The following is a 230,686-nucleotide window of genomic DNA, read 5'->3' as shown; positions in this document are numbered from 1 at the left end:
TGAAATTCAGTCACTTGAGTCGCTGAAAGGTGAGAAAGGAACGCTGGTGATTTTTATGTGCAACCACTGTCCGTTCGTGATCCACATCATCGAAAAACTGGCGGAGCTTTATGATGATTATCGTGCGCAGGGCATCGAATTCATCGGTATCAATTCGAACGATATTGAAAATTATCCGGCGGATTCACCAGAAAATATGGTGGATTTTCAGGAGGAAAAAGGCTTCGCTTTTCCGTATCTTTTTGATGAAAGCCAGGCGGTTGCCAAGGCTTACGATGCAGCTTGCACGCCAGATTTTTACTTTTTCGATGAGAAGCTGGACTTGATTTACCGCGGGCAGATGGATGCTTCACGCCCTGGAAACCAGCATGAAATCACGGGTGAGGATTTGATCGTGGCATTTGAAAACTTGCTCGCCGGAACACCGCAGGAAGAAATGCAGATGCCAAGTTTGGGCTGCAACATCAAGTGGAAGTCCTAATCCCTGAGGAATGGATTATGATCTCTTTCAAACCCAATGCTGGTCGCGTTCCCGTGGCCGGGAAAGATTTTAGTATCTGGCGGAAGCGTCAGTAGTTTTTCCCTGATTCCTTTGATTAATAATTCATAATTGCCGCCTGGAAGGTCGGTGCGGCCGATACTTCCCTCGAAAAGTACATCTCCGGAGATTGCAAATTTTCCTTTTTCGTGATAAAAAACCAAACTTCCCGGGGAGTGTCCCGGTATGTGTAAGACTCTTAAAATCTCACCATAAAAGTCTAATTCTTCGCCTTCGTTGAGTCGTTTGGTCTCAAGTGAAATCGGCTGCAGCTGCATACCAAACCTTTCCCCCGTCAGGTGGAATGTTTTCAGCAAAGGTTCATCCGCCTCGTGCAGATAGGTGGATGCTCCATATCGTTCCGCTGCCCACTGAAGCCCCATTACATGATCGATGTGGCCATGCGTCAGCAAAATTTTTTCGATATTTAAATTGTTGGATTTCAAGAAGTTATCAAGCTCGCGCCGTTCCTCTTCCCAATAAGTTCCCGGGTCGATGAGCCACGCGCTTTTATTTTTGTGGTAAAGGATGTAGGTGTTTTCGCCGAGCGGGTTGAAGGTGAAAATTTTAAGACTAAGCACTGCAGGTTTTTTACAAAGTTAATATTTTAAAACCACCCAGAATGCGGGAAATTTACTTAATTTGCCAAAGGTCATAAGCGTATGAAATACTACATCATAGCCGGTGAAGCTTCGGGCGATTTGCACGGAAGTAACTTGATAAAGGCGCTGAAAGCGAATGATGCAGCGGCAGAGTTTCGGTTTTGGGGCGGCGATTTGATGGCGGAAGCAAGCGGCGAAAAACCTGTGAAGCATTATAAAGACTTAGCCTTTATGGGTTTTTTGGAAGTTGCTAAAAATTTACCCACAATTTTGCGGAATATTAAATTTTGTAAAAATGATATTGCTTATTGGAAGCCTGATGCATTAGTGCTTATCGATTATCCTGGTTTTAATTTGAGGATTGCAGAATTTGCAAAAAAATCGGGATTTAAGGTAGTTTATTATATTTCGCCACAGCTTTGGGCGTGGAAAGAAGGCAGGGTGAAAACCATCCGGAAATTTGTGGATGAAATGCTCGTCATCCTGCCGTTTGAAAAAGATTTTTATCGAAAACATCAGGTGAGTGCAAAATTTGTGGGGCATCCTTTGCTTGATGCAATTTCGGATTTGCAACCGATTGATTGTGAGGAGTTTAAGTCTTACAATCACTTGGGCGAAAAGGAAATTATTGCGCTTTTGCCCGGCTCACGAAAACAGGAGGTAGAGAAAATGCTCGACATAATGCTTTCGGTGAGGAAACGCTTCCCGCAATACCAGTTTGTGATAGCCGGTGCACCAGGTTTGCCGCGGGAATTTTATGAGAAATTCACCGATGAAAATGTGAAATTCGTAAGCAATAAAACCTACGATTTGCTGCGCTGCGCCAAGGCTGCGCTCGTAACTTCCGGAACGGCCACGCTGGAAACGGCGCTGCTGAATGTGCCGGAAGTTGTGTGCTACAAAGGCAGCGCGATTTCCTTTGCGATCGGGAAAATGCTGGTGAAAAACATCCGCTTTATTTCGCTGGTGAACCTGATAATGGACAGGGAGGTTGTGAGGGAACTGATTCAGGAAGAGCTGACGACGGAGAATTTGGTGCGGGAACTCAGCCTGATTTTAGGTGAAAACCGCGGGAGAATTTTGGAAGATTACGCAACGCTTCGCGAAAAACTTGGAGGAAAAGGAGCAAGCGAAAAAGCTTCGGAAGTAATTGTAAATCTGTAAATTAGCCCGATGAAAGAGCAGCCGCTGCTTATAATGTTGGCCTGTTTTATCGCTGGAATTCTTCTGGCGGAAAATTTTAATTTCGGTGCAAAAGTTTGGAATTTCATTTTAATAGCTTCGGTTTTAATCGGCTTTCTTAGTTTTATTCCGAATTACATTTTTCAAAAATTTCGCGGCGTTTTCTTAGGGATTTTATTTTTAGGAATTGGTAGTTTTTTTCATTTTCAGAATAATAAAATTCCACAGATTTCTGAATTTGTAGGCCGGCAGAAATTCATTTTTAAGATTACAAAAAAATTAAATTCAAACGAAAGATACCGTCGTTACGAAGCTGAAATCTTAAAGCTAAAATCGTTTAAAAGTGGCAATTCTGAACCATTGAAAATCGTGGTTTCAATTCCGAAAGATGAGGCAAAACCCGATTTTAAACACTATTATCAGGCGGAATCTTTCATTAATTTAGTGGAGCATCCGAACAATGATTTTCAGTTTGATTACGCTAAGTTTCTTTCGCGGAAAGGCATTTACCATCAGGCTTTTCTCAATTCTGGAATTGAGCCGATTTCAAGAAAGGATTTGTCTTTCGTTGAGAAAATCAAACAGAAAAGGCTGGAAATTTTAGAAAATATCGATGCTTCACAACTTTCGCCGAAAAGCCGGGAATTTTTGAAGGGTATTATCTTGGCAGACAGAACGGAAATGGATTCCGAAACTGTGAACGATTTTAATCGAAGCGGCCTAGTGCACATCCTGGCAATTTCCGGAACTCATATGGCGATTATTTTCTGGACAATGCTTTTCATTATCCGTAAAATTTTGCCATTTATGTTGCGAAAAACACAAATCGTATTGGCCTTGGTTTTCATTTGGGCTTTCGCTGTTTTAATTGATTATGGGCCGTCCGTTGTGCGAAGCTGCATAATGCTCACCACTTACTACGCCTTCGTTTTGCTGCAAAGGAAACCCGATTTGCTGAACGCCGTAGCATTGGCAGCTTTCGCGATTTTGCTGGTGGATACGCATCAGTTTTATAATGTCGGTTTTCAGCTGAGCTTCATCGCTGTGCTGGGAATTTTCTGGATGAACCGGCCGATTTTAGCGTGGTTCGGAAATTTGACAAACCGCTGGAAAAGGCTGTTCGCCACGGTATTTTCGGTGAGCCTCAGCGCGCAAATCGCAACGCTGCCGCTCGTTATCTACTATTTTCATCAATATTCGCTCGTTTCCATCCCTGCCAATTTGCTCGTAATTCCTGTGGTAGAAGTTGTCATCATTTTCTCGCTGTTTCTCGCTACTTTGTTTTCGTTAAATATTGAAATTCAATGGCTTACGGAAGTGTATGATGCCGCCGTTCAGTTTTTACTCAAAGTTATTCACGCTTTTGCGGCAGCAGATTTCGGTTTTGCGAAAAATATCCCAATGACTCTGGCAGAGGTACTTTTGGCATTTCTCACGATTTATTTTCTGGGGCAGGTCTTTCTTCGCAAAAAAATTCGGCCGGTTTTGAATTTCGCGGCAATTCTGTTAATGTTCATCGCGCTGAGAATTTCGCTCAATTATTATTATTTCAAAAAATCGGAAGTTCTTCTGGTTGAAAATTTCCGGCAGAAACACCTTATTATAAAGGATAAGAATTTGGCGGAATTCTACCTTTCGCCGAAGGCCGATAAAGCGAAGGCCGCGAAATACCTGGTGGAGCCTTACCTAAGCAAAAACCGCATTTCGGAATTAAGAATCCATCCAATTCCTGAGAAGGCACGCAGCGCAAATCACGGTGGGAAGGCTTATCCGCTGGACTGAGTTTATTTAGAAAGTTTACAAACTGAAGTTTTCTGACATTTCTCACTTTTAAAATAGGCTTGCAATTTTTAACTTTGCGTTTAATAATTTAAAAAATATTATGGCAAGTCTTACTGGCTCTACCATTGGCAGAAAATATGCGATGGCTTTATCGGCAATGTTCCTGCTCATTTTCCTAGTGATGCACCTCAGCGTCAATATGATTTCGGTTTTCGATAAGGACGCTTTCAATCAGGCATCGTACTTTATGGGCTATAGCCCTTTAGTGCAGGTGCTTATGCAGCCCATCCTTATGTTCGCCGTTATTTTCCATTTTGTAATGGGCTTTGTTCTGGAAATCAAGAACAAGCAGGCAAGGCCTGTAAAATATGCGGTAAACCGCGGCAACGAAAACTCTACCTGGATGAGCCGGAATATGATAATTTCCGGTGCGGTGGTTTTGGCGTTCCTTGCACTTCACCTGTATGATTTCTGGATTCACGAGATGAACTACAAGTACATCGCAAGAGAAGCCGTGGTAACGGACAGGTTTTGGGACGAGCTGAACCACAAGTTTAAAGATCCTATTCGTGTGGCAGCCTATGTAATTGCCAATGTGCTGCTTGGCCTGCATTTGGCGCACGGCTTCCAGTCGTCGTTCCAGTCGGTTGGTGCAAGGCATCCAAAGTACACGCCATTCATCAAAGGCTTCGGCAAGTGGTATTCCATCCTGATTCCTGCAGGCTTCATCTTCATCGCGCTTTATCATTTTTTTGCCGATGCACCAATTTATTAGGCTGAAGGATTGTTGTTAATTTTAAAGATTTTTCTGAAAATATGAGCACTCTCAATTCGAAAATTCCTGCCGGTCCATTAAAGGACAAATGGAAAAATCATAAAGACCATATGAACCTTGTGGCGCCGAACAACCGCGATAAGATTGACATCATCGTGATTGGCACCGGTTTGGCCGGCGGTTCTGCGGCAGCTACTTTGGCAGAGCAGGGCTATAATGTAAAGGCCTTTTGCTATCAGGATTCGCCACGCCGTGCACACTCTATCGCTGCACAGGGCGGTATCAACGCTGCGAAGAATTATCAGAACGATGGCGATTCCACTTACCGCCTGTTCTACGATACCATCAAAGGTGGTGACTATCGTGCGAGAGAAGCCAATGTTTACAGGCTTGCGGAAGTTTCTGCAAATATCATCGACCAATGCGTTGCGCAAGGTGTGCCTTTCGGAAGAGAGTACGGCGGACAGCTGGACAACCGCTCCTTCGGTGGTGTGCAAGTGAAGAGAACTTTCTACGCTAAAGGACAAACCGGGCAGCAGCTTTTGCTGGGCGCTTATTCAGCGATGAGCCGCCAAATCGGCAAGGGCAAGATTAAAATGTACAACCGCCACGAAATGATGGACCTGGTGATTGTGGACGGGAAAGCACGCGGCGTAATCGTGAGAAACCTGGTAACCGGCGAAATCGAAAGGCATTCTGCACATGCTGTGGTTATTGCATCCGGCGGATATGGCAATGTGTATTTCCTTTCTACCAATGCTATGGGCTCCAATTGCTCTGCGGCGTGGAAAATTCACAAGAAGGGCGCTTACTTTGCAAACCCTTGCTTCGTGCAGATTCACCCTACCTGTATTCCGGTGCACGGAACTCAGCAGTCTAAACTGACTTTGATGTCTGAATCCCTGAGAAATTCCGGAAGAATCTGGGTGCCGAAAAATCAGGAAGATGCTATCGCCATTCGTGAAGGAAGGCTGAAGCCAGAAAATATTAAGGAAGAAGACCGCGATTATTACCTTGAAAGAAGATACCCTGCCTTCGGAAACCTTGTTCCGCGAGATGTGGCTTCCAGAGCGGCCAAGGAAAGATGCGATGCAGGTTTCGGCATTGAGAACAACGATACTAAGGAAGGCGTTTTCCTGGATTTCTCTACAGAAATTATGAAAAAGGGAAGGGAAGCGGCGATGGAGAAACACCTGCACAATCCTTCTCAGGAAGAAATCTACAAGCTTGGAAGAGCCTGGGTAGAAGAAAAGTACGGCAACCTTTTCGTTATGTATGAGAAGATTACGGCGGATAATCCTTATGTAACGCCGATGAAGATTTACCCTGCGGTACACTACACAATGGGCGGAGTTTGGGTGGATTATAACCTGATGTCCACAATCCCTGGCTGTTTCGTAATCGGTGAAGCAAATTTCTCTGACCACGGTGCGAACAGGCTTGGTGCTTCCGCTTTAATGCAGGGCCTTGCTGACGGATATTTCGTGCTGCCGTACACCATTGCAGATTATCTTTCTGCAGACATCAGAACCGGAAAAATACCGACTGATACTGCGGAATTTGACGAAGCTGAAAAAGCAGTGAGAGATAAGGTGGAATTCTTCCTTAGCAACAATGGTAAACATTCCGTGGATCATTACCACAAAATCCTTGGCAACATTATGTGGAACAAGGTAGGTATGGGAAGAACGCCGGAAGGTCTGAGGGAAGCCATCCGAGAAATTGAGGAGCTTCGCAAAGAATTCTGGCAGGATGTAAGAGTGCCTGGCGGAGCCAACGAGATGAATACCGAGCTGGAGAAGGCTTTCCGCGTTGCCGATTTTATGGAACTTGGGCAGCTGATGGCGATAGATGCTTTGGAAAGAAACGAATCCTGCGGTGGACACTTCCGCGAAGACCATTCCACACCGGATGGTGAAGCAGAACGCGATGACCAGAACTATATGTATGTAGCAGCCTGGGAATACAAAGGTGCGGACATCAATGCTGAGGTGATGCACAAAGAAGAACTTGTGTACGAAAACATCGAGGTGAAAACAAGAAGTTATAAATAAGTCGCACAAACCGATATACTATGAGTGCAAAAAGAGGACTTAACCTGACTCTGAAAATCTGGAGGCAGAAAAACAATAAATCTAAAGGGCAGTTCGAAGTTTACAAACTTTCCGATGTCTCCCCAGATTCTTCATTCCTGGAAATGCTGGACATCCTGAATGAAAACCTGGTGAACGACGGCAAGGAGCCTGTAGCTTTCGACCACGATTGCCGCGAAGGAATTTGCGGGATGTGCTCGCTATACATCAACGGCCGTCCGCACGGACCTGATACCGGAATTACAACCTGCCAACTTCATATGAGGATGTTCCGGGATGGAGAAACCATCACCATCGAACCTTGGAGAAGTGCGGCATTCCCGGTGATAAAGGATTTGGTGGTGGACCGTTCTGCGTTCGACAGAATTATGGCAGCAGGTGGTTTCATCTCCGTAAATACTTCTGGTAACACGCTGGATGCCAACGCCATCCCAGTGCCGAAAGATAATGCTGATAAGGCGATGGATGCTGCGGCGTGCATTGGTTGCGGTGCTTGTGTAGCTGCTTGTAAGAACGGCTCTGCGATGCTTTTCGTAGGAGCGAAAGTTTCTCAGTTTGCATTGCTTCCGCAAGGTAGGGTAGAGGCGAAACGCCGCGTGCTCAATATGGTGCAGACGATGGATGAGGAAGGCTTCGGAAACTGCTCAAATACTGGTGCTTGTTCGGTGGAATGCCCGAAAGAAATTTCTATGGAGAACATCGCAAGGTTGAACAGGGAATATATGTCGGCATTTATCGACAGAGGATAATTTTTTACAGATTTTTTACAGAATATTTAAAAAACGCCGCTTGATTTTCGAGCGGCTTTTTTTATTGTGGTGTACGGTTTCACATATCAATTATCAAATTTCAGTAATCAATTATATCGGGAAAATCGTCCTTTCATTCGCTTTTCTTACTTTTGCAAATCGAAATTTATTGCGCAATGAAAAAAGTTTTGTGGTTTCTCTTGCTGGCGATGACCATCGTTTCCTGCTCGAAAAAAACGGAAGTTTCAGGTAAAATCGGTAATGCTTCTCCGCTGGAAAGGATTGAATTCATCGAGGCTTCCGGCGTAGCAGCTTTGCCCCTAATCAACATCCCAGTGAGCCCAAACGGCGAATTTTCCGGCGAGTTTGTAGCGCCGAAAAACGGCATATATGTGATGACCTGTGCCGGACAAATGACGACCTTCTACCTGAAAAAAGGTCAGAAACTGCAGATTACTTCCGATGCCAACGATTTTGAGGGCCAATTCAAAATCAGTGGGGATGCCAAAACAAACAACGATTTCCTGGCTAGTACAGAAAAAAAGTTTCAGGAAATAATGAGAGGCATCAACCAAAATGAGTGGCTTACGAAAGATGAAAAAGCATTCCTGGAATCCGTGAAGAAACTTGAAACCCAGCTGAATAAGGCAATTGACGATGAGGCAAAGAAAATAAATGCCGATAAGGAAGTTGTAAATTATAAAAAGGACGAAACGAAAATTCAGCTTGCCAGCATCGTGGAAATTTACGGCAAGGTGCACGGGCGAATTTCTGGCAATGTGGCCTACAAACCGTCACAGGCACTGCTGGATTATAAAAAGGAAATGACGAAGGAAAATGACCGGCTAGTAAAGCAATTCCCGCAATATCGGTCTTTCCTGCTGGAAAGCATCGGTGAAGATTTCGACGCTTTTGCGCAAAAGCAAAACCCTACGGATGATATGATGATGACGGAGCTTTTCGGGAAATATCTGGAAACCAAAAAAGATTTTTCGCAAATCACGAAGGATTATATGCTGGCAACGGTTTTGGCGCAATTTGACATCAACCCGATGAATGCCAAAAATTTTGACAAAATCACTAAAATTACCGATGAGTACATCAAAAACGGCGAGGTAAAATCTGAACTGAAAAAACTGCAGACCGCTGTTTTAGGATTTCAAAAAGAAACGGAGCCAAACCTGAAACTGCAAACGGCGGACGGAAAAACCATCAGCCTGAAAGATTTGAAAGGCAGGCCAACACTCGTAGCTTTCTACGCATCCTGGAATCCGAACATTGCGGTGAACACCGTGCCAATGCTGAAAGAAGTGGCGGATTTCTACAAAACGAAAATGGATTTTGCTTTCGTGAATCTGGATGATACGAAGGAGCAGTTCCAAAAAACGAGCAGCGCAATGTTCAGCGGCTTCCCTGGGAAAAACTACTGGATTGAAGGCGGCATCAACAGCAAGGCTGCAAGGGATTTTGCAATTTTCGGCTTCACGCTGCCGCATTTTATTTTGGTGGATAAAGATGGCAAACTGGCAAGCCGGCGGTTTTACAACCTTGGCGATCCCGATTTGGTTAACACTCTGGATAATGCCACAGGGCTGAAGGCACCGCAAATTCAGGCGGAATATCCGGCGCAAATTCAGGTGGGCGGAGAAGCGATTGATTCCGCGGCAACGAAATGATTTAACCAAAAAAAATCAGGCGGGCAAATTTGTCCGCTTTTTTGGCGACAAATATGGCGAGAAGAAAGCACTACATTCTGGAAAACATCCGGCTAGAAAATGCCGGCGCAAAAGGTGTGGCTGTCGGGAAAACCGACGAGGGGAAAACCGTGCTGGTAAGCGGCGCTGTACCTGGCGATCTTGTGAATGTGCTGGTGCGCAAAAACAAATCCCGGTACATAGAAGGCGATGCAGTGGAAATCCTGGGAAAATCGCCGGACAGAGTGGAACCAAAATGCATACACTTCGGAGTTTGCGGCGGCTGCAAATGGCAGAACCTGAGCTACGAAAAGCAGCTAGAATTCAAGAAGAATGAAGTAGAAAATAATCTTCGCAGAATTGGCGGGCTCTCGGATTTTGAAACGCTGCCGATTCTCGGTTCGGAAAGGCAGTATTTCTATCGAAACAAGATGGAATTTTCCTTTTCCAACGCACGCTGGCTTTCGCCGAAGGAAATAAATTCTCAGGAAGAAATAGCCGAGAGAAATGCGCTGGGCTTCCACATACCGGGAATGTGGAGCAAGATTCTGGATCTGAAAGAATGCTGGCTTCAGGAAGCGCCATCCAACGAAATACGCTTGGCAGTGAAAGATTTTGCCACGAAGAACGGCCTGGAATTTTTCGATGTGAAAAATCACGGCGGCTTTCTGCGCTCATTGATGCTTCGCCAAAATTCCAAAGGGGAATGGATGGTGGCGTTTCAGCTTTTCCGTGAGGAGAAGGAAAATCGGGAAGCGCTGTTTGACTTCCTACTCGGGAAATTTCCGCAAATTAAAACGCTGCTGTACGCCATCAACCCAAAGGCTAATGATAGCATCTACGATCTGGATTTCCAAACCTATTTCGGCGAAGGCTTTTTAACCGAAGAAATGGACGGCCTGAAATTCCGCATCGGCCCAAAATCATTCTTTCAGACGAATTATCACCAGGCTTTGGAACTTTACCGCAAAACGCTGGAACTTGCTGATTTACAAGGCGGAGAAACGGTTTACGATCTGTACACCGGCACTGGAACCATCGCCCAATATGTGGCAAGGAAGGCAGGGCAGGTCATCGGCATAGAAGCCGTGCCAGAAGCCATAGCCGCTGCGAAAGACCACGCCAAGCTGAACGGCCTGGAGAACTGCACCTTCTACTGCGGTGATATGAAGGAGGTTTTCACGGAAGAATTTCTGGCGGCGCACCCGAAAGCTGATGTACTCATCACCGATCCGCCGAGAGACGGTATGCACCAAAAGGTGGTGGAGCAAATCCTGAAGCTGCGCCCAGAGAAAATAGTATATGTAAGCTGCAACAGCGCCACGCAGGCAAGGGACATAGCGCTGCTGAAGGAGGCGTACACGCTCAGGAAGATTCTGCCAGTCGATATGTTTCCGCAGACGCACCACATTGAAAACATCGCTTTGCTCATCAGGAAAAGTTGATGAAATTCATAAAATGTGGTGGACTATTGTTTAATTTTGCACAGAATTTGATATCCAAAAGTCAAATGAAAAAGTTTATTACTACAATCCTTTCGTTGGCGGCAGTCAGCGTGTTTTCGCAGGAATACAGCGATAGAGTAGGCATCAATACATATGAGCCGAAGGCTACGCTTGAAGTTTTAGGTAAGGCAGATGATGCCACAAAGGCGGACGGCCTTATCGTACCGATATTGACAAGGGCGCAGCTTATAGAGAAAACAGCCTACGGTGATGAGCAGATTGGCACCATCATCTATGTATCTGAGATTAATGGCACGCTGCCTGAGAACAACCCTGCCTTAGCCGCTGTAACGGCGCAAGCCCTGTACTTCTTCGGGCACGAGAAAAAGTGGGTGAAGATGAACCGCTAATATCGAATAAAGATAAAATCAAGATAAATAAAATGAAAAAGTTTTTTATACTGTCCCTTGCTCTTTTCGGCATAGCGGCCTACGCCCAGCAGGATGGAAGAGTAGGCATTAACACGGAAGAGCCGAAGGCTACACTGCAGGTAGTAGGGAAGCCCGGCGTAAAAGAAGCACCAGACGGCGTGCAGCTGCCAAGGCTTACGAAGGCAGAGCTGAAAGAAAAGACCGCCTACGGCACCGAGCAAAAAGGCGCTATGGTATATGTGTACGATGCAACTGGCGATGGCAACGATGCAACCGCTGGCGTTACCGTGCCGTGCATCTATGTGTTTGACGGCAGCAAGTGGAACAACGCCGGCTGCGGAAATGCCACCGTGGATAACACGGAGTACGGCATAGGCTGCGGCCCGGGGCCTTACAGATTTAACTTCAAGGGCAAGATGAACATCGCCAATTATGAATATGCTAATGGACAGGGCGGGCTTTACCATCCCGAAGCTACGGAAACCTGCTTCCCGAACAGCGTGGTAAGCATTGGCATAGGCTCTTTTGAGAATAACGACCTTGGGGAGATTACCCTGCCGGAGCACCTGGTAAGCATAGGGGCAGATGCTTTTAAGAACGCGAAGCTGAAAGGTCAGGTTACTTTGCCGCCTACTGTGGCGTACATCGGGGCAGGTGCCTTCGAGGGTAATGAGATTACCGCCGTAAATCTTCCGCCGGATTTGGCTGAAATTTCTGCGAATACCTTTGCCAATAACAAGCTTACGGAGATTGTAATTCCCGATAGGGTAAAGTGCATCCGCGAAAGCGCGTTCGAAAACAACCAGCTGGCCACGGCTACCATACCCAACAGCGTGGAGTGCATTATGGATGCTGCATTTAAAAACAACCAGCTTACGCAAATAAATCTACCGAAGCCTGACGAGAATAACTACCCGCCTTTGTACAAGGGATTAACGGAGCTGGGCCCGGAAGCTTTCCGGGACAACCTGCTGCAAAGCGTGGCGATACCTTCCAGCCTTAGGGAAATACCTGATATGGCCTTCTTTAATAATAAGCTTACCAGCGTGGAGTTTCAGCCGGGCATCCTTGAGTATATCCGACAGGAAGCATTTGCACAAAACCTGATTGCGGGGGAATTTAAAGCACCTGCCAACTTAGTGGTAATTGAAGGGGGAGCATTTGCGAAAAATAAGCTGACGAAGGTAGATCTATCACAACTCAACGGTACCATAGGAGAGAAAGTGTTTGGGCACAATGAAATTACCGAAGTGATATTCAGCAAGGCGCTTACGCAAATACCGCGCGAGGCTTTTGCTGATAACAAGATTGCCGATGTACGGCAGAAGACGGCTACACAGGGGAAAATCACCTGGCCAACTGCTGATTTTAGGATTCTGCAAGGTGCCTTTGTTAATAATGAATTTAATACTGGCTACATCATTTATATGCCGGATAATGCAAAAAGGCTTGACGGAGGTGTATTCACAAGGAAGGATAATACGAATGTAGCCGGGGCCTCCATCAAGAGTGGCACAGTATATACTGCCACGGGTAACAAAACTTTCCCTATTAATGGCACGCCTACCATAAGGCCATAGCCAGAGAAATTAGTATAAACGCCACGGCAAAGCGCCGTGGTTTTTTTGTTTCCTGCCCGGGAATTTCGGAAAAGGTTTTAAGGCTTTTAAACAAAACAAAACGGCGCCCACCAAAAAACACATAAGAGTTTTATAAAAAAGACTTGAGAGTTTTCATTAAAAGACTTAAGAGTTTTTATTAAAAGACACGGGTGTTTTTACAAAAAGCTGCGCAGGTTTTTGTAGCTCTTTAGTCATCGGCGTTTCCAGAGGCTAAAAAACAAACGGAAAAAATGTGTTTTTCGTAGGGTATTTAGCGTGCTGGTTGGGGCATATCAACAATCAGCTGTCAATCATTATCTTTGGAAAATGAAAAAATTGGGGATGTTCTTTGTATTAATGCTGGGCATATTTGCGGCATCCTGCGCCGGTGATGATGATATCTGCCTGCACAGCGAGGGCACGCCTCGCCTTAAAATGAAATTTAAAGACTCCGCAGGTAGGCTTGCCACTCTGGATTCCCTCTACATCTCCGCAGACTATGGCGGCGGTACCCAGGCGGTAGTACAGGCGGCAAGGGTGGATTCTGTGCTCGTGCCTCTCCGTATCGATGGCTCCGGGAGCACGCTGCTGGAGATACGCAGGAGAAAAGCGGAAATGCCCGCGCGCCTGCAGCTGGAGTACGCTGAGCAGGCAGAGTATGTGTCGCCAGCCTGCGGTATCCGCAAGCTCTACCGGGATGTTCGGTACCAGCTGCATCCTGCTGCGGGAGCAAGAGCGGCTGAGCCAGCGCAAAATGAAATAACCGATGAGATACGCACGCACCTATATATTACTTTTTAGCCTGGTTTCTGCAGCGGCATTTCCGCAAAATGCTGAGCGGAAGAAGGCAGAGGCTTTTCGCCTAATGGCAGGGTTAGATGTAGCGAATGCGGGCATCTCGCTGTTCTCCGATCGCAAGATTTTCCAGGGATATGTCTCTGCGAAAGTTTCGGGCGACATCCACGCCAATGTGGAAGCCGGCCACGAAAAGAATATTTACAATAAAAACGGCTACGACGCCGAGGCTATGGGGCCATTCGTAAAGCTGGGTGCCTTCTATATGCTGGCGAAGGACAGCGAAAATGACCTGAACGGCTTCTTTGCAGGGGCAAATCTGGCAGCATCCTTCTACCGGCAGCATTACTTCAAAATCCCCGTGCGGGGCTTCCAGGGGCAGGAGTATTTTCTGGAAATGCCCAAGGCTGCGCAATCCTCCTACTGGGTGGAGGCCAATGTAGGGGGGAGGGTGCAGCTGTTTAAATCGCCATTTTATATTGATTTGCGTGCGCAGCCAAAATATTTGGTCTACAGCGTAAAGCAGGAGAATATCAAACCGATGATAGTACCAGGCTTCGGCAAATCTTCTGGCCGGTTTAATTTTGGGTTCTCCTGGAATTTGTCTTATAAATTTTAAATCAGGGTCAGCGCGTATCCTTCCGGGATGTTGCTGAATCACCGTTTGTCTATGGTTGAAAAAATTAACAATTTTTTTATATTGTATTGAAATTTTATTTACATTTGAGAACTAAAATTTAAATTTATGAAGAAAATATTTACAGGAGTCCTGGCGTTCACTGCTGCTGCCACAGCGTTTGCGCAGTGGTCGCCGGCGGTGCCTACTGGTGAGAGCCGCAGGGCTACCGGGGCAAAAAGTTTCTACAGCCTGGATATAGGCAAAATACGCGCACAGCTAGCCACTGCCGAGCCGCAGGGGAGAAACGCGAAGGCAGTGGAGGTGTCCATCCCCACGCTGGAGGGCAGGGTGGAGCGCTTCCGGGTATACAGCTTCCCAGTAGTGGCGGAGTCTCTGGCAAAGCGCTATCAGCTTGGCTCGTATGTAGGCGTAGGTGTGGATGATCCGAAGAAATATGTGAGGTTTTCCGTAGCGCCGAACGATTTCCAGGCGATGATAGTGAAAGATGGAAAATACCAGTTCGTAGAGCCGCAGAATGCGGATAAATCCGTATACGGAGTATTTGCCAAAACCAACTTTACGGAAGGAAGTGCTTTCGTATGCAACACAGAGGAATCTCCGGCAAGCCAGAAACAGATGGAAAACCTGAAGGCCGGTGGTAATGTTTTGGGTAACGACCCTACCGATTTCAGCAAATCTTCAGACAAAAAATACCGCACGCTGAGGCTTGTAATCTCTACCACTGGCGAGTATACGCAATTGTTCGGCAGCGTGGAGGCGGCGCTGGCGCAGGTAAATGCGACGCTAACCCGCGTAAACGGCGTGTACGAAAGGGAGATGGCGCTGCACCTTAATCTTCAGGATTATCCGCAGCTTATTTATACCGATCCTGCCACGGATCCTTATTCCTCTGTAGCCGGAGGTGCGCCGGATTCTTGGACCACGGAGCTCCAGAAGACGCTTACCAATGTGGTAGGTGAGGAGAATTACGATATTGGCCACCTCTTCGGCCACGATGGCGGCGGCGGTAATGCCGGCTGTATCGGGTGTATCTGCGAATCTCCAACCCCGAACAATCCAAGAAGAAAGGGCTCTGCATATACATCGCCTGCAGACAAGAAACCTTATGGTGATAGTTTCGATATAGACTATGTTGCACACGAGATAGGCCACCAGCTGGGTGCTAACCATACTTTCAGCCACAGGCTAGAAAGCGCCGGGGTAAATGCTGAGCCGGGTTCCGGAAGTACCATTATGGGCTATGCAGGGATTACCTCGCAGAATGTCCAAGATCACTCGGATCCGTACTTTCACACGCTCAGCATCCGCCAGATACAGGATAACCTTATTGCAAAAAGCTGCGATGTGGAAACCCCGCTTGACAACCAGCCGCCTGTAGTAAAAGCAATGGCGGATATCAACATCCCGAAAGGTACGGCTTTCTTCCTTACTGCAGAAGCATCCGATGCGGAGGGCGACCCCCTACTCTACAGCTGGGAGCAGGTAGACAACGCCAGGACGGCCACTACCAGCACCAACATAGGTAAGCTTTCCAGTGGTCCAAACTTCCGCGTCTACAATCCCGATCCCTCGCCGGTGCGATACTTCCCTAAATTTGAATCCGTAATGAACGGCGTGCTGGACAACAGCAAACGCACCTGGGAGGCAGTATCCACTGTGGCACGCGAGATGAACTTCGCCGCCCTCGTGAGGGAAAACGATCCCGCAAAGAACATTCGCCAGACTCAGTATGCAACGCAGAAAGTAGTTGTGGGCAAGGACGGGCCTTTCCTGGTGACAACCAAAAGAGTTTATAACGACATAGCGTCAGCACCAATAGAGTGGGATGTCGCCAATACAGCCGCTGCACCTTACAATGTTCAGAATGTAAGGATAGACTATACTGAAGATAACGGCAAAACCTGGGTGGTACTTGCCGACTCTACTCCGAATGACGGAAAGGAGAATTTTGACCTGAGATTTCTGCAGGAAGGCAAGAGGATAAAAGTAAGAATATCTGCTATCGGGAATGTGTTCTATGCCGTGAAGGAACTGGAAGCTAAAAAATTCCCGACTTCCGCGCCAAACTGCGTAACGCTCACAGGCCCTGCTAACAATGCTGATAATGTGAACTACCGCGAGGTAAAACTCAGCTGGACGGCTGCGCAGGGAGGAGAGATGGTGGATTCTTACGATGTTTACCTCGATACCAAAGAAAATCCTACCACACTGCTCGCCAGCACAGCGGCACTTTCTTTATCAAAAAAAGATCTGAAGCCTTCAACCAAATACTACTGGAAAGTAGTTCCGAAAAATGATTTCGGAGCCAATACCGCCTGCGAGGTCTACAGCTTTACTACCGTGGAGCAGCAGTACTGCGAGGCATCGGCAAACAACGCAAGCTACGAGAGAATCAGCAATGTTAAATTTGCAGATATAGATAACAGCTCCACCTCCACCGCAGGCTACGAAAACTTTGCATCGGTAGTAGCAAATGTAGCAGCCGGGGGCACATATACACTCACGGTGACGAGCGCAAAATCCAGCATTATGGATCAGGTCGCAGTTTGGATAGATACCAATAATAATAAAGTGTTTGAAGAAAATGAAATGCTATTGCTTACCCCGAAAGGAAAATCTCCGTGGACCGGCGAGATTACCATACCTTCCACAATGGCAAAAGGCACTAAAACTGGTATGCGCATCCGCCTGCAGGATTCCAGTATAAATTCCACCTTCCAGCCTTGCGGATCCCACTCATATGGCCAGGTGGAGGATTACAGCATCTATATTGCTCAGGGGCTTGCCACAGGCGAAGCGGACGCGGGTACTGTAATAAAAGTATATCCTAACCCCGCGGAAAGCCAGATCGCGCTGAGCGGCGTACCTGCCAATGCCCGCTACAGCATCTTCGGTATGAATGGTACGCTGGTTTCCAGAGGAGTGCTTTCTGCCGGTAAAGCGGATGTTTCCGCCCTGCCGAAAGGTACTTACTTAATTTCTGTGGAAGACGGGGATAAGAAATCCACCGCGAAATTCATCAGAAAGTAATTGAGGATGTTTTAATACAAATGGCTGTCCTTTCGGGGCAGCCATTTTTTATTTTTAATTTTTAAAAATCCTCCAGCTCGGTTAAAAATTTAGAAACTTCCTCTTCCAGGGCTTCCTGGGTATCATTGTTGTAAATGATAAAATCCGCCTTCTTGATTTTCTCCTTCTCCGGCATCTGGTTTTCCATCACGGCCTCCACCTCGCGGTAGGTTTTCCCGTCTCGGTCCATCACGCGCTTTATGCGCAGTCTGTCGTCCGCGGTTATCAGCAGGCTTTTGAAACAATTTTCATCTAGGCCAAGCTCAAACAAAAGAGCGGTTTCCTTAAAAACAAACCTCGAAGATTGCGCCGAAAGCCACTTCTCAAAATCCTGCCGAACTGCAGGGTGTATCAGGCTGTTGAGATTTTCAAGCAAATCAGGCCTCTCAAATACCTGGGCAGAAACGAATTTTCTGTTGTAAAGGCCGCTCTCGTCGTAGGCTTCTGCACCCAGCAGCGAGATGATTTTTTCTCTCAGCACGGCATCATCATTTACGATGCTTTTCGCACGCCCGTCAGAGTAATAAACCGGGAAGCCCGAACGCTCGATGATATTGGCGGCAGTAGTTTTTCCGGACCCGATACCGCCCGTCAGTCCGATGATCTTGGGTTCGGGCTCCGGCTTTGCCGATCGCCCTTCGCTGTTTTCCATTTGCTAAATTTGAAAAATCAAAGTTAAAAAAATTAAAGCAATCACCCACCGAAAACTTCTGAGAAGGAAAAAACCTCGTCCAGCCGCGCGCCCTTTTCCGTCATTTTTACAGTGGCGAGTTCATTATGCGCATCGTGTTCGAAGAAAAGAAGGTAATTATTTTCCGCACACATTTTCAGGAACTCATCTTTCTCATCCATTGTGAGCAGCGGGCGCGTGTCGTAGCCGGGGATGTACACCAGCGGGATATGCCCGGTTGTGGGGATGAGATCTGCCGTGTAGATGACTGTTTTCCCCTGATAATGTACCATCGGCAGCATCTGCTTCTCGGTATGCCCGTCTACAAAAAAAATGTCCATTTTCAATTCCGGCGCAGAAACTTTATTCCCGTCTTTCGGGAGCGGAACGAAATTCAGCTGTCCGCTTTCCTGCATCGGCAGGATGTTTTCGGGCAAAAAACTTGCCCTCTCCCGTGGGTTTGGCTTCGTTGCCCACTGCCAGTGCGCCTCATTGCTCCAGAATTTCGCATTTTTAAATGCCGGGCGGTAGGCGGAATTGTCCTCATCCCATTCTATCGCGCCGCCGCAGTGGTCGAAATGGAGATGCGTAAGGAAAACATCCGTAATATCATCCCGGTGGAAGCCGTATCTGGCAAGCTCATTATCCACATTTTCCCCGCCCCAGAGCGCGTAGTGCCCGAAGAACTTCTCATCCTGCTTGTCTCCCAGCCCGGTATCCACCAGGATGAGTTTCTCACCATCTTCTATCAGCAGCGAGCGGCAGCCCAGATCGATGAGGTTCCGCTCATCGGCAGGGTTGGTTTTTTGCCAAAGACTTTTGGGCACCACGCCGAACATAGCGCCGCCGTCCAGCTTAAATTTCCCGCACTGTACAGTGTAAAGTTTCATTTTAAATTTTTTTTTAAAGTTAAAAAACTTTCCCTCTTGGAACATTCAAAAAAGTTCTCCTAAGTTTCCGTTTCTACTGAGGCCGAGGTGTCTGTAGGCTTTCTCGGTTACTTCCCGCCCTCGGGGGGTGCGGATAATGAAGCCCTGCTGTATGAGGTAGGGCTCATAGACCTCCTCCAGCGTTTCCGAATTCTCGCCGATGGAGGTCGCCAGTGCAGAGATGCCCACCGGTTTCCCGCGGAAATTCTCGATCATCGTGTGCAGGATTTTATTGTCCATCTCATCCAGCCCAAACTCATCCACATTCAGCGAATCCAGGGCAAATCGGGTGATATTAATTTCCACATTCCCGTTACCCTTTATCTCTGCAAAATCCCGCACCCTGCGCAGCAGGGCGTTGGCAATTCTCGGCGTCCCGCGGCTCCGTCTTGCAATCTCGATGGCGGCATTTTCCTGGATGGGGATCTCCATCACTCTTGCGCTCCGCTGGATGATGGTGGAGAGGAGTTCGATGCTGTAATACTCCAGCCGGCTCTGGATGCCGAACCGCGCCAGCAGAGGTTTGGTGAGCATTCCGCTACGGGTGGTAGCGCCCACGAGGGTAAAGGGATTCAGCCCGATCTGTACGCTGCGCGCGTTTGGGCCGGTCTCCAGCAGGATGTCGATTTTAAAATCCTCCATCGCGGAGTACAGGTATTCCTCCACCACGGGCGAGAGGCGGTGAATTTCATCGATGAAGAGCACATCATTCTCCTCCAGATTGGTGAGAAGGCCTGCCAGATTACCTGGCTTGTCCAGCACAGGCCCCGAAGTCATCTTAAACCCTACGCCCAGCTCATTGGCGATGATGTGCGCCAGCGTCGTCTTCCCCAGGCCCGGCGGCCCGTGCAGCAGGGTATGATCCAGAGGCTGGCCGCGGCGCTTCGCGGCAGCCACGAAGACTTCAAGATTATCCAGCGTCTTGCGCTGCCCTGCAAAATCAGCGAAACTTTGCGGGCGAATCTGCGCCTCGAGCTGCAGCTCATCATCGGAAAAATTTTCTTTATCAGGATGAAGGAAATCAGGCATCGGGAAGTTTAAGCAAAGATAAATGTTTTAGCGGTTTGAGACTTCGTTACTGTTGTTAGCACAAGACATTGCTACACTGTTACATTCGTTCATTGTTACATTAAATTAAACTTCCACCACAAAAATATTTTCTGCTACTTTTTCGCTGATGATTTTCTCATCGCCGTTGATTTTCAGAGTGGTTTGTCCGTCAAAGTTTTCGCGGGAAATCAGCTGAAACTCTTTGCCGATAACAATCCCCACGCTTTCCACATATTGCAGAAATTCGGCATTCACATCCTTTACCGCCACCACCCTGAAATTTTTGCCCACTTCTACTTCTGTTAATTTTTTACGAATTACTTTTTCAATCCTGCCGGAACTGTCTGGAATTGGATCGCCGTGAGGATCAAAGTTAGGGTAATCTAAAAATTTATCCAAAGCGGAAATCAGTTTTTCAGAATGAATATGTTCCAGTTCTTCCGCCACTTCGTGAATTTCTTCCCAACCGAAACCCAATTTCTGATAAAGGAAAGTTTCCCAAAGCCTGTGTTTCCTAATGGTTTGTATTGCCAAACTTTGGCCTTTCTTGGTGAGTTTTATTTTGCCGTATTTTTCATAATCCACCCAATCTTTATCCTTCAGCCGCTTCAGCATTTCGTTTACGGATGCCGGTTTTATGCCGAGATATGCAGCAACCTGGTTGGTTCCCGCTTCAGAATTTGGTGCATTTTGTGCTAGCGTGAAAATGGCTTTCAGGTAATTTTCTTCAGTGCTTGACCTTCCCATTGGAATTACTTTCATCAAATTTAAAAAAAATTATTTTAGCAAATTATTTAGGTTTTCCTAACTTTTTTTACTTTTGCATTATATAACCAATTTGGTGAATTAGATAATAAAATGGGAGGCAACCAAACACTTAGCCAAAAGCTGAAAACAGTGCTGATGTTCACAGCGCCAGGACTGATGGTGGCGGTAGGATATATGGACCCAGGAAACTGGGCTACGGATATTGAAGGGGGCGCAAAGTTCGGCTACACACTGCTTTCCGTGATTTTCCTCTCTAATATTTTTGCCATGTTCTTGCAGCATCTCTGCATAAAGTTAGGCATAGCTACCGGGTTGGATTTGGCTCAGTCTTGTAGGGCACATTACTCCAAACCTGTTAATTTCACACTGTGGATTCTTTGCGAAATTGCCATTACGGCTTGTGACTTGGCAGAAGTAATTGGTACTGCTATTGCGCTGAATTTGCTTTTTGGAATTCCATTGGTTTGGGGCATCGTGATTACTGGCATCGATGTTTTGCTGATTCTGATGCTGCAGCGCAAAGGTTTCCGCCCCATTGAAATCATCGTGGCGGCGCTAATGTTCATCATCCTGATGTGCTTCGGCTACGAGCTTTTCCTCTCAAAGCCCGACTGGAAGGCTGTTTCAGAAGGCATCGTGCCAACGAGGGAAATCTACCAAAACCGCGAAATGCTGTATATCGGCATTGGAATTTTGGGCGCTACCGTGATGCCCCACAACCTGTACCTGCACAGCCACATCATTTACCACAAAAAATACGGCAAAACAGAAGCGGGCAAGAAATCGGCGATAAAATATGCAACCTGGGGTAGCAACATTGCCCTGATAATCGCGCTTTTTATTAATTCGGCCATCCTAATTGTGGCGGCATCTACATTTCATTTTGGCGGGCATACCGGCGTCGCAGAAATTCAAGATGCCTACCTGATGCTCGGCAACATACTGGATTCCAAATGGGCATCCATCGTGTTTGGCGTAGCGCTTTTGGCATCGGGATTAAACAGCACGCTAACCGGAACTTTGGCCGGGCAGATTGTGATGGAAGGCTTTATGCATATCCGCCTAAAACCGTGGCTTCGGCGGCTGCTAACACGGCTGATAGCGATAGTGCCTGCGCTGATTGTGGCAATAATCTATGGTGAAAGCGGCACGAATGAACTGCTGATTTTGAGCCAGGTGATACTCTCGATGCAGCTTAGTTTTGCGGTAGTACCCTTGGTGCAGTTTACGGGAAGCGGCAAGATAATGGGCGTTTTCAAAAATTCCCGTATGAAGCAAGCCGTGGCCATCATCATCACCGCCATTATCATTATCCTAAATTTAATCTTGCTTTTGCAGATATTATTTTAATCAAATCCTTTTTTTAGTGTTTGCAGGGCGCTGCTCGGAAGAAATTCCGGCAGCGTTTTTTATAGCTGATAGCCTCTGGCGCTTTGCTGCTGGCGTTTCTAAATTTATGGTAAAGAACTTCCTCATTATTCTTATATTTATCAAAAATTTTGTATGACACTTTACGGACCTTTCACGCAGGTTGTGACGATGGACAAGCTGCCTTTGCGCGGCGCACTCTGCGATGAGCAGCTGGAAATCATTCCCAATGCTGGAATTTTGGTGGATGATGATGGCTTCATCGCCGAAGTTTCCGATTTTGAAACTTTGCAAAGCCAAAAGCCCAAAAGCGTCTTCCAGCAGCAAAGTGCAATTGCGCTGCCAGCCTTTGTGGATTCTCACACGCATATTTGCTTTGCTGGAAACCGTGCCAACGATTTTGCGATGCGCAATGCCGGGAAATCTTACCTGGAAATTGCGGAAAGCGGCGGCGGAATCTGGTCGTCCGTAAAGCATACTCGGGATGCCTCGGAAAAGCAGCTGCTGGATGGGATGCTCCAAAGAATCGGCGAGCTGATTTCCCAGGGCATCACCACCATCGAGGTAAAAAGCGGCTACGGCCTGAATGCAGAAAACGAGCTGAAAATGCTCCGCGTCATCCAAGAAGCGCAGAAGCATACGCCTGCCAAGCTGGTGCCTACCTGCCTTGCCGCGCACACGGTGCCGAAAGATTTCTCAGGGACCAGCCACGACTATCTGGATTATATCCTCGCTGACATTTTACCTATTATAAAATCTGAAAACCTCGCCCGAAGGGTGGATATCTTCATCGAAAAATCTGCATTTGGAATAGATGAAAGCCGGGAATTTCTTTTGAAAGCAAAGGAAATGGACTTTGAGCTTACCGTGCACGCCGATCAGTTCACCTCCGGGAGCTCCCGCGTGGCGGTAGAGGTGGGCGCGTGTTCGGCAGATCATCTGGAGGCAACATCGGAGGAGGATATCGATTTCCTTGCAAAGTCCGAAACGGTGGCTACCGCGCTACCCGGCGCAAGCCTCGGGTTGGGCGAAAAATTTACCCCGGCGAGGAAGCTGCTGGATGCCGGCGCGATTCTCGCCATCGGTACCGACTGGAATCCCGGATCCGCCCCGATGGGCAGCCTGGTCACCCAGGCATCGGTACTCGCCACTTATCAAAAACTGACTACTGCCGAAGTGCTTTCCGCGATGACCTTCCGCTCTGCAAAGGCACTGAACCTTTCCGACCGCGGAGTTTTGGCCCAAGGAAAAAGAGCGGATTTCCAAATCTACGAAACCGATAATTTCCTGGATGTGCTCTACCGGCAGGGTATGCTGCGCCCCGCGAAAGTAGTGATCGGTGGAGAAGTAATTGAGACCTTAGAAGGAAAGAATCAGGATCTTGCAATTTGAAAAATTAGGTTTGGTTTTTAATCTAAACTTCAACTTTTAACTTTTAACCTTTGAACCAAAGATGATTTGGACAGGCAGAAATGACGGCGAAGATGCGCTGCACCAAAGGGTTTTCCAGCGGGTGCGCACGGATTTGAATTATGAAAACCTGCAACCGGGGCAGTTTGCTCTGCACGGTTTCGCTGTGGACGAAGGTGTCCGCAGAAACAAGGGCAGGGTAGGGGCGGCATCCGCGCCGGACAGGATCCGAAGTGCGGCGGCAAACTTCCCGGTGGTGTCCCCTGATTTCCTGCTGGCAGATTTTGGAAATATCCGCTGCGAAAACCGTAATCTGGAAGAGGCGCAGGCGAATTTTGCGGCCTGCGTACGGCGGGTGCTTTCGCAGGGTGCGCGGTCTGTGGGTTTCGGCGGGGGTCACGAGATTGCTTTTGCGCATTATTCCGGCATAAAGTCGGCATTCCCGGAGGAGAGGGTGGGTATCGTTAACATAGATGCGCATTTCGATAACCGCGAGCCGGAACCCGGCGTGGGAGCAAGCTCCGGCACGGGCTTCTGGCAGATTGCGCAGCAGGGGCGGATGCACTCGCTGCATATCGGCATACAGCGCAATTCCAACACTCTGAAGCTTTTCGATACGGCGCACAATTTTGGCATGAATTACATCCTTGCAGATGAGTTGTTTTTTGAAAATCTCCCGAATATTTATAGAAAAATTGATGAATTTCTGGCAGGTGTAGACTGCCTGTACCTCACCCTCTGTATGGATGTCTTCAATGCCGGTATCGCGCCCGGGGTGTCTGCGCTGGCGTACAACGGTATTTTCGTGGATGCAGCCTTTATGCATTTTTTCCGCCATATTTTAAAATCCGGAAAAATGGTAGCAATGGATGTGGCGGAGGTAAATCCAGAATACGATATCGACGGCCGTACCGCGCGCCTGGCAGCAAGCCTTATAAACGAATGGTTTTTAGCAGTTTAATGCATAATGCTCGAAAGTCAGACATTTTATCATAAGCTCAGAAGCGTGCTGATGTTCACCGCGCCCGGGCTTATGGTGGCTGTGGGCTATATGGATCCCGGCAACTGGGCTACGGATATAGAAGGCGGGGCAAGGTTCGGCTATGCGCTGCTGTCCGTGATCTTGCTATCGAATGTATTCGCTATGTTCCTCCAGCATCTTTGCATCAAATTAGGTATAGCTACCGGGATGGATTTGGCGCAATCCTGCCGCGCAAATTATTCTAAACCAGTCAATTTTATACTCTGGATTCTCTGTGAAATAGCCATCGCAGCGTGCGACCTAGCGGAAGTTATCGGCACGGCAATCGCCCTGAACCTTCTTTTCGGAATTCCATTGGTCTGGGGCATCGTGATTACCGGTATCGATGTGCTGCTGATTCTATTGCTACAACGCAAAGGCTTCCGCCCGCTGGAGATCATTGTGGCAGCACTTATGTTCGTCGTGCTGGCTTGCTTTGGGTATGAACTTATTCTTTCAAAACCGGATCTTGGAGAAGTGGCAAATGGTTTTGTGCCAACCTCGCAGATCTACAAAAACCGCGAGATGCTCTACATTGGCATCGGCATTCTTGGTGCCACGGTGATGCCCCACAACCTCTACCTGCACAGCCATATCGTGTATCATAAAAATTATCGGAGAACGATGGATGGGAAAAAATCTGCAATCCAGGCTGCGACCTGGGGCAGCAATATAGCTCTACTGCTGGCGTTTTTCATCAATTCCGCTATACTGATTGTAGCCGCCTCCACCTTCCACACCGGCGGCTACACCGGGGTTGCAGAAATTCAGGAAGCGTACAAGATGCTCGGAAACATCCTTAATTCCCAGTGGGCGCCGAAAATTTTCGGAATAGCGCTGCTTGCTTCCGGGCTGAACAGCACGCTCACCGGCACGCTGGCCGGGCAGATTGTGATGGAGGGCTTCGTGCATATCCGGCTAAAGCCCTGGGCCAGGAGGCTTATCACGCGGCTCATAGCGATAGTCCCCGCACTTATCGTCGCAATCCTCTACGGCGAGAGCGGCACCAATGAGCTCCTGATTCTCAGCCAGGTGATTCTCTCTATGCAGCTAAGTTTTGCCGTGGTACCCCTCGTGCAGTTTACAGGAAGCAGCAAAATAATGGGTACCTTCCGCAATTCCGGCAGGAAGCAGGCGGTGGCGATTACCATCACGGCAATGATTATCCTTCTCAACCTCGTTTTACTCTGGCAAACTCTAAGTTGAATTCTGAAGTTAAAATTGCGCGGTTTTTGCTTTAGGATGAAAAATTTTTTAGGATGAAAGAAGATTTAAAAAATAAAATCAGCATTGCCGAGCAGCAGTTTCAGGAATGGAGAAGTCTAAGTTTTGATCAGCGGCAAAGCTACCTCCCTCGGTTTGCAGAAGTTTTGGAAAGATACAAAGATGAATTTTCAAGGCTCATCACCACAGAGATGAATAAGCCCATTTCCGAATCGGTTTCAGAAATTGAAAAATGTATAAAAATGGCGCGGTATTATTCCGAAATCGATAATTATAATGCTGCTGAAAAAGTAGAAACTGAATTTAGAATCTCTGAAATCCGCTACGAACCGCTGGGCATTATATTAGGGGTAATGCCTTGGAATTTCCCGTTCTGGCAGGCTCTAAGGTTCATCATTCCTGCTATCCTCGCCGGGAATGTAGCGGTGATGAAGCACGCTTCCATTTGTTTTGGCAGCGGCAAGGCTATTGAAAGCGCGATGGAAGAGGCCGGCTTCCCGGCGGGAGTTTTCCAGAATTTGGAGATTGGCCATAAGGAGGTTGAGGAGCTTCTGGCACACCCGGCAGTGCGTGCGGTGAGCCTTACTGGCAGCGAAAAAGCGGGGGCGCAGGTGGCTTCCACCGCGGCAATACACATCAAAAAATCTGTGCTAGAGCTGGGCGGCAGCGATGCCTTTATCGTAATGCAGGATGCAGATTTGCGGCGGGCGGCAGAGGAAGGTGCAAGAGCAAGGCTGCAAAATTGCGGTCAGGCGTGCAATGCCGGCAAGCGTTTCATCGTCCAGGAAAATATAGCTGAAGATTTCGTCCCGATGCTTGTGGAAGAGTTTAAAAAGTTTCAGCCGGGGGATAAATTTAAAGCTGAAACATTGCTCAGTGGGCTTGCAAAAGCGGAGTTTGGCGATGACCTGGAGGCGCAGTACCGGCGCGCAGTGGAGGCTGGCGCGGAAATCCTCCTCCCGCTGAATCGTGTTTCAGATATTGCCTTCGAGCCGGGACTGCTGAAAGTTTTGCCGGACAATCCTGTTTTAAAAGAGGAGGTTTTTGGCCCGCTGGGATTTATACTTTTCGCAGAAAATGCTGCGGAAGCTTTGGAAATTGCTAATGATGTTCCGTACGGGCTCTCGGCATCCGTATGGACGCGTGACGAGAAGTTATCAAATTATTTTACGGAAAACCTGGAATGCGGTATGGTTTCCATTAATAAAATGTCCAGCTCGGATCCGCGGCTGCCCTTCGGGGGCATAAAGAACTCCGGCTTCGGTACGGAGCTTTCTCATCTGGCACTCCGCGAGTTCGTCCATGCGAAAACGATTGTCGGTCATTAACCAAACAAATAACCGTGGAGTAGAAACTTCGCGGTTGAGTAACACCAGCTTTTGCCGAAAATTTAAATGGTGGTAAGGCGCAGGGTGTTGGTTTTCCCGTTTGCATTTGCAGGGGTGGCGTTCAAGTTTACCACGAGATCGCCCTCGTTTACATAGCCGAGATCGGCTGCCAGCCTGTTTACCTGCACCACGGTCTCGTCGGTGCTCTCGTTGCCGTCGTAATAATATGCCCGGACGCCCCACAACAAGTTGAGCATCGTAATTACCCGTCGGCTGGAGCTGAATACGATGATATGCGCGTTCGGCCGGTGTGCGGAAATCTGGAATGCCGTATAGCCTGAATTGGTAAGGGTGATGATCGCCTGAACATCGGTCGTACGCGCAATCCTCACCGCTGCAAGGCTGATCCTGTCGGTGATAAATCTCACTGCCTCGCTTTGGAACTGCTTATCTACGATCGGGTTGTAGCGATGGTAGAATTCCGTGGTTTCAATGTTTTTTACAATCTTAGCCATATTCTGCACCACCTGGACAGGATATTTCCCCACGGAAGTTTCGCCGGAGAGCATCACCGCGTCAGCGCCGTCCAGCACGGAATTCGCCACATCGTTCGCTTCGGCACGCGTCGGAGTAAGGCTGCTGATCATCGATTCCATCATCTGTGTGGCGATGATTACCGGTTTGGAATAAGCGCGCGCTTTTTGCACCAGATTCTTCTGAATTGCCGGTACTTCCTCCATCGGCACCTCCACACCCAGGTCGCCCCGCGCAACCATGATGCCGTCGCATTGCTGAAGGATTTCGTCAATATTCTTCACGCCTTCCGGCTTTTCTATCTTCGCGATGATTGGCGTTTTAAAACCTTCGCCGTGCTCTTTTATAAGCTCCTTCAGGTCGCGGATGTCCTGCGCGTGGCGGACGAAGGACAGCGCAATCCAGTCCAGGCCTAGCTCAAGGATGAATTTCGCATCGCGGATGTCCTTCTCGGTAAGTGCCGGCAGCGATACATTCGTGTTGGGCAGGTTTACGCCTTTTTTGGAGCTCAGCGGCCCGCCCTGGATCGTCTTAGCCCGTACGGTATCGATTCCGTTGGTTTCAAGCACCACGAGCACCAGCTTGCCATCATCGATGAGGATTCTTTCGCCCACCTTTACATCCTTCGGGAACTGCTGGTAGGTCATATATACCTTCGTAGAATCGCCCTCTACCTCCTCGTTGGTGAAGGTAAGTACATCCCCTGGGTTGAGGTAAGATCCCTCCTTTACCACGCCCACGCGGAGTTTCGGGCCCTGCAAGTCGCCAAGGATGCTCACGGAAGTGCCGAGCTCCTCATTGATCTCGCGGATCATTTTTACATTGTTTTTTACAATTTCATAATCAGCGTGAGAGAAATTTATCCTGAAAACATCCACCCCCGCCCGGATCATCTCGATAAGGATTTCTTTGGTTCCCGTTGCCGGCCCCATGGTAGCGATGATCTTGGTTTTCTTTAAGTCCTTGTTAGTCATAAAATTGTATTAAATCTGAAAGGCTCCCGGCGTCAATTTGAAAGTTTTGTATTGAAAATGTGAGGCCTTCCGGCAGTAAAATTAATGAAAAATCATCAAGATTGTCTGTGGTACGCACCACAAAATCTACATCGGGGTGCATTGGTAACAAAAAATTAACATCCGCCCCGTCTGAGAAAAGGTTTCCCTGGTGTTCAAAAACCTGCGATTCCGACGCCCGGTTCTCAATAAATTGCACTTGGCAGCGCAGCTCTCTATGATAGCCCTCCATACGGAGATGGGATGACGAGTAGTCCCTCCCTATATTTTTTAAATCCTTGATTCTCTTCAGGTAAATCTGGCGGTTGGCACAGTTGAAATGATAAAAAAACTCGTGAGGCGGAAGCTGTTTCGAGAGCCGAAGCAGCCCCACCGAAATGCCCTCGGCGGCATCATCATCCAATAGGAATTGTTGATTTTTCAAGGATGTTTTCTTTTTTGTTTAATGAGTAGAATGCTCTCTGCGCAGCCTTTTCTTCGGCCTTCTTCTTGGAACTGTCGGATGCGTTTGAGATTTTCTCCGAGCCTATCCTTATTACCGATTTAAAATTAAGGATTTTATTAGGAAGATGTTCCTCCGTGGTTTCGTAGGTCAGCTCCAGCTTGTTTTTTTGAGCCCACTCCAGCAGCAAGCTTTTGTAGCTCATTATCTTATTCTCCAGCTTGGCAATTTCCTGCGGTGTCAGCAGCCTTCCGAGAACTGTTTTTTCGCAGACTTCGTAGCCAAGATCCAGATAAATAGCGCCTATGAGTGCCTCGAAAAGATTTCCCGCGAGATTGCCCCCAGCGCTTACGCCTGCTTTCTGCTCCGCCAGGTCGGGAAGGCCAAGTTCTTCGCCGATTTTGTTGAGGTTGTTCCGGCTTACGATTTTCGATTTCATCTGAGTAAGGAAGCCCTCCCGTTTTCCGGGATATGCATTGAAAAGGTAGCAAGAAATAATGGAGCCTAAAATAGCATCCCCCAGAAACTCGAGGCGCTCGTAGCTCGGGGAATTTTTTACGCCGGGCTCTTTAAGCGTAAAGGCTTCCTTGTAGATGTGTGAGTTAACTATTTCGCAACCAACTATTTGCGAGATTTTCCGGCGAAATATTAAATCTTCCTCTGTACGGAAGGTATTCTTGTTATTGCTCAGAAATTTTATGAAGAATTTCTGCAACTTCATTCGCGCCTAGATTTTTGAGAAAAGTACGCAGGCATTGTGGCCGCCAAAACCAAAGGTGTTGCTCATTGCCACATTTACTTCGCGCTCTACCGCTTTGTTGAAGGTAAAATCCAGCTTAGCATCAATCTTCTCATCATCGGTGAAATGATTGATGGTTGGCGGAACGATGCCGTGCAGAATGCTGCCAATGGTGGCAATAGCTTCGATAACGCCGGCAGCACCAAGCAAATGCCCGGTCATCGATTTTGTGGAATTAATCTGAATATTGTAAGCGTGCTCACCGAAAAGCCTTGCGATAGCGTTGGATTCCGCCAAATCGCCAAGCGGCGTGGAAGTGCCGTGCATATTGATATGGTCCACTTCTTCCGGCGAAATTCCTGCATCTTCCAAGCAGTTTTTCATTACGAGGAAAGCGCCAAGTCCTTCAGGATGCGGTGCCGTCATATGGTGTGCATCAGCGCTTAGCCCGCCGCCTTTCAGTTCGGCATAGATTGTGGCGCCGCGCTTTTTAGCGTGCTCATATTCTTCCAGGATAATGCAGCCTGCACCTTCACCAAGCACAAAACCGTCCCTGTCTTTATCGAAGGGGCGGGATGCAGTTTCCGGGCTGTCGTTCCTTGTGGAAAGCGCCATCAAAGCATTGAAGCCGCCTACACCGCTTGCCGTAACGGCAGCTTCCGAACCGCCGCAAACAATCACATCCGCCTTGCCGAGCTGCAGTAGCATCTTGGCATCAATCAGAGCGTTGGCAGCGGAAGCGCAGGCAGAAACCGTGGCATAGTTCGGACCGTGAAAGCCGTATTCAATAGAGATTTGGCCAGCAGTGATGTCCGCAATCATCTTTGGAATAAAGAACGGATTGAAGCGCGGAATTTCGGAATTTGCCCAGTTGACAACTTCCGATTCGAAAGTATCAAGGCCACCGATTCCTGAGCCCCAAATCACGCCGATGCGGTTTTTATCTACGCTGCCGTCGTTCAGCCTGGCGTGCTCTACGGCTTCCTTTGCCGCTACCATACCAAGCTGCGTGTTGCGGTCCATCTTCTTCGCTTCCTTTTTATCAAAATGATTCAAAGGATCGAAGCCTTTTACTTCGCAGGCAAATCTCGTCTTGAAATTTGTGGCATCGAAAAGAGTAATCGGCGCCGCACCGCTTACACCTTTGATGAGGCTGTCCCAGTATTCCTGGGCATTATTGCCAATTGGTGTGATAGCGCCAAATCCGGTTACGACTACTCTTCTCAATTCCATAAAATAAATTAATGTTTTTTAAAATTACTTGCCGGCTACTTCTTCCACATATGCGATAGCGTGGCCTACGGTAGTAATTTTTTCCGCCTGGTCATCTGGGATTTGGATGTTGAATTCCTTTTCGAATTCCATAATCAATTCCACAGTGTCAAGGGAATCTGCGCCAAGGTCATTCTGGAAGCTTGCCTCAGGCGTAATTTCGGATTGTTCTACATCAAGCTTATCAGCGATGATGGCCTTTACTCTTTCTGCGATGTCTGACATTTTTTTATTTTTTAGGTTTTATCGACTGCAAATATATGAATATTATCATTACGCCAATCTTTTTTGAAAAAAATCGCGCAGCCCTCGTCTTGCAGATTATTGCTATTTTTGCGCTAAAGCACAGCCTATGGATTTTGCTGAGAACGACGACGATATTTTCACCGGGAAAGAGCATACGCCTTTGCGCGAGGACGCCTTTGCGATTTCGCCGGAAGAGAAGATGGAGAGAATTGAGCGGCATTTTGCGGAAATAATGCATACGCTTGGGCTGGATATGGCGGATGATTCCCTGAAAGATTCGCCGAAACGCGTTGCAAAAATGTATGTGCACGAAATCTTCGGCGGGCTGCTACCGGAAAATAAGCCGAAAATCTCCACCTTCAGCAATAAATATAAGTACCGCCAAATGCTGGTAGAGAAAGATATTTCGGTGTACTCCTTCTGCGAGCATCATTTCCTGCCAATCATCGGGAAAGCCCATGTGGCCTACATTTCTAACGGCGAAGTTATAGGCCTCTCGAAAATCAACAGAATTGTGGATTATTATGCAAGAAGGCCGCAGGTTCAGGAAAGGCTTACGATGCAGGTTGTGGATGCGATGAAGGAAGCGCTCGGTACGAAGGATGTGGCGTGCATCATAGAAGCGAAACACCTCTGCGTAAACTGCCGCGGAATAAAGGACACCGCAAGCTCCACCATCACGGCGGAACTCAGCGGGATTTTCCGCACCAACCCGATTACACGGCAGGAATTTCTGCATTATGTGAATATCGGTTCGTTAATTTGAGAATTTGCTAATTTGAAGATTAGCTAATTTTAAAATTCAACCACTCAACCTTAACCTCAGCCTTAAACTTCAACCTTAACCTTTAAACCAAAAAAATTGAACCTAAAAATATACAATTCACTTTCCGGCGAAAAGGAAATTTTCAAACCCATCCACGAAAACCGCGTCGGAATGTATGTTTGCGGCCCTACGGTTTACAGCAATGTGCATATGGGCAATGTGCGCACCTTTATGTCGTTCGATTTCATTTACCGTGCGCTGATGCACCTGGGCTACAAGGTGCGCTATGTACGGAACATTACGGACGCTGGGCATTTGACGGATGATGGCGATGTGAATAACGACCGCTTCGTGAAACAATCCAGGCTGGAAAAGCTGGAACCGATGGAAATCGTGCAGAAATATACGGTGGATTTCCACAATGTTCTGAAGATGTTCAACAATCTTCCGCCGAATATCGAGCCGACAGCTACCGGACATATCATTGAGCAGATTGAGCTTGTTAAAGTATTGATAGACAAAGGTTTAGCTTATGAAAGTGATGACTCGGTATATTTTGATGTTCGAGAATACGATGCCAAAGGTCTGAATTACGGCGAGCTTTCCAAGCGGAATATCGACGAGCTTTTTGCCAATACCCGTGATTTGGATGGGCAGAATGAGAAGAAAAATCCGCAGGATTTTGCGCTCTGGAAAAAAGCTTCGTCGGAGCATATTATGAAGTGGCCTTCACCTTGGGGAATGGGCTTTCCTGGCTGGCATTTGGAATGTACTGCAATGAGTACCAAATACTTAGGTGAAAAATTCGACATTCACGGCGGCGGAATGGACCTGAAATTTCCGCACCACGAATGCGAAATTGCGCAGGGCAAAGGCTGCTTTGGAAACGAGCCTGTAAACTACTGGATGCACGCCAATATGCTGACGCTGAACGGACAAAAAATGAGCAAATCCACCGGGAATACGATTCTGCCGATGCAGCTGATTTCCGGTGATAATGATTTTTTTGAGAAAGGTTTTCATCCGAGTGTTGTTCGGTTTTTCTTTATGCAGGCGCACTACAGAAGTGTGGTGGATCTTTCGAACGAAGCATTAATTGCCAGCGAAAAAGGTTTCGAAAGACTGATGGAAGCCCTGCAACTAATTGAAAATCTGCCAACTAACGAAAAATCTACCATTGATATTTCCCGATGGAAAAATGATTGCTACGATGCACTGACCGACGATTTCAATTCGCCGATTTTGATTTCCCACTTGTTTGAAGCGGTAAACTGGATTTTCAAAATCAGGGATGGTAAAGAAACGATTTTATTTGCTGATTTACAGGAGCTTACAAAGCTGATGAATGGCTTCGTTTATGATGTTTTGGGCTTACAAAATATTCAGCAGGGCGACAGCGGAAAGCTGGATCAGGCGATGCAGATTTTAATTGACATCAGAAATCAGGCAAGGAAAGCCAAGAATTTTGAACTTTCCGATCAGATTCGCGACAAACTTCTTGAAGAAGGTATCGAACTAAAAGACGGCAGAGATGGAACTACCTTTTTAATTCGCTGATTATCAATATTTAAACTTAAAATTATCCCGATAAAAATTTTCAAATGCGCATAACTTTTCATATCAATTATTTTACCAAGCCTGGCCAGAATCTTTGCCTTGCCATTGTTGAAAATGATGCGGAAATCCGTTCGTTTCCAATGAGTTACGAAAGTGATTCTCAGTGGACGGTTTCCATCGATTATTTCTCAAAAAACATCGCTTACAAATATCAGCTGATGAATGATTCTGGCGAAATTCTTGACGAAGAATTGACCTTACATCATCTCAATTTTTCTCATAACTATTCTGATTTTCAGGTGTTTGACTTCTGGAATAAGAAGAATTTCCCTGAAAATTATCTGACGAACAAGGTGCTTGAAAATTCACTTGGCAACCCGAAATTCAAGAAAGTTTTACCGCTGAAAAAGCATTCTCACATGTTTCGTTTGGAAGCGCCCATCTACAATCCCGATTGGAAAATTGTGATAATGGGTGCAAGCGAAGCGCTCGGAAATTGGGATCCAGCGAAGGCTGTGGAAATGCAGCAAACGGCATTGGGTGTTTGGGAAGTAGCGCTGTATCTCCCTGAAAATCAATGGATAGAGTATAAATACGGTTTGAAGAATTCGGTATCCGGCGAAGTGTTTGACATTGAAGCTGGTGAAAGCAGAATGCTTCAGCCAAATTCGGAAAGCGGCGTGCTGCAAATTCGTGCGGATCATTTTTTTCGTTTCAAAAAATCGCAACTTTATTATGCTGGCGGCGTTGCAATCCCGATTTTTTCCCTGCGTAGTGAAAACGGATTTGGCATCGGTGAATTTTCGGATTTAAAACTTCTGGCAGATTGGGCTAAAGATGCTGGTTTGACGATGATTCAAACGCTGCCAATCAACGATACCACAGCCAATTTTTCTTGGACGGATTCTTATCCATACGCACCGATTTCGCTCTATGCTCTGCACCCGATTTACATCTCTTTTTCGGAATTGGATTTTAAAATTCCGGATGAATATCAGGAGGAATTTTTGCAGAATGAAAATGAGCTAAATGCTTTAGAATTAATTAATTACGAAGCCGTTATCGCACTTAAGTGGAAATATTTGCGTGCGGTTTTTGATGCCAATTATTCCAAGATTTTAAAAGACAGGAACTTCAAAAATTTCCTGAAAAGTAATGAGGTATGGCTGCAGCCTTACGCTGCGTTTTGCATCCTGAGAGACCGCTATAATACGCCGGATTTTTCAAAATGGAAAACGCACCGGAAATTTGTGGCCGGGAAAATTGCTGCAATTTTTCAGGAAAAAAGTAAAGATTTCAGGGAGGCGATGCTGCATTGCTGGGTGCAGTTTCAGCTACATAAGCAATTATCAGATTCGGTAAAATATGCCCATAATTTTGGGATTTCCTTAAAAGGCGATTTGCCAATAGGCATCTACCGGTTTTCCGTGGAAGCGTGGAAAGAACCTGAACTTTACGGTATGGATTTCCAGGCTGGTGCACCGCCTGATTTCTTCACAGAGCTTGGGCAAAACTGGGGTTTCCCGACTTACAATTGGGAAGCGATGAAGGCCGATGGCTACCAATGGTGGAAGAGCAGATTTGCCGCTTTGGAAAAATATTTTGATGCGATGAGAATTGACCATATCCTGGGATTTTTCAGGATTTGGCGCATTCCAACCACAGCCACTCAGGCTTTGCTGGGCTACTATTATCCTGCGGTTCCAATTACCGAAGAAGAGCTTTCCCGTAGAAATATTCCGCTGAATTATGAGCGTTTCGCAAAGCCGTTTATTAACGAGCAAATTTTAGACGAGTTTTTTGGCGACGAGAAAGATTTTGTTAAATCTCAGTTTCTGGATGCGAAAGAAAATGGTGAGTTTTCCTTAAAGCCTGAATTTGATAATCAGCAAAAAATTACTGAATATTTTGAGAATAATGAAAATGAAGATTTGAAGCAGAAGTTGCTTTCGCTGGCTGCAAATGTTCTGTTAATTGAAGAAATTCGTGATGGAAAATCCGTGTTTCATCCGCAGTTTAGTTTGGCAAAAACAAATTCGTACCGCTTCCTTTCCGATTTTGAAAAGCACGAATTTTACCATCTTCACAAAGATTATTTTTTCAATTGGCAGGATGAGCTCTGGGCGAAAAGTGCGATGGAAAAGCTGCCGGCAATTCTCGATTCTTCCGCTATGCTAATTTGCGCTGAAGACCTTGGCTTCGTTCCAGACAGCGTTCCTGTTGTGATGGACAGGCTGGGGATTTTGGCGTTGAAAGTTCAACGGATGGCACCGGATAATTTGCCGTTTTACAATCCAAAAGTTGCGGGCTATCTCAATGTGGTCACCACAAGTTCGCACGACAGCTCCACATTGCGGCAATGGTGGCAGGAAAACCGCGGTCTTACGCAGGATTACTTCAATCAGCAGCTTCATCAGTGGGGCACTGCACCGGTGGATTTAGAGCCGTATCTTGCGGAAATGATTTTGAAGCAGCACATCTATTCCGATGCGATGCTTGCGATTTTCCCGATCCAGGATTTCTTTGCGACAGATGCTGGAATTGCCAATCCGAAGCTTGAAAATGAACGAATAAACGACCCTGGAAATTTTCCGCATTACTGGCGCTACAGAATGCATATCAGTTTGGAAAATCTTAATTCCCGAACTGATTTTAACGAAAAAATTTACAACTGGATGAAAGATTCTGGAAGAGTTTAATTATTGATTGTCAATAGATTACATCGATGAAAATACTGTACGCAATTCAGGGAACGGGGAACGGCCACATCAGTAGGGCCCGTGAAATTATTCCGCACTTGAAGAAGCACGGCGATGTGGATTTGGTGGTGAGCGGAACCCACGTGGAAATTGGGTTGGAAGAGCCGGTGAAGTACCGGCTGCACGGTTTGGGTTTCAAGTTCGGGAAAAATGGCGGCGTGGATTTTCTCGCCACGATTAAGCAATTCCAGTTTTTGCGTTTTCTGTATGATTTGAAACGGCTTCCGGTGAATGATTACGACCTGATAATCAATGACTTTGAGCCTGTAACTTCCTGGGCGTGCAAGTTTCGTGGAAAGAAGAATGTGGGCTTAAGTCATCAGTGTGCGTACAAATCGCCAAAAACACCGCAGCTCAAAGGATTTCATTGGGGCAAGCTGATTTTAGATTATTATGCGCCGTCTGATGCTTATATCGGTTTTCACTTTGAGTGTTTTGATGATTTTATAAACAAACCGGTTATTCGTAGCGAAATTCGTAATTTGAAAACTTCGGAAGAAGGGCATTACACCGTTTATCTTCCGGCTTATTCGGACGAGTTTATTTTGAGCCATACTGAAAAAATGCCGGATTCAAAATGGCATATTTTCTCGAAGCATTCCAAGGAAGATTACAGCCGTAAAAACGCCAAGATTTTTGCGCTAGATAATGAGAAATTTTTAAAATCCTTGGCAAGTTCTACAGGCTTGCTGACTGGTGGTGGTTTCGAAGGGCCTGCCGAAGCTTTGTTCCTGAAAAAGAAGGTGTTAGCGGTGCCGATGAAAAATCAGTATGAGCAGCAGTGCAACGCTTTAGGCCTTGATAAGCTGGGTGTTCCGGTGGTTTGGTCGGAAGATGAATTCGGGAAAAAACTGAAAGATTGGGTGGAAAACGGAAAGGTGGTTTCGGTGGATTTTCCCGATGAAACCGAAAAAATCATCGCTGATCTAGTAGCGAAATATGGCGATGGAAAAGGCTTTGAGAAATAAACTGTAAAAATTTTCTTTTTCGTATTTAACTTTTCAGAAAATCTTTAATCCAAAGAATACCCATGCAGTTCCTGCAGAAGTAGTTTCATAGTTTTATTTTTTAATGGTTGGAAAGGCAGGTCCTGATATTCCTGGAGCTGCCTTTTTTAAATGTATATCAGCTCCGTACCGGCAACTTTTTTGCCGAGCTGCAGCAGGATGTTCCTATAATTTTCTACCTGAAGCCTGTGGGAGTCTTTCGGCGCACCAGTTTTAAAATCGATGATGAAGATGCCTTCCCCGGTCTCTATCAGCCTATCTGGGCGGTAGAGTTTCGCCCCATCGGCGCTGCTTATCATTATGTCTCTTTCGTTGATGATTTTCAGGCCTTTGCGGAAATACTGGCCGAAATTCTCATCATTTATAATTTTTAAAATTCTCGCTCTTATCTCATCCCTCTCCTCCGTGCTGATTTCGCCTTTCAGTAAGTACTTTCTTAAAATTCGCTCCACATCCTCCGCTGAATTGATTTGCGATAAAATCTCGTGGGTGAAGATGCCGTTCCTAACTTCCGCCCTCGTGTTTTGATACTTTCTGGACGGGGTTGCGATTTTAATATTGCCGCGCGCCTCCCCCCTCGCGGAAAGCTGGGTAATGCGCATCGTTTCCGGTCTGGCCTCTGCCTTCCCCGTCAGCTTGCTGTAGGAATCGCCTTCCTCCGGATAAATGTCGAACTCATCGAGGCCCTCCGGGTTTTTCTGCTGCGCGAATTCTAAAATCTCCGTCGGTACGGATTTGCTGGATGGTTTTTCTAGGAAGAGGAAAAGCTGCTCCACGGGGCGGGTAGTCGCTACATACTGCACGCAGTAACGGTCGATTCGGTTTTTATAATTGTTTTCAGAATTAAACTCTTCAACCTCCCGGTCATAAATGGCGAGCTCTTTCTTAAACTGCTCAATATTTACAGATTTCAGTCCTTCAAAGCCCTCCATCGGCAGCCATTCACTAAATTTCGAATCCTTATTGGCGTGCCTCACCGGCAGGAAAACCACCGGGAATTCCAGCCCCTTTGCGCTGTGCACGGTCATCATTTTTACTGCCTCTATGCTTTCGCTCGCCTGTACGGAGATCTTCGATGCTTCCTCCTCCCAGTAGGCCACAAAATCCTTCAGGGTTGCAGCAGAATTCTGGCTGAATCCATACAGCGTTTCCAGGAAACTCAAAAGGAAATCCGTTTCCTTCTCTTCCACGGAAAACTCGTGCAGATAGCCCTCAATATAGTTGTAAAGGTTCAGTGGGGTGCTGCCCGCCCGATGCAGTTTTAAACCAAATCTTTCCTGCATCCAGCCCAGCTTAGCATTTCTGGAGCCCAGCGCGAGCATCTCCTGCATCTCCGCAGTGAAGTCGCTGATATCAATTCTTCCCAGTCGATTCAGCCAGTAGAGCATAGTCACGGCGTGCTGGTTATTCTCCGGGCTGCACTCCCACCGCAGGAAGTCCATCAGCGCGCGCAGCGTGAGCGAGAGATTCAGCGTGATGCCTTTGTCGGAGATGGTTTTAATGAATTCCTCATTACCGTTTCTCACGATTTTTTTGGAACCGAGTAGGATGGAGAAACTTCGGATATCCTCATTGTTCCGGAAGAGGATCGTGATGTCCTTCAGGTTGAAACCCCTCTCCACCAATTCCTGGATGCTTCGGTGCATCTGGTCCGTCACCGCCTCAATGTACGGGGCCTTCGGTTGGGAATATGGGGTAGTGAAGACCCTCACTCTGCCCGGGATGTCTTTCCGCGGTGTCTGCCTTGCTTTTAGAGAAAAAAGTTCGCAGTGGTCTGCCTGCAGGTTTTTTGTAGAAAGGAATTCATAAAGTTCATTGTTGAAATCCACCAAGTTCTTTGCGCTCCTGTAGTTCTCTGCCAGCGTCTCCACGCTCACCTCCACCGGCGATTCCTCCCTGCCGTTGATGATGTTCAGCATAAGGCTGCTGTCGCCGCCGCGCCACCTGTAGATGCTCTGTTTCGGGTCGCCCACGAGCGTAAAGCTGTTGGTAGTTTCGGAGACTGCATTGTCCTTTAGCGGCAGCATGTTTTGCCACTGCATCTTCGAAGTATCCTGAAATTCATCGATGAAAAAATGGCTGAACTGTGTGCCTACTTTTTCGTATATAAATGCCGAGGGCTCATTCCGCAGATTTTCCCCGATGAGCACATTGAATCTTGACAGTAGCAGCACATCATTCTCATCCTCTATCATCCTCAGCTGATCCTGGATCTCCTTATTCACCTTCAGTGGCAGCAGCTGCTTTAGGATGTGCTTTTTTTTCAGGGATAAAACATGGTTGATAATAACAGCTTCCCTTCTTTCCAAAAGCTCATCCAATACCTCTTCGATGTCTCTCTCCCGCTTTTTACTTGTACTGGAGGCACCTTTGAGAATTTTGTTAATTCGGCTCTCTTCTTCTTGTTTTGTCTCGTACATCAGCGGATAGCCATTGGACCTGAATTTTACAAAAAATCCGCCAATGCCATCTTTTCCATTTGCAAAATCAGATACACTCAGGTTGCGGCTTGCCATTAGTTGCAGTGCTTTTTCCGTGTTTTCTATTGCCAATGCCTCGTGCTCCGCAATTTCCTTCCGAAGCCTTTCTTTCGATGCCTCGTAGCGCGCCCAGTCGAAGCCCTCGTTGCCTTTCAGATCTTCGTAATGGATGTCGCTAGCAAACTCCTTGGCGCCTTCATACAAAACTTTGTTCAGATTCACGCGCTTCTCATTATCAAGATTGTAATGCACGAAATCCATGAAGGCTTTCGATAATTGCCCGTCTATGCCGATCTCATCCAGCATCCGTTCCACCGCCTGCACCAGGAATGGCTCGGTATTTATTTCAATGTTAAACTGGCTGGGCAGCCCCAGTTCGTACGAAAAACTTCGCACAAGCCTTGCGTTAAATTTATCGATAGTGCCGATGTTCAGGGTGGAGTAGTGATGCAAGATGTAGTCCAGTAGCGCCCTGGAGCGCGCGTGGAGCTCCTCCATGGGCACCCGTATGCCTCGCGCCGCCAGCGCCTCCTGTATATTGATTAAGTCCCGGTTGTCCTTATAATTGTCTTTAGTAAAACCCTTCAGCCAGCCCAGGATGCGCTCCTTCATCTCGTTGGCTGCCTTATTGGTAAAGGTGAGTGCCAATATACGCCCTATCGCCTGCTCGTTTTTGGGTTGGGAGAGGCAAATCATCAGGATTCTCTGAACCAGTGCGTAGGTCTTCCCGCTTCCCGCGGAAGCAGTGATGGCGGTATAATTCTTCGGTCGATCCATAGGCTGCAAGATAATAATTAATTTCAGGGTTTTATAATAGAGCATACTCAAATTTTAAAAACTTAAAAAAAATGTCTATATTTGCAGCCCAAATGAGATGTAAAATATGCTAATAATCCCTGTAAAAGACGGTGAATCTATCGACAGAGCACTGAAAAAGTACAAAAGAAAATTTGATAAAACAGGCGTGGTGCGCAAGCTGAGAGCAAAGCAGCAATACACCAAACCGTCAGTGGAGCTTCGCCAGCAAAGGCTGAGAGCAGCGCACAAACAGCGTATGCAGAGCCTGGAAGAACAGGCGTAAGCCCCTTAATTTTCCATATAAATTTATCACTTTCCAGATTTTTATAAATTTGGTAAGTGATTTTTTATTGCCTAAAAATGATAGAGAAATTCCTAGATTACCTGCGTACGGAAAAGCAATATTCCGGGCATACGGTGCTAAGCTACCGAAGAGACCTGCAGGATTTTCAGGAATTTCTTCTAAAGAGCGAGGGGCACGAAAATCTGCCTGAGGCCGACCGCCGTATGGTACGGAATTTTATGGCAGCCCTCTCCGCCCGGGGCATCAGCAAGCGCAGCATCAACAGGAAGCTCTCCGCGCTGCGGGGATATTATCTTTTCCTCTTGAAAATCAGGGAAATAGAATCTTCACCGATGGAAGGCATTTCTTCTCCGAAATTTTACCGAGAAAAACAAGTGCCGTTTTCCGCAGAAGAAATGGAGGATTTCGAGGAACTGTCTGCCGTGGAAGATTTCCCGGCGCTCGATAGGCTCGTGGTAGAGATGCTGTACCAGACAGGGATGCGCCGCACGGAACTCTGCACCCTCACGCTTGGCTCCGTAGATTTTGAAAAACCAGAAATACGCGTGCTGGGCAAAGGTAAAAAGGAACGAAACATCCCCATTTCCTCGGCGCTTGCCGAGCAAATCCACCAGTATATTGAACAAGACCGCCCTGCTGTGGATGGCGAGGAACGGCTTTTCTTAACTACCAAGGGGAAAAAACTCAACGAGAAGGCGGTGTACCAAATTGTTACCAAGCAAATGGCAGCAGTCACTCAGAAAGCCAAGAAGAGCCCCCACATCCTGCGCCACAGTTTTGCCACCCACACGCTGCACGGCGGCGCAGAAATCTCCAAAATCCGCCAGCTGATGGGGCATACGAGCATAGCCAGCACGCAGGATTATACGCATTCGGACATAGAGCAGCTGAAGGCTGTTTTCAGCGGAGCGCACCCCCGCGCGAAGAGCAGCTCGGGAGAATAACTGTTTTGAAATCAATGAATTAAGAAACTAAAAACTATTTTTAAGAAAAAAAAGAGGTGAAATATTTGTGAGATTGCAAAAACTTCGCGTATATTTGCACTCGCAAAAAAGAGCAAAGGTCTTTAGAATTTTTGCCTCCATAGCTCAGTTGGCCAGAGCACGTGATTTGTAATCTCGGGGTCGTGGGTTCGAATCCCTCTGGAGGCTCGGTATAAAATTGGGGAGATTCCAGAGTGGCTAAATGGGACTGACTGTAACTCAGTTGCTTCGGCTTCGTAGGTTCGAATCCTGCTCTCCCCACATTTTATAGCAGTGCATACCAACGGTATATTGCTCACAATATAATCGCGGAAGTAGCTCAGTTGGTAGAGCGTCAGCCTTCCAAGCTGAATGTCGCGGGTTCGACCCCCGTCTTCCGCTCAAAATCACAACCCGGTTTTTTGGTTTGTGATTTTTTTTTAAGTTTGCGGTAATAGCGCCCCGGATAGTAGCGGATACCCCGCAGAAGAGCCGCGGAGCGGCGATGCGAGGAGTAGCAGCGGATAGCCGGAAAAGGCGCCCAAAAAAATTACTGCGGCTAAAGATTTTGCCGACTTAGCTCAGGGGTAGAGCGTTTCCTTGGTAAGGAAGAGGTCGTGGGTTCAAATCCCATAGTTGGCTCCGGGAGTTCCTTCACTTGCTGAGGGAGCTTTTTTTTCAGAATGTCGTAATTTCGCAAAAAGCCGAGAATGAAAATCCTTTTGCTGGAGGATGATGCTACGCTCTCCTCTGAATTAAGTAAATTTCTTGAGAACCGAGGCTACGGGGTAGTGCAGGTGTACGATGGCGAGGCATTTCTGAAGGAAATACGCAGGGATAGCTTCGGCCTATATCTGCTGGACATCAATGTGCCGAAAGTAAATGGGCTGGAGGTCTGTGCGAAAATCCGGGAAACGGATGCTGATACGCCGATCCTGATGATCTCTGCCTTCGGGGATATTTCGGATAAGAAGGAGGCCTTCGGCAGGCAGGCGGATGATTATCTGGTAAAGCCTTTCGCGTTTGAGGAGCTGATAATGAGGATAGAGGCGCTGGGCAGGAGGCAGCAGAGGGCAGAGGATGCGGCAGAAATCATCCGGGTGGAGAATCTCAGCATAGATAAGGTGCAGAAGAAGGTGTGGCGCGACGGGCAGGAGATCCCCCTGACTGTAAAGGAGTACCAGCTGCTGGTGCTGCTGGCGGAGAGCCCCGGGCAGATATTTTCCAAGCAGCAGATTTCCGAGGCGGTTTGGGATATTAATTTTAATACGAATACCAATACCATAGAGGTGTACATCAACTTCCTCCGGAAGAAAATCGACAAAGAGTTTGAGCCTAAGCTGATACACACCCGCCCCGGCTTCGGCTACTACATACAGGGGAAGCAATGAATCTGAAGCAGCGGATATCCCTGGCGCTCAGCATCGCCTTTTCGGTGCTGCTCAGCGTGGTGATGCTGGCAATTTATCTCCTTTTCTCCAACTACCGAACGGAGGAATTCCACCTTCGACTGCAGCAGAGTACGGAAATCACGATGCGTGCCCTCTCGGCCCTTCCCATCGAGGATTCGGGGATGAAGATCCTTTCCATCGATACGGAAGACCCTCTCTTCAACGAGGAAATCTTTGTGTATAACGATAGTGGCGAACTTATTTTTGCCAACCGGCACGCCCCAGCGCCCGCGATGGATGGGCGGATACTAGAAGAGGTGCGCAGGAAAAACAGGCAGTTCTTCCGCGAGGGGCAGTGGGAGATTTTTGCGCGCAGGGAGGTGGTAGCCGGGCAGCCGCTTACCATCCTCACCAAGGCGGATGACAGCTGGGGCAGGGAAAAGCTCCGCTATCTCAGGATCATCCTGCTTTTCTCCTACCTCATCAGCCTTGCCTCCGTATGGATGCTAAGCTATTTCGTGACGAATAGGATGCTTTTGCCGCTTGATATCTTTCAGAAAAAAATTACCCAAATCTCTGCCCAGAATCTGGATGAGAAACTGCCCGTTTCTGGCAGCGGGGATGAGCTGAATACCCTCGCGGAAGTTTTTAACAGGATGCTGGCAAGGATAGACAGCGCCTACTCTTCGCAGAAGGAATTTACCTCCAGCGCCTCGCACGAGCTGAAGACGCCGCTGGCAAGGATAGCCTACCGGCTGGAAAATCTCTCCGAGCTGCCATTAGAGGCGCAGGTGGGCAGCTATGTGCAGTCGGTACGCGAGGATGTTTTTCAGCTCTCCGACACACTCGAGTCCCTGCTGCTGCTGGCAAAGACCGAGGAAAGCCAGAACCTTGAGCTCAGCCCGATCAGGATTGATGAGGTGATTTTTGATTCTTTTGAAATAATTAAAAAAAACTTCCCCGAGTTCGAGATGGATTTTTCCCTCTCTTCCCAAAATGATGACGCCGATTTTTCGGTAATGGGCGCAAAGTCCCTCCTGATGATAGTGTTTAATAACCTGCTGAAGAATGCTGCCCTCTATTCTGAGGATAAAAAGGCGGAAGTGAGCGTCACGCAATCGGAAAATATCACCATAGAAATCAGCAACAGTGGCGAGCTTATTCCCCCTGGAGACGGGGAGAGAATATTTCAGGCATTCAGCCGTGGCGGGAATTCCGGCAGGAAACCCGGCTCCGGTCTTGGCCTGAGAATTTCCCGGAGGATTTTGGATTACCACAAGGCTGAAATTTCCTACCGGCAGCAGGGCGGCAGGAATGTATTCTGTATCGCCTTTCCTGGCGAACCAAAAGTTTAATTGAAATTTAAGATTTTTTAAAGCGTTAATTAATCGGGTAAATTGATTTTTGCGGCTCCAATTTTCTTTTATGAGAAAAGTTTTTGCTGCAATAGTTTTATCAGTCTCAGCGGCTGCCGGCGCTCAAACCCGGCTGACGCTGCCCGAGATGGAAGCCGCATTCCGCAGGAATAATCTGCAGCTCCTCGCCGAGCAATACAATATCTCTCAGGCGGATGCAGAGGTCATCCAGGCAAAAATCTGGGACCTGCCCGAGGCGCAGCTAGAAGTTAATGCCCTTAATCCTGAAAAGCCCTCCTTCTTCAATGTAGGAAATTACAAAAGCCTGCAAATTTCGCAGTTGTTTCTGCTCGGCGGAAAGCGCAGAAAAGAGGTAGAATACTGGCGCGCCAATAAAGAACTGGCGCAGCTGCAGTACAGGCAGCTGGCGGTAGAGCTGCTCGCCAGGCTCCGGCAGTCGGCATACGAGGTATACTTCAGCCAAAAGAAGATTGAAAACATCGACCTGCAGCTGGGCTACCTCGCGGATCTGGTAAAGGCGTACAGGCAGCAGGCGGAGCGCCGGAATGTATCCCTGAAAGATGCGGTAAGGCTGAATGCCATAGTTATTAATTTAAAAGCCCAGCGCGCGGAAATCATAAGCACCATCACCGAGGCAGAAAAGAATTTGCGCATACTTACGGGCCTGCCCGAGGAACTGCTGCCGGAATTCCCCGCTGAGGAAATCCGCTACGCACTACAGCACGAGCCGCTCCTCAGCCTGGAAGATTTGAAAATAAAAGCTGAAAAAAACAATGCGGAATACCTCTATGCCCTGAAGGACATCGAATCCGGCAGCCGCTATCTGGAGTGGCAGAAGTCCCTGAACACTGTGGATATTAGCGGATACCTGCAATACAACCAGGACGGGGGCGTCTTTAAAAATGAAGTGAATGCCGGCATCGCCATACCCCTCCCGCTGTGGAAGAAGAACAACGGAAACATTGCTGGTGCAGATGCGGCACTGCAGCAGAAACGAGCTACCGCCGAATACCGCAAGCAGGAGCTGCAAGCCGAAGTAGCGAAAGCATACCGGCAATGGCAGAGCAGCCGCGCACTTCTAAATTCCGTATCTGAGCGGGATACGCAGGATCTCGAGAAGGTATTTCGGGGTATGACGGAGAATTTCCGACGGGGGAATGTGAGCCTGATAGACTTTACCGATTTCCTCGAAAGTTTCAATGAAACGATGATGCAGCTGAGCGATATGCAGCTGCAGGTGCTGACCGATGCAGAAGAAATCAGCCGCCTGATTCAGGTTCCTTTTAATTAAAATCTTTTCAAATGAAAAACCGTTTCATCCAATCAATAATCCTCACGGCAACTGCCTCCCTTGTGCTGGGCTCCTGCCAAAAAGAGCCGCAAAACCAAGCTCCCCAGCCGGCGGAAGCTCAGAAATTCAGCCTTACCGAAACCATGCTCAGCGGGCTGACGCTCGCTACCGCGCAGGCTGCCCCGGTGGAGGAAGAGCTCAGGTTTTTTGGGAAAATTACCACAGACCAGAATCAGTACATCGATGTATATCCGCTGGTGGGCGGCAATGTGCTGAATGTTTATGTAAGCCTCGGCGATTATGTGCATAAAGGACAGGCGCTCGCCACCATCCGCTCTACGGAGCTCTCTGATGTCCAGCGGGATGTAAGCGATGCCAAGAATGAACTTGCTGTGGCGCAAAATCAGTTGAGGGTGCAAAAGGAACTGTACGACAGCCGCCTGAATACTTCCAGCGATGTAGCCGAGGCGAAGAGCCGTGTGCAGCGCGCCCAGGATGAATTGCGCCGCGCCAGCCAAATCAGCCAGATTTACAACATTAAAAACGGGAATATCTACACCGTCACCGCGCCAATCTCTGGATATGTGGTTTATAAAAACATCAACAAAGATATGCAGCTCCGCAGCGACCGCAGCGATAATATTTTCGATATCGCCAATACGAAAAATCTCTGGGCGCTGGTGAATGTGAATGAGAGCGACATCAGCAAAATATCGACAGGGATGAGGGTGCAGGTATCCACCATTGCCAACCCCGGGAAAAGCTACCCCGGGACGATAGACCGGATTATAAAAGTCATCAACCCGGAAACCAATGCCATGCAGGCGAGGGTAAATCTGGAAAACACCACCGGCGAACTGATACCGGAGAGTAAAGCGACCATCACCGTGAGAAACGCCACCGCAAGCTCCGCTATCGCCATACCTGCGGCAGCATTGATTTTTGATGACAATAAAAACTTCGTGGTGGTGTACCGCTCCGAGAAGGATGTGGAGGTAAGGGAGGTACAGGTCCTTAGCCAGACGGAAGATACCGCCTACATCTCGGAGGGGCTAGCCAGGGGAGAAAGGGTGGCTACGGGCAATCAGCTGATGATCTACCAAGCACTTTCATATTAACTTGATAAAAAGATGAACAAATTAATAAAAAATATCATCGCCTTTTCGCTGAAGAACAAGGGCTTTACATTTTTTTGGGTCACAATACTGACGGTAGCAGGCATCATCAGCTTCCGGCAGATGCCGATAGATGCGTTTCCGGATGTTACCAATACCCAAATAACCATCATCACCCAGTGGAACGGCCGCAGCGCCGAGGAGGTGGAGCGCTTCGTGACCACCCCGGTGGAATTGGCGATGAGCCCGCTGCAGAAGAAAACAAACATCCGCAGCACCACGATGTTCGGCCTGTCCATCATTAAAATAATGTTTGATGATGGCGTAGAGGATGCTTTTGCAAGAAACCAGGTGAATAACCTCATCCGCACCGTGGAGCTCCCAGACGGCGCCGAGCCGGAGGTGCAGCCCCCCTACGGGCCCACGGGCGAGATTTTTCGCTACACGCTGGAGAGCCCAAAGCGCGATTCGCGGGAGTTGCTGACGCTTCAGAACTGGGTGGTGGATAGGGCGCTGCGGGGCGTACCGGGTGTGGCAGATGTCAATGTCTTCGGCGGTCAGGAAAAAATTTACCTCATCAGCATAGACCCGAGAAAGCTGGAAACCTTCGGGCTTACCTCGGCGGCGATCCACGAGGCCGTGTCGCGCAGCAACCTGAATGTGGGCGGGGATGTGATTGAGAAAAGCGGCCAGTCTTATGTGGTGCGCGGCATCGGGCTGCTGGGCAGCATTCAGGATATCGAAAATGTAATCGTAAGGAACGACCGCGGGAACCCTATCCTCGTAAAAAACATAGCAAAGGTGGAGGAAGGCTCCCTACCCAGAGTGGGACAGGCAGGGCTTAACGATAAAAACGATGTGGTAGCAGGCATCGTGGTGATGCGCAAAGGCGAAAACCCTGAAGAAGTACTGAAGGCGGTAAAAGAAAAAATAGAGGAGCTGAACACGAAGATCCTCCCGCCGGATGTAAAACTCAGAACATTTTACGACAGGCAGGACCTTATGGATTTCACCACGAGCACCGTGGAGCACAACCTCCTGGAAGGCATCGTGCTGGTGACGGTGGTGGTCTTCCTCTTCATGGCGGACTGGCGTACCACGCTCATAGTCGCCCTCGTGATACCGCTGTCGCTGCTGTTTGCCTTTTTCTGCCTTAATTTGGCTGGTATGAGCGCCAACCTCCTCTCCCTAGGCGCGATAGATTTCGGAATCATTATAGACGGGGCTGTGGTAATGGTGGAAGGAATCTTTGTAATGCTGGATCATAAAGCATCAAAATACGGGATGGAGCGCTTCAACAGGATGGCGAAAGGCGGCTGGATAAAAAATACCGGCGCGGGGCTTGGCAAGGCGATTTTTTTCTCAAAGCTCATCATCATCACCTCGCTGCTGCCGATATTCTCCTTCCAGAAGGTGGAGGGCAAGATGTTCTCCCCGCTGGCGTATACGCTGGGCTTCGCACTGCTGGGCGCGCTGCTCTTCACGCTTACGCTGGTGCCGGTGCTGTGCCATATTTTGCTCAACAAAAATGTGCGCGAGAAGCATAATAAATTCGTACAATTCTGGGACAGGATTGTGGAAAAGGCATTCGTTTATACCTTTAAACACAAGAAAAGCAGCCTCGCCGCGGCGCTGGCATTCCTTGTCATCACGCTGTTCTCGGCTAAATTTCTCGGGACGGAATTTTTACCGACACTGAACGAGGGCGCCCTGTGGGTGACTGCAGAGCTCCCAATGAGCACGAGCCTCAACGAATCCCTGAAAACAACCGAGAAACTTAAAAAAGAAATCCTGAGCCTGCCGGAAGTCACCGGGGTGCTTACCCAAACCGGGCGCAGCAACGACGGCACCGACCCCAACGGCTTCGGATTTATACAATTTGCCGTAAACCTGAAACCGAAAGAGAAATGGGAACGCAAAATATCCTACGACGAACTGATAGGGGAGATGGACGGCAAGCTGCGGCAGTATCAGGGAGTGACCTACAACTACTCACAGCCGATCTCGGATAATGTGGCAGAGGCGGTGGCAGGTTTTAAGGCAGAAAACGGCATCAAGATTTATGGCGATAATCTTCGCACTCTGGACCGTATTGCCAAAGAGGTTTTAGATAAAATAAAGGATATCAAAGGGATAGAGGATGCGGGCATTATTAAAAACATCGGGCAGCCGGAGGTGTCGGTAATTCTCAACCGGCAGAAGATGGCGCAGTACGGCGTGTCGCTGGACGATGCACAGGCTGTGCTGGAGGCGGCTTTCGGAGGCGTCACGGCATCCACGCTTTACGAGGGCGAGCGGCGCTTCGATATCCGCATCCGCTACGAAAAGGATTACCGGAAGGATGAAAACGATATTGCCCAGCTGATGGTGCCCACGCAGGAGGGAGGCCTCATCCCCCTGAGGGAAATCTGCAACATCCGCCGGCAGAATGGCGCTGCCTTTATCTATCGGGATGATATTAAAAGGTACATCGGTATCAAGTTCTCCATCCGCGACCGCGACCTGGGCAGCACCATCGCAGAGGCGCAGAAAAAGGTCTCGGAAATCAAAATCCCGGAGGGGTACCGGGTTGGATGGACGGGGCAGTTTGAAAATCAGCAGCGTGCCACAAAGCGGCTGGGGCAGGTGGTTCCTATAAGTTTGCTCGGGATATTTTTCCTCCTGTTCATACTTTTCGGTAATATGAAGGACGCGCTGCTGGTATTGGCGAATGTCCCCTTCTCGCTCATAGGAGGCATCATCGCGCTGCACCTTACCCGGATGAATTTCGGCATTTCTGCCGGTGTGGGGTTCATTGCCCTGTTTGGGATATGCATCCAGAACGGCGTGATTCTCCTCACGGAATTTCATAAAAATATAAAATTAGGAATGAATGTGGATACCGCCATTGCCAAAGGCATCCGCGACCGCACACGGCCGGTGGTGATGACGGCGCTGATGGCGACCATAGGGCTGGTACCCGCTGCGCTTTCCACGGGCATAGGCTCGGAGTCGCAAAAGCCGCTTGCCATCGTGATCATCGGCGGGCTGCAGACGGCCACGGTGCTTACCCTGCTGATCTTCCCTGTGATTTTTCGGATATTCAACCACGAAGGTAGAGGCGTAAGGCCTGGCCGCAGATCAATATAAAAAAAATGTATATTTGCGGATAATCTAAATTTATTCTAATGAAAAAAATTACAGTAATGATGTTTGCTGCGGCATTGGCAGCTACGGCATGCAAGGACAACAAAACTGCAGACAGCGTTTCTACCGGTACCGAGCAGAGCGCGGCGGCGCACTCCGGCGATGCCTACACCATTGATCAGTCCGCCTCCACCATCAAGTGGCACGCGACGCACAAGGGCGGCCTCAATCCCCGCTACGGCACGGTATCCGGCACTGGCACGCTTTCGGCCGATAACGGCAACCTCGTTTCCGGTGAGTATACCGCAGATATGAACACGCTGCTTACAGATCCTGCTGCAGTAAACCCAAATGAAGGAAAGAAATCTACCGACCTGGACGAGCACCTGAAAAGCGAAGATTTCTTCGATGTTGCAAGCCACCCGAATGTTGTTTTTACTATCACAAAAGTTGAGGATCTGGCTGCTGGAACCGAAGCCAGACTTGAGGGTGCCAATAAGCTGGTGAGCGGAAATCTGAGCATTAAAGGTCAGACGGTGAATGTAACCTTCCCGGCAAAAGTTGATGTGGCAGAAAATGAGTTGAGGCTGGCTTCAAAATTCATTATCAACAGGAAAGACTGGGGACTGAATTATAAAACGGAGGGCAACCCTGCCGACTGGGCTATATCGCAGGATGTGGAGCTGGATCTTAATATTTTAGCAAAAAAATAAAATTCCGCGCAATACAGAGTCGCGCACTTTAGAATGGTGCGCGATTTTTTTGCAAAAAATTTTTTTATTATGAAATTTGCTTATATTTGCAAACCGAAAACGAAACTAAAAAATAATCAATAATTTAAAATCATGGCAAAGGAAACGTTTAATCGTAACAAGCCGCACTTGAACATCGGTACCATCGGTCACGTAGACCACGGTAAAACCACTCTTACTGCGGCAATCTCCAAAGTGCTTTCTGACAAAGGTCTTGCTGAGAAAAGAGACTTCTCCGCTATCGACTCTGCTCCGGAAGAAAAAGAAAGAGGTATCACCATCAACACTGCGCACATCGAGTACGAAACTGAGAACAGACACTATGCACACGTGGACTGCCCTGGACACGCCGACTATGTGAAGAACATGGTTACTGGTGCTGCTCAGATGGACGGTGCTATCCTTGTGTGTGCTGCTACGGACGGTCCTATGCCGCAAACTCGTGAGCATATCCTGCTTTGCCGCCAGGTAAATGTACCGCGCATCGTAGTGTTTATGAACAAAGTGGATATGGTGGATGATGCTGAGCTTCTTGAGCTTGTAGAGCTTGAGCTTCGCGACCTTCTTTCTACTTATGAATATGATGGTGACAATTCTCCTGTAATCCAGGGTTCTGCACTTGGCGCACTTAACGGTGAAGACAAGTGGGTGAAAACTGTGGAAGAGCTTATGGATGCTGTGGATACTTGGATTGAGCAGCCGGTTCGTGACCAGGATAAGCCATTCCTGATGCCGATTGAAGATGTATTCTCCATCACTGGTCGTGGTACCGTAGCAACTGGCCGTATCGAATCCGGTGTTATCAACACTGGTGATGCTGTGGACATCGTAGGTATGGGCGATGAGAAACTTACTTCTACTGTAACTGGTGTGGAAATGTTCCGCAAAATCCTTGACAGAGGTGAAGCTGGTGATAATGTTGGTCTTCTTTTGAGAGGTATTGAAAAAACTGACATCAAGAGAGGTATGGTAATCGCTAAGCAAGGTTCCGTTACTCCGCACAAGAAATTCAAGGCAGAGGTTTATATCCTTTCCAAGGAAGAGGGTGGCCGCCACACGCCGTTCCACAACAAGTACCGTCCGCAGTTCTATGTGAGAACTACCGATGTTACAGGTGAAATCTTCCTGCCTGAAGGAACTGAGATGGTAATGCCTGGTGACAACCTTACCATTACTGTTGAACTTCTTCAGCCAATTGCACTTAATGTAGGTCTTCGTTTCGCTATCCGCGAAGGCGGCAGAACTGTAGGTGCAGGTCAGGTTACTGAAATCCTTGACTAAAAGATTAGTTTAAATAATAAAAAGTTCCCGTGAGGAAACTTGCGGGACTTTTTTAATCTACGGGCATCGTCCAATGGTAGGATACCGGTCTCCAAAACCGTTGATCAGGGTTCGAATCCTTGTGCCCGTGCTTTTGTAAGGCAATGAGTTTAGTAAATTACATAAAAGATTCTTTCTACGAATTCCGTCATAAGGTTGAGTGGCCGAAGTGGGCAGACTTGCAGCAGTCCGCCGTAGTGGTTACTGTAAGTACCGTACTTCTTTCACTTTTCACCTTTGGAGTTGATGAACTCTTTGCCAAGGCAATCAGAAATATTTTAACATTGCTCATCAATTTGTTCAACTAATATTTTCCAATGAGTGAAGATCTGAAGTGGTATGTGCTGAAGGCAGTCAGCGGTCAGGAAAATAAAGTAAAAAACTATATCGAGAACGAAATGAAGCGTCTTGGTATGGAGGATTATGTTACCCAGGTAGTGATACCTATGGAGAAGGTAATCCAGCTGAAAAACGGAAAAAAGGTTCCGAAAGAACGCCCGTACTATCCAGGCTACTTAATGGTTGAAGCCAATCTCAGTGGCGAAATACCACATATCATCAAAAACATTCCAGGTGTAGTATCTTTTTTGTCTTTAACAAAGGGCGGAGATCCGGTACCAATGCGAAAGAGCGAGGTAAACCGTATGCTTGGAAAAATGGACGAGCTTTCCGAATTCCCTGTAGACGCAGCGATTCCTTTTGAGATAGGCGAAAGTGTAAAAGTGATAGACGGACCTTTTAACAGCTTTACCGGTACTGTAGAAAAAATTATTGAAGATAAAAAGAAAATAGAAGTCTCGGTATCAATCTTTGGCAGAAAAACCCCGATGGAGCTGAATTTTATGCAGGTCGAAAAAATCACTTAATAATGATAGCCGCTTATTTAGCGGTTTTTTTATTGTTTGTTTCTACTTCGAGTTCTGCATATTATTTCTTGGCGCGTGATCCAGATTTCGTGCGTTCTGCTACGGAGCATTTTGCCGCTTTCCGCCGATAAAACCTTCGCGATTTCTTCGCCGCTGAAACCTAACCTGCGGATGATTTCCCTTGATAAAAACTCATCTTTTCCCAGAAGTTTTTCACGGTTCAGGCGGAAGTTCTCATCATCACCATCTACAAAAATCTCGGAAAAAGCCTTGACAATTTCCCTTTGTATAAAGGCATTCGCAGAATTCAGGTGCTGTATGGATTCGCCGAAGCCCGAAAGAAAATTCGGGAAAACCTTCTTCAGTTTCGGCGAAACATCGTGCCGCACCCTGTTCCGCAAATAATCATCTGAAAAATTGCTCAAATCTTCACGGAAAATTACGCCGTGCGCTTCAGCATAATCGTAGATTTCATCCTTGGTAAAATTCAGCAGCGGCCGCAGGATTTTATCGGATTTCGCTGGAATTCCGCCCAGGCCTTTTATCCCAGATCCACGGGAAAGATTGATGAGAAAGGTTTCCAACTGGTCGTCTAAATGGTGCGCCGTAAGCACGGCGGCCAGGTTTCTTTCCGATAAAAGTTTGAAGAAAAAATCATAGCGCAGGTTTCTGGCCCAAATCTGGACGGAATGCCGCGGTTTACCATCACTTGCCGAGACCTTATATATATGGTGTGCAATCCCGTTTTCTTCGGCGAAGTGCCGTACCAATGCTTCATCCTTTTCGGAATCTTCTCCGCGAAGTTTATAGTTGATGTGCGCAATTTCGAACCGAAAATTCAGCCTCAGGCAAAGGTCTGCCAGCACCATAGAATCCGCACCGCCACTGATTCCTAAAAGGAATTTCCTTTCGGCAAAATCTCCTGCCAGGCGCAAAAATTCGGTGGAAAAAGTATCGGTCGTAAGCTTCATTGGCAATCTTCACCGGCAAAGATAATGGCTTTTAAAAAAGGAATTTGTAAATTTGACCAAACAAAATCTGTGAATATGATGAAAACCACGAAGTTTTTCGCATTGGCGATGATGCTTTTGGCGCTGGCAAGCTGCGTAAGCCAGAAGCAGTACGATGCGCTGAACGCTAACTACAAAACGGCGATTGACAACCTGGGCGAGCGCCAAAGGGAAATCCAAGACCTGAAAGGGCAGAACAGCGGACTGATGAGCGAGAACAGCCTGCTGAAAGATCAGAACAACGCGCTGAAATCTTCGCTGGATGCCTGCCTGAGCAATGCTGGGAAAGGCTCGGCGAACATTGATAAACTGATTGGCGAAATCAACGCTTCCAACAAGTACATCAAGCAGCTGATCTCCACGAATGCACGGAACGACAGCCTGAACCTTGCGCTTTCCAACAAGCTGAAACGCTCGCTGGATGATGTGGCGGATAATGATGTTCAGGTGAAGGTTCTGAAAGGCGTGGTGATGATTTCGCTATCGGACAAAATGCTCTACAACACTGGTGATTACCGTATTCTTCCGGCAGCCAAGGCGGTTCTTGGAAAGGTGGCAGCGGTGATAAACGATTACGATACTTATTCCGTTCTCATCGAAGGTAATACCGATAATGTGCCGCTGAACTCTAGCAATTTGCCGCGTGACAACTGGGATCTTTCCGCACTTCGCGGAACTTCCGTGGCTAAGGTTCTGCAGAATGAATTCGGTGTAGATCCTTCGAGAATTACGGCGGGCGGCCGAAGCGAATACAACCCGAAAACTACGAACGCATCAGTTTCCGGCAGGGCGGAAAACCGCAGAACGGAAATCATCATTATGCCGAAGCTTGATGAATTTATGAAGCTGATGGACATAGCACCTACCAACCAAAAGCGTTAATTTTTTCAAAAACAATCCCAAATGCCAAGGCCTTTTGCTTTGGCATTTTTGGTTTTTGGCGGAAGGTGAATATTCCTTATTTTTGGTATGATGAAACTTTCGGACAGGCCTTGTTTTAATCAGTTAATCGAAGAAGCTGGTAGCAGAATTTTGCAAAAAGTGAGCGGCTTCAGCGCTAATTCTGAAACTCAGGATTTTGGGTATCAGACGGATGCTTCGGCGGTTTATTCATCCAATATCGAAGGCAACACGGTGGATCTAAATTCCTTTATGAATTTCCGCCTCCAAAAAGAAATCCATCGGGAAGCCAAGGATTTAAAGGAAATAGATGACCTGAGCAAAGCCTATAATTTCGCGCAGAACAACCCATTAACCGAAGGAAGTTTTCTGGAAGCGCACCGCATTTTTTCCGAAGAGCTTCTCATAAAAAGTTTGCGCGGCAATTACCGCAACTCCAAAGTTGGCGTTTTTGGCAGTGAAGGTCTGGTTTATATGGCTGTGGAAGAGCATCTGGTGCCAGAAATTATGTCCGAGTTTTTTACGGAAATTTCCGCTTTGCTGAATGAGAGGCTGGATGCTGCGGAAGCCTTCTATTTCGCTTCGCTGATTCATCTCAGAATGGCGCACATTCACCCATTTCTGGATGGTAACGGAAGGGCGGCAAGGCTTATGGAGAAATGGTTTCTCGCCGAAAAGCTCGGCAAGGAATTTTGGAAGCTGCCTTCCGAAAAGTTTTACAAGGAAAACCGTGCGGATTATTACAAAAACATCAGTCTCGGTTTCGATTTTTATAGTGTGGATTATTCCAAAGCGCTGCCGTTTCTGCGGATGCTGCCGGAATCTCTGGGCTAGAAATATTTCTCTAAATTTGAGCGATGAGTTATTTTGAAGAGCAGCATCCTGAAATGGACAGATATCTGGAGGCACACGCAGCGCAGGAGCCGGAAATTCTTCGCAGGCTGCGCCGCGAAACTTACCAAAAAACCACGCAGCCACATATGATTTCCGGATATCTTCAGGGCAGGTTGCTGAGCCTGATTTCCAAAATGCTCTCGCCTGAGAAGGTGCTGGAAATCGGGACTTTCACAGGCTATGCCACGCTATGCTTGGCGGAAGGCCTGGCAGAAAACGGGAAAATCATAACGCTGGATGTGAACGAAGATTTGGCGTATCTTCCCAAAAAATATTTTGCGGAAAGTGAGTTTGCCGAGAAAATCGATTTCAGGCTGAAAAATGCAGTTGATTTTTTAAATGAAACGGATGAAATTTTCGACCTGATTTTCGTGGATGCCGATAAGCAGAACTACCCGGAATATTTCCGATTGGCAAAGGAAAAAACGAAAAGCGGCTCGGTAATTTTGTTTGACAATGTGCTTTGGTACGGCAAAGTTTTGCAGGAAAACCCAGCTTCAAAGCAGACTTTAAAAATAAAGGAAGTGAACGAAATAATCACGCAAGATGTTGATTTTGAGAATGTTATACTACCAATTCGTGACGGTGTTCATTTGCTGAGAAAAAAATAATTTATGGAAAAAGCGGTTTGCTCGGTTTCTGTGGCGCCAATCCGTGCGGAAAATTCTGATCGCGCTGAAATGGTAACCCAAATGCTTTTCGGCGAAAGCTGCGATGTACTGGATGTTCAGAACAACTGGACGAAAATCCGGATGGATTTCGACGGCTACGAAGGCTGGCTGGATACCAAGCAAATCACGCCGGTTTCCCACGAAGATTGGCAGCGTAGAAAGGTAAACCTGGTGCGCGAAACCTTCACTTCCGCAGTTTTGCAAAGCGGGAAAATCCTTTTATCAATGGGCTCTGAAGTGGATTTCCAAACCACGGTGCCACAGCGCAGCGATAATTTGCGCGAAAGCATCGCCATAGCAGCACGGGAATTTCTGAATGTGCCGTATTTGTGGGGCGGAAGATCGTTTTTCGGGATCGACTGCAGCGGTTTTGTGCAGCTGGTATTTAAAATTCACGGCATCCAATTGCCGAGAGATGCCTATCAGCAGGCTGAAGCAGGAACTTTGCTGGATTTTGTAGGCGAAGCAAAGCCCGGCGATTTGGCGTTTTTCGAGAACAGCGAAGGCAGAATCATTCACATCGGCATAATGCTGGAGGAGCAGAAAATCATTCACGCCCACGGAAAAGTGCGGATTGATATGCTGGATTCCACGGGGATATACAATGCCGAACAGAAAAAATACACGCACAGACTGCGCTTCCTGAAACGAATTTTAGAATGAAAATTCTCTACAATATTTTTGTGGAATTCCTGATTTTCGGGATGAAATTCGCTGCTTTTTTTAACGAAAAAGCAAAAAAAAGTGTTGAAGGCAAAAGCAAAAGCGAAGCCATTATCCGCAGAAAATTCAGTGAAACCGACAGAATAATCTGGATGCATGCCGCAAGTTTGGGGGAGTATGAACAGGGATTGCCGGTTTTGCAGCAGCTGAAACAAAAATTTCCCGGCAGGAAAATTCTCATCACTTTTTTCTCGCCTTCAGGCTATGAAATTGTTGCCAAAAAAAATCACATTGCTGATGCAGTGTGCTATTTGCCTTTCGACAGAAAAGCCGATGTGCAAAGGTTTTGCGGAAATTTTCAGACGGAAATTTTCTTCACGGTAAAGTATGATTTCTGGTACAATCTGCTCGAAACTTTGAAAGAAAACGGCGCTAAAGTTTTCGTGGTTTCTGCGCTGTTTTATGAGCAGCAAATTTTCTTCAAACCTTACGGGCAGTGGTTCGTGCGGAAACTCAATGAAACGGTGAGTTTCTTTTTTCATCAAAACAGTTCATCCTTAAAACTTTCAAAAACTGTGGGCTTAAAAAATGGCGCAGTTTCCGGCGATACGCGTTTTGACAGGGTGAAGCAGAATTTGATGAGGGATAATTCTGTGGATTTTATAGGTGAATTTAAAGGTAATTCAAAACTGGTGGTTTTCGGAAGTTCGTGGGAAGCTGAAGAGAATATTGCTGAGCTTTTAGCTGAAAAACAGCAGGTTAAAATCATTTTGGCACCGCACGATTTGAAAAGAATTCCTGAAATCAAAAGGAAATTTCCAGCGGCCAAACTTTACTCAGAGTTTCAAAATGAAACTAATAGTTTCGATTTTCAAACCTTGATAATTGACAGCGTCGGTTTGCTTTCGAAAATTTACAACTATGCCGGTATTGCGGTGGTTGGCGGCGGTTTTCATTCCAAAGGCCTGCACAATATTCTGGAAGCCGCGGTGTTTGGCGTGCCTGTAATTTTCGGCAATCATTACCGAAAAAATCCGGAAGCCGATGCCCTGATTTTAGCAAATGGAGCGAAATCTTTCACGGATGAAAAATCAGCGGCGGAATTTATTTTTGAATTACTGAAAAATCCACAGCAGATTTCAGAAATGGGATATGCAGCAAGGCAGTTCGTTGAAAATCAACCAGATGCCACGGAAATCGTCATCGGGAAAATTGAAGAAATATGCCCTAATTGAATAACTTGGAATATTTCAAAAAACCGTTGAACGCCCAATTTGCCGTGTAATACAGCGATTTCAGCGCGGAAAATTTCATATGTTCCCGGTAAACCAAATACTGATCCCGCACGATTTTCGATTTCCGACGAGAAACGCTTGCAGAATGCATCCTGTACTTCGCCATCGTTTTCGGCAGCGGTTTTCCCTCGGGAATTTTCCGCAGCAGATTCAGCCACATCACATGGTCTTCACGCTTGCTGCCTTCCGGGAAAAATTCCTTGCCAACTCTCGCAGAATCGTACATCGAGCTCAGCAGAGAAAGCCTGCAGGTTTTCAGTAAGTTATTGAAAGTCACGGTTTTATCCGCTTTGAAATCTTCGAGAACAGGGTTCAGATTTTCATCACACCGTGCATAGTTGGAGTACGCCAGCTCAGCATTTTCTCGCTTCATAAAGCCCACCATTTCTTCCAGAAAATTTGGTTCCCAAAAATCATCGGCATCCAGAAAAGTGATGAACCTTCCGGAAGCCTTTTCCAGCGCCAGATTTCTTGCGTGGCCTGCACCACCGTTCTGCGCCGATTTTATCAGGATGATTCTCTCATCATTTTCCCGACCGATAATTTCCGCAGAATTATCCTGAGAAGCATCATCCGCAATAATCCATTCCCAATCTGTAAACGATTGATTTTTAACCGATTGTATCGTTTCCTGCAAATACTTCGCAGAATTGTAGCAGGGCGTGATGATGGAAACTTCGGGCATCATTTTGCAAAAATAATAGAAATTAAAGTGCCAGGTAAAAAGAACCAAGTAAAAATTTTAGCACAGCATAAAACCGATTTAATCTCAATCTTAACCTTAACCTAAAATTTCCAAAAACATTAAATTTGCGTTTTGCGAAAATTTTCACGAATGTTTTACGACCATCAAGCGATTGAGCGAAAGTGGCAGAAAATCTGGAATGAACGGCAGACTTTCCGTGCTGCGGAGCCGAACGAAACAGAGAAACCGAAGTTCTATGCGCTGGATATGTTCCCCTATCCATCGGGCGCAGGCCTGCATGTAGGGCATCCTCTGGGCTACATCGCCTCGGATATTTATGCCCGCTTCAAAAGGCACCAGGGTTATAATGTGCTGCACCCAATCGGCTACGATTCCTTCGGGCTTCCGGCGGAGCAATATGCGATTCAGACGGGGCAGCATCCTGCAATTACGACGGAAGAAAATGCGGCGAGATACGAAGAGCAGCTTCGCAGAATCGGCTTTTCTTTTGATTGGAGCCGTGAGCTGAAAACTTCTGATCCTGCCTATTATAAATGGACGCAGTGGATTTTTGTTCAGTTGTTTCATTCGTGGTATGATTTTGAAACCGACAAAGCGGAGCCGATTTCTACGCTCGTTAACCATTTTCAAAAATTTGGAACTGAAAATCTAAATGCAGCGCAAACCGACGCCTTGAATTTTTCAGCGGAAGAATGGAACAACGCATCAGAAGCCGATCAGCAGGATATTCTGCTGAATTATCGCCTGGCTTACCGGGCAGAAACCACCGTGAACTGGTGCCCTGCCTTGGGAACCGTTTTGGCGAACGATGAGGTGAAGGATGGCAAATCTGAGCGCGGCGGCCATTCGGTTTTCCAGAAGAAAATGATGCAGTGGAGTATGCGGATTTCTGCCTATTCCGAACGCCTTCTGAACGGCCTTGAAAATCTCGACTGGCCGCAGCCTTTGAAGGATTCTCAGGAGTACTGGATTGGAAAGAGCGTGGGGGCTTCTATTAAATTTGAAATTCAAAATTCGAAGTTTGAAGTTTCCCAAAATGAAAAATCTACGGTAGAAATTTTCACCACAAGGCCTGATACTATTTTCGGTGCCACATTTATGGTGCTGGCGCCAGAGCATCCTTTGGTGGAAGAACTGACGACTGATGACCAGAAAGCCGAAGTGGAAAATTACACCGAAGAAACCTCGAAAAAATCGGAGCGGGAAAGGATGGCCGATGTGAAAAATGTTTCGGGCGCCTTCACGGGGAGCTATGCCGTGCATCCATTTACAGGAAAGGCTTTGCCGATTTTCATCTCTGATTATGTGCTGATGGGCTATGGAACGGGAGCGGTGATGGCGGTGCCTGCCCACGATGAAAGAGACCACCGTTTTGCGAAGAAATTCGGACTGGAAATTATAAATGTCATTGAACACGATGGCGATGTGCAGGAAGAGTCCTACGATTCCAAAGATTCTGTTTGCGTGAATTCTGAGTTTCTGAACGGCCTTAATTATAATGATGCGAAAATAAAAATCCTTGAGAAAATTGAAGCACTAGGCATCGGAAAAGGGATGACGAACTATAGGCAGCGCGATGCGATATTTTCCCGCCAAAGATACTGGGGTGAGCCTGTGCCGGTGTATTTCAAGGACGGCTTGCCGTACACTTTGCCGGAATCTGCACTGCCGCTGGAATTGCCGGAAGTTGAAAAATACTTGCCGACGGAAGACGGCGAGCCACCGCTTGGAAATGCGAAAAATTGGGCTTGGGATGAGGCCAACGAGAAAGTTGTGGAATCTCAACTGATTGATAATGAGAAGGTTTTCCCGATTGAGCTTTCCACGATGCCTGGCTGGGCAGGCAGTTCCTGGTATTTCCTGAGGTATATGGATCCGCGGAATGATGGGTATTTTTGCCAAAAGGAAAAATCGGATTATTGGGGGCAGGTTGATTTGTACATCGGGGGAAGTGAGCACGCCACAGGGCATCTGCTGTATTCGCGATTCTGGAATATGTTCCTGAAAGACCGCGGTTTCATAGCGCAGGAAGAGCCTTTCCAAAAGCTCATCAATCAGGGGATGATTTTGGGGATGAGTGCGTTTGTCTTCCGGATTGAAGGAACGAATAAATTTGTCTCGAAAAATTTAGCCAAAGATTATCAGACGCAGAAAATCCACGCGGATGTTTCGCTGCTGAAAGGTGCAACGGATGAGCTGGATGTTGAATTGTTCAGAAACTGGCGGCCTGAATTTGCCGACGCGGAATTTATCTTGGATGACGAAAAATATCTGGTAGAGCGGGAAGTCGAAAAAATGTCGAAATCCAAATACAATGTGGTAAACCCTGATGATATTTGTGATGAATACGGCGCCGATTGCTTGAGGCTTTACGAAATGTTCCTCGGTCCGCTGGAACAAAGCAAGCCGTGGAACACGCAGGGTTTGTCGGGCGTTTACGGTTTCCTGAAAAAATTCTACAACCTGTATTATAATGGTGATGAATTTTCGGTTTCGGATGAAGCGCCTACGAAGGCTGAACTGAAAGTGCTGCACACTTTAATCAAAAGGTTCACCTATGATATCGAGCATTTTTCGTTCAATACATCGGTGTCGCAGTTTATGATTGCGGTGAATGAGCTGCAGAAGCTGAAGTGCAACAAGCGGCAGATCCTGGAACCTTTGGCGGTTTTGATTTCGCCGTATGCACCGCACATTTGCGAAGAGCTGTGGGAAAAATTAGGCCACGAAACTTCGGTTGATTTTGCGGCTTTCCCTGAGCTGAACGAAGCTTTCTTGGTGGAAGATGAATTTGAATATCCGGTAAGTTTTAACGGGAAGATGCGTTTCAAACTGGCTTTGCCTACAGGTATGGAACCGCAAGATGTGGAGAAAGCGGCACTTGCTGACGAGAGAGTTTTGGCGCAGCTTGCCGGAAACACGCCGAAAAAGGTGATTGTGGTGAAGGATAAGATTGTGAATATTGTTCACTGACAGAAAAAAATGAAATTAATTAATTTTTTATTTTAAGCTGGCGATAGCTATAATTTTCAATAATATTGTGATATTTTTTAATTTTAATTACTTTAAATTGCATTAATTGGATATTTTTCAATATTAACAAAGTTTAATATTAAAAAAAAACGCTTTCAGATGGCTAAACTCTTGTGGCTTTGAAAATTTTCACTTTATTTTACACCCGAAAAACAAAAAACAACTATTAATTACTTATCACAATGGAAACGAATGTTACAAATGAGCATCTAGATGTTCAACCGAGAAAGAAGGCGGGTCTGAATCCTGCGATCATCATCCCAATCCTCCTTGCGATTGGATTCTGCATTTATTTTTTCGTTCTGGGTAATCCTTCGAACTTTAAAGATGCAGAAAAACTTGGCAGCGGCTCCGTTGCATTCTCCGGTGTAGACGGAAACCACATTCACCCGGAATCCTTCATGGGGATCATTTATAAAGGAGGTATTATCGTACCTATCCTTATCACCTTTATGCTTACAGTTATTGTGTTCTCCATTGAGCGTGCAATCGTACTTGGCAAGGCAGCCGGCAACGGTAATGTGGATGCTTTTGTAAACAAAGTGAGAGGGCTGCTCAACCAAAACAGAATCGATGAAGCTCTTGAAGAGTGCGACAGACAGGGAGGTTCTATTGGTAATGTAGTAAAGGAAGGTCTTACTACCTACAAGGTTCTTTCCGCTGACACTACAATGAACAAGGAGCAAAAGATGGCTGCGCTAAATAAAACTATCGAGGAGGCTACTACACTTGAAATGCCGATGTTAGAAAGAAACATGATCATCCTCTCCACTTTGGGTACGGTTGCTACACTCGTGGCGCTCCTTGGTACCGTAATTGGTATGATCCGTGCGTTCTTCGCTTTGGGTGCTGGAGGCGGTACGCCGGATGCGGCTGCGCTCTCAACAGGTATTTCCGAGGCGCTTATTAACACTGCACTTGGTATCGGTACTTCTGCAATTGCGATCATTCTTTACAACTATTTTACTTCGAAGATTGATGGGCTTACCTTCAAAATTGATGAGATCGCGATGGCAATCCAATCTTCTTTTGCAGAATACCACTAATTAGTTTTCAAAGCAGATCTGATCTGTTTAAAACTTAATGGTAATTTAAAACTTAATAATGTAAAATGGCGAGAATAAAACCAAAAAGACATGGAGTAGTTACGGATATGACAGCGATGTGTGATGTTACATTCCTGCTACTTACATTCTTTATCATGACCACGCAATTCCGCAAGCCGGAAGTGGAGAGCATACAGCCGCCATCTTCCATCTCAGAAAAGCTTCTTCCTGAAACCAGCATGATGGCTATAAATGCTACGAAAGACGGAAGATTCTACTTCCAGCCGGTGGAAAATTCATCCGAAAGATCTCAACTCCTGGATTATATGGGGGAGAAATACGGATTGACTTTTACTCCACAGGAAAAGAAAGCCTTTGTAAATACAGATTTTATCGGTGTGCCAATGTCCCAATTGAAAGGCTTCCTGGCATTGCCTGAAGAACAGCGTAAGGAATACAAGGGTTCTGGGATCCCGATGGACAGCACTAAGAAGGAGTTGATTGACTGGGTGCAGCAAAGCTTGGCTGTAAACCCGGATTATAAACTGGCCCTTAAGGGGGATGTAGAGACACAATATCCGCGGGTAAAGTATTTGTTCGAAGGTTTAAGAGATATTGATTTTCTTAAATTTTGGCTGATAACCTCCCAGGAAGGTAAACCTCAAGAATAGTAAACATGGCTGAAGTACAAGTACAGGAGAAAGGCGGCGACGGTAAAGTGCGCGCCAAAAAACACAACCCCAGGGTAGATATGACGCCGATGGTAGACCTCAACTTTTTGATGCTGATGTTCTTTATGTTTACCACCACGTTTACCAAACCAAATGTAATGGACTTGGGTCTCCCGGCAAAACCTAAAAAGGATCAAAAGGCACCCGATACGGAAATTAAGCTTTCAAATTCCATATCTCTGCTTCTGGGTAAAGACAACAGGATTTTCTGGCACCAGCAGGATAATACCTCCTTGACAGATGCTAACCTTAATGAAACCACTTATGACAGGGAGGGAATCCGAAAAGTTATCCAGCAGGCCAAGGCAAATGCTGCAGATCAGTCCAAATTTACAGTGATCATAAAACCAACTGACGACGCTGTGTATAAGAATTTCGTCGATATTCTTGATGAAATGGAGATTACAAAGTCTGAACAGTATGGTGTTACAGATGTGAAGCCTTGGGAGCAAGCAATTTACAATAAAAAAATTGGCAAGTAATTGCTGTTAAAGAATTGGTTTAATTATGGCAAATGATACAGTTTACAATGCCGTACCAGATTTGGACGACATTGTATTTGAAAATAGGAATAAAGAGTACGGAGCTTACGCGCTTCGCACGAATTATCCGAAATATCTTACTAGGGCTTTCCTAATAGGTACTGCATTGTTTCTTATAGCTGCTTTAACGCCGTTTATCATTGTAAAACTGAAACAAATGCAGGAAAGAGAGAAAACGGAAATTGATGCAAATCTTGTAGAAATCCAGCAAGAAGATGTAATTCTGGAACAACCGAAAGAAGAAGAAGAACCGCCACCACCGCCACCACCGCCGAAGGAGGAACCGGTTCAGCAGGAAGTTATTCAGAATGTTGTTCCTGAACCTAAAAAAGCTCCGAAGGTAGAAACCCCACCACCACCAATTTCCAAGCAGCTGGAAACAACTACTGGTTTGGTAAACCAGGAAGGTGTGAAAACTCCGAGCTATACACCGCCACCGCCACCACCTTCTACAGGTACAAGGGCCGGTACAGCAGAAGTAAAAGCTCCGCCAGCTCCTACCGTAAGTAAGACAGAGATCTATGATCGTGTAGACCAAGCGGCAGATTTCCCGAGTGGGGGTATTAACGGATTCCGTCAAAAGTTTGTTGATAACTTCGATACCAGCGTAATGAGCGGGGACGAAGGAACGCTAAAAGCAGAAATAACATTCGTAGTAGAGCCTGATGGTTCCATTAGCCAAATTAAGGTTAACGGTAAAAATTCCACTTTCAATAAAGAAGCTGAGCGCGCTATTAAAGCCATCAAAACTAAGTGGACTCCTGGCAAGCTGAATGGAGAGCCTGTTCGTTCAAGATTCCGACTGCCGGTAACGATGAATTTCGAGTAATTTTTGAAAAATTGTTTTAAAATAGGGGGAAGTGAAACTTCCCCATTTTTTATATATTTGCCAGTATGATTCAGTGGTTTTCGGTTGTCGCCGGCCTCGGCTATATTGTTCTGGGCATTGCAATTATTTACTATAAATTTTTTTTTGTACCGCTTACAGATCTCAGCGTGGTTTGGATACTTGGTATCTTAATGATCAGCTATGGAATTTTCAGGATTGGCCGAGCGGTTATTCGACTGAAAAAGATGAAGGAGGATGAATAAATTCCGTTCTTTTTTTTATGTTATTTTCCCTTTATTATTTTTGTCGGCTTGCAAAAAGAAGAAGGAAGACGCTGAAACTTATTATAGAGGGAACCTTACTGTTTACACTGATGAATCATTTGTCAGCGTAGTGCAGGCTCTTGCAGACGCCTATGCCATTGCCTATCCAGAAGCGAAAATTTCTGTAGAAACTGAGAAAGAAGATCTATCTTTCTTAAGACTTTTGAAAAAGGAAGCAAGACTGATAGTGCTTTCCCGGTGCTTAACAGAAAAAGAACAGGAAGAATATAAGAGAATTACAGGCTTAAAGTTTACTCCAGCACCTTTTGCCGCTGACGCTTTGGTATTTATTGTACCCAAAAACGACTCACGGGACTCGGTCTCTGTTAGTGAAATTGAAAAACTTCTGAGTTCCGATGAGAAACCTATTATTTTTGATGGTGCCAACGCCAGCAACCTTAATTTCATTGCTCAACGGCTTGGCAAAAAAGCAAATTCGCTCAAATATTCTGTGCTCCCGGGCAATAAGGAGATTCTAATGAATATTTCAAAGTTTCCAGGCAAGATAGGCGCAGTCAGTTTAAATTCGCTTAGCAGGCAATATGACCCCAAGACTAATGAGTTGATGAGCGGGATTAAAATATTAAAAGTTTATGACGGAAAAGACAGCTATCTCCCGGATATGCAAAGTCTTCGTTCTATGAAATATCCTTTTACCAGGGTAGTGTATTTTCTTGAAAATGAAGGAAGTTTCCTTCTTGCCAATGGCTTTGTAAGGTTTTCCTGTACACATGTGGGACAAAAGGTGGTACAGAAAGAAGGCCTTCAGCCGTACAATTTGTATAAGCGAGAAGTCCAGATGAGGTAAAATTGGAATGATTATTGTCAGTTTTATTTACATTTAAAACTAAATTATAAAAATGGAGAGAATTTTTTTGAACAGAATTTCAGTTGCTGCTGCAACATTCATCCTTGCTGGTACAGCGAATGCCCAAAACCTGCAGCAGGGTATTGCAAGTGCAGACAGCCATAAATATGCAGCTGCCAAGGAAAATTATAAAGCTATGATCCAGCAAAACCCGAAGGACGGCTCGAATTACTTTTACCTTGGTAATATCTTCCTACTCCAGACGGATCCTAATTTCGAAGAGGCTTCAAAATATTTTAACGAAGGCTTAGCGGTAGATTCAAGAAGCACTCTGAACAAAATCGGCCTTGCTACTGTAAAATTGGGGAACGGAGATAAATCTGCTGTATCAGAAATTACCAACCTTGTAGCTAAATCTAAGGACTCCGAGGAGCTGTACCGTGCTGCACAGGCACTAACGCTCTTTGAAAAAAATAACGCTCCCGATGCCGCGATAGATCTTCTGAACAGAGCCATTGAAAGATCGGGCAAAAGCGGTGTACCGGCTTATTATTACTACAGTCTTGGTGACGCTTACCGTCTGAAAAAAGATCCGGGACAGGCGATGACTGCCTATGATAAAGCCTTGCCACTTGCTAAGAATAAGGCGTCGGTCTACACCAGGATGGCAACTCTATGGATGGCGGCGCAGCAGTATCAGCAGGCAGAAGCGAATATTAAAAAAGCAATTCAAGCGGACCCTACTTACGCTCCCGCGTATATGGCGCAGGCTAATTATAATTACAAATTCCAAAAGCCGGATGCGATGACGCAGGATTTGCTCAATTATACAAAATACGCCGACGAGGATCCGTATACCACTCTGGAAATAGCTAAACTTTATTTCTCCAACGCTGATTATTCCAATGCAAAACAAACTTTGGATAAGGTATTTGATAAAGTTGACGATCCTATAAAATATAAACTAAGAGCATACATTCAGTACAGCGCAGACCGCGATTACTCTTCTGCAAAGCAGAACTTGGATACATTTATGACCACGGTAAAAGACAAATCTAGAATACAGCCTGCGGACCGCGGTCTGGAAGGATTGCTAATTGCTGCATTAGCTAAGGATGAAAAAGATTCAGCAAAAAAATCATCACTTATGCAGCAAGCAAGGCAAAAAGTGGACATCGCGAAAAACGCTCAGGATGAAACCCTCGACTGGAATAGGGAGTTTGCATTTCAGTCGGGTAGCGTCGGAGCAGAGGCTACAGCCTCCTCCGGTGAGGTTGCCGGGCCTACGAATCCTAAAATAGAATCGCTAAAGAAAAAAGTAGCCGCGAACCCTAACGACAGTAATCTGTTGGTAGAGCTGGGCACGGCGTATCAGGAAGCAAATAACTGGAAAGGCGCCCTCAGCACTTGGCAAAAAATGGCTCAGTTGGTACCGGATTGGGAATATTCCTACTATGGTCAGGGTGTGGCTTATCAGCAGCTGAACAACGAAGAAATGGCTAAGCAGTCTTACCAAAAATACATCGATACGCTGACGAAAAAGCCTGCGGCAGAGCAGGAAGCGAACAAAACGACGCTTTCCTACGCCTACTACCTTACCGCTTATTTCTCTCAGCAGAGCGATCCTGCCAAAGCTAAGGAATATGCACAAAAAGCCGTGGACCTGAACCCTGGCTATGAAGATGCTGTGAAGCTGAACAAGGCGCTGAATAAATAATTTTAATCTCAATCCCTGCCTTTTTCGGCAGGGATTTTTCGTTTTCGAATGATGAAAGTTGATATTTTAGCCATCGGTGCTCATCCAGACGATGTGGAATTAGGATGCGGCGGAACTTTGGCGTTGCTGATTGCTCAGGGAAAATCCGTGGCGGTTGTAGATTTGACGAAAGGTGAACTGGGAACTCGCGGAACCGAAATTACCCGTGCAAAAGAAGCGGCAGATGCTGCAGAAATTCTCGGCGTCTCTCACCGAGAAAATTTGGAAATGAAGGACGGCTTCATCCTGAACAGCGAAGAGAACCAAATGAAGCTGGTGAAGGTGATCAGGAAATACCGCCCGGAAATTGTGTTTGCCAATGCAACTGATGACCGGCACCCTGACCACGCCAAAGCTTCAAAACTGATTTCTGATGCGTGCTTTCTTTCAGGCCTGGTGAAGATTAAAACCCAGCTGAACGGCGATGAACAGGAAGCCTGGCGGCCAAAGCAGGTTTACCATTACATTCAGTGGAAGGAAATTCAGCCGGATTTTGTGGTGGATATTTCGGATTTTCTGGATAAAAAGCTGGAAGCCTCCCTTGCTTACAAAACCCAGTTTTTCGACCCAGATTCCAAAGAGCCTGAAACACCGATTGCCACGAAGGATTTTAAAGAAAGCCTGACCTACCGTGCGCAAAATTTAGGGAGGCTTTCCGGCGTGGGATTTGCTGAAGGCTTTACCACGGAAAAACTGATGGCCATCAAAAATTTCGATTCCATAGTTTTGTAATTCGGGGGAAATTATTATCTTTGCAATCCAAAACGGTGATTGTAGCTCAGTTGGTTAGAGCGTCGGATTGTGGTTCCGAAGGTCGTGGGTTCGAGACCCATCATTCACCCAAAAAAGCACCTGATTTTCAGGTGCTTTTTTCTTTCCCTATTTTCAGAAGATTTTTAGATTTCTTCGTCCGAATTAATAGTAAAATTTCTGGAGTGGTAATCCTTTTCGTGCCGCTCAGAAATCACATCTTCACCTTTTTCGTCAAGGATAAATGCAGTACTTTCCTCAAACATTTCCTTAAAAGCCTTAAAATCTTCTTTGTAGAGGTAGATTTTATGCTTTTCTACTGTGGCTTCGCCGCTTTCGGAATAGTTTTTCTTACTCTCGGTGATGGTGAGGTAATAGTCGCCTGCCCTGGTCTCCCTCACATCGAAATAATAGGTCCTCCTGCCTGCCTTCAGCACCCTGGTGAAAATCTCATTTTCCTGACGCTCTCTGTACTCGCTCATTACTTAAATGGTTATTTGATTTTTTTTAACAAATATAACAGAATTCTTTAATTCAGCACTACCAAATTGCGGTTATAATGTTTTTTTAATTATGCCTCCAGTATCAGGAGCCGGTCCGCCTGCGCAGCGGTGCTGTCCCGGTGGGTAATGATGATGGATGTGGTGCGCTTCAGATCCCCACGGATGTTGTCCAGAATATTTTTTTCCGTTTCCGTATCCAGCGCAGAAAGTGAATCATCAAAAATTAAAATTTTCGGCTCAATGATTAAGGCTCTTGCAATGCATACCCGCTGCTTTTGCCCGCCGGAAAGCGTTACACCGCGCTCGCCCACCATCGTTTCATATTGCTCACGGAAGCCGATGATGTTCTTGTGCACATCGGCTTTCTTCGCATTTTCCACCACTTTTTCGTGGGAAGGCTCGTCCAAACCGAAGCCTATGTTGTTCTCAATCGTGTCGGAAAACAGGAAGCTTTCCTGCGGAATGTAGCCTATCTGCTCGCGGTAATTTCCGAGGTGATGTGCTTTCAGGTTTTTCCCATCGATTAAGATTTCGCCTTCGGTAGGGTCTATCAGCCTTGCCAAAAGCAGTGCCACCGTGGTTTTTCCGCTGCCGGTTTTTCCCATTATGGCAAGGCTTTCGCCGGCTTTTACTTTGAAGCTTAAATTCTTCAGCGCCGTAATGCCGGTGTTTGGATAGGTGTAGGAAACATTGCGGAATTCTATATCTCCGCTGATTGCGTCCTTGATAGTTCCCGTGTTCCTTATTTCGGATTTTTTCTTCAGAAATTCATTAATGCGGAACATAGAAGCATCTGCCCGCTGATTTACAGAAACTACCCAGCCCACCATAGAAAACGGCCAGATCAAAATGTTGATGTACATAAAGAAGTCCGCGATTTTCCCCACAGAAATTTCTCCCGCGATATATTTCGAGCCGCCGATGTAGAGAATGATAACATTGAGCATACCGATGACGAAGAGGATAATGGTGTAGAAGTAAGCCTCCGTGCGCGCCAGATCAAGGGATTTATCCTGATAATCGGCTACTTTTTTCTGGTAAATTTTGTGGAAGAGAGGTTCTTTAGCAAAAAATTTAATGACGCGGACGCCGGAGAAGCTGTCTTGCACGAATGTGGAGATTTCCGACTGACTTTTTTGCTTTATTTTCGATTTCTTGTTGATAATACTGCTCACTTTATAAATCACGAACGAAAGCAGCGGCAGCGGTATCAGCGTCCAGAGCGTCATAGAAGGATCGGTGCGCAGCATATACACCGTGGTGATAATCAGCAGAATAGAAAGATTTGCCAGATACATCACGCCGGGGCCCAGGTACATACGCACGGCGGTTACATCCTCGCTCAGCCGGTTCAGCAGGTCGCCGGTGGTGGTTTGCTTGTATTCAGTGAGCGACAGCTCCTGATATTGTCGGTAGATTTTATTCTTAAGCTCATACTCGATCTTCCGGGAGGCTACGATGATGGTCTGCCGCATCATAAAGGTGAAAAAGCCGGTAAGCAGGGAGGAACCTACGATGATGCCCACATATTTCAGAACCTGCGGATTGAAGCCCGTGCCAAGATTCTGCGCCAGTTCGTCCACGGATTTCCCTACGAACTGAACCTTGAAAATGTTAAAAAAATTGCTGGCGATGATGAACAGCAGCCCGAAGAAAAGAAGTTTCCGGTGCTTCCAAAAATAAGGGTTAAGGGTTTTCAGGGCCTGCACGATTTTGCAAAAGTAAACTTTTCGGATGAGATGATTTTTGCCGAAAGCCTTATCTTTGCGCAAAGTTCCTTGAATGCTTGGAAGAAGACAAATCCGTGAGAAAGTGGTGGAAAACCTGTATTCCTTTTCGCAGAATCCTTTAGATATCGAGGTTGTGGAAAAGAATTTTTTAGCGGAAATCGAAAAGGTTTATCATCTTTACATCTATCAGCTGAATTTTTTGGTGGCGCAGAAACAGCTTGCCGAGCAGCAAATAGAAATCGGGAAGAATAAGTTCCTGAAAACGGAGGAAAACCTGAACCCGAACCAAAAATTCATCAACAACAGAGCGCTGATAATGCTGGAGGAAAATCCCGATAGGCTGGCTTTTACCACGAAGCATCAGGAGCTGAAATGGGATGTGAATAACGAGCTGGTTCTCAAGACTTTCCGCAGGATTTTGGCAGGGAAGCGCTATCAGGATTTTATGAAGGAAGAGAGCTTTTCCTTTGAAGAAGATCAGAAATTTCTCGGCAAGCTTTTCCTGAAATATGTGGCGGAAAACGAAGATTTCCACTCTCACCTGGAAGAGCTGGAAATAAGCTGGGCGGATGATTTCCACATCGCCAATTCGATGACGCAGAAAACCATCGGCTTCCTGAAGCCCGATGAGCACATTAGCTTGGCAAAAGTTTTCAAGGATGATGGTGATAGGGATTTCGCCGTGAAGCTGCTTCGCTCCGCCGTGAAAGATTTTGAGCCGAATGAGAAGAAAATTCAGGAACGCCTGCAAAACTGGGATTTCGAGAGAATTTCCCTGATGGATAAAATCATAATGCTGGCAGCAATTTCTGAGCTGGACAATTTCCCGTTCACCGCTTCACGCATCATCATCAATGAATATGTGGAAATTGCGAAGGTATATTCCGGCGAGAAATCCAACATCTTCATCAACGGAATTCTGGACCGCTACGCTAAAGACCAAAACCGAATAAATTAATTCTTATGAAAAAATATTTTCTGACGGCAGCCGCTGCAATTTCTTTGCTTGCCTGCCAAAAAAATGAAAAAGCCGATGCTTTGGTAACCAATGAAACGGAGATTGTGGACAATTCTGCAGAAATTTCTGCCGAAAAATCTGCGGAAGAACTAGCTGCTGAAGCCCAAAGCAAGCCGCTGACAACCGTAGCGCTGAGCAGCAACCACCACGATTTCGGGAAAATCGGCAAGGCGCAAAGCGTAACGCACGATTACGAACTGACGAACACCGGCGATAAACCGCTCATCATCTCTGCTGTGAAGCCTGCCTGTGGATGCACAGCGCCGGAATACACGAAGGAACCGATAATGCCCGGCCAAAAGGGAAAAGTGACCTTGGCATTTGACCCGACGAATTTTGACGGCGCCGTGCAGAAAACCGCCGAAGTCTTTACCAATACGGAAAAATCACCGATTACTCTGTCGTTTTCAGCAGATGTTCAACCCTAAATTTTAAATGATGCTCACAACTTTTTTACAGGCAGCGCCGCAGGATTCAATGTTGCCTACGATGCTGATGATGGCAATAATGTTCGCCGCGTTTTACTTCCTGATGATACGCCCACAAATGCAAAGGCAGAAGAAGGAAAAGAACTTTCAGGACTCGCTGAAAGTGGGAAGCAGAGTGGTGCTGACTTCCGGACTTCACGGCAGAATTGCGCAAATTCAGGATGATGGCTTCATCATCGAAACGCTTTCCGGAAAGCTGAAATTTGAGAAGGCAGCGGTTTCCCGGGAATTTACGGCGGCAAGGTTTCCTGATGCATTGCCTGAAGGCGAAAAGAAATAATTGCAAAGAAATACCTACTGATTGTTCCCGGCGTTTTGTCGGGAATTTTTTTGCAATTTTTCCATTTGTTGGGAAATGATTTGGTTTAATTTTTCCAAATCTTTTTCACTAAGTTTTTCGTGATGGAAACCACTTCTAATATTTTGATTGTCAATAAGTTGTGGGAATATTTTTGCGTCACGGTATTCGATAAAACGATCCGGTGAAATTGCTGGAACCGGCGTGCTGTAAGATAAAGGATAATTGGTAGAGAAGTTGAATTTTAGGTTGCCGATTTGATGAGTTTCAAACTGAACTGCGTTGTAAACCTTTGGTATCCAGAGCTGTTCGGTTTTGAAACCACGCATCATCGCAGAAAGTCGGAAACTTGGCACCATTTGATTGAGAATTTTCGGGTAGCTGAGAAAAAATAGCACGACCAAACTTCCGCCAAAAGCCAATTTATTCCAAATTTTCAGTTTTGATTTTTCGTAGAAAATAACGGTGATTATTACGAAAAACACATCGATAAAAAAACGATACTGTGCCGAAGTTATCAGCACTAAAATGCATTTGATGATGAGCGAAAAGTAGATGATTTTGATGAGTGTGTTATTTTTCCTGAAAGTAAAAATCGTGAAGAAAAAAAGTGAAATTGTAAACAGCCAGTGAATTACAGCTTTGATTCCTGGCAGAAAAAACCAGTTGGAAATTCTCTCTCCGAAAGTGAAGTTTGCAATTTCTTCTCCGCTGTATTGCATATCGTAAGTCTTTTGTACAGCGATGTTTGCGGAAATTTTCATCACTTCAGAATTGGGTTTCCACGGAAGGTTTAAATCGAAATATGTCAGGGGAAAAATCGGGTAACCGAAGCAGTAAATATTTTTAGTAATGAAAATTATCATCACGAAAATTCCCAGAGAACCGATGCGGAAATTTTTCAAAATGGTAATTCCGTAAAGCATTACAAAGATAGGTGGCCAAATCATCGTGGGCTTTATTGCAAAAATGAAAACTGAGAGCGCGAACAACCATTTCAGATTTTTGCTGCCGTTTAAGATTTCGAGGAGTAGGATGATTGAAAATGCTAAAACCGCTAAATCTGGGCTTGGCGATTGTGAAAACAAAAAGAGTATCGGCAGGAAAATTAACGGAAGAAATTGCCGCTTTTCGTAGCAGTAAATTATGAAAATAACTAAAGGTAAAATATTGATTTTCAATGCTGTATCAGTAAAATTGGAGAAGCCAGCCTGAAAGATATGCCAGAAAGACATTTGCCCTAATACTAAATCCAGATTGGAAATACCCTTCACCAAACCGATTTCTCTCAGCCATAAAATGCTCGGCACATAGTAGCCGAAATGATCCAGGATGAACGGCGGAAAAGACACCGCAAAAACTGCAATCAGAATTAGGATTGCTGATTTTGCATTATCCTTAGAGAAATCAATAAAATTTTCGTAAATCATAAAAAAGAAAAACGCAGAAATTCCTGTAATTACTGTTAGTATTTCTACCCAAAAATTTAGCGGAAGAAAGAAGGTCAGCAAAGTGAAAATCATCGTAATGGAAAAAATTCCGCCGATTAATTTTTCAGCCAAACCATCTTCAGAAATGCTGAAGATTTTTAGAAACAGCGTTCCGAAGCCGGAAATTGCGGCAAGCAAAACGATGAGCGTGCAAAAAATGGAAAGCATCTTCAAAAATAAAAAACTGCCGGCATTTGCCGACAGCTCTGTAAAAACCAAATAATATGAATGAAAGCGTGTTTTAAAACTTGAAAATGACCTGGCCTGAATAATTGCGCGGCGCAATCTGGTCGATGTAGCCGCCACGATAATAGGATGTGTAGTTCACTTCGTTGGTCAGGTTGTTCGCGAAAATGCGTACCGCAAAATTTTTAAATTCATAGCCAATCTGGGCATCCAGGGTAGTATAGGCCTTCATTTCCAGCGGCTTTACGCCTGCTTGAATTTGGTTGGCATGCCCCTGTATCACGGTTCTTTTCGTCCATTCATTCGTTGGTCTTGCGCCAATGTAGTACGCGCCGAAACCAAGGTCAAGTCCGCGAAGTGCCCCCTGGCTAAACTTATAATTCAACCAGCCGTTTGCCGTGTTCCACGGTGCGTTGCTCGGCCTCGAATTATCGATGTAAGCCGGGCTGTTTTGGTAGCGTGCATCCAGGTAAGCCCATCCAGCCATCACCTGAAGATTTGGCAAAATGCGGCCGATGGCTTCGATTTCCACGCCGCTTCTCTTCAGATTTCCGGCAAGCTCGTAAATTCTCGGGTTGTAGGATTGGAAATTCTGGTTCAGCACTTCGTAGGAAAGGTTCGCTGTGTTGATGTTGAAATATGTCACATTAAATCTTAGCCTTTCATTAAACCAGTCGGATTTTATGCCGGCTTCAAATTGATTGGTTTTCTGCGGGCCAATCAGAGAGCCGTCCTGCTTTTTATTGTTCGCGCCTCGAAGGCTTGTAGTGTTGGTATAAGAGCCGAACACACTCACATTTTCAACCGGCGAAACCAGGATGCCGAAGGAAGGATTCCAGGCATCGTTGTTCTCTTTGTTAATCGCACCGTTCAGCCTGCTGTAGCGTATCCCCAGCGAAGTTTTCACATATTTGTTAATGGTCATCACATCCTGCGCCATAAAACCGAAAGTTGGCGCAATAGGCGTTTTGGATTCCTTTCTGTTGGTAAACTCCCACTGCTTTCCTTGCGGTGGTGCAGGAAGTTCATTGCTGATGTTTTCCAGCAGATTAATTTCGTCGATATAAACAACATTGCCCGCCTTTTTCAGCGTTGGATAATCGTAACTCCACTGATTTAGAGCAACTTGCGAGAAATCTCCACCAATTTGGAAGGTGTGTTTCAGCGGGCCGGTTTTCACATCCTTCCCGATGAAGTCCATCTGGAAGGTTTGGTTTCTGTCATGCTTCTCAGTTCTTGTGCGGTTCCTTAAAAACTTGGCATAATCCGTCCTTGTGCCTTTTGGCGTGATGATGCTTGCCATCACCAGATCTTGGTAATAATCATTGTTGAAGTAAGCCGCTCGAAGTTTAAAATTGTCGTTCAGCTTGCGGTTCACAGTAATCGCATAGTTGAAATTTTCCGTGTGATTATTGTCATCCTTAAAGCCCATAAACTTGTCCTTCGGCATCGTGTAGAGGGCATAAATGCTTTCCGGCGCAATATTCCTCGTACCTTGGTCTGGCGTATTATCGCCGTTGAAATAATCCATTTCCGCCACGATTTCTGTTTTGTCATCCGGCCTAAAAGCGATTGAGGGGTTAATGTAAAAACTTTCCTTCTCCACCAAATGGCGGAAGCTGTTCCCCTTCTGATATGCACCATTTAGGCGGAAAGCCACCCTGCCCTGAGAATCCAGAACGCGCTGAACATCGAAGAACGGGCGGTAATTGTCCCAACTTCCTGCACGGAAACCTACGCTGCCAGCGTTGATGAAATGCGGTTTTTTCGTGACGATGTTGATAACGCCTCCAGCATCACCAAGTCCGTTGCCAATGCCCTGCGTAATCGCTGCAGAGCCTTTTATTACCTGTATCGTTTCCACGCCCTGCATATCGGTAAGCATCCCAGAGCGGCGGAAATCCGTTTCCATCTTCACACCGTTTTTTAAGACCGGAACGCCGCGAAAACCGCGGAGCGTCATACTTTCCTTAGTGCCACCATACGATGAAAACTGCGTAACGCCAGGCACATTCTTCACCACATCGGTTAGCGTTAGGCCGCCCAAATCTTCAATTACTTTTGTGGAAAGCACAGAGATCGACTGAATTTGATCTCTCGTTTTCAGTGGCATTCTTGTGATAATTTCCAGGCCTTCCGGCTGACGATTTTTCACGCCGAAAAGTTCCACCGGTTCAATTTTCTTGGAATCAATGGTATCTGTCTTTACTATTTGCGCTGAGGCAAAGTAGCTTGCAATCAGGGCTGCGGCGAAAAAAGTTTTCTTCATTACAATGATTTAACGCTGCAAATTTAATTTAATTTAGAATAAGTACAAATAAAAATTTAAAAAAAATTTGTGATAAAAATCAGTGGGATAAATAAAGGCAAAAAAAATCCCGAGCTTTCACTCAGGATTTTCAGAGGTACCTAGCGGATTCGAACCGCTGTAGATGGTGTTGCAGACCATTGCCTAGCCCCTCGGCCAAAGTACCAGTTTGGGATTGCAAATATAATATATTTTCCGGAATTGCGAAACCTGTGCTTTGTCGTATCTTTGCCGAAATTTCTTCAAAAAAACAATGCACGATTTTACGCTGAATTCCATTCCGGAAGCCATCGAAGATTTGCGGAACGGGAAAATCATCATTGTGGTAGATGATGAAAACCGCGAAAACGAAGGCGATTTCCTTTCCGCCGCAGAACTCACAACGCCGGAAATCATCAATTTTATGACGATTCACGGCCGTGGCTTGATCTGCACTCCGCTTACCGAAAAGCGCTGCGAAGAATTAGGCCTCGATATAATGGTGTCCAGAAGCAGCGATCCGAAGGAAACTGCGTTTACGGTTTCCGTCGATTTGCTTGGCAACGGCGTTTCCACGGGAATTTCAGCGAGCGACCGTTCCAAAACGATTTTGGCATTAATGGACGAAAATTCCAAGCCGTCCGATTTTATGCGACCAGGCCACATTTTTCCGCTTCGTGCAAGAAACGGCGGCGTTCTGAAAAGGGCAGGGCACACAGAGGCTGCGATTGATTTGACAGTTTTGGCAGGATTGAAACCAGGAGGCGTGATTTGCGAAATTATGAATGAAGACGGCACAATGGCACGACTTCCACAATTAATCGAATTGGCGAAAAAGCACGACCTGAAAATTGTTTCCATTGAAGATTTAATTCATTACCAACTGAAAAAAGGCGACCTGATTGAGAAGATTGAACAGCGCAAAGTTCGTACGAAATTCGGCGAATTTGATTTCCACGCTTTCCGTGAAACCAGCACAGATCAGATTCACTTTGCCTTCACGAAAGGCCACTGGAACGATGATGAAGCGGTTTTGGTAAGGGTGCAGTCTTCCAATTCATATTTCGATGTTCTGAGCAGAATGGTGAAAGGCGAGAAGCCTTTGCTAGGCAAAACGGTGGAAATGATTGAAGCGGAAGGGAAGGGTGCGCTGATTTTCATCAACAATGTTTCGACGGCGGAAAACACGATGCGCAAGCTTCAGCAATTCCTTGATTTTCAGGAAGGTAAGGAGTTGGATTCTAATTTAACCACTAATTTTAGAGATTATGGAATTGGTAATCAAATCCTGAAAAATTTAGGAATTCGTAAATTTAAAGTGCTTACCCAGCATCCTGAAATAAAACCGCAAACCGCAGGCTACGATGTGGAAGCTGTGGGAATGGTGAAGCTTTAATTTGCGCTTTTTATTTCCGAAAAATCTTGGATGCCGTTCAGGAAACTTTTAGCGTCCATCCGTTTTTTGCCTTCCGGCTGTATTTCAGTAGGGAAATAAATTCCGTCCGCTGTGAAAAATTTAAGAGAATCCTTCGAAATTTCAATTTCGCCCGGCGTTTTTTGGTGGTCAGTAATTTCAAATTTTCCTGCAAATATCTTCAGGCTTTTTTTAGAATTTCCAATCAGAATTTCCGTGAAAGCCGCAGGATACGGAGACATACCACGGATGAAATTGTGAACCTCCGCAGAATTTTTCCGCCAGTCAATCCTCGTATCGTCCTTGAAAATTTTGAATGCGTTTTTCGGCTGTTCCACGAAAGGCTGCGGCTTTTCCTGAATGTCGTTTTCCGATAAACCGTCCAAGGTTTCCACAATTAAATCGGCGCCTATTTCCATCAGTCTGTCGTGAAGTTCGCCGGCTGTTTCATCCGGGAAAATTTCCGTTTTGCGCTGAAGCAGGATGTGGCCTTCGTCAATTTTTTCATTGATGAAAAATGTGGTAACGCCGGTTTTTTCTTCGCCATTGATGATGGCAAAATTGATGGGCGCTGCGCCGCGATAATCCGGCAAAAGCGATGCGTGCAGGTTGAAGGTTCCAAGCGGTGGTATGGTGTAGAGCATTTTGGGCATCATCCGGAAGGCTACCACCACGAAAACATCGGCACCCCGATTATTCATTTCCTGCAGGAAGTTTTCATCGCGCAATTTTTCCGGTTGGAAAAGCGGCAAATTATTTTGTTCTGCAAAAATTTTCACGGCGGAAGCATTAAGTTTTAAACCTCTGCCGCTCAATTTATCGGGCACTGTGACAACGCCCACGATTTCGTGTGGCGATTCGTAGATGCGCTGCAAACAGGTTTTTGCGAATTCTGGCGTTCCGAAAAAGACAATTTTTAAACTTTTCATCTTGCAAAGATAGCCTATGTCAGTGCATATGTACGGTGATCTACCATAAAGATCTGTTCGCTGTTCAGCAGCAGGATGAGGTTTTCCAGGATGTCCTGCCTTTGGTGCCTGCTTAACGCTGCGAAAATTTCCTCTGCAGAAGCAGGTTTCTGCTTTAAAAATCTCAGTAAATCATCCTTTACTGAGCTGGAAAATATTTTGTAAGAATTCCTTAAGCAGACTGAGCATCTTCCGCATTTTTTTTGTGATTTACCGCCGAAATATTTCAGTATCATCTGCATTTTGCAAAAATGATTTTCAAGTATAAAATATTTCATTTCCTCCCATTTCTGCAGTTTATTGCGCTGCGTTTCCTTGTAAATTTTCCAGTACTTGCCTTCAAAAAAACGATCTTCCCTCGGGCTGAGAAACTTGATGGTTGCATTGTTTCCGTCCGTGTATTTTAGGAGATTTTTTAGCTCCAATTCTCTTAGCCTGGACTTGAGAATTTTTTTTTCCGTGTTAAGTTTTTGAACTAGAAAATCTTCGTTAAAATATGCATCCCCGGATTGGATTCCCGGGAGGCTCCGCAGCAGTTGCTCCGCAAACCAGGCATCCTTTGGCGCCAGCAGGTGTAATTGTTGAGGGTCAAATGACAGTTGGATGCAGGATTTCGATGAACTTTCATCAAAAAAAATAACTTCCTGACGGTGAAGAAAGGCAAGAATGTTTTTAATAATCGCTCTCTTTTCACCAGTTTGTGTTTGAATTTTATTATAATTGAACTCGAAGGTGGCATCGGGCAGTTCGTGTTCAGCGATTTGGTAAGTGGAATAGAGACTTTTTAAAATCTTCGCAAATTGACCGCGCTGAGCAATCTGCCCTGCGAAAATCTCATCTCTCTGCTTCAAATCTTCTTCGTTCCAAAAAAGGATGGTATCCGCATCCTGTTTCCCGCGGCCAGCTCGGCCAATTTCCTGGTAATAATTTTCAATGGAATGCGGAGGAGTGTGGTGGATTACGAAACCTACATTTTCTTTATCAATGCCCATCCCAAAGGCGTTTGTTGCCACTATTACGGCTGTCTCGGAGTTTTGCCACTCAGTTTGCCGTTCGGTTCTTTCTCGATAGGGGAGGCCTGCGTGATAAAAGTTTATTTCGGGAATTTTGTTGGTTTTTAGAAAATTAAATAAATTTTCAGCTTCGCCCCTGGTGCGAACATATATGATTCCGGATTTGGATGTGTATTTTAAGAAATTAAGAATTTCCTGATACTTATCCGCACTTTTTTTATGATAAATATTTAGGTTTTTCCTTTCAGGGTTTTGGTTAAATATTATTGGGCTTCTCAGCCCCAATTGAGAGACTATATCGTGAGAAACTTTTTTCGTGGCAGTAGCCGTCAGTGCAATTATTGGCACATTTGCATATACCTCCCGAAAATTTTTGATCCGAAGATAAGCCGGCCGAAAATCTTGCCCCCATTCGGAGATGCAATGAGCTTCATCCACTGCAAGAAAGGATATGGGAATTTCTGCCGCATTAGCTAAAAACTTCTTATCTCCGAGCCGTTCCGGGGAGATGTATAGCAATTTTGTCTGTCTGTTTTTGCAGCTGCTGTAAATCAAGTCCTGCTTCAAGCTATCCGTTTCCGCTGAGAGTAATTGCGCTTCTATACCCAAGCTTTGAAGCTGGATCACCTGATCTTTCATAAGAGCGAGCAGGGGAGATATTACGATGCAGCAGCCACTCAGCATTAAAGCAGGAACTTGGTAGCAGAGAGATTTTCCGCCGCCCGTCGGTAAAATGGCCAGGGTGTCCTTGCCGGAGATTACAGCGTCTATAATTTTATCCTGCGGCTCCCTGAAATGTTCATACCCCCAGAAAGTTTTTAATATATGAGATTTGGCAGACAAGCTTAATAGTTTTTTGTAAAAATAAAAAATGCTGCACATTTATGCAGCATTTTAATTAATAGCAAACTCAAATTATCTAGTTTCGAAGTAAACCCTTCTGTTAGCCCGGTTTTTCCATTCCGGACATTTAGTTGCAGGATTACATTCTGGATACTTAAGATCTTTCTCGCCACGCCCGATTGCCTTAAGTTTAGAACCACTTACCCCGTTTTGGATAAGGTAATTTTTAACATTGTTCGCGCGTCTTTCAGAAAGTTTTTGATTATAAGCATCAGATCCTCTTGTATCCGTGCCGCCTACTACATTATAGTTGCTTCCAGAAGAATTGATATAGTTAACAGCATTATTCAGGATAGGCTGATTGGATGGGAGAATTCTGTCTGAATCAAAATCAAACTCGATACCTTCCAAAGATCTTGTTTGATCTCCTACTACACCCATAGTTACTCCTGTAGGGCATCCTTGATTTTCAGCAGGACCGGGAACAGTTACACACTTATCATAAAGGTCAATTACACCGTCAAGATCTGTATCTAAAGCTACACCAGCTCCATCAACCCTCGCGCCTGCAGGAGTGTCAAGCTCACGATCCCAATCATCACATACACCATCGTTATCGGCATCCCCTTTCTTACATACCTCAACATCCTGAGTTTGGTTAGCAAGGACATCAAGCTTGTAATAAACCTCTTGTAATGGATCATGCCACATTACATGAGACTCGTGCTTTCCAAGTTTAAAGCTTACACCGAGAGTTACATTAAAGAAGTTATCGGATGTGTTATCTTCGCGCATATTTACTGCACTATATTGCTCACCGCCGCCATCGAATTCATCATCACCAGTGATTACATACATTGCGCGAAGCTCTAGATCAGCAGCCTTGCCCAGTTTATACTTTAAACCAGCACCAGCCTGACCGAACAAGGATGTACCTTTAAATGGCTTAACTTCCCAAGTCTTTCTTTGTCCGTTCTGATCTTCCAGATATGCTCTATAAGCTAATGTACCAGCACCGGCATACCCGTGAAGTGCAAACCTGTAAGGAGATTTATTATCAACTCTTCTTAATAGGTTGGAGAAATTTACATCCCCAAGAAGTGAAATAGCATCGTATTGGGTTCTTGCACCAAACGGCTCAGCCGGTGAAGCATCCCTATTTTTAGTATTAAAGAAACCTTGGCGGGTCTCACCTCTGTCATATTGAAGGTTAATGCCAACAGCATGCGTCAAAGCTTTATCAACACTGAAGTAAGCGGAGTACCCAACAAGATTTTTACCGTTCCCATTCTTAAGTGAAGTAAGATCCGCACTTTGTACCAGCGGAACACCTCCACCGATGGAGATAGCCCAATCATTAAATCTCTTGGTCTCTCTTTGCGGAGCTATTTGGGTAGATCCGGAAGTGTATGTATTCGGATACTCTCCATTATTGGGGTAGTAGTTTCTGTTCACCGAGAGGGTGTCAGTTGTTTGAGCAAGCACTACCGCCGGAATCCCAGCGAGAAATAAAGTTGCTAAATTTTTTTTCATCCTAATATAGTTTTAATTTATTTTCTTTCAAAAAACACTCTTCGGTTAGCTTCATTCTTCCACTCCGGACATTTTGTTGCAGGTACACATTCCGGATATTTCAGGTCAGACATTCCGCGTCCTTCGGCTTGAAGAATATCTCTGGGAACACCTTTCTGAACCAGATATTGTACAACTGCATTTGCTCTTCTTTGAGAAAGATTGAGGTTATATGCAGCCTTTCCTCTGCTGTCAGTAGCCCCGATTACTTTATAACCAGATACTTCACCACCGCTAAGTAAGAGGCTGGCAGCCTGGTCCAGCTTCGCATAAGAGGAAGGTCTAATGATATCGCTGTTTAATTCAAATTCTATACCATCAAGACTTCTATTAATTTCGTGCATTATATCCGCCGTGGTAGTAGGGCAGCCGTTGTTTTCCAAAGGTCCCGGGACAGTTGGGCACTTGTCATAGAGATCGATTACTCCATCCAGATCCATATCCAGTGCTACACCTGCACCATCCACTCTTGCGCCGGCAGGCGTGTCAAGCTGCCTGTCCCAATCATCGCAAACGCCGTCATTATCACCGTCCCCTTTTTTACAAACCTCCAATGGCTGCTGCTCTACCGCGATAAGAGCGAGTCTTTGATCAATTTCCTTCAGTGGAGCTGCCCATTTAAGGTGCTGGTCGTGCTTACCAAGTTTGAACGAAAGGCCAAGCGAGACAGTGAAGAAATTATCGGAATTATTTTTTTTGATAAAGTTATAAGGGTAGTTCACCTCCCTCGGAGCTGAATACCTGTTATCCTTTGGTGCAGAAGAAGATTCCCATCCACCACCATCAAATTCATCATCCCCGGTGATGTAGTACATTCCACGCAATTCAAGGTCGATAAGTTTGTTTACATTATAGTTTAGCCCCAAGCCGAATTGCGAGAAAAAGGAAGCCTGATCCATTTTTTGATCAATCTCCAGCGGATTGTTCCATCGGGTAGAGTTGTCGGTAAGGAGCGTCTCATAATGCTGTATACCGATTCCTGCGTATCCGTGAAGCGCCCAGCGATAATTATTTCGGCTGTCCACACGGCGCATAAGGGAGCTGAAATTTATGTCTCCCAATAAACTTACCTGGTCAAACTTCGTTGAAGCAGTACCTACGCCCCAGTCTTCATATTTTGGTGTGCGGCCATTGTGTTTTTGAACGGCTGCGGCCCAGGAATTCCAGTCTGCCTGGCCCTTTTGGTTGGTCTCCCCGTGCTGATATTGAAGAGCGAGCCCGAAGGTGTGGCTCAGATGTTTTTCCAAATTTACAAAAGCAGAGTATCCCCACTCAATTTTGTCGTCATAAAAAGAATGTAGGTCGGCAGAGTGCATAAAGGCACCGCCGCCGCCTATTGTGACAGTCCAGTCGCGGAAGAGCTTGCTATCCCTGCGGAATTTTTCCACATAAGGCACTTCGGACGAAAATGTATTCGGGTACCCGTCGTAGATGCGGCGGTCATTAGTCTCCGTAGCACTTTGCGCATAGGCAGCAGCCACCGGGAGAGTAAGAAGAAGGAAAGTAATTCTCATTCTATTAAGTGTTTATCTTCTAACAATTTTCTTGAAAACTCACGCTCATAAAGATGTTTCTGGTGCGGCAGTTTCAGCCTTTTGCTTTCAAATTTAATATTACCAAACTGCACGATATCAATGTCGATTATGCGATCTTGGTAATGGCCTGCTGCTGCACTGTCCATCATTCTTCCCATCTTTATTTCTATCCGTTTTGCAGCCTGTAAAAGCTGCCACGGAGAGAGTCTGGTGAGAATTTTCAGTGCAATATTACAAAAAATATTGTTACTGCAATATTCTACGGGTTCTGAGTATAAAAATTCACTTTTATTTAATATTGCACCTGCCGATTTTTCAAGTTCTAAAATTGCATCTTCAATATTTTTTTTGGTATTTCCTAAGTTACTTCCCAAGATTAATATAACTTTGTACCCAGACATACTTTTTATTATGAAAGATTTTTTTAAAAATGTTCTTGCAAATATAACGGCTATTATTATAGTGTTTATATTGCCAATTCTGCTGTTGCTCATCTTTGCTATAGCAGGCATATTCAGGGGGAGTTCGCCTTCGTTCGGGAAGAATTCCGTGCTAGTGATAGATGATAAGATGGTGCTAAACGACAGCCCGACCGACTATAATGAAACATTTTCCAGCCTGAATGTGGAAGACCAGCCCGTGTTGCTTTACGATATGCTGGAAGCGATCCGCCGCGCTAAGACGGATGACAGAATCAGCGGCATCAGCATTGAGGCGGACAACCTGAGCGCAGGCACTACCCAGATTGACGATGTACGGGCGGCGCTAGAAGACTTCAAAAAATCCGGAAAGTTCGTCTATGCCTACGGAAATAATGTCCAGCAGTCTGCCTACTACCTCGGGACTGCCGCGCAGCAGTATTTCCTGCACCCTGCCGGCAGCATTGAGCTCCGGGGAATGAGTACGGAAGTTCCCTACCTGAAGCAGATGCTCGATAAATTCGGCATCGGGATGGAAGTAATACGGCACGGCGATTACAAAGCTGCGGTGGAGCCATTCCTCCGAGACGATATGTCTGCAGAGAATCGCGAGCAGCTTTCCACATTGCTTAATGATGTCTGGAATAATTTAGCAGGAAAAATGGCGGCATCCCGAAAGCTAAGTGTGGCTGAATTTCAGAAATCGACGGACAGCCTGGACGGCTACATTCCTGAAACCGCGCTGAGCAAAAAATTGGTGGATAAGCTTATACAAAAATCTGAGTATGAAGATTTTATCAAAACAAGAATCGGTTTAAAAACCAAAGACAAACTTGGTAAGATTTCCTTCGCGGAGTATGCAGAAAGCACGAAGGCAGATGGAGGCGGGGATGCGGTGGCAATTTTGTATGCCTCCGGAGATATTGTGAATGGATACCAGTATCAGGGCATCAGCGCGAGGAAATATGTGAAGGAAATTCAGAAACTTGCCGAGAATGATAAAGTGAAGGCAGTGGTGTTCCGCGTAAATTCTCCAGGAGGGTCTGCCAACGCTTCCGATGAAATTTTGTTTGAACTAAAAAAACTCAAAGCGAAAAAACCATTAATTGTTTCTTTCGGTGATTATGCGGCCTCTGGCGGGTACTATATCTCCATGGCTGCCGACAAAATTTACACACAGCCCAATACGATCACTGGGTCTATCGGTGTTTTTGGAGTGATCCCCAATGTAAAACAGGTTGCCAACAGAAACGGCATCCACGCAGAGAGTGTGAAAACCAATGCCAATGCGGACGGATTTTCGATCATTAATGGCCTCTCGCCTGGCACACGCTCCGTGATTGAGAAAAGTGTGGAGCAAACCTACAGGCGATTTGCAGGATTTGTGATGCAGAACAGGAAAAAAAGTTTTGAACAGGTAGATGCCCTGGGCGGAGGCAGGGTATGGAGCGGGATAAGAGCTAAAGAACTTGGCCTTGCCGATGAAACCGGGAGCCTTATGGATGCGGTAAATTTCGCAGCTGCTAAAGCTAACTTGAAAAAATACAAAGTGGAAAGCTATCCTAAACAGCTAAATTTCTTCGAACAATTAATGGATACGGAAGAAAGTGATAATGGCTTTGCAACGAAGCTGATAGAAAATAAAATAGGTAAAGAAAATTATAAAATTTTAAAGCAGATGAGCGAGGCAGATAATAAATCCACGATATTTATGCAATGCCCAATCAGGCTTAAATTCTAAAAAAAAAAACCGGCTTCTTTCGAGGCCGGTTTTTTATTTTTTTTAAACTTATCTCCTTCTAGTAGCTGCACCTACAGCCCATAGTACAATAAGCGCTCCAACGATAGACAGAACTATCGAACCAATATTGTATTTGGAATAGTCGTTGGCACCACCGCCTCCAAATAACAAATCACCAATCCAGCCGCCAACCATAGATCCTACGATACCAAGAATAATGGTCATTGGCCAGCCCATAGCCTGGTTGCCCGGCATTATCATTTTAGCAAGAGCACCAATAATTGCTCCGAAAATGATCCACGAAAGAATTCCTCCAATCATAATAATAATTTTTTAATGTTATTTTAATGATAGCTAAAATTGTTCCGAAATGATAAAAATCAGAATATTTTTTAATTAATGCTATGCATTGTTTAGGTTTTTTCTCACCGAGAAGAAAGAGTCCACAAATTCCTCACCGTTGAAAAGCTGCAAATCCGTCATCTTTTCGCCCACCCCAATATACTTCACCGGAATCTGAAACTGATCCGAAATGCCTATCACCACGCCGCCTTTCGCCGTGCCGTCCAGTTTCGTAACAGCCAGTGCATTCACTTCGGTTGCCGCCGTAAATTGCTTCGCCTGTTCGAAGGCATTTTGCCCGGTAGAACCATCAAGAACCAGCAGAATTTCGTGCGGTGCATCCGGAATTACCTTCTGCATCACGCGCTTTATCTTGCTCAGCTCGTTCATCAGGTTTACTTTATTGTGAAGCCTTCCCGCAGTATCGATTATCGCTACATCAGCATCTTGCGCCACCGCACTCTGCACCGTGTCAAAGGCTACGGACGCAGGGTCTGAGCCCATATTCTGCTTCACAATAGGGACGCCCACTCTTTCAGACCAAATCGTGAGCTGATCCACCGCTGCAGCGCGGAAAGTATCGGCCGCACCAAGGACCACCTTTTTACCCTGAGAATTGAATTGGTAAGCCAGTTTGCCGATCGTCGTGGTTTTCCCCACACCGTTCACGCCCACCACCATTATCACATAAGGCTTCTTGTTTTCGTCGATATTCCCTGAACCAGAATGTGGGTTTTCCAGCAGCAGAGCCGAAATTTCCTCCCGCAGGATTCTGTCCAGCTCATCTGTGTTCACATATTTATCACGCGCCACGCGGTCTTCTATCCGCCTGATGATTTTTATTGTGGTTTCTGCACCCACATCCGATGCTATCAGGATTTCCTCCAGGTCGTCCAGCACTTCGTCATCCACCTTGCTTTTCCCGACTACTGCCTTAGTCATTTTCTCGAAAAAACCTTGGCTGCTTTTTTCTAAGCCTTTGTCCAGGCTTTCCTTTTCTTCCTGCTTAAAAATTTTCTTAAACCAACTCATTGGCAATTGCTTGAAATACAAATATAAACAAAAAACTACCCAAAAATTGGATAGTTTCAAAACTCTGCTGCGAAACCGCAATTATTTCTTCAGGAACGCGTCCACATCGTCTGCGTTCATCACTTGTTCTTCAAAAACATAGGCTCCGGTTTTTGGTGATTTCACCATCTTCACCACCTTAGTCATTTTCTTAGATTGGCCGCTTTGCAGCGTTGCTACTACTTTCTTTGCCATTGTTGAAAATCTTTAGAGATTACTTAATTTCCTTGTGCACGGTATATTTCTTCAAAACCGGGTTGAATTTCTTCAGCTCCAGTCTTTCCGTGGTGTTCTTCTTATTTTTCGTGGTGATGTATCTGCTCATTCCAGGCATACCGCTTTCCTTATGCTCTGTGCATTCCAAAATCACCTGTACTCTGTTGCCTTTCTTAGCCATTACTTAGTTTTTTTGATGTATCCGTTTCTTCTTCCGCGCTCTACAGCTTCCTCGATACCAATTTTATTGATAACTCTCAATCCGTGTGCAGATACTTTCAGCGTGATGTTTTCATCTGTTTCCGGAAGGTAAAATTTCTTTTCCAATAGGTTGATTTCAAAACGGCGCTTCGTTTTGTTGTTCGCGTGAGATACATTGTGCCCCACCATCGCACGCTTTCCTGTTATTTGGCAAATTCTTGACATATCCCGATGTACTTTTCCGTTGTAAATATTTGAGACGGCAAAATTACATACAATTTTTAGAATGGCAAAATTTTATCAGAAATTTCCCGAAAAAATCCTTAGCCGTATCCCGTGAAAAAGCTGAAAGCGATGATGCACAGCACGATTAGAGAGATGGCCACATATAGGAAATCCCGCTCTTTGTAGTACCCGATTAATGAGAAAACCACCCGAAGAACCGGCGTGGAAATCAATATTAGAATGGACAGTAAAATAATGCCTTGCCCCTCAAAATTCAGCAGGGATTGCCAGAAATCTCGCCAGATATTTTCTGAACTTTGGCTGATTTCGTCGTAATTCTTCGGCATTTCAAAGCCTTCCAAGAATAATTTTACAATGCCAAAAACCGCCAGCACCACCGAAGAAACCACGCCTGTTCTCAGCAGGTTGCCCACGGTTTCGCGCAGCTTCTGGTCGGTATTTTCCGTTTTGATTTCCATTATTTAAAGCCGCCAAAAATCGCGTTGTACATCATATATAAAGACATTGAGCCTACCAGGACGGCGAAGATTATCTTCAGGGTTTTCGTTTTGCTCCGCATTAAAGTTTTCGAGCCGATGAAGCTTCCCACCACCACGCCTATTAAAACAGGCGCCGCAATTTCCGCCAAAATTTCGCCGCGCTGAAAATAAATCAGCGCGCTTGCAACAGCCGTTAAGCCAATCATAAAATTGCTCGTAGTGGTGGAAACCTTGAAGGGCAACCGCATCAGGTTATCCATAGCAATCACTTTCAGCGAACCGGAACCTATGCCTAAAAGTCCCGACATTGCCCCCGCAAAAATCATCATCAAAAAACCGGGCACCGTGTTTCGCGCGCTGTACTCCCTCATCACACCATTGTCCGGAACTGTGCCGTAGAGTTTCAGCTTTTGCTCGATGCTTCCTGGAATCAATGCTTCCTGGTGATCCGGCTTTCCGAACAAATTTGAAATCACCGTGAAGAGCATCACCAGCGAAAATACGATGGCGATGGCATTGGCATTCAGCATCCCGGCAACTATCGCACCGATGATGGCGCCCAGCGTAGTTGCAATTTCCAGGAACATCCCGATTCTCATATTGCTGAAGCCTTCCTTCACATAGGAAATCGCTGAGCCTGAGGAAGTTCCGATGACGGAAATCAGCGAAGCGCCCACAGCATAGTGCATCGGCACGCCAAAGCCCAGCGTAAGCAGCGGGATGATCACAACGCCGCCGCCCAGCCCGGTAAGCGAGCCCAGGAGCCCTGCCGCTGCAGCCCCGAAAAGCAGGATGAGAATATCAAGCATAATTATCTTTCTTCATAATGACCAAGTGCAGAAACTACGAAAACGGTTACGATTTCTTCTTCCACCTTGTAAACGAGCCTATCCTTTTTATTAATTCTTCTTGACCAATATCCGGAATAATTGTGCTTGAGCTTTTCGGGTTTTCCTGTGCCTTCGTAGGGATGAAATGCTAATTCCACAATCATCTTTTCGATTTTCAACAAGCTGCTTTTATCACCAGATTTGCTTATTTTTCTGATGTCTTTCTGTGCTTCGGGCAGGATGATTACAGAATATTTTTCCATACATCATTTATATCTACTTTTATTCCCCTGCCATTCTTTATGTCATCCTCAGCTCTTTTCATTTTTTCAATGAATTCTTTGGAGTAGCCGTTCTTTTTCACAATTTCCACCCCATCCTGCTGAGCGTAAACTTCCAGAACATCCCTAAAAGCTTTGCCGTGCTTTGTGCGCCTGTCAATCTTTATCGTAATCGTTTCCATTTTTTCTGTAAAGTTAATTTAAATTTTCCGCTGCCGCTTGGCCTGCCATTTTTTAATTAAAGTGTAAAAAATCAGAAAGCCGAAAGCGAAAATACAAATCCTTGAAATAAGGTCGCCGCCTCTTGTGTAGGGCGTGGTGCCGCCGTAAAGTTTCACCTTTGCGAAAAGCGCCGTTCTGTCCCCATAAAGCGTATCGGCCTCGATTTCGCCCAAAGCATTGATGTGCGCCGAAATTCCGGAATTTGCCGACCTCGCAATTTCGCGTCGCGTTTCTATCGCCCGAAGTCTGGCGTAAGACAGCAGCTGCCGGTGCCCTTCCGAAACGCCCCACCAGCTATCGTTCGTCATTATCCCGATGAAATTCGCGCCCTTTTGAATATATTCCGTCACAAATTCGCCGTAAATGCTTTCGTAGCAGATGACCGGCGCCATTTTTCCCTGGTTGTAAGGGTTGGCGAAAACCGCCCTTTCCTCATCAATTCCCAGCGAAGCCACAGTGCCGCCGAAATCCAGCATCGCATTGCCAATCAATGGTTTAAGGATGTTCATATACGGGAAAATTTCCACGCCGGGAACCAATTTCGCTTTGTGATAAACCACCGGACTTTCTCCGTTCGCCAACTGAACTGCTGAATTATAGCTTACCACGAAATTGCCAGAATCCAGTTCGTAAGCCTGAGAAGGCAACACTTCGCCAACTTTGAAAAAACGATGTGTGGACATCCCGCTTGCAAATACGGAATTCGGATTGTTTTCCAGGAATTTTTGAATTTCTTGCAAAAGTAAACTTTGCGAAAATCCTGTCTCAGAAATCGAACCTCTGCCAGGAACTGCGGTTTCCGGTGCCAGGAAATAATCCACTTTTACATTGCCGTCAACCTTCGCCAAATCCAGCAATTCGTGCAAAATCTGAAGGCTGTCCTTCTGGTATTTTTCCTCATAAGGATCGAGTTCCGGCTGAAGCATCAGCACAGAAACTTCGCCTATCGGTTTCTCGTTAAAATTGTTGTATTTGTAAATGGAAACGATTGTTGGCAGCAGAATTCCGAGTGCTAAAATCGATAAATTTTTGATTAACGCCTTTCGCTTTCTGCCCGCCTGCCAAATCCGCAAAGTGTAGAAAACCCACACATTTACGAGCAAAATCCAAAAACTTCCGCCGGTTGCCCCCACCGTATCGTACCATTGGATGAACTTCGGATATTCCGAAAACACATTGCCCAAATTTAGCCAAGGCCAGGTGAGTTCCCAAGAGAGATGCAGCTTTTCGAAAGCCATCCAGATTGCCACGAGGAAAGCCAGTCCCCAATAAGTGCCCTGGGTTTTTTTATACCAGTGGTAGCATAGGAAAACCAGCGCGTAAAACAGCGAATTGAGAATTACGGGCAGCGCAACAGCCGGTATGGAATGGCTTCCGTCCGGATTTCTTGAGCCGTATAGCCAGCCTGTTGTCACAAGATTCCAGATGAAAAATGTAAGGTATGCCAAAATGAAGATTCGCCAGCCTTTCCGCTTTATTTTTGAAAATTTCGCAATGTCGTGCTCTGCCATCATCAGCGGAACGAGCGCCACGAAAATAAAAAACGGAATGCCGTAGGTTGGCCACGAAATCGACAGCAATGCCGCGGAAATCAGCGAGATTATGATATGTTTCACCGATGGGGAATTTAACACCAAAATTAAGGATTTGTTTTGCAAAAAAAAGCGGACTATTAAGTCCGCAGCGTTAATTTTATAATTGGAAATTACTTCTCGATGATTTCAAAATCCCCTTTGATGCGCACATTGTCGCTAAGCATCGCTTCTGGGAATTTTCCGCCAATTCCAAAATCGGAGCGCTTCAGCGTGCCCAGCACCTGCAGGCCGTGCACTGTTTTACCGCTCATATTTTTGCTGCTACCGCGGTATACCAGCACCAGCGTCACAGGCTTTGTAACCCCGTGCATCAGCAGGTTGCCCTTCATCTCGTAGTAATTTTTCTTTGTCGGTTTTATCGAGGTAGAGCTGAAGGCAATTTTCGGGTAAGTGGCAGCATCGAAGAAATCAGCATTTCTAAGGTGTTCATCGCGTTTTTCCACTTGTGTGTTAATGCTCGCTGTTTCTGCGTTGAAATTGATTTTCGCATTTTGCAGGGCGTTAATGTCGCCATCGATCATAACATTCGACTTATCGAAGTTGCCTGAAATGTCATTGATGCCCATGTGGATGATGCTGAAGCCGATTCTGGAGTGTGCCGCGTCGCTTTCGTAATGTTTCTGAGCGAACGCGTTCAGGCTGAACATCAGCACTGTGAGGATCGAGAGGATTTTTTTCATAATGATAAAATTTTGGGTTAAAGGTAACAAAAATAGATTAAAAAATGTCAAATTAGGTCTTTGCCAGAAGATCTTTGTTTCTAAATCTCCTTCGGCTCGCGTGCATTGGCTTCAGCGGCAGCGCTTCCCCAGGTGATGAGTTCCTTCGTGTAATCATCGTGCTCTATCTGGCATTCGATGAGCACCGGGCCGCCTTTATGAGATTTCGCCTGGGCGATGGCATCGGCTAGCTCTCCAGCAGTGGCTGCGGTGAGGCCAAGGCCATTACCATCGTTGCCGTTAAATGCCTTCATTAATGCGGCATAATCCCAGTTTTGGTAATAATTATAAGGCCCTTCGTGAATTGCCGATTCAATGACATAGCCATAGTTGTTCACTAGCACCATAATGATTTCCTGTTTCAATTCAATCATCTTGGAGATTTCCTGAGCGGTCAGCTGGAAGGAGCCATCGCCGATGAGAAGCACGGTGCGGCGGCCGGGCTCGGCGCCCAGCGCGTAACCGAGGCTCGCTGGCAAAGACCAGCCGATGGAGCCATATTGCATCTCCATTTCGAAACCGGCACCGTTTGGCAATTTCATGTACATTCCATTAAACCAGGAATCGCCTGTTTCCACAATCAGCGTGGTATTGGCATCGATGAGGTTGTGCTCAATTTGATTTACCATTTCAGCTCGGCTAAGCCGTTCATCTGCAGCCTGTGAATCATAATCAACCATTTTACCTTGCTGGCTTTCTCGATTGAACTGCTCGAGCGAAGTTTTGTTACTGTTCACATAATTAGCCAAGCCTTCCAATACTTTTGCTATCGGGACATTGGTAAAATCATCTTCCGGCAGCTGCACATCCCAAGCGCGCACATCGATCATTTTCTCCCTCTCTGGCAGTGCCATAGTCCACCCAACAGTTGAATAATCGGTGAAGACTGCGCCAGCTGCTAAAATCATATCCGACCATTCCATAATCGCATCACAACCTGGGCTGCTGACTTTGCCTAGATATACCCCGATGAATTGGGGGTGATCTTCAGGGAAAAAGCTTTTGGCATTTGGTAGCACAGCTACAGCGCAACCTAGCGCTTCGGCTAAATGGCGAAATGCGTCCACAGCTCCGAAAGATCGTAGATGAGGGCCTGCAAGCAAAACCGGTTTTTCGGCTTTGTTGAGTTGTTCCGCTATTGATTTTACTGCAGCATTAAGCGCTTCCTCATTCACTGCCATCGCTGTATTGCCGCCAACAGGGGCATCCAAGAGCAGCGGTTGCGGTACTGAACATTCAGCCGTGGAGAGATTAGCAGGGATTTCAATATATGCTGGCTTCCTTTCCCGGATTGCGGTGCGGATGGCATTGTCAATTTGTCTCGGCGCGTTTTCCGCGTGCAAAATTCTCTCCGCCACACAAGTCACCCGCTTTATCATCTCAAATTGATAGCTGAAATCGTGAGTGGCGATGCTGTGATGAACAAATCGGTTTGAAAAAATGTCGTTGCTGTTGGGCGCGGAGCAGACAAAAATCACCGGCAGCCGCTCTGCATAGGCACTCACGATACCATTCAATGCTGAAAATGCCCCAACATTAAAGGTGGTAATCATTGCGCCGGCGCCATTGGCACGGGCATAGCCTTCGGCGGCGTAGGCGGAATTCAGTTCGTTGCAGTTGCCCACATATTGCATATTTTTATTGCTGATAAGCTCGTCCAGCAAGGTTAAATTATAATCTCCTGGAACTGTAAAATAATATTTCAGTCCGATCTCTTCCAGCCTGGAAGCCAGATATTTTCCGATGGTAGTCTTAGCCATAAATAAGTTTTGTGTTTAATGCTATGCCTGAAATTAGGCGTTGTAAATTTAGATTTATCTGATGTAATGACCAGCTTAAACTATTTTAAATTTAATAAATATTCACCTCCCTTTCTAATCTGACGCCAAACTGCTTTTCAACATCTTCAATAATTTGGCGAGAAAATTCAAAAATTTCTTTTCCAGTTGCTGCCCCGGTTTTGTTAACAATTACCAGTGCCTGCTTTTCGTGCGTGGCCACATTGCCGATTTGCCTGCCTTTCCAGCCTGCCTTTTCAATTAAAAACGCTGCAGGAACTTTTATATTTTCTCCATCTCCATAGGCCGGAATTTCCGGATGCTGATGTTTGAGGATTTCGAAATTTTCCTGCGAAATTATTGGGTTTTTGAAAAAACTACCAGCATTGCCGATTTCGGAAGGGTCTGGCAATTTGCTTTCACGAATCGTAATCACGATTTCTGCGATATCCTGAATGGTGGGGTGCTCAATTTTCCGCCTTTCAAGTTCGCTGTGCAGCGCTGCATAACCGGCGTGAATTTCGTGGTTTTTGGTTTTGAGTTTAAAAGTAACTTCCAGGATGATGTATTTGCCCTTGCCCTCGTTTTTGAAAAAAGAATCGCGGTAACCGAATTGGCAACGCGCTTTGTCAAACTTCTCAATCTCCAAAGTTTCCAGGTTCAGGGCTTTGCAGGAATGGAAGACATCCTTGATTTCCACGCCGTAAGCTCCGATGTTCTGCATCGGCGAAGTGCCCACATTCCCAGGAATCAGCGCAAGATTTTCCAGCCCGCCGATATTCTTCCCAACGCAGTGCATCACGAAATTGTGCCAATTCTCGCTTGATTTTGCCGTCACCAAAACTTCCTCATCATTTATCATTTCTTCCGAAATTCCCAATAGGTGGAGCTTCAGCACCAGGCCTTCAAAATCCTTGGTGAAAAGGATGTTGCTTCCGCCGCCAAGAATCATCATCGGCAGGCTTCCGCCGGCATTTCTCTGTTTAAATTCCTGCAAAACCTCCAGCAGTTCGCCTTCGGAAGACGCTTCCGCAAAGTACTTCGCCGAAACATCCACACCAAAGGTATTGTGCGCCTTCAATGAAAAATTTTCCTGAATCATTCTCTGTCAGTGTTTGTGGCTTTTCGTTTTGCTCTCGCAGTAAAATTACTCCAATCCTCCACCCGAAAAGCTCTGATATCCCTTACCGAATTTACAAACCATTCCTTCTCATTTAACGCATCAATTGCATCAACAAGATTGGACATATCGTTGTTGTTGCTCAAGTACAAACTTCCCTGAACACCGAAAAATCCGTATTTATCCAGGATGGAACTAATTTCATAATAGGCATTATTGTATGGATCATTGTAGTATTTTTTCAATTCTGCAACAACCATATCAAAACTAATTGCGAACATTATTATAATGCTTTGAAGTATTTTTCCGCTCCAAAAAAAATCCGTCCCAAGTTGTCCTTTATCGCAATCTCCACACCGATAAAAGGATTGTTGCGAATGCGGATGATGATGCCTTCAATCCATTCATCTAGACCGGTGATTTGAGGCGAAGCCTGGGCTTTTTCTCCGATTTTCATTTTTGTTTAAATTAAATATTAAACTCCTCCCTGTATTTCAGAAGGGCATCCTCCAAAATTTCTGCCGAGCGTTTCAGATCCTGCTCATTAAGGACATACGCCATGCGCACCTGCTTTTTCCCTAGCTCAGGGTTGCTGTAGAAGCCGCCCATAGGTGCCATCATCACCGTTTCGCCGTTGTTGGAGTAATGCTCCAGCATCCATTGGCAGAATTTGTCGGAGTCATCCACCGGCAGCTCTACGCCGCAGTAGAATGCGCCCTGCGGTTTCGGGCAGATCACTCCTGGGATCGCATTCAGCAAATCTACCAGTAGGTTTCGGCGCTTCGTGTATTCCTGCCGCACATTATTAATGTATTCAAAATCATCGCTGTGTGCCGCAGCTGCCGCGATCTGGCCGATGAGAACCGGGGAAAGCCTCGCCTGTGCGAATCTCATAGCCGCATCGTGCAGTTCCTTGGATCTTGTCACAAAGGTGCCGATCCTCACCCCGCACATTGAGTATCTCTTTGATTCTGAATCTATTACGATGCAGTGATCTTTCAATTCTGGGAAAGACAGCATGGAAACCTGCTCCTTACCGTCATAGACATACTCACGATATACCTCATCCGAGATGATGACGATGTTGTGCTTTATAGCGATGCGCGCGAGCTGCTCCAGCTCTTCGCGGGAGTAGAGATAGCCGGTAGGGTTGCCCGGGTTGCAGATTAGGATGGCGCGTGTGTTGGAGGTAATTTTCTTCTCAAAATCAGAAATCGGCGGCAGGGAGAAACCAGTTTCAATGCTGCTTGGAACGGAAATTACCCTTGCATTGAAGGCCTGTGCGAAGCCGTTGTAGTTGGCATAGTAAGGCTCGGGGATGATGATCTCATCCTCAGGATCGCAAACCAGCGAAATGGCGAAATTCAGCGCTTCCGAGCCGCCGTTGGTCACAATGAAATTATCAGTCGTAAGGTCGGCAAAGCCCAGCCTGTGGTAATAGTTCATCAGAGCGGTGCGGTATTCTATATTGCCTTCGGAAAGTGCGTAATCCAGCACTTTCATATCGATATTTTTTATAGCTTCAATCGCCGCGGGAATCGTGTCGATATCCGGCTGGCCGATGTTCAGGTGATAAACTTTAGTTCCGCGCTGCTTGGCGAGCAGGGCATAGGGCACTAATTTTCTTACTGGGGAGGCGGGCATTTCCTGCGCGCGTCGGGATATTTTTGGCATGGCAGTAGTGTTTTACCGTTAAAAAATTTAGGGCTAATTTACAAAAAAGTCCCATTTTTACACTATGAAAATAAGAATGAAAAAATTACTCTGCCTCGTGCTTTTTTTAATCCTGCTCCACAGCTGCGCCTCGGGAAAATTCCGCGGTCTAAAAAACGGAGATTTAATTTTTGTAACGGCAAATGCGGAAAACCTTTCCGGCGCGATAAGCCGCGTGACCAAAACCGGCGCGAAATTCTCCTACGACCATCTGGGCCTAATTGAGAAAAGCGGCAGGGAATACTTCGTGTACCACGCTGCGCCGAAAGGGGGCTCGCAAAGGCAGCCGCTGAAAGATTTTGTAGATGAGGCGGGAAAAGAGCGGCAGCAGCTTGTAATTTACCGCCTGAAACCGCAATACCAGCACGCGATACCGCAGGCTTTGGAAAATGCAAAGGCGATGCTTGGCAAGCCCTACAACTTCAGCTATGTTCTGAACGAGGAATCCTACTACTGCTCGGATTTTGTGGAAAGGGCCTTCCGCGGAAACGGGATTTTCGAGCTTCAGCCGATGACCTTCATCAACCCAAAAACTGGAAAAACAGACGATTACTGGAAAAAATTCTACGACAGGCTGGGCATCCCCGTTCCGGAAGGGGAGCCGGGCTGCAACCCGAACGGTATGGCAAATTCTGAGAAGATATTTTTTGTGCGTGTGCTGGAGTTTTGATTGGCTTCAAAAAATTAATTTTCAATTAACAGCACTTCATTTCAAAAAATATTTATCTTTAGCGAAAATTATAAAGCTATGATTATTACTGTTTTAGGCGTGTTCCTCCTCCTCATTCTTCTATTGGCTTTCTACGGAATTGCTATTTACAATAAGCTGGTGAGGCTTCGCAATATGGTGCGCGAAGGCTTCAGCAGTATCGATGTGATGCTGAAAAAACGCCACGACCTGATACCGAACCTTGTGGAAACAGTGAAGGGCTACGCGACGCACGAAAGAGCGACGCTGGACAGCGTGACGCAGGCAAGAGCGAAAGCGATGGGTGCCAATACGATGCAGGAAAAAGAGGCGGCGGAAACCGAGCTGAGCAATGCGATGATGCGCCTGAACGCAGTGGCGGAACAATATCCAAATCTGAAGGCTGATGCGAACTTCCGCGAACTTCAGGGCGAACTTTCCAATCTGGAAGGTGATATCGAGAAAGCGAGAAGGTATTATAACGGTACGGTGCGCGATTACAACATCACTGTGGAATCTTTCCCGAGCAGCATTGTTGCAAATATGGGCAACTTCCAAAAGGAGCAGTTCTTCGAGCTGGAGAATACGGCGGAAAGAGCAACGCCGAAAGTTCAGTTTTAAGTTTTCTTCAGATTTCCCGTAATGAAGGCGGTGCTCAGATTTCTTTGCCTGATGCTGTGTTTTCAGGCGTTCGGTCAGGATTACAGCGGCCGTGACAGCGCTAAGTCACGCTATGGTGAGCGCATTTTGCGTTACGAGGTGGATGTGGATATCGACCGAAACGGCCTGGCTACCATCACCGAAAAAATAAAGGTGAAATCGGAAGGCGATGCCATCGAGCACGGTATTTTCCGGACTTTTCCGCCGTTTAAGGAAGCCAAAGGTCAGCACCGTCCGCCGAATTTCAATCTGATTTCTGTGAAAAAAGATGGTGCCACAGAATCTTACCATACGGAGTTTGAGGACGGCAACAGGGTTGTTTACATTGGCAGCAAAAGCGTGTATCTTACTCGTGGAATTTACGAGTATGAGCTGAAATACACCATTACCAATCAGGTGGGTTTCTTCGATGATTTCGATGAATTTTACTGGAATGCCACCGGTGATAAATGGCAGTTTCCGATAGATTTTGCGAAAACCACCCTGCATCTTCCGGAAGGTGTGGAAATTTTGCAAAACGCCTGCTATACAGGCAGATACGGCAGTAATGCGCAAAACTGTACCTCGAGGAAAATCGGCGAAAATTCAATTTCCTGGCAGGCTCTGAATCTTGGCGCCAGAGAAGGTTTGACTGTAGCTGCAGGCTTTACCAAAGGGCAGGTTCAGCCGCCGCCTCCACCTACTTTTTTCGAGAAATACGGCGTTCCTATTCTGCTGCTGCTCACTTTGGGCGCGCTCTCGCTCTACTACATTTTTACTTGGCTAAAATACGGCAAGGATCCGCAGAAACCAACGGTTTATCCGCAGTTCAATCCGCCCAATAATTTTTCGCCTGCTACAATGGGCTATATTGATGACGGCAAACTGAGCAAGGATTTGCTTTCTGCTGCCATCGTAAGCCTTGCCACGAAAGGTTTTATTAAAATTGAAGAAAGCGGGAAATCGGGATTTTTCAGTCGGAAAAGTTTTACATTAAAAAAAATAAAAAACGATGACGACAGCCTGCCTGCCGAAGAAACTCTGCTGATGAACAGGTTTTTCTCCAAAGGTGATACGCTGACAATCGACGGCAGCTACGATAGCAAAATCGAGAGCATCGTGAAGGATTTCCACTCAAGCCTGAAAACTCAGCATCAAAAATTTTTGGATGAGGGCAATAATCGTAATTTCCTGATTTTGCCCATCATCATCACCATAGTGGTTTACGGCATTGCGATGGCAATTCTTGGTACAATTTACGGTTTTGAATCAGTGCTCGGAAACTTTGGGGTGGTTTTCGTGCAGGTAATTTTCGTGGTGGTATTTTGGTTATTTTTCAAAAACAGAAAAGGAAGTTTTATTGGAATTGTGACCATCCTGATTTTTGGATCGGTGGGTGCTGTCGGAACTCTGGTTTCGCTTTTCATGGATAAAAATATGCTGCCAGTCAATATTTTCTCAATACTTTCGATGATAATGATAGCCATTTACTCTTGGCTTATCAAGCGGCCATCTGAGCAGAAACTGGAGGCACGCTCGCTCATCAATGGATTCAGGATGTATATGGGTGCGGCGGAAAATCAGCTTCTGCAGTTCCACAATCCGCCACAAATGACGCCGGAAGTTTTTGAGAAACTTCTGCCGTATGCAATGGTTTTGGGCGTGGATAAAATCTGGGGGCAAAAGTTTGAAAATATGCTGGTGCGCAGCGCCACGAGCTATGAAAGCGACTGGTATGTCAGCCCGAATACTTTCAGCGCAAGTAGCTTTGGCAACACGCTGAATTCTTCGCTGGCCAACACGCTGAGCTCTGCTTCTACACAGCCTTCATCCTCTTCTTCTGGTAGCAGCGGCGGCGGGTTTTCCGGCGGCGGTGGCGGTGGCGGTGGCGGCGGCGGCTGGTAATGCTTAAACCCGCTCAATCTTCGCGCCAATCGCTTTCAGCCTGCCATCAATATTTTCGTAGCCGCGGTCTATCTGCTCAATGTTGTAAATCGTGGAAGTGCCTTCCGCAGAAAGCGCCGCAATCAGCAGGGCGTTTCCAGCACGGATATCCGGCGAAGTCATAGTAGTGGCGCGAAGCGGCGATTCGTGGTTGAGCCCTACCACTGTAGCTCTGTGCGGATCGCAAAGAATAATCTGCGCACCCATATCGATCAGCTTATCCACGAAAAACAGGCGGCTTTCAAACATTTTTTGGTGAATTAAAACCGTGCCTTTCGCCTGCGTAGCCACTACCAAAACTATCGACAGCAAATCCGGCGTGAAGCCTGGCCACGGCGCATCCGCAATGCTGAGGATGGAGCCGTCGATAAATTTGTGAATCCTATAATTTTCCTGGCTTGGAATGAAAATATCATCGCCCGATTTTTCCAGCTGAATGCCTAATTTTCTGAAGGTGGCAGGGATGATGCCCAGGTTTTCCCAGCTAACATCCTTAATCGTAAGTTCCGATTTCGTCATAGCTGCCAGCCCAATCCACGAGCCTATTTCCACCATATCGGGCAGCATCGTATGCTCTGTTCCGCTCAGTTCAGAAACCCCTTCAATCGTCAGAAGATTGGAACCGATGCCGGAAATTTTCGCGCCCATTCTGTTCAGCATTTTGCAAAGCTGCTGTAAATATGGTTCGCAAGCCGCATTGTAAATTTGCGTGGTACCCTTCGCCAAAACCGCTGCCATCAGGATGTTCGCAGTTCCTGTGACGGAAGCTTCTTCCAGCAAAATAAATTTACCGTGCAGCTCTTTGGCTTTCACGGAGTAGATGTGAGATTTTTCATCAAAATTAAATTCCGCGCCCAAATCCGCAAAGCCCTGAAAGTGCGTATCCAGCCGCCTTCTGCCGATTTTATCGCCGCCTGGCGTAGGCATATAGGCCTCGCCGAAACGCGCTAAAAGCGGACCGAGCAGCATTACCGAACCGCGCAGTTTCGCACCTTCCTTCCGGAATTCTTCGGATTTGATGTAATCCAGATTAATGTTTTTCGCACAGAAAGTGAAATCGCCCTTGCCGTTTCTGCGCACTGCCACACCCAGATCGCTCAGTATGTCGATGAGCCGGTTCACATCGTGTATGTCCGGAATGTTCTGGATGCGCACCTCTTCATCAGTCAGCAGAACTGCGCACAAAATTTGCAGCGCTTCGTTTTTCGCGCCCTGTGGTATTATTTCGCCCTGCAGCCTTTGGCCGCCCTTTATGCGGAACGCCGTGCTCATCCGTTGTTGCGGTTTTTATTTGGGTTAAAGTTGCGCCGCCTATTCTGCGGATTATTTTGATTTTTCCTGTTGTTGCGGTTTTGGCTGTGGTAAATTTTGCTTTTATCCAAAGTCTCAATGCCGTCCAAATCCAGGCGGTTGCCAGAAAGGTCTTTCAGGTGCCGGAAAATCACCTCATCCGTTACATGCTCTTTGTTGTAGATGTTGTAAGATTTCTTCATATTATTGGCAATCACCTGTATCAGCGCTTCCTTCTCTTCGCCGTTTTCTAGCGCAATTGCCTTGTCAATCAGCTGCCCGATGCTTTTGCCGTAAAATTTATACTCGCCTTCCAGCTTAGGATATTCCATTCTTTTCGGCTTTTCCAGCAGCTGCTCTTTCGATGGCGCAGGGTAGGGGGCATCCACATCCAAATCATAATCTGCCAGGATGAAAAGGTGGTCCCAAAGCTTGTGGCGGTAGTTCTCCTCATCACGAAGTTGCGGGTTTCTCTGCCCGAGAAATTCCACGATGCCTTCCGCCATTTCGTTGCGCTCTTCCTTTGTAGGCAGCTGCTTCAGCCGTTCCACAAGTTCCTGAACGGTTCTGCCGTATTCCGGGAGGCGAAGCGCATTTCGCGAAGTATTGTATTCCATATTTGCAAAGATAATAATTGAGAATTTTGCAAATTATTCCGGAATCCACACGCTCACATTTCCTGCGGGCACAGGGAAATTCGCCCAGCCATTTTCATCGATGGTAATTTTTTCCTGAAACCTTCCCAGCCTGTCGAAAAACTTTTGCCCGGCATACTGCGCACCCATTTCCATCGGCTTTGCATACTCCTCCTTATTGCTGAGCACCACTGCACAGCCTTTGTGGTAGCCATCGCCTGTACGCACCCAGCCAAGGCAGTTGGCATCCTCGAAATAATCTCTCTGCTCTCCGTAGGCATTTTCCTTGCGGGCTTTTATCAGCTCCTCTATGCCGTCCACCTTGTTCAGAAATATCTCGTATTCACCGCCGTCGCTTCCGTGGTCTTTGTAATTGGCACCGAACAAATCCGGTTCAAAAATACACGGATAGCCATCCTTCCGAAGTAGAATTATCGCGTAGGCTATCGGCTTGAACCAGTGTTCCACCGGTGCTTCCAATTGTTGTAGTGGCTGGGTATCGTGGTTATCCACCAAGGTTACGGCTAAGTCTGGCCTTGCCTGAACCAAAGTTTCGTCGAAGATTTTCCGCAAATCATAATCGCTGCCCTTGTTGGAAGCAATGTGGAAATTGTGTTGCAGGGATGAATCGAAGAGGCTCATACAGCCTTCTGTAGCATCAATGTATTTCAGGAGAAGCTCCACCAATCCTGGTGCCCAATATTCGCCCACTGCAAAGATGTCCTTGCCTGTGTTGGCGCGCAAAAGCGTGAGCCATTCCTTGTAGAAATCCGGCGAAATGTGCTTCACGGCATCCAGCCTCACACCATCAAAATGGATTTGAGATTCGTACCATTCCGCCCATTTGTTCAGCTCTTCCCGAACGAAAGGGTTGCGGTGCTCAATGTCATTGTACATCAGGAAATCGTAGTTGCCCAGCTCATCATCTATCACATCTTCCCAGCCTTCGCCATGATCGTGGATGATTCGGTAGATGCCGCCCTCCCTGCCTTCCGCAAAATCCACACCGGTAAAGCAGTTGAAATTCCATTGAAAATCAGAATACTTTTCGCCGCGCGGAAAATTGAATTTCGTGTAAGATTCAATCTCGATAACCTGCGACACATCCAGGTTGCGGTTGTTCTCGTCCACCTGTACCACGCGGAATTTTTCCTTTTCATCTCCTCCAGCCTTATGGTTCAGCACGATGTCGGCAATTACTGATATGTTGTTTTTCTGCAAGGTTTTGCAGGCGTTCAGGTACTGATCCTTTGTGCCGTATTTGGTGGGTATTGTTCCCTTCTGGTCAAATTCGCCCAAATCATAAAGGTCGTACGGATCGTAGCCCACGGAAAAACCGCCGCCAGCAGCCTTGTAAGCCGGCGGAAGCCAGGCCGCCGTAATTCCCAGTTTGGAAAGGTAGGGCGCCTTTCCTGCAATATCATCATAAAAAGTGCTGTCACCAGGTGTGTACCAGTGGAATGCCTGCAGCATTGTTCCGTTCATAAACGCTTGTTTGATGTCGCCAAATTTAGTAAAATTTCCTTTGGTGGAATTTTTTAATTTTTAGGTAAATTTCCTTTCGGAATAAAATTTTTTGAAATAAAGTTGCACTTCTTTGGAAAAAAACTTTTAATTTTACCATTCAAACTAAAACTTAACGATTATGAAAAAAAATTTATTGGCTGCCGCAATGTTAGTATTCGGCGCGAAAGCTACCGCACAGGTTACGCTTTTTGAAGATAATGTGGAAGGCCACGAGGATTTCATCATTGCCAACATCGGCAAATATACGCTGATTGATAATGACAAGATGAACACCTATTACGGCGGCGTTGACAATAATACGGCCAGCTGGCCGAATGTTGGCAAGCCGATGGTAGCGCAGGTTTTCAACCCGAATATTGCCGGCGTTGTGAATGGTCACGGTAACGAGCAATCTAACTTTGATCCGCATAGCGGCGATAAGTATTTCGCATTTTGGGGAGGCGTTCCGCAGCCTGCTGCCGGAGTTCTGAAGAATGATGACTGGTTGGTTCTTCCGAAAATCACGCTTGGCACTGGCAACAAGTTTTCTTTCTGGGTGAAGTCTCTGGCTTCGGATTTCGGTTTGGAAAAATACCGCGTCGCGATTATGGATGGCAGCGGCGCTGCGCCTACTACCTCCAAAGGTTTCGTGGCAGTTGGCGGAACGCGCCAGGCACCTACAACCTGGACGGAAGTAACGGTGGATATCCCTGCAACCTACGATGAGAAGCCGGTTTACCTTGCTATCAACTATATCTCTGCCGATGTTTATATGATGCTGGTAGATGATTTGAAGGTGACTACCCAGACGCTAGGAACTTCTGAAACCGGAAAGGCGAAGGCTGCGGTTTACCCAAATCCATCCAAAGGCCTTTTCACAGTGAAGTCTGATAAGAAGGTGCTTTCCACGGAAGTTTATTCTGTTGACGGAAAACTTGTGAAAACCGCGGCAGAGAATGTGGACATCACGGCAAGCCCTAAAGGCGTTTACATCCTGAAAGTGAAATATGCCGACGGAACCACCGAATCAAAACAGGTGATTAAAAACTAATTTAATCTCACAACAAAAAAACTCTCGCCGATTGAAATTTCAGTCGGCGAGTTTTTTTAGCTCTTTCTCAGCAGGCCTTTTACCAGCTTGATAACATTTGGCATCGCTTTATCTGCCGCTGCAAGTACCTCTTCGTGCGATACGGCGAACGCAATTTCCGGCCCGCCCAAATCCGTAATTATCGAAATCCCGAAAACATCTATCCCCTGATGTTTCGCCACGATAACTTCCGGAACGGTGCTCATTCCCACCGCATCGCCGCCAATTGCCCGCACCATACCGTATTCCGCAGGCGTTTCAAATGTGGGGCCTTGCAGCGCCACATACACGCCTTCCTTCGCATCTATGCCTTCTTCCGCCGCCACTTCCTTCGCCAGCGCAATCATCCTCCGGCTGTACGGCTCACTCATATCCACAAAGCGCGGCCCAAGCTCATCCAGGTTTTTTCCGCGCAAAGGATGCTCCGGCATCATATTGATGTGGTCTTTGATGATCATAATATCCGCCACCTGGAAATCCGGATGAACGCCGCCAGAAGCATTGGAAACGATGAGATTTTTGATGCCCAGCAAATGAAAAACGCGGAACGGAAAAGTGATGGTCTGCATATCGTGCCCTTCGTAATAGTGGAACCTTCCGCTCATCATCAGCACCTTTTTCCCTTCCAGCCTTCCGTAGATTAATTTCCCGGAATGCCCTGCCACCGTAGTTTGCGGGAAGTTCGGTATGTCGATGTATTTCAGGGTTTTAATGGCTTCTACCTCATTTTTCAGGGCGCCAAGCCCAGAGCCAAGAACGATGGCAAAATCTGGTGTTTCGCCGATTTCGTTCAAGATGAAGTCAGAAGTTTCTTTGATTTTTCCGAACATATTCCAAAATTATTTTTTTAAATTCAGGCTCGCGGTCAATGTTTACATTAATAGGCCAAAAATACACCAAATCCCTGATCTGGTCGTAGGTTTTCAGCCTTACATAGTCCTTTTCCGTGGTCAGGATCAGTTTGTAATCCCCGAGGCGGCGGTATTCTTCAAAAATTTTTTTTATGTCCTCCTCTGTGAAATCGTGGTGATCGCGGAATTTGAGGTGTTTTACCTTTTTTGCAAATTTTTCCAGATGCCGCAGGAGGGGTTTCGGGTTGGCGATGCCGGTAATCAGAAGGATGTCGTAGTAGGCTAAATTATTGTCTGGAAGGCTTTTGGTTTTAGAATAAATATTTTCATCATAATCGATTGACGAAAAAAAGATCTGCTGATGCGGCTGGGGGGCTATCTTTGAGATGAATTCCTGCTTCACCTCTTCCGTAAGCCCGGCGGGGCATTTGGAGACCATAATGATATCCGCCCGCTTCGCGCCGCGGCGGCTTTCGCGGAGATTTCCTGCCGGCAGAAGGTGGTCATTGAAATAAGGATCGCTGAAATCCGTCATCATAATGGTGAAGCCAGGCCGCAGGGCGCGGTGCTGCATTGCATCGTCCAGGATCAGCACATCCAAGTCCATATCCTCGATGATTTTTTTTGCGCCGGGCACCCGCTTTTCCGACACTCCGATCACGAATCGGTTTTTAAAACGCTCGAATAGCTGCATTGCCTCATCGCCTACAGTTTTGTAAGTACTCTCGTAGTTGGTGATGCCATATCCTTTCGTGATTCTCCCATAGCCACGGGATAGCACGCCCGTGCGGCAGTATCCGGAGAGCAGCTCGGCCAGGTACATTACCATTGGGGACTTCCCGGAACCGCCCACCGTAATGTTCCCCACGCAGATGACCGGCGTGCCGAACCGTGTTGATTTCAGCACTCCGGCATCGTAAAGAAAATTCCTGATGCCCGTCGCCAGTCCGTAGAGAACGGCAAACGGGGCAAGGTACCACCGCTTCATATCCTGCAAAAATACGGCTTTAAGGCCAAGAAATGAAATAGATTTTCAACAAAAAACGGCATTCCTTTTCGGGAAAGCCGCCAAGATTTTTTTCGCCAAGATTTTTACGAAACCACCTTAATGCCCCTAGCCAAAACGCGGATTTCTTTCTTCGGCTTCGTGATTTTCGCAATTTCTTCCGCGCTTTTCTTCGCATCTTTCGCATAGTGCCTCAGCTCATCCACGCTCGTTTCCTTGCGCTCCGCATCAGCAGTCATCAGCACCGTTTTCCCGATGATGGATTGTGGCAGGAAAAATGCGTAGTCCTTCATCTTCACGAAAACTGTTTCGCCGCCATCGTTTTTCAGCGTCAGCCAGCAGCCTTTCTTTTCGCAAACCGCCGTCACTTTCGCTTTCAGCACAATGTTTTCCAGCTTGTCTTTTTCGCTCAGCTCCTTCGCAAGTTGCGCAGTATCATACACATTGAAAACTTCCGCATCCGAAACGCCGGCACCATATTGCTGCCCGATTACGGCTTCGGGAATTTCGCTTTTCTGAGCGAATAGCAGTGCAGAAGTTGCAAAAGCCAAAGTGGCAAGAATTTTTTTCATTGCAAGATTTTATCCAGCAAATTTAAACTTTTTTCTGATTTATTTGTTCGGAATTGAAATGTACCTAATATTCTTAAATTTGCAAAAAAATCTGTGGCGCTCCATAATCATCACGATGCTTCCTGCACCTGTTCGCACGGGCATTCTCACGAACATTCCCATGATCACGAACATTCCCACGATTCGGATGGGCAGCCTTTGTGGAAGCTATTTCTGCCAAGCATTATTTCTTTTTTACTTTTAATGCTCGGCATTTTTCTCGATCAAAAGTGGATTGTAAATGATTGGTTTTCAGGATGGTATAGGTTGGCGCTATATATTTTGGCTTACATTCCCGTTGGTTTTCCGGTTCTGAAGGAAGCGGCGGCAGGCATTGCGAAAGGCGATATCTTCTCGGAATTTTTCCTGATGGGGATTGCCACCATTGGTGCTTTTGCAATCGGTGAATTTCCAGAAGCTGTGGCAGTGATGCTGTTCTACTCCGTCGGCGAAAATTTTCAGGCGATGGCTGTGAACAGGGCGAGAAAAAACATCAAATCCCTGCTTGATCAAAGGCCGGACGAAGTGACGGTTATTGAAAATCATCAGCCAAAAATCTTGAAGGCCACCGAAGCGAAAATCGGCGAAATCATCCAGCTAAAGCCTGGCGAAAAATTAGCTTTGGATGGCGTATTGCGCTCAGAATCAGCGAGTTTTAATACGGCAGCTTTAACGGGTGAAAGTCTGCCCGACACCAAATCTCAGGGTGATGCAGTTTTTGCCGGGATGATCAACCTTAACAATCTGGCACTTGTCGAAATTTCCGCGGCTTATGAAGATTCCAAGCTGTCGAGAATTTTACAACTCGTTCAGGAAGCCTCTTCACAAAAGGCACCCACCGAATTATTCATCTCCAAATTTGCAAAAATCTACACACCTATCGTCGTTTTTTTGGCAGTAGCCATCTGCCTTTTGCCGTACTTTTTCGCCAGCGATTATGTGTTCAAAGATTGGCTTTACAGAGCACTCGTTTTCCTTGTCATATCGTGTCCGTGCGCTTTGGTCATTTCCATTCCGCTCGGTTATTTCGGCGGAATTGGTGCGGGAAGCCGTAACGGAATTTTGTTCAAAGGCGGCAATTTTCTCGATATTTTGGCAAAGGTGAGAAATGTAGTGGTGGATAAAACCGGCACGATGACGAAGGGCGTTTTTCAGGTGCAAGACGTGAAAATTGCCCATGGTTTTGATGAGCGGGAAATTCTGCAGATGCTGTGCGCAGCGGAAAGCAAGACTACACACCCCATTGCTACGGCAGTTCAACAATTTGTGGGCGAAATTAATCCAGAGATTAAGGTGGAAAATTTGGAGGAAATTCCTGGGCACGGCATTTCTGCGATGATAAACGGTGCGCAGTTTCTCGCCGGAAATTTCAGGCTTTTGGAGAAATTTAATGTTGAATTTAATGCTGAAAATTCTTCCGCCGCACAAACCGTGATTGCTATGGCTTATGCCGGAAAATTCGCCGGAATTATCGCGATTTCGGACGAAATAAAGTCCGATGCCAAAGCTGCAGTTGCCGAGCTGCAAAGGATAGGCGTAAAAACCACGATGCTGAGCGGCGATAAAGTTTCCGTGGTGGAAGAAGTAGCGAAAACCATCGGCATTGCGGATTTCTACGGCGAACTTCTGCCGGAAGACAAGGTGGAAAAGGTTCGCGAAATACAGGCGCAAAATGGCAGCGCGGCTTTTGTGGGCGATGGCGTGAACGATGCACCGGTGATTGCGCTGAGCGATGTGGGCATTGCGATGGGTGGCCTTGGAAGCGATGCCACGATTGAAACCGCTGATGTTGTAATTCAGGATGATAAACCGCTGAAAATTCCATTGGCCATCAAAATCGGGCGGCAAACGAAGCGCATCGTTTGGCAGAATATTTCGCTAGCCTTCGGCGTAAAATTGGTGGTTCTAATTCTCGGCAGTTTTGGTTTGGCAACGATGTGGGAAGCCGTTTTCGCCGATGTAGGCGTCGCGCTTTTAGCGATCTTAAATGCGATGAGGATTATGTATAGGTGAGGCTTAATCGATAAGTGATAGTTGATTAATTATTTCCGATTACCAATCATTCATCACTGCCGCTAATCTGTGATTGATACAGCGTGGCATAGTAGCCGTTTTGCTGCAGAAGTTCGTGGTGGTGCCCTTCTTCAACGATTTTGCCCTTGTCCATCACGATGATTTTATCCGCCTTTTCTATCGTGGAAAGCCGGTGCGCAATGATGATGGAGGTGCGGTTTTTCGTGATTTTTTCCGTGGCTTTCTGGATGAGTTTTTCGCTTTCCGTGTCTATGGAAGATGTGGCTTCATCCAAAATCAATATTTTAGGGTTGGATAGGTAGGCCCTGAGAAATGAGAGTAACTGCCTCTGTCCCAATGAGATAGAGGAGCCACGCTCGCTCACCACATAATCGTAAGCGTTGGGAAGCTGCTCGATGAATTCATCCACTTCAATTTCCTGCGCCGCTTTCTTCATCCGCTCTAAATTCACGGTTTCATCGCCGAAAGATAGGTTCTGAAAAATGCTGCCGTGAAACAGGAAAACATCCTGCAGTACCACGCCGATTTGGCTTCGCAAATTGTAAAGTTCGTAATCCTGAACATCCACATCATCAATCAAGATTTGCCCGGAATTAATGTCGTAAAGCCGCGTTATCAGGCTGATGATGGTGGATTTTCCGGCACCTGTAGCACCTACAATCGCCACGGTTTCGCCGGGATTTACTGTGAAGGAAACGCCCTTCAGCACCTCTTGCTTTTCATCGTAAGAAAAACGAACATTGCGGAATTCTATCTTTCCCTGAATATCATCCTTCACGATTGTTCCGGCGTTCGGCATTGCTAGTTCCTGGTCCATCAGCCCTAAAACCCTTTCTGCGCCCACGATTCCGCGCTGGATATTGTTGAATCTGTCGGCAATTTGTCTCAGCGGCCGTATTAGCATGTTTATGTACTGGATGAATGCGATGACGATGCCTGCGGAAATCGTGATGTAGCCGCCGTAAAAAAGCACGGTGCCGATGAATAGGGACGAAATCAAATCTACCACCGGGAAGAATAGTGAGAAAATGAATACGGTGCGCAGCAGTGCGTCCTTGAGCTGAAGGTTGATCTCATCAAATTTTTTAAACTCCGCCTCCTGCCGGTTGAACACTTGTATGATCTGCATACCCTGCAGCCGCTCCTGCACGAAGGAGTTCTGGATGGCCGTCCAGCTGCGCTCATCGCCGAAAGCCTTTTTTAGTTTTTTCTGAAAAATTCTGGTTATCAGCACCATTAGCGGCAGTATCATCAGGGAGATGAGGCTGAGGTGGGTGTTGGTCTGAAACATCATAATGAGCACAAACACGATGCGCAGAATATCGCCAAATACCATCAGGAAACCGTCGGTGTATACTGTCGCTATAGTTTCTACATCGCCCACAGCGCGTGTCACTAATTGCCCGATGGGAGTTTTGTCAAAAAAAGAGGTGCGGAAGTAAATTATTTTCTGGTAAAGCCTCTCACGGATGTCGCGGATTACATTCTGGGAGATGAAATTTGAGAAATAAACAAGGAAGAAATTCAGGAAGGTTTCAGCGAAAACAAGAGCGATGAGCCAGCCTATGTGCTTCATCATCAAGGATTTGTCCTGAAGATTGGTGATGTCATTGTCCACCACCTGCATCGTGAGGTACGGGCGGTAGGTGGAGACCACAGAAAGCAGAACGGAAATGATGAGGGCCAGGATAAACCAGCTGCGGAACTTCATCCCGATTCTGAAGAGCCTCCTTATGATCTGCCAGGTATTCTGCTGCTCCATTTTTATTCAAAATTGTAGCCCACATCCACCAGGAAAAGTCCGTGTGCTGGCGCAGAACTTCCTGCTGATGAGCGGTTTTTATCCTCTATAATTTGGTGTAAATCAGCGGGTTGCAGTTTTCCCTTGCCGATTTCCACCATCGTTCCCACTATGGCGCGCACCATGTTTCTAAGAAATCTGTCGGCAGAGATCGTGAAAAGAAATTCACTGCCGTTCTGTTTCCATTCTGCATTATAGATTTTGCAAAAAGTGGTCTTGTTATCTCCACCTGTTTTTGAAAAACTCTCGAAATCTTCGTATTCTTTCAGGATTTCGCAAGCTTCGTTCATTTTTGTTAAATCTAAATTTCCTTTCGGAATTTGCCAGGCGAAATCTTGCGTGAACGGATTTTTTGCCGGTGAAATATGGTATTCATAAGTTCGGAAAGTGGCGTCAAATCTTGCGTGAAGGTTTTCTTTCACCGGAAAAATTCTTCGCACTGCAATATCGGGCGGAAGAAAGCTGTTGAGCTTATCGGCTAAATTTTCCTCGAGATTTTGCGCCGTATCAAAATGCGCAAAAGCCTTTTTGGCGTGAACACCAGTATCCGTTCTGCCAGCACCCGTCGTTTTGATTTTTTCGCGAAGTATCGTGGATAAAGCTTTTTCCAAAACCTCTTGAACGCTGATCTCCTTCGGCTGAATCTGGTAGCCGAAGTAATTTTTACCGTTGTAAGAAAACTCGATGAAGTAGCGCAATTTACTAAATTTGCCCTGCAAAAGTAAGGATTTTGAAGAAGATTTTGCTGCTTTCGGACACGCATTCCTACCTTGACGAGCGCATCTTGCATTATGCCGCGGAAGCCGATGAGATATGGCATTGCGGCGATTTTGGCGCTGGCGTTGCGGAAGAATTGCAGAAGCTGAAAACTTTGCGCGGCGCTTTCGGAAACATCGATGGACAGGAAGTTCGTGCGCAGTTTCCAGAAGTTTTGGGCTTCAATTGTGAAGGTTTGGAAGTGCTGATGATTCACATCGGTGGCTATCCCGAAAAATATTCTCCCCTGGCAAAGAAGGAAATCGCGGAACGAAAGCCGAAGCTTTTTATTTCCGGGCACTCGCATATTTTGAAGGTGGGTTTTGATGAGAAGAATCAGCTGCTGCATTTGAATCCTGGTGCTGCCGGAAACATCGGCTGGCACAAGGTTCGCACGATGATGCGCTTCGAAATTGAAGCGGGCGAAGTGAAGAATTTAGAAGTGATTGAATTAGGAAAGCGCGGTGAGGTTTCCGCAAAATAAACGAAGATTTTTTGTCAATAATGAAAATTGGTGACAGTGTTTCGGTTTTGGATGAGAATTTATCTGGAAAGATTTCTTCGGTGAAAGGTGAGCTCGTTTCATTCATCGACGAACACGGCTTTTCGCACGAATTTCCGCAATCGAAATTGGTGTTGCGAAATGCAGGAATTTATGATGGCGTAAAGCCTGAGAAGAAATTTGAAATTTCCAAACCTGTTTCTAAAAAGCACAATAGAAACCATTTCACCATTGATTTGCATTTTGAAAAACTCGTGGAAAATCCCGATAAATACGATAGTTTTGAGCGGTTTTTCATTCAGAAGGAAAAGCTGCTGGAAGCCATAGATTTTTGCAGAGCGCACCGCCAAAAGAAAATGGAAATTATTCACGGTATTGGTGATGGAACGCTGCAACAGCTTGTTATTCAGACACTTGAAGGTATGTCTGGCATCACTTTTCATCACAATGCCGTGCTGAAACATCAGTCTGCTTCCATCATTGTAGAATTTAGCTGATGCATTTTCCGTAAATTTGCCGGATTATGATGCTGAATCTGCTTTTCACGAAGGATGGCCTGCAATACCGCACTTTCAATCAACGGAAAATTCTGGAAGAAAAATCTTTTTTCGCTGATGAGAATAGCCCGCAGAATTTGATTTTCAATGAACTTTCGAAAATATTGAAATCGCAAAAATTTACCGATATTTCTGTGATTTCAGCAATCAATCATTTTACGCTGATGCCAGCAGGTTTCAAAGTGCACGATTCCGGCTTTGATTTAATCGCGCTGAATGCCGATGTACAAAGGGATAGGGAAGAGCTGATGCTTTCTGTGAACCGGAAATATGCGGTGCAGTTTTATTACAGTTTTCCGCTGGGCTTTTATCGGGAAATTAAATCGCTGAATACAAGAACGCACTTTAATTTTTCCGGCGAAAAATTTTTAAATGCGCTGCAAACCAAGGCTGGCAAAGAGATTCATGTTAATCTTTACTACAATCAGTGTGAGTTTTTTGCGTTGGATAAAGGCCGCGTGATTTTGTATAATAACCTGGATGCCAATTCTGAAGTGGATTTTCTTTATTTCGTGATGTTCACGCTTAAAAAACTGAAATTTGAAATTGCCGAAACGAAGTTTTTTTTGTATGGTGAAGTTGCTGAAAATGAGACATTTACGACAGAATTGCAGAAGTTTGCACCAAATGTAAATATTGTGTTTGCAAATTCTTCGGGAAAAAATTTTATGCTAAGCTGATGTTCAGAATCGTCTCAGGCCGCTGGAAAGCGAAACGCATTGCCGCGCCGAAATTTTTTGAAGTTCGCCCGACCACAGATTTTGCAAAGGAAGCACTTTTCAGTATTCTGAACAATCGCTATGAGCTTGATTCTGTGGCAGTTCTGGATTTGTTCGCGGGCATCGGTTCCATTTCGCTTGAGTTTGCTTCCCGCGGAAACGAAGATGTTACAGCGGTGGAAATCAATCCGAAACATACGGCGTTTATTGATGAAATCGCGGCAAAGCTGGATATGCGTTTGCAAATCAATGTGGTGCGTGCCGATGTGTACGATTGGCTAAAAAAAAATAAGGGCAGAAAGCAGTACGAAATTGTTTTTGCGGATCCTCCTTTCAGCGAAACTGACGAGAAAAAATACGAAGAATTAATTGCTATGGTGCTGGATAACAATTACTTACAGGATGATGGGTTGTTTGTCTTAGAGCATCAAAGCCGTTTGAAATTTGAGCATCCTAATCTTTCGGAAACGAGGAAATACGGAAATCTTAGTTTTAGCTTTTTCGTAAAAAATACTGAAGAAAATTCCGAAATTGAAAATTGTGATTCAGAGCGTTTTTAACTCTAAGCTTATATCTTTCCCGAAAAATCTTTTAGCGATTTTCTCAAAATTTTTCGTTAGATCGGAAAGGTAAAATTTGTAGTACGGCGTTTCGTTTTCGTTCAAAAGTTCGTGCTTTTCCAACACCATTTTCAGATGGTTGGCTACGATGTTTGGCGAATCAATCACGCGAACTCTATTGCCGTAAAATTGCTGTATCTCATTGATTAACAATGGATAATGTGTGCAGCCCAATATCAGCGTTTCAATATTTTTCAATTTATTTTGGCTGAGATAGTGATAGATGATGGCGTTGGTTACAGCGTGATTTTTGAAGCCTTCTTCGATTGCCGGCACCAAAAGCGGCGTTGCCAATTCTTCCACCTTGATGAATTTATTGTGCCGGCGAATTGTTTTTCGGTAAAGCCCTGAATTTACGGTGGCCTTCGTCGCAATTACGCCTACATTGCTGTGCAGTTCGTACGCCACTTTTTCGGCGACCGGATTGATGACATCTATGACAGGAACCCTGCCGCCAACCAAATTTTTCACTTCCTGCAAAGCATTGGCAGTCGCTGAATTACAGGCAATTACGATGCATTTACAATTTTGCGATAGCAGAAATTCCGTGATTTGTAGGGAATAATTTATGATGGCTTCCTTCGATTTTTCCCCGTAAGGCAGATGCTTCGTATCGCCGAAATAAATTAGGTTTTCGTTCGGCAGAAGACGCTTGATTTCCTTCGCAATTGTAAGTCCGCCAACACCGCTGTCGAAAATTCCAATCGGCTGATTTCCATCAAGTTGTGAAAAATTTTGCTTTTTTCTCAAAATTTTATTTTTCTCAAATTTCACGATTTTTATTGAATCGATTAGAAATAAAAAAAAATAACACCTCCAAACAGATGTTATTTCCAATTTATTTTCAGCACACCTGGGGGGATTGGTTTGGTCCCGAACCCATGAATTTACTCATAAATCGTTACAACAAAAATACAAAAATTTTCCAAATAAAAAATACCCAACCGATTATTAATCATTCAGGATAAATAAATCTGCAGCAATACCATCCGCAAAAAACCATTTTTCCTGCGGAATTTTCAGGAAATTGTTTTCAATCACCAGTTCATTGCGCAAGATTTTTGTTTCGATTGATTTTGTTAATTCTTCAATAATATCATTGGAAAATTTAGAATGTAATAATTCGAGATTTACGCCTAAACTTGTTCGCAAACCAGTCATCAGAAATTCATTGAGTGCATCAGTTTCTGAAAGCGTTTCGCTTTCGGATGGCAATTTTCCTTCACTGATTTCTTTGATATAAATCGCATTATTGGCAATATTCCAGCTTCGTTTTTTATTTCCGTCAAACGAATGCGCCGAAGGTCCAATTCCTACATAAGGCTTTGATTGCCAATAAGATATATTGTGTTTTGAATAAAATTCAGGCTTTGAAAAATTGGAAATTTCGTAATGCTCAAATCCGTTTTCTTTCAAAAAAGCAGACATAAAATAAAATTCTTCGTTCTGCAAGCTTTCGTTTGGTGATGGAATTTTCCTTTTGCTAATCCAGTTTTCCAGCGCAGTTTTCGGTTCTATTGTAAGCGCATAAGCAGAAATATGCTGAATTTGCAAATCGACAGTTTTTTGCAGATTTTTTTGCCAAATACTAAAATCGGAAATTGGTGAGCCGTAGATTAAATCAATGCTAATGTTTTCAAAACCAACATCTTGCGCCAATTTTATTGAAGTTTCTGCTTCGGTGGAATTATGCGCCCTGTTCATCAGCTTCAAATCCTCATCATAAAAACTTTGCGTTCCAATGGATAGGCGATTTATCCCTAAAGATTTTAATTCGAGCAAAAATTCCCGGCTTAAATCATCAGGATTGGCTTCCAAAGTGATTTCGATATTCTCAGAAAAACTATAATATTTTTGGATTTCGTTGAAAATTTCCTCCAACTCATAAATGCTCAGAAGAGAAGGCGTGCCGCCGCCGAAGTAGAGGCTTTGCAGCGTTTTTTCTGAAAGCTCGTTAAGGCGCATCGTGATTTCCCTGCGCAAAGCCGCTACCATTTCCCCCCTCAGGTTTTGATTGACCGAGAAGTGGAAGTTGCAGTAGCTACACTTCTGCCTGCAGAAGGGGATGTGGATGTAGATCATTATAAATTATTCGCCAGATAATTTCGCCATTTTTCCACGGCACGCTGCATATCTACTGGCATCGGGCTCTCGAAGTACATCGGCCGCCCAGTCACAGGATGTGTGAAGCCAAGGCTGTGGGCGTGCAGTGCGTGGCGTGGCAAGATTTCAAAAACATTGCTGATGAACTGCCTGTATTTCGGCAGGTTCTGCCCGCGCAAAGCCACATTCCCTTCATACCTCTCATCGTTGAAAAGCGTGTGGCCAATGTGCCGGAAATGCGCACGGATCTGATGCGTTCTGCCGGTTTCCAGTTTGCATTCCACCCAGGTCATATAGCGGAATCTTTCCAGAACGCGGTAATGCGTCACGGCGTGCTTTCCGTGGCTGCCGTCCTCATACACTGCCATCTGCATTCGGTTTTTTTCGCTTCTGCCAATATGGCCGGTTATCGTCCCCTCGTCGTTTTCCAGATTACCCCAGGCAAACGCCCAGTACAGCCGCTGCGTTGTGCGGTCGAAAAACTGCCTGGCAAGGTGGCTCAGCGCAAATTCGTTTTTGGCGATCACCAGCAGTCCGGAAGTGTCTTTATCGATGCGGTGCACCAGCCCGATTCTGTCCAAATCCGTATCCAGCCCGATTTGTTCAAAATGGGAGGCCAGCGCATTTACCAAGGTGCCGTCCCAATTTCCGAAACCGGGATGTACCACCATACCTGCAGCCTTGTCCACCACCAGTAAATCATCGTCCTCATAAACGATGTTGAGCGGGATGTTTTGCGGGATGATGACATTTTCTCTCGGCGGCCTTGCCAGGAGCACGGAAATTTCGTCGCCCGGTTTTACGCGGTAGTTTTGTTTTACTGCTTTTCCGTTTACTTTTACATTGCCGGCCCTGCAGGTTTGCGAAATTTTATTCCGGGAAGAATTTTGGCGGAAAATCAGTAGGAATTTATCAATCCGCAAAGGCTCCTGGTTTTTGTCAACCACGATGTTCAGATGCTCGAAAAGTCCATCGTTCTCATCGTAGTTCGAAGGGATTTCCGGCTGAAATTCTTCGGGAAAATGCTCTAATTCTTCGCTCATTTTTTGTTGAAAAAAGCCTTAACATTTCGCTAAGGCTTTCGGTTATTTTATTCCACGATTACTTTCCGAACCTTCGGCTTTTCTTCTGCTGGCGGTTTATTCTCTGCCTTTGGTGCCGGTTTTGCGTTGGCAGGCTTGTCCTCAGTGCTCGCCTTCTTAGGCTTTTCAGATGCTTTGGAAGGTGCAGTTTTAGCAGGTTGTGCAGCGGCAGGTTCAGGCCTATTAGCAGTTGAAGCTTTTGTTTCCTTCTTCGGCTGCGCGGCAGGTTTAGGCTCTTCCCTTCTCGGCTGCTCTACTGGAGGTTTTTCGGGTTTCGGCGCAGGAGTTTCGGCTCGGGGTCTGTCGGCAGGTATCGGCAAAGGCTGCGGGCGGTAGGGCTCCACGGGGATTTCTTCATAGCGGATGGGCGGCAGCGTGGTATCGATTTTTACACGATAAATTTCGTCAAGCTTGCGGATTTCCTCACTCATCTGCGCGGGCGATTTCTTGCTTGCCCAGATATCGATCTGCATACCCTGGTCGCGCAGCTCATTCACCGCCGGATCTTGGTAGTACACGATCTCGCTGTCGCTTCCGGTGCCGTCTTCAAAGGTTACGAGCCCCACCTCGAAAAGATAAGAGGCGATCATTTTCCGCGCCTCGCCTACCGTCATCCCCACCACATTCGGCACTGGCACATTGCGCTTCGGCCCGGTGCCTATCACCACATCCAGCACCGAGAAGCGCGGCACCTGGGTTCCCGGCTTTATATTCGTGCCGTTCATCTCCAGGCGGATTACCGCATCCCGCTGGATATTAGGCTCATAGATGGTATCGCCCACCTTCAGCCCCACCTGCTCCAGCTGGCGGAAGGCGAGGCCTTTGTAGCGGTTCAGTACATCTGGCACCACTACCTTTGCCCAGGTCCTCGGGTTTACTTTTAGCAGGATGTTCCTCCCGTACTTTACGCGCGAGCCGGGTGATGGATACACCTGCAGCACCTGGTAGGGGCGGTATTTGGGATCAAACTGAAAGCTGTCCACCTCGTAATCCAGCCCGGAGTCGTCCAGTGTTTTTATGGCATTCTGCACCGGCATATTCATCACATTCGGCACCGGGACTTCCTTCCCGTGCTGCGTATGGTAATCCAGCCAGCGGAAGGTAAGCCACACAAGGCCGGCAAAGACGCCGAGTGCAAGCACGAAATTCAGCAGAACTCTCCAGTTAAAAAGGGATTTGAGCATAATATTGCCGGAATAATTCGTGCAAAGATAAAAAATAATGTTAATGCCCTGCCGCCCTAAGCCTTACAAATATCACGAGAAAAGCGGCGGTTTAAAATAAATTATATTTAAATTTGCCCCACTGGCTGATGCAGCATTATGACAAAGAAGAATATAGCCGTGGTAATGGGCGGCTACTCCGATGAATACAAGGTTTCCCTGAAAAGCGGGCAGCTGATTTACGATTCCCTCGACCGCGAGCTTTATAATGTGTACAGGGTGGTGATCCTGCAGGATGAGTGGTACTTCCTGGATGATAATGGCAACAGGGCGCCTGTCAGCCGTGAAGATTTTTCCGTGGAGATGCAGAGCGGATACCGGCTGAAGTTTGATGTCTGCTTCAATATCATCCACGGGAGGCCGGGAGAAAACGGCGAGCTGCAGGCATACTGGGACACCATAGGCCAGCGCTACACGGGCTGCGGCTTCTACCAGAGCGCCCTCACTTTTAACAAAAAAGACACCCTCGCCGTGCTGGCGAAGTACGGGATAAAATCTGCGGAGAGCATTTACATAAAAAAAAATGAAGATATTCCGACGGAGGAAATCACAGAGAAACTTGGGCTTCCGCTTTTCGTAAAACCCAACCGCAGCGGCTCCTCCCTCGGCATTTCAAAAGTGAAAACAGCGGAAGAAATTCCCGCCGCGCTGCAGAGAGCATTTGAGGAGGATGAGGAGGTGATCGTGGAGGAATTTCTCGACGGTATGGAGGTCTCCGTAGGCGTTGTGGATTACAGGGGGGAGGTGACGGTGCTTGGCATTACGGAAATAGTCCCGGAAAATGAGTTCTTCGATTATGAAGCGAAATACGAAGGAGCCTCACAGGAGATAACCCCCGCCCGGCTGGATGATGCCGCCCGCCGGAAGGTAGAAGAAGCCGCGCGGCGTGCCTACAAAGCGCTGGGTATGTCCGGCTTTTCCCGCAGCGAGTTTATCCTTGTAAACGGAGAACCATATATGCTGGAGATGAACACCAACCCGGGCTTTTCACCGGCATCCATACTGCCACAGCAGGCGCGCCACTACGGCATTTCGATAAAAGACCTCTGCGGAAACGAGGTAGAGAGAGCGTACCATAAAACCATCAGTAAGTAATAATGAAAATTGCCGTATTCCCGGGCTCGTTTGATCCTATCACGCTCGGCCATCTAGATATCATAGAGCGCGCCGCGCCACTTTTTGACAAGCTGATCATCGCGATAGGGCAGAACAGCCAGAAAAAATATATGTTCCCGCTGGAGAAGCGAAAGGAATTTATTGAGAAAGCCACAGCGCATTTTAAAAATGTTGAGGTAGATTCTTTCGACAATCTCACGGTAGAATACTGCCTTCAGAAAAATGCCGGCTACATCCTCCGCGGCCTGCGCAACCCAGCCGATTTTGAGTTTGAGAAAGCAATAGCCCATACCAACCGAACGCTTGCCCATAAAAAGCTGGAGACCGTGTTCCTCCTTACATCCTCCGGCAAATCCTTCATCAGCAGCAGCATCGTGCGGGAGATCATCAGCCACGGCGGAGAATACGAACTCCTAGTGCCGGAAGTAGTAAGGGTCTAGTTTTAAATGTGGTAAGAGTCTAGTTTTAAATTTAATTTTCTCGGTTGTGAACGATCAGCTCAACCTGGCTATCATCATTCTTGGCACAATATCCTTTGCCATGTCCGGCGCATTTGCGGCTATGCAGCGGCGGCTGGATCCCTTCGGGGTGCTCATCATTGCCTTCGTAACCTCCGTAGGCGGCGGTACCCTGCGCGATATGCTGCTGCGCGTGCCGGTTTTCTGGATGGACGATCTGCTGATCTGCGCCGTAATATTCTTCTCTGCGATTTTTGCAATGATATTTAAATCGGTGGAGCAGAATTTCCAGGTGCCGATGTTTATATTCGATAGCTTCGGGCTCGGGCTTTTCACCATTATCGGTATTCAGAAGGGGCAGATAGCCGGGATGCATCCCATCATCAGCCTGAATCTGGGGATGATAACAGGCGTGGTGGGCGGCGTGGTGCGAGATATGCTGCTAAACCGCATCCCGCTGATTTTCAGGAAGGAAATCTATGCCACGGCGTGCCTTGTGGGGGGCGGCGCCTACCTGCTGCTAAGGGAGTACACGAACATTTCCGATCCGGTAAGCCAGGTTTTTACCATCCTCCTGATTGTCGCCATACGCACCCTGGCGGTAAAGAATCATTGGGAGATGCCCAAATTTTATTTAAACGAAAAATCGCGCAGCAACCCTGAAAAAAACAGTCCCGACCTGTAAGGGGGATGGGGCAATGTATCAGTAATATTTCCCGCGCTGGCGCATATGCGGGTTGTGCATATGCTTCTGCATGGTGGGCATTTTCAGCTGGTCTCTCAGCATTTTAATTTGATCGGTCATCATACCGGCGGAGTCCAGCTTCTTCGCTTCCTCCAGCAGGCGCTGCCCTTCCTGCCTTCTTCCTTTGGAAATTGCCACGGCTGCGAGGTTTAGCGTTGCCATAGCCCTGTCGTGCTTGAAATTCAATCCGTAATCCAGAGCCTTTTTCATATAAGGCTCTACCTTCGCAGGCGTATCCTGCGCAAGAGTTAGCCCGGTGAGGTAATGATAATAGCCGTACTGCGATTTGTGCAGCTGTTTTTTATAATCTTTTATGTTGCCCAGCCACTCGGCGGCTTTCGGCATATTTTGCTTCCTTAGTTGCCAGAAAGCCAGCAGGATGTATTCGTTTTTAAAGTATAGCAGGATCGGGAAGGCGGAAAGCAGGAACACCACGAGGCCCCAGCCGAAGCTGCGCGTAAAAATCATCATATAAAGCCCCGCCAGAATGAGCAGTGCGGCGATGGCCGGTTTTATATTTTTGTTCATAGGTTAGATTTCGTGCAAAGATAGAAAGCAATAATTAAAAGTTTGGTTTTCACGCAAAAGCGCAAAGCGTTATATTTCAAATCGCAGAGATCATTCATCTTTGATTCTTTCCCAACGCTGGAAGCAGTAGCCGTACGCGTGCTTCTCATCCGCAGCGTGGCATTCTTCCGAAACTTTGCGGAACTTAATTTCATCAATTTCAGGGAAAAATACATCCGCCTCCGGCTCGGCATCTATCACCGTGACCTCCAGTGCGTCCGTTAAATCCATCGTCTGCTCAAAAATTTTCCCGCCGCCTATGATGCAGATATCCTCATCAATCTTTTTTGCAAATTTTAAGGCTTCCTTTATCGTTCCCACAATCAGGATGCCTTCCTCAAACCAGCCCTCCCGGGAGGAAAGCACGATATTCGTGCGGTTGGGCAGCGGCTTCCCGATGCTTTCGTAAGTCTTTCGCCCCATAATTACGGGATGCCCGGAGGTGATTTTTTTAAAATGCTTCAGGTCGTTCGGGAGGTGCCAGGGCATGCGGTTTTGAAACCCGATCCCTCGGTTTTTGCCCATCGCAACTACGGCTGTTATCAATTTTTTGAAATTTTTAACAAATTTAGCACATTATTTGTATATTGGCGCTCGCAAATCTTTTATAAAAAATACTATGAGAAACAGAGGCTGTATGAGCGCGGGCACCATCGGCATAGCGCTGCTGGTAATCGGCGGGATTCTTTTTATGTGGGCTAAGAATGGCTACAATACTTTCGTGACGAAGGAGCAGAATGTAAACTCCAAATGGAGTAATGTGGAGACTGTATATCAAAAACGCGCGAACCTGATCCCCAACCTGGAGAGGGCTGTCAAATCCTACTCCCAGTTTGAGCAGGAGACACTTACCAATGTAATAGAAGCCCGCTCCAGAGCGACTTCCGTGACCGTGGACCCTACGAATATGACTGAGCAGGATATGGCGAGATTTCAGGCGGCGCAGGGGCAGCTCACGGGAGCCCTCAGCAGGCTGATGGCGGTGGTAGAGCAGTACCCCAACCTGAAAGCCGACCAGCAGTACATCAACTTCCAGCGGGAATATACCGCCATTGAAAACAGCATCCGTACGGAAACGGTGTACTACAACGAGGCGGCACAGGATTATAATACTACCATCAGCACATTCCCAAACAACATCCTGGCGAATTTTACCAATAAAAGGGAGAAGCCGTACTTTAAGGCTGCAGCAGGTGCAGAAACTGCTCCGGAAGTTTTTAAATAATTATGACGGAGTATTTATCTGACGAAGAAATGGCCTCCCTCGTGGAGGCTATTCAGGTAGCGGAAGGCCACACCTCCGGAGAGATCCGTATCCACATAGACAACACCACAGACGAAATCACCGACGAGCCGAGGGATAATGCCAAAGTGGCTTATGCTGCCTTTCAGCGGCTGGGGATGGACAAAACCGCAGAGCGCAACGGCGTGCTTTTCCATGTGAATTTCGAGCAGCGGTACCTTACCATCATCGGGGACGAGGGCATCCACCGAGAAGTGCATCAGAGCTTCTGGGACCGGCTGCACGATGAGATTACGGCAGAGTTTCAGCGGGGCAATTATTTCTCTGCCCTCAGGGATGCCGTGCTGGTGACCGGCAAGGAACTGAAGAAATTCTTTCCTTCCGAAGAAAATAATATCAATGAACTCCCGGATGAGATTACATTTTCATAAAATCCTTTTACTTTTATCTTTTTTCTTCAGCGGGTTCTGTGCCTTTGCTCAGTACCGCATTCCCGAAAAGCCCGCGGTCCTCTATCCCGTGTACGATGAGGCGGGCATCCTGAGCCCCGAGGAGCGGCAGGCATTGAACAGAAAGCTTATTGCCTTTGCAGATTCTACCTCTACTCAGATCGAGGTCATCATCATCCCTTCCACAAAAGGCGAGGATGTGAATTTCCTCGCCACAATGTTCGGGCAGAAATGGCAGATAGGGCAGAAGGGCGTGGATAACGGCGTGGTGTTTCTCATAGCCACGGAAGACCGCACGATGAGCATCCAGCAAGGCAGGGCAGTGGAGCAGTACCTCACGGCATCCGTAGCTGGGCAGATTCTCGATTATATCGTGACGCCGCATTTCCGGCAGGGCAATTATTACGAGGGCATCAATCGGGGGACTTCCGCGATTATGGAGGCGGTGCAGGGGAAATTCAGCCCGAAAGCAAAACAGCCCGGGCCCGAAGCTTTCGATCTTGTGCGCTTCCTCCTTACCTTGTTTATCATTCTCATCATCCTGCGCATACTGTTCGGCGGAGGAGGCGGAGGCAGGGGATACCGCCGCGGTGACGATGTGATTCTTTCGCGGCGCGGCAGGCGTGTGGTTACCGGTGGCTTCTTCCCGTATCCGCCTATGGGTGGGGGTTTTGGCGGTGGCTCTTTCGGGCGCGGCGGCGGCTCCTTTGGCGGCTTTGGCGGCTTCGGAGGAGGGGGAAGCTTCGGTGGCGGAGGTGCCTCGGGGAGCTGGTAATGTTCTGAATTTTAAGGTTTTAAATTCCTAATTTATCTCTGCAGGTTTTATAAAGTGCGGTCAGCTCTTCCGCTGATTCCTTGGAAGTTTCCAGCGTCTGCTCACCGTCCGGAATCAGCTCCGGATTGCTGTTTTCGTTCAGGTGCTGCCTATAGCGGAAGCGCTTTTCCTTCGCCTGATTTAGTTGGCCGTTAAAATAAAACTCATATTCCGACTGCCCGGTTTCTCCGTAAATTTCCGCCTTAATCAGCGAGTCCGCATAGGCATTATTTCTCAGCAAAGCAATCTGCGCACCCTCCACCGATAGATCCAGCGCCTCCACCTTTTTTACCAGCTCAAAACTTTCAGCATTCTGGCTGTCCGCCTTATCTTCCACCTTTCCGGAATTTTTTGATTCACAGGAAATTACTAAAGCAATCATCAGCACGGGAAATATTCTTCGGAACATAATTAGTCTAAGATTTGAAGTTTGAGACTGGTAAATTTAAAACTTTTGGCAGAACGCCCCTACCTGACTATTCAAACTCCCGTAGCTCACCACCTTGACTTCCAGCGGAACTTCGCGGAATTTTTCAAGGCTGATGTTGATGGCATCCAGAATCCAGCAAGTTTCGTTTCCGAAAACGCCGCCACCAACTAATGTCAGGAAAAGTTTGGGCGATTTCGCGCGCCGCCAGTTTTCCACCGCTGCATAAAATGTGGCCTCGTATGCGGCTTCCAATATCAGCCGAGAGAATGCCTCAAATGCCGATGAATCCCCGAAATAATGATAGCCCACCGGCAATGCCGAACAGTAAACCTGCGACACCGTATGTCCGCTTTCCGCCGCCGTAACTTCCGTATTCCACTGTATGCCCACCTTCAGTTGCGCCTTCAGATTTTCGCGTTCCTCACCTGTTAAATCCGCCAGCCGTCCATTAAGGGTTGCCAAGCCCTCCTCGGAAAACATCGCGTAGCCGTTCCGAATCTCCCAAAGTGAATCGCCGTCATTCCCCAGGATCCTGCCTATTTCCTCCAGGCAATCAATCTGATTATCAGCACTTTGCCCAATCCTACCGTTCAGCGGCACGAAGTAGTTCCGGTAAATCGTTCCCGCGCCACAGGCAATGGCGCAGGCAGGCCCCTGAGTCTTATCGTTTTCGTAGCCGTCAACTCCGGCTTCCGGCGTGATGCCCGGGCCCGCCATTTCCAGCAGGTTAAATTGCGATGCCGCCTGAAATACCGCGTTTTCATTGGCGATATCCTTGTGCAGCGCCATCGCATCCCCCACGACTTCCTCCAGCTGTATCTTCCCTTCGAAATCCGAAAGCGGTGTCCTCTCACGCAATTCCTGCAGCGTGGGGATTTCCAGCCTTCCACAGCGCAAGCTTCTGCCGTTTATCGCGGAAGTCAAAAACTCGCCTTCCAGCGCAATATTCTCCAGCACATTCTCCGCCGATATTTCCTGGAAGCCCACCAGATCCTGAAACCACACGATATTTTAATTTATTGTTAAAATCTGCCGTATAATTACGAAATTTTCCCTTCACTTACCGAAGGAAATCCCGTATTAATCTTCATCCGGCTGGAAGAAATTCTGCACTACATCGGCATCGTACAGCGGCGTCATTTCGGCGGGCTGGTAAACCTCGTCATTAATCTCGCTGCAGTTCTCCGCCGCTTCATCAAATCGGATTACCTTGATTTCCGCCGTATTGAAGCTGATGAAGTCACGCGGTGTTCCTGTTCCGGAAACTTTTTCTGCGCATTCTTTTACTTGAAATCTCGGTAGAATTCGGAGTGCTAAATTTACGGCAATCTATGCTCCGTTCCTCAGCAATTTCCTACCTTCACTGATAATTTTATGAACACCTTCTCTGTCATCCGAAATTTCTATGCACCGCAGCAGCCAGTTTCCGGCAGCAACGATGCCGTTGTTTATGAGGAGTACCCTCCTGCAAGGCATTTGCAGCACGCCGTCTTTTGCTATTGGGAACTTTATTCGGAAAAACCGCTTGCTGAGGATTATGTGTACAGAGTGGTTGCCGACGGCTGCACCGATGTGTATTTCAACAGGATAAACCCTGCGGAAAGCTACACGATGGGCTTCTGCCGAAGGTTTGTGCAGTTCAATTTAGGCAGAAAATTTCGGTATTTCGGGATACGCTTTCTGCCGTCTTTTTTCTCGCAAATGTTCCGGATTAATGCCAGGCAACTGCATAATTCCGAAGTGGAATTACGGCACATCCTTCCGGATTTCGCAACTTTTATTTCAAACATCCCACCGGAATTGCATTCTGATAAGGTCATAAATTCACTTGACGATTTTCTAAAAAAGAAACTGCAGAATATTGATTTTGTAGAAGACCAGCGATTTTACAACGCACTGGCCATGATTTTAAAATCCGGCGGCAACATTAAAATTGGCGACATTGACACCGGATTGAGCGAGCGGCAACTGAGGCGGTATTTTGAATATTACATTGGTGCTTCGCCGAAAATCTTCAGTCAGGTGGTCCGGCTGCAAACGATACTCAGGCAGCAGCTTTCATCTTCTGGTTTGCAGCGCAGGAATATATTTTTTGATGAAAGCTACCACGACCAGGCGCATTTTATAAAAGAGTTCAAAACTTTTTACGGCATCACGCCGGGCGAAGCATTTTCAAAATAAAAGAATGTCCGTTTTTTACAATTTCCGGTGAGGGAATATTTTGAATTTTGCGGCATTAAATCACCCATAAAATTTTTACCACAATGCAACTGAAACCGGGAATTATTACGCAGAATTTAGAGGAATCGAAAATGTTTTACACGGAAGTTTTGAATTTTTCCGTAGTGTACGAGGCGGATTTTTTCATCCTGATGAGCACGCCGAACGGACGCTCTGAAATCAGTTTCCTGATGCCGAATCACCCTAGCCAGGATCCGATTTTTCACCCAGCCTACGATGGCAAGGGCATTTACCTGAACATCGAGGTGGACGATGTGGATGCCTACTACCACGAGCTTAAGCAAAAAGGCGTGGAAATCTATCTGGACATCCGCGATGAACCTTGGGGCGAAAGGCATTTCGTGATAATGGACACGAACAATGTGCCGATTGATTTCACGACCTACACCGCTGCAGAATAAATCTCTCAACTCACATTCACGCCAAAGAGATAGCCCACCAAGGCAGACAAAATCATCGCCACCGTTCCCCAAATCGTGATGCGGATGATGGCCTTCGGAACGCTTGAGCCGCCTGTTTTCGCGGAAATCACGCCGAGAATGATGAGGAATAAAATCGTGAAGCCGTAAAGCCAGTATTCCATACTTTGCACCGGTGCGAAAAGCGTGACGAGCAGTGGCATAATGCCGCCGCAACTAAAGGCTGCGCCGGAAGCAAAGGCCGCCTGCATAGGATTGGACTGGCTGGTTTCCGTGATGCCCAGTTCATCACGGATGTGCGCTGCCAAGGCATCTTTTTTCCGTAAGCTCTCTTGCCACCGTCATCGCTATTTCCCGCTTCAGTCCGCGCTTTTGGTAAATCTGCGTCAGCATTTCCAGTTCTTCTGCGGGCATTTCCTGCAGCTCCTGCCTTTCGCGCTCAATGTCGGCCTTTTCAATGTCTGTCTGCGAACTTACGGACACATATTCACCAGCAGCCATCGAGATGACACCAGCCACCAGACCCGCTGTAGTGGCAAGCAGAATCGGCTCTCTGGTCGTGCTTGCAGCGGCAACGCCAATTGCCAAACTGGATAAGGAAATTATCGCATCGTTCGCACCTAAAACCGCCGCACGAAGCCAGTTGGTGCGGTTGATGAAGTGGTTGTCCAGATGATTTTCCAGCATGATATCCTTGTTTTCTTTCATATTTAAAATCTTTACTCTTCCTCATTTTTCAGCGCCATCAGAAGTTGGTAAGCGCCCTTCGTTACAAACTTTTTCGAGGCATTATTCACATCAAAATTCACCAGCTGCGTAAAACCGTTTTCAGAATTTCCGATGGAAACCGGGAACATCCGGTATGTATTCTGCGCCACTTCTTCAAAGATATACTGCCTTCCTTCCCAGCTTACCACCGCATCATCAGGCACCGCAAGGCCCTGGCGCGTATCGGTTTCCACCTCAGCATTCATAAAGGTTCCGGGGATTAATGCCGGGTCTTTTTCCAGAAAATGCGCGTGAATCATCACACTTTTATCCGCATCGAAATCTTTGGAAATCACCTTGATTTCCGCCGGATATTTTTTCTCAGGATTGTCATTGGTAAAGGCGTAAATGCGCTGTCCTACGGAAATTTTGCTCAAATCTTTTTCAAAAACTTTCAGTGCCAGCTGCAGATGCTCGGTGTTCACCACTTCAAACAGAATTTCTGCCGGCGCAGCATATTGCCCAACATTCGTGTTCACCTTAGAAATGTAGCCAGAAATTGGCGACCGTACCGCCATCGTTCTTTGGATGCTTCCCGAAGAAACGCTGTTAGGATTCACACCAATTGCCGAGAGCCTTCCCGCCAAACCCTGCACCGCTATGTTCTGCGTCTGCGCTTCGGTTTGCGCAATTTGTGCCTGTTTTGCAGAAACCGCCTGATGTTTGCTCAGGTAGCTTTGGCGTTCCGCATTCTGCCTTGCCAGGTTATGATTGGCTTTCGCCTGAAGGTAATCCTGCTGCATCTGCACCATTTCAGGATTTTCAATTACGGCAAGGGTTTGCCCGCGTTTTACGAAATTGCCGGGAAGAAAATTTGCGGATTTCACAATGCCGCCCAGCTGAGACGAAACGCTCGCCATACCTTGCGGGGGCACATCTACCGTACCGTTCAGCAGAATTTTGTGTGCAATGTCCTGATTATCAAGCGTTGCCACTTCAATTCCGGCGTTTTTCTTCTGCAATTCCGTGAGCGTTATTTGGTTGCCATCTGAAGAAATGGCAGATTGTTCCTGCGCTTTCTCCTCAGTTTGCTTGCAGGAAAAAAGCGTTGCCAACGCAAGAAACGCTATGATAAAATTTTTCATTTTCATAAATTTTATGGTTAATTTTTATTGATTGTGCAATGCATTCAGCTCGATGATTTTTTCGTTGAGCAGCTTCTGTGCATCGATGTATTTGTTTTTAATTTCCAGCGCCTGATTCACCAAAATGGAATATTCCAGATAATCCGTTTCGCCTTCCTTCAGCAGAAGATTGGCGGTGAACAGAATTTTTTCCGCATTGGCAATGCCCGCCGTTTTGTAATAATCCACTTCCGATTTCAGTTTTTCAAATTCGCCAAAGCTCTGCGCATACTGGTTTTGCAGCTGTTTCAGCCCGATGGCATAGTTATTTTCCGCAATTTGCTGGTTGATTTTCTGGCCTTCAATCACGGATTTCTGCGCACCTGTAAACAGCGGAATCGCCACGCCAATTTGCGCGCTGTGAAAGCGTTTCGAGTAATCGTACTCCTTATTATCCGCACCAGCACCCTTCATCGTCATCGAATTTACGCCAATGCTGAAGCTCGGCAAAAGTTTCGCTTTCTCGGCTTCCAATCTTGCGTTTTCGATATTTTTCTGCTGCTGAAGCTGGCGCAAAACAAAGGAATTTTCACCAAAATTTTCCGGCAACGGCATCAGGTCCTGGCTGAAAAAACTACCGCTTTCATTCGTGAATTTTTCCGAGCCGTTGATCAGATTATTAAATTGAAACAGAAGAATTTCCCTGTCTTTCCTGATGCCGTTTAGCTGCATTTGCGCTTCGCTGCGGTAGGCTTCTGCCGTGGTTTTTTCCAGGATGCTGCTTTCGCCGGCTTTTAGTCTGAGTTCTGCGTTTCGGAAAAAATTACGGTAAATGCTGTCGGCTTGCTGCAGCAGTTTTTCCTTTTCATCGAGGTAATTCAGGTTGTTGTAAATCAGCGCCAGCTCCTTTCTCAGCTGCCATTTCTGAATTTCGAGATGCATCCCTGCATTTTTCCACTCTTCTTCCAGCACCATTTTCTGTGCGTTGTAGAATTTCGGCAGACGGAAAGTTTGCGTGGCGGAAAACCGGTTGTCAAAATAAATGGAATTCATCTGCCCTAATTCTGCGGTAATTTGTAGCGGCTCAATTTCACGGTAAGAACTGCGGATTCTGTCCTGATACTCAATTCTCAACAATCCGTTCTGCAAAGTGAGATTATTCTGAAAAGCCTTATCCACAGCGGTTTCCAGCGAAATGGGAATTTGCGAAAACGCTTGCTGAGCATTTAAAATTATGAAGGCTAAAACATATTTCTTGAACAAATTTTTCATCCGATTTCGTTGTTTGGTGAAACAATTAATTCTTGGTTGGCTTCGGTTTCCGATTTCCGTTCTTTGTTGGGAAAATGCGTCTCGAACCAAATGTACATAATTGGCAGCAGAAACAGCGTGAGAAATGTGGCAAGCATCAAACCGCCGATAACTACCGTGGCCAAAGGCCTTTGCACCTCTGCACCTTCACCCTGCGAAAGTGCCATCGGCAAAAAACCGAGCGATGCTACGAATGCGGTCATCAAAACCGGTCTCAATCTTGTGTTTCCGCCGGCTTTTACCACGGATTTTAAATCGCTGTGGAATTGTTTCTGCCGGTTAAATTCTGCCACCAAGACAATTCCGTTCAAAACCGCAACGCCGAAAAGCGCGATGAAACCTACGCCTGCAGAAATGCTGAAATTCATTCCGCGAAGCCACAGCGCAAAAATGCCGCCGATTGCAGAAAGCGGAATGGCCGTGAAAATTAGCAGGCCGTATTTCACGGAGCGGAAGGCGAAATACAGCATCAGCAAAATGAGCAGCAAACTCACCGGAACTGCGATGCCAAGCCGTGCCTTTGCCTGCTGCAGATTTTCGAAACTGCCGCCGTAACTCACGGAATATCCGGCAGGAAGTTTCAGGTTTTGCTCCACTTCCTTCTGCAAATCTGCCACGGTGGATTGGATGTCACGGTTGCGCACATTGAAGCCCACGATGATTCTGCGCTGCGCATTTTCCCGCTGAATCTGGTTCACGCTTTCCTTCAGCTCCACCTGTGCTACGGCGCTCAGCGGAATTTCGATTCCGGAAGGTGTGGAAATCAGCAGGTTGCTCACATTTTCCAGGTTCTGCCGCTGCTCTTCATCCAGCCTTACCACCAAATCAAATTTCTTCTCGCCTTCGTAAACCGAGCCTGCAGCCTGCCCAGCAAAAGCCGTGTTCACAATGTTGTTCACATCGCCAAGGTTCAGACCATACTGCGAAAGCGCGGCACGATTGTAGGTGATGACAATCTGCGGAATTCCCGAAATTGGCTCTACGAAAATATTTTGTGCGCCTTTTACTTTTTTGGAAATTTCGCCGAGTTTTTCCGCATAAACTTTCAGCGAATCCAGATCTTCGCCGAAAATCTTGCACACCACATCTTGCCTTGCACCGCTCATCAGCTCGTTGAAGCGCATATTTACCGGATATTGGAAGGAATAAGTAACGCCGATGATGTTGCGCTGCAGTTCTTCCGTCATTTTCTCGGCAAGCTCATCGTAAGTTTTCGCGGAAGTCCATTCCTTTCGCGGTTTCAGGATGATCATCATATCGCTGGCATCGATGGGCATAGGATCGGTAGGGATTTCTGAGCTTCCGGTTTTGCCCACGATTTTTTCAATCTCGGGAAATTTTTTCAGCAAAACTTTCTGCGACTGCAAAACGGCTTCGGTTGAAGTTTTGAGATTGCTGCCCGGCAAAACCCTGGTATCCACCGCAAAATCGCCTTCCGGAAGCGTAGGGATAAATTCTCCGCCCAACCTTGACATTACAAAAATGGAAATGCCGAACAATATTGAAACGCCGATAAATACGAGCTTCGGAACTTGCAAAACCTTCGCCAGCCATTTCTCGTAAAGGCTTTCCGCTTTTTCCATCATTTTATCGGAAATGGTTTTTTTGCCGGAAATTTTCCTGGACAAAACCAGCGAGCTCATCACCGGAATGTAGGTGAGCGAAAGGATGAAAGCGCCCAGCAGTGCGAAGATTACGGTTTGCGCCATTGGCTTGAACATCTTACCTTCGATGCCTTCCAGCGTAAGAATCGGCAGGTAAACTATCAGGATGATCATTTGCCCGAACACTGCGGAATTCATCATTTTCGAAGCGGAAGCCTGCACCTCCCTGTCCATTGTTTTCTGCGAAATTTTCTGCTGCGTGATGCCAGGAATTTGGTGGAACCTGTGCAGCACGGCTTCTACGATGATCACGGCGCCATCCACTATCAGCCCAAAATCCAGCGCACCGAGGCTCATCAGATTGCCCGAGACACCGAAGAGGTTCATCATAATAATGGCAAACAGCATCGACAGCGGAATGACGGATGCCACGAGAAAACCGGCGCGGAAATTCCCGAGAAACAGCACCAGCACGAAGACTACAATCAGCGCACCTTCCATCAGGTTTTTCTTCACGGTGCTGATGGCGTTGTTCACCATTTTTGTGCGGTCGAGAAACGGCTCGATGATTACGCCTTCCGGCAGCGTTTTCTGAATTTCTGCAATGCGCGCTTTCACATCGGCTATCACCTGGTTTGAGTTCGCGCCCTTCATCATCATCACCACAGCGCCAGCCACTTCACCTTCACCGTTATAGGTCATCGCACCGTAGCGCACCGCCTTTCCCAGCTGCACTTTGCCGATGTTTTTGATGTAAATCGGCGTGCCGTCGTCCAGGTTTTTGATGACGGTATTTTCAATATCCTGAATGTTGGCAAGCAGGCCTTCCGTTCGGATGAATAGCACACTGGCAGCCTTTTCAATATAGGCACCGCCCGTGTTTTGGTTGTTGGCAGAAAGTGCATCGAACACTTCCGAAATCGTGACGCCCATTGCTTTCAGCGATGCAGGATTTACAGCGACTTCATACTGTTTTAAATCTCCGCCGAAACTTGCCACATCGGCTACACCTTCGGTGCCCAGCAATTGCCGCCGCACAATCCAATCCTGTATGGTGCGCAGTTCCATAGCGTTGTAGCGGTGCTCGTAGCCTTTTTTTGGGCGGATGATGTATTGGTAAATTTCGCCGAGGCCTGTGGAAATCGGTGCCATTGTAGGCGTTCCGAGATTTTGCGGAATTTCCGTGGAAACCTGCTGCAACCGTTCTGCAACCTGCTGCCTTGCAAGGTGAACATTTATTTTTTCATCAAAAACGATGGTAATGACCGACAAACCGAAGCGCGAAAAACTGCGCATTTCCTTTATGCCTTCGATGTTGTTGTTCGCCTGTTCCAGCGGGAAGGTGATGAAGCGCTCTACATCTGGCGCGCCAAGACTTGGCGAAACGGTGATGATTTGCACCTGATTGTCCGTGATGTCGGGCACTGCATCGATGGGCAATTTTGTGGTTTCGTAAATGCCGAACGATATTAGGCCCAAAGTCATCAGGATGATGATGAATTTATTTTTTATGGAAAATTCAATGATTTTATTGAGCATAAGATTTCTTTTAAACAGTTGGTTTTTTCTTGAAAATAATCTGAAGATTTCAAAAGGAAAACCGCTGATTATTTACTGTGATTAATTTCAGAAACACATTCATTCTATCGAAATTTTTATTGACGATAGTGATTAAAAAACCAGAAAAATTTTTAGTTTGGGAAAAAATTCTGCAATGCAATGATGATTTACCAAAAGGCTTATCAGTTCAGGGTTCAGCGCGTTTTATCACTGAAAATATTGCAGAATGGAAAAAAGAAATCAGCCGATGCTTGGCGGCCTGAAAACGGACGAGAGGTATTCATCGGAAAACGGCTCGATGTAGAAGATGCTGTAACTCCTGTCCTGCGGAATGACGGGCTTTGGCAGCAGGCTGAATGCCTTCGCCGGCGGAATGATGGAAGCCGGTGCGAAAGCCAGGTCGTGCACTTTGAAGGGAAGCTTGGTATGGTTTTCAGGGTCGGTATTTTTCCCGTGGCTTTCCAGGTAGTGCATCCTGAGGAACGAGTAGAAAGATGTGCCCGGATCTTCGTGCTTGTGCGTGATGTAGTGCCCTACAAGGTCGGGCAGCTTCAGCAGTTGCCTTGCTTCCGTGAAGGCAAGCAGGTAAACCGACAGGAAAAATATGGCGATAAACTTCCGCATTGCAGGGCAAAGTTATGGAAACTTAAGCACCTGAATGTGAGAATGATTCTAAATTTTTGCGACTAAAAAAATAATTGTGAATATGCAGATAAAAGTAATTATCACTGATATAATGAAATTCGGATGGATAATGGTAAAAATCTTCGGGAAATTTTCAGGGACAATAAATCCGTCCGGTGCGGTGCTCGTGCCCGGCATCAGCAGTGCAGGGATGAACATTCCCCAGAAGCCTAAAAGGCTCAGACCTATTATTAATACAGATAGCTTGGTTCCTTTTTCTCGATAATTGCTCCAGATGCCGACTACAATTAAAATTGAGATCACAAGTGTAGAAAAATACTGCGCAGCCCAGTGAAATCTTGCGTGAGGCGGCCATAAAGGATTGGTCATATGTGTTTCATTCAAGTCCATTACAGAAGTGATGAGCATTGTAAAAACAGAAAGAACCGTCATCGTGAATTTAAAATTTTTACTGAATGGTTGCATTTTAGAGTTCAATTTATTGTGCGTAAATTATATTCCGATTTATCAGGATTTACAATTTAAAGTTTAAGAAATTGGTTAGTCTATGGAATAAACTTAAAATAAATCGAGAGAATTAATTCGGCTTGGACAACTTGAATGTTTAATTTTCAAGTTTACTGAGAAAAATTCTGAAGTTGGACAGTGTTTAAATAATTTTCGGAAATCAATAGCAGGAAACTCTGAGCAGCTTGAGTAATGTAGAAATTCCACTTGAGCAATCATTTGCACCACCAGTGCCAGGCATTATCACTTATGGGAAGCATTATTGCCGCTTTTATATCGATAAGATTCCCGTTATTTTACTATCGTTTTTTTAATAATGTGGTCGTTTTGCAAATAATATAATTCTTAAATTTGAAAAAACAAAAAATGAACGAAGAGATAAAATTTCCGATGATGCTGGACACGGCATTGATGCTTGTTAATGAAATGAGAGCAATAGAAATCAGGAAGCTAGATGATGCAGCTGAGACTGAAAAAGCATTATTAATGACTGAAATCCGAAAGTATGACGCTGAAGAAAAATTATTGTACTACGGAGATGACCATTCTAGGCTTTCAGTGATGGAGAAAATCGATAAACTTTACAGCCCTATCGTGAAAGCAAAATATGAGAGAGTCTGAAATTCGTAATATAGTTTTTTTGTGGACGAAAAAATCAGGAACCAATCATATTAGCCCCTGATTTAATCCCTGACACCAGTTAAACCCCGTATTCATCGTGGTTATTGTGGAGTTGGAGGGATTCGAACCCTCGTCCAAACAGGCAATACGCAAGCTTTCTACACGCTTAGTCTATTCTTATTTTTCGACGAAGTGCAGACAATAGACCGCCAACACTGCGCTTATTTTCTTCGATTTTCGTCTGCCGGCCGAAACCTCCGGCAGCTTATTTCCGCTTTCCTATGCCTCAGAGCCCACCGTCGCAGAAAAGAACTGTGGCGAGACATCCTGTTTCCTTACTGTGCTTCGGGAAAACGCTTATCCTACTGTGCTTCAGATTAAGCAGCAAGAGCAAACTCTTCGTTGCCAGTTAATATTTGCAGCAAGGGATTAAAGAGATCGCGCTGCGGTTCTCTGCGTGCTTACTTACCCATTGGTCCTGCTGTCGAAACCAGTCAACCCCAAAAAGATAGTCTGCAAATATACGAAAATTTTATCTTACGGGCGAGTGCGTCGTTTTTTTTTCATAAAGATTGTTTTTTTTTACTATTGCATATTAATATTATTTTTATAATTTCGCTGAATGAATATCAATCAAATTTTTTAAAAATGAAGAAAATTTACAGTTTGTTAGCAGCCGTTGCTTTATTCTCAATCCAGGCTAAAGCGCAGACGGTAGAGGTCATAGGCTCCGGGTACAGCATGCCGGTGGGCGTATCGGTTCAGTCAGACGGCAAGATTCTCATCGCGGATCAGGAACTTGGTATTCTTCGGATGGATGCCGATGGAAATAATATTGCACCGGTGGGCGCTGGCTTCAAAAATCCTTGGGATGTGGCCTACACGAAGAATGACAAAATAGCCGTGGCAGATTTTAACGGCAATGCCGTGAAAGTGATGAATGCCGACGGGACGAACATCCAGGCCATCGGTTCAGGATTTTCCAACCCGTATTCGATGACGGTGGATGCGCAGAACAGGCTGCTTGTAACTGATAACTTCAACACCCAAGTGAAGCGGATGAATGTGGATGGAAGTAACATCCAAATTCTTCAGGATCAATTCTTTATCCCGAGAAAAACGGCTGTAGAAAAGGACGGGAAAATCCTGGTTTGCAATATGGGCGGCAGCGAGATCCTCCGGATGAATGAAGACGGCTCCGGTATGAGGAAGGTGGGAGATGGCTTCCAGTATCCGTATGGCGTGGCGGTTCAGCCCGATGGCAGGATCATCGTAGCGGATACCTTCAACTCCCAGGTAAAGCGTATGAATGCAGACGGTACCAATATAGAGGTGCTGGGCGAGGGTTTTAGCTATCCCTGCGCCGTAGCCGTAGAGGCAGACGGGAACATCCTGGTGGTGGATTTTGGAAATCAGCTCGTGAAGAGGATAGTGATGAACAAGCTGGGCACCGGCGAAAATTTAAACAAGGAAGCTGCGGCCAGAATTTATCCCAACCCTGCAAAAAATTTCGTAACCGTGGATGCAAAAAATGCGCAGGACGCCAAGCTCGGCATTTACACCCTGGAGGGAAGGCTCGTACGCACGGAAAGCCTGGCAGCCGGCGAGAACAGGGTGGATGTAAGCAAGCTTTCCCGTGGATTGTATCTTATGAAAATTACTTCGGCAGAAGGCACTTCCGTACAGAAACTCATCAAGGATTAACATTTAAAACAGATAACTTTTATGAAAAACCTTTACAAAAAGCTGGCAGCCCTGCTGATGATTTTCGGGGTGGCGGCAATGATGAGCGCACAGAATATGCTGATGACGCTGACCGATACAACGGCAGATCCACAGAAGGACTACACGATTGAAATGGCAAAAACCGGCGAGAAAGACGGGAAGCCGCTGTACGAATTTAATGGTCAGGTAGATGATTACACCTTTATGTTTATGCAGATGGGCTGGGATGGCCAGGAAAACGCGTGGGCTTTTGGCGGCATCGCTGTGCCTCCGAGCGGAAGTTTTAATGTGATCGCTTTTGTAAGCACGGAGAATACGCCATACCCACCAACTGACGGTGCGATGTGGCAAACTGCTGCTGGCGATTTTGTGGTGAAAAAAGGCGTGAACCTTGGCGTTAGCAAGGCTTCCGAAGTTCGTGCGGAAATCTATCCTAACCCTGTGAAAGATGTGCTTTTCGTCCACACTGCGGAAAAAGCTGCTGAAGTTCAGCTATTCACTATGGATGGAAAAGCGGTAAAGTCTCAGAAAACTTCTGACGGAAAAGCGCAGCTGAATGTTAGTGGGCTTTCGAAAGGTGTTTATCTTGTGAAAGTGAAAACGGCAAGCGGAGTTTCCACGAAGAAAATTGTAAAACAATAAAATTGTAAAATGATGAAAAAGCTGATATTTCTTTTTGCGCTGGTTTTTGGGCTGGTAATTTCACAGGCTCAAACCGTGGAAATTACATTGAATAAAAATTCTAAAGACCATACTTTTAAGATGGCTAAAACCAAAACGCAGGCGGACGGCAGCAATTATTTTGAGTTCGGCGGTCAGGCGAATGGTGGTATTTTTCAGGTGAAGCTGTATTATACGAGTTCTTTTGGTGGTGGGTGGTTTCTGGAAGGAGTTGATGGCACTGGCCAGGCTGTAGTTTTTATGAGCCCACAGCCTCAGGCTTCCCCAAACCCACCGAACTATCCTGGCAGCACTTGGAACAAGAGCCCATATACCCAGTACACACTTAAAAAAGTGGTGGTGGAAACTTCGCTGGATGCCGTTGAAGTTAAAAAAGACGCTTTCGCGGTCTACCCAAATCCTGCAAAAGATTTTGTGACGGTTGCTTCGAATGAGAGTGGCATCGCGGAAGTTTATTCGATGGAAGGCAGGCTACTGAAGAAGCACGGTTTGAACGCCGGGAAAAACACGCTGGATGTTTCCGCGCTGCCGAAAGGTACATATATTCTGAATGTAAACGGCAGGGCTCATAAGCTGCTGAAGAAATAATTTTTTTAAAGCCCCCTAAGAGATTTCCGCCTGAAATTATCGGGCGGATTTTTTTTAAAAAAATCAAGCTGAAATTTCTGTGCAATAAAATTGCAGGAAGCCCTTCCGTGGATTAATTTTGTACGGAAACAAAAAATCATGTTCGCGCTCATAGACTGCAATAATTTCTTCGTAAGTTGTGAGAGATGCCTCGATGAAACCCTCATCGGGAAGCCCGTGGTGGTGCTTTCCAACAACGATGGCTGCGTGATTTCCCGCAGCGATGAGGCTAAGCAGCTAGGGATACCGATGGGGGCGCCGTATTTTCAGTATAAAAAAATGATGGAGCGGAACGGGGTAAAGGTTCTTTCCGCAAAATTTGAAATCTATAACCATAAAAGCCAGCAGGTTTCCGACATTATTTCGCGCCTCGTTCCGGATTGCGAGATATACAGCATCGATGAGGTTTTTCTGGATCTGAATTCCTACCGCAGGTTCTTCGATCTGCACAAGATCTGCCTCAATATTCGTGAAGAAATTCTTCTGAAGACCAAAATCCCCACGGGGATCGGCATCGCGCCTACGAAAACCCTGGCAAAGGTGGCGAACCGCATTGCCAAGAAATTTCCTGCCGAATTTGGCGGCATATATCAAATGGAAGGCGCCGAGAAAATAGAGAAAGCACTGAAATGGCTGGCGATAGAGGATGTCTGGGGCATAGGGCGCAGGCTTGCCGTGAAAATGCAGGATTCCGGCGTGCGCACAGCGTTTGACCTGCTGCAGAAACCGGAGCCTTGGGTGCGCAGCGTGATGGGAATCCACGGGATAAGGATGGTGCGGGAACTGCGCGGAGAGCGGCAGCTGGAGCTGGATGACCCCGCGAAAAAGAAATCCATAGCCACCACCCGGAGCTTTATGGAAATGATAAGCGAGCCGGAGGAGCTGGCCGAGCGCATAAAGACATTTGCCTTTATCTGCGCAGAAAAACTCCGCCGGCAAAACAGCTGCTGCCGGGAGATTACGGTATTTATAAAGACCAACCGCTTCCGCCCGGAGCTCGGCGTCTACCAGAACGGCAGAACGCTTCGCCTGAATAACCCCACCAACAGCGCCATCACTCTTGCAAAGGCCGCCGGAGAAATCTTTTCCGAAATTTTTGCAGAAGGCTTTATGTATAAAAAAGCGGGCGTTATCGTCTCAGATTTCGTCCCGGAAAACGAGCGGATTACAAGCCTCTTCGAACAGGACTGGGAGGAGGTGCACCGCCCGGTGATGAAGGCTATGGACAGGATGAATAACAAATATGGAAAGCAAAAAGTACGGCTGGGCTCGCAAAGCGGCAAGTCCCCTTACAACAGGAAAATATTTTCTGAAGAGTATGAAAATTTCCTGAAAAACAATACTCTGAATGAAGCCGCCTACCGTTTTCACTGACGCTGAAACCCCCCGCGATTTGGCAATGTTTTAGTCTGAAAATAAAACTCATCAAAACATTGACATAATATTTTGTCATTCAGAAAATTATTTATACTTTTGCGCTCTCAAATGTTTTGGCGTGAGGTGAGATAAGCGCCAAAGCGTTTAGAATAATGCTTCCGCTTTTTTCATTATTCATTTAAACTAAGAAAGATGGCTAAGAAAGTCTTTAAAATGGTAAAACTCCAGGTAAAGGGTGGCGCCGCCAATCCTTCGCCGCCTGTTGGCCCGGCTCTTGGTTCTGCAGGGGTGAACATTATGGAGTTTTGTAAGCAGTTCAACGGGAGAACGCAGGATAAGCCAGGACAGGTGCTTCCTGTGGTGATCACGGTGTATGAGGACAAATCTTTCGATTTCGTCATCAAAACGCCGCCGGCTGCAGTACAGCTGATGGATGCTGCCAAGGTGAAGGGAGGCTCCGGTGAGCCGAACAGAAACAAGGTGGGCTCCGTAACCTGGGAGCAGGTGCAGAAAATCGCCGAGGATAAAATGAGCGACTTAAACTGCTTTACCCTGGATTCTGCGCTGAGTATGGTAGCAGGTACAGCCCGTTCTATGGGCCTTCGTGTAACAGGAAACAGACCGACAACTAACGCTTAAAACTTACTGAAATGGCAAAACTTACAAAGAAGCAAAAAGAAGTGGCAGGCAAGGTTGAGAAAGGCAGATTCTACACGCTGGAAGAAGGTGCAAACCTTGTGAAGGAGGTGAATACGGCTAAATTTGATGCGTCTGTAGATATCGCGGTGCGCCTTGGCGTAGATCCGCGGAAAGCGAACCAGATGGTGCGCGGCGTGGTTTCCCTTCCGCACGGAACGGGGAAAGATGTGCGCGTTCTTGCTTTGGTAACGCCGGATAAAGAAGCCGAAGCGAAGGAGGCAGGTGCTGATTTCGTGGGGCTGGATGAGTATCTTCAAAAAATAAAGGACGGCTGGACTGATGTGGATGTAATTGTGACGATGCCTGCGGTGATGGGTAAACTGGGGCCGCTGGGTAGAGTTCTAGGGCCAAGAGGCCTGATGCCGAACCCAAAATCCGGAACGGTAACAATGGAAATCGGGAAGGCTGTTTCTGAAGTGAAATCTGGTAAGATTGATTTTAAGGTAGATAAATACGGTATCGTGCACGCTGCCATCGGCAAAGTATCCTTCGATGCAGAGAAGATTAAGGATAATGCGTCTGAGCTGATTGCCACGCTGCAGAGGCTTAAGCCTACGGCTGCGAAAGGCACTTATATGAAATCTATTTACCTGTCATCTACGATGAGCCCGGGTATTGCAATTGATACTAAATCTGTAAACTAAATCTGAAACAATGACCAAGGAAGAAAAAGTAGCGGTAATCCGCGAGATTACGGAATTGCTGCAGAGCACCAATGTGGTGTATGTGGCGGACATCGAAGGTCTTAACGCTGGCGCGTCTTCAGATTTTAGAAGGCAGGCGTTCAAGAACAATATCAAGGTGAAGATGGTGAAGAACACATTGCTGAGAAAGGCAATGGAAAGCATCGAGGACAGAGATTACTCTGAAATGTTCGACACTTTCAAGGGCAACACCGTAATAATGCTGAGCGAGACCGGCAATGCACCGGCGAAAATGGTGAAGGAGCTTAGGAAGAAATCTGAGAAGCCTGTCATCAAAAGTGCCTGGGTGGACAGCGCGGTTTACATCGGCGATCAGGTAGATGAGCTTGCGGCCATCAAGTCTAAGCAGGAATTGCTTGGCGAACTTATCGGCCTGCTTCAGTCGCCTATCAAGAATGTTATGTCTCAGCTTCAATCCGGTGCGAACACGATTACCGGCGTTCTGAAGACACTCGAAAACAAAGAAAATTAACACTCACTCAAAAAAATAATCGTTTAACAACAAAAAGAATTCAAAAATGGCAGATCTTAAAGAACTTGCAGAAAACCTGGTAAACCTTACCGTAAAAGAAGTAAAGGAACTTAGCGACATCCTGAAGGATGAGTATGGCATCGAACCTGCTGCAGCGGCTGTAGCTGTAGCTGCTGGCCCTGGTGCTGGCGGTGGCGATGCTGCTGGCGGTGCTGAGGAGAAAACTGAATTTGATGTAATCCTTAAGGCAGCCGGTGCTTCTAAACTTGCGGTAGTTAAATTGGTGAAAGACCTTACAGGTGTAGGCCTGAAGGAAGCAAAAGACCTTGTGGACGGCGCACCTGCACCAATCAAAACTGGTATTGCAAAAGACGAGGCAGAAGCTCTGAAAAAGCAGCTTGAAGAAGCTGGAGCTGAAGTGGAGTTGAAGTAATTCCTCACCCCTAACCCCTCTCCAAAGGAGAGGGGATTTTTTGGCTTTGGACGGAAGGCTGTATGTCTTTCTGCGGATAAATAAATCAGCATCGGGATTTCCCGGTGCTGATTTTCCATATATATATAAAACCGGAAAACTTTCCCGGTTTCACTTTTGTTTTTTAATGTCCTTTTACTGTACCTTACATCATTTATCTATTCATCACATTTTTAATGAATCCTTTGGATGTAGGTAAATGCGGTTATTGGGCGTATACGGCTTGTGTATCCATTGTTGGTCATTGCTTTGACGCGGTAGATTCTGTCGTATCTATTACCATTAGTGTCATTCCATAGCATAATTATACCATCAAATAGCGTAGAATCTGGAAAATCTATCGCATTAGTAAGATCTGTCCATTGTCCTCGTTTTATCGTCGTCCTTTTTACATCGGCAGATGTCGATCCAAATAATCCAGCGTCGGCACTGTGGAAGTAATAAGTGATGTATCCCTCATCCTCTGGATTATTGCCGCATTTTGATATGTCATCATTTAGCCTTGCTCCTAGCGCACCTACAACTCCCACTTTTGTACTATTTAGCCACGGCCTCCACCCGAGCTGTACGCAATCGTTCCCGGATATAGCTATCCATTCATCAATGTATTGTGGATTGTCCCAAAGATTCCTGCCGGTGCTGAAGCCAGAATCCGGTGTGTAGTATTCTTCTTCAGGTGCTACGAAGCCATCCAGATAACCAAGATTGCCGCTGTTATCAGTTACCACAGTTCTGGAGGGGTCATAATTTGTAGTTTGCTCCTGCGCTCCGGCGTATATCTTACCGTTCTTGTTGTTAGGCAAGCTACGGATGCGTATTGTACCTCCAATATCCAGGGTTTCCTGTGGCTGTGTGTTTTCTGGAAGGGCTATGCTAACTTTCCCTGTAGATTGGGATAGAGCAACTGTAGCAGTGAGAAGTGCCGAAAAAAATATTGTTTTTCTCATCTTTTTTTAATAATTTCTCTTGATCTCCGTGAAGATATTATAGTCATTCAGTTTTCCTCCTACCTTGCTGCCGTCCTTGGTGGAAGCCATAAAGCGGTAGTTCCTAAGAGTATTTTCCCTGGCACCGTTGACTACCCTGGAGCCCCAGAGCTGTATGGAGCCGTCTGCCAGCCAGGTATTCTCTGTACCTATTGAGCCACTCCTGAAGCGTATCCATTCTGTACCAGGATCTTTTACGCTGAATTGATTTTCTGCGTTAGGCCAAACAAAGGAGCCTACGCCTGCTGAGTTGGCTACCCTGTAGTTTACATTCAGCAAAAAAGGGGTGTCAGTTTTTCCGCATTTTTCTTTATTTACTTTTACTGCGAGCATTGCTGTAAATTCATCCGGCAGCTTTACTTCCCAACAGATGCTGATGCAGCCGTCCGCAGAGCTTATTGCCTGGTAGCCAGTTTCTTGCCCGATGCTAAGCCCTGTGTTGGATTTATAAATGTCTATATAAGGTCGAAGTACGCCGTCTATGGTGCCGATGTTTCCGGATGGATCCGCTATTACTGTTTTGGTAGGGATAAAGGTGGTACCCTGGGTTTCTGCTCCATTGTAGGTTTTGCCATCCCAGCCAAGAGGAAGGCTGCGTATCTGCGCAGTTCCGTTGATATCCAGCGTTTCTGTTGGCTGATTTGTATTGATTCCTACCTTATTTTTCGGGTTGCTTTGCGCGAAGCCGCTACAGGAGAGGAGAAGGGCTGCGACGGCTGTATATTTATTTATTTTTTTCATCGTATTTGTATTTTTTAGTAAAATTTATCTCAACCGGGTGAGGTGAACGAAAGTAGCCACTGGCAGGCTGGAGTCGTACCGTGTAGCTGTAGCAAAAAACCTGTAAGATTGCGCGATTTCTGGCAAGTGGATTACGCCTGAACGCCATACAGGGTTATATAACACGGATTGCTTACCACCTGCAGCGTTTATCCAATCTGTGCCAAGGTCGTATCTGGCGTAGGGGTTATTGGCGCTGATTGAATTTGAATTGTTCAATGAGTACATTATTATTGTAAATAATTTGCCGCTGGCAGGCATCTGCAGCGTTCCGTCTGAGCTTTGGCATTTCTGTGCGGTATTATCGGGGTTAAGGCGAATGAAAAGCTGTGCCTGTTTCGTTACGGAAGTATTGCCCGTGAGATTTAGGCTCAGCTGTATGCAGGAAAGCTCTCCGCCTACAATGGAATGATATCCGTTTTCCTCTATAGTTATATTTGGATCCAGCTTGGCATAGGCGGGGAATATCTTAGCCGGGTCATAGAATCTCTCTGCAGTGCCCAGCACGCCGTTAGTATCTGCGATTACGGTTTTGGTAGGGATGAAGTCCGTCTGTTTTGTATCGTTTCCGTTGTATATTTTCCCGCCGTTGCGGTTGGGCAGTTCGCGTACGCGCATGGTGCCGTTCACATCGAAGATTTCCTTGGGCTCTTCTGTGTTTATGCCCACCTTGCCCGTATATTGCTGGCCGAAAGCAGCCGAAAAAAGTACCAGATGGAAAATAGAGGCAATAATCTTAAAACGCATAATACAGAATTTTTCTGCTAAAATAATAAAATATTCAGAGAAATGCAATATATATATTAACAAATTGTTAAATCTGATATAAATATGTTGCAATTTTTGTTAGCGTTTTTTATCAGCATCGGGATTTCCCGGTGCTGATTTGTCTTGTAGTCAATTCAAAATGTTTTCCTCCCACCGTCCTTCCAATTTTCTTTCGGTCTTCTTTCGGTCGGATGCCCTTTTTCGAAGGCAAACAGGGAGATAAAACAAAAGGAAAGTAAATCAAAACTGAGAACTTTTGGAAGAAAATTATTATTAAAGTTATCTTCTTCATAAACATCGCCTACTATTATTGAGGACCCTTGTATCGATGAGTATGGAAACATCCGTATTTCGGTACTTTTCAACGCAAGGAATTGCCCCCAATAAGCCGTATTGAAGAAGTGTTAACAATTCGTTAATATTCCATATTATTTTTGTTATAAAATATTTCTATTTTTGCAGAAATTTTTTTAATAATATTATGAAGAAAATTTTATCATTCCTCTTACTGCTCAGTTTTTCATTGTTCATCGCGCAAGATAAACTGAATATTGTAATTACGAGTCTTAATCACGAAACTTGCCCGAGCAACGGATCTGTTGAGTGGAAAGTTACTAATGGAAGGCCGAATGGTTCCTACTCCTATACCATTATAGATCTTAAGACTAATAAAGAATTGAATATATCCAGCGGCCCAAGTTATAGCTCTCTACCAGCTGGCAATTATCAGATTATAGCAGTTGAAACTATATCTGGCGAGACTGTAGAGGAAAAAAGAAGGGGTACCTTGGATTTTGTTATTAAAAATCAACTTGAGAAAATTAAAATTTCTGCCGACGGAGATGATGCCTCTTGCGAAGCGCTAAATGTAAATGTTCTCGCGGGTAAAGGCCCATATACTTATAATATTTATAAGATTGATAGTAAGGATAGTACGAAGAAAACATTAATTAAGACTGACAAAAGCGCCTCAAGAAAAATGAGCTATGCTGATCTCTCAAATGGATTTTATGATGTGGAAGTGATAGATGCTTGCGGAGAGAATGCATTCGTGTATAAAATAGGAATAACGAAACCTATCTGGGATATTATGCCTGAGGGCGAAGAAAGCAAATATGATTATTTATATGGTTTTACTGTAGAGACTTGTGGTTTCTGGAATTTTAAAGTGGGCCTGAAAAATAATTTGGATCAACAGTCGCCAAATCAAAAGGTGCAGTTGAAGAGAATTGCAATTACATATACCGATGCTGCGGGGAATCGCCAGGTTGTGGAAGAATTGAAACCAGCCTATAAGTCTTCGAAATCCTTGGGAGAAACAACGGTAGATCGCTATGGTAATGATTTGGTGATTCCAAATACGGCAAAAGATATAAAGTTGATAGTAGAAGATTTGTGCGGCAAGGTGCAAACTCTTCCCCTTAATCCTGAAGTCCTTCCTATTAAAATATTTTCGTCTACTAGTTGTAAATCCACGAATAGTTTCACATTTAAAAGTAATACTAAATTTAAAATTCTTAAAGCTATTGCGCCAGACGGGAGCACTTTAATTCCTCAGTATAATGCAGACTATGACACTTTAAAGTTTGCTCATACCTTTTCAAATACTGAAAATTTTGGAACAGGTATATATAAATTCGAGGTTGAAGATCAGTGCGGAAACAAAAAAAATTTCATGTATGAAATAAAAGATAGTGATCCGTTTGTTTATTATCATCAAACCGCAACCTGCGAGGCGGATAAAACCTATGTTATATTTAATACCAGCGATGCTGATTTCGAAAAAATTACAATAAAATCTGCTTCTGCGCAAGGAGCTGGGGAAACATATTATATAACACAGTTTGTTAAAGGTACAAACGGGAGGTCGAAAGGAGCGATTATCTTGCCAATTGGTAAGTATACTTATACTTTTACAACCAAAAACTGCCCCTCTGAGAGCCAAGAAAAGCAGCTCGATGTAATACAAACTTTGCCCGTCACAGTTGCTCCCGTGTCCAGCTGTGAAGCGCAGCCAAAAATCCAAGTTACATGGGAAAACTTGGGTACATTCGAATTAAATAGAAGAATTTCTCTATGGAAAAAACAGCCAAATGGCACATACAGTTTTTATAAAGAAGCCCCTAGAGATAGAATTCTAAAAGATGATCCTAAACTAACGCAAAGTTATACTTGGGAACCAAGAAACCTTCCTACCGGAATTTATCAAGTTAGGCAGACTGGTAATGTGTACAATACTCTAAAAGACGATGGGTTGTTTTATAGTAGTAACTGTAGTGAGCCATCTGTTATTTATGAATTTGAATATAATAACCCTACGGACGCCCTTGAAATTAAGACCCAATCTTTCGAATGTTCTAATAAATCATATAATTTATTTGTATCAGCTAAAAAAGGTAGTCAAAAACTAACTTACGCACTTTCTAAAAATGGTGTTGTAATTCATCCTTACCAAAATGAGCCTGTATTTACGAAATTAGAGAAAGGGGTTTATATAGTTCATGTTAAAGATGAATGTGGAAAAGTCAACACGCAAGCTGTGGAAGTAACTGTTCTGTATAAACCGGGTATCTCTGTGGACGGAGATTGTGATGGTAATGTACCAAAAATACGGCTCCGCGTAAACGATTTGGATGTTCTAAGGTTTGAATGGAGGAAAATAAAAGATGCGAATGGTAACCTTCTTAGTGGTGGTGTACTAAGTACAAAATCCTTCTTGGATTTGGAAAATTTCACTGCTGATAAGGCAGGTGTTTATCAGGTCCACATCACGTCTCCTGAAGGCAAAGAATACTGCGTGGATACATATGACCAAATAACGCTTCGCGAGGATAGTTTTACTAATCCGTCTGCTGGCCAAGATAGTGAACATGCCTTCTATTATGATGGTACACAGAGTCATAACCTGTTTGATTACCTTGGCGGCCAGCCGGATACCTTTGGGAAGTGGGAGGTGATGAGCGATTCGAAGTTTACCACCATAGATGGAAACCGCTGGAATATTGCCGAAAACAGTCCTGGCACATATAAATTTAAATATACAGTAAATGCTTTGTGTGGCAGTACTACTATAAGTAGGGTTTCTCAAGTTATTATCCACCTTCTTCCAGAGGCTTGCTATAGATTGCCTGCTACTGATGGTCAAACATTAAGCACCAATGCGGGTATTACCGCACTGGGTAGAGCTGGTGCTGAGAATGATAACTGGCCAATGGTAAGAAAAGGAGCTTGGCTGGTAATGGAGGCAAATACCAAGGGTTTTGTAATCAATAGGGTTGATAATCCTGCGACTAAAATTCCTAAAAATAAATCTGTCAAAGGTATGATGGTATATGATACCACTGAAAAATGCCTAAAGATATATGATGGTAACCAGTGGAAGTGCTTTAATAAACAGGCGTGCCCTGATCATAAATCAAAATAAGAGAATATGAAAAAGATAATTCTAACTTTAATACTTACTGCTTCAGCTCATTTCTCCGCACAGGTTGCATTTGGTAAAGATGAAGTCTCCAGTTCTTCTGTGTCTTTAGAATTTGGAAATGGTAACCGTGGTGTGATTATACCATATGTGCAAAACTTCAGCCAGGTTGTTAGTGTAGGCAATGTTGTCCCGGGAACTATCATTATGGATGCAGCTACCGGAATTGTGAGCTACTGCAAGCAGAATAACTGTCAAAATGCGACTGATTGGTCACCATTGACATTTAACGTTACAAACGTAAGATTACCTAATGGTTTTATAGATGATACAACTGGCAAGGTGCCCGCCGATATAGCGAATGTTCAACATAATAAGGAAGAACATAAAGAAGCAAAGGTTATTATTGGCGAAAATCAAAAAGATAATGCAGAAGGCATCCTTGTTCTTTCCGATGCTAATAAAGCTATGGTTCTACCTTCAATGGAAAGCCCACACCTGAAGATTATAAATCCAGCACCGGGTATGATGGCATATGATTTAAAAACGAATCAGCTGGCAATTTTCAACGGTACAGTTTGGAGTTTCTGGAAAGCAACAAATTAATTACATTTAACCCATTGTTTATTTTTCCACCGCAGGTTTTGTCTGTGGTGGTTTTTATTTTAATCTGTTCATAAGCAGCAGAGCCACATAATCTTACCATTCTTAACTGTTTTCCTCCCACCGTCCTCCCAATTTTCTTTCGGTCTTCTTTCGGTCGGATGCCCTTTTTCGAAGGCAAACAGGGAGACGACCCGAAGAAAACAAAAGGAAAGTAAATCAAAACTGAGAACTTTTGGAAGAAAATTGTTATTAAAGTTATCTTCTTCATAAACACCGCCTACTATTGAGCCTTGTATCGATGAGTATGGAAACATCCGCATTTCGGTGCTTTTCAGCGCAAGGAATTGCGCCCAATAAGCCGTATTGAAGAAGTGTTAACAATTCGTTAATATTCCATATTTTTTTTGTTATAAAATTTTTCTTTTTTTTACAGAAATTTTTCTAATAATATTATGAAGAAGTTGTACAGTTTTTTACTCTGTATTCTTGCGTCTATGTTCAGCGCGCAGTTTAAAGTAATTGCAGAGAAAGTTTCGGATGAATTTTGCGAAAACCGTGGGGGCATTAAATGGTCCGTATTTAATCAACCGGATGGTACAAAGCTTTCCTTTACTGTAAGGCGTAATGGCTCCCATTCTGATGTGGTATCTCTAAGTGCGTTTTCTTACAGGCAGCTTTCTAGTGGTTCATACTATGTTCAGGCCACAGCTACCAAGCCTGGTACCACGGAAACTTACACTGCGACCAGTAATTCTGTCACCATTAATAGTTATGCGGAGTCTTTAAATTTCAGTATTGAATCTGTAAAGAATGGTAATTGTGCCATACTTAGAGTAAAAGATCTAACCGGGCCCCAGCCTTACCGTATTGTAGTAACTAGCCCAGACGGCGCTACTATAGTAAAAGAATACAAAGAAATAAAGGAGCAAAATTTTGATATTACTGGGCTAAGCAACGGCTACTATAATGTGCGCGTTTATGATGATTGCGGTAGTGTGAAGCCTGCACCTGCATCGGTTCATATCGATCAACCACCCTTAAAATTAGATATATTAAAAGGATCAGTTGTTGCCTGCTCCAATGTAATTTCTGGTAGAATTTCTAATGGTAATTTACCTTACACTGTTAAAATCTACGATGGTAGTACTGTGGTGGAGACCATATCTGTTACTACAGGGGATACTTTTACTTCGAAGGAGCTTACTAAAGAATCTTATAAAGTAGAGGTCTCTGATGCCTGCGGAAAAAAGATAGATCAACAAGTTGATTTAATGCCTCGGTTTTTATATTTAGTGGAAAATGACCAGAAGAAATTTAAAACTTCAATAGCAGGCGATTGTAAGACCGGCTCTGTAAGTGGTGAGTTTAAAAATGGTGTCGCGCCTTATACTATTACTTTGAAGAGTGAAGCAGGTAATAAGACTATAACATCTGATACCAAAAGTTTTACCATTTCCAATCTTCCAGTGGGAGATTATACCTTCAACGCCGTTGATAACTGTGGTGCAGACATAAAGGCTGAATTCAGCCTCAGCAATGCATGGAACTTGGGTGTTCCTTTTTTTACTGGAGAGAATATCTGTAAGCCCGATGAATATATTCCTAATATTATAGGTTCTAAGCCTGTTACCCTTACTGTATCAGGTTATTACAAGGATGAAAATGGCCAAGATAAAAGCCTTGGTCCCCAGAAATTCACTCTTGGGTCTGATGGCACTTATTATCCAAGCCTTAAAATACCATATGATAAACTTGTAACTATTAAGGTAGAGGGTTGCGGGCGAGAGGAAACGCAGGTTGTGAGCGCAGGGAAGCCTGCTTGGCCTACGTTGTCCTCTCTTAGTACAGGAACTGCCTGTAATGATAAATTTTCATTTGGTTGGAAATATACTAATCCCTCAGATAATAATGCGCCTATCAATAGTGGTGTACCCTTCATAGTAGAGTTTTTAGAAGCCCCGAAGGGTTTTAATCCGAAAGATTATAACAGTAATCACGGAACGTTCCAAATAAAGCATAATTACATGCCAAAGCCTGATGGTAAAGCGCTGCCACCCGGTACCTACAAGGCAAAGATTATTAATTTTTGCGGAGACGAGTTTATAGACGACTATTCTACTACTATAGTTATTAAAGATCAAAATAGTAATATTAAGACGAGTGTTATACAAACATTGAATTGTAATGATAGTGGATATTTAATGACGCTCTCAAACGGGGACAATACTAAATTCCATAATCTAAGAATAACGGAAGGGCCTGCAGGCTTCGATGCTAACTATGAAGTTCCACAAAATATGCTTCATGACGGTGGAAGTATTGCGGCAATCCCCCTAAGTATTCCGGGAACATACAAGTATGAGTTCAATCCAGTGATGTTTGATGGAATCTGCAATAAAATCATTAAGGGCCAATTTACAGTGCAAGACATCAATAAACGAGATATTAAACTTGATACCAAGGTGCTGTGCAATGGGGAAACTGAAGTGAAAATACGTGTGAATTATAATTTTTTAAATGAGATTAACACGTCTATATATCACCCAATTAATAAAAGTTGGCTGAGAATTGAATTAGAAAAGTTTGCATATTATCGTTGGGAGGAATTAAGCACGATAGACCATGGCTCGATCACAGGTAATGATTTTGAGACTACCTCCTTACTTTCTGAAGCTGGTGTTTACAGATATAAAATGACTCCTCACCAGCCTGGTAAGCAGGGTGAGTTGTGTGAAGATTCATTTTATAGCGAGATGTTCTTTGTTGGAGGTCCTGGATTTGATTATCCTTTCAATTTCGAATCTTTTGCGTTTGCTTGTGGTGGTGGCAAGTTTGATCTGTTAATTGCTGCAAACAAGGGTAATAGAGACCTTACATTCAAACTATATAATGAGAAGCCAACAGCCTCCTCCACACCATTGGCTATTACAAATAGCGCAGCCCCTATATTTACAAAAGTGGATGGTGGTGTGTACTACATTAAGGTAGAGGATGGCTGTGGGTCAGAGATTGAACGCGTGGTAGATGTTCGTGCTCTTGGTGAGCCGGGTATTACCTTGGAGACTGATTGCTCTGTAACACCTCCTAGAATTACACTTGCAGTTCATAACCTGGATCACCTCAGGTTTGAATGGCAAAAGATGATAAAAAATAACCAGGGAGAATACGAAGTTAGCGGCCCCGTTCTTTCTACATCACCTAAGCTTGTACTTGGTGAATTGAATGCATCAAACGAAGGTATGTATCAGGTGCATATTACAACGCCTGCCGGCAAGAATTATTGCGTGAATGTGAAAGACCACATCTATGTAAGACCGGAAATGCTTGATGATCCAAGAGCAGGAATCGGAGGAATTTACTATATCGATTTCGACGGTTCAGAGAAAATTAATACTGATTTATTCTCATATCTTTCAGGTACTTATGATAATCATGGCGTTTGGGAAGTTGAAGAAGCACCCGGAACAAACGATATTACGAATCCAGAATTCTTAAGTGGAAAAACTTTTATAATGTCCAGAGCTCTACCTGGTAGGTATGTTTTTAAATATAAAGTTCAATCTGGATGTAGTGGTTTATTCGAGGAAGCAACAGTGGTAATTCATTTAAGGAAAATGTGCTACCGTTTACCTAATAGTTCTGGCGACAATGATGGGCCTGCTAGATTTGGTATCACTACACTCAGCCGTGCACATTCTGGAAATAATAACTGGCCAGGAATTAGAAATAACGGTTGGTTGGTATTGGAATCTAATAATAAAGGCTTTGTAATTAATAGGCTTTCCGAAAAAGAAATTGAAGATAATATCAAGATTCCAGTGGAAGGTATGTTAGTATATGATACCACAAATAAATGTTTGAAAATTTTTGACGGTACTTCTTGGAAATGTTTTAATGCACCGGCATGTCCCTTTTAAAATCTGATTTTTAAATAATAAAATATGAAAAAAATAATTTTAGCTATAGGATTATTACTCTCTTTGGATGCTTTTGGGCAGGTCGCAATCGGTAAAGATGCTATTAGCAATGAATATGTATCTATTGAATTTGGATTGGGGAATAAAGGTATCGTTTTACCTTACGTTACTAATATTGAAGAAATGTCTAAAAATGGTAGGGTGGTGCAGCCTGGTACCATAGCTATGGATGCGACCAGTGGTTTGGTATCTTATTGCAAGGATTCACCATGTAATAATGTAAATAACTGGTTTAAACTCTCTGTTAATAAACAGAACCTTTACCTGGATGGCCAGAGCATCGCTAATACTAAAGGTATCGTTCCTAATTTTGAGACTTTTCAGCAACCTCTTAAAGATATTGGGGGAAATTCTTTTATTGGTGATGAGGAGGAAAGCGCACCTGGTGTATTAGTTCTTTCTGATAAGAATAAAGCAATGGTGTTACCTAAAATGCAGAGCCCGCACACAAGCATAAAGAGACCTGCGCCAGGAATGATGGCCTATGATACCAAAAAAAAGCAGCTCGCTATATTTAATGGGACAGTGTGGAGTTTTTGGTCTACTTGTAGTACAGAAATAGTAAAAGTAAGCCCGATAGGTTATGAGCAAGCCATTTGTGAAAATTCGCCTGTAGTAGAGTTAAAAGTGAAATTACAGGATCGAGATGATCCTACAAAGGTGATTAACGATGAAGAGGTAGAATATATAAAATGGTATTATAGTTTTAGTAACAATTATAATAAAATTGAACAAGAAGAGTGGTTCAAGGTAGGAGAGGGAAAAAGCTTCATACCACCTGCCGATGCTGTTAATAGCTCATGGAATGAGATATATTACTATACGCTTGCAAAAATTAAGGGTTGCGAGGAGTCTCGTTCAGAATTATTTAAACTTAAATATCTTTGTCCAAATTAAAACCTTATTTCATTGTAATTCCATAATTTATTTTCCGCCGCAGGCTTTGTCTGTGGTGGTTTTTGTTAAATCTGTTAACTTAGATAAAAAATATAAATGAAGCGTTTCGCTAATATCATTCTACTTTTTCTGACATTCACGGTAAATGCGCAAAAATCTTCCCAACCGCACATCACCGATAAGCAGGCAGTAAAGAAGATTGAAAAATTGATAAGTTCCTGCGCACCGCGTCATCCAGCGAACCCAGGAAATATCAGCTGAAACCGGAGCTGATGCAGATGATCCGGGATTATATCAAAAACGCCGATCCGGATGATGCCCGCTTGAAAAGCTTGCAGCAGAAGCCGCTATGAGCCGCCGGCCGTAAACACAGGTGTTCTTCCGCGATGTAGATGAAATATTCCGGGAGAAGAAGATGCAGAAGATCCGCGCAGAAGTAGCGGCAGCGGAAAAGGAACGCCGTACGAAAAGTGCGGAAGCGCTTGCAGCTGCAGAAAGGAAGTTGCTGCAGCCTTCGCTGTTTTCAACGCCAGCTGAAGAAGCTGAGTTTCTTATCCTCGCAAAGGATGGCGTTCTCGTCCTGGAATCCAAGACTAAGGCTATGGTTTTGCCTACGGTAGATGATGTGAATAGTATACCAAGCCCTTCACCGGGGATGATGGTTTTCGTGAATAAGGCCGGTGCCAAAAGGCTGGCGGTTTTCAACGGCACCGTCTGGAGCTTCTGGAAACCTGTTAATTAATTTGAATTCTTATAAGCCGCCCTCTAAGGGCGGTTTTTTTTTGTTTCCCTTTTGTTGCAATCTTTTTTGTCAAAATAAAATAAATGCTTATCTTTGCATTTCACTTTGGGGCAATCAAGATTTTAAACTGAATATTTTACGGAATTACTCTTTCAAATATCTGGAAGAGTTTTCCGCGTTTTCGTGGTTAAAAGTTGTCCGGAAGCGTCTGCACTACGCCGTGAAAAGATATAACGGGGTTGCATTTTTGAGTTGAGGAGCGTGCGGAGCAGGCTCGGGATTTTCAAAAAAAGCAGGAAGTGCAGCAGTTGTATTTTCTTCTTTCTGATTTTCTCAGGCTTTCTTACCTCCGGGGGCTCTCGCTGATTTTAATTTTTAGAAAAACATTGAACCTTTAAAGATGAGTAAAACACTGAAGAACACTCAGCCAGACGAAAGAATTAATTTCTCTTCGGTAAAGGGGAAGGTGATCACGCCGGATTTCCTGGACATCCAGATCGAGTCCTTCAAGGAATTCTTCCAGCTTGATACGCTCCCTGAAGACCGCAAAAAGGAGGGGCTTTACAAAACTTTCCTTGAGAATTTCCCTATCTCCGACTCCAGAAACCAATTCGTGCTGGAGTTTATGGACTACGAGCTGGGAACGCCAAAGTACAGCATAGATGAATGTATAGAGCGCGGGCTTACCTATGCCGTGCCGCTGAAGGCAGTGCTGAAGCTGTACTGCACCGATCCGGAGCACGAGGACTTTGAAACTATGATTCAGGATGTGTACCTGGGCCCTGTGCCTTATATGACGCCTTCTGGATCATTCATTATCAACGGTGCCGAGCGCGTGATCGTTACGCAGCTGCACCGCTCGCCGGGCGTATTCTTCGGGCAGACTTACCACGCCAACGGCTCCAAGCTTTATTTCTCCAGAATTATCCCGTTCAAGGGTTCCTGGATGGAGTTTACTACGGATATCAACAATGTGATGTATGCCTACATCGACCGGAAGAAGAAGCTTCCGCTTACTACGCTGCTGCGCGCGATAGGCTATGAATCCGACAAGGATATCCTCCAGCTTTTCGATCTTGCAGAGGAAGTAAAAGCCACCAAGGCAAGCCTGAAAAAATACGAAGGCAGAACGCTCGCGGCACGCGTGCTGAATACCTGGTTCGAAGATTTTGTGGATGAAGATACCGGCGAGGTAGTTTCCGTGGAGAGAAATGAAATCATCCTGGACCGGGAGACCGTTCTTGAAAAAGAGCACATCGATATGATCCTGGAATCCGGCGTGAAGTCCGTGCTGATTCACAAGGAAAACTCCGGAGAGTTTACCATCATCCAGAATACCCTGCAGAAAGACCCTACCAACTCTGAGAAAGAAGCGGTGGAGTACATCTACCGTCAGCTGCGCAACGCGGAACCGCCTGATGAAGAAACCGCAAGGGGCATCATAGAAAAACTTTTCTTCTCCGAGCAAAGATACTCCCTGGGAGAGGTAGGCAGGTACAGGCTGAATAAGAAGCTTGGGCTGAAGATCTCCGAGGATACTGAGGTATTAACGAAAGAAGACATTATCGCCATCGTTCGCCACCTTATCGAGCTGGTGAACTCCAAGGCGGAGATCGACGATATTGACCATCTCTCCAACCGTAGGATTAAAACCGTAGGCGAGCAGCTTGCCGGTCAGTTTGGCGTGGGGCTGTCCAGAATCGCAAGAACCATCCGCGAACGAATGAATGTACGCGATAACGAGGTATTTACCCCAAGAGATCTTGTAAATGCCAAGACGCTCACCTCGGTTATCAACTCGTTCTTCGGTACCAACCAGCTGTCCCAGTTTATGGACCAGACCAACCCGCTTTCCGAAATTACCCACAAGAGGAGGCTTTCGGCACTCGGACCGGGCGGGCTTTCAAGAGAGCGCGCAGGTTTCGAGGTGCGGGATGTGCACCACACACACTACGGCAGAATTTGCCCGATCGAGACGCCGGAAGGGCCGAATATCGGTTTGATCTCCTCGCTCGGTCTTTATGCCAAAATCAACAATTTGGGCTTCATAGAGACCCCATACAGAAAAGTGGAAAACGGCAGAGTAGATCTGGAATCTCCGGCGGTATATCTCAACGCCGAGGATGAAGAAGGCAAGGTAATCGCACAGGCGAATGTGGAAATGTCTGACAGCGGCGACTTCGAGTCGGACAGGATCATCGCCCGTGTGGATGGAGACTACCCCGTGGTAGAGCCACAGCAGGTAGATCTTGTGGATGTGGCACCGAACCAGATTTCCGGTATCTCCGCCTCTCTTATCCCTTTCCTTGAGCACGACGATGCGAACCGCGCGCTGATGGGCTCCAACATGATGCGCCAGGCAGTGCCGCTCCTCCGCCCGGAAGCCCCAATCGTAGGAACCGGGCTGGAAAGGCAGGTGGCAAAGGACAGCCGCGTGCTCATCAACGCTGAAGGAAACGGCGTGGTAGAGTATGTGGATGCTGAGAAAATCGTGATAAAATACGAGCGTACGGAAGACGAGGAGCTGGTTTCCTTTGAGCCCGCAACAAAAACATACAACCTTACAAAATTCAGAAAAACCAACCAGAGTACCACCATCACCCTACGGCCAAATGTGAAAGTAGGAGAGCGTGTGGAAAAAGGACAGGTGCTCTGCGATGGCTACGCTACGGAAAACGGCGAGCTCGCCATCGGGCGGAACCTCGTGGTGGCATTTATGCCGTGGAAGGGGTATAACTTTGAGGACGCGATAGTAATCAACGAAAGAGTGGTACGCGAAGACTGGTTTACTTCCATCCATATCGACGAATATTCGCTAGATGTGCGCGATACCAAGCTCGGTATGGAGGAGCTGACTTCCGATATCCCAAATGTGTCCGAGGAGGCTACCAAAGATCTAGACGAAAACGGTATGATCCGCATCGGGGCAGAGGTAAAACCGGGCGATATTATGATTGGAAAGATCACTCCAAAAGGAGAATCTGACCCTACGCCGGAGGAGAAACTCTTGCGAGCCATCTTCGGCGACAAAGCCGGAGATGTAAAGGACGCATCCCTGAAGGCAGACTCTTCACTTAGCGGGGTAGTGGTAGATAAAAAACTCTTCTCCAGAAACATAAAGGATAAGAAAAAACGCAGCGAGGAGAAACTAAAACTCGAGGAAATCGATAATGATTACCAAGTAAAATTTGACGAGCTTCGCGGTATCCTTGTGGAAAAACTTAATGTCCTGGTAAACGGCAAAGTTTCCCAAGGGGTAACCAATGACCTGAATGAAGAGGTAATTTCCAAAGGAACAAAGTTCACGCTGAAACTCCTGCAGTCCATAGACGATTATGTGAACATCAGCGGAGCAGAGTGGACTGTGGACGAGGACAGGAATGAGCTGATCAATCAGCTGCTGCATAATTATAAGATTAAAGTAAACAGCATCCGCAGCGTGATGAACCGTGAGAAGGATGCCGTGACGATAGGTGATGAGCTTGCCCCGGGAATTATGAAGACGGCAAAAGTGTACATCGCCAAAAAGCGCAAGCTGAAAGTAGGTGATAAAATGGCGGGCCGCCACGGAAACAAGGGCATCGTTTCGCGGATTGTGCGCGAAGAAGATATGCCGTTCCTCGAAGACGGAACGCCTGTGGACATAGTGCTGAATCCACTGGGGGTGCCATCCCGTATGAACATCGGGCAGATTTATGAAACCGTTCTCGGCTGGGCAGGGCAGAAGCTTGGGCTGAAATTTGCCACACCTATTTTCGATGGTGCATCGCTGGAAGAAATCACGAAGTACACCGATGAAGCCGGCCTTCCGAAATTCGGTAACACCTATCTGTACGATGGCGGTACCGGTGAAAGATTCACGCAGCCTGCCACTGTGGGCGTAATCTATATGCTGAAACTTGGGCATATGGTGGATGATAAGATGCACGCCCGCTCTATCGGTCCGTACTCTCTCATCACGCAGCAACCTTTGGGCGGTAAGGCTCAGTTCGGTGGTCAGCGTTTCGGTGAGATGGAAGTCTGGGCGTTGGAAGCCTTCGGTGCATCCAACATTCTTCGTGAAATCCTTACCGTGAAATCCGACGATGTGACGGGAAGAACGAAAACATACGAGGCGATTGCCAAAGGTGAAGCAATGCCGGAGCCCGGTATCCCGGAATCCTTCAATGTATTGCTGCACGAACTGCAGGGCCTTGGATTGGATGTGAGATTAGAGGAATAAATTTAAAAAAGACTCAAGATGCAAGACACAAGAATCAAGATAAGCCTAGTGGGAAATCTTGGTTCTTGGTTCTAAGTTCTTTAATCTAAAAAAATAATAATGTCAAACAAAAATAAATCAAGCAGGTTTAATAAAATCACGATTGGACTGGCTTCGCCGGAATCCATCCTGCAGGAATCAAGAGGCGAGGTGCTGAAGCCGGAAACCATCAACTATCGTACACACAAACCGGAAAGAGACGGACTTTTCTGCGAGAAAATATTCGGCCCGGTGAAGGATTACGAATGTGCCTGCGGAAAGTACAAGAGAATACGCTACAAAGGCATCGTGTGCGATAGATGCGGTGTGGAGGTAACCGAGAAGAAAGTGCGCCGCGAAAGAATAGGCCACATCAATCTGGTAGTGCCGGTGGCACACATCTGGTATTTCCGCTCATTGCCGAACAAAATAGGCTACCTTCTCGGAATGCCGAGCAAGAAGCTGGATATGATCATCTACTACGAAAGATATGTGGTGATACAGCAGGGTGCGGCAAAGAAAGCAGACGGCTCTGACTTTGAGGAAATGGAATTCCTTACCGAGGAAGAATATCTGGACATCCTGGATACGCTACCTGCCGAAAATCAGTATCTTGAAGATTCTGATCCGAATAAGTTCATCGCAAAAATGGGTGCAGAAGCCGTGGAAGATTTGCTGAAAAGAATCGACCTGGATGCACTTTCTTACGACCTGAGACATAAGGCGCACAACGAAGGCTCTAAGCAGAGAAGAACGGAAGCACTGAAAAGGCTGAATGTGGTGGAAGCGCTGCGAAGCGCCAATACAAGGATGATAAACCGGCCGGAATGGATGATAATGCGAGTGCTACCCGTGATTCCGCCGGAACTTCGCCCGCTTGTTCCGCTGGATGGCGGCCGCTTTGCAACATCGGATCTGAACGACCTTTACCGCAGGGTAATCATCAGAAACAACCGCCTGAAAAGGCTATTGGAAATCAAAGCGCCGGAAGTAATTTTGCGTAATGAAAAACGGATGCTGCAGGAAGCTGTGGATTCACTTTTCGACAATACGAGAAAATCTTCCGCAGTAAAATCCGAGAGCAACCGGCCGCTGAAATCCCTTTCCGATTCACTGAAAGGGAAGCAGGGTAGGTTCCGCCAAAACCTTTTGGGTAAAAGGGTGGATTACTCGGCGCGTTCAGTAATCGTCGTAGGTCCAGATTTGCAGCTTCACGAATGCGGTCTGCCGAAAGATATGGCGGCAGAACTTTATAAGCCGTTCATTATCAGGAAACTAATTGAAAGAGGTATCGTAAAAACGGTAAAATCTGCGAAGAGAATTATCGACAGGAAAGAGCCTGTTGTTTACGATATTCTGGAAAATGTGATGAAGGGCCACCCTGTTCTCCTGAACCGTGCGCCTACGCTTCACAGGCTGGGTATCCAGGCTTTCCAACCGAAAATGATCGAGGGTAAGGCTATCCAGCTGCACCCATTGGTAACCACGGCCTTCAATGCTGACTTTGATGGGGACCAAATGGCGGTGCACTTGCCGCTTGGCCCAGAGGCTATCCTGGAAGCGCAGCTGCTGATGCTGGGCTCTCAGAACATCCTGAATCCTGCAAACGGCTCGCCGATTACGGTGCCTTCTCAGGATATGGTGCTTGGGCTTTATTTTATGACCAAGGAAGCGCACTCTACCGAGGAACGAAAGGTTCTGGGTGAAGGCCTTACTTTCTACTCACCGGAAGAAGCGGAAATCGCTTACAACGAAGGCAAGGTTTCGCTGAACGCTAAAGTACGGTGCAGGCTGCCAATTAAGGAAAATGGTGAAATCACCACGAAACTTACGGAAACTACGGTGGGTAGAATTCTGTTCAACCAAATCGTTCCAGAACAAGTAGGCTTCGTGAATGAGCTTTTAACGAAAAAATCTCTGCGGAATGTAATCGGCCGTATCTTGGCTGATACCGATTTCCCAACCACGGTGAAATTCCTGGACGATATGAAGGATATGGGCTACAGCAATGCCTTTAAGGGTGGGCTTTCCTTCTCGCTTGGCGACATTGTGGTGCCGGAAGAAAAGCAGCAGATGATTGCTCAGGCTGTGGAGAATGTGGATGAAATCCGTGCGAATTATAATATGGGTCTCATCACCGATACGGAGCGCTACAACCAGGTAATTGATGTGTGGACGAATACGAACGCCGGCCTTACGGAGATGATTATGAACAGGATGAAGACCGACCAGGGTGGCTTCAATTCCGTATATATGATGCTGGATTCCGGTGCCCGTGGTTCCAAGGAGCAGATTCGCCAGCTTTCCGGTATGAGGGGTCTGATGGCGAAGCCACAGAAAGCCGGGTCCACAGGTTCGGAAATTATTGAAAACCCGATTGTTGCGAACTTTAAGGAAGGCCTTTCCATCCTGGAATACTTCATTTCCACGCACGGTGCCCGTAAAGGTCTTGCCGATACGGCTCTGAAAACTGCCGATGCAGGATATCTGACCAGAAGGCTGGTGGATGTGGCTCAGGATGTGATTATTACGGAGGACGATTGCCACACACTTCGCGGAACGGAAATTACGCCGCTGAAGAAGAACGACGAAATCGTGGAAAGAATTTCCGAGAGAATTCTGGGTAGAATTTCCCTGCACGATATTTATCATCCTGAAACGGACGAGAAAATCGTGGGAGCGGATGAACTGATTGACGAGAATTTAGCAAAAACAATAGAAAACCTTGGCCTAGAAAGCGTGGAAGTGCGTTCTCCGCTGACTTGCGAAGCGAGAAAAGGTATCTGCGCAAAATGCTACGGTAGAAACTTGGCAACCGGCAAGCCAATCCACATGGGTGAGGCTGTGGGCGTTATCGCGGCGCAATCCATCGGTGAACCTGGTACCCAGCTTACGCTGAGAACCTTCCACCAAGGTGGTACGGCAGGGAACGTCTCTGTAAATCCTTCCATCGTGGCAAGGAGGGATGGTATCGTGGAAATGGATGAAATCCGCACGGTAACTTCCGAAGATGAAAATGGAAACACGGCAGAAGTTGTAGTTTCGCGCTCTACGGAATTCCGCCTTGTCTCGGATAACGAGCAAAGAACGCCACTGATGGTGGCCAACATTCCTTACGGTTCCGTAATTTCCGTGAAACCTGGTGCTAAGGTGAGCAAAGGCGATTTGATTGCAAAATGGGATCCTTACAACGCCGTAATCATCGCGGAAGCTTCCGGTAAGGTGGAGTATGAAGATATTATCCAGGGTACTTCCTTCCAGCTGGAAATAGATGAGCAGACTGGTTTTGAAGAGAAGGTAATCATAGAATCGAGAAGCCGCAAAGCCGTGCCAACGCTTCGCGTGGTGGATGCTAAAGGTGAAGAGCAGAAATCTTACAACCTGCCTGTTGGAGCGCACCTCATGGTGAACGACGGCGAGAAAATCAAGGCTGGTAAGATTTTGATTAAAATCCCGAGAAAATCTGCGAAGGCAGGCGATATTACCGGTGGTCTTCCAAGGGTTACAGAGCTTTTCGAAGCAAGAAATCCATCCAACCCTGCCGTTGTAACGGAGATTGACGGGGTGGTATCTTACGGAAAAATCAAGCGTGGAAACCGCGAACTTATCGTGGAAGCGAAAACAGGCGAGAGAAAAACCTACCTGGTGAAACTTTCGAACCAAATCCTGGTACAGGAAAACGACTTCGTTCGTGCTGGTACGCCGCTTTCAGACGGTTCCGTAACGCCGGATGATATCCTGAGAATCAAAGGGCCTACCGCAGTTCAGGAATATCTGGTGAACGAAATTCAGGAAGTATACAGATTGCAGGGTGTGAAGATTGATGACAAGCACTTTGAAATCATCGTGCGCCAGATGATGACGAAGGTTGAAATCGTGGACGGTGGCGATACGCAGTTCCTGGAAGGCTCGCTGGAACATAAATACGACTTCATCGAGGAAAACAATAGGATTTTCGGAATGAAGGTGGTAGTGGATGCAGGAGATTCCAAGGAGCTTCAGCCTGGGCAGATGATTTCCGCAAGGGAACTTCGCGATGAAAATTCCAAGCTGAAGAGGGAAGACCTGAAACTCGTGGAAGCAAGGGAAGCGCTTCCTGCAACGGCAACGCCGGTGCTACAGGGTATCACGAGGGCAGCGCTTCAGACGAAATCCTTTATGTCCGCAGCATCCTTCCAGGAAACAACCAAGGTGCTGAACGAAGCCGCAGTTTCCGGAAAAGTGGACGAGCTGAACGGCCTGAAGGAAAATGTAATCGTAGGGCACAGAATCCCTGCTGGTACAGGCTTGAAGGAGTATCAGAATGTAATCGTAGGCTCTAAGAAGGAATTTGCAGATTACGAATAATTTTTCTGTTTGACGCTCAAAATAAGGCACCGTTGAAAAACTTTCCTTAACTTTGAGCGTCAAACTTTTTTAAACCTAAACAGAATAACAATGGACCAAAACCAAAACAACGACAACAACATTAACATCCAACTGAACGAGATGGTGGCTGCCGGTGCATATTGCAACCTTGCGCTTGTAAACCACTCGCCGTCTGAATTCGTGTTGGATTTCATCCAGCTTATGCCGGGCGTTCAGCAGGCACAGGTACGCTCAAGGGTAATCTTGGCGCCGCTTCACGCTAAGAGAGTTTTGAATGCGCTACAGCAGAACATCCAAAACTACGAGCAGCAATTCGGCGAGATTAAGGAAGTTGAACCTTTTGTAATCGGGCAGAACAACAATGTTCAGGCATAAGTAAAATACTGGAATTATTTTTTATATCCGTCTCATATTATGAGGCGGTTTTTTTATGATAATTGGCAGCATTAAAAAAAAAATAACATTTTCTTAATATGCTGAAGAATTTTTAAATATAATTTAACGGCTTAAATAGGATTTATGAAAAAATATATTATATCCCTTCCGCTGATGCTCATCGCGCCGGCATTTCTCTATGCCCAAGAAATCAGAGGAACGGTGCAGAGCAGCGAGAGGGGCGAGGCGGTGGCTGGGGCAAATATTGTGCTTCAGCCTGGGAATATCCGTACGCAAACCGGGCTGGATGGCTCTTTCAGCTTTCTCAATCTGGAGGATGGAAGCTATAGCATCACCATTTCTCACCCAAGATTTCAGGGGGTGAATGAGGATATTATAGTTAGCAGTGATCAGGCTGTGACAGTGAGCTACAGCCTTCCCGATAAGGATGCGCGTGAAATCAGCGGAGTGACGATCCTTGGAATCCGCCGCCACGATACGGAGGGTATGGCAAGGAGGATAGAGCAGCGCGCACCGGAAGTGGTGAATGTGGTGTCAGGAAATGCCATACAGATTTCTCCGGATCTCAGCGTAGCCAATGTTATTCAGCGTGTGTCCGGCGTTTCCGTGGAGCGCAGCAGCAACGGCGAAGGCCAGTATGCAATCCTCCGCGGTATGGACAAGCGCTACAATTATACCTTAGTAAATGGCGTAAAAATCCCTTCGCCTGAAAACCGCCACAGATATGTGCCGCTGGATATTTTTCCTTCTGAACTTTTGGACAGGCTGGAAGTTTACAAATCGCTTTTGCCTTATATGGAAGGCGATGCGATAGGAGGGGGTGTAAACATGGTGATGAAAAGCGCACCTGCTGCCAGGGATCTTTCGGCAAATATGGCGGTGGGATATTCTCAGGCGCTGTTTGAGCGGAAGTTCCATTCGTTTGATACTTCCGATATTAAATTTAAATCTCCCTACGAGCGGTTCGGAAGATCTTATAATGCCACAGTGGCAGATTTCCCGAAAAGCAGGTATCAAATAGAAAGACTAAATGCCATGCCGAATTTTACGGGTGGCCTTACCCTGGGCAGAAGGTTTGCCGATAATAAGCTGGGCGTGCTCGCCGCGGTGAGCTATCAGAACAGCAACCGGATGACGGATAGTAAATTCTACTCCACATCCAATGTGGATACAATGAAGTACGGAGTCATTACCTCAGAATCCGACAGGAAATACTTTGAAAATCAGCAGCGTATGGGTGCTTACGGTATTCTTGATTTCAGAATCAACGCGAACCATCAGCTGAAATTGTTCAACTCTTTTATGCTGCTACGCAACACGCAGCTGAGGGAGAGACTTACTGCCAATGCCTCCAATGCGAATTATGAGCCTTTGGCAGGAAACGCAGATCTCAGCTACTCCTACCGCTCCCGATTCACTCAGCAGCGCATCTGGAACACTACTTTGCGTGGCGAACATAGCATCATCCCGGGCAGGTTCTCCCTTGACTGGTCGGGCGTAGTATCCTCAGCGGATAACCAGGTGCCTGATCAGACGAATTTCGGGACGCTCGGAATAAGGAGAAATTTTGTAGATACGCAGACCTCGCCGAACAATGCCTTTAGAACCTGGCTGAGGAATACGGATAACGACTATGCCGGGTATCTTAACTTAAAAGTAACGGTGGCTGACGGCTTTAACATCCTCGCCGGAGGGATGTACCGGGATAAGGAACGCAGCCATTTCTACAACAACTACTCACTCTATCCTGTGAGCAGGAACCATATTCTCGGAACGGATTTTATGGATGTAGCTGATATTCAGTATAATGTGGAAAATCCGAAAGGAGCGGTGGCCAACTCCCTGACCTACGATGCTGCGGAGAAGATCGCTGCAGGATACGGAATGCTGGAAGCTAAACTTGAAAAAATAGAACTGAGCGGCGGTATCCGTTTCGAGCATACGGACCAGTCTTACACGCTGCTCTTCCCGATGGGCGAAGACCGGCCGGAGCTTAGCCAAAAATATACCGATGCGCTGCCTTCGGCAAGTGTGAAGTATAAAATAACGCCTACGCAAAACCTGCGGGCTACTTATTTTAAATCCATCAACAGGCCAGGCTTCTTCGAGATTGTGCCTTCAAAACTGGTTTATGAGGAGTATTCTGAAAGAGGGAACCCGGATCTGAAGCGAGCCAAGGCAGATAATGTGGATCTTCGCTATGAGTTTTTCCCGAAAGCCTCCGATCAGTATATGGTGGGCGTTTTCTACAAAAATATCAAAGACCCTATCGAGTACACCTTGCAGCCGGATAAAACCCGCGGGCAGGACATTTTCTATTCTCCGGGCAACTTCGGCAGCGCGGAAAATTATGGGGTAGAGGTGGATGTGATAAAGTTCTTCAGCAGTTTTGGTTTTAAGGCCAACTACACATACACGCACTCTGAAATCACCACTCCGAAATCCGTCCGCGTGCGCGATGCCGCAGGCAACCTGGAGACTATTACCCAAGATCAGAAGCGGCCTCTGTATGGGCAGAGTGAGCACATCGCGAATCTTTCCCTGCTTTACAAAAATCCTCAGTCCGGCTGGGATGCGCAGATTGCCGGCTCATACACCGGGCCGAGAATTTCCACAGTTTCCCAGTTTTTGGATAATGACATTTGGCAGAAGGGTTTCATCCGAATGGATGCATCACTTGAGAAAAGACTTGGCGATAGGCTGAGCATCTACGCAAAGGCGAACAACCTGCTGGATACGCCTATGAAACTCTTCATAAAAGGGGTGAATGAGCAGAATGCCGATATTGCCGGGCAGGATATTTCCAGCGGCGAAACACTGATCCGGAAAGATTTCTATAAACAAACTTATCTCCTTGGCCTCCGAGTGAAATTTTAACTAAAACTTTTATAAATGAAAATTCTAAGATATACGCTTCTAGCTGCCAGCCTTGGTTTTATGTCCTGCGAGGATGCAAACCATGATGTGGATCTGTCTGAAATCAATTCCAGCTCTGCCGGCGTTTCCGGAGAGGTTTCTGGAACCTGGACGAGAAACAGCGTCGTAAAAGTATCCGGAGATATTGTGATCCCTGCCGGGAAGCGCCTCGTGATAGAGGAGGGCTGCACGGTGGAGATGGATGCCGAGGCGAAGCCGGAATTCATTGTGCTGGGGAATCTCTATGTAAAAGGCACTGAGGAAAACCCGGTGAGGATTACCACCGTGAAAGAGCTCCGCACCCCCGATTCCTGGGGGAAGAACTGGGGCGGAATCTTATGCGGGCAGTCTGCGGAGGAAGTTCTTTTAGAGCACGCAATCATCGAATATGGCGGCGCATCCACTACGCAGTCTTCGCTTTCTGTAAAACTTGGGCTCTACAAAGCTGCAGCCGGAAAGGATCTTCCGGCGATATGGTTTTCAAACAGCAATGGGAAGCTTGTGTTGAAGAACTCAATTATCAAAAACTTCTTTGTTCATTCTAGTTACTTCGATGGCGGGCAGCTCATCATTACGGGAAATAAATTCTACACCACCGGGAAAAGCGGCGGCGAGGGTGTATATATCAACTCGGGCACGCTTGCGGATGTAAGCTATAACCTGTTTTATTCCAACAATACCAACGCGATGAAGCTTTCCAACGCGGGCGACAGATCTCCCCAGGCGCATGTAGTAGCTTACAACAATACGATACTGAATACCGGCTGGCGGAAACCGAGCATAAAAGGCGGCTCTATATGGCTGGAGCAGACGGTGCATGCAGAAATCTACAACACACTTTTCGTGAATACGCGTTTCGGAGTAAAGGAGGATACCAAAAAGCCTAAGGATGCGCGCTCCACCATAGCGAACAATCTATACTATGGCCATAATGCAGAAGCGGTAAAAGGCTTTACGCCGAACGGGAAAGATCAGGTGGGGGGAGTAAACGATATCCTCGATACCAAGACACCTGGCGCCAACGACCCGAAATTTGTAAACTATCCACTGAATACCGATATGTATAATGCTGTATTTAATCCGGAGTGGGATTTCCGGCTGATGCCGGGCTCGCCGGCCATCGGTAAGGGCAAAACGAACATCACCAAAAACTTCCCGAAAGGTCTGGTGATGGATGGAATAACCTATGAATCCCCCGCGCCATCAGCGACGATAGGTGCGTATGGAGTGAAATAATTTTATTATGAAAAAATTTGTAAGAGCAGCAGTTTTTTCTGCAATCATTATTTCTTGCAAAACTACGCAGCAGAGCGCGGCTATTTCGGAAGAGGTGATACAGCCTGCCGTCATTACCCAGCCAGTAAAGCACGATACGGACGACCCCGCCATTTGGATTAATAAAAAAGACCCGTCCAAAAGCTTGATTGTAGGCACAGATAAGGATAAGGACGGTGCGCTCTTCGTTTTCGATCTGGAGGGGAGGATTATTCCCGAGCTTACCGTTTCCGGACTACAGCGGCCAAATAATGTAGACATCGCCTACGGCTTGAAAATCAATGGTAGACCGACAGACATCGCGGTAACTACCGAGCGGCTCACACACAAACTGCGCATTTTCTCTCTTCCGGATATGAAGGCGGTGGACGGCGGCGGTATACCTGTTTTCGAAGGCGAGGCTGGCGAAGGCTTCCGCGATCTTATGGGCATCGCATTATACACCGCCCCCGACGGGAAAATTTACGCCATTGTAGGGAGGAAGACGGGTCCTGCGGAGGGATACCTTTGGCAATACCTCCTGGAGGATGATGGCAGAGGCGTAGTAAAAGCCGATTTGGTTCGGAAATTTGGAAAATACAGCGGCAAAAAGGAGATAGAGTCCATCGCGGTAGATAATGAAAACGGCTTCATCTATTACTCCGACGAGCAGGTGGGCGTGAGAAAATACCACGCCGATCCTGCTAAAGGCAACGAGGAACTTAACCTGTTTGCTCAGACTGGTTTCGCATCCGATCACGAAGGCATATCGATCTACAAGACCGGGCCCAAAACTGGCTACATCCTGGTCTCCAATCAGGGAGCCAATAAATTCCATATCTTCCGAAGGGAAGGCAACAGGCAGGAACTGCTGAAAGTAGTAAAAGTGGCAGCGCAGGAGAGCGACGGCTCCGATATGGTTAGCATTCCGCTGAATGATAAATTCCGCCACGGTATGTTTGTGGTGATGAGTACCGACCGCACCTTCCACTACTATCGCTGGGAAGACATCGCGGGGAAAGATTTGAAAATCAACAAATAAAAGAGGCTGCAGTAATGCAGCTTTTTTTGCTTAAGCGCTCTTTGCGGAATAGCTGCTCAGCGCAGTGGCACGCCTGTACTCCTCCGGGCCGCGCAGGCACTGGGCATACAGTCGGTACCAGCTTGCGTTTGCCCTCGCGCCGTAAGATTTCAAGTCGAAATTTCCTTCGGAAAGGAAATATTTCACATAATCAAAATTCGGGCGGTGCCTCCGCAGCGCGCGCTTCCTCAGCGGACAGAAATTTTGTGTAAATAATGCCTCCGCGCCAGCACTTCGAAATACATTAAAATAGTTGAAATGTTTCTCCACTGCCTGAATGAGTTTCTCGTCCGAAGGTGAGCCAGCTCCGTGATCTTTTGCCTCAAATTTTGTCTCAAAAGCAGCACCTCGGAAGATGTTCAGAAACTCGCCGACAAAAATATTCCCGCTCTGCCGGAATTCCACCCAGACCAGCTCATCATTAATCTCAAAACTTAATTGGAAACTTTGCGGAGCAATCTTAGAATCTAAATCTTGCCTGCCGGAAATTGCCGCCGCTGCCGTGATAAAATCATTCATTGAAAAAAAATTTTATCAGGAAAAACGCAAGGCAAACTTCTTATATTTTGGCAAAGCCCTCATACTGTACCACCGTGGATTCTGGTCTCTCGGTTGGTGTCCGCCATTGCGGATCTCCTGATGATTATTTGGCAAATTTAGAAAACTTTTTTTAATCTACGAAAATTTTCTCTCAACTTTCTAAAAACTGTCTGTAAATTTCCTCACCGCTGCGGATGGAATTAATAGCCCAACGGATTTTTAGAGGGAGCTGCATTTCATGGCAGAGTTTATGGTCAATACCGTTCTGGATCAGTTTCTGTTTAAGATCGTAGCAGCAGATTGCCGCTGCCACCGAGACATTGAAACTTTGGGTAAAACCATACATCGGTATGGCGAGCGTTTCGTCGCAAAGTTCAATGAATTCCCCTGAAACGCCCTGCCACTCGGTGCCGAATATCAGGGCAGCCGGTTGGGCGATTTTAAATTCTGGCAGCGGGACGGCATCGTCCTCCGGTGATACCGCGATGAGTCTGTACCCGCGCCTTTTAATTTTTTCCAGTGAAGTGATGCTGTGCGGGAGCCGCTCGATTTCCACCCAGGTATCGGCGCCTTTGGTCACTTCCAGATTCGGCTTGAAGATATTTTTTTTCTCCATCGCCACCACTTTGTGGAAACCGCAGGCTTCGGCGCTACGCACAATCGCCGCGGCATTCCGGAACTGGTAAACATCCTCCAGCACGGGCAAAACAAAATCTGAGCTTTCTGATGCGAAAAACTCTATTTTGGCAAGCCGCTCGGCGGTAAGGAACTGTTTTAAATATTCATAAATTTCCTGCTGGGATTTCATTCTGCAAAAATATTTCAGTATTTTTAAAAAATGAAAAGAAAAGTTCTGCTGATCTACACAGGCGGCACCATCGGGATGGAGAAAGACTACGAAACGGGGAGCCTCCGCCCGTTTGATTTCGGGAAAATTTTCCAAAAACTTCCCGAGCTGGGTTTAATAGAAAGTGAAATTGCCGTCCATTCTTTTAAAAATCCGGTGGATTCTAGCGATATGGGGCCTGCGGAATGGAAGGAAATTGCAGAAATAATTCAAAAACATTATCAGGAGACGGATGGCTTCGTGATTCTCCACGGCACGGATACTATGGCATACACTGCTTCCGCGCTGAGTTTTATGCTGAAAAATCTTCGCAAACCGGTAATTTTAACGGGCTCGCAATTGCCGATTGGCGATTTAAGAACAGATGCGAAAGAAAATCTGCTGACGAGCATTTACTACGCATCTCTTTACGATAACGAAGACGCTGTAATTCAGGAAGTTGCACTTTATTTTGAATACAAGCTGTTGCGCGGTAACCGCTCGCTGAAATATTCTGCCGAATATTTTGATGCCTACCAAAGCCCGAACTGGCCGGCGCTCGGGCAGAGCGGCGTACACCTGAATGTTGTGAAAGAGGCGCTGTACCGAGGGCAGCAGGGGAAGGCGTTTTCGGTAGATGCGCATCTTGCCGAAGGGGTGGTTTTCTGGCGCATTTTTCCAGGGATGGACTTGGAAATTTTACTTTCGCTGCCTCAGCTTCGCGTGTTGATACTGCAGGTTTACGGCTCCGGAACGGTACCGAATGACGGAAAAACCGCGGAGACTTTGCGGAAACTTCGGATGAAAAATATTGATGTGGTGGTGATCAGCCAATGTGTTTCCGGGAAAATTTCGTTCGGCAAGTATGAAAACAGCAATGTTTTTACGAAATTAGGTGCCATCAGCGGTGGAGATCTCACTGCGGAAGCGGCTATTACCAAAGCTATGCACATTCTCGATAATCCTCAGTACACTGGCAGTTTTGCAGAAAATTTTGCAAAAAACCTCTGCGGCGAAATCTCGGAATAAAACTTTGCCAGCTTAGAAAAAAATTCCTATTTTTGCAAACCACAAAGAAAGGTGCTCGAGTGGTTGAAGAGGCTACCCTGGAAAGGTAGTATACGGGTAACCGTATCGAGGGTTCGAATCCCTTCCTTTCTGCTGATCCTGGGAATTCCAGGATTTTTTTATTTCTGATTAGTTTTTTTCTTGCATTTTTCGCAGTAATCCTTTAAGTTTGTTGCCTTATTAGGAACAATATGAAGTTAAAATTATCTGCTGCAATAGTTGTGATACATGTCGCAACAAACTTAGCGCCCGCACAAACCGTGAAGATTTTCGAAGATGTGCCTTTCTACAGTATGTACCACTATCTTGGCGAAGGGCAGCAGCTGCCGCCCGAAGCATTTTCGCAAATTCCGGCAGGTGCCATCCGCATTCACGGCTATGAGAGGGACATTATTTCCCGAAAACTTTCCTCGGAAGAAATCGCCCAGTTTGGCAACGGTCTGAAAATGAATGTGAAAATAAAGGCAGCCTGCGATAATTATGACAGGATTGCCGGTGTGAATTTGGCGCTGGTTCCGAAAGGTCTCAGCACTTACACTTGGGAAAATCAGCAGGTGCAGCGCATAGAAATCGGCAGGTTCATCACGCCGTTTATGAACAAAAACAAGATGCCGAACGAAGTGCCGTACAGCTTTCAGGTGGATAATGTGTCGCAGATTTTGCACGATGCAAAGCTTGCAGCGGTTTACGATTTCTGGATTGAATTTCGTGCTGATGGCTATTCTGAAGCGGCGAATTCTCAGGTGGCAGGCTGCGCTGGAAGAACGGATGTTTTCCGTGGAGATTTGGAATTTGTATCGTCTCAGCCGTTTCAATCGGTAGGGCAAAATGCTCTGCTGCCGCTTCAGTACAGGAAATATCTGAACAATTACAACGCTACGGATGTAGAAGGGCAAACCACGAGAATTGTGAATTTCACGCTTCAGGAGCCGATGAATGATGCGAGGCTTCACCTGATAATTTCCAACCACGGTGCAAACAGCGGCGGCGAAGAATACAACCGCAGGAAGCACTTCGTTTATGTGGACAATCAGCTGGTGATGGAGTTTACGCCCGGCGGAAAAAGCTGCGAAGATTTTAGGGTTTATAATACGCAGGGCAACGGAATTTACAGCTCTTCGCCGCGAACTTTGAGACGATGGGTGAGCTGGAGCAACTGGTGTCCCGGCGATTTGATTCCGAACCGCGAAATTTACCTAGGCAATCTTTCCGCTGGAAATCACACGGTGAAAATAGATGTACCGGATGCTAAGTTTGTAGGAAAGCAGGGCTATTTCCCGATTTCCATGTATCTTCAGAATGCACCTTCCAACGCTGAAAAATGCGCGCAACCCTACGACCTGAAAATCACCGAGCAAAGCGGTACGAAGGTAACTTTGGAATGGAAGGATGAGCCGGCGACAATGCAGTGGCAAACGCTTTGGGGCAGGTACAACACCTACGCAGGCCTGATGGATGAAAAACTGCAGGAGGTAAGCGGAGAGCCGAAAGACACAAGGGCAGACCTGATGGATGGCTACCGCTACGAAGCCTTTGTGCAGGCGAAATGCAGCAACGGGCTAAGCAGCGGCTTTACTTCCGCCGTTTACACCACGGTAATTATGGGTACCGATGAAATCTCGCAGGGCAAGGTTTCCATCTACCCTAATCCTGTGAAGGATGTAGTAAAAGTGGAGAGCACTGAGAAAATAGAGAAGGTGGCACTTTTCAGTTTGGATGGTAAAAAATTAGCTGAGAAAAACTCTAATATTCTGAATATCAGTAATTTACCGAAAGGAATTTACTTGCTAAAAGCAGATTTCACCAATGGAAAATCTTCAACAAAAAAGGTGGTGAAGGAGTAGGAAATTGATAAATGATGATTGATAGTTGTGAAGTTGTTTTAACAGCGTTCTGCCTACTATCGCTTATTTTTCACCAATTAAATTCTCATAATTCCAAGCGGCGATGAAAATGCCGGCGGTTTCTGTGCGAAGGCGCTGCTTGCCAAGGCTTACAGCTTTGATGCCGTGAGATTTTAGCAGGGAAATTTCCTTTTCGGAAAAATCGCCTTCAGGGCCGATGAGAAATGTAAGGCGTTGATAATGAGGGATTTCCAGTAAATCAAGTCGTTCCAAATTTTCGTGGCAGTGGCATACGAAGGAGTTTTCCGGTGGGAGATTTTGCACGAAATCTGAAAGTTTTACAAGCCCGTTGATTTTTGGAAAATGAAATAGCAGGCTTTGCTTGGATGCTGCAATGCATTGTTTTTCAATGCGTTCCAAATTCAGATTTTTCCGTTCGGATTTTTCTGTGAGAAGGAAGGTGATTTCCGAAATGCCTAATTCTGTGGCTTTTTCCACGAAAAATTCGGTACGGTCGATGCTTTTGGTTGGCGCAATGGCGATGTGTAGCTTCGGCGAAAAATTCGGAAGATTTTGGAAGATTTCAGGGTTTTGAAGCGTTGCTTTTTTCCCTTCGAAAATTAAACTGCCTTTTGCCAAATTGCCCTGCCCATCGGTGATGTGAATTTCTTCGCCAGCCTTCATTCTCAAAACTTTTGAGATGTGGTGCTGCTCATCACTATTGATTTCGATTTCCGGAAAAATGCTTCCGACAAATAATTTCATCAGTAATTAATTTTCAAAATCTTTAGCAAAATCATAGCGTGCTGTGGCTGAAACTTCCAAATCCGCAAAATCTCTTCGGGCAAATTTCAACTGGGCAACCATAGCAATCATCGCAGCATTATCGGTGGTGTATTCAAATTTCGGGATGTAAATTTCCCACCCCAATTTTTGCTGATTCTCCTTCATCGCAGTTCTCAGTTCGGAATTTGCAGAAACTCCGCCTGCTATTGCTACTTCATTGATATTCAAATCTTTAGCAGCTTTTTCTAGCTTTTCCATCAAAATTTCCACAATCGCTTTTTGAACCGATGCACAAAGGTTGTTCAGGTTTTCGGCGATGAAATTTGGATTATCCTTCAGCTGTTTCTGAATGAAATAAAGCACCGAAGTTTTTATGCCGGAAAAAGAATAATCGTAGCCGTCCAACTTTGGCTTCCCAAACTGAAACTCCGGCGTTCCCGATTTTGCAAGCCGGTCGATAATTGGGCCAGCAGGATAATCTAGCCCGAAAATTTTCCCGATTTTATCGAAAGCTTCGCCAGCTGCATCGTCCGTCGTTCTGCCAATAATTTGCATTTCGAAAAAATCTTTCACCAAAACAATCATCGTATGTCCGCCGGAAACCGTAAGGCAAAGGAACGGGAACTTCAGCGGCTCAGGATTGGCATCGGCAATGAAGTGCGCCAGAATGTGCGCCTGAAGATGATTGACCTCGATGAGCGGAACGGAAAGACTCATCGCCAAACTTTTCGCGAAGGAAGTGCCCACAAGCAGCGAACCGAGCAAACCGGGACCACGCGTAAAACCAATTGCCGAGATGTCTTTTTTTCCTATATTTGCTTGCCTTAGCGCTTGCTGTACCACAGGCACTATGTTTTGCTGGTGGGCTCTGGAAGCAAGTTCCGGCACCACGCCGCCATAATCGTTGTGGATGGCCTGCGTTGCTGCTACATTGGAAAGAATTTCGCTGCCGCGAATTACCGCTGCAGAAGTATCATCGCAGGAAGATTCGATAGCAAGAATGATAGGCTGGCTCATAATTTATGGCAAATTTAGATAATAACAGAAAGCGCCGCAAATTGCTGCAGAGAGAGGTAGGCAGGACAGTTCGAAGGGGCGCCGGGAAGCTCCAGCGGGGTGCGGAAGATGCCCGCCAACTGGCGTCGGACGCGGTGAACCACCCGATAGAGACTGCTCAGGAATTTGCTGGACAAGCAGCCAAGGATGTTACCAATTATAAATGGTGGGCCAAGCTTTTGTTAATTTTGTTCTGGAGTGGGCTGACACTCATTACGCTGATATTAATCGCTGTAAATCTGGATGTTACAAAAAGATGGGCGGCACAGCAGGCCCTGCAAATTCTGAATCAGGATTTCAAGGCGGAGATGAGAACGGGCGTGGTGACGGTGGATTATTTCGGCGATGTGAAAATTGAAGATCTGCGCATCAAGGACTACCGGGGTCTGGAGTTCATCAAGGCTAAGGAGTTCCGCGCGAGATCCAACTGGATTGCTCTGGCGGCAAACGCACTCAGCAAAAATAAAAACAACAGCCTCAGCTTCGACGCCCTCCAGCTGCGGGATGCCGACATCCGCGTGATCACTTACAAGGGTGATAGCATATCGAATTTTATCAGATATATCAATCTGTTTGACAGCGGGAAAGAGCGCGACCCGGATAAGCCGCCCTTCCAGCTGAATTCCAGAGTGGAGCTCCTCAGCTCCAGGCTCTCCATCGTTAATGAAAACAGTGAAGAAGATGAGGGACGCTGGCTGGATGCGAAAAATGTAAACCTGATAGTGCCGAAACTGAGGGTGAACGGACCTGATGTAAAGGCACAGGTTAATAACTTCAGTTTCACTACGCGGCGCTGGGGCAAGGCCCACACCGTGGATACCTTTTCGGGCGATCTGGAGCTTACTAAAAGGCACCTTAGCCTAAAGAATCTCACATTTTATACCGATCATTCTCTGCTGCAGGGAGATTTAGAATTTATCCTTGACCCGAAAACCGGCTGGCAGGATTTTGCCGACAAAGTTCGCTGGAATCTGAAGTTGCAACCCGGCAGTTTCGCCAGCGGGTACGACATCAGCTACTTTGCGACTAACTGGGATAACTACGGTGATTTCAGAATTTCTGGGAAGATGACCGGCCCGCTGAATGATTTCTATCTGGAGAATTTCGTGGTCGGGGGTGGGGGCGTAAGCATCGCGACGAGAACGGCAAGGCTTAAAAGTTTACTGCACAAAAATGAAGATTTTCGGATCGAGAGCCGTACTCTCAGTTTCGACCTTACTTACCAAGGCCTGAAAGCTTTGATGCCCACATTCGTCGCGGAGAAGATGGGAAATTTTGCGGACGGCTTCGGCAGAATGCGCTATGCCGGGCAGGCGCGGGTGACGCCAAAGCAGGTCTTCATCCCGAGCGGCAACCTGATTGCAGAAATCGGGCAGGCCTCGGTGAGAAATTTTTACCTCGAGAAATTCGATACAGATACTCCGGTTTACCGTGGGTCGGCAGATTTTACCAACCTGAATGCTGCCGCCATTACTCACAATAAAACCGTGGGGCTCATCACCGGAAAAGTAATCCTCGAGGGGCAAAGCTTTGATGTTAACAATATGATTATCAATGCGAAAGCAGAAATAGAACGCATCGAAATTCTCGAGAAAGTTCTGAAGAATGTATCCCTTGATGGGCTTCTGGACAAAAAAACTTACCGAGGTATTATTTCATCCAAAGATGCTAATGCAAGGGCGGACATCCGGGGTTTTTTTGATTTCAGTACAAGACGGTTTTCCGCTGATTTTCAGGGGGATATTGATTATTTAAACTTTGCCTACTTCTCCGAATCTCCGCAGAGGCAAATCCTGAAAGGATTGATAAATGCAAAGCTTTCAATGACGGATCTATCTGATTTACAGATGGATGCAGAGCTTGCGGATGTAGATTCGTATGCGGGCGGACAGCATTTCCAAATCACAAGCGGCAGCCTAAAGACCTGGCTAGAAGGCGGCTCGCGTATCGCACAGGCGCACCTGCCAGGCATCGCTGAGGGAGAGATTCGCGGAAATTTTAGCCTAGAAGATTTGCCACGAATGGTAGAGAGCGGGCTCTCGAAAATACTCGCCGGTTCCGGCAACCAGAGGATTTATCGAGGGCAGGATTTTAGTTTGAATTTTATTGTAAACCAAGGGTTGATGAATTATTTCCTCCCTGAACTTCGCTTACCAGAGGGAGCGATGATTGCAGGCCGCTACCTTGGGAACAGTAATAATTTGCAACTAGATATCTCTGCAAGAAGCCTCAATTATCAGCTGAAAAATGAGGCGGATGCTACGGACGAAATTTCGGCGGATAATGAACTTGCTGTGAAGGATCTTAATCTGAAAATAGATACAGGGGCGCCTCAGAAACAGTTTTTGCTTTCCGCCTCCCGTGCGGATTTTGGAAATAATATCTTCCGGGATATTGCGCTTTCCGGAGATAAAAGTAGCGAGGAGATGCTTGCCGTAGATGCCCGTTTTCTGCACGGAACCACGGCGGAGGACGCTCAGGACAAACTTCAGCAGTATGCGCTAAGCCTTACCCAAACCACCGATGCGGCGGGAGATTATGTATTCCGGTTTAATGATACCGGCATTAAATTCCGCGGTGTGCAGTGGCAGATTGGCGACGGCGAGGGAAGCCACTCTATAGTTTTCAGAAAGAAACAGGGCGATTTTCTCGTACAAAATCTCAGACTTTTTTCGGATGACAGCGAACTTTTAATTCGGAATGCGAAATTTAAATCAGCAGAGGATTTAAGCCTTGATGCGGCGGCGAAAAACTTTCAAATTGCAAAGATATTTGAGATGCAGGGTGCAGATCAAAGCATTGACTTTCAAGGGGTTGCCAACGGAGAGATTAAACTAGATGTAAAAGGTAAGGTTCTGCAGCCGAAGCTGAACCTCACGGTGGATGATATCCTGATGAGCGGCAGCGATATGGGAAGGCTGGTGCTGAGTGCAAAAGAAAGCGGAGTGGCAAATATTTTCGACATCGATGCCAGGATAGTTTCATCCGAAATATTCGGTGCTGATAATCTGAAAGTTACCGGAACCGTGGATGCCAACTTTGCATCTCCAAAGCTGGATGTTTCAGCCAAAATGAACGATTTCCAGCTGGCATTTGCGCAGGAATTTCTGAAAGGAGTTTTCAGTAATATCCGTGGATATGCCAATGGCGAACTGAAAATCGGCGGAAACTTCAAGGATCTGGATTACAGCGGAGATATCGCACTTTCCGGATTTGGGATGAAGCTGGATTTTACCGGCGCTGATTATTCCTTTGAGGATACAGTGATCAATTTATCCCGTGGCTTGGCAATTTTGAACAACATCCAGGTTTCCGACGGAAGGCCAAATTCCTCGGGCAATATATCCGGTACCATCCAGTTTGAGACGCTGTCGAATATGGGGGTGAACCTCATTATGCGTGCCGATAATCTCATATTGCTAAATACTACGGAGAAAGATTCTGACCTGTTTTGGGGCAGGGTGTACGGGCAGGGAGACCTCTTCGTCTCCGGGCCGCTCTCTTCTCTGGACATCAGTACGCCGAATATGAAGGCTCTGAACAACAGCGTTTTTACATTCAACAGCGATTCTACTTCCAATGTGGAGGAATTTAAAATGCTGAGATTTCTAAAAGCAGATGAAACAGGGAGAATAATCGCAGAACAGAAAAAACCTGCCGGCCCGGGCATCAATATCGATTTTACGCTGGCAGTGGACAAGGGAACTACCGTGAATGTCCTTGTGGGTGAGGATGTAGGCGATATTTCCGTGCGCGGTACTGCGGAAAAACTGAGATTCCGGCTATTCCGAAGCGGCGAAATTCTTATGAATGGCGATTACCTTGTGGATAACGGAACTTTCGTAAGCCGAGCGGTGCTGGAGCGCACCTTCCAGATCGTGCGGGGCAGCAGCATCCGCTGGGATGGGGATGTGATGGAGCCCCAGCTTGCCATCAATGCCAACTATATGCGCACCGTGACCAACGCGGGGCCATATCTCAATGTCGGCTCGCTTCCGCCGATCGATGTGGTGCTGGGGGTTAATATTACCGGCACGCTGAACAGCCCGGAGGTAAATCTGGATGTGACGGCTCCGGACTTGTCCTCCCAGCTGAAAGAAACGCTTGCAACCAAGATGAGCAATGAGGATGAGAAGCTCATCCAGTTCGGCTCCGTGCTGGTGCTGAACAGTTTCAACCTTTCCGGGACTGCCGGGCTGGATTTCGATGTTTCCAACCAGCTGGAATCTTCCGGCTACAACCTCCTCTTCAAGCAGCTGGGCTCTGTACTGAATACCATCAGCAATGAATTTCAGATTGATATGAACTACCTGAAGGGGGACGATATGACCAACACGGGAGACCGCGCCAATGCCACAGTGACCTTCTCCCTCTCCCCCCGTGTGAGCATCCGCACCGGCCTTGGCGTCCCGGTAACCAAGACGGAGGATGCCAACAACAGCTACCTCTCTGGCGAGGGCATCGTAGAGTATGACTGGAGTAAGGCAAACGACGGCACCCGGCTACTGCGCGTATACTCAAAACCTTCTAATATCGGGCTGGTTGCCGGTACCGCAACGGGCAGCCCATCTGCCAACCAGACTTATGGCGTAGGGGTAGTGTATAGCAAAAGTTTCAATACAATATTCCGGCGCCGGAATAGAACCAGAAAACCTGCTGACAGCATCCGAACCGACAGCACTGGTTCATCAAGAAATGTGAACTGAATGTTAAATTTTATCGGAAATTTATACTCTGGCTATTATTAGCACAAAATTTGTAATTTTGTAAAAATTATTTCGGAAAATTTAAAAATACACTATGAAATTTCAACTGGACGAAATCGACAAACAAATCCTGGATTACCTCGTGAATAACACCCGGATGCCGTTCACGGAAATTGCCAAGCAAATGGATGTTTCAGCAGGAACAATCCATGTACGCGTGAAAAAGATGGAAGACGCAGGCATAATACTCGGCTCCTCGCTTACATTGGATTATTCCAAACTGGATTTTAATTTTACTGCTTACGTTGGAGTTTTTTTGACAAAATCTAACCGTACACAGGAGGTTCTTGAAGAAATTTCAAAAATTCCGAATGTTATTGAGATGAGCGTTCTCTCTGGCAAGTATAATATTTTCTGCAAGATCCGGGCAAAAAATACTGAGGACGCAAAACGCGTGATCTATATGATCGATGACATCGAAGATGTGATGCGCACCGAAAGTATGATATCAATGGAAGAGTATCTATGCGACCGCAATAAATTGATACAAGCAATAGAACTGTAAATTTTCTTATAATATTTTGTAAACTTTTGAGGACCTCGGTTTTCAAAAGTTTTTTATTTTTGAATATGGACGACAATTATTTTGGGAATGTTCCCGAAAAGCCTACGCTGCCTTACTACATCGGCATCGCAGTACTTTTGGTGGCGGCGTTTCTCAGCGTGAATACAGACCTGGCGCTGTTCAGCGAAAGGAAGGATGTGGAAATTCAGGACTGGTATTTCTGGCTGATTTTCTCCATCGACCTGGCGATTTTTGCCTGCGTAATTTTGATGCTGTTTCAAAGGAAAATCGGCGTAATTGCAATGCCCGTGCTTGTCGTGCTGCACTTTATGTTGCACCGCTTTTACCTTTCAACCTTCTTGTACTTCGATGTGCAGCTGCTTTTCGTGTATTTTGCCTTGGGATTGTTTATGGTAATTCCACGGTGGAAATTTTTCCGTTAAGATTTTTTGAATAAAAAAGCGTTGGGTAAAAATTTTCCAACGCTTTTTATTTTAATCCTAATTTTTCACCAATCTCTTCACCGCTTCAGTTACCGCAACGGAATCAATTCCATATTTCCTCATCAGTTCGGCCGGTGTTGCAGATTCTCCGAAAGTATCGTTTACCGCAACAAATTCCTGCCTTGTCGGTCTTTTTCTTGCGAGCATTCCAGCAACGGATTCACCTAGACCACCGAGGAAGTTATGCTCTTCCGCCGTTACGATGCAGTTGGTTTTTTCAACGGATTTCAAAATGATTTCTTCGTCTAACGGCTTGATTGTGTGGATGTTAATCACTTCGCAGGAAATGCCATCCTTCGCCAATTCTTCCGCCGCAACCAGAGATTCCCACACCAAATGCCCTGTGGCTACGATCGTCACATCCGTTCCTTCCTGCAGAAGAATGCCTTTTCCGATTTCAAACGGCATATCTTCCGGGATGAAAACCGGAACGGCAGGCCTTCCAAAGCGAAGATAAACAGGCCCATCAAAATCTGCGATGGCAAGCGTTGCAGCCTTGGTTTGGTTGAAATCACAAGGATTAATGACCGTCATTCCGGGCAGCATTTTCATCATCCCGATATCTTCCAAAACCTGATGCGTAGCGCCGTCTTCACCCAATGTCAAACCTGCGTGAGAAGCGCAAATCTTCACATTTTTCCCGGAATAAGCAATGCTCTGCCGAATTTGATCGTAAACCCGTGAAGTCGAGAAATTTGCAAAAGTTCCGGTGAACGGAATTTTGCCATTTATCGCCAGGCCAGCAGCAATCCCCATCATATTGGCTTCTGCAATGCCCACCTGAAAAAATCTTTCGGGCGCCTTTTCGATGAAGCCTTCCATTTTCAGCGAGCCAATCAAATCGGCGCAAAGTGCCACAACATTCGGATTTTCAGCAAGTTGCGCCAATCCTGCGCCAAATCCGCTTCTTGTATCTTTTTTGTCTGTGTAAGTGTATTTCATTGCCTGATGAAAGTTTCATCTAAATTAATAATCGCCCGGTGCTTCCAGGTATAGCTGCTTGATGCCGAGCGCAAGTTGCTCGTCGTTTGGCGCCTTGCCGTGCCAGGAATGCGTTCCCATCATATAATCCACACCGCTGCCCATCTCAGTATGAAGGATGATGACCACCGGTTTTCCCTGCCTGGTTTTAGATTTTGCAAAATTCAGAATAGCAATCACGGCTTCCAGATCGTTGCCATTTTTTTCTTCCAGAACTTCCCAGCCAAAAGCGGAAAGCTTGGCGTGCAAATCGCCGAGAGACATCACATCATCCACATCCCCGTCGATTTGGCGGTTGTTATAATCGATGGTAGAAATCAAGTTGTCCACCTTGTGATGCGCGGCGAACATCAGCGCTTCCCAGATCTGGCCTTCCTGTAATTCGCCGTCACCGTGAAGTGAGAACACGAGGTTTTCATCGCCATCCAGCTTTTTGCCCAATGCTGCACCGATGGCCACGGAAAGTCCCTGGCCGAGCGAGCCGGATGCTACGCGAACTCCCGGCAAACCTTCGTGCGTTGTGGGGTGGCCCTGCAATCTTGAATCGAGTTTTCGGAAGGTGGCGAGTTCCGGAATCGGGAAGAAGCCGAAGCGTGCCAAAGTTGAGTAAAAAACCGGGGAAATGTGGCCGTTGGAAAGGAAGAACAGGTCTTCGTTTTTGCCTTCCATTGTGAAAGGAAGTTTGTAATCCATAATGACGCCGTAGAGTGCCACGAAAAATTCCGTGCAGCCTAGTGAACCGCCAGGATGTCCGGAATTTACGGCGTGCACCATTCTCAAAATATCTCTACGAATCTGTATCGCCTTGATTTTCAGCTCATCAAGATTGTAATCCATACCAAAATCTTAGTCTGCGAATTTAGGGAAAAAAGAGCGATTGAGCAAAGTGAGAAGTCAAAGCGTATGAATTATTAACTGTTAGATTTTTTATCCTTCGACAAGCTCAGAATGACAAACCTTAACCTTAACTATCTCTTCTCTCTAATCATCCACAATCCGAGGAAAGTCAGTAAGCCATTGATTATCAGTAGTTCCAGCCCGATTTGGAAATCGCCGAAAAGCTGGGCCTGGTATTTATCAATGATGAAGGAAATGAGCGGTGCCAGTATGCAGACGAACGGAACGAGGCGGTCTTTCACGCGGTATTTCGTGAAAATTCCGAAGGCGAAAAGCCCAAGCAATGGTCCGTATGTGAAGCCTGCCAGTTTGAGAATCAGGCCAATCATCGATTTATCATCAATAATCTTGAAAATCACCACCATTACCAAAAACGCCAGCGCTACGATGAGGTGCACATTCTTGCGGAATTTTTCCTTGCGCTGCGGCGTCCACGGTTTTGATTTTATCCCAAAAACATCGATGCAGAGGGAGGATGTGAGCGCCGTGATGGCACCATCTGCACTTGGGAAAAGCGCTGAAATGAGCGCAATGATGAAGATGATGGAAATGAACGGCGGCATGTGATTGATGGCGATATCGGGAAAAAGTTGGTCGCCGCTTGATTGCACTCCTTCCTTGATGCCGTATAGGTGCAGCAAGCCGCCGAGGAAAAGGAATAGGGAAATAACGCCAAGCATTATAAAACCAAGGCTCACCATATTTTTCTGCGAGTCTTTCAGCTTCGTTACGGAGAGGGATTTCTGCATCATTTCTTGATCAATTCCCGTCATTGTAATGGTGATGAATGCGCCGGCAAGTATTTGCTTGATGAAAAATTTGCTGCTGTTCACATCGCCCACGAAAACTTCCGTGAAGCCGTATTTATCCATTTCATAAAGGCTTTCCGGGAAGTTCAGGTTCAAATCCTGCATTATGTACACGGAGCAAATCACCAGCCCAAGCAGCATACAGGTGGTTTGCAGCGTATCCGTCCACACAATTGTTTTCACGCCACCTTCATAGGTGTATAGGATGATCATCGCCAGAATGACAATGGTGGTCACAATGAATGGCACGCCCAAATTCTGCAAAATGCTGACCTGCAATATATTAACCACCAAGTACAATCTTGCCGTAGCACCCACCAACCTTGAAACGATGAAAATCCACGCACCGGTTTTGTACGAAATTTCGCCCATCCTCTGCTGAAGATAGCCATAGATGGAAGTAAGTTTCAGGCGGTAATACAGCGGCAGCAAGATATACGCAATCGTAAGATACCCAATGAGATAGCCGATGGTAATCTGCAGGTAATGAAACTTATCCGCACCTACAGCACCGGGCACCGAAACGAAGGTGACGCCGGAAAGCGATGTGCCAATCATCCCGAACGCTACGAGCATCCAGTTCGATTTTCTGTTACCAATGAAGAAGCTTTCGTTATCGCTGTTTTTTCCGGTACGAAGCGCCACGAAAAGCAGCAAACCAAAGTAGGCCAGAACGATGATGAGCAGTAAGGTAGGTGACATAATTTTTTAGATATTTCGCAAAGATATTAAAAGCCTAAATTTGGCGCGTGAAAATCATCAGCTACAATGTAAACGGAATTCGCGCAGCTTTCACCAAGGATTTTCTCGGCTGGCTGCAGGCAGCATCGCCGGACATCATCTGCATCCAGGAAAGCAAGGCGGGCAATGACCAGATTGATATCGCGAGTTTCGAGAAACTGGGCTACCACAGCTACTGGCATAGCGCCGTTCGCAAAGGCTACAGCGGTGTGGGCATAGCATCGAAGGTGCAGCCGCTGAATGTGGAATTGGGCTGCGGCATCGAAGATTACGACAGCGAGGGCAGAATCATCCGTGCAGATTTCCCGAATTTTTCCGTGATTTCCGTTTATGTGCCTTCGGCTTCAAATATCGAAAGGCTTGGCTTCAAGATGCGGTTCTGCGAAGATTTGCTGGTTTATGTTAAAAATCTGAAGAAGCAAATTCCCAACCTGATAATCTCTGGCGATTTCAACATTTGTCATCAGCCGATTGATATTCACGATCCGGTTCGCTTGAAAAATGTTTCCGGTTTTCTGCCGATGGAAAGGGAATGGCTGGGCCGGTTTTTGGATGAGGGTGATTTTGTGGATAGCTTCCGCCTGCTGAACGATAGACCGCACCAATATTCTTGGTGGAGCTACCGTGCATTAGCAAGGGAGCGCAACAAAGGCTGGCGGCTGGATTATCACTTGGTTTCGCGCAGCATAGCGCACCGCATTTCCCGCGCGCTCATTTTGCCGGAAGTTCGGCATTCAGATCATTGCCCTGTGCTGGTGGAGCTGAAATAAAAAAGACCGCGGTTTCCCACAGCCTCTTTTTTTTAGTTTAAAATCAAGATTTGAAATTATCCTTCGGCAAGCTCAGGATGACACTTTTTACTTTTTCTTGGCTTTTGCTTCTTGTGTCTCAAGTCTTAAATCACTTCATACTCCACCTTCATAATCCCGGATTTCAGGTTCCCAATTTCCGAGAAAGCCTTTTGGGAAAGATCCAGCTGCCTACCCTTGATGAATGGCCCACGGTCGGTAATTGTTACCACAACGCTCTTGCCGTTTTTCGGGTTGGTTACGCGTACCTTCGTTCCGAAAGGCAGCGTTTTGTGCGCAGCCGTAAGCTCATAGTTGCTGAATTTCTTTCCGCTTGCAGTCGGTTTGCCGTGGTGGCTGTTGCCGTAGTAAGAAGCTATGGTCGTCTGTTTTTCGTTATCGGCATAGTTTTGGAATGAAGATAGCGTAAGCGTGGAAAGCACCATCATTACCGTCAGCAAAAATCTTTTAATCATTTTCAATTTTTTTTGTTGATTAACGGCGCAAAATTATACCCACTTCCATTGTTGCAAAGTTTTGTTAGTTAATGTTTCTTAACGAACTGTTAAATAAATGTTAACCCATTGTACAAAATGCCTATCCAAGCCATTTTCCAATGATTCTTAAAAAGTGTTAAATCTAATAGGTAAGTGTTAAGATAATTAACATATTGGATTAGGGATTAGAATTGATATAAGGTGTAGAATATTGATAATCAGATTGTTAAAACAAAAAAGCTGAAGTTTTTCTCAGCTTAATTTTTTAGTCAACAATCTCACCATACAGATCGAATTCTTCCGCAGAGGTTATCAGTACATTGGCAAAATCTCCGGGCGAAATGTAGGCATCCTTTGCCGAAACAAGCACCGTGTTATCAACATCCGGCGAATCATATTCCGTTCTGCCCACAAAATAATTCCCTTCCTTCCGATCAAAGATGCACTTGAAAACCTTCCCGATTTTCCGCTGATTTTTCGCCCAGGAAATCTGCGCCTGTACTTCCATAATCTCTTCCACACGCCTTTCCTTCACATCCTGCGGCACATCGTCTTCCAGCGCAAAAGCCGCCGTATTTTCTTCGTGAGAGTAGGTGAAGCAGCCCAGCCTGTCGAATTGCTGCGCTTCCACCCAGGCTTTCAGTTCCTGAAATTTCTCCTCCGTTTCACCGGGATAGCCCACAATTAATGTAGTGCGGATGGCCATATCAGGCACCTTCTCGCGAAATTTCTGCAGCAGCATGTTCGTTTTTTCGTGCGTGGTTCCGCGCTTCATGGATTGTAGAATTTCCGTGTTGATGTGTTGCAGCGGAATATCGATGTAGTTGCAAATTTTTTCTTCTTCCCGAATCACATCCAGCACATCTTCTGGAAAGCCCGATGGGAAGGCATAGTGCAGCCGTATCCATTGTATGCCGTCCACTTTTGCTAGCGCTCTCAGCAGCTCTGCCAGTGCCCGTTTTCTGTAAATATCCAGGCCGTAATATGTGAGGTCCTGGGCGATCAGGATGAGTTCCTTCGTGCCTTGCCTTGCCAGGTTTTCCGCTTCCAGCACCAGTTTTTCGATGGGCGTGGAGGTGTGTTTTCCGCGCATCAAAGGTATGGCGCAAAAACTGCACGGCCTGTCACAGCCTTCGGAAATTTTCAGGTAGGCATAGTGCTTTGGCGTGGTGGTAAGCCTTTCGCCTACAAGTTCGTGGCGGTAATCTGCGCCAAGATGTTTCAGCAAAATGGGTAAATCTCTCGTGCCGAAATATTGGTCAACATTGGGAATTTCTTTTTCCAAATCCGGCTTGTATCGTTCTGAAAGACAGCCCGTTACAAATACTTTTTCAACTTCGCCGCGGTTCTTCGCTTCCACGAAATCCAGAATAGTGTTGATGGATTCTTCCTTTGCATTATCGATGAAGCCACAGGTGTTGATTACCACAATATCGCCCTTTTCTTCGTGCACCACATCCTTTCCGGAAGCCTTTAGCTGCCCCATCAAAACTTCGGAATCGTAAAGGTTTTTCGAGCAACCCAGCGTTACGATGTTGATTTTTTTCCGTCCTGTAGATTTTGTGCGCATCAGCGAAAATTTGCGGCTGCAAAATTACGAAACTTAAACACTGGTCACAAGGCTCATTGGCGGCTCCGCAAATTATCTCCATCAGTAAGCTGCAGTCTGCGGAATACCCCGGATGAAAGTACGGTGAAAATTCCTATGACGAAAAAGGTATAGCGAAAGGCGAGATGGCTGCTGCCGACGGTGACCGGAGAGTTTTGGAAAAGTTTCAAAACCACCAGTCCGAAGGCGATACCGAAGCCAATTGCGAGCTGCTGGTTTACCGCAATCAGAGAATTCCCGGGGCTGGTGAGGTTATTAGTTAAATCCGCCATAGCGATGGTATTCATAGCGGTAAACTGGATAGAATTAAAAAAGCCAAGTACTGCCACGATGGGCAGGAAAGTGTAAGTATTGGCGTGGATTCCGGGAATGCCGAGACAGCAGATCAGAAGCCCGATGATCACGGTATTAGTCATCAAAATTTTGCGGTATCCAAAGCGGTTCAGCAGTCTCACCACAGCAGATTTGCCGAGCATTGAAGTCAGCGCCATTGGTGCCACGATCCATCCAGAAACTACGGCGCTCTCCCCAAATTCCACCTGGATCATCAGGGGAACAAGCAGCGGTACCGAGCTGATACCCAGCCTGGTAGCCAGATTGCCAAGGATGCCGATCCGGAATGTGCGCAGGCTAAAGAGCGATAGCGGGAAAAGCGGGTTGCGCGCCCGCCGGGCATAGCGATAATAAAAGTAAAGCATTGCAAAGCCAAGAACGGCAACCAGGAGTACGATAGTAATTTTGCTTGAGTGTCCCAGCATCTCTAGCGACATCGAGAGCGCCAGGGACCCTGCTGCAAAGAGCAGGAATCCGGCAAAATCAAAATCCGGGCTGGTGCCGTAGTAATCTGGCATATACTTTAAACCAAAAATAATTCCCGCCACAGCGAATGGAATATTAATGAGGAATATCCAGTGCCAGCTGAGGTATACCGAGAAGTAGCCGCCTACCAGCGGCCCGAGTACCGGGCCTATGAGGGCGGGGATGGAGGCATAGTTCAAAGCACTTACAAATTCATCTTTCGGGAAGGTCTTTATCATAGCGAGCCTGCCCACCGGCGTCATCAGGCTACCCCCGATTCCTTGTATTATTCTCGCAAGCACCAGCGTATCCAGGTTCGGGGAGGCGGCGCATAGTAAAGAACCGATGCCGAACACCGCCAGCGCACCGAGGAAGACGCGCTTCGTACCGATGCGGTCAGCCAGAAAACCGCTCGCCGGCATACACACCGCGAGCGTAAGCACATAGCTGATGATGGCGTTCTGCATATTGAGCGGCGATTCTCCGATGTCTTCGGCTATCGCCGGCAGGGAGGTGTTCATAATCGTGGAATCCAGCATCTGCATAAACATCGCAGTGGCAAGAGCCCACGGCAGGAACTTTTTTTCCGGAGTGGAGCGGTCTAATTTTTTCGCCATCAGACTTAATTTTTTCTCTCCAGCAGCGCCATATAAAATCCGTCAAAACCTTCGCTTGGTAAAATTGTTTTTTCCTTTACGAGATTAAAATCTGCATTATTCTTCAAAAAAAGAGAAACCTGCTGCCCATTTTCTGAAGGGAGTACCGAGCAGGTGGCATACACCATTCTACCGCCCTTCTTCACGATTTTGGAATATTCCTGCAAAATCTGCCGCTGCTCATCCTTGATTTTTTCGATAAAGGCTTCATCGATCTTCCATTTCGTATCGGGATTTCGGCGCAGCACGCCAAGCCCAGAGCACGGCGCATCAATCAGCAGTCTGTCCGCTGAATTATGCAGCCGTTTCACCACTTTATTGTCGTCAATCAGCCGGGTTTCTATATTATGTGCACCGGCCCTTTTGGCGCGGCGTTTCAGCTCGGCAAGTTTCCAGTTGAAAATATCCAGAGCGATAATCTGCCCCTTATTCTGCATCAGCGCAGCGATGTGCAGCGTTTTTCCGCCAGCACCTGCACAGGCATCCACCACGCGCTGTCCAGGTTTTACATCCAGAAATTCCGCAATCAATTGTGAGCCGGAATCCTGCACTTCGAATAGGCCATTTTTAAATGCAGAAGTCAGGAACACATTTTTCTTCTCTTCCAGCTGAACGGCGTCAGGAATATTTTTCACGCGGAAGCTTTTCACGCCTTCGTTTTCCAGTTCGGTGATTAGGTCTTGCGCATTGGTTTTCAGCGTGTTAGCCCGAAGGATTGTGGGTGCCTGCTCGTTCATAGCCTTCATTTCCTTTTCCCAATTTTCGCCAAGTTCTTGGGTAAAGGTTTCCGCCAGCCAATCCGGTATGGAAAATTCTATCGCTTTCGTCGGCACTTTTCCTTTCTTGATTTTCGCCTGGATGTCCGCCGTTTTTATCCCGTCAAATTCATCGAAGCGTTTGAATTTCGTGTCCGTCCAAAGCAGGTAGGCAAGGATGAGTTTGTAGATGTTGCCCGGTTTTGCGCCTTCACCTATGAAATATTCCAGCCGCTTTTTCCAGCGGATGATGTCGTAGAAAATTCCAGAAACCACCGCTCTGTCGGCGCTTCCCCATTTTTTATTCGCCTTCAGCAGCCGCTCTATCACCTTGTCGGCATATTTATTTTTTTCGAAAAAAGTTTCGTTCAGCGCATCGTGAATGCCGATGAGCAAGTTCCTGTGAATGAGTTCCATCAAATAGTGAGTGAATTTGCAAAATTAGCGAAATGAAATTCAGCGCGCACCATATATATAATGTGTAAATTTGCGGAAAATTTTTTTGAGATGACGGAACTTCCGGCTTGCCCGCAATGCCAATCGGAATTTACTTATGAGCAGGATGGAATGGTGGTTTGCAGCCAGTGCTTCCACGAATTTAACCCTGATGAAGCGGGAGATTCTGAAAAAGTTTTCGACAGCAATGGCAATGAATTGCAGAACGGCGATGCTGTGGTGGTGATAAAGGATCTGCCGGTGAAAGGCGCGCCAAAGCCTGTGAAGGCGGGCACAAAGGTGAAGAACATCAGGCTTCGCCCGGATTCTGACCATAATATCGACTGCAAAATAGATGGTTTCGGTGCGATGGCGCTGAAATCGGAATTTGTGAAGAAGGCCTGAAGATTATTCCGAAAAACACACCTGCACCTTTCCTGAAACCGGCTTCAGGGAATGGAAAACAAAATCTTCACCGGCAATATTGACGCGGTTTCTGTAATAGCTTCCAGCAAAAAGGCTCTCGATGATTTCGCCGGAAATTCCCTTTTCGCAAAGCTGAATTTCGTGCGGAAAGTAGAATTTTTTCCCGAGATTAAATTGCGCTCTCTGCTCTGCTGAAATTACATTCACTTCGCCAAAAAGTTTGGCAATGTATTCGCTATCCTGCTGATTGTAAATTGTTTTCGGTGAATTTTGCGCGATGATTTTGCCGTCCTTCATCACGATAATTTCATCGATCCAGGGCAAAATTTCCTGCAGATTGTGCGTGGATATCAGCACGGAAATATTTTTCGCTTTGGCATAGTTCAGCACATTTTCGCGAAGTTCGGCACGCCGCGAAAAATCGATATTGCTGAAAGGCTCATCCAGCAAAAGCAATTTTGGAACCACGGAAAGTGCCCTTGCAATCGCAATTCTTTGCTGCTGTCCGCCGCTAAGAAACTGCGGTTTTACATCGGCAAAATCCTGCATCCCTACCACCCAAAGCAATTCTTCCACGGTAGATTTTTTCAGGGATAAATTGCTGTTGCTCAGGAATTTACCCACATTTTCCGCAGCTGTGGAATAGGGCAGGAGGTCATAATCCTGCGCTACCAGTTTCATTTCCCTTTCGCCGGGCACCAAATTTCTTTTCGGGCCGAAAAGCGGTTTTCCATCGAAGAAAATCTCGCCACTTTGCCAATCAAGAAGGCCGTAAATCAGGCTTAGTAGGGAGGTTTTTCCGCAGCCCGATTCGCCGGCTAAAGCCACGATTTTGCCCTGCCCAATTTCAATATTTAGATCCTGAAAGAGCGGTTTTTCTAGCGAATACGAAAAATGTAAGTGGCGGATTTCCAAAAGCATACAGCAAATTTAATCAAAATACAAAAGCAAAAACAAATAAAGATTGACTTTCTGAAATCTGCTGAAACGACAGGGGGCAAATTTAGAATAATGAACTTATCAATTTAAAAGATTTCGATTGATTGAAAATTTTTTATCTTTACAAAGTTTTCAATGATGTTTTTATGAAAAAAAGTATTCTTTCTGTGGCGGCTGCAGCCCTGCTGGGATCCGTGGCGAGCGCACAGCAGATTAAATTTGAGGAGTACGACCTTCCCAACGGTCTGCATGTAATTCTGCATCAGGATAATACCGTGCCGGTGGTAACTACAGGGGTGATGTACCATGTAGGCTCCAAGGATGAGGAGATTGGGCGTTCCGGTTTCGCGCATTTCTTTGAGCACCTGCTCTTCGAGGGTACGCAGAATATCGGGCGCGGAGAGTGGTTTAAGATCGTATCCAGCAACGGAGGTACCAACAACGCGAACACGACCAACGACCGCACCTACTACTACGAAACCTTCCCGAGCAACAATGAGCAGCTGGGGCTCTGGATGGAAGCGGAAAGAATGCGCAGCGGGCAGGTGGAGCAGATAGGCGTAGATACGCAGCGCGAGGTGGTGAAGGAAGAAAAACGCATGCGTATGGACAACCAGCCGTATGGTAATCTTTTCAACTCCATCCTCGCCAATACCTTTAAAAACCACCCTTACCGCTGGTCGGTGATTGGCTCTATGGAAGACCTGAATGCTGCACAGCTGGTGGAGTTCCGGAATTTTTACAAAAAATATTATGTACCGAACAATGCTGTGCTCGTAGTGGCTGGCGACATCCAGCCGGAGCAGACAAAAAGGTGGGTAGAAACCTACTTCGGCGGTATCCCGAAAGGCGTGGTTGCTGAGAAAAAATTCCCACAGGAGCAGCCGATTACCAAAGAAACGGAGGTAACGGTTACCGATGCCAACATCCAGCTGCCGGCATACATCTACAGCTACCGCACGCCATCCAACAAGTCGCGAGACGCCAGGGTGCTAGACATGATTTCCACCTATCTCAGCGGCGGGAAGTCTTCCGTGCTTTACAAAAAACTAGTGGACGAGCAGAAGAAAGCCCTGAGCGTAAGCGCCAACAGCATAGGCTTCGAGGATGCAGGTGTATTTGCATTCTTCGCAATCCCGATGGGCGCCACGCCAAAGGCAGACCTTCAAAAGGTAATAGACGAGGAAATTAAAAAAGTTCAGACGAGCCTAATTTCCGAAGAGGATTACCAAAAACTGCAGAACAAATTTGAAAATGAGTTTGTAAATGCGAACTCCACGGTGCAGGGCATAGCGAGCTCGCTGGCCACCAACTATATGCTGATGGGCGACACGAACCTAATTAACAAAGACATCGACATCTACCGCTCCATCACGCGAGAGGAAATCCGCGATGTGGCGAAGAAATATCTGAACAGCAATCAGAGAGTGATCATCAATTATGTACCGGAAAAAAAGTAACGACATGAAAAAGCTAATATACCCGCTGATTGCTGCGTCCTTATTTGCGACCGGCTGCCAAAACCAGAACAACGCTACGAAAAAAGTGGTGACAGACCAAAATATTAACACAAAAACCAAGGGCGGCATCGACATAAACAAAATGCCTGTATCCACAAAATCGCCCACTGTAAACATCACGGAGCCGAAATCCTTCCGTATGGAAAACGGCCTTACGGTGATGATTGTAGAAAACCATAAGCTGCCGCGCGTAACGGCATCCCTCTCCATAGACCGCCAGCCGGTGCTGGAGGGCAACATCGCCGGAGTGAGCGACATCCTTGCGAACCAGCTGGGCGAGGGCACGAAAACGATGAGCAAAGATGCCTTCAACAAGAGAATCGATTATCTCGGTGCTTCGCTGAATTTTACCCAGAGTGGCGCCTTTGCCAATTCATTATCCAAATATTTCCCGGAAGTTTTCGGGATGATGGCAGATGCAGTGAAGAATCCGAGATTTGACCAGAAAGAGGTAGAAAAGGCGAAAGACCGCGAGATAGAAAGCCTGAAAGTGGATGAGAAAAGCGCAGATGCCATCGCCCGCAGAACAGGGAACGCCGTGATTTATGGCAAAAATACTTCCCGCGGGGAATTCCCTACCGAGCAGAGCATCCGCAGGGTTTCGGCGCGCGATGTGGAAAATTATTTCCACAAGTACTATGCACCGGATCAGGCTTACCTCGTTATCAGCGGGGATATTAAATATGATGAGGCAAAAAAACTGGCGGAGCAGCACTTCAGCGGCTGGAAGAAATCCGGCACGGTATTCCCTGCGCTGGAGCCAGCCAATAATGTTGTCAGGACGGAGATAAACATCGTAGATGTGCCTTCCGCAGTGCAGTCAGTCATCAGCGTGGGCAACCTTACCGAGCTTAAAATGAGCGATCCAGATTATTTCGCGTCTATGGTTGCCAACTACATCCTCGGGGGCGGTGGAGAATCCCGCCTGTTTATGAACCTTCGGGAGAAAAACGGCTTTACCTACGGGGCCTACTCAGGGCTTAGCGTCAGCAAATATTCGCCGAGTTTCCGTGCAAACGCAAGTGTACGAAATGAAGTGACTGACAAGGCGGTGGTGGAATTTATGAATGAATTGAACGGTATAGGCACTGTATCCGAAAAGGAACTCGCAGATGCGAAGGCAAAGCTGAAGGGCGATTTCATCCGCTCTCTGGAAAGGCCGGAAACTCTGGCGCGCTTCGCCGTGAATCAGAGAATTTACAATCTGCCAACGAATTTTTACCAAAATTATTTAAAATCCATCGATGCCGTTACGGTAAATGATGTGAAGAAGGCCGTTCAGCGCAACATTCTTCCAGGGCAAAGCCGAATCTTCATCGCCGGCAAGGCTTCCGAAATCGGAGAGCCGCTGGAGAGACTCGGCTACGATGTGAAGTACTACGATACGAATGCCAACCCTGTGGCAAAGCCTTTGGCGAAAAAAGTGGATGCTAATGTAACGGCGGAAACTGTTGGCAAAAAGTACATCGACGCAATCGGCGGAGAAGCTAATGTGAAGAAAATAAAATCGGTAAGCACGGAGGCTTCCGCAAAGCTTCAGGGTATGGAGCTTACGATGCTGAGCACGATGGCAGAAGGCGGAAAAACCCGGACGGAAGTAAAGATGATGGGACAGACGATGCAGAAAATGGTGTTCGACGGGAAGGCTGGCTATATGGAAGCGCAAGGACAGAAAATGCCGATGCCTGCCGATGCTGCGGCAGAATTGGCAAACCGCGCGCTTTTCCCGGAGCTGGATTTTAAAGGTGCGCAGCTTTCCGGCATTGAAAACTTCAACGGTGAAGATTGCTATGTGGTGAAAAGCGGCACTACAACCTATTATTACAGCGTGAAAACCGGGTTGAAAACAGGTGAAGTGCGCACAATTGCCGGGCAAACCATCCCTACAATGTTCGCAGATTACCGCGATGTTTCCGGGGTGAAGATGCCGTTCAAGATTACGCAAACCATTGGTGGTATGAATCTTGAAATGACGGTGACTTCCCAACAAGTGAATGTGGCGAAAGACTCTGATTTTCAGTAAAATTAAAATTTGTAATACAAAAGCCGCTCAGAAAATGGGCGGCTTTTTGTTTTGGCGGAAAATCCTTACATTTGCACTCAAAATTTTTGCAGAATGAGCGGTGTTTTCGTTTTATTTATGGTACTTCTGATGATATTGAGCGTGCTGCTCATCATTATAATAATGGCGCAAAACCCTAAAGGCGGCGGCCTTTCGGCAACTTTTGGCGGCAGTTCTTCGGCGCAGTTTGGCGTGCAGCGCACCAATGATTTTATGGAGAAAGCTACCTGGATCCTTGCCTGCTCCATCGTGGTACTCGTAACCCTGAGCGTGGTAATGACTGCCACGCCGAACCAAACGCAGCCGCTGCCGACCAAGCCTAAGCAGACCGCACCTGTGAATACTCAGCCAGTAAAACCTGGGCAGCCTGCGCCTGTAGCTCCCGTGAAATAATCAATTTTAGTTATTAGAATAGCCTGCTGAGAATACAGCAGGCTTTTTAATGTAACCGTATTACGAGCATATCGTAAAGTTTGCGGATGCGTAAACCTGCCGACATCACGAGAAATTCCAGCGGATTTTTTCGGTAATATTTATTGACGAAAATTGCCATAGCACCGTAAAACCGGTCGAGGTATTTTTGATTTTTTTCCGTGCTTTGGCCTTTGTGATGCAGCAGTTCGTGCTTGCCGTAGTAGAAATTTCGGTAGCCGTTCAAAATCAAAGTGTAGCACAAATCAATATCTTCACCGTACATAAAATAGGCTTCATCGAAACCGCCAACTTGGTGAAACACAGTGCGTTGCACCAGAAGATTTGCACCAGTTATCACTTCCACTTCTGCAATGGCAGTAAGCGGAATATCGTTTCGGTAGTAATTTTTCTGCGACTTTTTCCCTTTGGAATTCAGGAAAAGTTTTTTGAAGGAATACACCAAATCGGGAACTGAGCGCTTGCTTTCTGGAAGAAAATTCCCGTCTTTATCGTGCATCCGCAAGCCAAGGCAGCCGAAATTCGGCGTGCTTTCCGCAAAGTCGATCAGCTCTGCCAAATAAAAATCCTTCAGCTCGGTATCAGGGTTCAGGAAGTAGAGAAAATCGCCCTGTGCTTTGGCGGCAGCCTTATTGTTCGCCTTGCTGAAGCCTTCGTTTTTTTCATTAGCGAAGAATTTCACGGCAGGAAATTCCGCCTGAAGTTGCCTCCAGGAATCATCCGGCGAATTGTTATCAATCACGATAATTTCGTGCGGCACATTGGCAAAACGGACGATGGAATTCAGGCAATTCCGCAGCAGCGCAGTCACATTATAATTGACGATGATAAAACTGACCTTCATCCGCTAACTTTTTTCGTTATAAGGCTGGCGGTTTTGGATGGATCTTCCAAGCGAAATTTCGTCAGCATATTCCAGCTCATCACCCACCGAAATTCCGCGGGCTATCGTCGTAAAATTCACTGGTAAATGCCTGAATTTCTTGTAGATATAGTATGCCGTGGTATCGCCTTCCATCGTTGCGCTCAGCGCAAAAATCACTTCGCGAACCTGCCCGCTCTCAATTTTTTTCTCGATGGATGAAATATTCAGCTGGCCTGGCCCAATGCCCTCCATCGGTGAAATCCTACCGCCAAGAACCAAATATTTCCCAGAAAATTTCCCTGTATTTTCAATGGCCATCACATCGCGCACATCTTCCACAATGCACAGAGTTTCGGAAATTCGCTTTTCGCTGACGCAAATTTCACAAACTTCTGAGTCGGAAAAATTGTGGCATTCCTTGCAGTACCGAATTTCCGTGACCATTTTTTGCAAGGCATCGCCCAAGGCTATGGCCTGGCTTTCGGGCTGGCGCAGAAGATGCAGGGCAAGCCTTAGCGCTGATTTTTTGCCGATGCCCGGAAGACCGGAAATTTCTTCCACCGCCTTTGCCAAAACCTTGCTCGGAAATTCCATCGTGCAAAGATAGGGATTTAGCATTGGTAATGGATAATTAGCAATTTGTAATGATATTGCTGTAATTTAGTTTTTGTAAAATTTGTAAATTTGAAAAAAGCTTTAATTGCAAAGAAAGGCTTTTTCAGGCTTTGTCAACTGAGCGGTGCAGAGAGATAATTGACCAAACAAAAAAATTAACACAATGGATCAGGCAGCAGCTATAAACCTAGCCAGGCAGTACAAATCCTGCGTACAGAGGCTGATTGAAGATGCAGAGCTGATAATGTTTGGCTCTTTTGCAAAAGGCTCTTTCACGGATGACAGCGATATTGATATTGCCATCATCGTTGCTGAAATGCAGGGTGATTATTTTGATATTGTGCCGAAACTTTGGGAACTTCGTGGCGAAATTGACAGCAGAATTGAGCCTGTGATGATTGAAAAAAACTTTGACCCTTCTGGTTTTCTTGCCGAAGTTGAACGCACAGGGATTAGAATCTAAACAAAAAATTATGGAAGTAAAACATCTTGAGCCACAGGCCATTTGGAAAAACTTCGCGGCACTGAACGAAGTTCCGCGGCCTTCTAAAAAAGAGGAAAGAGTAATAGAATTCATCCGGAAATTCGGCGAAAATCTCGGATTGCCTACAACAGTGGATGAGGTTGGGAATGTAATCATCCGGAAACCTGCATCTTCCGGTATGGAAAATCGCAAACCCACCGTGCTGCAGTCGCATCTTGATATGGTGTGCCAAAAAAATGCGGATGTTGATTTTGATTTTGATACTCAGGGCATTCAGATGGAGACCGACGGTGAATGGGTTTGGGCGAAGGGCACCACGCTTGGTGCTGACAACGGAATTGGCGTAGCATCGATGATGGCAGTTCTGGAAAGCAGCGAATTGGCGCATCCTGAACTGGAAGCGCTTTTCACGATTGATGAAGAAACTGGAATGACCGGCGCTCTCAACCTGAAGCCTGGAACGCTGAAGGGCGAAATTCTGTTAAACCTTGATACTGAGGAAGATGACGAGATTGATATTGGCTGTGCAGGCGGTGTGGATGTGACCGCCACTACAAAATTTGAGACGGTGCAAACCTCGGTTGATGGCGTGAAAATTTCCGTGAAAGGCTTGCAGGGCGGGCATTCCGGAATGGATATCATCAAAGGGCTTGGCAATGCCAATGTGATTTTGGGCAGGCTGCTTTATGCAGGCCTTGATAGTGGTTTAAAACTCATCAGCATTGATGGCGGCGGTTTGAGAAACGCCATTCCCAGAGAGGCTGTGGCGGAAATTTCCGTGAAAACTGCCGATGATTTTTTGGCAAAGGCTGAAAAATTAAAATCCGAAATCCTGGATGAATTTGCATCGCTGGAAAAGGATTTGGAGATAAAAATCGAAAAAGGCGGCATTTCAGGAAACGCAGTATCTGACGAAGATTCCCGAAAAATCATCCTTGCGCTAAAAGCCGCACACAACGGCGTTTACCGTATGTCGCCCGATGTGGAAGGCCTTGTGGAAACTTCCAACAATATTGCTCGGGTAGAACTGAAAGACGGCAATTTCAAGGTGCTTTGCTTGTCGCGCTCTTCCGTGGAATCCACCAAAATTGCGGTGGCAGAACAGCTCAAATCTGTATTTGAACTGGCGGGAATGAGCGTGGAATTCGGTGGCTCCTATCCAGGCTGGAAACCAAAGCCCGGCTCAGAAATTGTGCAGGTGATGGAAAAAATTTACCAAGAAAAATTCGGCGCAAAACCTTCCGTAGTGGCTTGCCATGCAGGTTTGGAATGCGGCATCATCGGTGCCCACTACCCTGAAATGGAAATGGTAAGCTTCGGGCCTACAATCCGCGGCGCACACTCCCCGGACGAAAAGGCAAGCGTGAAATCCGTACAGAAATTCTGGGATTTCCTTCAGGATATTTTGAAAAATATTCCGGAAAAGTAAAGAGGAAGGTTGCTGAAACGGCAACCTTTTATCTTTATTCCTGGCTCTTACATCTTGACTTTAAAATCAAGGATACGGCGCCAATTCCACTGACAAGCCTTCCAACTCTTCCGTGATTGGAATCTGGCAGCCCAGCCTGGAATTGTCTTGCGTATGAAAGGCCTCGGCGAGCATCGCATCCTCATCGGCTTCCATCGGCTGCAGTTTTTCCGCGCCTTCCAGCACATAAATCTGGCAGGATGCACACATCGCCATACCGCCACAAACACCTATGGTGCCTTCTTCCGCAAGCTCGTGAGCGCGCACAACTTCCATCAGGTTCATCGACATATCTGTGGGCGCCGCCACCTCGTGCAGCACGCCGTTTCGGTCAGTTATTTTCAGGTTAATTTCCATATCTAAATCAGTGATAATTGATTAGCGAAGGAAGAATCGTTGCAACATCTTTCCTTAAAATTTTCACGGTCAAAATCACTCATCAATTATCATTTATAAAAAATCAGTCTATCTTCTTCACCACCGCTTTTTCGGCCTCCTTTCTTGAGCCGTCAAAGCCGTCCACACCGCTTACCGTGGTGTATTTCAGCACATATTTCTTGCCGGGATTCAGCCTTTGGTAAACGCTTTGGCACATCAGCGTGGCTTCGTGAAAACCGCAAAGAATCAGCTTCAGCTTGCCAGGATATGTGTTGATATCGCCGATAGCGTAAACGCCTTCGATGTTCGTCTGATAATCCAGCGCATTATTCACCACGATGGAATTTTTATCGATTTCCAGCCCCCAGTTCGCGATTTCGCCGAGCTTTGGCGTAAGCCCGAAAAGCGGCACGAAGAAATCCGTTTCCACATCGGTACGCTCACCTTCCCGCTCTATCGTCACGGCTTCCAGCTTTCCGTCGCCTTTCAGCGCCACGATTTCCGCCGGCGTTATCAGGTTGATTTTTCCCTGGTTTCTCAGCGCCTGCACTTTATCCACAGAATCGAGAGCGCCGCGGAATTCGTTTCTGCGGTGCACCAGCGTAACTTCTGAAGCCACATCGGCAAGGAAAATGCTCCAGTCCAGCGCAGAATCTCCACCACCTGCAATCACAACGCGCTTGTTTCGGAAATGCTCCGGGTCTTTCACGAAATATTCCACGCCTTTATCTTCGTAATCTGCAAGATTTTCCAGGACAGGCTTTCTCGGCTCGAAGGTTCCCAAACCGCCGGCAATTGCCACGGCTTTCGCACGGTGCACGGTGCCTTTGTTCGTCACCACCTCAAACCACTCATCGTCAATTTTGGTTAAAGTCTCCGCCGTTTCAGCAAGTGTGAAACCGGGCTGAAACTGCTTAATCTGCCCCATCAGATTATCCACCAATTCACCGGCACCAACCGACGGATAACCGGGAATATCGAAAATCGGTTTTTTAGGATAGAGCTCGGCGAGCTGCCCGCCAGGCTGCGGCAGCGCATCGATGATGTGGCATTTTATCTTGAGAAGCCCTGCTTCAAAAACGGCGAAAAGCCCAGTAGGCCCAGCGCCGATAATCAGCAAATCCGTTTCAATCATTAAATTTTCCTTTTAATTTACAAAATTACAAAAATTAAGGCTCAGAGAAAAAAGTGTAAAGTTGCCCGACCCAAAAAGGAAATTTAGGTTTGGCAGAAATTTTGCAAATGTCGCCACTATGAAACGAATCATTTATTTTTTCTCTCTGTTTTTATTTCTTGCCGCCAATGCTCAGCCCAGTAATGTGAGCACTAATGAAAGGCTCCATTTTCGTGTTCATTACGGGCCTATTAATGCAGGCACCGCTACGCTTACCACGCAGGCAGTGCGCTACCAGGGACAGCCCCACCTTTATGTAAGGGGTGTGGGGAAAACTACTGGCGCGGTAAAAGGTCTTTTCAAAGTGGAAGATTATTACGAAAGCTACATCAACCAGAATACTGGGCTGCCCAGCTATTATGTACGGAATGTACGCGAGGGCGGCTATACTCAGCACCTTACCGCGGCATTTAACCACCAAAGCAATACGCTTATTTTAAAGGATAAAAAAAATCCCGCCAATCCGGATAGGGCTATCAAGTTTCCTGCCGGTATGCAGGATATGCTCTCTGCATTCTATTATCTTAGGGGCTTGCCCGCCTCCCAGCTGACCGTAGGATCTGTTCATAATGTAAATGTCTGGATCGATGACGAGATGTTCCCCTTCCAGCTGAAAGTAGCAGCGGTTGAGAACCTGAAAACCCGTTTCGGCAGCATCAGCGCTCTAAAAATTTTACCGGTGGTAAAGAGCGGGCAGGTTTTTAAATCCAAAGAAAGCGTGATAATGTGGGTAAGCAACGATGCCAACCACATACCGCTAGCCATCAAGGCCGACCTCGTGGTGGGATCCATACGGGCAGATATCGAGAGTTTCTCCAATGTGAAATATCCGCTATATTTTACCAAATAACGAAAGCCTAATAAAGAGGCTTTTTTTATGCATTTTTAAGATTTGCTCATACGCTCCGGAATTGCCTTAGCATCCTCAGGTCATTTTCAAAAAACATCCTGATGTCGCCAATTTGATACAGCAGCATCACGATGCGCTCTATGCCCATACCAAAGGCGTAGCCGGAAAATTCATCCGGGTTGATATTCACATTTTTCAGAACGGCAGGGTCCACCATTCCACAGCCCATAATTTCCAGCCAGCCTGTGCCTTTCGTGATTCTGTAATCGGTCTCAGAGTTCAGGCCCCAGTAAACATCCACCTCTGCGCTTGGCTCGGTGAACGGAAAATACGACGGTCTCAGCCGAATTTTCGATTTGCCGAAAAGTTCCGTAGTAAAGAACTGCAGCGTTTGTTTCAAATCTGCAAAGCTTACATTTTGATCGATGTAGAGCCCTTCAATCTGATGGAAAATACAGTGCGACCGCGATGAAATGGCTTCGTTTCGGAACACTCTTCCCGGCGACAAAATGCGGATGGGTGGCTCGTGCGATTCCATATAGCGCACCTGTACGGATGAAGTGTGTGTGCGCAGCAGCACATCGGGATTTTGCTCGATGAAGAAGGTATCCTGCATATCTCTTGCCGGATGATATTCCGGAAGGTTCAGCGCGGTGAAGTTGTGCCAGTCGTCCTCAATTTCCGGTCCGTCAGCCACTGCAAAACCTATGGACTTGAAGATTTCAATGATGCGGTTTTTCACCAGGCTGATTGGATGGCGGCTGCCCATTTCCATCGGGAAGCCTGGCCTCGTCAGGTCTTCTTTCGCCTCCGTTTTTGCGGAAGAATTTTCAGTTTTAAAATTTTCAATGCGCTCATTTACAGCCTGTTTCAGCGCATTGATTTTCTGCCCGAATTCTTTTTTCTGCTCGTTCGGCACTTCTTTGAATTTGGCAAAAAGATCGTTCAGGATGCCCTTTTTCCCACTGAATTTAACGCGGAAATTCTCCAGGGCTTCTTTGGATTCCGGGCTGAACTTCGCCACCTCCAGCAGCAATGCGTCTATCTGCTCTAACATAAATTTGGTTTCAGGTTTACAAAAATAAAAATTTAGACCATAAGAATAGCAATTGCGCTCGACGCCTCAAATTTTCCTTATTTTTGCAAATTAAACTATTCCTGGTTTGGAAGACTATCTGAAGGGATTGAACGAGCCACAGTACGAAGCGGTAACTACCACCGAAGGACCGCTGATGGTGCTTGCAGGCGCAGGCTCCGGGAAAACGCGCGTGCTCACGATGCGCATCGCGCACCTCATCACGAACGGTGTGGACCCGTTCAACATTCTGGCGCTGACCTTTACCAATAAAGCAGCCCGCGAAATGAAGGACCGCATAGCAAAAGTGGTGGGCACAAGCAATGCGAAGAGCATCTGGATGGGGACTTTCCACTCGGTTTTCGCACGCATCCTCCGCAGCGAAGCGCATTACTTGGGCTTCCCAGCGAATTTCACGATTTATGATACGCAGGATTCGCTCAATGTGCTGAAGAAAGTTATCAAGGAAATGAACATCGACGGCGACCTCTATAAGCCGAAAAAGGTGATGTCGCGCATTTCCAATTACAAGAACAACCTCATCACGGTGAAGGCTTATTTCGAAAATCCTGAGCTGATGGAGGCTGATGAGAGGGCGAATATGAAATTCACGGGCGAAATTTACCGCCGCTATGTGGAGCAGTGCTTTCGGAACGGCGCTATGGATTTCGATGATTTATTGCTGAAAACCAACGAGCTACTTACAAGATTTCCGGAAGTTCTGGCGAAGTATCAGGACAGGTTCCGCTATATTCTGGTGGATGAGTATCAGGATACGAACCATTCCCAATACCTGATTGTGAAGGCGCTGGCTTCGAAGTTTGAAAACATTTGCGTGGTGGGGGATGATGCACAGTCCATATATTCTTTCCGCGGCGCGAATATCTACAACATACTGAATTTCAAGAAGGACTATCCGGATGCTGCCATTGTCTCGCTGGAACAGAACTACCGCTCCACGCAGAACATCGTAAATGCGGCCAATGTAGTCATCGCCAAAAATAAATCTCAGTTCAAGAAAAATGTGTTTTCCGAGAATGAGCCCGGCGAGAAAATCAAGGTTTACCGCGCTCTTTCCGATGCCGATGAGGCGGGGTTTGTAGCTACGAACATCTGGGATCTGCACAATTCTCAACAGCGGCATTTCAGCGATTTCGCAATCCTCTACCGCACCAATTCTCAGACGCGCGCCTTTGAAGATGCCCTGAGAAGGCGCAACATTCCGTATCGCGTTTTCGGCGGGCTTAGCTTTTACCAAAGGAAGGAGGTGAAAGATCTGCTGGCGTACCTACGGCTTTTGGTGAATGAAAATGATACGGAAGCCCTGCTCAGAATTATCAACTATCCTGCCCGTGGAATAGGCGAAACCACGCAGAACAAGCTCATCGCCTTTGCAGATTCTCAAGATATTTCCGTGGCGAAGGTTCTGGATAATATCGGCTTCTACTCGCAGCATTTAGCCTTAAACAATGCGGCAATTACGAAACTTGCAGATTTCTGGGCGATGATAAAGGCATTCCAGGCGATGCTGAAAACCGAGAATGTGTACACCGTGGCGATGGAAGTGGCGAAACGCAGCGGCCTCATCAAATTCCTGAAGGACGACCAGACACCAGAAGGCATTTCCCGCGTGGAAAATGTGCAGGAACTTATGAACTCTATGCAGGGCTTCATCGAAGAGCAGCAGCAGCTGGAAGACGGCGATGCATCGCTATCCGGCTTCCTGGAAAACATCGCGCTTTCCACAGATCAAGACAATAAGGATGACGGCGGCGATAAGGTTTCGCTGATGACCATCCACCTTTCCAAAGGCCTGGAATTCCCGGTGGTTCATATGGTTGGTCTGGAAGAAAATCTCTTCCCGAGCTTTATGAGCAGCAGCACTAGGGAAGAGCTGGAAGAAGAGCGGCGGCTATTTTATGTAGCGCTCACAAGGGCGGAAAAACAGGCTTTCTTCACCTATGCAGTGCAGCGTTTCCAATGGGGGAAAATCACCGATGCTGAGCCGAGCCGCTTCCTGAGCGAAGTGGATGCGGAATATCTGGAATTCATTAATCCAGCTGTAGAAAGCCGCTTCGTGAATCATTCAGGGCTAAGGTCAAGCATTTTCGATGACACGCCAAGTATGCCGCGAAGTTTCAACAAAATTCAGCCAAAAAGGAAAATTCGCGCTACAGATACGCCGCCACATCAAGCGGAAAAAATTTCACCTAAATTAACGCCGGTAGCTTCGGCGAAAATCATCAACCCGAGCGGCAAATCGAGCGACAATATTGAGGTGGGCGACAAAGTGCGGCACGACAGATTTGGCATCGGGGAAGTAAAATTCCTGGATGGTACAGATCCTGAAAACATCAAAGCGCGCGTACTCTTCCAAAATGAAGGCGAAAAAAACCTGATACTAAAGTTCGCAAAGCTGGAGAAAGTGGAATGATGAGTTTTTGAGATCATCCGAATTCATAAAACCGCCTCTGCAAACAGCCGCTCAAAAGTTTTATTCAAATCTGCTGATTTTCCTGGATGAGGACGCGAGGTTTGAATAATGGCGCTGCGCACCGCGGTAAGCCAGCGGAAGCGCTCTGGTATTTCTAAGTGGGACAATGGCGATGCAAAATTGTCGCCGTTTGCGATTTTCTTAAAATAATCTAAACTTCTTTCAATTTCTTTCAATTCTAATTCAGGGCAGAAAAGCGCGAATTTCTTCGGGCAAATTTTTGTTTCCACCCGAATGAATTTTTCTTTCTTGCTGAACATCACGACGCCGATATTAAAAAACTCTTCCCGTTCAGGTTTTGGCACGAGACGAATTACGGCGTATTCATACAGTTTATCCGCGTGCATTTTCTGCTTCTTTAACAAAAATCTGTGAATGCCTTAGCCGATTCACCAAAAAGTTAAAATACACTTCACGAATCTGCTCCGGTGTTTCCTCTGCATCCTGCCATTGCAGAAAATCGTCTGGAAGTAAATTTACGATTTCACGGAAAACAGCCTCGTTTAGTATAGATTTCGCAAAATCATCTGCATCATCCAAGTTCTTAGCTTGCGGCAGAAGGATATGGTCCTTCACATATTTGAACGGGTTTTTCGCCGCCTCATCGAAATTCTGCCAGTTGTGGTGGAAGTAGAAGGATGCGCCGTTGTCAATGATCCACAGCTCTTTGTGCCACCACAGCAGGTTGGTATTCTTAAAGGTGCGGTCGATATTCGTGATGAACGCATCCAGCCACACGATTTTGGAAGCAAGCAGCGGCTCCAACTGCACGGAGGCATCGTAGGCCAACGCACCGCTCAGGTAGTGCATCGCAAGGTTCAGGCCTTCGGAAAACTTCAGCAAATCCTGAATTTCTTCATCGGCTTCCGTTCGCCCGAAATCCTCATCCAGCTTAGCAAAAACCAGTTCCGGAATGTTCAGCCCTAAAGCCTGCGCTATTTTCCCTCCGAGCAATTCGGAGACGAGCATTTTAGTGCCGTGCCCTGCGCCGCGAAATTTTACCACATATTTAAAGTCATCATCGGCTTCGGCAAGGGCAGGCAGGCTGCCGCCCTCTCTCAGCGGCAGTATGTAGCGCTGCACTGTTACCGTGCGCAATTTCAGTTCGGGAATCATTCTGTAAAGGTAGTGTATTTTGGAATTGCTGCTGTTTTACCTTCATTTTTGTGGTCACCACACCTACAAAAGCCGGTCAGATTGTGCGTTTTTTTTATTTTTGTTCAATAATTAAATTAATAAGTTTTAATGTTTTGAAGAAAGTTTTAAGTACAGTATTATTGACGATGACAGTAATTTCATGTAATGACAATGAAAGAGAAGTTACAACTTTTGAAACTGAAGTAAATAATTTAAATAAGCCTGAGATTTTACAAGGTTTTATTAATGCTAAAGATCAAATGAAAGGTTTATCATTAAAAACAATCAACTCTTCTACTAATAAAGTAGTTTTGGACGAACAAAGTATTAAACGTAAATATGAGGAAAACTTCGCTTTAATAAATAAGGAAACGGGTTTAAAACTAAAATATGATGAAGGAGAGTTTAAGGCTATGTTATCATCTCTTGAAGCAGATTATATAAACAAGATTTTATGAGTAACTTATTTATTATCAAAAAATATTTTTTTTATGTATTATTGGTATTTACATTATGTTTAGAAATAGTATCAATAATATCTTTTTTGGATAAACATATAAGTGTAACTTCATTTCTTTTGATTTTATCATCTAATTTACTTATTATGGTAACTGCCATATTAAATATAAAGAAATTGAAAAAATGAAAGATATTTAAGACTAATTTTTTGTTTTCGCCTTGTCAATGTGAAGAGGACAAAGCGGCAACGTGAAATACCCTCACTTCACTAGACCACTTTTAAGGGTTTCTTAATTGAATTTTATGCTGCTGATTTATATATTTCTATTGGTTTTTGGAGTTTGATTCCCTGGTTATATATTTCTTAAATTTCTAAAAAAGCAAAAGATTTATCCTGGATAGATTTTTTTAGATTTTCTTCAATTTTGTGACCTTCTTTTTTAAAGTATTTTATTTCCTCAATTATTTGTAATCTTTTTGACCTGTCACCTTTTACATAAGATTTAATTAGACTTGTTTTCAGATGCTTTAAAGCATTTTTAATAGAGATTGGCCTATTTGGGTTTGATAAATTAATCAAATAGTTTCTCTTAGAAATAAATTGTTTTTGTCCATATTCCCAATTTTGTGGTCTCTGTCTATCATGATATATTTTAGTGTGCGGGACTACTCCTGCTTTTAGACCTTTAAAATATAGACGCTGGATATAATTGTTATCTTCGCCATAATGAAAAAATGTGGGACTAAAGCCCCCAACCTTCTCAATGCATTCCTTAGACAAAAGCCAACATGCTGCACAAATAAATTCAGCCTCATAAGGGCTTTCTTTTATTTTATTTAACAAAGAATCTGAAAATAAAGATGGACAGTGTTTGGGACTTATTTCTCTTAAAAATTCTCCGTCAATATTTTTCCCATTTCCATCTAAGTGTAATGGACTTAATATGCCAAATAGTGGATTTTTAATAGCACATGAAACTAATGTACTAATCGTTTCTACCTCAATTTGAGCGTCCTGATTTAATAGCAATATATAGTCGTAGTTGTTTTTAATGGCATATTCAATTCCTTTATTATTTGCTTTTCCAAATCCTAAATTAACATCTGATTGAACTAAAGTTATTTCTGGAAAATTAGTTTTAATATAATCGATTGTATTATCGTTTGATGCGTTATCAATGACATAAATATCGGTATTATAGGTAGATTTTTTTACTGATTTTAAGCATTTTTCTATCCAATCAAACCTTGTTGCGTTGTATGTAACAATAACAGTTAATATTTTCATAAACTAAGCCCTTTTACAAACTATTTATAGAAAGCATTGGTAGATGCTGGTTTTTCATAGTCTTGCAAATTTAAAAACTATATTTTTAAATGATCCTGTTTTTGGGGAAGATTACAGAAAATAATTGTTTAAATTTACGATGCAATTATTAAGTCAAGATTTACGGAGCCGCAGATATTGAAGGTGCTCCAAAGCCAGCTCCAAATATTACGGAAACAACTGCAATGTAATGGCGGAAATAGTTTTGGGCGCATTTGCAGAAGGAATCACGCGCTTTCCTGCTTCATTGGAACGCCTTGCAGAAGTGAACCCGTGCGGTTTTGATGCTTAACCCACAATTTTATTCCTATAAAATAGGCACCATTTGGACTGGCACTTTCAATGCCAATGGCAGATATATAATTGTGAATTTCCAAATCAGGTTTACCTAATCATCCAAAATAGCTAATTTTATAAAAAATTTCAAACGAATATAAAAGTTGAACGCCCCCGACAAACGCCTTTTCCTGATAGATGCCTACGCGATGATTTTCCGCGGGTATTATGCGCTGATTAGAAATCCGAGGCTGACTTCCGCAGGCTTCGATACTTCGGCAATCTTCGGCTTTACCAACTCGCTGATTGAGCTCATCCGCCGCGAAAAGCCTACGCACCTTGCCGTAGTCTTCGATGTGGGGAAAACCAATGTACGCACAAACGATTTCGCCGAATATAAAGCGAACAGAGCGGAAACGCCCGAGGCCATCCTGAACGCCGTGCCGTACATCCACAAAATCCTGGATGCTATGGGCATCCCTGTGCTGGGCGTGGAAGGTTACGAGGCCGATGATGTAATTGCCACCATTGCCAACAAAGCCGAAAAAGAAGGCTATAAAATCTTTATGGTAACGCCGGATAAGGACTTCGGGCAGCTGGTGACGGAGAATATCAAAATCTACAAGCCCGGGCTGAAAGGCAGCGAAGTGGAAATACTGGGCGTGGAAGAAATCAAGGCGAAATACGAGATTGAGCACCCAAAGCAAGTCATAGACTTCCTGGCAATGATGGGAGACAGCGTGGACAACATTCCCGGACTGGATGGGGTGGGAGAGAAGACGGCGAAGAAATTCCTGAAGGAATACGGCAGCATTGAAAATCTGCTGGAAAACACGCACGAAATCAAGGGAAAGCTGCGCGAGAAGGTGGAGGCCTGCAAAGAGCAGGGCATCCTCTCCAAAAAGCTGGCAACCATCATCTGCGATGTTCCCATTGATTTTGAAGAGGAGCAGTACAATCTGGAAACGCCTGATTTTCAGAAAGTTAAGGAAGTATTTGATGAGCTGGAATTTCGCAGGCTTTACGAGAATATGTACCGTGCCTTTGCGCCGGAAGCATCCGCGGAAACATCGGTAAATACCGACCCTAACAGGATTTCCCGATACGAAAAGGCAGAAGCGAAAGATGGCAGCGTGCAACTGGATTTGTTCGCCAACTATGAACAGCAGGAGCGGCCAGCTTCCGCGAAAAGCACCATAGCAGAAAGCAAGCACCTTTACCAGTTCATCGATACTGAAACCGGAATGAAGCTGCTGGTGCAGAACCTGATGCAGCACAAAGCCGTGGCATTCGACACGGAAACTACCTCGCTGAACGAGATGGAAGCGGAATTGGTAGGGCTTAGTTTTTCTTACAAAAAAGGCCTGGCATACTATGTACCGCTGCCAGAAAATAGGGAAGAAGCGCTGGAGATTCTAAACATTTTTAAGCCGTTTTTTGAAAAGGAAACGGTGATGAAAATAGCGCACAACCTGAAGTTTGATTATAAAATCCTAAGGCTGTACGGCATGGAATTCAAAGGTCTGCTGTTCGACACGATGATTGCGCACTACCTGCTGAATCCCGATGGAAGGCACGGGCTGGATTACCTCTCGGAAATTTACCTAAATTACAAACCCGTTTCCATTGAAACCCTCATCGGCAAAGGGAAAAAGCAGCTCAGTTTCCGCGAAGTGCCACTGAAAGAAGCTACGGAATACGCCGCGGAAGATGCGGATGTTACCTACCAACTTTACGAGGTATTCGCACCGCAGCTGGAGAAGGAAAATCTGCTGAAACTTTTCTGCGAAGTGGAAATGCCACTGATGGAGGTGCTTGCAAAAATGGAGCTGGAGGGCGTGCTGCTCGACGAAAACTGGCTGAAGCAGGAAAGCGAAGATCTGCAGAGCGACCTGCAAAATCTGGAGCAGAAAATTTTTGAACTCGCCGAAACGGATTTTAATGTGAACTCGCCAAAGCAATTGGGCGAGATTCTCTTCGAAAAACTGCAACTGGATCCAAAGGCTAAAAAGACGAAAACTGGGCAGTACCAGACTTCCGAAGATGTGCTGCAAAAGCTCTCGGCAAAGCACGACATCATCCCGCTTATTCTAGAATTCCGCACTTACCAGAAACTAAAATCTACCTATGTGGATGTGCTGCCTACGCAGATTGATGCGGATGACGGCAGGGTGCACACGAATTTTTCACAAACGACGGCGGCAACTGGCAGGCTGGCTTCCGTGAACCCCAATCTGCAGAACATACCGATACGAACCTTGCGCGGACAGCAAATCCGCGGTGCCTTTGTGGCGGGCGAAGGCAGTCAGATTATTTCCGCCGATTATTCCCAGATTGAATTGCGGCTCATCGCGGAAATTTCCGATGAAACCAATATGATCCGTGCGTTTCAGGAAGGGCAGGATATCCACGCTTCCACGGCTTCCAAACTTTTCGGCGTGCCGATTGAGGAGGTTACGAAGCTGCAGAGAAGCCAGGCAAAAACGGTGAACTTCGGCATCGTTTACGGACAGGGTGCGTTCGGACTTGCCGAGCAAACCGGGCTTTCCCGCACCGAAGCCAAGCAGATGATAGATGAGTATTACCGCAATTATCCAAGGCTGAAAGAATGGATGGCAGAGCAGGTGAGGAAAGCGCGCGAACTAGGCTTTGTGGAAACAATTCTCGGCAGAAGGCGGCACCTGAAGGACATCAACTCGAATAATTTCGTGGTGAAGGGCCACGCCGAACGAAATGCCGTGAATGCACCGATACAGGGAAGCGCTGCGGACATCATCAAGATTGCGATGATAAATATTGACCGCCAACTTGCGGAACATTCATTAACCACGAAAATGCTGCTGCAGGTGCACGATGAACTAATTTTCGAGTCGCCAAATGATGAAGTGGATGTGGCTACGCGACTGATAAAATCTGAAATGGAAAGCGCCGTGGAAACCCAGGTGCCGCTGCTTGTGGAAGTGGGCGTAGGGAAGAACTGGCTGGAAGCGCATTAATCGCTTTGGCAGTTAGCGGTAAGCGGTAGGCTTATCTGCGGCGAAGCATTGTTTCGTCTATCCACCGTTCACGGGTGTTAACATCGCTGAGGTACAGAATGTTGTTCTCGCTTTTAAGGAGCAAGGTTTTGGTAACGGGCAGGGGGATTCTTTCATTCTCCAGCCTGTCAAACCGGAATGAAAGAAAATTATCTTCCGTCCGCACTACATCACCGGTGTAGATTTGCGATGTGGTTTTCCCTGTAGTATCCTCGCTCACCCGGATGTAATTTGCCACGGCGCCGTTGATGGAAAGGAAGTTGCGAATGCTTTGCTCCGTATTTTTTTCAATCATTACAAAGCGTTTCCCCTCCAGAGAAATTTTGCTGAGGTCCTGATTGATGCCCTGCCTTGCCTCAATCTTATCCAGCAAGGCATTGATTTTAGCATATTGTGCCTTGGCAAAAAAACTGCCGATAAATATCGGCAGAAGTACTGCTATTTTTCTCATTTCTTCAAAGATTTGAAACTTTAAATCTCTCGTAAGCGGCTTTGGTAAGCGCCTCCCGATCGTCCGGGTGGGCGATGCTGATAAGGGCCTTGGCACGCTCCTTCAGCCCTTTGCCGAAGAGATTCACTGTTCCGTATTCCGTCACCACATAGTGCACATGCCCGCGGGTAGTTACCACGCCTGCCCCCGGGTTCAGCACGGGGACAATTCTCGGGATGCCTTTGTTGGTACGGGAGCTGATGGCGATGATAGGTTTGCCACCTTCAGAGTAGGCTGCGCCAGTCATAAAGTCCATCTGCCCACCGATACCGGAGAACTGGTAGGTGCCGATAGAATCTGCGCACACCTGGCCGGTGAGGTCTACTTCCACCGCGGAATTGATGGCGTGCATCCGTTTGTTTCTTAAAATCATCGCGGGGGAATTTACAAGCTCCACATTGTAAAAACTTACGATAGGGTTGTTGTGAAGGAAATCGTAAAGCTTTTTTGTGCCAAAGCTGAAGCTGGTTACGGTCTTATAATTGTTAAAACCTTTGTGGGCATTGGTAACTACGCCTTTCTCAATAAGGTCAATAACACCGTCGCTGAGCATTTCGGTGTGGATGCCCAGGCCTTTGTGGTTGCTTAGCGATTTCAGGACTGCATCCGGGATGGTGCCGATGCCCATTTGCAGGGTCGCTTTATCGTCAATAATTTCTGCTACATTCTGCCCTATTTTTCGCTCCACATCTGTAACTTTTGCTCCGTAATCCAGCGTGATCAGGGGTGCATCGTGCCACACCATTTTGGCGAAGCGGCTTTTGTGCACGGCGCTGTCGCCATAGGTACGGGGCATATTTGGGTTTACGATGGCAATGGCGGTTTTGGCGGTGTGAACTGCAGTCTGAGCACAATCGATAGAGGTACCCAGTGTGCAGTATCCGTGCTCGTCGGGTGGGGATACCGTAACTACTGCGACATCAAGGGGCAGGATGCCATTGCGGAAGAGATGCGGGATACCGCTGAGGAAAATCGGCACATAATCTCCATTCTCCCCATTCACCGCCTTGCGTACAGGCTCCGAAGTGAAGAGTGAGCGGATGTGGAAGCTGCCTGCGTACTCGGGGTTGGCGATTTCTACCGGGCCCTGCTGCGTGATGCTTACCAGCTCTACATTCTCTAGCTCCCGGGCGCGTTTTGCCAGCGCGGAGTAAAAGATATTGGGCGTGCAGGCACTGCCGTGGCCAAAGATTCTCTGCCCGCTCTGTACCAGTGCCGCTGCTTCCTCAATGCTCGAATATCCCTCCATAGTATAAGTTTTTTAATTTCCTCAAAGTTAAGGATTTACTTCAATCCAAAAATAGGACAGTTATCAGTTCTGAAGGCTTATGCCTCCAAAGTCTCCCGAGCTCATCATCAGGAAGGCACCGCTTTGTTTATCGAGCAAATCCCAATAGGCGTGGAGCTGCTGAGCATCTGTGAAGACCAACAAATCTTCCCTTTGGAATTTCTCACGGATGAAGTCCGCAGAAATCGGCTCTAATCTTTTGATTTTCAATGCTTCTTCGGAATAGAAAACTACCGCTTCGGAAAGCCCATCCATTGTTCCGGCGTATTGCTCCAGGAAAACAGGGTTGAGCGAAGAGTAGGTGTGAAGCTCCAGAAAGCCATAGGTTTTCTGACCTGCAAACTGTTCGCAAAAGGCTTTCACCGTGGCCTTCACCTTGGAAGGTGCGTGGGCGAAATCTTTGTAAACCGTGGCTGCATCGGCTCTTTCGATTTTCTCCAATCTTTTGGAAGCGCCTTTGAAATTCATTATTGCCTCATAAAATTCCTCATCCTGAATGCCAAGCTGGTTGCAGATTAACCTTGCGCCTTCCATATTGAGCAGGTTATGCGCACCAAACACGGAAACTGGCACTTCGCCGAATTCGGTTTTCAGGTACACCCTGCCGTCACGAATTTCGTATGCCGGCGTTCTGTACGGCATCGCACGGAAATAATTGTCCGCCGATTCTACCACCTTTCGCACTTCCTCATCTTCTTCATTGTACACCAAAACACCGCCTGGCGTAATGGTTTCCACGAAATTTCGGAACTGCTGCACATAATCATCAAAGGTTTTGAACACATTAATATGGTCCCAGGCAATGCCGGAAATTAGCGCAATGTTCGGCTTGTACAGCATAAATTTCGGGCGAAGATCCAGCGTGGAAGAAAGGTATTCATCGCCTTCCAGAATCATAAAATCTGTGCCGTCAGAAATTTTCACCATACAATCGAAGCCTTCCAGCTGAGCGCCCACCATATAATCCACATCTTTTTGGTGAAAATTCAGGGCATGCAAAATCATCGATGTAATCGTGGTTTTCCCGTGAGAACCGGCAATTACCACCCGCGTTTTATCCTTGCTTTGCTCGTAGAGAAATTCTGGGTAAGAGTAGATTTTCAGGCCTAATTCCTTTGCCCTTGCCAGTTCTGGATTATCAGCGTGGGCGTGCATCCCGAGAATTACCGCATCAATATCCGCCGTGATTTTTTCGGGAAACCAGCCGTTTTCTTCGGGCAGCAAGCCTTTGTTTTTCAATCGGGAAAGCGATGGCTCAAAAATAGCATCATCAGAACCTGAAACTTCGTAGCCCTTGTCCTTCAGCGCTATTGCCAAATTGTGCATCGCACTTCCACCAATTGCAATAAAATGCGTTTTCAATTATTCGTAAAAATTTTGATGATTTTTTTAAATTCAGCAAATAAAATTTCGGTAAAAATTACTGCTTTTCAGCTTCGGCAAGTTTGCGCTGTTTCAGCTGCTCTTCGTAATTATGCAGCTTGTTGAAATCGCTCGTCTGCTCAATTGCAAACATAATTTTATCCAGAATCTGCTGGGAAGTTTCGTTCTCGTAATCTATTTCCAGCGGCTTTTTAAATTCCATCGTTGGTTCTACGCCTGTTACTTTCAGCCTAAGTCCTTTCTTGTCAAATGCCCTTCGGAAACCATTGATTTTCACCGGAATTACAATCGGCCTCTGCTGCTTGATGAGTTTTGCCGTTCCCTTTCTGCCCTGCGCAAAGGCGGCGGTTGTTCCCTGCGGAAAAGTGACGACCCAGCCATTATCCAGCGCCCGCAAAATATTGTCCACTTCACCCATATCCACGATGCGGTTTACATCCTTTCCGCCGGCCCTCCAGGTGCGTTTCACGGTTACCGCCCCGGCAAGTTTGAAAAGCTTGGCAATGCCTTTGCTCATCGTTTCTTCGGCGGCTACATAATAAATATCAACCTTCGGGTTCAGCAGGTAGATTGGGTTTTTTATCGTGTTCAGGTAGCCGTTGTTTGTCGCGAAAATCACATGGTACATCGCCATCACATCGGCAAAATAAGTCTGATGGTTGGAAACCAGCAGCACATTGGATTTCGGCAGTTCTGCAATGTTTTCCGTGCCGCTGATTTTCAGCCTGTTAAAGCCGTTGAACCTTCGGTAAGAGATTACCCCCATTACGAAAATCACCAGCCTTTTCAGGATGTAAGGCGTGCCGAAAGCATCGCGGAAAATCGTTTTTTTCTTAGTCTTCGCCATTTCGAAAAATGCAGACAAATCTACAAATTTTTGAGCAACTGGCTGAACTCGCTGAGAATCATAGCGGTGGCACCCCAAATGATGTAGCCGTTGAAATTGATGACCGGCACTTCCATTCCGCGGCTTCCTGCGAAGGCCATTATTTCAGGCTCATCGTCTAGCGAAACCAGCGATTCTACGGGGAATTCTATCAGCTCCACGGCTTCAGCTTCCTGCAGATTGAACCGCGGATTTTTGCCGGTGTACGAAACGAAGGCGTAAGCATAGAAGTTGCTCGGCGGAATGTAGATGGGCGAAATTTCCCGAATGATACGCACGAAATGCTCGTCTATGCCCATTTCTTCGGAAGTTTCGCGCTTTGCCGTAGCCGCAAAATTTTCATCGCCATCCTCCCTTTTTCCACCGGGCAGGGAAATTTGTCCGCTGTGCCTGTCCTTATCGTTTTTCGCGCGAACCATCAGCGGAAAATGCCAGCGGTTGTCCTTCAGGTAAAGCAGGATGTTCACCGCCGCAAATTTTGGATTATTCTTCAGGATTTCTTCGTACGACAAAATCGGGCGTGAAGGCGGCGAGAAAATACTGTGCGCATCCTCGCCGTAAAGTTCCGCTTCTTTGATTTTTCGCAAAAGGTCTTTGCCGAAGGACATCCGTAAGTTTTTCCAAAGATAACAAATAGAATGCACATACACTTTGTTCCACTGGGAGAACATGTCCTGCATAGGTACGCGCTTGCAAGTGGAAGATTTCCGCGCTGCTGGAGGAGACGGCACGGCAGTTTCCGCCACTTTCTCCTTCCACAGTATCCGCCATCATCAAGCAAAGCGGGTGCTACGGAGGGGGAAAATGATTTTTTTCTATAAAATTTGGAATATTAGAATAAAAATTCTTACCTTTGCAGTACCAGAATTAACTGGTTGAAAGGAGACCTGCGCGGTCGCCACACCCTTAAGGAATGATTTTTATCATTCCTTATTGAATTTTAGGAGCCTGCCATTGTGGTAAAAAAATACCGAATCGAACCGGTAATATTTCCTATTTTTTTCACTAAGTATATCATTTGCTCTATTCTGTAATATTTTCTCGGTAATTTTCTTATCCAAGTGGTGTGTAGAAATTATTGCTATGGCTCCCTGTGCAGAAGCTTTATTCGCATTATGAAGTACATTCTTAATTGACCTTGGCCTTTTTAAATCATAATAAGTTCCATCTCCGTTTAAATCAGGATTTGATGTTTCAGATAATAATTTTGGAAATAATAACTGCCGGCCCACTTTGTCTCCCATATTAATTACAGGCATAAGTTCGACCCTTTTATGAATTTTCGTTAATTCTCTTCCAACCTTTAGGATTTCCAAATAATCATCTTTAGTGATATCAACGAGAATGTGCTGATACAGATTTTTTCCTAAGCCAAAAAATTGAGATTTTCGAGGCAGTTTAAGAATAACGCTGGTTATAATTCTTGTGCCATCGTTAACAACCTTTTTAAACATTCTTTGGGCGAAGCTGATGCTTTCCCTGGTAAGTTTCTCGATTAGTTCGGGAGTAAGGCCGCCCATTGTGAGATAGCCACTTCCTGAGAAAATCCTTCCGCTCACTGCAGGATTGTTCTCAAATTCAATCTTCATCTGCACGCCGCCTTTCACCTCGGTAGGCTCTTCGTCGGTCTGTACCACGGTGCAGCGGCATCCCCAGTCCAGCGGTGGCAGGTGGGTATCCCAGAACGGATCGTTGTAGGGCCGCACGGTACCATCCAGGGCGCGGTGTTCCGGGCGAACCCTGCCATCCCGCACACTCATAAATTTTACATTGGGGTACAGGTCTGTATTCCGCCCGAAATCTTTCCACATTCTCGCAGCGTTGGCATTGGCTACGGTCTGGTGGTATTCGGTTTCAAGCCAGCGGTGGTTGTAGTCGCCGCTTACCTTCCAGGCTTCCTTCTTGAACTCACTCCAAGGGCGAAGCGAGCCATCCTCGGCAACCAGCAGGCTCTCCAACACTTTGCGGAAAGATGTTTCCTTGAATGCGGAGAATTAAAATGAATACAGAAATCACTCAGGAACAAATCGAAAACTGGAAAAAGAAGTACGGGGAAGTATTCCGTTGGATGAGGACAGCCAGAGCATACGAATGCTGGATGCGCAATTGAGATTCTATATGCACATCGATCCCGACCTGCTCACAGATAGGGAATGGGCCATGCGTGTGAGGGAACTTCAGTGGTTACGGGAAAAGGAAGCGCAAGCGGCTAAAAGTTAAATCTATCCCGCTGCCGTATTTTCGCCCCATAGTACATAGGCAAACAGTTAACGAAGACTAATAGCAAAACCATAAGGATGGTATCTGGGATAAAAAGGACGGTAATAGTAGCCGCAATAGAGAGCGAAGCTACCCAGGGATGAGGGCGGAAGATTTGTGCGTAGTTCTTTATGACGGCCAGCAGAAGCCCTGCCCCCATACCGATACCTAAAACTGCGAGAAAAACCAAGATGAATCCCATGCCACAAATTTAAATAAAAAATATGGCAGGCTTCTATGAATTTACCATACACCTACGAGACCAATGGAATTTGATATAAAGGAACTTATCAATTATGTAAGCCCTATCTTTGCTCAATGGAAATCTTGGATTTGCTAATCATAGGCGGCGGACCCATCGGTTTGGCAACAGCCGTGGAAGCTGCAAGGGCAGGGCTTTCGTACCGCATCATCGAGAAGGGGACGATTGCCAACAGCATCTACAATTACCCGCTTTATATGCAGTTTTTTTCGACGGCAGACCGGCTTGAAATTGCTGAAATTCCGTTCATTACAACGAGTGTAAAGCCTGGCAGAAAAGACGCGCTGGAATATTATCACGCCGTTGCACGAACCTACAGCCTAAATATTAATCTTTATGAGAAGGTATTGAAAATCAGTAAGTTAGAAAGTATTTTTCACATCGAAACAAGCAAGGGAGTTCATTTTGCGAAAAATGTTGTAATTGCTACCGGTTTTTACGATATTCCTAATCTGATGAATATCCCTGGTGAAGAACTTCCGAAAGTGCGGCATTATTACACGGAGCCTTATCCTTATGTAGGGCAGAAGGTTGCGGTAATCGGTGCCAGCAATTCCGCTGTAGATGTGGCTTTAGAGATTTTCAGGAAGGGTGGCGAAGTTACGATGATTGTCCGCTCTAATCACATCGGTGAATCTGTAAAATACTGGGTGAAGCCGGACATTGAAAATAGAATTTTAGAAGGGAAGATCAAAGCACATTTCGGTGCTTGTGTTACAGAAATCACTGAAAATACCTTAATTTTTAGGGACAGATTTGGGAGAATGATTGAAATTGAAAACGATTTCGTCTTCGCAATGACTGGTTATTTACCAGATTTTGAATTTCTCAAAAATTCGGGCATTATTTTGAAGGGTTCACAATTGAAGCCAGTGTATAATCCTGACACGATGGAAAGCAATGTGGAGGGCCTGTATTTGGGTGGCGTAGTTTGCGGCGGCAGAGATACGCACCTTTGGTTCATCGAAAATTCACGGCAACACGCAAAATTAATCGTGAATGACATTTTGCGTAAAAATCTAAATTTCTGATAATCAATCTTTTGGCTTGTAGCCAAACTTCCAGATCCAAAGGATATAAAATATCTGCATCGGAATGCGGAACCAAAGATAGCAAATGCCGTTTCCGTCGAAATTTCCGGTTTCATAGTTGAGATTCTGCATTGCAGAATTGATGTTTGCCGGCAAAATCAGTATCAGAAAAATAATCAGAAGAATGGAAGTGATTTTCCGGGATTTTTTGAAAAGTAATCCTATTCCCGCAGCAATTTCCAGAATTCCTGTAATAATTACCCATTCTTTTTTAAAAGGGATGAAATCCGGAATCATTTGGGACATTCCTTGGAGAAATGCAAAATGTGCCACCGATGTGAAGAAAAGCATCGCAGCCATAGCAATTCTTCCGGCGCGATGCCAGTGTGGATTTTTGAATCTCAGTTGAAAAATGCCGACAGAAATAATGAAGGTGCCGAGCAAAATTAATAGTGGCTTCATTTACTCCGGCTTATAAGAATCCTTCAGCGTCACCGTTCTGTTGAAAACCGCCTTTTCATCGGTGGAATCTTCATCTTTCGTGAAATATCCGATGCGCTGAAACTGCAGCGGTTCGCCAATTTTTACATTCTTGATTTCCGGCTCAGCAAAAGCAGTTACCGTCTGCAAGGAATCAGGATTAATGAAATCCATAAAATCTGCATCTTTCTCAGCATCAGGCTGTTCCACGGTGAAAAGCCGGTCATAAACGCGAACTTCAATCGGCACAGCGTGCTTCGCCGAAACCCAGTGCAGCGTGCCCTTTACCTTGCGCAAACTGGCTTCCGTTCCGCTGCCTGATTTTGAATCTTCGTCATAAGTTGCGTAAATCGTGGTAATTTCGCCGTTCTCATCTTTCTCAACCCTGTTGGCTTTAATAATGTACGCCGATTTCAGCCGAACTTCCCCGCCAAGTTTCAGCCGGAAAAATTTATTATTGGCCTCTTCCTTAAAATCTTCCCGCTCGATGAAAAGCTCCTTTGAGAAAGGGATTTCGCGGTTTCCTGCGTTTTCATCCTCCGGATTATTTTCCGTTTCCAGCCATTCCTCCTTGTCCTCAGGATAATTTTCGATGATGAGTTTCACGGGATCCATCACCACCATCAGGCGTTTCGAAATTTTGTTTAAATCTTCGCGAACGCAGAACTCAAGTAATTGAATATCAATGAGATTCTCCCTTTTCGCAACACCAACCCGCTCAATAAAATTTCGGATGGCTTTCGGCGTAAAACCTTTTCTGCGCATCCCAGAAATCGTAGGCATTCTTGGATCATCCCAGCCTGTCACCACTTTTTCCGCAACCAGCCTCTGCAGCTTCCGCTTGGATGTAATCATATAAGTAACATTCATCCGCGCAAATTCCCGCTGCTTGTTTCTAAGTTGCTGATTATCATATACTTGGTCGATATACCAATCATAAAGCGGCCGGTGATTTTCGAATTCCAGCGAGCAAAGTGAGTGCGAAATCTGCTCAATATAATCGCTCTGTCCGTGCGCCCAATCGTACATCGGGTAGATTTTCCAATCGGTTCCCGTTCTGTGGTGCGGCCTTTTCAGGATGCGGTACATCACAGGATCCCGCATATTCATATTCGGCGAAGCCATATCGATTTTTGCACGAAGCGACATTGCTCCTTCCTCGATTTCGCCGTTCTTCATTTTCTCGAATAAAGCCAGGGATTCTTCCGCAGGCCGGTTTCTGTACGGGCTCTCGATGCCTGGCTCAGCAGGATTTTTCCGCTGTTCCGTAATTTCTTCCGACGATTGCTCATCCACATAAGCCTTGCCCTGCTTTATCATTTCCACAGCCCAATCGTACAGCTGCTGAAAGTAATCAGATGCATAGACTTCTTTATCCCATTGAAAACCAAGCCATTCCACATCTTTCTTGATGGCATCCACAAATTCCTGTTCCTCTTTTTCAGGGTTGGTATCATCGAAGCGCAGGTTTACCGGCGCATTATATTTCTCACCCAAACCAAAATTTATGCAGATGGCCTTCGTATGCCCAATGTGAAGATAGCCGTTTGGCTCCGGCGGAAAACGGAAGCGTAATTGATTGCTTTCCAATCCTTTAGCTAAATCATCTTCAATAATCTGCTCAATAAAATTCAGGGATTTTTTTTCTTCTTCCATAATAAATCGTCGCCTGCAAAAATAGCGATTTCAGAAATTTTTAGGTAAATTTTCGGAATATTTAAAGATGAAAAAGCTTGTCGCCAACTAAATTCAGGCGGCTTTCAAAATTATTTGTGAAAAGCGCACCTGTTCCCAAACCCTGCGGCATTTTCGGTTTCTTGATGAAAGTATATTGCGCAATGGCATTCAGGCCGATGTTGCTTTCCAACGCAGATGTAATCCACCATCCAATTCCTTGATTTTCAGCTAGTTCTATCCATTCATCGCTGCCGGAAAATCCGCCGCAAAGCGATGGTTTCAGGATGATAAACTGCGGCCTGATTTTTTCCAGCAATATTTTTTTTTCGGAAAAATCATTGACGCCAATTAATTCTTCATCCAAAGCGATGGCAGTTGGCGTTTCTGCACAAAGTTCCGCCATTTCATCGGCGTTTCTGGCTTTTATCGGCTGCTCTATGGAGTGAATTTTCAGCTCGGCAAGCTCCTGCAAAACGGTTATCGCTTCATTAAAACTGAAACCGCCGTTGGCATCTACTCTCAGTTCAAGTTTTTCTGCGGAAAATTCTTTGCGAAGATTTTTCAGGATTTCCTTCTCCTCATCCCAATTTACGCCGATTTTCAGCTTGATGCAATCATATCCCAAATCCAGTTTTTCCCGAATTTGCGACTTCATAAAATCAGCATCGCCCATCCAAATCAGCCCGTTGATTTTTATAAAACCTTGACCTTCAGTAAATTGTGAAGGGAAATAAACACCCTCGCCAAATTCCAGATTCCGCTTAGCCTGCTCCAATCCAAACCAAATGGATGGAAAATCGCGAAGTTCTCTTTTTATAAAAGTTTCTTCTGCATTGATGTTTTTGCAGAGCCACTCAAGTTTTTGCTCATATTCCGGGACATCATCAGAGCTCAGCCCACGGAAAACAGCACATTCACCGATGCCTTTTTTCTCTCCGTCAAAGATTTCCAGGATAAAAGTTTCCTTCTCGGTCAGAATTCCGCGAGAAGTTCCGCCCGGCCTTTTGAATTGCAGAAGGTGCCTGTAAAATTGGGCTTCCATCAAAAGCTTACAATTTTCAAATCAGTCCTGGACCTTTTGATTTTTCGCCATAAATTCTTCGGCTTTTTCTACCATATTTTTGCTTCCGCAGAAAAACGGCACACGCTGATGCAGCTCCGTAGGCTCTATTTCCATAATCCTTTGGAAACCGTCGCTCGCTTTTCCGCCGGCTTGCTCAGCCAGAAAAGCCATCGGGTTGCACTCGTAAAGCAGGCGCAGTTTGCCGTTCGGCGCCTTGGCATAAGATGGGTAAATGTAGATGCCGCCCTTTATCATATTCCGATGGAAATCCGCACACAGCGAACCGATATAGCGCGAAGTATAAGGTCTGTCATCCTCATTCATTTGGCAGTATTTTAAATAATCTTTCACGCCCTGAGGGAATTTGATGTAATTTCCTTCATTAATTGAATAAATTTTTCCCTTTTCGGGAATAGTCATATTCGGATGAGAAAGGTAAAAAGTTCCGATGGCAGGATCCAGCGTAAAGCCATTCACGCCGTTTCCTGTTGTGTACACGAGCATTGTGGAGGAGCCGTAAATAATGTATCCCGCAGCCAGCTGGTTTTCGCCCTTTTGCAGGAAATCGCGCATCTCTACCGGTGTTCCGGGCTCGGACACGCGCTGGTAGATGGAGAAAATCGTCCCTACGGAGACATTTACATCGATGTTGGAAGAGCCATCCAGCGGGTCTATCAGCACCACATACTTGCTGAGGTGGCCGCGTTTGGTGCATTTTATCTCAATAAAGTCGTCGTTTTCCTCACTTGCGATGCCGCAGACCACCTCCCGCTGAGAGAGCGCTTCGATGAAGATTTCGTTGGCGAGCACATCCAGTTTCTGCTGGTCCTCGCCCTGTATATTCGTACTGCCTGCCACGCCTGCGATGTCCACCAGCCCGGCCTTATTTACCTCGCGGTTTACCATTTTTGCAGCGAGTTTCATCGCATTGATCAGCCTGGAAAACTCTCCGGTGGAAGCTTTGAAATCTTCCTGTTTCTCAATGATAAACTCGCCGAGCGTCTGAAAATTCTGGTCTGCCATTTTCTGAAATATTTACTCACAAATTTGCAAAATTTTTACTGATATTTCACGCTTGGCTCAATAAAATTTTGCAGATAAGAATCATCATTTTAATTTTGAGGTATAAATGATGGCAGATTATGAAGGTTTTCAAATTCGGTGGAGCGTCTGTAAAAGATGCCAAAGCGGTAAGAAATGTATCGAAAGTTCTTGATACTCAGGGGTTTGGTGAATGCCTGCTTGTAGTATCGGCAATGGGAAAAACAACCAATGCGCTGGAAGCTGTGGTAAATGCTTGGGCGGCGGGAGAGGATTTTGTGCGCAAGCTTCGCGATTCGGAAAGTTTTCACCTGGATATAGCCGAGGAATTATTTCAGGTGAATCATACTATTTTTTCTGAAATAAAATTAAGGTTTTCTGAGATTTTTAAATTTTTATCAGAAAATCCTTCGGCGTCTTATGATTTTGCTTATGACCAGGTGGTAAGTGCGGGAGAAATTATTTCATCAAAAATCCTCAGCGCTTATCTGAATGATGCGGGTTTTTACAACAACTGGCTGGATGCGAGATGCGTGATAAAAACAGATAGCAATTTTCGGGAAGCCAATGTGGATTGGGACGCAACCGCCAAGAAAATCTCTGAACTGGAAATGAGTTTACCTGCTGTAACTCAGGGATTTATAGCCTCCGATGAGAAGGACGCTACTGTAACACTCGGCAGGGAAGGCTCCGATTATTCCGCAGCGATTTTTGCGTACTGCCTCGACGCGGAGTCGATGACTATCTGGAAAGATGTTCCGGGCGTGATGACCGGCGACCCACAGGTTTTTGAGAATGTGCAGCTGCTGAATAGCATCTCCTATGAGGAGGCTATTGAGCTTGCCTATTATGGTGCTTCGGTCATTCACCCGAAAACTTTACAGCCCCTGAAGCAGAAGAATATTCCTTTTTTCGTTAAATCATTTCTAGAACCGTCGGCTAGCGGTACAAAAATAGGATTAAGCCTTGATAATCAATTTGTTGAAAGCTATATTTTAAAACAGAACCAACATTTGCTGAAAATTTCAACCAAAGATTTTTCTTTCATTGCTGAGGAGCATATGAGCCACATTTTCAGACTTTTAGCTCAAAATAAAATTAACATTTCATTGATGCAGAATTCTGCCATATCACTCGCGCTGTGTCTGGAAGATAGATTCCGAAACCTGGAAGAATTAATTTCTGAATTGAGGAAAGATTACAAAGTTGACCTTGTGAAGGATGTCTCGCTTTTCACTGTCCGCCATTTTTCGCCTGGGGATCTGGAGAAATTTTACGAGGGGAAAGATGTGCTTATCGAGCAATCTAGCCCTTCTGCACTACAGATTGTGTTTCGCTAAATTTTCATAATTTAGTTTTTTGTTAAATATTTTTCGATGAGTCTTATCACTCAGGAGGATTTGATTTCCGCAGCGGGGCTTTCCAGAGCGGGTATTTTGAAAAAACCAATCGCGCGCGGCGTGATGAATCTCACAAAAATTGATGAGGTGAATGCCCTGTACGATAAGGTGAAAGACTTACAGGGTAATGAGTTTTTTGATACCTTTCTGCGGGAGCTCGGCATACAGTATGTGGTTTTTGAAGAAGATCTCGCGCGCATCCCTGCCGGCGGGGCTTTCATTGTGATGGCAAATCATCCGCTTGGGGCGATCGACGGGGTGCTGATGACGAAGATTTTCAGCGATGCGCGGCCGGATTTCAAGATAATGGGAAATTTTCTTCTGCAAAAAATTCAGCCTATGGCAGATTATGTAATCCCCGTGAACCCTTTTGAAAGCAGGAAAGATGCCTTCAGTAGCACCTCCGGGATGCGGGCAACTCTGCGGCACCTGCAGAATGGTGGCTGTGTGGGCATTTTCCCGGCGGGTGAAGTATCCAACAAAAATAATGCAGAGCGCGAGCTGCGCGACCGCGAGTGGCAGAAAGCAGTTTTAAAAATGATAAAAACTGCCGGGGTACCGGTAATTCCGATGTATTTCCACGCAGAGAACAGCCGGATATTTTACAGAATGGCGCGGCTACACCCCGATCTCCAGACCCTGATGCTGCCCGCAGAAATGATGCGGAAGCGCGGCGAACCGGTGCGCATCAGAATTGGGAGGGCCGTCTCTGCAAAAAACATTGAAGCAGCGGAATCTGCTGGGGAAATTGAGGAACTCTTGCGGAAAAAAATCTACCTTCTGAAGGCATACTACGAAAGGCGGCGAAAGATCCGCGATCTGCTGAAACTTCCGAATCTGCGTCTGAACTTTCATGACCTAAGTTCGGGCAGCGTAGTTCAGAACATTATCTCTGAAACGCCGAGGGAAGATCTTAGGCACGAGATCCAGGCGCTGAGGCGTGCGGAGAAATTGCTTTTCGCCAACGGAAGCTATGAGGTTTATTTTGCCGAGTACGGAGAAATCCCGTCGATAATGAGGGAGATTGGGCGCCAGCGCGAGCTTACCTTCCGCGAGGTAGGGGAGGGGAGCAACCTTCCTTTCGACCTGGATGAGTACGACCAGCATTACCGCCACCTTTTTCTTTGGGATAACGAAGCAGAGAAAATCGCCGGTGCCTACAGGATGGGGCTTGGCAGGGAAATAATGGCAGAGCTGGGTATCAAAGGATTCTACACGGCATCGCTGTTCGATTTCGATTCTGAACTGAAGCCTTTTTTCCATAAAACCATAGAGATGGGGAGGGCTTATATTTTAAAGGAATATCAGCAGAAACCTTTGCCGCTGTTCCTGCTGTGGCGCGGCATCGTGTATGTGTGCCTGCGCAATCCTGATCATCATTTTCTGATGGGTGGCGTAAGTATTTCGAATAAATTCTCGTCTTTCTCCAAGGCGCTGATGATTGAATTTATGCGCTCCAACTATTATGACTCTGCTCTGGCGCAGTATGTACACCCAAAAAATGAGTACCGGATAAAGATGGACAGGCGCGACAGAAACCTCTTCCTTCAGGAAATCGACACCGACCTGAACAAACTTGATAAAATAATAGACGATCTGGAGCCCGGAATGCGGATGCCGGTGCTCATCAAAAAATACATCAAGCAGAATGCGAAGGTAATCGCCTTCAATGTGGATCCCAGCTTTAGCGATGCTATAGACGGGCTGATGTACATCCGCATCAGCGACTTGCCGGAGAGCACGATAAAGCCTGTGCTGGAGGAATTGAGCAACAAGCCTGATCCGGCAATGTCAGATTACTCGTCCGGTGAGCAGTCGTCTATGAAGATTTGAAAAAAAATAAAATCAAAAAACTTGCAGGTTAAATAAAATAATATTACTTTTGCACCACTCTAATCGAGTGATGGTTTCTTAGCTCAGTTGGTAGAGCAACGGACTGAAAATCCGTGTGTCCCTGGTTCGATTCCTGGAGAAACCACAAGTTTTATTACAAAATGATGCAAACGCTGCTAAATCCTTTGATTTACCAGCGTTTTTGGTTAACTGGCAGAACGCCAGTAAAACAAAATTCTACCGCAAAAGTAGAAAATAATTTTGTCCGTTATAATGCAACGACAGATGATATTACAATAGAATGGCATGGGAGTAAGATTAGTACTATAAATAATTAAGAAAAATGAAACGATTAACTTTCTTATTAATTATTGTATTTTGCTTCACCGGTTGCCAGCGAATTATTGAGCAACATCAATTTAATAAAGAGTTAAGCAATTACACTTCTCCATACCAGGGAAACTGGTATGGAGTTTATACAGGCTCTGATAACGGACAGTTGCAAATCACGGTCTATAAAGCTGGCAATATAGAAGTGAGACGAATTTTCAATAATGTTTCAGAGACTTTCTATGGACTAGTCTATAATAATGGTATTATTATGTTCACCTATTCAAATTCTGGTTTTTATCTGTCTGGCGACTTAAATGCTAAATCAGGAACTTGGAAACAAGGATCTTTAAATGGCAGCTGGTCTGTTACAAAACAATAATCAAATTACAAAAAATGAAATATATATATATATATAATTGCTCTACTTACTATTTCTACTTTAGCACTGTCTCAAGAGAATACCACCAGTCTCGAAAAATCAATCTTCAATATTCAGACAGGCTTTGTTGGTTTTTGGGCAAACAACGAATTAAAATTGTCAAGGTCAATTGCTCTGAGATCAGAAATTGGAATTGAACCTATTTGGCTTGTAGGAGACGGCACTGTATGGCATCCAAATTTTAGACTTGAACCAAGATATTATTATAACCTTGAAAAAAGACTTGAAAAAGGCTACCCAATAAATTACAATTCAGGGAATTTTTTTGGAATTGCAATTAATTACAGGCCGGATGCTGTAGTCTTCTCTAACAATAAAAATCTAAAAACAATTGAGAGCATTTCTTTTGTTCCGAAATGGGGGATTAGAAGGAATTTAGGCAATCATTTTAATTATGAAGCTGGCTTTGGATTGGGTTTCCGCCACGAGTTTAAATATAGAAACTACGGAGAGTTTGATATTCATTTAAGGATAGGCTATTCTTTTTAAAAAGTATATGAAAAAATCTATTGTATCATTACTGATTGTTGCAAGAATTTTTTAGATGCACAAGAGAAAAAAGACTCTCTTTCCACCAAGGATATTAAAGAAGTTTTAATCAAATCTCAGAATGTGCCCGACATACTTTTGCTACCACCGTTACTCTTTCCAACAATGTCCCGATTGAGAGCGTCAGCAAAATGCTTGGGCACCGCAACATAAAGACCACGCAGCATTACGCCAAAGTCCTAGATAAAAAAGTCAGCGAAGATATGACCAGCCTGCGGACTTTACTGCAGCAGAAAAGCACCGCTGAAACTGCAAAAAAAGCCACTATCTAAAGTGGCTTTTTTATTTATAATTACAACTATTTGTTGTTGTTTACAACTATTTATTGTATTGATATTCAATTACTTATAGTCTTGAAGTTAATACTGCCTTAAGTAAATTTGTGAAAGACAATCCCAAAACTTTCACAGATATGTTTGAAAAAATACTGCAGATTTACAGCGAGATGGAAACGCACCTGAATTTTCTCGAGCTGGAAGAAGAAGCACCTTTCCCCAAAAGCAAAAGAGCCATTCCTATCATTCAAAATGCTCTGGATAAAGTGCGCCCAATTTTTTTGAAAGCCAAGCCAACTCCGGCACAAGAGATTAAGTTTTTCAAAGAAATCAAACCAAAATTCACCTCAAAATTGTTCTACCACAATGGTATTTATCGAATGGAAACAGACAAACCTTCCGGTAGCACCGAAATTCTCATTGATTATTTTCGTTCACAGCAGCAGGACATAAATAGATATTTCAACAAACACAGGGATTTTATCAAATATTACCGCACAGACCAAACCTACCTGGACCATAAATATTTCATCCGTGGCGCAATGAAATTTGATTTGGAAGTGGATAATATTTCTTTTGCTGCAGACCCCGCATTTTTCACTGACCGCAGTTTCAAAATCGGCAAAATCCGCGCTCACGAAATTTTAGAAATCTATTTAAGCCATCGCATCGCACAGCTTGAAACCCCATCGCAGCATATCGAAAATTCACAGCACCGCAAATACCCTCTTACCTGGACACTCTCAAAAACCGACATCATAGAACTGATTTATTCCCTGCAGTCCGTAGGAGCTTTCAACAATGGTACTGCAGATTTAAAAGATATTGCCGACGCCTTTGCAGATTATTTTGATGTTAATCTTTCCCAGCCATCCCGAACTTTTATAGACATCCGCCGCAGAAAGTCAAACCCCACAAAGTTTATTTCAGAACTCCAGGAAAAACTGCAGCAGAGAATTGACGAGGCTGAAGAAGATTCCTAAAAAAATCGTTACCAACCTCTTCCGTATTGTGAAATAAAACCATCCAAACCCAACAAATTTGCATCAATAAAAATCAAATTTTATGGCAGTAGATTTAATAACCAGGGAAGATTTTGAAGCCTTCAAAAAGGAAATGATGGACATCATCACCGTGCATCTCAATTCCAGGATTACCCACCAAAAACTTTGGCTTCGCTCTTCAGAAGTGAAAGAAATTTTAAAAGTCTCATCCGGCACCCTTCAAAACCTCCGCATCAAAGGCAAACTCCGTTATTCCAAAATCGGCGGCACCCTTTACTATGATTATCGGGATATTGACAGAATGCTGGAAGAATCCAAAAACCCAGGAATGATATTATGAACTACATCAGACACTTAACCGGATTTTATGAAAAAATCCTAAATGATGATAGGCTAAACCCTTCGCACATCAGCCTTTATCTTGCCCTATTTCAGTTTTGGAATCTAAACCGCTTTCAGAATCCCGTAAGCATTTCTCGCAGTGAAATGATGAAACTAAGTAAAATTTCAGCATTGAGCACCTACCACAAATGCATCAGTCAGCTGCAGGATTTTGGATATATTGAATATTCACCTTCCTTTAATCCCTTCAAGGGCAGCACTGTAAGCTTGTTAAATTTTGAAGCCTTTGCCGACAAATTTCAGCCAAGAAGCCAATCCAAAAAACAGACATCGGAAGAACAGCCTTTAGATAAGCATTGGACAACTGATAATACAGGCACTGAACAGGCATTGGAACAGCAGAACGAACATTCTATAAACTATATAAACACTATAAACAGTACAAACAATAAAAACATTACAAGAACCACACAACCCAAATATTTATCTGATAGACAAACTCCTTCAAAAAAAAATAATGCGGGAAAAACTTCAAAAAAAAATACTTTTACACCCCCAGAATTTGCTGAAGTCCAAAGATTTTTCGCCGAAAAAAACGCACCACCCGAAGAAGCAGAAAAATTTTTCAACCACTACGAAAGCAACGGATGGCTTGTCGGTGGAAAATCCAAAATGAAAAACTGGAACGCCGCCGCTCGGAATTGGCTCATCAATGTGAAAAAATTCAGCGGCACAGCGCCCATTGTTGCTAATACTGCTGGGCATCTGTCCGCTTCCACCGGAAAATCCTATCAGGAGAAACTTTAAAAAAAATGCCGCACCCTGCAGCCTATTTTTTCAGCGGTACAGCGCACTCGCCTTGATGGCATCGTGCATCTGTCCGCTTCCTCCATCATCCCCATATTCACCACAACTTTATGAAAATCCCCGATGGCATCATTCCCATATCCTACGACTACAAAAAAGCTGGGAAGTTTCTCCGTGAAATAGCCATGGAATTAACGCACCGTGAATTTCTCATACCCCAACACGAACGCGCAATGGTTTTTGCAGCTCTCGTTTATTTCCTTCGTGATGAGAAAGCCGCTGAAGCCATAGGATTGGACTTGAACAAGGGCCTGATGCTCAGCGGCCCCATTGGATGCGGTAAAACCACATTGTTCCGCATTATGCAGAAATTCCCAAAAAATCAGGCATCCTTTGGCATCGTCAGCACTCGCAAAGTAGTTTCGGAATTTATGCAGCAGGGATATGAAATATTAGAAAATTATTCTTTCGGTCAGCAATACAATTACAACCGCAAACCTATTGTATGGTGCTTTGATGACCTCGGTGCAGAAGCCAGCTCAAAATATTTCGGTAACAACTGCAATGTAATGGCGGAAATTCTGCTTTCTCGGTATGATTTATTCATTGAAAAAGGCATCCCAACCCATCTCACCACCAACCTAACTGCAGCTGAAATAGAGCAAGTTTACGGCAATCGCATTCGTTCCAGGATGCGCGAAATGTTCAACCTCATCGGCTACAGCGCAAAATCAACCGACAAAAGACTTTGAGTTGGTAAATTATAAAGTATAAACCCGTAGTGCATTATAAAATAGGTTGCTCAAGTGACTAAAAATTAGTATATTGTATTGACTACCAATCAAATACAATTATGAGCAACCTTGAGGCAAGTTACAACTTAATTTTAAATAATTTAAGAGACATTTCAGAAACTGAAGATTTTTATTTTAAACCTATAAAACCAAAACTATCTGATATAGAGTTGATTGGCTTGATTATTTTGGCTGAATTTAAGTCCATTGA

The 230,686-nt window shown here is 45.9% G+C and carries 210 protein-coding genes, 9 tRNA genes, 1 other RNA gene, 3 pseudogenes and 1 riboswitch (1 of these 224 cut by a window edge); of the genes and pseudogenes, 127 read left to right on the top strand and 96 right to left on the bottom strand.

Annotated features, from left to right (window positions below; translation table 11 throughout):
* Positions 1-481: the 3' portion of a thioredoxin family protein gene (locus tag BUB43_RS01105; RefSeq protein ID WP_073177985.1), read on the top strand. 80 nt of this gene lie to the left of the window's left edge; the window shows 481 of its 561 coding nt (coding positions 81-561); its start codon lies beyond the left edge, outside the window; it ends in the stop codon at positions 479-481.
* Here BUB43_RS01105 and BUB43_RS01100 read toward each other — a convergent pair.
* Complete coding sequence (locus tag BUB43_RS01100) at positions 478-1,119, bottom strand: MBL fold metallo-hydrolase (protein ID WP_073177512.1); 642 nt, start codon at positions 1,117-1,119, stop codon at positions 478-480. The two genes, BUB43_RS01105 and BUB43_RS01100, sit on opposite strands and share 4 nt — an antisense overlap.
* A gap of 81 nt (positions 1,120-1,200) precedes the next feature.
* Here BUB43_RS01100 and lpxB point away from each other — a divergent pair, with 81 nt between their 5' ends.
* From lpxB to BUB43_RS01040, 12 genes are all read left to right on the top strand, one after another.
* Positions 1,201-2,304 (top strand): lipid-A-disaccharide synthase, encoded by a 1,104-nt coding sequence (gene lpxB, locus BUB43_RS01095; RefSeq protein ID WP_073177511.1) that lies wholly within the window; start codon positions 1,201-1,203, stop codon positions 2,302-2,304.
* A gap of 9 nt (positions 2,305-2,313) precedes the next feature.
* Positions 2,314-4,104 (top strand): ComEC/Rec2 family competence protein, encoded by a 1,791-nt coding sequence (locus BUB43_RS01090; RefSeq protein ID WP_073177510.1) that lies wholly within the window; start codon positions 2,314-2,316, stop codon positions 4,102-4,104.
* Positions 4,105-4,204: 100 nt separating this feature from the next.
* Positions 4,205-4,879: a succinate dehydrogenase cytochrome b subunit gene (locus tag BUB43_RS01085; protein WP_073177508.1), complete on the top strand. Its 675-nt coding sequence runs from the start codon at positions 4,205-4,207 to the stop codon at positions 4,877-4,879.
* A 41-nt stretch (positions 4,880-4,920) separates the two neighbouring features.
* Positions 4,921-6,933: a fumarate reductase/succinate dehydrogenase flavoprotein subunit gene (locus BUB43_RS01080; protein WP_073177507.1), complete on the top strand. Its 2,013-nt coding sequence runs from the start codon at positions 4,921-4,923 to the stop codon at positions 6,931-6,933.
* Positions 6,934-6,953: 20 nt separating this feature from the next.
* On the top strand, positions 6,954-7,721 hold the full coding sequence (locus tag BUB43_RS01075; protein ID WP_073177505.1) for a succinate dehydrogenase/fumarate reductase iron-sulfur subunit: 768 nt from the start codon (positions 6,954-6,956) through the stop codon (positions 7,719-7,721).
* A 176-nt stretch (positions 7,722-7,897) separates the two neighbouring features.
* Positions 7,898-9,397: a TlpA family protein disulfide reductase gene (locus BUB43_RS01070; protein WP_073177503.1), complete on the top strand. Its 1,500-nt coding sequence runs from the start codon at positions 7,898-7,900 to the stop codon at positions 9,395-9,397.
* 53 nt (positions 9,398-9,450) lie between these two features.
* Complete coding sequence (gene rlmD, locus BUB43_RS01065) at positions 9,451-10,860, top strand: 23S rRNA (uracil(1939)-C(5))-methyltransferase RlmD (protein ID WP_073177502.1); 1,410 nt, start codon at positions 9,451-9,453, stop codon at positions 10,858-10,860.
* 65 nt (positions 10,861-10,925) lie between these two features.
* Positions 10,926-11,270 carry a hypothetical protein gene (locus tag BUB43_RS01060; protein ID WP_073177500.1) on the top strand — a complete coding sequence of 115 codons (345 nt, stop codon included), beginning with the start codon at positions 10,926-10,928 and terminating at the stop codon, positions 11,268-11,270.
* Positions 11,271-11,302: 32 nt separating this feature from the next.
* Complete coding sequence (locus BUB43_RS01055) at positions 11,303-12,871, top strand: leucine-rich repeat domain-containing protein (RefSeq protein ID WP_143154005.1); 1,569 nt, start codon at positions 11,303-11,305, stop codon at positions 12,869-12,871.
* Positions 12,872-13,219: 348 nt separating this feature from the next.
* Positions 13,220-13,693: a hypothetical protein gene (locus BUB43_RS01050; protein ID WP_073177498.1), complete on the top strand. Its 474-nt coding sequence runs from the start codon at positions 13,220-13,222 to the stop codon at positions 13,691-13,693.
* Positions 13,659-14,306, top strand: coding sequence for a DUF6048 family protein (locus BUB43_RS01045; RefSeq protein WP_073177497.1), 648 nt, complete (start codon positions 13,659-13,661; stop codon positions 14,304-14,306). The genes BUB43_RS01050 and BUB43_RS01045 overlap by 35 nt, the downstream gene beginning before the upstream one ends.
* A 126-nt stretch (positions 14,307-14,432) precedes the next feature.
* The gene (locus BUB43_RS01040) at positions 14,433-17,357 is read left to right on the top strand and encodes a reprolysin-like metallopeptidase (RefSeq protein WP_073177496.1); all 2,925 of its coding nucleotides are present in this window, start codon (positions 14,433-14,435) and stop codon (positions 17,355-17,357) included.
* Between the two features lie 61 nt (positions 17,358-17,418).
* Here BUB43_RS01040 and coaE read toward each other — a convergent pair whose 3' ends face one another.
* The 4 genes from coaE to BUB43_RS01020 form a co-directional block, all read right to left on the bottom strand.
* Entirely contained in the window at positions 17,419-18,048 is a 630-nt protein-coding gene (gene coaE, locus BUB43_RS01035) for a dephospho-CoA kinase (protein ID WP_073177495.1), read from the bottom strand.
* A gap of 41 nt (positions 18,049-18,089) precedes the next feature.
* Positions 18,090-18,956, bottom strand: coding sequence for an MBL fold metallo-hydrolase (locus BUB43_RS01030; protein ID WP_073177983.1), 867 nt, complete (start codon positions 18,954-18,956; stop codon positions 18,090-18,092).
* A gap of 45 nt (positions 18,957-19,001) precedes the next feature.
* Complete coding sequence (gene ruvB, locus BUB43_RS01025) at positions 19,002-20,024, bottom strand: Holliday junction branch migration DNA helicase RuvB (RefSeq protein ID WP_073177493.1); 1,023 nt, start codon at positions 20,022-20,024, stop codon at positions 19,002-19,004.
* Positions 20,025-20,129: 105 nt separating this feature from the next.
* A complete protein-coding gene (locus tag BUB43_RS01020; RefSeq protein WP_227411569.1) occupies positions 20,130-20,807 on the bottom strand; it encodes a metal-dependent transcriptional regulator in 678 nt (225 codons plus the stop codon).
* Positions 20,808-20,903: 96 nt separating this feature from the next.
* Here BUB43_RS01020 and BUB43_RS01015 point away from each other — a divergent pair, with 96 nt between their 5' ends.
* The 5 genes from BUB43_RS01015 to BUB43_RS00995 all read left to right on the top strand — a co-directional run bounded on the left by BUB43_RS01015 (position 20,904) and on the right by BUB43_RS00995 (position 27,164).
* Positions 20,904-22,163, top strand: a complete 1,260-nt coding sequence (locus tag BUB43_RS01015; RefSeq protein WP_073177492.1) for an Nramp family divalent metal transporter — start codon at positions 20,904-20,906, stop codon at positions 22,161-22,163.
* A 153-nt stretch (positions 22,164-22,316) separates the two neighbouring features.
* Positions 22,317-23,573: an imidazolonepropionase gene (gene hutI / locus BUB43_RS01010; RefSeq protein WP_073177489.1), complete on the top strand. Its 1,257-nt coding sequence runs from the start codon at positions 22,317-22,319 to the stop codon at positions 23,571-23,573.
* A 61-nt stretch (positions 23,574-23,634) separates the two neighbouring features.
* Positions 23,635-24,552, top strand: a complete 918-nt coding sequence (gene hutG, locus BUB43_RS11335; protein WP_073177486.1) for a formimidoylglutamase — start codon at positions 23,635-23,637, stop codon at positions 24,550-24,552.
* 6 nt (positions 24,553-24,558) lie between these two features.
* A complete protein-coding gene (locus tag BUB43_RS11330; protein ID WP_073177483.1) occupies positions 24,559-25,818 on the top strand; it encodes an Nramp family divalent metal transporter in 1,260 nt (419 codons plus the stop codon).
* Positions 25,819-25,871: 53 nt separating this feature from the next.
* Positions 25,872-27,164 (top strand): aldehyde dehydrogenase family protein, encoded by a 1,293-nt coding sequence (locus BUB43_RS00995; RefSeq protein ID WP_073177480.1) that lies wholly within the window; start codon positions 25,872-25,874, stop codon positions 27,162-27,164.
* 62 nt (positions 27,165-27,226) lie between these two features.
* Here the strand turns inward: BUB43_RS00995 and pyk are convergent, their stop codons facing one another.
* The 5 genes from pyk to BUB43_RS00970 are packed head-to-tail and all read right to left on the bottom strand — an operon-like array spanning position 27,227 to position 31,389.
* Entirely contained in the window at positions 27,227-28,672 is a 1,446-nt protein-coding gene (gene pyk / locus BUB43_RS00990; RefSeq protein ID WP_073177477.1) for a pyruvate kinase, read from the bottom strand.
* Positions 28,665-29,135: an IPExxxVDY family protein gene (locus BUB43_RS00985; protein WP_073177474.1), complete on the bottom strand. Its 471-nt coding sequence runs from the start codon at positions 29,133-29,135 to the stop codon at positions 28,665-28,667. The genes pyk and BUB43_RS00985 overlap by 8 nt, the downstream gene beginning before the upstream one ends.
* Complete coding sequence (locus BUB43_RS00980; RefSeq protein WP_073177471.1) at positions 29,107-29,874, bottom strand: ribonuclease III family protein; 768 nt, start codon at positions 29,872-29,874, stop codon at positions 29,107-29,109. Before BUB43_RS00980 ends, BUB43_RS00985 begins: the two co-directional genes overlap by 29 nt.
* Before the next feature lie 6 nt (positions 29,875-29,880).
* Positions 29,881-31,125: a beta-ketoacyl-ACP synthase II gene (fabF, locus tag BUB43_RS00975; RefSeq protein WP_073177469.1), complete on the bottom strand. Its 1,245-nt coding sequence runs from the start codon at positions 31,123-31,125 to the stop codon at positions 29,881-29,883.
* A 24-nt stretch (positions 31,126-31,149) separates the two neighbouring features.
* Entirely contained in the window at positions 31,150-31,389 is a 240-nt protein-coding gene (locus tag BUB43_RS00970; protein ID WP_073177467.1) for an acyl carrier protein, read from the bottom strand.
* Between the two features lie 127 nt (positions 31,390-31,516).
* On the opposite strand from BUB43_RS00970, the gene folE reads away from it, so the two are divergent.
* From folE to BUB43_RS00950, 4 genes are all read left to right on the top strand, one after another.
* Positions 31,517-32,176: a GTP cyclohydrolase I FolE gene (gene folE / locus BUB43_RS00965; RefSeq protein ID WP_073177464.1), complete on the top strand. Its 660-nt coding sequence runs from the start codon at positions 31,517-31,519 to the stop codon at positions 32,174-32,176.
* Between the two features lie 96 nt (positions 32,177-32,272).
* Positions 32,273-33,733 carry a cysteine--tRNA ligase gene (cysS, locus tag BUB43_RS00960; protein ID WP_073177461.1) on the top strand — a complete coding sequence of 487 codons (1,461 nt, stop codon included), beginning with the start codon at positions 32,273-32,275 and terminating at the stop codon, positions 33,731-33,733.
* Positions 33,734-33,777: 44 nt separating this feature from the next.
* Positions 33,778-36,432 (top strand): 4-alpha-glucanotransferase, encoded by a 2,655-nt coding sequence (locus tag BUB43_RS00955; RefSeq protein ID WP_073177458.1) that lies wholly within the window; start codon positions 33,778-33,780, stop codon positions 36,430-36,432.
* Between the two features lie 26 nt (positions 36,433-36,458).
* On the top strand, positions 36,459-37,460 hold the full coding sequence (locus BUB43_RS00950) for a glycosyltransferase family protein (RefSeq protein WP_073177456.1): 1,002 nt from the start codon (positions 36,459-36,461) through the stop codon (positions 37,458-37,460).
* Positions 37,461-37,606: 146 nt separating this feature from the next.
* On the opposite strand, the gene BUB43_RS00945 is transcribed toward BUB43_RS00950, so the two are convergent.
* Positions 37,607-40,801: a UvrD-helicase domain-containing protein gene (locus tag BUB43_RS00945; RefSeq protein ID WP_083541106.1), complete on the bottom strand. Its 3,195-nt coding sequence runs from the start codon at positions 40,799-40,801 to the stop codon at positions 37,607-37,609.
* A 61-nt stretch (positions 40,802-40,862) separates the two neighbouring features.
* Here BUB43_RS00945 and rpsU point away from each other — a divergent pair, with 61 nt between their 5' ends.
* The 16 genes from rpsU (at position 40,863) to nusG (ending at position 53,280) form a co-directional block, all read left to right on the top strand.
* Entirely contained in the window at positions 40,863-41,060 is a 198-nt protein-coding gene (gene rpsU, locus BUB43_RS00940; protein ID WP_073177453.1) for a 30S ribosomal protein S21, read from the top strand.
* Positions 41,061-41,137: 77 nt separating this feature from the next.
* A complete protein-coding gene (locus BUB43_RS00935; protein ID WP_073177450.1) occupies positions 41,138-42,025 on the top strand; it encodes a tyrosine-type recombinase/integrase in 888 nt (295 codons plus the stop codon).
* Positions 42,026-42,158: 133 nt separating this feature from the next.
* Positions 42,159-42,232, top strand: a tRNA-Thr gene (locus tag BUB43_RS00930).
* A gap of 12 nt (positions 42,233-42,244) precedes the next feature.
* Positions 42,245-42,325 (top strand) — tRNA-Tyr (locus tag BUB43_RS00925).
* Positions 42,326-42,372: 47 nt separating this feature from the next.
* A tRNA-Gly gene (locus tag BUB43_RS00920) sits at positions 42,373-42,445 on the top strand.
* Positions 42,446-42,613: 168 nt separating this feature from the next.
* Positions 42,614-42,685: transfer RNA gene (locus BUB43_RS00915), tRNA-Thr, on the top strand.
* A 68-nt stretch (positions 42,686-42,753) separates the two neighbouring features.
* The gene (locus tag BUB43_RS00910; protein ID WP_073177447.1) at positions 42,754-43,434 is read left to right on the top strand and encodes a response regulator transcription factor; all 681 of its coding nucleotides are present in this window, start codon (positions 42,754-42,756) and stop codon (positions 43,432-43,434) included.
* Entirely contained in the window at positions 43,431-44,789 is a 1,359-nt protein-coding gene (locus tag BUB43_RS00905; RefSeq protein WP_073177444.1) for a HAMP domain-containing sensor histidine kinase, read from the top strand. The genes BUB43_RS00910 and BUB43_RS00905 overlap by 4 nt, the downstream gene beginning before the upstream one ends.
* A gap of 70 nt (positions 44,790-44,859) precedes the next feature.
* Positions 44,860-46,101 (top strand): TolC family protein, encoded by a 1,242-nt coding sequence (locus BUB43_RS00900; protein ID WP_083541105.1) that lies wholly within the window; start codon positions 44,860-44,862, stop codon positions 46,099-46,101.
* Between the two features lie 11 nt (positions 46,102-46,112).
* Positions 46,113-47,219, top strand: a complete 1,107-nt coding sequence (locus BUB43_RS00895; RefSeq protein ID WP_185113754.1) for an efflux RND transporter periplasmic adaptor subunit — start codon at positions 46,113-46,115, stop codon at positions 47,217-47,219.
* A 12-nt stretch (positions 47,220-47,231) separates the two neighbouring features.
* Positions 47,232-50,345 carry an efflux RND transporter permease subunit gene (locus BUB43_RS00890; RefSeq protein WP_073177441.1) on the top strand — a complete coding sequence of 1,038 codons (3,114 nt, stop codon included), beginning with the start codon at positions 47,232-47,234 and terminating at the stop codon, positions 50,343-50,345.
* Between the two features lie 38 nt (positions 50,346-50,383).
* Entirely contained in the window at positions 50,384-51,055 is a 672-nt protein-coding gene (locus BUB43_RS00885; RefSeq protein ID WP_073177438.1) for a YceI family protein, read from the top strand.
* Between the two features lie 132 nt (positions 51,056-51,187).
* On the top strand, positions 51,188-52,375 hold the full coding sequence (tuf, locus tag BUB43_RS00880; protein ID WP_073177436.1) for an elongation factor Tu: 1,188 nt from the start codon (positions 51,188-51,190) through the stop codon (positions 52,373-52,375).
* Positions 52,376-52,434: 59 nt separating this feature from the next.
* Positions 52,435-52,505 (top strand) — tRNA-Trp (locus BUB43_RS00875).
* Between the two features lie 13 nt (positions 52,506-52,518).
* Positions 52,519-52,722, top strand: coding sequence for a preprotein translocase subunit SecE (gene secE / locus BUB43_RS00870; RefSeq protein ID WP_073177433.1), 204 nt, complete (start codon positions 52,519-52,521; stop codon positions 52,720-52,722).
* A 9-nt stretch (positions 52,723-52,731) separates the two neighbouring features.
* Entirely contained in the window at positions 52,732-53,280 is a 549-nt protein-coding gene (gene nusG / locus BUB43_RS00865; protein ID WP_073177431.1) for a transcription termination/antitermination protein NusG, read from the top strand.
* A 29-nt stretch (positions 53,281-53,309) separates the two neighbouring features.
* On the opposite strand, the gene tilS is transcribed toward nusG, so the two are convergent.
* Positions 53,310-54,251 carry a tRNA lysidine(34) synthetase TilS gene (gene tilS / locus BUB43_RS00860; RefSeq protein ID WP_073177428.1) on the bottom strand — a complete coding sequence of 314 codons (942 nt, stop codon included), beginning with the start codon at positions 54,249-54,251 and terminating at the stop codon, positions 53,310-53,312.
* 78 nt (positions 54,252-54,329) lie between these two features.
* On the opposite strand from tilS, the gene BUB43_RS00855 reads away from it, so the two are divergent.
* From BUB43_RS00855 to BUB43_RS00835, 5 genes are all read left to right on the top strand, one after another.
* Positions 54,330-55,172: an OmpA family protein gene (locus tag BUB43_RS00855; RefSeq protein ID WP_073177974.1), complete on the top strand. Its 843-nt coding sequence runs from the start codon at positions 54,330-54,332 to the stop codon at positions 55,170-55,172.
* An 87-nt stretch (positions 55,173-55,259) separates the two neighbouring features.
* Positions 55,260-56,024 carry a Fic family protein gene (locus tag BUB43_RS00850; RefSeq protein ID WP_260200440.1) on the top strand — a complete coding sequence of 255 codons (765 nt, stop codon included), beginning with the start codon at positions 55,260-55,262 and terminating at the stop codon, positions 56,022-56,024.
* Between the two features lie 23 nt (positions 56,025-56,047).
* Positions 56,048-56,695, top strand: a complete 648-nt coding sequence (locus tag BUB43_RS00845) for an O-methyltransferase (protein ID WP_073177426.1) — start codon at positions 56,048-56,050, stop codon at positions 56,693-56,695.
* Positions 56,696-56,698: 3 nt separating this feature from the next.
* Positions 56,699-57,418, top strand: a complete 720-nt coding sequence (locus tag BUB43_RS00840; RefSeq protein ID WP_073177424.1) for a C40 family peptidase — start codon at positions 56,699-56,701, stop codon at positions 57,416-57,418.
* Complete coding sequence (locus BUB43_RS00835; RefSeq protein ID WP_073177422.1) at positions 57,415-58,653, top strand: 3-deoxy-D-manno-octulosonic acid transferase; 1,239 nt, start codon at positions 57,415-57,417, stop codon at positions 58,651-58,653. Before BUB43_RS00840 ends, BUB43_RS00835 begins: the two co-directional genes overlap by 4 nt.
* Here BUB43_RS00835 and BUB43_RS00830 read toward each other — a convergent pair.
* Complete coding sequence (locus BUB43_RS00830) at positions 58,646-59,398, bottom strand: glycosyltransferase family 2 protein (RefSeq protein WP_073177970.1); 753 nt, start codon at positions 59,396-59,398, stop codon at positions 58,646-58,648. The genes BUB43_RS00835 and BUB43_RS00830 overlap by 8 nt on opposite strands.
* A gap of 150 nt (positions 59,399-59,548) precedes the next feature.
* On the opposite strand from BUB43_RS00830, the gene leuS reads away from it, so the two are divergent.
* The 10 genes from leuS (at position 59,549) to BUB43_RS00780 (ending at position 69,329) form a co-directional block, all read left to right on the top strand.
* Positions 59,549-62,392: a leucine--tRNA ligase gene (gene leuS, locus BUB43_RS00825; protein ID WP_073177421.1), complete on the top strand. Its 2,844-nt coding sequence runs from the start codon at positions 59,549-59,551 to the stop codon at positions 62,390-62,392.
* A 242-nt stretch (positions 62,393-62,634) separates the two neighbouring features.
* Positions 62,635-63,498, top strand: coding sequence for a MotA/TolQ/ExbB proton channel family protein (locus BUB43_RS00820; RefSeq protein WP_073177419.1), 864 nt, complete (start codon positions 62,635-62,637; stop codon positions 63,496-63,498).
* Between the two features lie 65 nt (positions 63,499-63,563).
* Positions 63,564-64,169, top strand: a complete 606-nt coding sequence (locus BUB43_RS00815; RefSeq protein ID WP_073177417.1) for an ExbD/TolR family protein — start codon at positions 63,564-63,566, stop codon at positions 64,167-64,169.
* Positions 64,170-64,174: 5 nt separating this feature from the next.
* Positions 64,175-64,711 carry a biopolymer transporter ExbD gene (locus tag BUB43_RS00810; protein ID WP_073177415.1) on the top strand — a complete coding sequence of 179 codons (537 nt, stop codon included), beginning with the start codon at positions 64,175-64,177 and terminating at the stop codon, positions 64,709-64,711.
* 25 nt (positions 64,712-64,736) lie between these two features.
* Positions 64,737-65,600, top strand: a complete 864-nt coding sequence (locus BUB43_RS00805) for an energy transducer TonB (RefSeq protein ID WP_073177413.1) — start codon at positions 64,737-64,739, stop codon at positions 65,598-65,600.
* Between the two features lie 65 nt (positions 65,601-65,665).
* On the top strand, positions 65,666-65,863 hold the full coding sequence (locus BUB43_RS00800) for a C4-dicarboxylate ABC transporter (protein ID WP_073177411.1): 198 nt from the start codon (positions 65,666-65,668) through the stop codon (positions 65,861-65,863).
* A complete protein-coding gene (locus BUB43_RS00795; protein WP_073177409.1) occupies positions 65,856-66,731 on the top strand; it encodes a PstS family phosphate ABC transporter substrate-binding protein in 876 nt (291 codons plus the stop codon). The genes BUB43_RS00800 and BUB43_RS00795 overlap by 8 nt, the downstream gene beginning before the upstream one ends.
* Positions 66,732-66,783: 52 nt before the next feature.
* Complete coding sequence (locus BUB43_RS00790) at positions 66,784-68,448, top strand: tetratricopeptide repeat protein (RefSeq protein ID WP_073177408.1); 1,665 nt, start codon at positions 66,784-66,786, stop codon at positions 68,446-68,448.
* A 51-nt stretch (positions 68,449-68,499) separates the two neighbouring features.
* Entirely contained in the window at positions 68,500-69,219 is a 720-nt protein-coding gene (gene bshB1, locus BUB43_RS00785) for a bacillithiol biosynthesis deacetylase BshB1 (protein WP_073177968.1), read from the top strand.
* 34 nt (positions 69,220-69,253) lie between these two features.
* Positions 69,254-69,329 (top strand) — tRNA-His (locus BUB43_RS00780).
* A 54-nt stretch (positions 69,330-69,383) separates the two neighbouring features.
* On the opposite strand, the gene BUB43_RS00775 is transcribed toward BUB43_RS00780, so the two are convergent.
* Positions 69,384-69,719: a DUF3276 family protein gene (locus tag BUB43_RS00775; protein ID WP_073177406.1), complete on the bottom strand. Its 336-nt coding sequence runs from the start codon at positions 69,717-69,719 to the stop codon at positions 69,384-69,386.
* Between the two features lie 89 nt (positions 69,720-69,808).
* Positions 69,809-71,449, bottom strand: a complete 1,641-nt coding sequence (locus tag BUB43_RS00770) for an ABC transporter ATP-binding protein (RefSeq protein ID WP_073177966.1) — start codon at positions 71,447-71,449, stop codon at positions 69,809-69,811.
* Positions 71,450-71,522: 73 nt separating this feature from the next.
* On the opposite strand from BUB43_RS00770, the gene BUB43_RS00765 reads away from it, so the two are divergent.
* From BUB43_RS00765 to yajC, 3 genes are read left to right on the top strand one after another with little or no spacing between them, the layout of a single operon-like run.
* Complete coding sequence (locus BUB43_RS00765; protein WP_073177404.1) at positions 71,523-72,428, top strand: transcription antitermination protein NusB; 906 nt, start codon at positions 71,523-71,525, stop codon at positions 72,426-72,428.
* A 5-nt stretch (positions 72,429-72,433) separates the two neighbouring features.
* Positions 72,434-72,916: a DUF1573 domain-containing protein gene (locus tag BUB43_RS00760; protein ID WP_073177403.1), complete on the top strand. Its 483-nt coding sequence runs from the start codon at positions 72,434-72,436 to the stop codon at positions 72,914-72,916.
* A 10-nt stretch (positions 72,917-72,926) separates the two neighbouring features.
* Complete coding sequence (yajC, locus tag BUB43_RS00755) at positions 72,927-73,256, top strand: preprotein translocase subunit YajC (RefSeq protein ID WP_073177401.1); 330 nt, start codon at positions 72,927-72,929, stop codon at positions 73,254-73,256.
* A 14-nt stretch (positions 73,257-73,270) separates the two neighbouring features.
* Here the strand turns inward: yajC and BUB43_RS00750 are convergent, their stop codons facing one another.
* The 3 genes from BUB43_RS00750 to BUB43_RS00740 all read right to left on the bottom strand — a co-directional run bounded on the left by BUB43_RS00750 (position 73,271) and on the right by BUB43_RS00740 (position 77,424).
* The gene (locus BUB43_RS00750; RefSeq protein WP_073177964.1) at positions 73,271-74,932 is read right to left on the bottom strand and encodes an LIC_10190 family membrane protein; all 1,662 of its coding nucleotides are present in this window, start codon (positions 74,930-74,932) and stop codon (positions 73,271-73,273) included.
* A gap of 73 nt (positions 74,933-75,005) precedes the next feature.
* On the bottom strand, positions 75,006-77,219 hold the full coding sequence (locus BUB43_RS00745) for a TonB-dependent siderophore receptor (protein WP_073177399.1): 2,214 nt from the start codon (positions 77,217-77,219) through the stop codon (positions 75,006-75,008).
* Positions 77,220-77,353: 134 nt separating this feature from the next.
* Positions 77,354-77,424: transfer RNA gene (locus BUB43_RS00740), tRNA-Cys, on the bottom strand.
* 87 nt (positions 77,425-77,511) lie between these two features.
* On the opposite strand from BUB43_RS00740, the gene ribB reads away from it, so the two are divergent.
* A complete protein-coding gene (gene ribB / locus BUB43_RS00735; RefSeq protein ID WP_073177397.1) occupies positions 77,512-78,633 on the top strand; it encodes a 3,4-dihydroxy-2-butanone-4-phosphate synthase in 1,122 nt (373 codons plus the stop codon).
* On the opposite strand, the gene fmt is transcribed toward ribB, so the two are convergent.
* The 5 genes from fmt to folK form a co-directional block, all read right to left on the bottom strand.
* Positions 78,630-79,580 (bottom strand): methionyl-tRNA formyltransferase, encoded by a 951-nt coding sequence (fmt, locus tag BUB43_RS00730; protein WP_073177395.1) that lies wholly within the window; start codon positions 79,578-79,580, stop codon positions 78,630-78,632. The two genes, ribB and fmt, sit on opposite strands and share 4 nt — an antisense overlap.
* Before the next feature lie 14 nt (positions 79,581-79,594).
* Positions 79,595-81,475, bottom strand: coding sequence for a RecQ family ATP-dependent DNA helicase (locus tag BUB43_RS00725; protein WP_073177963.1), 1,881 nt, complete (start codon positions 81,473-81,475; stop codon positions 79,595-79,597).
* 72 nt (positions 81,476-81,547) lie between these two features.
* Entirely contained in the window at positions 81,548-83,008 is a 1,461-nt protein-coding gene (locus tag BUB43_RS00720; RefSeq protein ID WP_073177394.1) for an OmpA family protein, read from the bottom strand.
* Positions 83,009-83,025: 17 nt separating this feature from the next.
* Positions 83,026-84,561 (bottom strand): OmpA family protein, encoded by a 1,536-nt coding sequence (locus BUB43_RS00715; RefSeq protein WP_073177392.1) that lies wholly within the window; start codon positions 84,559-84,561, stop codon positions 83,026-83,028.
* Positions 84,558-84,983 (bottom strand): 2-amino-4-hydroxy-6-hydroxymethyldihydropteridine diphosphokinase, encoded by a 426-nt coding sequence (gene folK, locus BUB43_RS00710; RefSeq protein ID WP_073177390.1) that lies wholly within the window; start codon positions 84,981-84,983, stop codon positions 84,558-84,560. The genes BUB43_RS00715 and folK overlap by 4 nt, the downstream gene beginning before the upstream one ends.
* Positions 84,984-84,993: 10 nt before the next feature.
* Between folK and sppA the strand changes: the two genes are divergently transcribed.
* Positions 84,994-86,742, top strand: a complete 1,749-nt coding sequence (gene sppA / locus BUB43_RS00705; protein ID WP_073177388.1) for a signal peptide peptidase SppA — start codon at positions 84,994-84,996, stop codon at positions 86,740-86,742.
* Positions 86,743-86,790: 48 nt separating this feature from the next.
* Here the strand turns inward: sppA and BUB43_RS00700 are convergent, their stop codons facing one another.
* From BUB43_RS00700 to BUB43_RS00630, 16 genes are all read right to left on the bottom strand, one after another.
* Positions 86,791-87,063, bottom strand: a complete 273-nt coding sequence (locus BUB43_RS00700; protein ID WP_073177386.1) for a GlsB/YeaQ/YmgE family stress response membrane protein — start codon at positions 87,061-87,063, stop codon at positions 86,791-86,793.
* 81 nt (positions 87,064-87,144) lie between these two features.
* On the bottom strand, positions 87,145-88,116 hold the full coding sequence (ftsY, locus tag BUB43_RS00695) for a signal recognition particle-docking protein FtsY (protein WP_073177384.1): 972 nt from the start codon (positions 88,114-88,116) through the stop codon (positions 87,145-87,147).
* Between the two features lie 81 nt (positions 88,117-88,197).
* Positions 88,198-88,350: a DUF4295 domain-containing protein gene (locus tag BUB43_RS00690; RefSeq protein WP_073177382.1), complete on the bottom strand. Its 153-nt coding sequence runs from the start codon at positions 88,348-88,350 to the stop codon at positions 88,198-88,200.
* A gap of 19 nt (positions 88,351-88,369) precedes the next feature.
* The gene (rpmG, locus tag BUB43_RS00685; RefSeq protein WP_073177380.1) at positions 88,370-88,552 is read right to left on the bottom strand and encodes a 50S ribosomal protein L33; all 183 of its coding nucleotides are present in this window, start codon (positions 88,550-88,552) and stop codon (positions 88,370-88,372) included.
* Positions 88,552-88,797, bottom strand: coding sequence for a 50S ribosomal protein L28 (gene rpmB / locus BUB43_RS00680; protein WP_073177378.1), 246 nt, complete (start codon positions 88,795-88,797; stop codon positions 88,552-88,554). Before rpmB ends, rpmG begins: the two co-directional genes overlap by 1 nt.
* A gap of 98 nt (positions 88,798-88,895) precedes the next feature.
* Positions 88,896-89,276 carry a DUF1634 domain-containing protein gene (locus tag BUB43_RS00675; RefSeq protein WP_143154004.1) on the bottom strand — a complete coding sequence of 127 codons (381 nt, stop codon included), beginning with the start codon at positions 89,274-89,276 and terminating at the stop codon, positions 88,896-88,898.
* The gene (locus BUB43_RS00670) at positions 89,276-90,106 is read right to left on the bottom strand and encodes a sulfite exporter TauE/SafE family protein (protein WP_073177376.1); all 831 of its coding nucleotides are present in this window, start codon (positions 90,104-90,106) and stop codon (positions 89,276-89,278) included. Before BUB43_RS00670 ends, BUB43_RS00675 begins: the two co-directional genes overlap by 1 nt.
* A 2-nt stretch (positions 90,107-90,108) precedes the next feature.
* The gene (locus BUB43_RS00665; protein WP_073177374.1) at positions 90,109-90,390 is read right to left on the bottom strand and encodes a Txe/YoeB family addiction module toxin; all 282 of its coding nucleotides are present in this window, start codon (positions 90,388-90,390) and stop codon (positions 90,109-90,111) included.
* Positions 90,372-90,590 (bottom strand): DUF2683 family protein, encoded by a 219-nt coding sequence (locus BUB43_RS00660; protein ID WP_073177372.1) that lies wholly within the window; start codon positions 90,588-90,590, stop codon positions 90,372-90,374. Before BUB43_RS00660 ends, BUB43_RS00665 begins: the two co-directional genes overlap by 19 nt.
* Positions 90,591-90,608: 18 nt before the next feature.
* Positions 90,609-92,246: an apolipoprotein N-acyltransferase gene (gene lnt / locus BUB43_RS00655; RefSeq protein ID WP_073177959.1), complete on the bottom strand. Its 1,638-nt coding sequence runs from the start codon at positions 92,244-92,246 to the stop codon at positions 90,609-90,611.
* An 89-nt stretch (positions 92,247-92,335) separates the two neighbouring features.
* Complete coding sequence (locus BUB43_RS00650; RefSeq protein ID WP_073177370.1) at positions 92,336-92,905, bottom strand: YceI family protein; 570 nt, start codon at positions 92,903-92,905, stop codon at positions 92,336-92,338.
* 80 nt (positions 92,906-92,985) lie between these two features.
* Complete coding sequence (locus tag BUB43_RS00645; RefSeq protein ID WP_073177367.1) at positions 92,986-94,704, bottom strand: alpha-keto acid decarboxylase family protein; 1,719 nt, start codon at positions 94,702-94,704, stop codon at positions 92,986-92,988.
* Between the two features lie 91 nt (positions 94,705-94,795).
* On the bottom strand, positions 94,796-95,824 hold the full coding sequence (gene murB / locus BUB43_RS00640) for a UDP-N-acetylmuramate dehydrogenase (RefSeq protein WP_073177363.1): 1,029 nt from the start codon (positions 95,822-95,824) through the stop codon (positions 94,796-94,798).
* On the bottom strand, positions 95,821-96,123 hold the full coding sequence (locus BUB43_RS00635) for a virulence protein (protein WP_073177360.1): 303 nt from the start codon (positions 96,121-96,123) through the stop codon (positions 95,821-95,823). Before BUB43_RS00635 ends, murB begins: the two co-directional genes overlap by 4 nt.
* Positions 96,124-96,125: 2 nt before the next feature.
* Positions 96,126-96,299 (bottom strand): hypothetical protein, encoded by a 174-nt coding sequence (locus tag BUB43_RS11325; RefSeq protein ID WP_185113753.1) that lies wholly within the window; start codon positions 96,297-96,299, stop codon positions 96,126-96,128.
* 11 nt (positions 96,300-96,310) lie between these two features.
* Positions 96,311-97,516: a pyridoxal phosphate-dependent aminotransferase gene (locus BUB43_RS00630; protein ID WP_073177357.1), complete on the bottom strand. Its 1,206-nt coding sequence runs from the start codon at positions 97,514-97,516 to the stop codon at positions 96,311-96,313.
* 76 nt (positions 97,517-97,592) lie between these two features.
* Between BUB43_RS00630 and BUB43_RS00625 the strand changes: the two genes are divergently transcribed.
* From BUB43_RS00625 to BUB43_RS00615, 3 genes are all read left to right on the top strand, one after another.
* Positions 97,593-98,225, top strand: a complete 633-nt coding sequence (locus tag BUB43_RS00625) for a YiiX/YebB-like N1pC/P60 family cysteine hydrolase (protein ID WP_073177957.1) — start codon at positions 97,593-97,595, stop codon at positions 98,223-98,225.
* A gap of 78 nt (positions 98,226-98,303) precedes the next feature.
* Entirely contained in the window at positions 98,304-98,864 is a 561-nt protein-coding gene (locus tag BUB43_RS00620; RefSeq protein ID WP_083541101.1) for a LemA family protein, read from the top strand.
* A 21-nt stretch (positions 98,865-98,885) separates the two neighbouring features.
* Positions 98,886-100,787, top strand: a complete 1,902-nt coding sequence (locus tag BUB43_RS00615) for a DUF2207 domain-containing protein (RefSeq protein WP_073177354.1) — start codon at positions 98,886-98,888, stop codon at positions 100,785-100,787.
* Positions 100,788-100,790: 3 nt separating this feature from the next.
* Here BUB43_RS00615 and murA read toward each other — a convergent pair whose 3' ends face one another.
* The 3 genes from murA to BUB43_RS00600 are packed head-to-tail and all read right to left on the bottom strand — an operon-like array spanning position 100,791 to position 104,236.
* Complete coding sequence (murA, locus tag BUB43_RS00610; RefSeq protein ID WP_073177352.1) at positions 100,791-102,098, bottom strand: UDP-N-acetylglucosamine 1-carboxyvinyltransferase; 1,308 nt, start codon at positions 102,096-102,098, stop codon at positions 100,791-100,793.
* A complete protein-coding gene (locus tag BUB43_RS00605) occupies positions 102,095-102,733 on the bottom strand; it encodes a DUF4290 domain-containing protein (protein ID WP_073177349.1) in 639 nt (212 codons plus the stop codon). Before BUB43_RS00605 ends, murA begins: the two co-directional genes overlap by 4 nt.
* A 33-nt stretch (positions 102,734-102,766) precedes the next feature.
* Positions 102,767-104,236: an alpha-amylase gene (locus BUB43_RS00600; protein WP_073177346.1), complete on the bottom strand. Its 1,470-nt coding sequence runs from the start codon at positions 104,234-104,236 to the stop codon at positions 102,767-102,769.
* A 160-nt stretch (positions 104,237-104,396) separates the two neighbouring features.
* Here BUB43_RS00600 and BUB43_RS00595 point away from each other — a divergent pair, with 160 nt between their 5' ends.
* Complete coding sequence (locus BUB43_RS00595; protein WP_073177343.1) at positions 104,397-105,308, top strand: T9SS-dependent choice-of-anchor J family protein; 912 nt, start codon at positions 104,397-104,399, stop codon at positions 105,306-105,308.
* 56 nt (positions 105,309-105,364) lie between these two features.
* Here the strand turns inward: BUB43_RS00595 and BUB43_RS00590 are convergent, their stop codons facing one another.
* From BUB43_RS00590 to BUB43_RS00580, 3 genes are all read right to left on the bottom strand, one after another.
* The gene (locus BUB43_RS00590) at positions 105,365-106,177 is read right to left on the bottom strand and encodes a purine-nucleoside phosphorylase (RefSeq protein WP_073177341.1); all 813 of its coding nucleotides are present in this window, start codon (positions 106,175-106,177) and stop codon (positions 105,365-105,367) included.
* Positions 106,149-107,186, bottom strand: coding sequence for a tetraacyldisaccharide 4'-kinase (gene lpxK, locus BUB43_RS00585; protein WP_073177338.1), 1,038 nt, complete (start codon positions 107,184-107,186; stop codon positions 106,149-106,151). The genes BUB43_RS00590 and lpxK overlap by 29 nt, the downstream gene beginning before the upstream one ends.
* 104 nt (positions 107,187-107,290) lie before the next feature.
* Entirely contained in the window at positions 107,291-107,776 is a 486-nt protein-coding gene (locus tag BUB43_RS00580; protein WP_073177335.1) for a DUF4920 domain-containing protein, read from the bottom strand.
* 93 nt (positions 107,777-107,869) lie between these two features.
* On the opposite strand from BUB43_RS00580, the gene BUB43_RS00575 reads away from it, so the two are divergent.
* Entirely contained in the window at positions 107,870-109,828 is a 1,959-nt protein-coding gene (locus BUB43_RS00575; protein WP_073177332.1) for a heavy metal translocating P-type ATPase, read from the top strand.
* Between the two features lie 46 nt (positions 109,829-109,874).
* Here BUB43_RS00575 and BUB43_RS00570 read toward each other — a convergent pair whose 3' ends face one another.
* A complete protein-coding gene (locus BUB43_RS00570; protein ID WP_073177329.1) occupies positions 109,875-111,611 on the bottom strand; it encodes an ABC transporter ATP-binding protein in 1,737 nt (578 codons plus the stop codon).
* A 2-nt stretch (positions 111,612-111,613) separates the two neighbouring features.
* Positions 111,614-112,348 (bottom strand): tRNA pseudouridine(38-40) synthase TruA, encoded by a 735-nt coding sequence (truA, locus tag BUB43_RS00565; RefSeq protein ID WP_073177326.1) that lies wholly within the window; start codon positions 112,346-112,348, stop codon positions 111,614-111,616.
* A gap of 32 nt (positions 112,349-112,380) precedes the next feature.
* Here truA and BUB43_RS00560 point away from each other — a divergent pair, with 32 nt between their 5' ends.
* The 4 genes from BUB43_RS00560 to BUB43_RS00545 are packed head-to-tail and all read left to right on the top strand — an operon-like array spanning position 112,381 to position 114,744.
* Positions 112,381-112,890: a metallophosphoesterase family protein gene (locus BUB43_RS00560; protein WP_073177324.1), complete on the top strand. Its 510-nt coding sequence runs from the start codon at positions 112,381-112,383 to the stop codon at positions 112,888-112,890.
* Between the two features lie 20 nt (positions 112,891-112,910).
* Positions 112,911-113,405: a Smr/MutS family protein gene (locus BUB43_RS00555; RefSeq protein ID WP_073177321.1), complete on the top strand. Its 495-nt coding sequence runs from the start codon at positions 112,911-112,913 to the stop codon at positions 113,403-113,405.
* Positions 113,406-113,428: 23 nt separating this feature from the next.
* Positions 113,429-114,145, top strand: a complete 717-nt coding sequence (locus BUB43_RS00550; protein ID WP_073177319.1) for a DUF3822 family protein — start codon at positions 113,429-113,431, stop codon at positions 114,143-114,145.
* A complete protein-coding gene (locus BUB43_RS00545) occupies positions 114,145-114,744 on the top strand; it encodes an RsmD family RNA methyltransferase (RefSeq protein WP_073177317.1) in 600 nt (199 codons plus the stop codon). The genes BUB43_RS00550 and BUB43_RS00545 overlap by 1 nt, the downstream gene beginning before the upstream one ends.
* On the opposite strand, the gene murI is transcribed toward BUB43_RS00545, so the two are convergent.
* The 4 genes from murI to BUB43_RS00525 form a co-directional block, all read right to left on the bottom strand.
* Positions 114,730-115,557: a glutamate racemase gene (gene murI, locus BUB43_RS00540; protein WP_073177953.1), complete on the bottom strand. Its 828-nt coding sequence runs from the start codon at positions 115,555-115,557 to the stop codon at positions 114,730-114,732. The two genes, BUB43_RS00545 and murI, sit on opposite strands and share 15 nt — an antisense overlap.
* Before the next feature lie 198 nt (positions 115,558-115,755).
* Entirely contained in the window at positions 115,756-116,886 is a 1,131-nt protein-coding gene (hemW, locus tag BUB43_RS00535; protein ID WP_073177314.1) for a radical SAM family heme chaperone HemW, read from the bottom strand.
* Entirely contained in the window at positions 116,886-117,950 is a 1,065-nt protein-coding gene (locus tag BUB43_RS00530) for an RluA family pseudouridine synthase (protein WP_073177311.1), read from the bottom strand. Before BUB43_RS00530 ends, hemW begins: the two co-directional genes overlap by 1 nt.
* A 47-nt stretch (positions 117,951-117,997) precedes the next feature.
* Positions 117,998-119,173 (bottom strand): PASTA domain-containing protein, encoded by a 1,176-nt coding sequence (locus tag BUB43_RS00525; protein ID WP_073177308.1) that lies wholly within the window; start codon positions 119,171-119,173, stop codon positions 117,998-118,000.
* A 138-nt stretch (positions 119,174-119,311) separates the two neighbouring features.
* Between BUB43_RS00525 and BUB43_RS00520 the strand changes: the two genes are divergently transcribed.
* Genes BUB43_RS00520 through BUB43_RS00510 form a run of 3 tightly spaced genes read left to right on the top strand, consistent with a single transcriptional unit; the run spans position 119,312 to position 121,471 of the window.
* Positions 119,312-120,307 carry a D-alanine--D-alanine ligase gene (locus BUB43_RS00520; protein WP_073177305.1) on the top strand — a complete coding sequence of 332 codons (996 nt, stop codon included), beginning with the start codon at positions 119,312-119,314 and terminating at the stop codon, positions 120,305-120,307.
* Positions 120,308-120,309: 2 nt separating this feature from the next.
* Entirely contained in the window at positions 120,310-120,768 is a 459-nt protein-coding gene (gene coaD / locus BUB43_RS00515; RefSeq protein ID WP_073177303.1) for a pantetheine-phosphate adenylyltransferase, read from the top strand.
* A gap of 46 nt (positions 120,769-120,814) precedes the next feature.
* Entirely contained in the window at positions 120,815-121,471 is a 657-nt protein-coding gene (locus BUB43_RS00510; RefSeq protein WP_073177300.1) for a trimeric intracellular cation channel family protein, read from the top strand.
* Between the two features lie 18 nt (positions 121,472-121,489).
* Here the strand turns inward: BUB43_RS00510 and BUB43_RS00505 are convergent, their stop codons facing one another.
* Together BUB43_RS00505 and BUB43_RS00500 are read right to left on the bottom strand one after the other, a co-directional pair.
* A complete protein-coding gene (locus BUB43_RS00505) occupies positions 121,490-122,059 on the bottom strand; it encodes a hypothetical protein (protein WP_073177297.1) in 570 nt (189 codons plus the stop codon).
* Positions 122,060-122,149: 90 nt separating this feature from the next.
* Complete coding sequence (locus BUB43_RS00500; protein ID WP_073177295.1) at positions 122,150-122,644, bottom strand: dihydrofolate reductase; 495 nt, start codon at positions 122,642-122,644, stop codon at positions 122,150-122,152.
* Between the two features lie 73 nt (positions 122,645-122,717).
* On the opposite strand from BUB43_RS00500, the gene BUB43_RS00495 reads away from it, so the two are divergent.
* Genes BUB43_RS00495 through BUB43_RS00485 form a run of 3 tightly spaced genes read left to right on the top strand, consistent with a single transcriptional unit; the run spans position 122,718 to position 124,565 of the window.
* On the top strand, positions 122,718-123,323 hold the full coding sequence (locus BUB43_RS00495) for a LemA family protein (protein WP_073177951.1): 606 nt from the start codon (positions 122,718-122,720) through the stop codon (positions 123,321-123,323).
* On the top strand, positions 123,323-123,772 hold the full coding sequence (locus BUB43_RS00490) for a TPM domain-containing protein (protein WP_073177293.1): 450 nt from the start codon (positions 123,323-123,325) through the stop codon (positions 123,770-123,772). The genes BUB43_RS00495 and BUB43_RS00490 overlap by 1 nt, the downstream gene beginning before the upstream one ends.
* A complete protein-coding gene (locus BUB43_RS00485) occupies positions 123,753-124,565 on the top strand; it encodes a TPM domain-containing protein (protein WP_073177291.1) in 813 nt (270 codons plus the stop codon). The genes BUB43_RS00490 and BUB43_RS00485 overlap by 20 nt, the downstream gene beginning before the upstream one ends.
* A 19-nt stretch (positions 124,566-124,584) precedes the next feature.
* Here BUB43_RS00485 and BUB43_RS00480 read toward each other — a convergent pair whose 3' ends face one another.
* Positions 124,585-125,013 (bottom strand): hypothetical protein, encoded by a 429-nt coding sequence (locus BUB43_RS00480; protein WP_073177288.1) that lies wholly within the window; start codon positions 125,011-125,013, stop codon positions 124,585-124,587.
* A gap of 36 nt (positions 125,014-125,049) precedes the next feature.
* Positions 125,050-126,039 carry a hypothetical protein gene (locus tag BUB43_RS00475; protein WP_143154003.1) on the bottom strand — a complete coding sequence of 330 codons (990 nt, stop codon included), beginning with the start codon at positions 126,037-126,039 and terminating at the stop codon, positions 125,050-125,052.
* A 369-nt stretch (positions 126,040-126,408) separates the two neighbouring features.
* On the opposite strand from BUB43_RS00475, the gene BUB43_RS00470 reads away from it, so the two are divergent.
* Positions 126,409-127,215 (top strand): helix-turn-helix domain-containing protein, encoded by an 807-nt coding sequence (locus tag BUB43_RS00470; RefSeq protein WP_073177283.1) that lies wholly within the window; start codon positions 126,409-126,411, stop codon positions 127,213-127,215.
* Positions 127,216-127,298: 83 nt separating this feature from the next.
* Complete coding sequence (locus BUB43_RS00465) at positions 127,299-127,676, top strand: VOC family protein (RefSeq protein WP_073177280.1); 378 nt, start codon at positions 127,299-127,301, stop codon at positions 127,674-127,676.
* A gap of 5 nt (positions 127,677-127,681) precedes the next feature.
* Here BUB43_RS00465 and BUB43_RS00460 read toward each other — a convergent pair.
* From BUB43_RS00460 to BUB43_RS00445, 4 genes and pseudogenes are all read right to left on the bottom strand, one after another.
* A pseudogene (locus tag BUB43_RS00460) lies at positions 127,682-128,402 on the bottom strand (VIT1/CCC1 transporter family protein).
* Between the two features lie 11 nt (positions 128,403-128,413).
* Positions 128,414-129,547, bottom strand: coding sequence for an efflux RND transporter periplasmic adaptor subunit (locus BUB43_RS00455; RefSeq protein WP_073177949.1), 1,134 nt, complete (start codon positions 129,545-129,547; stop codon positions 128,414-128,416).
* A 24-nt stretch (positions 129,548-129,571) separates the two neighbouring features.
* Positions 129,572-130,798 (bottom strand): TolC family protein, encoded by a 1,227-nt coding sequence (locus BUB43_RS00450; protein ID WP_073177279.1) that lies wholly within the window; start codon positions 130,796-130,798, stop codon positions 129,572-129,574.
* Positions 130,795-133,980, bottom strand: a complete 3,186-nt coding sequence (locus BUB43_RS00445; RefSeq protein WP_073177277.1) for an efflux RND transporter permease subunit — start codon at positions 133,978-133,980, stop codon at positions 130,795-130,797. Before BUB43_RS00445 ends, BUB43_RS00450 begins: the two co-directional genes overlap by 4 nt.
* Before the next feature lie 119 nt (positions 133,981-134,099).
* On the opposite strand from BUB43_RS00445, the gene BUB43_RS11200 reads away from it, so the two are divergent.
* A complete protein-coding gene (locus tag BUB43_RS11200; protein ID WP_159430211.1) occupies positions 134,100-134,264 on the top strand; it encodes a hypothetical protein in 165 nt (54 codons plus the stop codon).
* Here BUB43_RS11200 and BUB43_RS00435 read toward each other — a convergent pair.
* Positions 134,242-134,625: a hypothetical protein gene (locus BUB43_RS00435; RefSeq protein ID WP_073177274.1), complete on the bottom strand. Its 384-nt coding sequence runs from the start codon at positions 134,623-134,625 to the stop codon at positions 134,242-134,244. The two genes, BUB43_RS11200 and BUB43_RS00435, sit on opposite strands and share 23 nt — an antisense overlap.
* 48 nt (positions 134,626-134,673) lie before the next feature.
* A complete protein-coding gene (locus BUB43_RS00430) occupies positions 134,674-135,078 on the bottom strand; it encodes a DUF6640 family protein (RefSeq protein WP_159430210.1) in 405 nt (134 codons plus the stop codon).
* 441 nt (positions 135,079-135,519) lie between these two features.
* On the opposite strand from BUB43_RS00430, the gene BUB43_RS00425 reads away from it, so the two are divergent.
* Complete coding sequence (locus BUB43_RS00425; protein WP_143154002.1) at positions 135,520-135,774, top strand: hypothetical protein; 255 nt, start codon at positions 135,520-135,522, stop codon at positions 135,772-135,774.
* Positions 135,775-135,878: 104 nt separating this feature from the next.
* On the opposite strand, the gene ssrA is transcribed toward BUB43_RS00425, so the two are convergent.
* Positions 135,879-136,276: a transfer-messenger RNA gene (gene ssrA, locus BUB43_RS00420) on the bottom strand.
* 146 nt (positions 136,277-136,422) lie between these two features.
* On the opposite strand from ssrA, the gene BUB43_RS00415 reads away from it, so the two are divergent.
* From BUB43_RS00415 to rplL, 8 genes are all read left to right on the top strand, one after another.
* The gene (locus BUB43_RS00415; RefSeq protein ID WP_143154001.1) at positions 136,423-137,478 is read left to right on the top strand and encodes a T9SS type A sorting domain-containing protein; all 1,056 of its coding nucleotides are present in this window, start codon (positions 136,423-136,425) and stop codon (positions 137,476-137,478) included.
* Between the two features lie 21 nt (positions 137,479-137,499).
* Entirely contained in the window at positions 137,500-138,141 is a 642-nt protein-coding gene (locus BUB43_RS00410) for a T9SS type A sorting domain-containing protein (protein ID WP_073177269.1), read from the top strand.
* 9 nt (positions 138,142-138,150) lie between these two features.
* A complete protein-coding gene (locus tag BUB43_RS00405; protein WP_073177267.1) occupies positions 138,151-138,768 on the top strand; it encodes a T9SS type A sorting domain-containing protein in 618 nt (205 codons plus the stop codon).
* A 90-nt stretch (positions 138,769-138,858) separates the two neighbouring features.
* Positions 138,859-140,181, top strand: a complete 1,323-nt coding sequence (locus BUB43_RS00400) for a Y-family DNA polymerase (RefSeq protein ID WP_260200429.1) — start codon at positions 138,859-138,861, stop codon at positions 140,179-140,181.
* Between the two features lie 195 nt (positions 140,182-140,376).
* Complete coding sequence (rplK, locus tag BUB43_RS00395) at positions 140,377-140,823, top strand: 50S ribosomal protein L11 (protein WP_073177264.1); 447 nt, start codon at positions 140,377-140,379, stop codon at positions 140,821-140,823.
* An 11-nt stretch (positions 140,824-140,834) separates the two neighbouring features.
* The gene (gene rplA, locus BUB43_RS00390) at positions 140,835-141,527 is read left to right on the top strand and encodes a 50S ribosomal protein L1 (protein ID WP_073177262.1); all 693 of its coding nucleotides are present in this window, start codon (positions 140,835-140,837) and stop codon (positions 141,525-141,527) included.
* 10 nt (positions 141,528-141,537) lie between these two features.
* Positions 141,538-142,059 carry a 50S ribosomal protein L10 gene (gene rplJ, locus BUB43_RS00385; RefSeq protein ID WP_073177260.1) on the top strand — a complete coding sequence of 174 codons (522 nt, stop codon included), beginning with the start codon at positions 141,538-141,540 and terminating at the stop codon, positions 142,057-142,059.
* Between the two features lie 46 nt (positions 142,060-142,105).
* Positions 142,106-142,492: a 50S ribosomal protein L7/L12 gene (gene rplL, locus BUB43_RS00380; RefSeq protein WP_073177258.1), complete on the top strand. Its 387-nt coding sequence runs from the start codon at positions 142,106-142,108 to the stop codon at positions 142,490-142,492.
* Between the two features lie 212 nt (positions 142,493-142,704).
* On the opposite strand, the gene BUB43_RS00375 is transcribed toward rplL, so the two are convergent.
* The 3 genes from BUB43_RS00375 to BUB43_RS00365 form a co-directional block, all read right to left on the bottom strand.
* Positions 142,705-143,334, bottom strand: a complete 630-nt coding sequence (locus BUB43_RS00375; protein ID WP_143154000.1) for a hypothetical protein — start codon at positions 143,332-143,334, stop codon at positions 142,705-142,707.
* Between the two features lie 150 nt (positions 143,335-143,484).
* Positions 143,485-144,258, bottom strand: coding sequence for a hypothetical protein (locus BUB43_RS00370; RefSeq protein ID WP_073177253.1), 774 nt, complete (start codon positions 144,256-144,258; stop codon positions 143,485-143,487).
* A 24-nt stretch (positions 144,259-144,282) separates the two neighbouring features.
* Entirely contained in the window at positions 144,283-145,044 is a 762-nt protein-coding gene (locus tag BUB43_RS00365; RefSeq protein WP_073177251.1) for a hypothetical protein, read from the bottom strand.
* A gap of 502 nt (positions 145,045-145,546) precedes the next feature.
* Between BUB43_RS00365 and BUB43_RS00360 the strand changes: the two genes are divergently transcribed.
* The 11 genes from BUB43_RS00360 to BUB43_RS00305 all read left to right on the top strand — a co-directional run bounded on the left by BUB43_RS00360 (position 145,547) and on the right by BUB43_RS00305 (position 168,924).
* Positions 145,547-148,489, top strand: a complete 2,943-nt coding sequence (locus BUB43_RS00360) for a hypothetical protein (RefSeq protein ID WP_073177250.1) — start codon at positions 145,547-145,549, stop codon at positions 148,487-148,489.
* Positions 148,490-148,495: 6 nt separating this feature from the next.
* The gene (locus tag BUB43_RS00355) at positions 148,496-149,092 is read left to right on the top strand and encodes a hypothetical protein (protein WP_073177248.1); all 597 of its coding nucleotides are present in this window, start codon (positions 148,496-148,498) and stop codon (positions 149,090-149,092) included.
* A gap of 452 nt (positions 149,093-149,544) precedes the next feature.
* Entirely contained in the window at positions 149,545-153,009 is a 3,465-nt protein-coding gene (locus tag BUB43_RS00345; protein WP_073177244.1) for a hypothetical protein, read from the top strand.
* A gap of 24 nt (positions 153,010-153,033) precedes the next feature.
* Positions 153,034-153,966 (top strand): hypothetical protein, encoded by a 933-nt coding sequence (locus BUB43_RS00340; protein WP_073177242.1) that lies wholly within the window; start codon positions 153,034-153,036, stop codon positions 153,964-153,966.
* Between the two features lie 415 nt (positions 153,967-154,381).
* Positions 154,382-154,708 (top strand): hypothetical protein, encoded by a 327-nt coding sequence (locus tag BUB43_RS11025; RefSeq protein ID WP_159430209.1) that lies wholly within the window; start codon positions 154,382-154,384, stop codon positions 154,706-154,708.
* Between the two features lie 400 nt (positions 154,709-155,108).
* On the top strand, positions 155,109-158,930 hold the full coding sequence (gene rpoB, locus BUB43_RS00330) for a DNA-directed RNA polymerase subunit beta (protein WP_073177240.1): 3,822 nt from the start codon (positions 155,109-155,111) through the stop codon (positions 158,928-158,930).
* A 99-nt stretch (positions 158,931-159,029) separates the two neighbouring features.
* On the top strand, positions 159,030-163,295 hold the full coding sequence (gene rpoC / locus BUB43_RS00325) for a DNA-directed RNA polymerase subunit beta' (RefSeq protein WP_073177238.1): 4,266 nt from the start codon (positions 159,030-159,032) through the stop codon (positions 163,293-163,295).
* Positions 163,296-163,385: 90 nt separating this feature from the next.
* Positions 163,386-163,691 carry a DUF3467 domain-containing protein gene (locus BUB43_RS00320; RefSeq protein ID WP_073177236.1) on the top strand — a complete coding sequence of 102 codons (306 nt, stop codon included), beginning with the start codon at positions 163,386-163,388 and terminating at the stop codon, positions 163,689-163,691.
* A 144-nt stretch (positions 163,692-163,835) separates the two neighbouring features.
* On the top strand, positions 163,836-166,589 hold the full coding sequence (locus BUB43_RS00315; RefSeq protein ID WP_073177234.1) for a TonB-dependent receptor domain-containing protein: 2,754 nt from the start codon (positions 163,836-163,838) through the stop codon (positions 166,587-166,589).
* A gap of 15 nt (positions 166,590-166,604) precedes the next feature.
* Positions 166,605-167,864, top strand: coding sequence for a right-handed parallel beta-helix repeat-containing protein (locus BUB43_RS00310; RefSeq protein ID WP_073177232.1), 1,260 nt, complete (start codon positions 166,605-166,607; stop codon positions 167,862-167,864).
* A 7-nt stretch (positions 167,865-167,871) separates the two neighbouring features.
* Entirely contained in the window at positions 167,872-168,924 is a 1,053-nt protein-coding gene (locus BUB43_RS00305) for a phytase (protein WP_073177230.1), read from the top strand.
* Between the two features lie 30 nt (positions 168,925-168,954).
* Here BUB43_RS00305 and BUB43_RS00300 read toward each other — a convergent pair whose 3' ends face one another.
* A complete protein-coding gene (locus tag BUB43_RS00300) occupies positions 168,955-169,482 on the bottom strand; it encodes a hypothetical protein (protein WP_073177228.1) in 528 nt (175 codons plus the stop codon).
* A 33-nt stretch (positions 169,483-169,515) separates the two neighbouring features.
* A riboswitch (SAM-I-IV-variant riboswitch) is annotated at positions 169,516-169,611 on the bottom strand.
* A 43-nt stretch (positions 169,612-169,654) separates the two neighbouring features.
* Entirely contained in the window at positions 169,655-170,311 is a 657-nt protein-coding gene (locus BUB43_RS00295) for a TrmH family RNA methyltransferase (RefSeq protein ID WP_073177227.1), read from the bottom strand.
* Between the two features lie 30 nt (positions 170,312-170,341).
* Here BUB43_RS00295 and BUB43_RS00290 point away from each other — a divergent pair, with 30 nt between their 5' ends.
* The 3 genes from BUB43_RS00290 (at position 170,342) to BUB43_RS00280 (ending at position 173,241) form a co-directional block, all read left to right on the top strand.
* Positions 170,342-171,358 carry an asparaginase gene (locus BUB43_RS00290; protein WP_073177226.1) on the top strand — a complete coding sequence of 339 codons (1,017 nt, stop codon included), beginning with the start codon at positions 170,342-170,344 and terminating at the stop codon, positions 171,356-171,358.
* Positions 171,359-171,403: 45 nt separating this feature from the next.
* Positions 171,404-171,490: transfer RNA gene (locus tag BUB43_RS00285), tRNA-Ser, on the top strand.
* Between the two features lie 98 nt (positions 171,491-171,588).
* Complete coding sequence (locus BUB43_RS00280) at positions 171,589-173,241, top strand: peptide-N-glycosidase F-related protein (RefSeq protein WP_083541098.1); 1,653 nt, start codon at positions 171,589-171,591, stop codon at positions 173,239-173,241.
* Between the two features lie 63 nt (positions 173,242-173,304).
* On the opposite strand, the gene BUB43_RS00275 is transcribed toward BUB43_RS00280, so the two are convergent.
* Together BUB43_RS00275 and tsaD are read right to left on the bottom strand one after the other, a co-directional pair.
* Entirely contained in the window at positions 173,305-174,006 is a 702-nt protein-coding gene (locus BUB43_RS00275) for an RsmE family RNA methyltransferase (RefSeq protein WP_073177218.1), read from the bottom strand.
* Between the two features lie 6 nt (positions 174,007-174,012).
* Positions 174,013-175,044 carry a tRNA (adenosine(37)-N6)-threonylcarbamoyltransferase complex transferase subunit TsaD gene (gene tsaD, locus BUB43_RS00270; protein WP_073177216.1) on the bottom strand — a complete coding sequence of 344 codons (1,032 nt, stop codon included), beginning with the start codon at positions 175,042-175,044 and terminating at the stop codon, positions 174,013-174,015.
* 5 nt (positions 175,045-175,049) lie between these two features.
* Here tsaD and BUB43_RS00265 point away from each other — a divergent pair, with 5 nt between their 5' ends.
* The 3 genes from BUB43_RS00265 (at position 175,050) to BUB43_RS00255 (ending at position 180,797) form a co-directional block, all read left to right on the top strand.
* Positions 175,050-179,789, top strand: a complete 4,740-nt coding sequence (locus BUB43_RS00265; protein WP_073177213.1) for a translocation/assembly module TamB domain-containing protein — start codon at positions 175,050-175,052, stop codon at positions 179,787-179,789.
* 94 nt (positions 179,790-179,883) lie between these two features.
* Positions 179,884-180,354: an Lrp/AsnC family transcriptional regulator gene (locus tag BUB43_RS00260; RefSeq protein WP_073177210.1), complete on the top strand. Its 471-nt coding sequence runs from the start codon at positions 179,884-179,886 to the stop codon at positions 180,352-180,354.
* A gap of 65 nt (positions 180,355-180,419) precedes the next feature.
* The gene (locus BUB43_RS00255; protein WP_073177207.1) at positions 180,420-180,797 is read left to right on the top strand and encodes a hypothetical protein; all 378 of its coding nucleotides are present in this window, start codon (positions 180,420-180,422) and stop codon (positions 180,795-180,797) included.
* A gap of 57 nt (positions 180,798-180,854) precedes the next feature.
* Here BUB43_RS00255 and BUB43_RS00250 read toward each other — a convergent pair whose 3' ends face one another.
* The 3 genes from BUB43_RS00250 to BUB43_RS00240 all read right to left on the bottom strand — a co-directional run bounded on the left by BUB43_RS00250 (position 180,855) and on the right by BUB43_RS00240 (position 184,246).
* Positions 180,855-181,799, bottom strand: a complete 945-nt coding sequence (locus tag BUB43_RS00250) for a transketolase family protein (RefSeq protein ID WP_073177204.1) — start codon at positions 181,797-181,799, stop codon at positions 180,855-180,857.
* 24 nt (positions 181,800-181,823) lie between these two features.
* Entirely contained in the window at positions 181,824-182,675 is an 852-nt protein-coding gene (locus tag BUB43_RS00245) for a transketolase (protein ID WP_073177201.1), read from the bottom strand.
* A gap of 131 nt (positions 182,676-182,806) precedes the next feature.
* Positions 182,807-184,246, bottom strand: coding sequence for a sodium:solute symporter (locus tag BUB43_RS00240; RefSeq protein ID WP_073177199.1), 1,440 nt, complete (start codon positions 184,244-184,246; stop codon positions 182,807-182,809).
* A gap of 47 nt (positions 184,247-184,293) precedes the next feature.
* Between BUB43_RS00240 and BUB43_RS00235 the strand changes: the two genes are divergently transcribed.
* The gene (locus BUB43_RS00235; protein WP_073177196.1) at positions 184,294-185,055 is read left to right on the top strand and encodes an exodeoxyribonuclease III; all 762 of its coding nucleotides are present in this window, start codon (positions 184,294-184,296) and stop codon (positions 185,053-185,055) included.
* A gap of 125 nt (positions 185,056-185,180) precedes the next feature.
* Here BUB43_RS00235 and BUB43_RS00230 read toward each other — a convergent pair whose 3' ends face one another.
* From BUB43_RS00230 to BUB43_RS00215, 4 genes are all read right to left on the bottom strand, one after another.
* A complete protein-coding gene (locus BUB43_RS00230; RefSeq protein ID WP_073177193.1) occupies positions 185,181-185,549 on the bottom strand; it encodes a septal ring lytic transglycosylase RlpA family protein in 369 nt (122 codons plus the stop codon).
* Positions 185,550-185,835: 286 nt separating this feature from the next.
* Entirely contained in the window at positions 185,836-187,140 is a 1,305-nt protein-coding gene (gene rimO, locus BUB43_RS00225; protein WP_073177191.1) for a 30S ribosomal protein S12 methylthiotransferase RimO, read from the bottom strand.
* Between the two features lie 53 nt (positions 187,141-187,193).
* Positions 187,194-188,594: an MFS transporter gene (locus tag BUB43_RS00220; protein WP_073177189.1), complete on the bottom strand. Its 1,401-nt coding sequence runs from the start codon at positions 188,592-188,594 to the stop codon at positions 187,194-187,196.
* A 5-nt stretch (positions 188,595-188,599) separates the two neighbouring features.
* A complete protein-coding gene (locus BUB43_RS00215; RefSeq protein ID WP_073177187.1) occupies positions 188,600-189,805 on the bottom strand; it encodes an RsmB/NOP family class I SAM-dependent RNA methyltransferase in 1,206 nt (401 codons plus the stop codon).
* A gap of 90 nt (positions 189,806-189,895) precedes the next feature.
* On the opposite strand from BUB43_RS00215, the gene BUB43_RS00210 reads away from it, so the two are divergent.
* Positions 189,896-190,228, top strand: a complete 333-nt coding sequence (locus tag BUB43_RS00210; RefSeq protein WP_073177945.1) for a zinc ribbon domain-containing protein YjdM — start codon at positions 189,896-189,898, stop codon at positions 190,226-190,228.
* A 3-nt stretch (positions 190,229-190,231) separates the two neighbouring features.
* Here the strand turns inward: BUB43_RS00210 and BUB43_RS00205 are convergent, their stop codons facing one another.
* Entirely contained in the window at positions 190,232-191,170 is a 939-nt protein-coding gene (locus BUB43_RS00205) for a sulfate/molybdate ABC transporter ATP-binding protein (protein ID WP_073177185.1), read from the bottom strand.
* A 164-nt stretch (positions 191,171-191,334) separates the two neighbouring features.
* Here BUB43_RS00205 and BUB43_RS00200 point away from each other — a divergent pair, with 164 nt between their 5' ends.
* The 3 genes from BUB43_RS00200 (at position 191,335) to secG (ending at position 195,163) form a co-directional block, all read left to right on the top strand.
* Positions 191,335-192,648: a M16 family metallopeptidase gene (locus tag BUB43_RS00200; RefSeq protein WP_073177944.1), complete on the top strand. Its 1,314-nt coding sequence runs from the start codon at positions 191,335-191,337 to the stop codon at positions 192,646-192,648.
* Positions 192,649-192,652: 4 nt separating this feature from the next.
* Positions 192,653-194,731 (top strand): M16 family metallopeptidase, encoded by a 2,079-nt coding sequence (locus BUB43_RS00195; RefSeq protein ID WP_083541121.1) that lies wholly within the window; start codon positions 192,653-192,655, stop codon positions 194,729-194,731.
* Between the two features lie 93 nt (positions 194,732-194,824).
* The gene (gene secG, locus BUB43_RS00190) at positions 194,825-195,163 is read left to right on the top strand and encodes a preprotein translocase subunit SecG (RefSeq protein WP_073177181.1); all 339 of its coding nucleotides are present in this window, start codon (positions 194,825-194,827) and stop codon (positions 195,161-195,163) included.
* A gap of 46 nt (positions 195,164-195,209) precedes the next feature.
* Here the strand turns inward: secG and BUB43_RS00185 are convergent, their stop codons facing one another.
* Both BUB43_RS00185 and recR read right to left on the bottom strand, forming a co-directional pair.
* Entirely contained in the window at positions 195,210-196,046 is an 837-nt protein-coding gene (locus tag BUB43_RS00185; RefSeq protein WP_073177180.1) for a glycosyltransferase family 2 protein, read from the bottom strand.
* 3 nt (positions 196,047-196,049) lie between these two features.
* A complete protein-coding gene (recR, locus tag BUB43_RS00180; protein WP_073177178.1) occupies positions 196,050-196,661 on the bottom strand; it encodes a recombination mediator RecR in 612 nt (203 codons plus the stop codon).
* Positions 196,662-196,845: 184 nt separating this feature from the next.
* On the opposite strand from recR, the gene BUB43_RS00175 reads away from it, so the two are divergent.
* Positions 196,846-197,145: a nucleotidyltransferase domain-containing protein gene (locus BUB43_RS00175; protein WP_073177176.1), complete on the top strand. Its 300-nt coding sequence runs from the start codon at positions 196,846-196,848 to the stop codon at positions 197,143-197,145.
* Between the two features lie 10 nt (positions 197,146-197,155).
* Positions 197,156-198,595, top strand: a complete 1,440-nt coding sequence (locus BUB43_RS00170; RefSeq protein WP_073177174.1) for an aminoacyl-histidine dipeptidase — start codon at positions 197,156-197,158, stop codon at positions 198,593-198,595.
* Between the two features lie 66 nt (positions 198,596-198,661).
* Here the strand turns inward: BUB43_RS00170 and BUB43_RS00165 are convergent, their stop codons facing one another.
* Together BUB43_RS00165 and BUB43_RS00160 are read right to left on the bottom strand one after the other, a co-directional pair.
* Positions 198,662-198,991 (bottom strand): 2Fe-2S iron-sulfur cluster-binding protein, encoded by a 330-nt coding sequence (locus tag BUB43_RS00165; RefSeq protein ID WP_073177172.1) that lies wholly within the window; start codon positions 198,989-198,991, stop codon positions 198,662-198,664.
* Between the two features lie 103 nt (positions 198,992-199,094).
* The gene (locus BUB43_RS00160; protein WP_073177170.1) at positions 199,095-200,147 is read right to left on the bottom strand and encodes an NAD(P)/FAD-dependent oxidoreductase; all 1,053 of its coding nucleotides are present in this window, start codon (positions 200,145-200,147) and stop codon (positions 199,095-199,097) included.
* Positions 200,148-200,265: 118 nt separating this feature from the next.
* Between BUB43_RS00160 and BUB43_RS00155 the strand changes: the two genes are divergently transcribed.
* The gene (locus BUB43_RS00155) at positions 200,266-201,036 is read left to right on the top strand and encodes a DUF3108 domain-containing protein (protein ID WP_073177167.1); all 771 of its coding nucleotides are present in this window, start codon (positions 200,266-200,268) and stop codon (positions 201,034-201,036) included.
* Between the two features lie 46 nt (positions 201,037-201,082).
* Here BUB43_RS00155 and pheS read toward each other — a convergent pair whose 3' ends face one another.
* Positions 201,083-202,093, bottom strand: coding sequence for a phenylalanine--tRNA ligase subunit alpha (pheS, locus tag BUB43_RS00150; RefSeq protein WP_073177166.1), 1,011 nt, complete (start codon positions 202,091-202,093; stop codon positions 201,083-201,085).
* A 106-nt stretch (positions 202,094-202,199) separates the two neighbouring features.
* On the opposite strand from pheS, the gene BUB43_RS00145 reads away from it, so the two are divergent.
* Entirely contained in the window at positions 202,200-204,545 is a 2,346-nt protein-coding gene (locus BUB43_RS00145) for an ATP-dependent helicase (RefSeq protein WP_073177164.1), read from the top strand.
* Between the two features lie 23 nt (positions 204,546-204,568).
* Here BUB43_RS00145 and BUB43_RS00140 read toward each other — a convergent pair whose 3' ends face one another.
* Together BUB43_RS00140 and BUB43_RS00135 are read right to left on the bottom strand one after the other, a co-directional pair.
* The gene (locus tag BUB43_RS00140; protein ID WP_073177162.1) at positions 204,569-204,952 is read right to left on the bottom strand and encodes a DUF3037 domain-containing protein; all 384 of its coding nucleotides are present in this window, start codon (positions 204,950-204,952) and stop codon (positions 204,569-204,571) included.
* On the bottom strand, positions 204,939-205,721 hold the full coding sequence (locus BUB43_RS00135) for a HipA family kinase (protein WP_073177160.1): 783 nt from the start codon (positions 205,719-205,721) through the stop codon (positions 204,939-204,941). The genes BUB43_RS00140 and BUB43_RS00135 overlap by 14 nt, the downstream gene beginning before the upstream one ends.
* 134 nt (positions 205,722-205,855) lie before the next feature.
* Here BUB43_RS00135 and BUB43_RS00130 point away from each other — a divergent pair, with 134 nt between their 5' ends.
* Positions 205,856-206,200 (top strand): hypothetical protein, encoded by a 345-nt coding sequence (locus BUB43_RS00130; protein ID WP_143153998.1) that lies wholly within the window; start codon positions 205,856-205,858, stop codon positions 206,198-206,200.
* 365 nt (positions 206,201-206,565) lie between these two features.
* Here the strand turns inward: BUB43_RS00130 and BUB43_RS00125 are convergent, their stop codons facing one another.
* Positions 206,566-207,489 carry a glycosyltransferase family 2 protein gene (locus BUB43_RS00125; RefSeq protein WP_073177156.1) on the bottom strand — a complete coding sequence of 308 codons (924 nt, stop codon included), beginning with the start codon at positions 207,487-207,489 and terminating at the stop codon, positions 206,566-206,568.
* A 524-nt stretch (positions 207,490-208,013) separates the two neighbouring features.
* On the opposite strand from BUB43_RS00125, the gene polA reads away from it, so the two are divergent.
* Positions 208,014-210,800 (top strand): DNA polymerase I, encoded by a 2,787-nt coding sequence (gene polA, locus BUB43_RS00120; RefSeq protein ID WP_395858356.1) that lies wholly within the window; start codon positions 208,014-208,016, stop codon positions 210,798-210,800.
* 31 nt (positions 210,801-210,831) lie between these two features.
* Here the strand turns inward: polA and BUB43_RS00115 are convergent, their stop codons facing one another.
* The 6 genes from BUB43_RS00115 to BUB43_RS00085 form a co-directional block, all read right to left on the bottom strand.
* A complete protein-coding gene (locus tag BUB43_RS00115; protein WP_073177151.1) occupies positions 210,832-211,290 on the bottom strand; it encodes a hypothetical protein in 459 nt (152 codons plus the stop codon).
* A 4-nt stretch (positions 211,291-211,294) separates the two neighbouring features.
* Complete coding sequence (locus tag BUB43_RS00110) at positions 211,295-212,578, bottom strand: acetyl-CoA hydrolase/transferase family protein (protein ID WP_073177144.1); 1,284 nt, start codon at positions 212,576-212,578, stop codon at positions 211,295-211,297.
* A gap of 63 nt (positions 212,579-212,641) precedes the next feature.
* Entirely contained in the window at positions 212,642-213,979 is a 1,338-nt protein-coding gene (locus BUB43_RS00105) for a UDP-N-acetylmuramate--L-alanine ligase (RefSeq protein ID WP_073177141.1), read from the bottom strand.
* 58 nt (positions 213,980-214,037) lie between these two features.
* Positions 214,038-214,847 (bottom strand): lysophospholipid acyltransferase family protein, encoded by an 810-nt coding sequence (locus tag BUB43_RS00100; RefSeq protein WP_073177942.1) that lies wholly within the window; start codon positions 214,845-214,847, stop codon positions 214,038-214,040.
* A 20-nt stretch (positions 214,848-214,867) separates the two neighbouring features.
* Complete coding sequence (locus BUB43_RS00095; protein ID WP_073177138.1) at positions 214,868-215,494, bottom strand: NUDIX hydrolase; 627 nt, start codon at positions 215,492-215,494, stop codon at positions 214,868-214,870.
* A gap of 315 nt (positions 215,495-215,809) precedes the next feature.
* Positions 215,810-216,847: a phage head morphogenesis protein gene (locus tag BUB43_RS00085; RefSeq protein ID WP_073177123.1), complete on the bottom strand. Its 1,038-nt coding sequence runs from the start codon at positions 216,845-216,847 to the stop codon at positions 215,810-215,812.
* 103 nt (positions 216,848-216,950) lie between these two features.
* Here BUB43_RS00085 and BUB43_RS11195 point away from each other — a divergent pair, with 103 nt between their 5' ends.
* On the top strand, positions 216,951-217,106 hold the full coding sequence (locus BUB43_RS11195) for a hypothetical protein (RefSeq protein WP_159430208.1): 156 nt from the start codon (positions 216,951-216,953) through the stop codon (positions 217,104-217,106).
* Here the strand turns inward: BUB43_RS11195 and BUB43_RS11190 are convergent.
* Positions 217,096-217,347 (bottom strand): hypothetical protein, encoded by a 252-nt coding sequence (locus tag BUB43_RS11190; RefSeq protein ID WP_073177120.1) that lies wholly within the window; start codon positions 217,345-217,347, stop codon positions 217,096-217,098. The two genes, BUB43_RS11195 and BUB43_RS11190, sit on opposite strands and share 11 nt — an antisense overlap.
* Before the next feature lie 116 nt (positions 217,348-217,463).
* Between BUB43_RS11190 and BUB43_RS00075 the strand changes: the two genes are divergently transcribed.
* Positions 217,464-218,438: a YpdA family putative bacillithiol disulfide reductase gene (locus BUB43_RS00075; protein ID WP_073177111.1), complete on the top strand. Its 975-nt coding sequence runs from the start codon at positions 217,464-217,466 to the stop codon at positions 218,436-218,438.
* Positions 218,439-218,441: 3 nt separating this feature from the next.
* On the opposite strand, the gene BUB43_RS00070 is transcribed toward BUB43_RS00075, so the two are convergent.
* The 4 genes from BUB43_RS00070 to fbp all read right to left on the bottom strand — a co-directional run bounded on the left by BUB43_RS00070 (position 218,442) and on the right by fbp (position 222,681).
* Entirely contained in the window at positions 218,442-218,900 is a 459-nt protein-coding gene (locus tag BUB43_RS00070) for a DoxX family protein (protein ID WP_073177104.1), read from the bottom strand.
* Complete coding sequence (locus BUB43_RS00065) at positions 218,901-220,574, bottom strand: glutamine--tRNA ligase/YqeY domain fusion protein (protein WP_073177103.1); 1,674 nt, start codon at positions 220,572-220,574, stop codon at positions 218,901-218,903. It lies immediately after the preceding gene.
* Positions 220,575-220,635: 61 nt separating this feature from the next.
* Positions 220,636-221,637, bottom strand: a complete 1,002-nt coding sequence (gene menC / locus BUB43_RS00060) for an o-succinylbenzoate synthase (RefSeq protein WP_073177102.1) — start codon at positions 221,635-221,637, stop codon at positions 220,636-220,638.
* Between the two features lie 21 nt (positions 221,638-221,658).
* Complete coding sequence (gene fbp / locus BUB43_RS00055; RefSeq protein ID WP_073177101.1) at positions 221,659-222,681, bottom strand: class 1 fructose-bisphosphatase; 1,023 nt, start codon at positions 222,679-222,681, stop codon at positions 221,659-221,661.
* A gap of 119 nt (positions 222,682-222,800) precedes the next feature.
* On the opposite strand from fbp, the gene BUB43_RS00050 reads away from it, so the two are divergent.
* The 12 genes and pseudogenes from BUB43_RS00050 to BUB43_RS11605 all read left to right on the top strand — a co-directional run.
* A complete protein-coding gene (locus tag BUB43_RS00050; RefSeq protein WP_073177098.1) occupies positions 222,801-224,039 on the top strand; it encodes an aspartate kinase in 1,239 nt (412 codons plus the stop codon).
* A gap of 36 nt (positions 224,040-224,075) precedes the next feature.
* On the top strand, positions 224,076-225,932 hold the full coding sequence (locus tag BUB43_RS00045) for a lysophospholipid acyltransferase family protein (RefSeq protein WP_073177097.1): 1,857 nt from the start codon (positions 224,076-224,078) through the stop codon (positions 225,930-225,932).
* Between the two features lie 72 nt (positions 225,933-226,004).
* A tRNA-Phe gene (locus BUB43_RS00040) sits at positions 226,005-226,077 on the top strand.
* Positions 226,078-226,093: 16 nt separating this feature from the next.
* Positions 226,094-226,270 (top strand): hypothetical protein, encoded by a 177-nt coding sequence (locus BUB43_RS11185; RefSeq protein ID WP_159430207.1) that lies wholly within the window; start codon positions 226,094-226,096, stop codon positions 226,268-226,270.
* A 5-nt stretch (positions 226,271-226,275) separates the two neighbouring features.
* Positions 226,276-226,644: a hypothetical protein gene (locus tag BUB43_RS00035; protein ID WP_073177096.1), complete on the top strand. Its 369-nt coding sequence runs from the start codon at positions 226,276-226,278 to the stop codon at positions 226,642-226,644.
* A gap of 156 nt (positions 226,645-226,800) precedes the next feature.
* Positions 226,801-227,193: a hypothetical protein gene (locus BUB43_RS00030; RefSeq protein WP_143153997.1), complete on the top strand. Its 393-nt coding sequence runs from the start codon at positions 226,801-226,803 to the stop codon at positions 227,191-227,193.
* A gap of 125 nt (positions 227,194-227,318) precedes the next feature.
* Positions 227,319-227,525 (top strand): annotated as a pseudogene (locus tag BUB43_RS00025) (tyrosine-type recombinase/integrase); the annotation flags it as partial.
* Positions 227,526-227,635: 110 nt separating this feature from the next.
* The gene (locus BUB43_RS00020) at positions 227,636-228,511 is read left to right on the top strand and encodes an RteC domain-containing protein (protein WP_159430206.1); all 876 of its coding nucleotides are present in this window, start codon (positions 227,636-227,638) and stop codon (positions 228,509-228,511) included.
* Positions 228,512-228,593: 82 nt separating this feature from the next.
* The gene (locus BUB43_RS00015; protein ID WP_073177093.1) at positions 228,594-228,872 is read left to right on the top strand and encodes a helix-turn-helix domain-containing protein; all 279 of its coding nucleotides are present in this window, start codon (positions 228,594-228,596) and stop codon (positions 228,870-228,872) included.
* On the top strand, positions 228,869-229,681 hold the full coding sequence (locus BUB43_RS00010; protein ID WP_073177092.1) for a hypothetical protein: 813 nt from the start codon (positions 228,869-228,871) through the stop codon (positions 229,679-229,681). Before BUB43_RS00015 ends, BUB43_RS00010 begins: the two co-directional genes overlap by 4 nt.
* Before the next feature lie 110 nt (positions 229,682-229,791).
* Positions 229,792-230,433 carry a P-loop NTPase family protein gene (locus tag BUB43_RS00005; protein ID WP_073177091.1) on the top strand — a complete coding sequence of 214 codons (642 nt, stop codon included), beginning with the start codon at positions 229,792-229,794 and terminating at the stop codon, positions 230,431-230,433.
* A 101-nt stretch (positions 230,434-230,534) separates the two neighbouring features.
* Positions 230,535-230,686 (top strand): annotated as a pseudogene (locus BUB43_RS11605) (IS982 family transposase); the annotation flags it as partial.

The organism is Cruoricaptor ignavus (assembly GCF_900141665.1).
Lineage (GTDB): Bacteria > Bacteroidota > Bacteroidia > Flavobacteriales > Weeksellaceae > Cruoricaptor > Cruoricaptor ignavus.
The sequence above is the reverse complement of the archived record's forward strand: the minus strand, read 5'-3'. Positions and strand labels throughout refer to the sequence as shown.

Bases quoted from the DNA above. Each gene is read 5' to 3' on its own strand.
- BUB43_RS00675 (WP_143154004.1), bottom strand. From the start codon at position 89,276: ATGGAAATCAAAACGGAAAATACCGACCAGAAGCTGCGCGAAACCGTG.
- BUB43_RS01045 (WP_073177497.1), top strand. From the start codon at position 13,659: ATGAGATACGCACGCACCTATATATTACTTTTTAGCCTGGTTTCTGCA.
- BUB43_RS01015 (WP_073177492.1), top strand. From the start codon at position 20,904: ATGGGAGGCAACCAAACACTTAGCCAAAAGCTGAAAACAGTGCTGATG.
- BUB43_RS00410 (WP_073177269.1), top strand. From the start codon at position 137,500: ATGAAAAACCTTTACAAAAAGCTGGCAGCCCTGCTGATGATTTTCGGG.
- BUB43_RS00115 (WP_073177151.1), bottom strand. From the start codon at position 211,290: ATGAGAAAAATAGCAGTACTTCTGCCGATATTTATCGGCAGTTTTTTT.
- BUB43_RS00200 (WP_073177944.1), top strand. From the start codon at position 191,335: ATGAAAAAAAGTATTCTTTCTGTGGCGGCTGCAGCCCTGCTGGGATCC.
- BUB43_RS00715 (WP_073177392.1), bottom strand. From the start codon at position 84,561: ATGAGAATTACTTTCCTTCTTCTTACTCTCCCGGTGGCTGCTGCCTAT.
- BUB43_RS00315 (WP_073177234.1), top strand. From the start codon at position 163,836: ATGAAAAAATATATTATATCCCTTCCGCTGATGCTCATCGCGCCGGCA.
- BUB43_RS00005 (WP_073177091.1), top strand. From the start codon at position 229,792: ATGAAAATCCCCGATGGCATCATTCCCATATCCTACGACTACAAAAAA.
- BUB43_RS01020 (WP_227411569.1), bottom strand. From the start codon at position 20,807: ATGAAAGTAATTCCAATGGGAAGGTCAAGCACTGAAGAAAATTACCTG.
- bshB1 (WP_073177968.1), top strand. From the start codon at position 68,500: ATGAAAGTTGATATTTTAGCCATCGGTGCTCATCCAGACGATGTGGAA.
- BUB43_RS00690 (WP_073177382.1), bottom strand. From the start codon at position 88,350: ATGGCAAAGAAAGTAGTAGCAACGCTGCAAAGCGGCCAATCTAAGAAA.
- folE (WP_073177464.1), top strand. From the start codon at position 31,517: ATGGATTTTGCTGAGAACGACGACGATATTTTCACCGGGAAAGAGCAT.
- BUB43_RS00955 (WP_073177458.1), top strand. From the start codon at position 33,778: ATGCGCATAACTTTTCATATCAATTATTTTACCAAGCCTGGCCAGAAT.
- BUB43_RS00280 (WP_083541098.1), top strand. From the start codon at position 171,589: ATGAAGTTAAAATTATCTGCTGCAATAGTTGTGATACATGTCGCAACA.
- rpoB (WP_073177240.1), top strand. From the start codon at position 155,109: ATGAGTAAAACACTGAAGAACACTCAGCCAGACGAAAGAATTAATTTC.
- BUB43_RS00495 (WP_073177951.1), top strand. From the start codon at position 122,718: ATGAGAAACAGAGGCTGTATGAGCGCGGGCACCATCGGCATAGCGCTG.
- folK (WP_073177390.1), bottom strand. From the start codon at position 84,983: ATGTCTGGGTACAAAGTTATATTAATCTTGGGAAGTAACTTAGGAAAT.
- BUB43_RS00050 (WP_073177098.1), top strand. From the start codon at position 222,801: ATGAAGGTTTTCAAATTCGGTGGAGCGTCTGTAAAAGATGCCAAAGCG.
- BUB43_RS00605 (WP_073177349.1), bottom strand. From the start codon at position 102,733: ATGGAATACAATACTTCGCGAAATGCGCTTCGCCTCCCGGAATACGGC.
- BUB43_RS00430 (WP_159430210.1), bottom strand. From the start codon at position 135,078: ATGACGGTTCTTTCTGTTTTTACAATGCTCATCACTTCTGTAATGGAC.
- BUB43_RS00075 (WP_073177111.1), top strand. From the start codon at position 217,464: ATGGAAATCTTGGATTTGCTAATCATAGGCGGCGGACCCATCGGTTTG.
- sppA (WP_073177388.1), top strand. From the start codon at position 84,994: ATGAAAGATTTTTTTAAAAATGTTCTTGCAAATATAACGGCTATTATT.
- BUB43_RS00790 (WP_073177408.1), top strand. From the start codon at position 66,784: ATGGAGAGAATTTTTTTGAACAGAATTTCAGTTGCTGCTGCAACATTC.
- BUB43_RS00310 (WP_073177232.1), top strand. From the start codon at position 166,605: ATGAAAATTCTAAGATATACGCTTCTAGCTGCCAGCCTTGGTTTTATG.
- BUB43_RS00355 (WP_073177248.1), top strand. From the start codon at position 148,496: ATGAAAAAGATAATTCTAACTTTAATACTTACTGCTTCAGCTCATTTC.
- ruvB (WP_073177493.1), bottom strand. From the start codon at position 20,024: ATGCCTGATTTCCTTCATCCTGATAAAGAAAATTTTTCCGATGATGAG.
- BUB43_RS00900 (WP_083541105.1), top strand. From the start codon at position 44,860: ATGAGAAAAGTTTTTGCTGCAATAGTTTTATCAGTCTCAGCGGCTGCC.
- BUB43_RS00210 (WP_073177945.1), top strand. From the start codon at position 189,896: ATGACGGAACTTCCGGCTTGCCCGCAATGCCAATCGGAATTTACTTAT.
- BUB43_RS00295 (WP_073177227.1), bottom strand. From the start codon at position 170,311: ATGAAATCCCAGCAGGAAATTTATGAATATTTAAAACAGTTCCTTACC.
- BUB43_RS00260 (WP_073177210.1), top strand. From the start codon at position 179,884: ATGAAATTTCAACTGGACGAAATCGACAAACAAATCCTGGATTACCTC.
- BUB43_RS00765 (WP_073177404.1), top strand. From the start codon at position 71,523: ATGCTTGGAAGAAGACAAATCCGTGAGAAAGTGGTGGAAAACCTGTAT.
- BUB43_RS01060 (WP_073177500.1), top strand. From the start codon at position 10,926: ATGAAAAAGTTTATTACTACAATCCTTTCGTTGGCGGCAGTCAGCGTG.
- BUB43_RS11190 (WP_073177120.1), bottom strand. From the start codon at position 217,347: ATGGGATTCATCTTGGTTTTTCTCGCAGTTTTAGGTATCGGTATGGGG.
- BUB43_RS00760 (WP_073177403.1), top strand. From the start codon at position 72,434: ATGAAAAAATATTTTCTGACGGCAGCCGCTGCAATTTCTTTGCTTGCC.
- BUB43_RS00100 (WP_073177942.1), bottom strand. From the start codon at position 214,847: ATGGCGAAGACTAAGAAAAAAACGATTTTCCGCGATGCTTTCGGCACG.
- BUB43_RS00895 (WP_185113754.1), top strand. From the start codon at position 46,113: ATGAAAAACCGTTTCATCCAATCAATAATCCTCACGGCAACTGCCTCC.
- BUB43_RS00245 (WP_073177201.1), bottom strand. From the start codon at position 182,675: ATGGATTACAATCTTGATGAGCTGAAAATCAAGGCGATACAGATTCGT.
- BUB43_RS00435 (WP_073177274.1), bottom strand. From the start codon at position 134,625: ATGCGGAAGTTTATCGCCATATTTTTCCTGTCGGTTTACCTGCTTGCC.
- BUB43_RS00745 (WP_073177399.1), bottom strand. From the start codon at position 77,219: ATGAAGAAAACTTTTTTCGCCGCAGCCCTGATTGCAAGCTACTTTGCC.
- pheS (WP_073177166.1), bottom strand. From the start codon at position 202,093: ATGTTAGAGCAGATAGACGCATTGCTGCTGGAGGTGGCGAAGTTCAGC.
- BUB43_RS01055 (WP_143154005.1), top strand. From the start codon at position 11,303: ATGAAAAAGTTTTTTATACTGTCCCTTGCTCTTTTCGGCATAGCGGCC.
- BUB43_RS01080 (WP_073177507.1), top strand. From the start codon at position 4,921: ATGAGCACTCTCAATTCGAAAATTCCTGCCGGTCCATTAAAGGACAAA.
- BUB43_RS00670 (WP_073177376.1), bottom strand. From the start codon at position 90,106: ATGCTTGATATTCTCATCCTGCTTTTCGGGGCTGCAGCGGCAGGGCTC.
- BUB43_RS00650 (WP_073177370.1), bottom strand. From the start codon at position 92,905: ATGAAAAAAATCCTCTCGATCCTCACAGTGCTGATGTTCAGCCTGAAC.
- BUB43_RS00810 (WP_073177415.1), top strand. From the start codon at position 64,175: ATGGCTGAAGTACAAGTACAGGAGAAAGGCGGCGACGGTAAAGTGCGC.
- BUB43_RS00800 (WP_073177411.1), top strand. From the start codon at position 65,666: ATGATTCAGTGGTTTTCGGTTGTCGCCGGCCTCGGCTATATTGTTCTG.
- BUB43_RS00795 (WP_073177409.1), top strand. From the start codon at position 65,856: ATGAATAAATTCCGTTCTTTTTTTTATGTTATTTTCCCTTTATTATTT.
- menC (WP_073177102.1), bottom strand. From the start codon at position 221,637: ATGGAAGCCCAATTTTACAGGCACCTTCTGCAATTCAAAAGGCCGGGC.
- BUB43_RS11325 (WP_185113753.1), bottom strand. From the start codon at position 96,299: ATGAAAATCGGAGAAAAAGCCCAGGCTTCGCCTCAAATCACCGGTCTA.
- BUB43_RS00660 (WP_073177372.1), bottom strand. From the start codon at position 90,590: ATGGAAACGATTACGATAAAGATTGACAGGCGCACAAAGCACGGCAAA.
- BUB43_RS00700 (WP_073177386.1), bottom strand. From the start codon at position 87,063: ATGATTGGAGGAATTCTTTCGTGGATCATTTTCGGAGCAATTATTGGT.
- BUB43_RS00250 (WP_073177204.1), bottom strand. From the start codon at position 181,799: ATGAAATACACTTACACAGACAAAAAAGATACAAGAAGCGGATTTGGC.
- BUB43_RS00255 (WP_073177207.1), top strand. From the start codon at position 180,420: ATGGACGACAATTATTTTGGGAATGTTCCCGAAAAGCCTACGCTGCCT.
- yajC (WP_073177401.1), top strand. From the start codon at position 72,927: ATGCTCACAACTTTTTTACAGGCAGCGCCGCAGGATTCAATGTTGCCT.
- BUB43_RS00645 (WP_073177367.1), bottom strand. From the start codon at position 94,704: ATGGCTAAGACTACCATCGGAAAATATCTGGCTTCCAGGCTGGAAGAG.
- lpxK (WP_073177338.1), bottom strand. From the start codon at position 107,186: ATGAAGCGGTGGTACCTTGCCCCGTTTGCCGTTCTCTACGGACTGGCG.
- BUB43_RS00555 (WP_073177321.1), top strand. From the start codon at position 112,911: ATGAAAATTGGTGACAGTGTTTCGGTTTTGGATGAGAATTTATCTGGA.
- BUB43_RS00750 (WP_073177964.1), bottom strand. From the start codon at position 74,932: ATGCTTTCCATTTTTTGCACGCTCATCGTTTTGCTTGCCGCAATTTCC.
- BUB43_RS00110 (WP_073177144.1), bottom strand. From the start codon at position 212,578: ATGGAGGGATATTCGAGCATTGAGGAAGCAGCGGCACTGGTACAGAGC.
- coaD (WP_073177303.1), top strand. From the start codon at position 120,310: ATGAAAATTGCCGTATTCCCGGGCTCGTTTGATCCTATCACGCTCGGC.
- BUB43_RS00125 (WP_073177156.1), bottom strand. From the start codon at position 207,489: ATGAAAATATTAACTGTTATTGTTACATACAACGCAACAAGGTTTGAT.
- BUB43_RS00580 (WP_073177335.1), bottom strand. From the start codon at position 107,776: ATGAAAAAAATTCTTGCCACTTTGGCTTTTGCAACTTCTGCACTGCTA.
- BUB43_RS00135 (WP_073177160.1), bottom strand. From the start codon at position 205,721: ATGATTCCCGAACTGAAATTGCGCACGGTAACAGTGCAGCGCTACATA.
- rplL (WP_073177258.1), top strand. From the start codon at position 142,106: ATGGCAGATCTTAAAGAACTTGCAGAAAACCTGGTAAACCTTACCGTA.
- BUB43_RS00840 (WP_073177424.1), top strand. From the start codon at position 56,699: ATGGAAAAAGCGGTTTGCTCGGTTTCTGTGGCGCCAATCCGTGCGGAA.
- BUB43_RS00525 (WP_073177308.1), bottom strand. From the start codon at position 119,173: ATGCTCAAATCCCTTTTTAACTGGAGAGTTCTGCTGAATTTCGTGCTT.
- rlmD (WP_073177502.1), top strand. From the start codon at position 9,451: ATGGCGAGAAGAAAGCACTACATTCTGGAAAACATCCGGCTAGAAAAT.
- BUB43_RS00905 (WP_073177444.1), top strand. From the start codon at position 43,431: ATGAATCTGAAGCAGCGGATATCCCTGGCGCTCAGCATCGCCTTTTCG.
- BUB43_RS00485 (WP_073177291.1), top strand. From the start codon at position 123,753: ATGAGATTACATTTTCATAAAATCCTTTTACTTTTATCTTTTTTCTTC.
- BUB43_RS00980 (WP_073177471.1), bottom strand. From the start codon at position 29,874: ATGAAGTTGCAGAAATTCTTCATAAAATTTCTGAGCAATAACAAGAAT.
- leuS (WP_073177421.1), top strand. From the start codon at position 59,549: ATGTTTTACGACCATCAAGCGATTGAGCGAAAGTGGCAGAAAATCTGG.
- BUB43_RS00205 (WP_073177185.1), bottom strand. From the start codon at position 191,170: ATGCTTTTGGAAATCCGCCACTTACATTTTTCGTATTCGCTAGAAAAA.
- BUB43_RS00595 (WP_073177343.1), top strand. From the start codon at position 104,397: ATGAAAAAAAATTTATTGGCTGCCGCAATGTTAGTATTCGGCGCGAAA.
- rpoC (WP_073177238.1), top strand. From the start codon at position 159,030: ATGTCAAACAAAAATAAATCAAGCAGGTTTAATAAAATCACGATTGGA.
- BUB43_RS00885 (WP_073177438.1), top strand. From the start codon at position 50,384: ATGAAAAAAATTACAGTAATGATGTTTGCTGCGGCATTGGCAGCTACG.
- BUB43_RS00665 (WP_073177374.1), bottom strand. From the start codon at position 90,390: ATGGAAAAATATTCTGTAATCATCCTGCCCGAAGCACAGAAAGACATC.
- BUB43_RS00165 (WP_073177172.1), bottom strand. From the start codon at position 198,991: ATGGAAATTAACCTGAAAATAACTGACCGAAACGGCGTGCTGCACGAG.
- rplA (WP_073177262.1), top strand. From the start codon at position 140,835: ATGGCAAAACTTACAAAGAAGCAAAAAGAAGTGGCAGGCAAGGTTGAG.
- rpmG (WP_073177380.1), bottom strand. From the start codon at position 88,552: ATGGCTAAGAAAGGCAACAGAGTACAGGTGATTTTGGAATGCACAGAG.
- secG (WP_073177181.1), top strand. From the start codon at position 194,825: ATGAGCGGTGTTTTCGTTTTATTTATGGTACTTCTGATGATATTGAGC.
- BUB43_RS01040 (WP_073177496.1), top strand. From the start codon at position 14,433: ATGAAGAAAATATTTACAGGAGTCCTGGCGTTCACTGCTGCTGCCACA.
- BUB43_RS00035 (WP_073177096.1), top strand. From the start codon at position 226,276: ATGAAACGATTAACTTTCTTATTAATTATTGTATTTTGCTTCACCGGT.
- tsaD (WP_073177216.1), bottom strand. From the start codon at position 175,044: ATGAGCCAGCCTATCATTCTTGCTATCGAATCTTCCTGCGATGATACT.
- secE (WP_073177433.1), top strand. From the start codon at position 52,519: ATGAGTTTAGTAAATTACATAAAAGATTCTTTCTACGAATTCCGTCAT.
- BUB43_RS00345 (WP_073177244.1), top strand. From the start codon at position 149,545: ATGAAGAAGTTGTACAGTTTTTTACTCTGTATTCTTGCGTCTATGTTC.
- BUB43_RS00850 (WP_260200440.1), top strand. From the start codon at position 55,260: ATGATGAAACTTTCGGACAGGCCTTGTTTTAATCAGTTAATCGAAGAA.
- BUB43_RS00360 (WP_073177250.1), top strand. From the start codon at position 145,547: ATGAAGAAAATTTTATCATTCCTCTTACTGCTCAGTTTTTCATTGTTC.
- tuf (WP_073177436.1), top strand. From the start codon at position 51,188: ATGGCAAAGGAAACGTTTAATCGTAACAAGCCGCACTTGAACATCGGT.
- BUB43_RS00775 (WP_073177406.1), bottom strand. From the start codon at position 69,719: ATGAGCGAGTACAGAGAGCGTCAGGAAAATGAGATTTTCACCAGGGTG.
- BUB43_RS00545 (WP_073177317.1), top strand. From the start codon at position 114,145: ATGTTCAGAATCGTCTCAGGCCGCTGGAAAGCGAAACGCATTGCCGCG.
- BUB43_RS00340 (WP_073177242.1), top strand. From the start codon at position 153,034: ATGAAAAAAATAATTTTAGCTATAGGATTATTACTCTCTTTGGATGCT.
- BUB43_RS00950 (WP_073177456.1), top strand. From the start codon at position 36,459: ATGAAAATACTGTACGCAATTCAGGGAACGGGGAACGGCCACATCAGT.
- BUB43_RS01085 (WP_073177508.1), top strand. From the start codon at position 4,205: ATGGCAAGTCTTACTGGCTCTACCATTGGCAGAAAATATGCGATGGCT.
- recR (WP_073177178.1), bottom strand. From the start codon at position 196,661: ATGGAATTTCCGAGCAAGGTTTTGGCAAAGGCGGTGGAAGAAATTTCC.
- BUB43_RS01090 (WP_073177510.1), top strand. From the start codon at position 2,314: ATGAAAGAGCAGCCGCTGCTTATAATGTTGGCCTGTTTTATCGCTGGA.
- BUB43_RS00185 (WP_073177180.1), bottom strand. From the start codon at position 196,046: ATGAAGGTCAGTTTTATCATCGTCAATTATAATGTGACTGCGCTGCTG.
- BUB43_RS00215 (WP_073177187.1), bottom strand. From the start codon at position 189,805: ATGGAACTCATTCACAGGAACTTGCTCATCGGCATTCACGATGCGCTG.
- BUB43_RS00910 (WP_073177447.1), top strand. From the start codon at position 42,754: ATGAAAATCCTTTTGCTGGAGGATGATGCTACGCTCTCCTCTGAATTA.
- BUB43_RS00635 (WP_073177360.1), bottom strand. From the start codon at position 96,123: ATGTTCGCAATTAGTTTTGATATGGTTGTTGCAGAATTGAAAAAATAC.
- BUB43_RS00265 (WP_073177213.1), top strand. From the start codon at position 175,050: ATGGCAAATTTAGATAATAACAGAAAGCGCCGCAAATTGCTGCAGAGA.
- BUB43_RS00465 (WP_073177280.1), top strand. From the start codon at position 127,299: ATGCAACTGAAACCGGGAATTATTACGCAGAATTTAGAGGAATCGAAA.
- BUB43_RS00480 (WP_073177288.1), bottom strand. From the start codon at position 125,013: ATGTTCCGAAGAATATTTCCCGTGCTGATGATTGCTTTAGTAATTTCC.
- BUB43_RS00835 (WP_073177422.1), top strand. From the start codon at position 57,415: ATGAAAATTCTCTACAATATTTTTGTGGAATTCCTGATTTTCGGGATG.
- BUB43_RS00305 (WP_073177230.1), top strand. From the start codon at position 167,872: ATGAAAAAATTTGTAAGAGCAGCAGTTTTTTCTGCAATCATTATTTCT.
- BUB43_RS11025 (WP_159430209.1), top strand. From the start codon at position 154,382: ATGCAGAAGATCCGCGCAGAAGTAGCGGCAGCGGAAAAGGAACGCCGT.
- BUB43_RS00845 (WP_073177426.1), top strand. From the start codon at position 56,048: ATGAGTTATTTTGAAGAGCAGCATCCTGAAATGGACAGATATCTGGAG.
- BUB43_RS01070 (WP_073177503.1), top strand. From the start codon at position 7,898: ATGAAAAAAGTTTTGTGGTTTCTCTTGCTGGCGATGACCATCGTTTCC.
- BUB43_RS00425 (WP_143154002.1), top strand. From the start codon at position 135,520: ATGAACGAAGAGATAAAATTTCCGATGATGCTGGACACGGCATTGATG.
- BUB43_RS00820 (WP_073177419.1), top strand. From the start codon at position 62,635: ATGGAAACGAATGTTACAAATGAGCATCTAGATGTTCAACCGAGAAAG.
- ribB (WP_073177397.1), top strand. From the start codon at position 77,512: ATGCACGATTTTACGCTGAATTCCATTCCGGAAGCCATCGAAGATTTG.
- rplJ (WP_073177260.1), top strand. From the start codon at position 141,538: ATGACCAAGGAAGAAAAAGTAGCGGTAATCCGCGAGATTACGGAATTG.
- BUB43_RS00095 (WP_073177138.1), bottom strand. From the start codon at position 215,494: ATGTCCTTCGGCAAAGACCTTTTGCGAAAAATCAAAGAAGCGGAACTT.
- BUB43_RS00945 (WP_083541106.1), bottom strand. From the start codon at position 40,801: ATGCTCTATTATAAAACCCTGAAATTAATTATTATCTTGCAGCCTATG.
- BUB43_RS00615 (WP_073177354.1), top strand. From the start codon at position 98,886: ATGAAGGCGGTGCTCAGATTTCTTTGCCTGATGCTGTGTTTTCAGGCG.
- BUB43_RS00175 (WP_073177176.1), top strand. From the start codon at position 196,846: ATGGATCAGGCAGCAGCTATAAACCTAGCCAGGCAGTACAAATCCTGC.
- rpmB (WP_073177378.1), bottom strand. From the start codon at position 88,797: ATGTCAAGAATTTGCCAAATAACAGGAAAGCGTGCGATGGTGGGGCAC.
- polA (WP_395858356.1), top strand. From the start codon at position 208,014: ATGATTTTCCGCGGGTATTATGCGCTGATTAGAAATCCGAGGCTGACT.
- BUB43_RS00815 (WP_073177417.1), top strand. From the start codon at position 63,564: ATGGCGAGAATAAAACCAAAAAGACATGGAGTAGTTACGGATATGACA.
- BUB43_RS00045 (WP_073177097.1), top strand. From the start codon at position 224,076: ATGAGTCTTATCACTCAGGAGGATTTGATTTCCGCAGCGGGGCTTTCC.
- BUB43_RS00170 (WP_073177174.1), top strand. From the start codon at position 197,156: ATGGAAGTAAAACATCTTGAGCCACAGGCCATTTGGAAAAACTTCGCG.
- tilS (WP_073177428.1), bottom strand. From the start codon at position 54,251: ATGAAGCTTACGACCGATACTTTTTCCACCGAATTTTTGCGCCTGGCA.
- BUB43_RS00450 (WP_073177279.1), bottom strand. From the start codon at position 130,798: ATGAAAAATTTGTTCAAGAAATATGTTTTAGCCTTCATAATTTTAAAT.
- BUB43_RS00995 (WP_073177480.1), top strand. From the start codon at position 25,872: ATGAAAGAAGATTTAAAAAATAAAATCAGCATTGCCGAGCAGCAGTTT.
- fmt (WP_073177395.1), bottom strand. From the start codon at position 79,580: ATGAAAAGTTTAAAAATTGTCTTTTTCGGAACGCCAGAATTCGCAAAA.
- BUB43_RS01030 (WP_073177983.1), bottom strand. From the start codon at position 18,956: ATGAAACTTTACACTGTACAGTGCGGGAAATTTAAGCTGGACGGCGGC.
- BUB43_RS00625 (WP_073177957.1), top strand. From the start codon at position 97,593: ATGAAAAAATTACTCTGCCTCGTGCTTTTTTTAATCCTGCTCCACAGC.
- BUB43_RS00590 (WP_073177341.1), bottom strand. From the start codon at position 106,177: ATGTTCGGAAAAATCAAAGAAACTTCTGACTTCATCTTGAACGAAATC.
- hutI (WP_073177489.1), top strand. From the start codon at position 22,317: ATGACACTTTACGGACCTTTCACGCAGGTTGTGACGATGGACAAGCTG.
- BUB43_RS11185 (WP_159430207.1), top strand. From the start codon at position 226,094: ATGATGCAAACGCTGCTAAATCCTTTGATTTACCAGCGTTTTTGGTTA.
- BUB43_RS00970 (WP_073177467.1), bottom strand. From the start codon at position 31,389: ATGTCAGACATCGCAGAAAGAGTAAAGGCCATCATCGCTGATAAGCTT.
- BUB43_RS00065 (WP_073177103.1), bottom strand. From the start codon at position 220,574: ATGGAAGAAGAAAAAAAATCCCTGAATTTTATTGAGCAGATTATTGAA.
- BUB43_RS00365 (WP_073177251.1), bottom strand. From the start codon at position 145,044: ATGCGTTTTAAGATTATTGCCTCTATTTTCCATCTGGTACTTTTTTCG.
- murB (WP_073177363.1), bottom strand. From the start codon at position 95,824: ATGATTCAGGAAAATTTTTCATTGAAGGCGCACAATACCTTTGGTGTG.
- BUB43_RS00195 (WP_083541121.1), top strand. From the start codon at position 192,653: ATGAAAAAGCTAATATACCCGCTGATTGCTGCGTCCTTATTTGCGACC.
- BUB43_RS00160 (WP_073177170.1), bottom strand. From the start codon at position 200,147: ATGATTGAAACGGATTTGCTGATTATCGGCGCTGGGCCTACTGGGCTT.
- BUB43_RS00070 (WP_073177104.1), bottom strand. From the start codon at position 218,900: ATGAAGCCACTATTAATTTTGCTCGGCACCTTCATTATTTCTGTCGGC.
- fabF (WP_073177469.1), bottom strand. From the start codon at position 31,125: ATGGAATTGAGAAGAGTAGTCGTAACCGGATTTGGCGCTATCACACCA.
- BUB43_RS00220 (WP_073177189.1), bottom strand. From the start codon at position 188,594: ATGGCGAAAAAATTAGACCGCTCCACTCCGGAAAAAAAGTTCCTGCCG.
- hemW (WP_073177314.1), bottom strand. From the start codon at position 116,886: ATGATCTACATCCACATCCCCTTCTGCAGGCAGAAGTGTAGCTACTGC.
- hutG (WP_073177486.1), top strand. From the start codon at position 23,635: ATGATTTGGACAGGCAGAAATGACGGCGAAGATGCGCTGCACCAAAGG.
- BUB43_RS00890 (WP_073177441.1), top strand. From the start codon at position 47,232: ATGAACAAATTAATAAAAAATATCATCGCCTTTTCGCTGAAGAACAAG.
- BUB43_RS00530 (WP_073177311.1), bottom strand. From the start codon at position 117,950: ATGAGCGAAGAATTAGAGCATTTTCCCGAAGAATTTCAGCCGGAAATC.
- BUB43_RS00320 (WP_073177236.1), top strand. From the start codon at position 163,386: ATGGACCAAAACCAAAACAACGACAACAACATTAACATCCAACTGAAC.
- BUB43_RS00805 (WP_073177413.1), top strand. From the start codon at position 64,737: ATGGCAAATGATACAGTTTACAATGCCGTACCAGATTTGGACGACATT.
- lpxB (WP_073177511.1), top strand. From the start codon at position 1,201: ATGAAATACTACATCATAGCCGGTGAAGCTTCGGGCGATTTGCACGGA.
- fbp (WP_073177101.1), bottom strand. From the start codon at position 222,681: ATGGCAGACCAGAATTTTCAGACGCTCGGCGAGTTTATCATTGAGAAA.
- BUB43_RS00275 (WP_073177218.1), bottom strand. From the start codon at position 174,006: ATGAAATTATTTGTCGGAAGCATTTTTCCGGAAATCGAAATCAATAGT.
- BUB43_RS00855 (WP_073177974.1), top strand. From the start codon at position 54,330: ATGAAAACCACGAAGTTTTTCGCATTGGCGATGATGCTTTTGGCGCTG.
- coaE (WP_073177495.1), bottom strand. From the start codon at position 18,048: ATGGAAAACAGCGAAGGGCGATCGGCAAAGCCGGAGCCCGAACCCAAG.
- BUB43_RS00405 (WP_073177267.1), top strand. From the start codon at position 138,151: ATGATGAAAAAGCTGATATTTCTTTTTGCGCTGGTTTTTGGGCTGGTA.
- BUB43_RS00230 (WP_073177193.1), bottom strand. From the start codon at position 185,549: ATGATTAAAAGATTTTTGCTGACGGTAATGATGGTGCTTTCCACGCTT.
- BUB43_RS00935 (WP_073177450.1), top strand. From the start codon at position 41,138: ATGATAGAGAAATTCCTAGATTACCTGCGTACGGAAAAGCAATATTCC.
- BUB43_RS00455 (WP_073177949.1), bottom strand. From the start codon at position 129,547: ATGAAAAATTTTATCATAGCGTTTCTTGCGTTGGCAACGCTTTTTTCC.
- BUB43_RS00600 (WP_073177346.1), bottom strand. From the start codon at position 104,236: ATGAACGGAACAATGCTGCAGGCATTCCACTGGTACACACCTGGTGAC.
- BUB43_RS11330 (WP_073177483.1), top strand. From the start codon at position 24,559: ATGCTCGAAAGTCAGACATTTTATCATAAGCTCAGAAGCGTGCTGATG.
- BUB43_RS00010 (WP_073177092.1), top strand. From the start codon at position 228,869: ATGAACTACATCAGACACTTAACCGGATTTTATGAAAAAATCCTAAAT.
- BUB43_RS00140 (WP_073177162.1), bottom strand. From the start codon at position 204,952: ATGCACGCGGATAAACTGTATGAATACGCCGTAATTCGTCTCGTGCCA.
- BUB43_RS00370 (WP_073177253.1), bottom strand. From the start codon at position 144,258: ATGAAAAAAATAAATAAATATACAGCCGTCGCAGCCCTTCTCCTCTCC.
- BUB43_RS00720 (WP_073177394.1), bottom strand. From the start codon at position 83,008: ATGAAAAAAAATTTAGCAACTTTATTTCTCGCTGGGATTCCGGCGGTA.
- BUB43_RS00470 (WP_073177283.1), top strand. From the start codon at position 126,409: ATGAACACCTTCTCTGTCATCCGAAATTTCTATGCACCGCAGCAGCCA.
- BUB43_RS00015 (WP_073177093.1), top strand. From the start codon at position 228,594: ATGGCAGTAGATTTAATAACCAGGGAAGATTTTGAAGCCTTCAAAAAG.
- BUB43_RS00300 (WP_073177228.1), bottom strand. From the start codon at position 169,482: ATGAATGATTTTATCACGGCAGCGGCGGCAATTTCCGGCAGGCAAGAT.
- BUB43_RS00155 (WP_073177167.1), top strand. From the start codon at position 200,266: ATGAAACGAATCATTTATTTTTTCTCTCTGTTTTTATTTCTTGCCGCC.
- BUB43_RS00570 (WP_073177329.1), bottom strand. From the start codon at position 111,611: ATGGAGCAGCAGAATACCTGGCAGATCATAAGGAGGCTCTTCAGAATC.
- BUB43_RS00240 (WP_073177199.1), bottom strand. From the start codon at position 184,246: ATGTCACCTACCTTACTGCTCATCATCGTTCTGGCCTACTTTGGTTTG.
- BUB43_RS00445 (WP_073177277.1), bottom strand. From the start codon at position 133,980: ATGCTCAATAAAATCATTGAATTTTCCATAAAAAATAAATTCATCATC.
- BUB43_RS00520 (WP_073177305.1), top strand. From the start codon at position 119,312: ATGACAAAGAAGAATATAGCCGTGGTAATGGGCGGCTACTCCGATGAA.
- BUB43_RS00630 (WP_073177357.1), bottom strand. From the start codon at position 97,516: ATGCCAAAAATATCCCGACGCGCGCAGGAAATGCCCGCCTCCCCAGTA.
- rimO (WP_073177191.1), bottom strand. From the start codon at position 187,140: ATGCGCACAAAATCTACAGGACGGAAAAAAATCAACATCGTAACGCTG.
- BUB43_RS00830 (WP_073177970.1), bottom strand. From the start codon at position 59,398: ATGCCCGAAGTTTCCATCATCACGCCCTGCTACAATTCTGCGAAGTAT.
- BUB43_RS00290 (WP_073177226.1), top strand. From the start codon at position 170,342: ATGAAAAGAAAAGTTCTGCTGATCTACACAGGCGGCACCATCGGGATG.
- BUB43_RS01050 (WP_073177498.1), top strand. From the start codon at position 13,220: ATGAAAAAATTGGGGATGTTCTTTGTATTAATGCTGGGCATATTTGCG.
- pyk (WP_073177477.1), bottom strand. From the start codon at position 28,672: ATGACTAACAAGGACTTAAAGAAAACCAAGATCATCGCTACCATGGGG.
- murA (WP_073177352.1), bottom strand. From the start codon at position 102,098: ATGAGCACGGCGTTCCGCATAAAGGGCGGCCAAAGGCTGCAGGGCGAA.
- ftsY (WP_073177384.1), bottom strand. From the start codon at position 88,116: ATGAGTTGGTTTAAGAAAATTTTTAAGCAGGAAGAAAAGGAAAGCCTG.
- BUB43_RS01075 (WP_073177505.1), top strand. From the start codon at position 6,954: ATGAGTGCAAAAAGAGGACTTAACCTGACTCTGAAAATCTGGAGGCAG.
- BUB43_RS00415 (WP_143154001.1), top strand. From the start codon at position 136,423: ATGAAGAAAATTTACAGTTTGTTAGCAGCCGTTGCTTTATTCTCAATC.
- BUB43_RS00620 (WP_083541101.1), top strand. From the start codon at position 98,304: ATGATTATTACTGTTTTAGGCGTGTTCCTCCTCCTCATTCTTCTATTG.
- BUB43_RS00505 (WP_073177297.1), bottom strand. From the start codon at position 122,059: ATGAACAAAAATATAAAACCGGCCATCGCCGCACTGCTCATTCTGGCG.
- rpsU (WP_073177453.1), top strand. From the start codon at position 40,863: ATGCTAATAATCCCTGTAAAAGACGGTGAATCTATCGACAGAGCACTG.
- nusG (WP_073177431.1), top strand. From the start codon at position 52,732: ATGAGTGAAGATCTGAAGTGGTATGTGCTGAAGGCAGTCAGCGGTCAG.
- rplK (WP_073177264.1), top strand. From the start codon at position 140,377: ATGGCTAAGAAAGTCTTTAAAATGGTAAAACTCCAGGTAAAGGGTGGC.